Here is a 222,227-nt window from a genome sequence, read left to right on the forward strand (position 1 = left end):
GTGAACTCGATGGTCTTTTTGCCCTTGAACTGCTGGCGCACCACGATCCAGGCGATCAGCAGGCCGAACGCGGCGGTGATCGGCGCGGCGATCCCGGCGTACAGCAGCGTGTCGAGCAGCGAAGGCCACGCGCCGTCGCTCATGCCCTGGCCGAACAGTTTGATGAAGTTATCCAGCGTCAGCGTGTAATCCACTCCCCAGTTGACGGTGAAGCTGCCGTAGAAAATGCTGCCGTAAAGCAGGGCGTTAAAGGCTACCCACACCGCCAGCAGTGCGATCACGCCCCACACCAGCGTGACCGGCAGCGGCTGCACGTCGCCGCGATATGATTTGCCGGACACGGTGACGTAGGAACGTTTGCCGATCCACATATACTGAATGCAGAACACCAGCAGTGAGAACAGCAGCAGGAAGGCGCCGAGGGTGCTGGCGGCCTGATAATCGAGCTGCGAACCGGTGATGTAAAAATAGATTTGCGTCGCCAGCACGTCGAAGTTGCCGCCGAGCACCAGCGGGTTGCTGAAATCAGCCAGCGATTGCACCACCACGATCAAAAACGCGTTGGCCAGCGCCGGTTTCAGCAGCGGCACGAACACGCCGTTAAAGGTTTGCCAGCGGCTGGCGCGCAGGGTGTAGGAGGCCTCTTCCAGCGAAGGATGAATGGTCTTGATCGCGCCGTCGAGGATCATGAACGCCATCGGGGTGAACGCCAGCACCTGCGCCAGCCAGATGCCGGTAAAGCCGTACAGCCAGTTGGTGTTGGTCAAACCGAACCAGGCCACCATCCACTCGGTGACGTAGCCGGAGCGCCCCATCATCAGCGTGACCCCCAGGCCGACGACGAACGGCGGCGTGACGATGGGCAAGATGGAGAAGATGCGGCCGATAATGGCGCTGCGCCTGGCGATGCGGGTAGTGTAAATCGCCAGCACCAGGCCGAAAAAGGTGCAGCCGGCGCCCACCGCGATCGACAGGGCGATGGAGTTGAGGATCACCTGAATGATATGCGCCTGCGACAGCACGTTCATAAAGGCCAGCGGCGCGAACGCGCCCGTCTGGTCGGTGAACATCGGAATGAAAATCGCGATGCTCGGCCAGACGATGAAGACGCCGATCAGCGTCACGATGGTGACCAGCGCGCCGATAACGAAACGGTCGCCGCCCAGCCAGTCGAGGCGGGTCAGCGCCAGCGTCATGATGGCGCCCAGCGCGGTCAACTGCACCAGGGTGGCGTAGCCTAAACCGCGTCCCGCCACCGTGGCGCTGACAACGATAAAGGCCATGCACAGCAGCGCCCAGCCGGCATCGAACGCGTGGCGGCGCCGCTGCTCACGGCCCGCCGCAGCGTAAGGGCGCAGCAGCAGCAGGCTCGGCAGCAGGCACCAAAGCCAGCTGATATTGCGGTGTGACCAGCCGTAGGCCGCGAGGATCTCTTCGCCGGTGGACTCCAGCAGGCCGTAATCCAGGCTCCAGCTCGGCAGCAGGGCGAACGCCAGCCAGCCAAGCAAAACCCAAAGGGATATCGCATCTCGTTTTTTCACGAGATGGAGTGCATGTGTATGTGACATAAGTTTCCCGGATGTTCAGGCCGGGCAAGCCGTGAGGCTTACCCGGCAACAGGCGCAGAATGTGGGCTTATTTACCCATCTTGACTTCGCTGACCCATTTATTGATCAGCGCCTTGCGGACCTCGGTCGAACCGTACTTGTCCATGTCGTAGTTGATCAGCTTCAGGTCGTCGAGCTTCAGCGAGTTCGGCGAGGTATCGGCGGTGGTGTTGGTCAGGATCTGATAGGACTTGCCTTGCTTCCACGCCAGCTCCTGCGCCTCTTTCGACAACACCCAGTCCACGAACAGCTTGGCGTTATCGAGGTTGCGTGCGCCTTTGAGGATGCTGACGCCGCCGATTTCGTAGCCGGTGCCTTCACACGGCGAGATCAGCTCAAGCGGCGCGCCCTGTTCCTTTTCGAGCGAGTAATCATGCAGGAAACCGATGCCGATCGCCGTTTCGCCGCGGGCGGCGTTGCGCGCCGGGGCAATGCCGGACTTGGTGTACTGCGAGACGTTGGCGTTCAGCTGTTTGAGGTAAGCGAACGCCTGATCGTCTCCCCACAGCTGGGCAAAGGTCGCCAGCGCGGTGTAGGCGGTGCCGGAGCTTTGCGGATCGGCGATTTGAATTTCGCCTTTGTATTCCGGCTTGGTCAGGTCTTTCCAGCACTTGGGCACCGGCAGGTTTTTCTCTTTCAGGCGCTGGGTATTGACGCCAAAGCCGAGAATGCCGACGTAGACCGCCGAGGAGTAGTTGCCTTTCAGCTTGGCCGGATCGCGGAATTGCGTCATGACCTGGTCGAGATTCGGCGATTTGTACGGCTGCAGCAGCCCCATTTCACCGGCCTGGGATTGCGGATCGAGCGTGCCGCCGTACCAGACGTCCGCCTGCGGGTTCTTCTTCTCGGCGTCCACTTTTGCCAGCGTGCTGCCGGAACCGTTGCGGATGAACGCGGTTTTCACGTCATATTTCTCGCCGAAGGCTTTGGTTTCCGCTTCGCACATTTCATTGGTGGCGCTGCAGTAGACCACCAGGCGGCCCTTGGCGTGCGCGGCGCCGCTCAGGGTCGCCAGCGCGATGCCGGACGCTATCAGGGTAGTGACCCACGTTTTTTTCATTGTTTTATCCTTCTCTCGGTAGAGGTGGTAACGCTCGCCATCAGCAGCGGCATCAGCAATAAACCCATAAGAACGGCGGCGATCGACAGCAAACTGAACATGCCTGACCAGCCGTAGCCTTCGATGACCCGCGACAGCGGCCAGCCCGCCAGCGCCGCCCCCAGATAGGCGAACAGGCCGAGAAAGCCGGTGATGGAGCCCGCGGCGCCTTTGTGCCCGCATTCCACGGCGGCGAGGCCAATCAGCATCTGTGGGCCGAAGACAAAAAAGCCCACCGTAAAGAAACAGCCCGCCAGCAGCGCGTAGTGGTGCACCGGCGCCAGCCACAGCGCGGCGACGGACACCATCAGCCCGAGCGTGAACAGCAGAATCATCGGCGCGCGCTGCCCGCCGAACAGCACATCCGAGCCCCAGCCGGCGAACAGCGCGCCGAGCAGGCCGCCTATCTCGAACAGCATCACCGTCGCATTGGCGCTGAGCAGGTTGACGCCGTGGCTTTCCGTCAGCCACAGGTTGCCCCAGTCGTTCAACGCAATGCGGATCAGGTAGACCAGCACGTAAGAGACGCCGAGCAACCAGATCATCGGGTTCTTCAGCATCGTGGTGCGCAACATTCGCCACAGCCCCATCGGCGGGCTTTGCTGTTCCTGGCGCAGCTCCAGCGGATCGTGGCGCCACTGGCCGACCGACGGCAGGCCTTCTTCCTGCGGCGTGCCTGTCAGCTGCCGCGTGAGCCAGATGCCCAGCACCATGCTGACGGCCCCCGGGATCAACATCGCCGCCTGCCAGCCCCAGCGCTGGGCGGCGAAGGCGCTGATCAGCGGCACAATCGCGCCGCCGAGGTTGATCGACATATTCCAGCAGCCCCACCAGAAGCCGCGCTCGTTGCGCGAATACCAGTGGGTCAGCAGCCGCGCGCAGGGCGGCCAGCCCCAGCCCTGAAAGAAGCCGTTCAGCGCCCAGACCGCCAGCAGCAGCGTCAGCGATTCGCCGAAGGCGAACGCCACGTTCAGCAAACCGGTGGCGAACAGGCCGATCCCCATAAACCCGCGCTGCCCATGGCCGTCGTGCCACAACCCGGCAGCGAATTTCGACAGGCCGTAGCTCAGATAAAACAGCGAGCCGAGCAGGCCGATGTCTCCTTTATCCAGCCCCAAATCCGTTTGCAGCGCCGGCAGCACGTAATTCACGCTTTTGCGCGTCAGGTAGAAGGCGGCGTACCCGATGACCATGTACAGCAGCAGCCGCGGGCGCAGCGCGCGGTAACGATGATCGATTTCAGATGCTGAGCGTGCTTGCATAGCCGCCTCCCTGGTGCTGACTATAAGAAGGTGAAAAGGAAAGGGGATGAGATAAAGTCCGGAGTGGCTAAGACTTTTTCCTAGTTAGTCGGCGGTTTGTTGCAAATTTGTGGGCAGGTTAACAATTACCCGGGTGCCGCGCTGCGTTTCCAGCGTCAGTTCGCCGCCGAGCGCGCTGACCCGTTCGCGCATTCCCTGAATGCCGAAGCCCGGCGCGTTGCCCGCATGGATGCCGACGCCGTTGTCCCGTACCTCGAGGTGCAACATGGCGCCTTGCTGATACAAAACGATGGCGACTTCGCTGGCCTCGGCGTGTTTGCACACGTTGTTGAGCAGCTCTTGCAGCAGCCGGTAGAGGGTGAAGCGCACCGTCTCGCCGGCGGGCGTGTCGGTCAGGCGGTAGTCGAAACGGCAACGGATGCCCCGTTCGCTAAAGGCGAATTCGCTCAGCAGGTGGTGAAGCGCGTCTTTGAACGCCAGCTCGTCCAGCGCGGGCGGGCGAAGTTGGCGCAGCAGCTGGCGCGTGGAGTGATGAATGCGCCGGGCGAGATCGCCTATCTGGTTCGCGGCGGCCTGGGTTTGCGCCGGATCGCGCGCCCGCTTGACCAGCTGCGACTGAATTTGAATGGCGGTGATGTTCTGGCCGATTTCATCGTGCAGCTCGCGCGCCAGGTTCTTTCGCGTGTCTTCTTCGGTGTGGATCAGTTTTTCGGTTAATGCCCGCCGCGCCGCCAACTCTTCTTCCAGGCGTCGGCGATAGTGGTGCAGGTTTTGCGCCAGGTGCTGCTGACGGCTGATGGCGATGCCCAGACCGATGCCGAGCAGCGCCTGGGTCGCCAGAAAGATTTCCAGCTCGACCAGATTGCCGAACCCCACGCCGACCTGCCGTGCGAGGGTGATCATCATGCTGCCGAGCAGGCCGGACAGCACGCCGCCCTGCCAACCGAACTTCCATGCCATCACCACGTTCGGCAGAAACACCACGATCAGCAGCAGGCGCTCGATTTCCGGCGACAGCACCATCTGCGTACCGATGCCGATAACGAAAAACAGGCTGCACCAGATGATTAAGGACGCGCGCAGCGGCGGGTTGGCGGTGTCCAGCCCCAGCAGATGGTAGCGGTGCTGCTGGCGCAGAAATTCAAAGATCAGGTAGACGAACGGGGTCAACAAAACACCGCCGGTAAACGACGCCAGGCCGAGCAGCATCGCCGGGCTCTGCGCGAAAGGTGACAGCAGGGCGGTATTGAGCAGCGAGGCGGCGGTCACTGCGGCCAGCAGCAGCGTCAGCCGTTGCCAGTAGAGCGGAAAACGGCGCCAGACCCGTTGCGCGAGAAGAGCCGGGATCAGGGTGATGAACGGGGCGGCCAGCAGGCCGTAGCCGCTCAGCAGGCGTTCGCCGTGCAGCCAGAACAGCAGCAGCGCCGGCGGCGCTATCAGGGCGGGCCAATAGCGCCGCCCCAGCAAGATCAGCAGCGCGAGATAGACGCCGTGGGGCAGAAACAGCGCCGCCTGATTGCCGTTGTGGGTCAGATAGAAACCGAGCGTCCACAGCATCAGCCAGCCGCTGCCCCAGGCCAACAGGATAAACAGCGAGATAACCCAGCGCCGTGAACGGAGTGACATCAATGCCCCGCCAGCAGCTGATGATCGAGGGCGAAATGCACCAGCTCGATGGTGCTGTTGCACTGCAGCTTGCCCAGGACGTTGGCGCGATGTACGTGTACCGTTTTATGGCTGAGATCGAGCTTGAAAGCGATCTCCTTTACGCTGTCGCCTTTGACCAGCAGCTCGAAGATTTCGCGCTCGCGCGGGGTCAGCACTTCCAGCGCCGTGGCCGGCTGCTCGCCGCCGCGCAGCGCCCGCAGCGCGTCGGCGCACAGGTAATGGCCGCCCATATCGACGGAGCGCACCGCCTGCACCAGCTCTTCCGGCCCGCAGCGTTTGGTCAGATAACCGCTGGCGCCGGCATCCAGCGCGCTCTGCACGAAGGTGGGGGAGTCATAAATGCTGAGTATGATCGCGCGAAACTGCGGCTTCTGCGCCCGCAGGCGTTTCAACAGGCTCAGGCCGTTTTCATCCGGCATGGCGATGTCCATCACCGCGACGCTGACGTCGTCGCGCAGCAGCGCCGGCCAGGCCGCCGCCGCGCTGCTGTATTGCCCCGCCACGTCGATGTCTGCTTCGAGGCTGAGCAATTGCGCAAACCCGGAGCGCACCACCACATGGTCATCGACCAGTATCACACGGATCATTTTTCGCACTCTGTTGCCGAATCATGATCCTATGATGCCTGCCGCCGCGATGCTGGCAATCAGCCAAGCGCGGTTATGCAATCGATGTAACAGAATCGTAATAAAAGGACGCCGCCCGCGCCGTCAACGATCCACATCGATGGCGAAATGCCGCCACAGCGCGGCTCGCCGTTCCTCTTCCGAATGCAGCGTCGTTTCGTGGCGTTGATGATCTTCGGTCACGAGCAGCTTCATGTCGCTGAGGGTCACTCGGCCCAGTTCGGTCGGCCGTGAACACACCAGGCGCTGGGTGAAGTGCGACTGCGGCGAGGTGCTGTGGAAGTGGCACATCTCATCGAATTCATGCGGTTCGCGCGGCTGAACGGTAAAGCGATACAGGGTTTTGGCATGCGAGCGCTGGTCGCCGTTGCGGCGTTCCAGCAGGTAATATTCGCCTTCCCGCTCCAGGTGGAAGGTGCCGCTGGCCTGCGGTTGCGGCTCGGCAACGACGATTTTGAGCGGCGTCAGGAAGGAATCGCCGAAACCGACGTCCACCAGCCAGGCCTGGCCCGCCAGATCCACCCGCAGCGCCAGATGGTCGTAGGGCGGGCCGAAATGGCCGTCGCGCGCGCGGATCTCGCCGGAGATAAAGCTCACCCTGAAACCGATCTCCCGCAGCAGCAGGGCGAACAGCGTATTCAGCTCATAACAGAAACCGCCGCGGTTACGCTCGACCACTTTGCTGAACAGCGCTTCGGGCGCCAGCTGAATACCCTGATGATAAATAATGCTCAGGTTCTCGAACGGTACGCTCAGCATGTGGCGATGGTGCAGCTGTTGCAACGTGGGGAGATCGGGGCGGGCGACGCCGGTAAAGCCGATATGCTGCAGGTAGCGTTGGGTGTCCACAGGGTGTCTCGCATGAGAAAAAGTAGGCTTAAAATAGCGGGCTTTGCGGCGTTTGTGAGCGCATTACGTGCTGCGCCTCGGCAGCCGGATTACTTTCCCGACGGGCGTCTTAGGTAAAGCGCCGGGTTCAGTGAGCGCAGATGCATTTTCAGTACGGCACCCCGCTGAAAGAGATAGTTGAGTATGGTCAATGACAGCAGTTCGGTCAGCAAGGTGCTGTAAGCGGCGCCCATCATACCGTATTGCCGAATCAGGCCGTATGACAGGGGAATGTTAATGATAAACACCAACAACATTTTGCGGGAAAGGAAGCCGTAACCGGAAAACAGCACGATGTATTTATAGGCCACGGTCCCCAGGGCGGAGAGCAGGGTGGCGACGGCCAACACCCCCATGGCGGCATAGGCCTCCAGGTATTGCTCGCCGTACAACAGTGCGATGACCGGTTTGCCCAGCCAAACGATCCCGGCGACGATGGCTAAGGCGATGGCCAGCACCAACCCATTCAGTTTGGCCGCGGCGCGCATCGCGTCTTCGCGCCGATAGGCGAATATTTTCGCGAAGAACGAGGTGATGACGGCATCGGTAACGAACATCCAGGCGGTCGCCAGGGTAATGGCGACCGAGTAAATGCCCAGCACCGCGGCGGAAACGAACCACATCAAAAACAGCTGCGCCAGCCGGGTATAGATGGCGATGGAAACATTGGATACCGCCAACGGCAGGCCGCTGGCGAGCAGATAGCGCACATATTTGCGCCGAATACGGCCGGGGGCCGAAAAGCCCGGATGGCGGCGATGATAAAGGTGATGACGGATCAGATAGGGGATGAGGTACACCATCACGATAGGGATGGCCAGAAAGTACAGGTGCAGATCAAAAAACACGATCAGCCAGCGAGCCAACAATGCGCTGGCTAAGCCGGCCACGTTGGCCAGGGTATTGAAACGCGATTCCAGCCGGGCGTCATGGTAAATGGCGAAGACGTCTTTGAGTGAAAAAAACGAGGCCAGGAATGTGGCGGCGCAAAAGTAAAAGGTCGTGAAGTCTTCCCGCAGCCCGGTATAAAGCAAGATGATCGCAGAAAAGGCCAGGAAACAGGCTTGCCTCAGCCGGTTGGTGGAGAACATCAGCGCTGCGCCGGAGCGCGGATTACGGCTAATGCGTTTGAAGAGGATGGTGTCCGACCCCAGCAGCGCCAACGTTTGGGTAATGGCGAAAATCGCCGTGGCAAAGGTAATCTTTCCGAAGCTTTCCGGCCCAATATATTTGGCCATGTAGGCGGTGATGAATATAACGCCGAGGATTGATACCGTCTTTTCCGCTATCATCCAGGAAGCGTTTCTTATTATGCTGAAGTCTATGAACTTTAGTTTCACTGACGCTTCCCTGAATACCTTATGATATAGGATTATTCCGTTTTTATCCTTTAATAATCACCAAGGCTTTTTTTATATTTTACAATTGAAGTCAATTGCATTTAAACTTTAGCTGAATCTTTTGTTATGTTGGATTAATGGATGAATCAACGGAATGAGAAAATTCGTAAAATACCTCTATAAGGTTTCGCCTGACTTTATTTATTATCAGCTGTCGCATTATTCTGTTCACGGAAGCTTTGTCAACTTTTTGAATCCTAAAAGTTTTTCTGAAAGGATTTACCACAGAATGCGCTACCCGCGCGAAGAGTTCAGCCTGTTGGCGGACAAGGTGGCGGTGAGGGATTATATATCCAGTCGCGTTTCGGAAAAATACCTAACGCCGGTCATCATGATAACGGAGAACTTCACTGAGCAAGACTATTTGTCGTTGCCTCAATCTTTTGTTATCAAAACAAATAATGCCTCGCAGCAAGTTAAGATTGTCAGAGATAAAGCGCGAGTGAGTTATGATGAGATTGCAAGCACTCTCAAGAAATGGTCAAAAATAACGTATTGGAAGCGCTTTCGTGAGAAGCACTATGCGAAGATCCCACTGCAAATTGTGGTTGAAAACCTGTTGGACATCGAACGCGACGGTGAATTGATCGACTATAAAGTGCATGTTTTTAACGGCAGCCAGCCTTATCTGTTCGTGGAGTTGCTGCGGGGCGGCCCGGAGCCGACGTCGCTGGAGTTTTTGGACCGCCATGCGCATCACTGCTTTTTTACCCAGAAAGATATTCCCCAGATCAACACGTTGCACGCGAAGCCTGACTTTTGGGATGAGATGATTGAGGTCGCCCAAGCCGTTGCCGCCGATCTGGACTACTGCCGGGTCGATTTCTACCTGACGCAAGACAGGCTCTATATCGGCGAGCTGACGCTCACCCCCGGTGCAGGCAATGAAGTGTACCAACCGCGCGCCACGAACCTGCTGCTGGGCGAGCTGATGGCCAAAACCTGAACGCTATGCCGAGCGTTGGGCCAGCTCCCGCAGCCAGCCCAAAAACGCCGCGGCGCCGGGTTTTTCCAGCGTGCGCATCGGGTAAACTACGTAGTAGGGCTTGCTAAGCGGCAGCGCCGGTTCGGCCAGGGTGACCAGCCGGCCTTCCGCCAGTTCACGGGCGATCAGCCGCCGCTGGCCGAGCAGCACCCCGCGTCCTTGCACGGCGGCGTCGATGGCCAGCGAGGTCAGGTTATAGGTCAGCCCGCGGCGCGGCGGCGGCGACCGATCGGCGGCGGTGAACCATTCGTGCCAGCCCGGCAGAAACTGGCTCTCCTTGCCCCAGTCGACGTGGATCAGCGGCAGCTGCGTCCAGTCGCCGCGATCGCGCAGCGCCGGGCTGCATACCGGCTGCACCCGATCCTGAAACAGCTGCACCTTTTCCAGCAGCGGGTAATCCTGATCGCCGAAGCACAGTGCGAAATCCGCCGCCGAATGGGCGAAATCGACCGCCGCATGGGTCGCGTGCAGCCGCAGATCGCCGTCGGGGCACTGCGCCAGCCAGTCGCCCAGCGCCGGATTCAGCCATTTAGACGCCAGCGCCGGCAGGGCGAACACCGTCAGCGCCTGTTTGCCGCGCTGGCGTTCGACGTGTTGCTGCGCCACGCGCAGCGTTTCAAACGCCTCCTGCACGTAGGCCAGGTAGTCCGCGCCCTGTTCGGTCAGCGTGACGCCGCTTTTAGCGCGAATGAACAGCGTGATGCCCAGATGTTGTTCGAGCTGGCGGATCTGTTGGCTGACGGCGGCGGCGGTCAGCGCCAGCGCATCCGCCGCACGGGCCAGGCTGCCGGTGCGAGCGGCGGTTTCGAACGCCAGAATGGCGCTCAGCTTGGGCAAGCGCGCACGGGACGGTGAGTGCATGAGCAGGGCTTATCGCTAAGAATTCGTTAGCTTATCCATAACGTATTTTTGTTATGGCGGCAATGCGGCATTCGCTACAGTGGGAGGCATCCGGCTTTCGCACACGAGGGGAACGTCATGCCGCAACTTGCCGATATTATCGATCTGTCCGCCCACCCCATCGACGACGCCGCGTTCCGCGTCCGCTGCCGGCAAACGCTGGCGCGCGCCGGCGCGCTGGTGCTGCCGGGATTTCTGCGCGAAGCCGCGCTGGCGACGGTGCGGCTGGAAGGCGCCGAACAGCACCATGCGGCGTTTTACGCCACCAGCAAACACAACGTGTATCTACGGCCGCAGGACGACGCGCTGCCGGCCGAGCATGCGCGCAACCGGCTGGTGGTGTCGTCCAAGGGCTGCATTACCGACGAAGATATTCCGCCGCAGTCGCCGCTGCGCACGTTGTACGACGCTCCGGCGTTTCGCGCGTTCCTCTGTGCGGTGCTGGACGAGGCGCAGCTCTATCCCTACGCCGATCGGCTGTCGTCGATCAACCTGCATTATGCCCACACCGGTCAGGAGCTGGGCTGGCATTTTGACAACTCCTCGTTCGCCATCACGCTCCTGATCCAGAAACCGCAGGCGGGCGGGCGCTTCGAATACGTGGAGAACCTGCGCGACGCCGATCGCGGCGAGATGAACTATGCCGGGGTCACGCAGGTGCTGGACGGCGAGCGGGCGGTCAAACAGCTGGCGATGGAGGAGGGGGATTTGGTGCTGTTTCGCGGGCGCAACGCCATGCACCGGGTGACGCCGAGCGAAGGCGACACCACGCGCATGCTGGTGGTGCTGGCCTACAATGCGCAGCCGGACGTGATGCTGTCGGAAAGCGCCAGAATGACGTTCTACGGGCGGTTATAGCGGATAAAAAAACCGCCCCGGAGGGCGGTTTGTCGATTCAGTGCGGGTTCTGCTCTTCGTGAGCCTGCTGTTCCAGCTTCACTTCCTGCGCGCGTTTGCGCAGGCCGAACCAGCCCAGCGTCAGCAGCACCGCCAACACAGGAATGGTGGCGATGGTCCAGGTGCCGTTCGGGTAGTCGAAGGCCATCATTACCACCACGATCAGCAGGAACGCCAGCGTCAGCCACGAAGTGAACGGCGCACCCGGCATTCTGAACGACACCGGCTGAGCGCGGCCTTCGCGCACGGCTTTGCGCAGGCGCATCTGGCAAACGATGATAAACGCCCAGGAGGCGATGATGCCCAGCGAGGCGATGTTCAGCACGATCTCGAACACCTGTGAAGGCACCAGGTAGTTGAGCACTACGCCGATCACGTAGATGCCGCAGGTGACCAGGATGCCGGCGTAAGGCACCTGCTGGCTGCTCATTTTGGCCATCAGCTTCGGTGCGGAGCCGCCCATCGCCAGCGAACGCAGGATGCGGCCGGTGGAGTAGAGGCCGGAGTTGAGGCTGGACAGCGCGGCGGTCAACACCACGATGTTCATGATGGTGCCGATGTAAGGCACGCCCAGCTTGCTGAAGAAGGTGACGAACGGGCTTTGGCCGGCCTGATAGGCGTTCCACGGCAGCAGCAGCACCAGCAGCACCACGGAGCCGACGTAGAACAGACCGATACGCCAGATCACGCTATTGATCGCTTTAGGCATCATTTTGGCCGGATCTTTACACTCGCCGGCGGCGGTGCCGATAAGCTCGATGCCGGCGAAGGCGAAGATCACCCCTTGCACCAGCACCAGCGCAGGCAGCAGGCCGTGCGGGAACATGCCGCCGTTTTCGGTGATCAGGTGCATGCCGGTGGTGTGGCCGGCCACCGGCGTGCCGGTACCGAGGAAGACGACGCCGACAATCAGGAACAGCGCGATGGCGGCGACCTTGATCAGCGCGAACCAGAACTCCATCTCGGCGAACCACTTCACGCCGATCATGTTCATGGTGGCAACGATGCCGAGCGCGCCGAGGGCGAACAGCCACTGCGGCACGTCGGCGAAGGTGCCCCAATAGTGCATGTACAGCGCCACGGCGGTGATGTCGACGATGCCGGTCATCGCCCAGTTGAGGAAATACATCCAACCGGCGACGTAAGAGGCTTTTTCACCGAGGAACTCGCGAGCGTAAGAAACGAAGCTGCCGCTGGAAGGGCGATGCAGCACCAGTTCGCCCAGCGCGCGCAGGATGAAGAAAGAGAAGATCCCGCACACCAGATAGACCAGCGCCAGCGCCGGCCCGGCCAGTTCGAGACGGCCGCCGGTACCGAGGAACAAGCCGGTGCCGATGGAGCCGCCGATGGCGATCATTTGGATTTGCCGGTTGCCCATGCTTTTGTGATAACCGGATTCATGAGAGTCTAGCCAGCGTCTTCTGGCGGCGTGTTTTTCATCCGCAGACTGTTTTTGTGAGTGCATTATCCGTCCTGTTTACCTGTCTATGTTAACCCTGCTCTTACCGAGAGCAAACGATTGCTATGACCAATCGTCATGAGAATGAGGTCGTGGCATCATTCCGCTGTTTATTGTGTATACAGCCATCATTAAAATAACGGCGAAGCATGCTACCTTTTCTCCGTAATGGTGGCAAAAAATACTGCGCATAAAACGTGAACAAGTGTGTTTATTTTTTAATCCAAATATAAAAGGATATATTATTCAAAAAGATGTGATGTTTTATCAAGACGGAAATATCGAGGAATAAAAAGTGATTAAAATCACAAAATAATAATTACCGTGCAAATTACAGGGTGTTGTTCTTATATTTCGCGGTGAGAAATAAGGGGAAAGGAAATGGCGACCCGCGCAGAAAATGGCATCAGCAGCGGGTCGGTGGTCGCGTAACGAGTCTTAGGCCGATTCGCCGGCCGGCAGGGCCGATGCGGGCAGGCCGAACAGCTTGTCGAATGCCCAATTGAACACGAAGGTATAACAAGGAATGATGACGATCAACGCCATATCCAGCAGCAGCGCCTGCCACAGCGTGATGCCCATCCACCAGGCGATCAGCGGGATCAGATACACTACCAGCGTCAACTGAAAGCCGACGGCGTGCAAAATGCGGCGTTTGAGCGTGCGGGCGCGCGACACCTGGCGGCTTTCCCACCACTCGAATACATAGTTGTAAATAAAGTTCCAGCTTACTGCGATGGTGGTGATCACCACCGCCAGCGGCCCGGTGCTGCTTGGCGCGTGGCCCGACAGCAGCGCCAGCCCCAGCGCCGAGATCGCCATGCCGATGATTTCATAAGCGGTGACATACACCAGTTTGCGTTTGACGCCTTGCATCGTTTTCTCCCGATCTGTTTTTAGTTGCCTCTGTGGCGACGGCGGCTAAGATAACGTCAATCACATTGATAGAAAAAGTCAGGAGCTGTCAGTTAATCTGACAGGTTGAACAATGAATTTTTCCAGCGACAACATCGAACTGTTTTTGGCGGTGCTCGATCGCGGCTCGTTTTCCGCCGCCGCCCGCGCGCTGCGGCGCGTGCCCTCCGCCGTCAGCATGGCCATCGCCAACATGGAGGCGGAGCTCGGTTTCGCCTTGTTCGACCGTTCTCACCGTGAACCGACGCCGACCGCGCTGGCGTTGGCCCTGGCGCCGCACGCCCGCCTGATCGCCGGGCAGCTCAAGCAGCTGCAGGTGCACGCCATCGAACTGTCTCAGGGGCTGGAGAGCCGGCTTTCGATCGGCGTGGCGTCGGATATCAACGGCGCCGGCCTGCTGGCGGCGGTGAAAACGCTGTCGCAACGTTATCCGCTGCTGAACATCGAAGTGCTCAGCGCGCCGCAGGACGACGTGTTGCACATGCTGCACGAGGGGCGCATCGGCGTTTGTCTGGCGTTCGGCGGGCTGAACGTCAACAGCGCGGAACAGTTCCACTTCGTGGGCGCGGAGTCACTGGTGGCGATGCTGTCACCGCAGCACCCGGCGCTGGACGGCGCGGCGGGCGAGCTGTTTCTCGAGGATCTGGTCAACGTGCGGCAGATCATGGTGGCCAGCCGCGATCTGCCGATCGGCGATCTGCGTCCCCAGGTGGCGGAGGCTTACTGGCGCACCGACAGCCTGCCGATGGCGCTGAACATGGTGGAAGCGGGCCTGGGGTGGGGCAATTTTCCGCTGTCGTTGGCCGAGCCGCTGCTGGCGCAGGGGCGGTTGGTGCGGCTGAAATTCAAAAACACCAAGAACGAGCTGCGCTTGCCGATGCATTTGATCTGGCTTAAGAATCGCCCGTTGGACAAAGCGGCGCGCGAACTGGTCGCGCTGATGCGCGAGGCGCCGCAGGAAAGCTGACGCCCGCTGCGTTTGCTTACTCCGGGTGGCGTTTACGCCACCAGAAACGCACCAGCAGGATGGCGGCGATCGCCAGCGCGACAAACAGCAGGCTGGAGAGCTTTTTGTCGAAGCCGGTAACGAAGCGTTCGATCGCCTGGCCGCCAAAATAACCGAGCATGACGAAGATCGTCGCCCATAAAATGGCGCCGAGGATGTTCAGCGGCACGAAGCGCGACGGCGGCAGGCGGCTGGCGCCGATCAACACCGGGCCGATGATGCGGAAACCGTACATGAAACGCACCCCGATAACGAACAGCATCGGGTGGCGGGCGATCAGCCTTCTGGCGCGCGCGATGCGCTTTTCCTGTCCCTTGAGCCGCGAGATGACGCGGCCTTCAACCCGGCGGCCGGCGAAGTACAGCAGCTGGTCTCCCATCATGCCGCCCAGCGCCACCACTGCGATCACCCACGGCCAGTGCAACAGCCCTTCATGAGCGGCGATGCCGCCCAGCAGCGTGATGGTTTCCCCTTCCGCCAGGCAGCCGATAAACAACGCCCAGTAACCGTAGTCCGTAATATAGTGGGCTAAATCGGTCATTCCTTACTCCTTATGTGGCTGACGCATAAGGGCAAGTATACGCCCGATTGCTAACCTTGGGCGATCTGGGCCACCAACGCTCTGCGCCGCTGCAGGCTCTCCGCCATCTGCGCCTGTACCCTGGCGTAAATGTGCGGCGGGGCCAATTCCGGCGTGCCGCCCTCGAACGGCGGCGCCGGGGCGTATTCCAGATAGAGCTGGATCATTTGGGCGGTCTCTTCGCCGTGCAGTTCGGCGATCAGCGCCAGTGCGAAATCGATGCCGGCGGTGACGCCGCCGCCGCTGATCACATTGCCGTCGCGCTCCACGCGCGCTGAGCTCGGCACGGCGCCGAACAGCTTCAGGCTGTCGCGCATCGACCAGTGGCAGGCGGCGCGTTTGCCTTGCAGCAGACCGGCGGCGGCCAGGATCAGCGAACCGGTGCACACCGAGGTCAGGTAGCGGGCATCGGCGCCCAGCCGACGGATCTGCTGCATGAAGGCCTCATCTTGCAGCGCCTGGGTGCAGCCGCTGCCGCCCGGTACGCACAGCACGTCGCAGCGCGCGATCTCCGGCAGCGGGCGCAGCTGGGTGAAGTGCAAGCCTTCCGACTCGACATCCGCGCCGTCTACCGAGGCGACGATGATTTCCGCGCCCGGCATGCGGCGCAGGAACTGCAAGGGGCCCGTGAAGTCGAGCTGGGTGACGCCTTGATAGATGGGAAATACAATCACGAGTGATTCAGACATGATATTCGCCTCATTTTTATCGTTGGACCTGGGTCATAATAGCCGCCCTGTTTTTGGCTGATATGACAGATAACCCTCAAAAAGCGCCATCATGAAAACGATCGGTTTTGTGGTTTTTCCCGGTTTTAACCTGCTGGACTTTGCCGGGCCGCTGGCGGCGTTCGATAACGTCAGCCAGTTCACCGACCCGCCGGCCTATCGCTGTGTGGCGATCTCGCCGCAGGGCGGCATGGTCGCCAGCTCGGCCGGCGTGGAAATCGCCACGCAGCCGTGCGGCGACGAGCGTTTCGATACGTTGGTGGTGGCCGGCGGCAGCGGCAACGTGATGGCGGCGCAATCACCGGCGCTGGCGGCGTTCCTGGCCAACCAAAGCCGACGAGCGCGGCGCATCGCCAGCGTATGTACCGGCGCGTTTATTCTGGCGGCCTGCGGGCTGCTGGACGGCAAGCGCGCCACCACTCACTGGTATCATGCGGCGCGGCTACAGCAGAACTACCCGCGCATACGCGTCGACAGCAACCGCATCTTCATTCGCGACGGGGATATCTGGACCTCGGCCGGCATCAGCGCCGGCATCGATCTGGCGTTGGCGCTGATCGAAGACGATCTGGGCACCACCCTGGCGGCGGCCGTGGCGCGGCAGCTGGTGGTCTATCACCGCCGCCCCGGCGGGCAGTCGCAGTACTCACTGCTGCTGGCGCTGAATCCGTCGTCGGATCGCATGCGCACCGCGCTGTCGTACGCGCGCGAGCATTTGCATCTGCCGCTGTCGGTGGCGGATCTGGCCGACGCCGCCTGCCTGAGCGAGCGGCAATTCGGCCGGCTGTTCCGCGCCGAAACCGGACAGACGCCGGCCAAGGTGATCGAGCAGCTGCGGGTAGAGGCGGCCAGAGGGCGTATTGAAGAGAGCGCCGAACCGCTGGAGGCGATCGCCCGCTCGGTGGGGTTCAGCGATCCGGAGCGTATGAGGCGGGCGTTTATCCGCGTATTTGGCCTGTCGCCGCAGGCGATCCGCCGGCTTGGCCGCGCGGGATAACTTTTTTGCCACGCCTGGCGGCGGGGCGCATCAGAGGAGCAACGGATGTATCAGGATTTTGAGAGCGAATTGAGCTGGGCGATGCGCCATATGCCGCGCACCCGGGCGGCGGTGGCGGCGTTGCCGGACCTGCACGGGGTGCGGTTGGCGTGCAATATGCACCTGGATCTGAAAATGGCACCGCTGGTGGCCGGCCTGCTGGACAAGGGCGCGGCGATCTTTCTGACCACCTGCAATCCCACCACGGTACAGAACGACGTGGTGGCCTGGCTGGAACGGCGGGGCGCGCAGGCTTACGCCTGGCGCGACATGAGCGCCGGCGAGTGGTCGGAATCTTTCGATCGCGCGCTGGCCTGGCGGCCGACTCACCTGTGCGAAATGGGAGCGGATCTGACCACCCGTCTGCACCAATCGTCGAACGGCCCGCAGATCGTCGCCGGGCTGGAGGCCACCGGTTCAGGCATCAGCCGGTTGAACGGCGTGGCGCCGCGCTACCCGATCTTCAATTGGGACGATCTGCCGGTGAAAGAAGGGTTGCATAACCGGCACATGGTTGGGCTGACCGCCTGGCATACCTTCTTCCAGACCACCCATTTGACGCTGCACGAGAAGCGCGTGCTGGTGATCGGTTACGGCCTGGTCGGGCAGGGCACGGCGGCCGCGGCCAGAGCCTACGGCGGCCAGGTGATGGTGGCGGAAATCGATCCGGCGCGTGCGCTGCAGGCGCGTTATGACGGCTGGCAGGTGGTGGATCTGGCGAGCGCGGTCGCGCAGGCGGACGTTATCGCCACCGCGACCGGCGCGAAAAACGTGCTCTCGGTGCAGCATCTGCAACAGGCGCAGGACGGCGTATTTATCCTCAACGTCGGCCACGTGGCCGAAGAGATCGATGTCGGCTTCCTCAAGAGCCTGCCGCACCACGAGCCGATGCCTTATGTGAATGCTTACCAACTGAATGAAAAGACGGTCTATTTGCTGGCCAACGGCTCGATGTTCAACCTGACCGCCGGCTACGGCGACAGCCTTAACGCCTTCGACGTCACGCTGGCGGTGATGGCGGCCGGCATCGGCCATATCGTCGGCGCGGGAGCGCGGCAAACGCCGGGGCTGTACCTGTTGCCGCAGTCGGCGTGGCAGCCGGCACTGTAACTTTTTCCCCGCGGGCGTTCATCCCAGAGCGCCCGCGGGCTGTACCGATTTTCGGCCGACAGAATTTGTCACAAATCCGCCATACAATCCCAGTGCCAAGCGCTGAACCCTCACATATAATTCGCTGAATTCAAGCCCCCATTTCAGAGTAATGCCTGTGAAAATACGTGTTTTGGTTCTGACTCTGCTCGCTTTGCAGGCGGGCGCAGGCTTTGCGCCACGCGCGCTGGCCAGCGACAACGCCGCCGCCGTGCACGCCACCCAGCCGGAGCTGGCCTCCGGCAGCGCGATGGTCGTCGATATGCAAACCCATAAGGTGATGTACGCGCGCAACCCGGATGAGGTGGTGCCGATCGCCTCGATCACCAAGCTGATGACCGCTATGGTCACGCTGGACGCGCACCTGCCGCTCGACGAGATGCTGTCGGTGGACATCCACCAGACGCCGGAGATGAAAGGGGTGTATTCGCGGGTGCGGCTGAACAGCGAAATCAGCCGCAAGGATATGCTGCTGCTCGCGCTGATGTCGTCGGAAAACCGCGCGGCCGCCAGCCTGGCGCACCACTATCCGGGGGGCTACAGCGCCTTCATCAAAGCGATGAACGCCAAGGCCAGGGCGCTCGGCATGACCAATACCCATTATGTGGAACCGACCGGGCTCTCTATTCATAACGTGTCGACGGCGCGCGATTTGACCAAACTGCTGATCGCCACCAAGCAATATCCGTTGATCGGCCAGCTCAGCACCACCACCGAACGCATGGCCAGCTTCAAGGATCCCAACTACACGCTGCCGTTCCGCAACACCAACCACCTGGTGTACAACCCGAAATGGAACATTCAGCTGACCAAGACCGGCTTCACCAACCAGGCGGGGCACTGCCTGGCGATGCGCACCGTGATCGGCAACCGCTCGGTGTCGCTGGTGGTGCTGGACGCCTTCGGCAAATACACCCACTTCGCCGACGCCAACCGGCTGCGCAGCTGGATTGAAACCGGCAAGGTGACGCCGATCCCGGCCGCCGCGCGTGACTATCGCCGCCAAAAAGACGCCCGTCTGGCGAAGAACGACAGCGAATAACCCTCCTGGCGGTCCGCCCGTTTGCGGCGGGCCGCTATCGGCCCTCGGGCCGTCTGATGACAAATCCCCGCTCGCGATCGCCGTCGAAGCCCGCTTTCAGGTAGAGCTGGTGCGCGCCGGTGCGTTGCTGCCCCGACAGCAGCATCACCTTGTAACAGCCTTTGCGCCAGGCCAGCTGCAGCGCGTATTCGATCATGGCGAGCGCCACGCCGTGGCCGCGGTAGGGCTCCGCCGTCACCACGTGTTCGATGACGCCGAACGGTTGTGCCTGATGCGCCAGCCCCGGGATCAGCGCCAGCATGCAGGTGGCGATCGGGTGATCTTCTTTCGCCGCCACCACCAGACGGATCGCCGGATCGTCCAACAGGCGTTGCAGGGTACGGCGCGCATCGTCGGCGCGCAGCGGCGCGTCCTGCGGGCGCAGCTCGCGATACAAGGCTAACAGGCCGTTGAGATCGTCCGGCTGCGCCAGGCGATGAATGATGCTCATGGTTGCTCCTTTCCGCCGCTTCAACGGTAATCCGCTATCCTCCATTAATACCACAACGTTTGCCGGAGGGGATGTTATGAGTCAGGTTTCGACCTTTGTCATGTTCCAGGGAGAGGCGCAGCGGGCGATCGATCTCTACAGCCAGGTGTTCGAGCGTTTTCGGCTCATGCAGGTGCAGCATTACGATCCGACGCCGGACGGCCGGCGGTTGATCAAGCATGCGTCCATCGATTTTGATCGGCAGAACCTGGTGTTTACCGATAGCCCGATCAGTCATGACTTCAGCTTTACCCCGGCGGTGTCGCTGTTCATCAACCTGCCTAACGAAGAAGCGTTGGAGCGGGCGTTCCACCGGTTGGCGGAGGGCGGCAAGGTGCTGATGCCGCTCGATGACTACGGCTTCAGCGCCCGTTTCGGTTGGCTCAACGATCGTTTCGGCCTTTCCTGGCAGCTCAATGTGCCGGCGGGCGATCTGCCCTGAGCTCAGCGCGCGGCGTGCAAAAGGGATGGTAGTGCCTACTGTTGTTTCATATGCTTATCGGCATGGCGGCAGGGCTCTCTGCCGTAGGAAATACCGACAACATCATGGAAAGGTGCGCTTTGATTGATTTTGACCGCTATGTTGAGCAAGCGAAGTCTTACGGCGAGTGGCCGGGCGGGCATGTGGACATGTCGTCCGGTTGCGTCGAGGGGTTGAGCTATCGTCTGTATCGGCACGCTGCCGAGAGTGAAGACGCGATCGTGGTTTATCACGGCGGCGGGGTTAACAGCGCCGCCGGGTATGACGTTCTTGCGCGCCAGCTGGCCGCCGAGCCAACGCTCGCGGTGTGCCTGGTGGATATCCGCGGACATGGCGATTCCACGGGAGAGCGGGGGACGGTTGAGCGGCCTGAGCGTATTTGGCGCGATGTCGATGTCATCCTGGCGGAAATGCGCCGCCGGTTTCCGTTGGCGCGCAGGCACCTGCTGGGCCATTCGAGCGGCGCCGGCATGTTGCTCAACTACCTGACCCGTTACCCTGGCGAACAGCAGGCGGACAGCCTGATCATGCTGGCGCCCGAGCTGGGGCCATTTTCCGGGATGGCCCGCGATCTGGCGGGGACGGCCCGTTTTGCGCAGGTGCGACAATGGCCGTTTGTCGCCAATGCGCTCAGCGGCGGGCGCTGGTTTGGGCACGTTCGGGCGGTCAGCCTGAATTTTCCCCCGGCTGTGCTGGCCGCCGCCCCCGATTTTGTCTGCCAATACAGCGTCAATATGGCTAACGCGTTGACGCCTCGCGCCCCGGCCAGGCAACTGGCGGCGCTGCGATTACCGACCTTGCTGCTGGCGGCAGCGCAGGATGAGTTGTTCAATGCGCAAGCGATGCAGCGCTTCGTCAAACAGCATGGCAACGCCCAAATCGCCTTTGGTTTGCTTGAAGGCAGCACGCATTTATCGTGCATATTTGATGCCCATCGCCTTGTCCTTCAACATATCTCGCGTGCGACCGCTACCGGATCCGATGAGGGGCCGGCGGGCGAGGGGCTTAACGTCGGCGCGGGGCGGCCATTGCTGGCCTGGCGTTTTCCTCTCTCATCCTATATCCCTGCATGGCGCTTAACCGCTATGCTAAACAAATAATAAATGTGAATGTAAAAGGATGAATCATTTTGGCAGGAAGTAGCTTACTCACTCTCATCGACGACATCGCCTCATTGCTGGACGATGTCTCTTTAATGAGCAAGATGGCGGCGAAAAAAACCGCCGGGGTGCTGGGGGACGATCTGGCACTCAACGCGCAGCAGGTCACCGGCGTTAAAGCCGACCGCGAGCTGCCGGTGGTGTGGAGCGTCGCCAAAGGCTCACTGATCAACAAGGCGATCCTGGTGCCGTTGGCGCTGCTGATCAGCGCCTTCGCGCCCTGGGCGATTACGCCGCTGCTGATGGTGGGCGGCGCCTACCTGTGTTACGAAGGGTTCGAAAAGGTGTTCCATAGCCTGAGCCCCGGCAAGGCGGCGCAGGAGGAGACATCGGACGGGCCCGGCGCCAATGAGGACGCCGCGGCCTATGAAAAACGCAAGGTCAAGGGGGCGATACGCACCGATTTTGTGCTGTCCGCCGAGATTATCGCCATCACCTTGGGCACGGTCGCTGGCGCCACCTTCAGCCAGCAGGTGATCGTCTTGTGCGGCATCGCCGTCGTGATGACGCTCGGTGTGTACGGCATTGTCGCCGGCATCGTCCGCCTGGACGATCTGGGGCTGTATCTGAGCCGCAAACGCAGCGCGGTGGCGCGCTCCCTCGGCGGCGGCATCGTGCGCGCCGCGCCTTATTTGATGAAAACGCTGTCGATCGTCGGCACTGTCGCCATGTTTATGGTCGGTGGCGGTATTCTGACCCACGGTTTGCCGCCGGTGCATCATCTGTTCGAAGACTGGGCCTCGTACACCACTGTGGTGCCGACGTTTGGCCATCTTTTGCAGGGGGTGATCCCGGCGCTGTTGAACGTGGCGTTCGGGCTGGTGGCCGGCGGTGTCGTGCTGGCGGTGGTGTCGGCGCTGGGCGCCGTGCGCGCGCGTTTCAAGGCTTGATGAAAAGTCTCGCCCCGGGAGGGGCGGGACGTATCAGACGAATTAAAAGATCAGTTTGAGAACGCCGGTAATCGTCAACAAACCCACGATGAAGATGATGGCGACAATCCACAGAATAATTTTCATTGGCTTCTTCCTTACCGGTTAAAGGTGGGGCGCGATTGGCGCTAACTTAATGAAATCATTCTTCACTATAGACGCTATCTCTCTATCGTGCGTCGTCATGCCTTCACGGGCGCCGCTTGTCGCCCGCGCCCAGCGCGCGCTGCATAATCTGCGTGTCGCGCCATTCCCCCAGCTTGAACCCCACCGCTTTTTAACGTTCCTGCACTGGTGAAGCCGAGTGACTGATGCAAGGCCAATGAGCCGCGGTTGGCGGCGGAATCGCCGACGATCGCCAGCATCTGGCGCCAGGGGCCTTGTTCGCAGCGGGAGATCAAGGCGCTCAGAAGCGCGCTGCCGATGCCTTTACCCTGTTGCCCTTCGGCGATGTACACCGAGTCTTCCACGGTAAAGCGGTAAGCCGGCCGGGGGCGATAAGGCGTGGCATAACAGTAACCCACAATGACGCCTGCGCTTTTCGCCACCAGCCAGGGCAGGCCGGCCTCCCGCACCTTGCTCAGGCGCAACTGCATTTCCGCCAGCGTCGGCGGCTGCTCTTCAAATGAGGCCGCGCCGTACAGCACGTGCTGGGTGTAAATACGCAGCACGGCGGCCATATCGTCCGGTGTGGCGTCAAGAAGGCTGAGTACGGGGGCGGAGAGCGTTGTCACGTGTCTGTTTACCTTGAAAATCAGCGGATAAACGCCATTATGCGCGCTGCTCGCCGCCGGGATAAATCGGGTTTTCTTATGGTGAGATAAGAAAAGGCGATGATGAGCGGGAAGGGGCTCTTTGGGGAGAGCCCCGGAGGCGGTTTGCCTGGCATTACCAGCCTTTCACCGCGCCGCCGTTGAAGATTTTTTCGGCGGCTTTGGCCACTTCATCCGATTCATAGGCTTTGATGAAGTTCTGCACGTTCGGCGCGTCCTTGTTGTCTTCGCGCGTGACGATGATGTTGGTGTACGGCGAGTCTTTATCCTCGATGAAGATGCCGTCTTTGGTCGGCGACAGGCCGGTTTGGTTGATGTAGGTGGTGCTGATGACGGCGACGGTGACCTTCGGATCGTCCAGCACGTGCGGCAACTGCGCGCCTTCCAGCTCCATGATCTGGTAATGATGCGGGTTGGCGCTGATGTCCAGCGCGGTAGGCAGCAACCCTTTGCCAGGCTTCAGGCTAATCAGCCCGGTTTTTTCCAGCAGCAGCAGGGCGCGTCCCAGGTTGGTCGGATCGAGCGGAATGGCGATCACCGCCCCGTCCGGCAACTCTTTCAGCGATTTTATCTTTTTGGAGTAGCCGGCCATCGGGAAGACGAAGGTATTGCCGACCGCCACCAGTTTATAGCCGTGATCTTTGTTTTGCTGTTCGAGGAACGGGCGGTGCTGGAACACATTGGCGTCCAGTTCGCCTTTGTCGGTGGCGTCGTTCGGCAGCAGCGAACCGCTGAAACCGACCAGCTCGACGTCCAGCCCGTATTTCTCTTTCGCCACCTGCCTGGCGACTTCCGCCACGTCCTGTTCCGCGCCGTTGATGACGCCGACTTTGATATGGTTTTGGTCGGTTTTTTGATCGCAGCCCTGAAGCGCCAAGACGGCGGCGAAGGCCGCCGCCAGAGGGGTGATACGCCAGCGTAAGGTCATCGAGCTCTCCCTGAAAAGAACAATAAAATCAGTTGGTTTTTGTTCTTACAGCTAAGCCTGAACCGCCGATGAAGTCAAACGCTCGTTCAGCATAAACGGCTATAGCTTATAGCCGTTATGCGATGGGGGATTATCGGCTGAGCGAACGCAGCACCACGATGCCCGGCGTGGCCATCACATAATCCATAAAGGGCGAATCGACGACCTGCATGTTGGCCTTGCGCGATGAGGCGTTGCGCAGCACCGGGCCGTTGTCGGTCATGACGAAGATGCCGGTATGGGTCACGTCCAGCCCGGCGAGGTTGGTGTAAATGCCGATGTAGTCGCCGGTGCGCAGCTGGGCCAGCACCTTGTCGTCGACGCGGTCGCTGGGAATGTAGGTCACGCTGCGCTGCACGACGGGCAAGCCGGGCAGGTAACTGCCGCCGTCGGCTTTCTGATTGAGGTTTTTCACCAGGCTGACGGCGTGCGGGCTGAGCTGGGCGGTGATGTCTTCGGCCACTTTTTTCGGCCGCTGCGCCCAGTCGGTGAAGAAGTGTTTGCGCTGCGGGAAGGCGATTTTGCCGTCGACATAGCGGATGTCCACCAGGCGCTGAACGAACTCGGCTTCGCTGCGGGCGGTGCTGAGCGCTTCGACATAATCGATGTAAGTGAAGCAATCCAGCCCGCGGAAGTCGATCACCAACTGCTCGGGCGTGCTCTGCGAACCGATCAGGCGGTTGGCGAGATAGGGCGTGCCGAGGAATTCGCGCGAAATCAAATCGACGGTGCGGCCATGCGGCTGCGCGGCGGGCCAACCGGCGCGCAGCGCGAGGATCTCACGCAGCTTGCTGCGGGTGCTGTCATCCATCTGCGGTTGCAGGTTCGGCGGCGAAACGGCGGCGTCGGTCGGCGGCGTTGCGGGGTGACGGCGGTGGGGCGATCGGCGCATCCGCTCATGGCGATAGCTAACATCAGTAAAACAGCCTTGTTCTTGTTCATACGGCCCTCCATGGGTGTCGCTGGTTTATCAGAGTAAGTGATAACAGTTCTCATCCGATGGTAGGGGTTAAAAAGTAAACATAACCTCAATGGCAATCGATAAATCAGTAACCGATTTCGCTATTGAACGGCAAATACCAGAACAGCGCGATTTCGTGATCGGCGATCTCCGGTTCGGCGCGGTACAGCAAGCGATCGATGCCGCCGAGGATAAACCCATAGTGCTGGTAGCAGCGGCAGGCCGCCAGGTTGTTGTTCTGCGTTTCGAGCATCATACCTGAGGTTTCCTGCTGCCGCGCCCACTGTTTGGCGCAGTCCAGCAGCGCCCCGGCGATGCCCTGGCGGCGCGCGTCAGCGCTGACGGCGATCTCGTCGATCAGGGTGTAGCCGTTCCAGTTTTTGCTCAGCGTGATGTGGCCAACGGCGTCGTTCTGGCGATAAGCCAGGAAGGTCACGCTGTCTTCGTTGGCGAACGGCGCCAGGGGATAGCGTTTGCGAAACGGCGCCACCGGTCGGGTTGGCCAGCTGTCCACCGGGCTGTCGAACTGCGGCAGGGCGTAACAGGCGATGGTGAAGCTGAAATCGCCGCGGGCCAGATAATCGTCGGGCAATGTCTCAATGGCCGCGATGCGGATGGCCGGGTTCATTACGGCAGCTCCCGCAGCAGACGCGCCGGGTTGCCGGCGTAGATCCCCTTGCGGGTGATGTCGCGGGTCACGACCGCCCCGGCGCCGATCACCGCGTCGCTACAGATCGTCACCGCCAGGATCGTGGCGCCGGAACCGATGGACACCCGATCGCCGATGCAGGTGCGCCCCCAGCTGGCCGGATCGGCGTTGGGCGCGCCGTCTTTGAACAGATCGTTGGCGAAGGTGACGCCGTGGCCGACAAAGCACGCTTCGCCTAGGGTAACGTATTCGCAGATAAAGCTGTGCGACTGAATTTTACTGCGCGCGCCGATGCTGACGTGGCGCTGGATCTCGACGAACGGGCCGACGAAGACATCGTCGCCGAGCCGGCAGCCGTAAAGATTGCAGGGTTCTACCACGGTGACATTGCGCCCGGCGTCGACGTCGACGATCCCCGCCTGGCGGGTGATGATAGCGGATGACATAACCTTCCTCACAGCCTGGGTTTAATGGGGGAGTATAAGACAAAGCGTCGCGCCTTTCGCTTTCCGCACGTTTTTTCGCCAAAAGACTATAATTAGTACAGGGGAGAGAGCCCCGTGGCCGCAATCCTCGCACGGGTAGCTGTCCGTCAGAGGTGTGAAATTCGTTCGCCGATCGCGGCCTACGGCGAGATAGGAGGTGTCTCATGGTCAGTCATGTTTGGGGACTTCTGGCGCATCCCAGCGCCGAGTTCGAACAGATCAAAAGCGAGAATGAAAGCGTCTCGCACCTATACACCCATCACGTGTTGCTCTTGGCAGCAATCCCGGTGGTCTGCGCCTTTATCGGCACCACCCAGTTGGGCTGGCTCTCCGGCGAGGGACATGCCATCAGGCTCGACATGTTTACCGCGTTTTATACCGCCGTGGCGTTCTACCTGCTGATGCTGGCAGGCGTAGCGGCCATGGGGAAAGTCATTCACTGGATGGCGCGGCGTTATGAATCGCGCCCAAGCCTGCACCGCTGCATGGTGTTCGCCGGCTACGTGGCGACCCCGATGTTCCTCAGCGGGGTAGTGGCGCTTTATCCGGTCGTCTGGCTGTGTCTGTTTGTCGGCATTATCGGCCTGTGCTATTCGGGCTATCTGCTGAATCTGGGGATCCCGCACTTCCTGAATATCGACAGTAAGGAAGGGTTCATCTTCTCCAGCTCGACCTTCGCCATCGGCATTCTGTTGCTCGAGCTGCTGCTTGGGGTGACGGTGCTGCTGTGGGGGTACGGTTCCTGGTTGTTCTGAGTTAACGGTTGTTGTTATCGCCCCCGCGCCGGTGGAACGGCGCGGGGGCTTTTGTTTTTAGGCTATGCGCGGCGGAAAACCAGCATCACGCCGAGCACGATGCCCGCCATGCCCAGCAGGCTCAGCGCGGCCAGCGCGTGGCCGAGCAGCAGATAATCCAGCAGGGCGGTGACCGCCGGGATCAGGTAGAACAGGCTGGTCACCTGCACCAGGTTGCCGCGCTGGATCAGCCGATACAGCAAGAAGGTCGCCAGCACCGAGATCACCACCGCCATCCACAGCAGCGGCAGCACGAACTCAGGCTTCCATTCGACCCGCAGCGGCTCAAACGGCAGCGCCAACGCACACATCAACAGCCCGACGGCATACTGCAGCGGCAACACCGCCAGCGGCGGCTGCGTCATGCCCTTTTGCAGCAGGGTGCCGGCGGTCATGCAGCACAAGGCGATAAAGGCTAACAGCATGCCGCTCAGCGAGAAATGGGCCACCATCAGGCTTTGGTACACCACCAGCGTCAGCCCCGCCAACGCCAGCGCCAACCCGAGCGCGCGCAGCCCGGCGCAGCGCCGTTCGGTAATGAACTGGGTCAGGATCGGCTGTACGCCAAGCAGCGTGGCCAGCACGCCGGGGGTAATGCCCCGTTCGAGGGCCAGCAGATAGCAGATCTGATAGCTGCCGATCATCAGCACGCCGATCAACGCGACGCGCCGGCGGGTGCCGGCGGCGGGCAGGCACTGGCGCTGCCACAGGCCGATGGCTAACAGCACCGCCAGCGCGATGGCGCAGCGGAAGAACAGAAAAGCGAAGGCGGAGGCGTGCTCCAACCCCCAACGGGAGAAGATCGCGCCGCTGCTCCAAAGCAGGACGAACAGCGTAGCCAGGCCGGCATTGGCCCAGAGAGCCGGCATTGGCCCAGAGAGAAGGTAATCGCATATCAATTTCACCTGTCGTGAAAATTACAGGCTCCGGCGCGCGCGGCGGTCTACGCCTGAACGCAACAAATCAACATAAGCCGGAGGTAAAAAGTCGGTGTGGCTTAGCGCACGACCACAAGGCGTGGCGGGTAAGCGGCAACCGCGGAAACGACAGAGAAAACGGCGGGTGGAGCGGAGGAAGCACACAGCAAAACGACGGCCGGAACGGTCGCGTTTGTCGGGTCTGTGCTGTGCGCCAGGTAGGTCATGTGAGTTCCTGAAAACCGTGAATGAAACCAATCGCTTCAAACATAGCCAAGTTCAGCGGGGCGCGCAACCGAAAATCACAGAAGCATAAATGATAATGAAAATCATTATCATTAAATTAAAGGTGTGCTATGTTGCTGCAAAAACGCAGTTTTAACGCCAGCGCGAGGCGCAAGGGGGTAGGCTCCCCGCCGCCATTTCCCGTCATGCGTGCAGTGAGAGACTTTACGATTCGTTTTTGCAGAGGGCGCGCAATCGTGATAAAAATATTGAAATGTTATAATATAACAATTAATGCATGATGAATTCAGCTCACGACATCCTCCATGTTGATGGGGTTAGCCTGACCGGCCACGGCGGGGCCTCGATACTCGACAACATCCATTTCACGCTGCGCGCCGGTGAGAAGCTGGCGGTGATCGGCCCTAACGGCAGCGGCAAATCCAGCCTGTTGCGCACGCTGATCGGCGAAACGCGGCCGGACAGCGGCGAGATTTACTGGCGAGGGCGCGCTTTGTCCGCGTGGTCGGCGGCGGAACGCGCCAGAAGCATCGCCTTTCTGGCGCAAAACGATCTGCCGGATTTGCGGCTGTCGCTGGAGGACTATGTGGCGTTAGGGCGTTTGCCGCATGGCGAACGGCCCGCGGCGGGAAAACGCATCGTTGACGAGATCATCGGGGAAACCGGTCTGGCGCCGCTCAGGCACCACCCGTTGGGGCGGCTCTCGGGCGGCCAGCGTCAGCGCGCTGCGTTGGCCCGGGCGTTGGCGCAGTCTCCCGACCTGTTGTTGTTGGATGAGCCGACCAATCACCTCGATCCCCCCGGGCGTTCGGCGCTGCTGTCGTTAGTAAAACATAAAGCCATCGCCGTGATTGCGGTGCTGCATGACCTGCCCGTGGCGGAGGCGTTCGCCGATCGGATCCTGGTGCTCAACGAAAGCCGCCAGGTGGCCTGCGGCTCGCCCGCGGCGGTGTTGCAAACCCCGGTAATTCTGCCGGTGTTCGGCATGCACAGTTTCAGCGTGGCGCATCCCGTCAGCGGGAAAACGCTGCGTATTTTTGAAGTTCCCCATTGCGCTTGATAAACCAGAGAGAAACATGAACATACGCGTATTCCCCTTGCTCCTGCTGTTGGCCGGCGGAGCGGCAGCGGCTGAAAAATTTCCCGTCACCGTAGAAAGCTGCGGGAAGCCGATCACCTTCAATCAGGCGCCGCAGCGCGCCGTCATCAACGACATCAATATGGCCGAGATGGCCTTTGCGCTTCATCTGCAGGATCGGATCGTCGGGCTGACCGGCATCACCGGCTGGTACAAATTGACGCCTGATTTCAAGGCGGCGATGGGCGCCATTCCCGAACTGGCGCCGAAGTATCCCGCTCTGGAAACGTTGCTGGCGGCGCAGCCGGACTTTTTCTTCGCCGGCTGGAATTACGGCATGAAGATCGGCGGCGACGTCACGCCGGAGACGCTCGCGCCGTTCGGCATCAAAACGCTGGTGCTGAGCGAGAGCTGCGTACAGGCCGGCGGCCGGCCGCAGAAGGCCGATATGAACCTGCTGTATGACGATGAGCTGAAGCTCGGCAAGATTTTCGGCAAGCAGCGAGAGGCCGCCGCGCTGGTTGAGGGCTGGCGCCGCCGGTTAGCCGCGCTGCCCGCCAGACCGGCGGGTCAGGCGCCGCTCAAGGTGTTCGTGTATGACTCGGGAGAAGAGAAGCCTTTTACCAGCGGTAAATACGCCATGCCGACGGCGATTGTCGAAGCGGCGGGCGGCCGCAACGTGATGGACGGTTTGGCGGCGAGCTGGACGACGGCATCCTGGGAGGCGGTGGCGGCGGCGGAACCCGACTTCATCATTCTGCTGGATTACCAGACCGGGTCAGGCGCCGAGGCGCTGCGGCGTTTCCTCGAGTCTCATCCGTTGATGAAGTTGACGCCTGCGGTACGGCACCATCGTTATCTGAAACTGCAGTATGCGGAGCTGACGCCGGGGCCGGCCAATATCGGTGCGGTGGAAAAGCTGGCGCGGGCGCTGTACGCGCCGGAGGCTGAATGAACTCGCTGACACGGCGGTTTATGGTGCTCGCGCCGCTGGCGCTGTTGACGTTGTGCGGATTAATGGTCTGGAGCCTGCAATTGGGCAGCGTCGCGCTGTCATGGCGGCAGGCGTTGGCGGCGTTAGGGATAGGTTCGGCGCCGCTTTCCGGCATGCTGGACACTATCGTCGTGCAACTGCGCGTGCCTCGGGCCTTGTTGGCGGCGTTGACCGGCGCCGGGCTGGCGATGACCGGCGCGCTGCTGCAGACCACCACCCGCAATGAGCTGGCCGATCCTTTTTTGTTTGGGCTCTCCTCCGGCGCCGCCGCCGGCGCGGTGCTGGTCATCACGCGCTTCGGCGATGCGCTGGGGGCGTTGACGTTGCCGCTGTCCGCTTTCGTCGGCGGCATTCTGTCCGCGTTGGCGGTGATGATCCTGTTTCGCGTCAGCCGGGTCAGGCGCGCCGAGCAGCTTATCGTCTGCGGCCTGGCGGTCTCATTTTTGTTCAGCGCGCTTACCAGCTATCTGGTTTTTTCCGGCGATCAGCGGGCGGCCGGTTCAGTGTTGTTCTGGTCGCTGGGCGGCTTGGGGTTGGCGCGTTGGGATAATCTGTTCATTCCGCTGGTAAGTTTCGCGCTGCTGGCCGGGTTTACGGCGCTGCGTTGGCGGGCGCTGGACACGCTGCTGGCGGGTGAGCAAACCGCCCATTCGATGGGAGTCAACGTGGCGCGCCTGCGCACCGAGACCTTTCTGTGCTGCGCATTGTCTACGGCGTTTCTCGTTTCGCTGACGGGCGTGATCGGTTTTGTCGGGCTGATGGTGCCTTATCTGGCCCGGCGCCTGGTAGGTGTGCGCCACCGCTTGTCCGTGCCGATGTGCGGCCTGCTGGGGGCGATGCTGCTGACCGGCGGCGACATGCTCAGCCGCAGCCTGATCCCCAATCAGGAGCTGCCCATCGGCATCATTACGGCGGGGCTGGGGGGCGCGTTCATCGTCTCCTTGCTGTTGCGCGCGGAGCGGTGAACGCCGCCCTGTCTCAATAGAGTTCCAGGTGCAGGCGCTGCTGCTCAATCAGCGTCTGCCACAGGTTTTCCGCCCCGCAGGCTTGCTCCAGCGCCGTCGCCACGGCATGTTCCAGATACTGGCGATTGCCGCACAGGTAGACATGCGCGCCCCGTTGCAGCAGGCCGCTGACGGCATCGGCGTGATCGTCGATGGCGTGTTGCACGTAATACTTGTCGGCGGCGTCGCGCGAGAATGCCGTGATGAGCCGTGTGAGTACGCCCGTCGCGTTCAGCGTGACCAACTCCTCGCCATACAGGAAGTCTTCATCGCGCCTTTTCTCACCGAAGATCAGGACGGTTTCACGCCGTTCGCCCTGGGCGGCCATTTCGCGCAGTAAGCCAATCAACGGTGCGATGCCGGTACCGGTACCGATAAGCAGCACCGGCAAGGCGGTGTCGCGCGGTAGGTAAAAGCCGGGGTTGGCGCGGCAGAAGAGGCGGAAAGGGCCGGGGTGCTTGAGCAGCCAGCCGGTCGCCGTGCCGCGCCGCGTGCGGCCGCCGCGTTCATAACGCACGTCGCGCACGCACAGATCGAGGCTCTCTTCCCGCGTTGCCGAAGCGATGGAGTAGGCGCGCGGCAGGCAAATGGGCAGCAGCGCCAACAGGTTCTCCAGCGTGATCGCGTGCGGCGGGCAAAAATCGTGCAGCACATCCAGCAGATCGGCGCCGTACAGATAACTCTCCAGGGATTTGCGCTGACGGATCTTGAGCAGGCTTTTGAGCTCTTCGCTGTCGGCCAACTGCGCCAGTTCGCGCAGCGTCGTTTTGCTGATCTGGCGCAGCTCCCGGCGCCGCAGCGCGTCGATGGCCTCCGGCCTGCCGAGCCACTCTGCCAGCCGGATCAATAATCCTTCGTCGTTCTCCGGCAACAGATAGACGGTATCCCCCGCCCGGTAAACGATGCCGCTGCCGGCGATATTCAGCCGCAAATGCCAGGCTTGCGGCGTGCGTGCGCTAAGCGGCCGTCGTTCGAGGAGGGCGGCGTTGAACGCATGGTCTTCACCGTAGGCGGTAACGCGCAGATGCAAATCGCGGCCCGCCTGGGCATCGCCGGCCAGCACCTTATCCAGCGTCGTTAGCCAGGTGGTGAAGAACGGTTCGACGTTAACGTCGGCGTCAACGCGATTGATGATGGCACGGGCGCCGTATTGCGTCAGGCGCGCATCCAGCGCCTGGGTAAACCCGCAGAAATGCGGGTAAGCGGTGTCGCCGAGACCGAAGATGGCATAGCGCAACCGGTGGCGATCCGGCCATTGCGCCAGCGCGTCGGGAAAACGTTCGGCGTTGGCGGGCGGTTCACCGTCGCCAAATGAGCTCGAGACAATCAACAGGGCGTCGCGTTCGCCCACATCGGCGGGCTGGATGGCGTTGAGTTCTTTAACGACGGGGCGGTAGGGTTGCAGGCTGCTTTGCTCGCCCAGACGCATTGCCAGCGCCCGGGCGTTGCCCGACTCCGAACCGTAACCAATCAGGATGCGTTCGATGATGTCGGCCATAGCGGTTACTTGTCGTAGTGGTTGTCGAACTGTTCTTTGGCGAATTCCACCGATTCGAAGTCGGTCATCAGATCGTTAATTACGCGGCGGATGCTGATATAAGCCTCGATATTGCCTTGGGCGTCATACAGCGGTTGCACCGTGGTGTCGACCACGTACAGCACGCCGCCCTTGCCGACGTTCGGGATGATGCCGGTCCAGATGCCGCCCGCCTTGATGGTGTCCCACATTGCTTTGTAAACGGCTTTCGGCACGGAGGGGTGACGCACGATGCTGTGGGGCTGGCCCACCAGCTCTTCCCGGGAAAAGCCGGTCAGTTGGCAGAACAGGTCGTTGACGTAGGTGATGGTGCCCTGCAGATCGGTGGTGGAGATCACCATCACTTTATCGAGCGCGGCCAACAGCTGGGCGGAATCGAGGGTCTGACTCATGGTAGGTTCCTTCTCATTAAGTTCGCGGTGAATGCCACGGCGGATGTCATGTATCCGTCACGACAGCTTTGTAATTAATTCTCATTTGCGATGAATGGTAATCGGGAATTTTATAAGTTGCAATAAAAATGCATCTTTATAAGCGAAAAGGTCACGACGAGGCGGGCTGGGGCGGTGAGGCCCGCGCCGGGTGGGCGGCGGGCCGATCGTGCGGCGTTTAGCGGGGGGCTTCGGCCCAGCCTTTGCGTTTGCTGGTTTTGCCGATGCCGGGGTTGAAGCTGTTGGTCGGATCGGCGGTGCGGTAGAACGCTTGCAGATCCGGTTTGGCGTGGTACAGGTGGCCGACGTTATGCTCCGCCGGGTACTCGGCGCCGCGCCGGTTGAGGATCTCGAGCATCTTTTCTTTTAGTGCATGGCTGTCCACGCCTTTTTTCACCACGTAGTCCTGGTGGAAGACGTGGCACATAAAGTGGCCGTAATACAGCTTATGCACCAACTGACTGTCGATTTCCGGCGGCAGCGTTTCGAACCAGTCGGTGTCGTTGCGGCGCAGGGCGATGTCCAGCGCCAGAATATCCTCCACCTTGTCGGCGTGCACCGCGTGGTAACGCACGGCGGCGCCGGCGGCGGCGAAGCGGTGCAGGAAAGCCTTTTTGCCCTCGTCAGGCGTGCAGGCGAAGAAGGCGCCTTTGGCCTGGGCGAAATAGTCGGTCAGGTAGCGCTGGGCCTCTTCCACGCCGGGGCCGGCCATCTTCAGCAGCAGATGGTGTTCGAAACGTTCACGGTATTCCTTCATGCGTTTCGGCAGGTGGCTCGGCGCCAGATGGCTCAGGCCCTGCATCAGCCGATCGGTCAGGTTGTGCGGCAGCAGCGGCAGCTTGTTGAGGCTGGCGTCCATGCGGCCTTTCAGGGTGAAGAAGCGCGGCATCTGATCGGTGCCGAGCTTGTCGATCATCATGAAGGTGTCTTTGCCGTACACCTCGGCGATGTCGAAGATATCGCGGTGCATGTATTCACCGGCCACCGGCAGGTTTTCGAATTTGCTCAGCATGTGGCGGCGCAGTTCGGTCAGCACCGCGGTATCGTTGGTGCCGATATAGAACACCTGCTCTTTGCCCTCTTTCTCGAAGGTGTCGAGCCGCACCGCGAACACCGCCAGTTTGCCGGCGCAGCCGGAGGCTTCGTACAGGCGGCGTTTGTCGGCGTTGAAGCGGGAAGGGGTGTCGGCGTCGACGTCGCGCACCCGGCTGGCGTACTCGTTATCCGAGGCGCGCAGCTCGCCGTATTCGACGTCGCTCGGGCGATAGTCGCCTTTTTCCAGCCGGGTGAGGATCTCTTCCGGCGTGTCGCCAAGCCGGATGCCCAGATGGTTCACCAGGCGCAGCTGGCCGTCTTCCCCTAACTGGGCGTACAGCGCCATTTCGGTATAGGCCGGGCCGCGTTTCACCAGCGAGCCGCCGGAGTTGTTGCACACGCCGCCGATAACAGAGGCGCCGATGCAGGAAGAGCCGATCACCGAATGCGGTTCACGGCCGTAGGGCTTGAGCAATTTCTCGAGGTGGTGCAGGGTGCTGCCGGGGAAGCCGACCACCTGCTTGCCGTTGTCCAGCACCTGAATATGGTCGAGGCGCAGGGTGCTGACGATGACGATATCGCGATCATAGTCGTTGCCGCTGGGGGTTGAGCCCTCGGTCAGGCCGGTGTTGGCGGCCTGCATGATGACGATTTTATCGGCGGCCACGCAGGCCTGCAGAATGCGCCACAGCTGCAGCAGGCTAGTGGGAAACACCACCGCCAGCGCCTGGCCTTCGCCGGAGCGGAACCCTTTGCGATACCGTTCGGTGTTGCGATCGCCGGTCAACAACTGCGGGCCGCCGACGATGTCCTTAAGCTGGTTGAGAAACGCCTGATTGCCTGACTGCATGCTGCCTGTCTCCCTGTCATCCCCGTCGCTCTAACCGCGGCGCCGGAGCGCCGCGCAGTCAGCTAAGAGGTTATCAATTAAATAACTTATTAAGCCATCAGCTTGTTAAGCTAATGGCCTGCGGATTTAGTAGCGTTCGGCGTAGCCGGCACGACGCTCTTCGTCGCGCAGCGTCAGGATCTCCACGCCGTCGGCGGTGACCGCTACGGTATGTTCCCACTGCGCCGACAGTTTTTTGTCGCGCGTCACCACCGTCCAGCCGTCTTTCTTCTGCTTGATGCGGCGGTCGCCCTGATTGATCATCGGCTCGATGGTGAACACCATGCCTTCCTGCAGCGCCATGCCGCTGCCGGGTTGGCCGTAGTGCAGCACCGCCGGCTCTTCGTGCATGTCGCGGCCGATGCCGTGGCCGCAATACTCCCGCACGATGCTGTAGCCGGCCTGCTCGGCGTGGTACTGGATGGCGTGGCCGATATCGCCCAGGGTGGCGCCCGGTTTCACCGCGCGAATGCCCTGCCACATCGATTCATAGACGTTGTTCACCAGCCGTTTGGCCAGCGGCGTTACCTGGCCGATGCAGTACATCTTGCTGGAGTCGGCGATGTAGCCGCCGTTTTCCAGCGTGATGTCCACGTTGACAATCATGCCGGAACGCAGGATTTTGCTGGCCGACGGCACCCCGTGGCATACCACGTCGTCTACGGAGGTGTTGAGCACATAGGGGAAATCATACTGCCCCTTACTGGCCGGGCGCGACTTCAGTTCTTCGACGATAAACGCCTCGGCGCGGTCGTTGATCTCCATGGTGGAGATACCTTCGACGATGACCTCATCGAGCATAGCAAACACTTTAGCCAGCAGAGCGCCGGAATGGCGCATTTTGGCAATCTCTTCCGGCGTTTTAATCACAATCTGTTTCACCCGACAATCTCCTTCAGCGTCAGCGCATTATCTTTCATCATTTTTTTACCAGTTGCGGGTAGGTCAGTTCCGGATGGAACTCCGCCAGCATGCCGATCTTGATCCAGTACTCGGCCTGCGCGTTGATCGAACGCGTCATGGTCAGGCTGGCGAGGCGCAGATCGTCATGCAGCGCGTCCGAAATTTTTACGATGCCCATCGGCGTCTCCATAAATGAACGATATACGAAGTGTATATGTTTTGGATGGTCGCGATGTGGCATTCTGTGGCGTAAGAAGATTCTGGCAACAACGATTGCCGCCGCCAGGCAATGCGTTTATTGTGATGAACGACTTTTTTGCCATGATTTTTCAGAAGGATTTAAGGCGTGACTAAACTACGTGTTGGGGTGATTTTTGGCGGTAAATCGGCGGAGCATGAGGTGTCGCTGCAGTCGGCCAAAAACATTGTGGATGCAATCGACAAAGAGAAGTTTGACGTCACGCTGCTGGGGATCGACAAACAGGGGCAGTGGCACATCAACGACGCCTCCAATTACCTGCTCAACGCCGAGAACCCGGCGCTGATCGCGCTGAACCGCTCGAACAAGAACGTGGCGCTGATCCCGGGCCAGGAAAAACAGCAGCTGATCGAAGCGGGCAGCGCCGGCGCGCTGGGCCAGCTCGACGTCATCTTCCCGATCGTGCACGGCACGCTGGGGGAAGACGGCTCGCTGCAGGGGCTGCTGCGCATGGCCAATATGCCGTTCGTCGGCGCCGGCGTGCTCGGCTCGGCGGTCAGCATGGATAAAGACGTGACCAAGCGCCTGCTGCGCGACGCCGGGCTGGCGGTGGCGCCGTTCGTCACCCTGACGCGCGCCAACCGCGCCGGGTTCACGTTTGAGCAACTGAGCGAGCGCCTCGGCCTGCCGCTGTTCGTCAAGCCGGCCAACCAGGGCTCGTCGGTCGGGGTCAGCAAGGTGGAGAACCGCGCCGAGTTTGACGCGGCGGTGGCACTGGCCTTCAGCTTCGATCACAAAGTGCTGGTGGAGTCGGCGATCGTCGGCCGCGAGATCGAGTGCGCGGTGCTGGGGAACGACGATCCGCAGGCCAGCGTGTGCGGCGAGATCGTGCTGAGCGACGCTTTCTACTCCTACGACACCAAATACATCAATGAGCAGGGCGCTCAGGTGGTGGTGCCGGCGGCGATCGCACCGGAAGTGAGCGACCACATCCGTGAGGTGGCGCTGAAGGCGTTCCGCGCGCTGGAGTGCTTCGGGTTGGCGCGGGTGGATGTGTTCCTGACGCCGGATAACCAGGTGGTGATCAACGAGATTAACACGCTGCCGGGCTTCACCAACATCAGCATGTATCCCAAGCTGTGGGCCGCCAGCGGCGTCAGCTACCAGGCGCTGATCACGCGCCTGATCGAATTGGCGCTGGAGCGCCACCAGCAGGATCGCGCGCTGAACAGTTCGGTGTTCGATCGCTAAACGCGGCAGGGGGCGGCGGTGCCGCCCCCGTCCATCACTTCACCGTCACGTCGATATCGCCGAAATACTTCTTCGACAGCGCCGTCACCGTGCCTTGTTGTTTCACTTTGGCGATGGCGGCATCCAGTTTCTTCTTCAGCGCCTCATCCCCTTTGCGCAGGCCGAAGGCGATGCCTTCACCGAGGATCTTGTCGTCGCGCACCGCCTCGCCGACGAAGGCGAAGCCTTTGCCGTCCGGCTGTGACAGGAAGCCGCTTTGCCCCGAGGGCGCCATCACCAGCGTGGCGTCGAGCCGACCGGCCGCCAGATCGAGATACACCTGATTCTGATCCTGGTAAGACACCACATCCACGCCCGCCGGCGCCCAATGGGTTTTGGCGTAAATCTCCTGAATCGAGCCTTGCAGCACGCCCACGTGTTTGCCCGCCAGCGCTTTGGCGTCCGGCAGCAGGCCGCTGTCGGCCTTGGCGATCAGGCGGTTCGGCACCTGATAGATGGCGTCGGTAAAGGCGATCGCCTGGCGCCGCTGTTCGGTCACGTTCATCGCCGAGTTGATGGCGTCGAACTTGCGCGCCTGCAGCGCCGGGATCAGGCTGTCGAACGAGGTTTCCACCCAGCTGCATTGCAACTGCGCTGCGGCGCACACCGCGTCGCCCAGTTCAATGTCGAACCCTTCCAGTTTGCCGCTGGCGGATTTGGATTCGAACGGCGGATACAGCGCTTCCAGACCGAAGCGCAGGCTGTTTTCCGCCGCCAGAGAAGAGCCGGCGGCCAGCAGGCATCCGGCGGCGAACAGCGTTTTCAAAGCTTTCATAGGCAGTGCCCCTTTCCCATGGTCGGACAAAAAATTACACCTGGCTCAGGCGGCGCGCGCCTTCCAGCAGGGTCTCGTTATCTTTGGAAAAACTCAGCCGAATAAGGCCGGTATCGGTGCCGTCGCTGTAGAACGCCGACAGCGGGATCGTCGCCACCTTCGCTTCGCGGATCAAGCGCACGGCGAAATCATTGTCGCTTTCGTGACTGAAGCCGCTAAAACGGGCCAGCATGAAGAAGCTGCCGCGGCTGGGCAGCAGCTCAAAGCGCGAATCCTGCAGGGCGCTGGCCAGCAGATCGCGCTTTTGTTGGTAAAACGCCGCCAGCCCCAGGTAACTCTGCGGGTTGGCGAGCGCGGCGGCGAAGGCGTGCTGCATTGGCGTATCGGCGGAGAACACCATGAACTGGTGCACCTTGCGGATCTCGTCCATCAACGCCGCCGGCGCCAGGCAGTAACCGACGCGCCAGCCGGTGACGTGGTAGGTTTTACCGAACGACGACACGATCACGCTGCGTTCCGCCAACTGCGGGTAGCGCGCCATGCTGTGGTGAATATCGCCGTCGAACACCACATGCTCGTAGACCTCGTCGGACAGGATCACGATGTCGGTGTCGCGGGTCAGGGCGGTCAGGCGGTCGATATCCTGCGCGTCGAACACCGCGCCGGTCGGGTTGTGCGGCGTGTTGACGATGATCATGCGCGTTTTGCCGTTGATGGCGGCGGCCACTTCATCCCAGTCGACGCGAAAGTCCTGCAGCGACAGTTTGATCGCCACCGGCGTGGCGCCCTGCAGGCGCACGATCGGCGCATAGCTGTCGAACGCCGGTTCGAAATAGATCACCTCGTCGCCGGGATGCACCAGTGCGCTGATCGCCGAGTACAGCCCTTCGCTGGCGCTGGCGATCACCGTGATTTCTTCGTCGGCGTCATAGCGCGCGCCATACAATCGTTCAGCTTTTTCCGCCAGAGCAGCACGTAACGCCGCCACGCCGCTCATCGGCGCGTATTGGTTATGACCTGCGCGCATGGCTTGCGCCGTTGCCTCGATCAGTTGCGGGTCACCGGCGAAGTTGGGCGCGCCCTGCGACAGGTTGAGGGCCTGATGTTCGGCGCTGAGTTGGCCAATAACGGTGAAGATGGTGGTGCCGACGTCCGGCAGCTTCGAGCGGGATGAGCAGGCGCTCTGCATGATGGGCTCCAGGCAAACAGGGAAGTGTTGAGCGATTAAGCATCAGGCGGCGTAGGCGGACAAGGGAAAGTTTGTCATACTTGCCATGCACTACGATCATACCTAATCGAGGCACGCTATGCCGATATCCCTGCCGTCGCTCGACGTATTGAAAACCTTTGTGGTGGTGGCGCAACGCCTCAACTTTACCCATGCCGCCCGGCAGCTGCACCTGACGCAGGGGGCGGTCAGCCGGCAAATTCTCGGGCTGGAACAGCGTCTGGGCTATCCGCTGTTCAGCCGTCAGGCGCGCGGTTTGGCGCTGACGCCGCAGGGCGCGCAGCTGCTGGCGCCGGTACAGCAGGCGCTGGGGCAGTTGGATGAAGCCCTGACGCGGGCCGCCGCTCCGCCGGGGGCGCTGCGCATCAAATGCCCGACCTGCGCCATGCGCTGGGTGCTGCCGCGCATCATTCGCCTGCAAAATGAACGGCCGGACATGCATATCGAGCTGACCGCCTCGGTGTCGCACGGCCTGGATTTCAGTACCGAGCAGTTTGACGCCGCGGTGGTATTCGGCCGGCCGCCGGGTAAAAAGCTGACCGCGCACTTGCTGTTCGACGAAATCCTCACGCCGGTCTGCACGCCGACGTTCCTGCCGCCGGCAGCCCGATTGACGGACTTGACGGACAAAACCCTGCTGCACCCGACGCGCGATCGGCGCGACTGGCTGCGCTGGCTGAAGGCGGCGGGCGCCGATGCGTTGCCGTCCGGCAAGGCCCAGCATTTCGATACCCTCGATCTGGCGATGAGCGCCGCGCTGCAGGGATTCGGCATCGCCATCGGCGATCTGTGCCTGCTGGAGGAGGATATTCAGGCGCAGCGCATCGTAACGCCGTTCCCGCTCTGCGTCAGCAGCGGCGCGGCCTATTATTTGGTCTATCCTGAACGCACGGTGGCGCCGCCGACGTTAACCGCGCTGGTCGATTTTCTGGCGGCGGAGGCCGCCGACAGCCGCGCCCGGCTGCAGAATTACCTGCCGATAACCTGTAATGCTTTGTAAACATTAGCGATGCGAATTTCCTTGGCGATGAAACAGAGTGTGGCAAACTGTTTCTTCACTCCGATTAAACTCCGCGGCGTTGGCGGCGGAAACACGCCTGAGATAAAACAAGATGAAATGGCTTTGTGTGGTGAGTATGTTGTCCGGTCTGGCCCTCAGCCCGGTTTTTGCGCAGGAAACGCCGATAACGCAGGGCATTCACGCCCAGCAGCGCGACGCCTTCGTGTCCAATTTGATGAAGCAGATGACGCTGGAAGAGAAGATTGGCCAGCTGCGGCTGATCAGCGTCGGGCCGGATAACCCGAAAGAAGCGATCCGCGAGGGGATCCGCAAAGGGCAGATCGGCGCCATCTTCAATACCGTCACCCGGCCGGATATCCGGGTGATGCAGGATCAGGCGATGCAGCTCAGCCGCCTGAAAATCCCGTTGTTCTTCGCCTATGACGTGGTGCACGGCCAGCGCACCGTGTTTCCGATCAGCCTGGGGCTGGCGGCCAGCTTCGATCTGGAAGCCATCGCGCTCAGCGCCCGGGTCGCGGCGCAAGAGGCCAGCGACGACGGCCTGAACATGACCTTCGCGCCGATGGTCGATATCACCCGCGATCCGCGCTGGGGCCGGGTCTCCGAAGGCTTCGGCGAAGACACTTGGCTGGTCTCGAAAATCGCCAAGGTGATGGTCGACGGTTTCCAGAACGGCGATCCGGCCAAACCCGGTTCGGTGATGGCCAGCGTCAAGCACTTTGCATTGTACGGCGCCGTCGAAGGCGGCCGCGATTACAACACCGTCGACATGAGCCCGCTGCGCATGCATCAGGACTATCTGCCGCCTTACAAAGCGGCGGTGGACGCCGGCAGCGGCGGAGTGATGGTGTCGCTCAACTCGGTGAACGGCGTGCCGGCCACCGCCAACCCGTGGCTGCTGAAAGATCTGCTGCGCGAGCAGTGGGGCTTTAAAGGCATCACCATCAGCGACCACGGCGCGATTAAGGAACTGATTAAGCACGGCGTGGCCGCCGACGCGCGCGACGCGGTGCGCCTGGCGATCACCTCCGGCGTCGACATGAGCATGAGCGACGAGTTCTACGACAAATACCTGCCGGGTCTGGTGAAGGACGGACTGGTGTCTGAAAGCGATATCGACCGCGCCTGCCGCGACGTGCTGAACACCAAATACGACATGGGGCTGTTCACCAATCCTTACGTGCATCTGGGCCCGGCGGGTTCCGATCCGCAGGACACCAACGCCGAAAGCCGTCTGCACCGCGCCGAAGCGCGGGTGGTGGCGCGCAAGACGATGGTGCTGCTGAAGAACGATAAGCAGACGCTGCCGCTGAGCAAGCAGGCGACCATCGCGCTGGTCGGGCCGATGGCCGACAGCCAGCGCGACGTGATGGGCAGTTGGTCAGCCGCCGGGGTGGTCAAGCAGTCGGTCACCCTGCGCGAGGGGCTGGAGCGGGCGGTGGGCGACAAGGCGCGCATTCTGTACGCCAAGGGCGCCAACGTTACGCAGGATAAAGGCATCATCGACTATCTGAACGAGTATGAGCCGGCGGTGGCGTTCGATACCCGTTCGCCGCAGCAGATGATCGACGAAGCGGTGCAGGCGGCGAACAAGGCCGACGTGGTGGTGGCGGTGGTGGGGGAATCGCAGGGCATGGCGCACGAGGCCTCCAGCCGCGCCGACATCACGATCCCGCAGAGCCAACGCGATCTGATCGCCGCGCTGAAAGCCACCGGCAAGCCTCTGGTGCTGGTGCTGATGAACGGCCGCCCGCTGGCATTGAGCTGGGAGAGCGAGCAGGCGGACGCGATGCTGGAAACCTGGTACAGCGGCACCGAGGGCGGCAACGCGGTGGCGGACGTGCTGTTCGGCGATTACAACCCGTCGGGCAAGCTGCCGATGACCTTCCCGCGCTCGGTCGGCCAGATCCCGATGTACTACAACCACCTGAACACCGGCCGGCCGTTCGGCAAGGAGAACCCGGGCAAGTACACCTCGCGCTACTTCGATTCGCCGAACGGCCCGCTGTATCCGTTTGGTTACGGCTTGAGCTACACCACCTTCAGCCTGTCGGATCTGAAGTTATCCAGCCCGACGATGGCGCGCAACGGCAAGTTAACCGCCAGCGTCACGCTGAAGAATACCGGCAAGTACGACGGCGCCACGGTGGTGCAGCTGTATCTGCAGGACGTCACCGCGTCGGTCAGCCGGCCGCTGAAAGAGCTGCGCAACTTCAAGAAAGTGACGCTGAAGGCCGGTCAGTCGCAGCAGGTTGAGCTGCCGATTAGCGAAGACGATCTGAAGTTCTACAACGCCAGCCTGAAGTGGGGGGCGGAGCCGGGCAAATTCAACGTGTTCGTCGGCCTGGATTCCGACAACGTGCAGGCGCAAAGCTTTACGCTGAAGTAACCTTTTCCCCCTCTTTCACTGCGGTGGGAGAGGGGGCATCCATCCCTTTCCGCTAACGTCACCGGAGCTTGCCTCATGAAACGCTATCTGGACTGCAGCGCCAGCGATCTGGCCGATATCGGCAAAGCCGATCTGCTCTACGCCATCCGCGCCAGCGAAGGGCGCATCTTGGTCAGCGAAACCATCGCGGTCACTCAGCCACTGCTCAATAACGTCACCAACGCCGAACTGGCGGCCAGCCAGGGCGCCGACCTGCTGCTGTTGAACCTGTTCGACGTCGATCGTCCGCATATCGCGGGCCTGCCCGCCGACGTGCCGCCGCAGGAGGCGCTGCGCACGCTGCAGCGCCTGACCGGGCGGGTGATCGGGGTGAACCTGGAGGCCGTCGATCCGGCTTTCGCCAGCGAACATAACGACTTTTGGCAGATGACGGCGGGCCGCGCCGCCACCGCCGAGAATGCGCGCAAGCTGTATCAGCTCGGCGCGCGCATGCTGGTGCTGACCGGCAACCCGAACAACGGCGTCAGCAATCAGGCGATCGCCGCCGCGCTGAAAGCGATTCGCGATGAAGTGGGCGACGAGATGGTGCTGGTGACCGGCAAAATGCACGGCGCCGGCATTGTGCGCGAAAGCGGCAGCCAACTGATCGGCGAGCAGGACATCGCGCTGTTCGTGGAGAACGGTGCGGACATCGTGCTGTTGCCGGCGCCGGGCACCATTCCCGGCATGTCGCAGGAGAAAGTGGCGGCGCTGATCGCCTTTGCCCAGCGCCAGGGGGCGCTGGCGATGACGGCCATCGGCACCTCGCAAGAGGGGGCCGACGTGCAGACCGTGCGGCAGATTGCGCTGATGAGCAAAATGGCCGGCGCGGATCTGCACCATATCGGCGATACCGGCTATTTGGGGCTGGCGCTGCCGGAAAACATCTTCGCCTACAGCGTAGCGATTCGCGGCGTGCGCCACACCTACAGCCGCATGGCGCGTTCAATTAACCGCTGAAATGGCTGCCGCTTGCGGGCTTTTCTTCCGATAGGCAACACTCGCAACGCATAGCCTAATAACGCCGGCAGACAAAGGTCGGGCTTTGAAGCGTACTGACCACATACAGATTGCCGAGTACGTGTTCGACGGCGACATGGTAGGAGATTCGGGGATCTTCCGACTGCAAAAAGGTCGCCCAAAGGGGGGCGGGAACCGTATCTCCGGCATGTTTACGGTCGGCGGCGAATCGCAGCGTGTACCCATCGCCGCCGCCATCCTCTTCAGCCGCCTCATCGCCGGGGGTGTCATACACATAGTGAAGTTCGCGGTTCAGCACATAGGTTTTTTCTTGCCGCTCGATAAAACCATTGAGCCTGATAAAGCCAGTGCCGTTGTGGTAGAGGAAAAAATACATCTTTGCTTTTAAAACCGCAGCGGGCTCCATGGCTGGGCCATAGCGGTTGCGCGCGGTGATCTCCGCTTCGCAACGCAGTAAGGTTTTAGGATGGTGCGACAGCTGGGCGACCTGGCTTGCCAGGGGCGCCATCAGCAATAACAAGCCGACGATAAAGCGTGTTTTTTTGTTCATGGCGTCATACCGTCGGTGTTTTTGATCGTGCGGCACCGGCCATATTGACCGGGTTGCGCCAGATTGCAGATGGCGATGAAGGTGACCTGAAAAGGAAGATTGGGGTTGGCGATTTTGGTGTAGAACAGATCGGCGGGCGTTGTGCCGCAGTCGGTCGCTTCAGCTTTCAATGCAGCGGCAACTTGCGCTTGCGTTTCACGCCGGTCGTTCAGCGCGGCGGTTTCCAACGTAAAAACGTTGCACTGCTCATGGCGATAAAAAAAATCGACCCTGGCGTTTTTGAACGCGTGAACCGGCCGGTTGAACCACAATAAAGCGCAGACGAGGCTAAAGCACGCAATCATCATCAATGCTGCGGCAAGGGGCGCTTTATTTGCCTGGCAGATATTCCCACGCCGTTTTAACAGTGCGCCGGCCCGGGTCAACAGGGTGGGAATAACCGCTTTTTGGTTGTCCGGTGAGCGCATGTTTTCGCATGAGGTAATTTCCGCTTCAAGAATGAACCCCAGTTTGGGGATGGTAATAATGATTTGCGGATCCAGCGCCAGCGACTCAAGCGCTTTTCTTATCTCACTGATGCAACCATTCAGATTATTGTTTGAACCCACAAAACCATTATCTTCCCAGACCCGCTGCATCAAATGCCTGCGGGTGAGCATCTCTTTATGATGGGTAACCAACTCTAACAACAAGCGGGTGGCAGGGTTAGATAACGGCATAAAAGATTCCCGTTCATTGATGATGAACAATGCGCGTTCGGCAGGTGAGAAAATAATCATCTGATTAATGACGTATTCCATAATGTGCTGCTTGCCCTTATAGCGACGGCGAAATTTAGCGAGGACAGAGTCATCTATTATTTTTCACCCGTCAAGATGATGGCGATTTTTTCATGTTGTGAAATTTTTGGCGAAAGTTCAAACGTACGGGTGTCGCCAGTTTTATAATATTAGGTTTTCTTTGTTTTGGTTTTTAATTCCTTATTTTTATTATTTATAGGAATTAAAAACTGTTTTTATGGTTAAATTTAATACATATATCTTGATTTTGGCTGCGGCGATACTATGGAACTCGCTGGGGAATGCGACAGGATTTTGCCGGTAATCCACGTTTAAATTGCGGGCTTTCTTTGCTTGAAGCCTGAATGGCCAAGAGGAAAAGGTATGTTTAAAAGAAACTGGACGCTTTTACGCTACAGGCGAAAGCTTTTTGAAACTATTCAATCTGTCGGGATTGTGATGGCGATAGTTACCGGGCTGGTGTTGCTGACAGGCATTTCTTTTATTGCAATTGAAAAATGGCTAAGCCTTTTCTGATGGTTTTTCAGATAGATATTTTGGGATGAAATTATTATGTCTATTCCATGTTTAAAGTTCATGGTGATGGTCTATGTCAGCGTATTGCTTTTGTTGGGTGGCTATATTTATCACTATGATATGAACTATTTCTCGCTGACGTTTCCATATTCTCTTGTGATTGGGATTGTCCTGTTTGCTTTATTGGGCGTCGGCGGCGCGCTCCTTTTTTTGCGAAAAGCGTGGGGGATGACCCCCGCGTGTTTTTTCTTTGCGCTGGGCGCGGTGATATTGCTGCTGCCCCTTTTTTATTCTCGTGCCGAGTGGGGCGTGCTTACCGTCGGGCGAATGGCCTGCCTGTTTGGCAGTTGGATTATTTACTTTATCCTATTGCAATATCGGGTCATGCAGCACGTGCGTATTGCGTTTATCTATACGCTGGTATTAGCCGCTGCCGTGGGAGGCATTTGGCTTTTTTCCTTCCCGGCCGAGGCGGCGGCGGGCTATGCCGGCAGCGGGGGGCGTTGGCCGGATGCCGCGAGCAGTTTATTGGCGAGCGGATTATTGGCGGGATGGGGTCTGACGGTGTTGCCTCGGTTCCGCATGTTGCGCCGAGATAACGAGCGATGGCGTATTTTACTCTTGCTGCCGCTCTTGATCGGTTTATCCGCCGCGCTGGGCTGGGGGGCATCGCAGACCGTTTGTCTCAGCGTGTTATTGGGTGCCGCGCTGTTGACCGTGATGTTTGTGCGCAGATACCCGCTGCATTGCGTGCTCGCGCTGCTGATGACGGCATTGGGATTCTGCCTGGCGATATTGGCGGATGAATTGAACGCCGGCGTTCGTTTGTCGAATGCCGCGCCGTGCTGCGATACGCTGCTTGATTCGCTGGCGCTGGTGGTAGAGCGGCCCTGGTTGGGATGGGGTTATGGCCGATTCGAGCATGGCTTTGAGCATTTACAGGCCCATGCGCTGCCCGCGGTGGCGCGGGCAGGCGCAGCGCGGCAACCCTATAATGAGCTCCTGCTGTGGTGGATAGAAGGCGGCGTCGTTGCGTTGGCGGGCATGCTGTGCCTGCTGGCGGGCGTGGCGGCGCTGGTGCGCCAAACATGGCGACGGGAGCGCATCGCCGCCCGCTTGCACAGCCCGGCCGCCGGGGAAGAGGCCGCGTTGGCGGCGAGCGGCATTCCCTTGCTGCTGTGCGCGCAGTTTTCCTACCCGTTCGGGCTGTCGCTCATCCAATGGGCGGTTTTGACGCTGCTGCTCGTTACGTTGGATGGGCGCAGCAGGCTCAATGCCGGCCGGTTTTGCCGGTTTGTTTTCGCGCGGAGGGAAACGGCGTGAACACGGTCATCAATATCGCCTTCCTGGATATCGACCGCTTTTTTGTCGCCGGGGCGTATCGGGCGTTGAGCGACTATTTTAGTGAACGTGGCATCGAGGCGCGCTGCAGCGAGCCGATGAATGCCGACCTTGTGTTCCAGGCGATCGCCAAAGGCGACATGGCGCGTTTTTGCCATCCTCCCCATGCTCCTCACGCCCTTTATCTCGCCGTTTACGATCTCAGAGAAGCCCGCATTCGCGCCATTTCGGGGTGCCTGAGGGAAGCGGGCAGGGTGTACCGCAATGAAGGCGTCGCAAAGCTGTTGCACACGGTAGCGCGGGTGATAAAAGGCCGAACCGGCGGCGCCTGCGGTTTTTCTTGTTGCGCCTGGTGCCAGCCGTTGCCATTGACGCCGCAGGAAAAACAAGTGATGCGTTACCTGAGTTGGGAAATGACGCCGACCGCCATTGCCCGTCGGCTTCGGGTCAGCATCAAGACGGTGAGCACGCATAAACGGGCGGTGATGAGAAAGATGCATTTCCAGCGCGATGCGGAGCTTTACCGCTGGTTGCGTCTGGGGGGATTCGGTCAGGGAAATGGCGATAGCCACGTCGTCTGAGCGATGGCATGGCAGGTCCGGGCCTGGCGGCCCGGAGCGACTTACCAAAACAGCGGCGTGGTGCTTTCGGCCAGAAACGCCAGCAGCGTTTCATTGACCGCCGCCGGATTTTCCTTGTTGCTGATATGCCCGGCGTTGGGGATCAGCACATGTCGGCAGCCGAGAAGATCCGCCATGCGCTGGCCTTCCGCCGGCGGGCGCGGCTTATCCTGCGCGCCGGTGATGACGATGCTGGCGGCGGTGATGTGTTCCAGCAGCGCCAGCTTGTCGGGACGGCCGAAGATCATCCGGCCCAGCGGCACGATGCTTTCGCGCAGGCGCTCGGCGGGCAGGCTTTGCAGATGGGCCAGCAACGGCTGCGACAGCGCAGCGGGCACTTCGTCGGAATAGAACTGCGCGGCGATATATTCCAGCAGCGGCGACGTGATGGCGCCGGCCTGTTCCACGGCGGCCAGCATGCCCATATAGCGCTGCCGCGCCTCTGGAGTTTCGTCGCCCAGGTAGCTGTCCAGCAGCGCCAGCACTTTCACCCGCTCCGGCGCCAGCGCCGCCAGTTCGGCGCCCCACATGCCGCCGACGGACAGGCCGACGATGCCGAACTCTTCAATATCCAAATGATCCATCAGCGCCAAATGATCGGCGGCGATATCCGACAGGCTGTTTCGCCCGGGTGGCAGCGCCGGTGAATCGCCGTGGCCCCAGAGATCCGGTACGATCAGGCGGTAGCGTTTAGCCAGCGCTTCGAACTGCGGCGCCCACATATTCAGATCGAACAGATAGCTGTGGCCCAGCAGCAATGGAAAGCCTGAACCTACGTCGAGATAATGCAGGGATTTGCCCATCGTTGGCATCTTATCGGTTCCTTATATAAAAAGAGTCCCGGCTGCTTATATCACACTCATATTCAACCCACGGTATTAATTTACCTTAAATTACTCAGGTGGAGGCTTATTTTTAATTATCCATTGCTAACAAGACGTCAATAAAAGGTGACATTAAGGATAATATTCTGGTCGATGCCGGAGCCTTGGTTTATGCTGGCGCTCCTTTCGGTATGGAATAGATAAACAGGGAGTCGCGATGAAAAGACTTTTCAGACTATTAATTATTTTGCTTGTCATTTTGCTGCTGGCGGCGGTGCTGTGGTGGTTCTTCGGGCGCGGCAATCCGAATGCGCTGTGGCAGATAGTCAGCCAACAGTGCGTGCCCAATCAGCAGCAGAACCACGATCCTGCGCCCTGCTTAAAGGTGGATTTAACCGAGGGATATGTGCTGTTTAAGGACAGCAAGGGCCCTTACCACGATCTGGTGATGCCGACCGAAAAGGTCAGCGGCATCGAGAGCCCGATATTGCAAGCGGATCGAACGCCGCCTTATTTCGCCCAGGCCTGGAATAACCGCGAACATATATCCAGCGAGCTGGGTAAACCGTTAAAAGACGCATGGGTTTCTCTGGCGGTCAATTCGAAATATGGCCGCTCTCAAAATCAGCTGCATATTCACGTTGCCTGCTTGCGCCAGGATGTCTATAACGCGCTGGGGGAACAGGCTGAGCAATTAGATCAACAGTGGCGGCCGCTGGCGGTGAAATTGGTCGGCCATCAATATCTGGCCAGAAAATTGGCGGGCACCGATTTAACCCAGGAAGATCCTTTCCGCTTGTTGCAAAACTACGTGGTCGAACAGGGCGACAGCATCGGCAATTACGGTCTGGCGCTGGCGGTCAGCCCGCAGGGCGAGATGCTGCTGTTGGCAAACCGTTTGAAGTTGACCGATCTCAACCTGGGGTCGGCCGGTGAAATTCAGGACTACCGGTGCGAGGTCGCGGGGAACTCTAGATGATAACGGCCCGCCGGCTCGATCAGCCGGCGGCTGCCGTGCGGTCAGAGTTTTTTCAGCAGCGCCAGCAGTTGCGCTTCGCTTTTCTCCGCCAATCCGTCGATCGCCAGTTTGATGATGTCGGAACGGGTGATACGCACGATGCCGTTGCGCGCCGCCTGCACGATCACTTCATCGATAGCCTCAATGTGGTTGTCCGTCAGGCTGACGGAGATCGCCTTATAAGTGCGCTTGCGGCCGGCCGGTTTGGTTTCCGGCGCGGGCGCCGCGACCGGCAGTGTGTGTGAGGTGGCGCTGTTGATGAATTCGTCTTCCGACATCCGGTGGGTGGGGGTGCGTTTCTTCACAGGATCACCTCTTTCACCAGGCATTCAATTTCGGTCTGCGCCTTTTCATTATTCGCCTCGTGCACGGTGATGGCTTCACCCCAGGCGTCGCGGTAAATCTTGCGGTCGCACAGGCGATTGCTCACCAGGGTGAACTCCGGGTATTCACTCAGCACCTGCGCCGCTTCGTTGGCTTCATTAATGAAGATATTGGTCGGGCACATGTTCAATACGATGTAGCCTTTGACCTTCTCGTTGTATTCCTGCGCGGTGGAGAACATCTCCGACAGATAGCCGATGGTGTCGAGATCCATCTGCGAAGGGCGCAGCGGCGATAGGAACAGATCGGCGGCCAGCAGGCCGGAGCGCAGTTCGGCGCTGTCGCGGCCGGCGGTATCGACGATCACGTAGTCGTAATGGCGATCGAGCTCCAGCAGCGTTTCCTTGATTTTACCCGACGCGGCCACCACCGGAATGTGCGGCAGCCCCTCGACGTTCTGACGGTCGTTGTACCAGGTCATGATCGATTTCTGGTCGTCGGCATCGACGATGATCGCCGTCTTGCCTTGCTTAAGAATCAGATACCCGGCGATATTCACTGCTTTCGTCGATTTGCCGACGCCGCCTTTTTGCGAGCCAATCAGAACAATCATGCTGCCATCTCTCAAGTTATTAAGCGGGTAACTTATTAAGTTAATGTGCTTATTAGGTTGATAATCAAACAGGTTAACAAGAACAACTCGCGAACAATATGCACCAACTGCGGCGGCTTGCCAAGCCAGTATGTTGTTAACTGCGCAGCTTATTTTGCGGTGAATGGACCGGATGGGTAAGTAGGAATTCTCTGGGAAGTGGCGGAACGGAAGAGCATTTTGTTAATTTAACAGCTTAATAAGTTAGTGGCTCATTAAGCTGTCGATGGCGTTACTTCTTCATCATCGCCTTCAGGTTGGCGAACGGGTTGTGGGTGGCGACGCCGATATCTTTTTGCGCATCTTCACCGGCCACCACCGTCGAACCGTATTGATCGGCCTCGGTGTATTTCGAGTGTTCGTGGTCGTGGCAATACAGACACAACATTTCCCAGTTGCTGCCGTCTTCCGGGTTGTTGCTGTGATCGTGATCGATGTGGTGCACCGTCAGCTCGCGCAGGTTGGAATAAACGAATTCGCGCGAGCAGCGCCCGCATACCCAGGGGAACAGTTTCAGCGCTTTTTCGCGGTAGCCGGTTTCCAGCTTCGCATAGTTTTTGGGGATATAGGCCATGGTGGTCGTCCGTCGGAAATCAATATGCGGCCAATAATACCACACTGCGTGCGGCTACAACGTGCGGCTCATCTTGCCGCTGTCAAACGTCTCCACCGCCCAGTCGATGAACGCCCGCAGCTTGCCGCTGAGGTGGCGATTGGACGGGTAGACCACGTACATCTGCTCCGGCGGCGGCTGCCAGTCGTGCAGCAGGCTGACCAGTTCGCCGCGCTCGAGGTGCGGCTGCGCCATAAACCGATAGATCTGGATGATGCCCAAGCCGGCCAGGCTCGCCGCCAGCAGCGCGTTGCCTTCATTGATGCTGACCGGGTAGCGCTGTTGGATGGCGATCTCTTTGCCGCGCTCGACATAGCGTTGCGGATGGATGCGGTCGTTGACCGGATGGCGGTAGTGCACCATCGGAAAACCTTGTTCCAGATCGCACGGGTGGCGCGGGGTGCCGTGGCGCGCCAGATAGGCCGGGGTGGCGCAGCTGACCCAGTCCAGATCGAACAGACGCCGGGCGATCAGGCTGGAATCGGCCAACGGACCGCTGCGGATCACGCAGTCAGCGCTGTCGCTGATCAAATCGATAACGCGATCGCCGATGCTGAGATCGATCTGGATTTGCGGGTAGCGTTCCAAAAAGCCGGGCAGCGCCGGCAACAGCAGTTGGCGGGCGGTGCCGCTGCCGGTATCGATGCGCAGCACGCCCTGCGGAGAATTCTGCGACTCGGTCAGACAGCCCTCCATCTGCTCCAAATCCGCCAGCCATTTCACCGTATTCTGGTAATAGCATTCGCCCTCGCGGGTGACCGACACGCTGCGGGTGGTGCGCTGGAACAGTTTGGTCTGCAGGTGATCCTCCAGATTTTGGATCAGCTTGGTGACCGTCGCTTTCGGCATGCCCAGCGAATCGGCGGCGCGGGTAAAGCCGCCGGTTTCCACGACGCGGTTAAATACCCGGATAGCGAGCAAATGATGGTCCATAGGTTCTCAACGCCATGCCCCGGCGGTGGCCGGGGCATGTTTCTGCAGATAGATAATGATTAACACTGTTTAGCGCCAATCGCGCCGGAGCGCAAGCTGAGGCCGAATACCAGCGTGGCGGAGAGGATCAGCGCGCCGCCAAACAGCATGGCGCTGCTGACGCCCTGCCAGTCCACCACTTCACCGCCCAGCAGTGCGCCGGAGGCCAGCGCGATCTGGATGACGCACACCAACAGCGCCTGACCGGCTTCCGGTGCCTGCGGCACGGCGGCGAACATCCAGTTGGTGGCGCAGACCGGCACGGCGCCAAAGGCCAGCCCCCATACCAGCACCATCAGCGTGGCGCCGGCGAGGCCGCTGAGCAGCGGCGAAACGATCAAAATGCCCGCCAGCATGGCGGCGATCAGTATGAAGGTGGCGCGCAGGCTGTGTTCCGCCAGACGCTCGCCGAGAAAGGTGCCCAGCAGACCGATGGCGCCATAGGCCAACAGCTGCAGCGAGATCGCCGATGGGCTGAGCACGAACACCTGCTGCAGCAGGGGCCGCAGATAGGTATAGGCGGCGAAGTGGCCGATGAACAACAGCACGATGGCGATCAGGCCGATGCGCGCCATCGGCAGGCGCAGCGGCAGCACCAGATCGCGCGGCGTGACCGGTCGGGAAGGCGGTACCGACGTGAGCAAACGCAGCTGCGCCAATAGTACGCCGACTGCCAGCGCCGCACCGCCGAAGAAGGCGGCGCGCCAGCCGAACAGATCGCCGATCAGGGCCCCGGCCGGCACGCCGCATACCGCGCCGACCGAGATGCCGCTGAGGATCAGCGCAGTGGCGCGGCCCTGGCTGGCTTCCGGCACCAGATGGCGGCCGTAGTTGGCGGCGAATGACCAGAAGCCGCCGACGCAGATGCCCAGCAGCACGCGGCCCAGCAGCATCATCGGGAAGTTGACGGCCAGTGCCGCCACCAGGTTGGACACCATCAGCAGCAACGACAGCCCCAGCATCAGCAGGCGTCTGTCCAGCCGGCCGGAAGCCAGACTCAATACCGGCGCGGCCACCGCCGCCACGATGCCGGGCATGGTCACCATCAGCCCGGCGGTGCCGGTGCTGACGCCGAGCGAAGGGGCGATGTTGGTCAGCAGGCCGATCGGCAAAAACTCGGTGGTGACCATGACAAAACAGGCGACCGTCAGCGAGAAGATCGCCGGCCACGGGGATGATGCAGGGTTATCTTTATTATTCAGCATAATGCCGCTCTTCTCAGGTGAATGCGCAGGCCGCGCTCGGGGCGCGGCGTGATCAAAGTCACAATCTACGGCAGGCTGAAGGCGCAGATAAATCCATCTGCGGTGGTTACACTGTTTCTGAGGGGGAACAATGACGGCAGCGAGTTAAAACGCGGCTTGCGCCGCGCCGAGGGGAAAGGAATAAAACGGTATAAGGTTATGACCGGGCCGCGCGCGGCGCTAGAGCCCCGGCGCTTTCCACAATGAGGTGGTCAGGCCGCTATCCACCAGCGTCAGCTGATCGGCGTAGACTCGCCGCCAGTTTTCTTTCTGTTCCTGATACCGCGCATGGTTGGTGAGATCCGGCTGATGCTCGCGCTCCCAGCGCACCAGCTGCTCGCCGGTTTCGGCCAGCGACGCGTAAAGCCCGGCGCCGACCCCGGCGGCGATCGCGCAGCCCAGCGCGGTGGCTTCTTTCACCACCGGCACCCGCACCGTCAGGCCGGTGACGTCGCTGAGGATCTGGCTCCACAGTTTGCCCTTCGCACCGCCGCCGGCGAACACCAGCGAGCGGGCCTGCACGCCGGAGAAGGCGGCGATCTGCTCCAGATTACAGGCTGAGACGATGGCGGCATTCTCCTCCAGCGCGCGGAACAGCGTCTGTTTGTTGCAGCGTTCAGGATCGATAGACATGTTGATGAACGACGGCGCCGCGTGATACCAGGTTTTGAAATGCATGGCGTCGGAAAAGATCGGCATCACGCCGTAGGCGCCCGGCGGCACCCTGGCCGCCATCTCTTCCAGCAGGCTGTAAGCGTCGATCCCCAGTCGCTCCGCCAGCAGTTTCTCTTCGGCGCAGAAAGCGTCGCGGAACCAGCGCATGGTCAGGCCGGTAAAGAAGCTGATGGATTCCGCCTGCGCCATGCCGGGAATGACATGAGGGTTAATGCGGATGTTCATTTCCGGATCGATGGCCGGTTCCGGCAGGTTGACGATTTGCTGCCAGAAGGTGCCGCCGAGCACCGCCGTCTGCCCGGCGCGCACGATGCCGAGGCCCAGGCTGCCGAGCTGCACGTCGCCGCCGCCCATCACCACCGGGGTGCCGCGCAGCAGCCCGCTCTCCTGCGCCGCCTGCTCGGTGACGCGCCCCAGCACGACGCCGGTCTCTTTCACCGGCGACAGAATATCGGCGCGCAGCCCGGCCATATCGAGCAGCGCCGGCCGCCAGTCGCGGCTGGTCAGATCCAGCATGCCGGTAGTGCCGGCGTTGGAAGGATCGACCGCCAGCTCGCCGCTCAGCATGTAGGCCAGCCAGTCGCTGATCATGGTCAGCGTCGCCGCCTGGCGATAGATGTCCGGCCGGTGGTGCGCCAGCCACAGCAGGCGCGGCATGGCGCTCAGCGCCAGCGTCTGGCCGGAGTACTGGTAGACCTCACGTTCGAAGCCGTGGTTGTGCAACTCTTTCAGTTCGCTGACTTCATGGCTGGCGCGCGCATCGACATTGGCGCAGGCCCAGATCGGCACGCCGTTGCGATCGTACAGAACGATGCCTTCACGCATCGAGCAGCAGGCTACCGCACGGATCGCCTGCGCGCTCAGCCCCGCGCGCTGCAACGCCTGGCGGATGCACTGGCAGGCCAACTGCCAGTTGCGGTTGAGATCGAATTCCATCGAGCCGGGTACGCCCGGCACCGCGAGGTGTTGCCACTCGGCCTGGCCGTGCGCGATCTGATTGCCCGCCAGATCGAAGATCACCGCGCGAATGCTGCCTGTTCCTGCGTCCAGCGCCATCAAGTAGTTATCCATAGCCTATGCTCTCAGGGGGAGGAATAGTAACTATAGATGCCGCCGTCTTCCCTCGCCGGGGGCGGGGTGGGCATCGCCGGTGCGATTTGTGAGCCAGGCGGCAAAATTGCCGTTGCGGCAGGGCAATCGACGGGAATAAACCTATGGTTGGAAAGCGCCATGCTGCGGCGCGCCGTTTAAACAAGGAGCTGTCATGCACGTCACATTGGTAGAGATCAACGTTAAACAGGACAAGATCGACGAATTTATCGACGTTTTCCGCGCCAATCATCTGGGGGCGATCGAAGAGCCGGGCAACCTGCGTTTCGACGTGCTGCAGGATGAGCATATTCCGACGCGGTTTTACATCTACGAAGCCTATCGCGACGAGCAGGCGGTGGCGGCGCACAAGCAGACCCCACACTATCTGCAGTGCGTGGAGAAGCTGGAAGCGCTGATGACCGGCCCGCGCAAGAAAACCACCTTCATTGGCCTGATGCCGGAATAAACGCCGGCGTTTGCCGGTGTCCATGCGCCCGGTTTGGTTGTAACCTGCAAGGCAAAGCGAATTTTCAATGGGATAAGCGGGGCGAGGATGACATTGCGCGATCGGTTGTTGGCGCTGTTGGTGGTGGTGATCTGGGGCGTGAATTTCGTGGTAATCAAGTTCGGCCTGCAGGGGATGCCGCCGTTCCTGTTGGCCGGGATGCGTTTTTTACTGGTGGCGTTGCCGGCGATCTTCTTTATCCCGCGCCCGACCATCCCGTGGAAATGGCTGTTGCTCTACGGCATGACCATGAGTTTCGCGCAGTTTGCCTTTCTGTTTGTCGCCATCAAGGTGGGCATGCCGGCGGGGCTGGCCTCGCTGGTGTTGCAGGCGCAGGTGTTCTTCACCCTGCTGTTGGGTGTCGTGCTGATGGGCGAAAAGCTGCGCGTCAATCATTTCGTCGGCATCGCCATCGCCAGCGGCGGCATGCTGGCGCTGGCGCAGGCCAGCCTGCATAAGCCGGGCAGCGGCGCGGTCCCCCTGGCGGGCCTGCTGCTGACCCTGGCGGCGGCGTTCTCCTGGGCGCTGGGCAACCTGACCAACAAGAAGATCCTGGCCGGTTTCCCGCAGCGCAACATTTTGTCGCTGGTGGTGTGGAGCGCGCCGATCCCGGTACTGCCGTTCCTGATTTGCAGCTGGCTGTTCGACGGCCCGCAGGCGGTGTTGGCCAGCCTGAGCCATGTGCAGGTCGGCACCTGGCTGGCGGTTGCCTATCTGGCGTTCGCCGCCACGCTGTTCGGTTATTCGGTATGGGGCAGCCTGCTGGGGCGCTACGAAACCTGGCGCGTCGCGCCGCTGACGCTGCTGGTGCCGCTGGTCGGGCTGTTCGCCGCCTGGCTGCTGCTGGACGAAGCGCTGTCGCCGGCGCAGTTCGGCGGCGCGTTGCTGGTGCTGGCCGGCATGGCGGTCAATACCTTCGGGTTGCCGCGCCGGCGGGCCGTCGCGGTGCGCTAAACCTAACAGGGCAATTCTGTTCAATACGTTGTCGGCGCGGCCCGGCATTCTGGCGTCTGTGAATTTTTCCTCAGGTGCCCTCATGAATAATATCTACCTTTCCATGGCCGCATTTGCGCTGGCGGCCTCCATCACGCCCGGCCCGGTCAACATCGTCGCATTGAGCGCCGGGGCGCAGTTCGGCTTTGGCGCGACCCAGCGTCACGTGTTCGGCGCCACGCTGGGGTTTACCCTGTTGCTGGTGCTGCTGGGTTTGGGCATGCACCAACTGCTGATCCTGTGGCCGGCGTTGACCCGCTTGATCCAATGGGCCGGCGTGGCCTTCCTGCTGTTTATGGCCTACCGGCTGGCGTTTGACGACGGCAGGCTGGGCAACGGCGAGGCGCAGGCGCCTTCCTGTTGGTACGGCGCGCTGATGCAATGGCTGAACCCCAAGGCATGGCTGGCGTCGGTGGCCAGCCTCGGGGCGTTTGTCGGCGACGGTGACATCCGGCTGCTGTGGCAGTTCGCCGGGCTCTACTTCGTGATTTGCTATGCTTCGGTGGCCTGCTGGGCTTACGTTGGCGCGATGTTGCGCGGCCTGCTCAGGCAGGCGCGCAACGTACAACGCTTCAATCGCGCGATGGCGGCGTTGCTGGCGGCCAGCGCCTGCTATCTGTTGGCGGAGGGTTTTTGATACTGGCCGGGTGTCGCGGCCAGCAGCTGTTTGAAGGTGCGCTGGAAGTGCGCCTGATCGGCAAAGCCGCTTTCGCTGGCGGCCGCGGCGATCGGCAGGCCGCTTTTCAATAGCCGATGGCCGTGCTGCACGCGGCGATTGACCAGATAGGCGTGCGGCGTCATGCCGTAGCGCTGGCGGAAGGCGCGGATCAGGTAGGAGGGCGAGAGCGCGGCGGCGTGGCAAATGTCTTCCAGCGTCAGCGACTGAGTGCAGTGCGCGTCGATAAACGCCGCCGCCGCTTCCAGTCGGGGGTGCGGAGGCGTCTCCGGCTGGCGGCCGCTGCCCAGCGCGAGCTGCAGGGCGCTGAAATACTCCACCAGGGCGATCTGTTTTTCCAGCGCGCCGCACTGCGCGTTCGTCAGCAGCGCGTACAGTTGGTTCAGCCCGTTGAACAGCGCCGGATCGCGGCTGAGCGGCCGGCTGAAGGGGACAAAGCGGTCGCCGTCGCCGCCCATCATTTCCTGCTGCAGCGCGCCGAGCCAGGCGAGATCGAGATAGAACATGATGTATGACCAACGGCGGTCGGCGATCGGGTTGCAGGCATGCGCCTGCTGCGGATTGATGATCACCACATCGCCGGCGCCGACCTGCATGCGCCGCTCGCCGTTGACATAGGTGCTGACGCCGCCGGTGATGGCGCCGATGGAAAAGAATTCGTGGCTGTGCAGGCTGTAGCACACTTTGCGGCCATCATTGATGGCGCGCGCTTCGACAAAAGGCAACTGCGGGTCGCGCCAGAACTGGGGCGTTTTTTCACTCATGCGCTTTCCTTTTCACTGCGGCGGCATCACAGTGTTATAGCCTGAAAGCGACGAAAAGGGGAATGGCGGATGATGATTTTTAACGTGTTCGGCCGCCTGGTAGGCGTGAAGCGTATCGGGGACGAATGGCGGCTGTTCCGCGTGACGCTGCCGGAGCGCAAATATGCCCCCAGCTACGATATCGTGTTGCCGGCGGATCTGCGCGAAGAGGAGATCGCCGGCTATCTGGGGGATATCTATCACGAAGCCGCGACCCCGCAGCGGCCGGACGTGTTTCGCGTCGAGTAGCGCGGGCGTTACTCTTCCGCGTTGCGCGCCATGAGGCGGCGCTGATGTTCCTCGCTGGCGGCCTGGATCTCTTCCAGCACCGAGCCGACGTCGGCGCGCTTCTGAATTTCGCTGAATCGGCCGCTGAGGACGCTGTCCGGCGTCAGCGTGCCTTCCTGATACAGCGCCCAGATCTCTTTGGCATATTGGCTGTCGCGCAGCTCCGGCGCAAATTGGCCGTAATATTCCGCCAGATTGTCGATATCGCGCTCGAACATGCTTTTGGCGTGGTTGTTGGCGGCGGCGTCCACCACCTGCGGCAGATCGATGATCACCGGCCCGTCTTTATCCATCAGCACGTTGAATTCCGACAGATCGCCGTGCACCAAGCCGGCGCACAGCATGCGCACCGCGTAGTTCATCATCAGAGCATGATCGGCGCGCGCCTGTTCCGGCGTCAGGATGACATCGCTCAGACGCGGCGCCACCAGGCCTTCCTCGTCGGTGATCAGCTCCATCAGCAGCACGCCGTCCAGGCAGATGTCCGGCTGCGGCACCCGCACCCCGGCTCTGGCCAGCAGATACAGCGCGTCCACTTCGGTGTTCTGCCAGGCTTCTTCCTGTTGCTGACGGCCGAATTTGGAGCCTTTGCTCATGGCGCGCGCGTCGCGGCTGTTGCGCACCTTGCGCCCTTCCTGGTAGTGCACGGCCTGCTTGAAGTTGCGCTTCTCGGCTTCTTTGTACACTTTGGCGCAGCGGATCTCATCGCCGCAGCGCACGATAAACACGTCGGCTTCTTTGCCGCTTTTCAAACGGCGGATGACTTCGTCGATTAACCCGTCATCCACCAGCGGCTGGAGTCGTTTTGGAATTTTCATGCAGCCTTGTACCCTATTTAGGCTCCGGTGTGAATGGCTTGCGCAGTTGATAGCGTAAGTTAGACCCGAAAGGCAAACATTAGTTTTGCCGCCGCGGCATCATTGCGCGGCGGCGGGCGTTCACAGGCTGCCTGTCGGCACCCAGACGCTGACGCTGCCGGCGTTGACCGGGAAATGGGCGCTGCCCTGGTCGTCGGTGGTGATTTCCTCCTGGCGGTTACCGAGGAAATCGCGCCAGGCGGTGCGCGCCAGATCGGCGCCGAGCGCGACCGTCTTGCCGCTTTCGCCGCCGTTGGTCAACACCACCACGCAGCCGGGGGCGTCGGCGGTGCCGGCGCGGCTGAAGGCCACGCAGTGGCTGTCGTCGAAGTAGTCGGTTTGCGGGCCGTTGGCGAAGCGCTGGCGGGCGGCAATCAGCTTCTCCAGCTCTGGGATCGCCGGCATGTCAATCTGGTACTCGCCGCCGTCACGCCCTTTATCGCGGTAACTGGCGCCATAAAGGTCGGGGTAAAACACGCAGGGCACGCCCTGTTCGCGCAGCAGGATCAGCGCGTAGGCCAGCGGTTTGAACCAGGGTTCCACCGGCGCCTCCAGCGATTGCAGCGGCTGGGTATCGTGGTTGGCGACCAGCGTCACCGCGTGGGCCGGATCGACGGCGGTCAGGGTATCGGTGAAGATCTGCGCCATGTCGAAGCCGTCGCCCTGTTTTGACGCCTGATGAAACTTCAGGTGCAGCGCCACGTCGAACAGCATTACTTTGCCGTCCACCAACTCGATGTATTGTTGCAGCGCGCTGAGATCGTGCGACCAGTATTCGGCGACGATAAACAGATCGCGCTGCGCGCTGTCGCGCACGTGATCCGCCCACTCTTTGAAGAACCAGGCGGGAATGTGTTTGGCGGCGTCGAGGCGAAAGCCGTCGCACGGCAGCGTGTCCAGCAGCCAGCGCGCCCAGTATTTGAGCTCCTCCGTCACGGCGGTATTGCGGAACTCCACGTCGGCGCCCATCAGGTAGTCGTAGTTGCCTTTCTCGTCGTCGACCTGATCGTTCCAGCCGTCGTCGCCGTAGTCGTTGGCGATTTTAAACACCCCTTTATCGTCCGGCTGCTCAACGTAATCGACGCCGCTGAAGCATTTGTAATCCCAGATAAACTCGGAATGCGCGCCCTGGCGGCCGGGGAAGGTAAAGCGGGTATAGGCCAGCGCGTCGAAGCCCTGGTCGTCGATGTCGTTGCGGTTGTTGGCGTCCACCTTGAACACGTGCACCCGTTCTTTCTCGTCCGCGCCGAGCTTGTGGTTGAACACCACGTCGTAGAGCACCCCCACGCCGTGTTCGCGCAGCGCAGTGGCGGCGTGTTCGAGCGCCGCCTTGTCGCCGTATTTAGTGGCCACGCTGCCTTTCTGGTCAAACTCGCCCAGATCGAACAGATCGTAGGTGTCGTAACCGACGGAGTAGCCGCCGGAAGCGCCTTTGTAGGCGGGCGGCAGCCACAGATCGGTAATGCCCAGTTCGGCGAGGTGCGGGGCGCGTTCGGCGGCCTCCTGCCACAGTTTGCCGCCGTCGGGGTAGTACCAGTGGAAGAATTGCAGCAGGGTGGTTTTTTTCGTCATGAGCCAGCGTCCCGGTTAGCCAGAAGGAAAGGAGCAGTTAAAGCATGGGCTACTTTTGGCAAAAGGGACAATGGCGCAGGCAGGCGCGTGAAGGCAGGCGTAAATATGTAACCGACGTTGACGAGATAGCGGTTAAGTTGTTTATATCAAGTTTTCGTTTTTTTATTTTTATTGTTTATTTTTCATGTAGATATTCTCTTTGTTTTTTATTTATGAATTTTTGATGTTTTTGTGTTCATTTTTTCTGGGTTTTTATTTTAATTTTAAATGCTAATTTGGTTTTTAATTTTAAAAATAATTATTTAATTGGGTTTAAGTTCTTTTAACTGAAATATTTTGACATATTCAGGTGACCTGTTGGTTATTCATTCGCAATTGTTTATGCGTTATCGTTATTTTCGAAATTAGGTAACACTATCAACTAAATCTCATTTTTTATCGGTAGCTAATTGGGGATATCAATTGTGAACATCAGGGATTTCAGAGCATTGGCGCGCAATTTGGTCAGAGAATTCGGCATGTTGAACAAGCAGAGCAACGGCTCGCGCTTTTCGCCGCTGCAGATCCATCTGATGATCGAAGTCAGCGAGCAGCCGCTGGGCGTCACTGAGCTGGCGGCCCGGCTGTGCATCGACAAGGCCAGCGCCAGCCGGGCGCTGCGCAGCCTGGTGGCCGCCGGCGTGATAGAAACGGTAGATCATCCGGATGACAGGCGGCACAACCTGCATCGGCTGAGTAAACAGGGCGGCAAGGCGCTGGCCGGCATCGAGAGCGACGCCGACGGCTTTATGCAGGCGGCGCTGGCGCAGTTGGACGACGATGAGCTGGCGAGCACCACTGCGGCGATGAAAAAGATGACTGCGGCGCTGCGCAGCGCGCGCAAACAGCGCGACGCCAACCTGCGGGTGCGGCCGATCGCCGAGCGCGACGATGCGGCGATGGCGGCGATCGTTCGCGAGGTGTTTCGCGTTCGCGAGGTGTTTCGCGAGTACGGCATGGACAAGATGGAAGGGGTCAGCCTGCACGATCCGGATCTCGATCGGCTGACCGGCCTGTATCATGACAACGGCGGCCGCTACTGGGTGCTGGAGCGGGACGGGCTGGTGGTGGGGGGCGTCGGCATGGCGCCGCTGGCCGGCGAAGAGCCCGGCTATTGCGAACTGCAAAAACTGTTCTTCAAACCCGGCGCGCGCGGGCTGGGCATGGCGCGCTATATGGTGGTGCAGGCGCTGAAGGCGGCGCGGGCGGCGGGGTACCGCTACTGCTACCTGGAAACCACCGAACAGTTGAAAGAGGCGATCGGGTTATATTACGCGCTGGGTTTCACGCTGCTGACGGAACGGCGCGGCAATACCGGCCACCACGGCTGCAATGTGTGCATGCTGAAAAATCTGCAGAACGACGATATGTGAGCGGTTTCAAGGTTAACGCCCGCGCCTTGTGTCACCCTGTTAACCGTTTGATAACAATCACAACGTTTTATCAGGGAGAAGAATTATGTTGGGGATCCCATGGCGCTGTCTGCGCTGGTCACGCTGGTGGTCATCGCGCTATGGGCCAGCGCCCGTTTGCCGGAGTATTTGGTCGCGTTGCTGTTCTTTGCGGCGGTGATGGTATTGCAGCTGGCACCCGCCGCGGTGACCTTTTCCGGTTTCGCGTCTTCCGCATTCTGGCTGGTGCTCAGCGGTTTCGTGTTGGGCACCGCCATCCGCAGCACCGGCTTGGCGGATCGCCTGGCCAACCGGCTCTTGCCGCATCTGGCCGGTTCCTGGCCGCGCCTGGTGGGCGGCGTGGTGGCGATAAGCTACGCGTTGGCGTTTGTCATGCCCTCCAATATGGGGCGCATTACGCTGCTGATGCCGATCGTCATGGCGTTGGCCGAGCGCGCCGGCCTGGCGGAAGGCTCGCGCGGCCGCATCGGTTTGGCGCTGGCGGTGGGGTTCGGCACCTTCCAGCTTTCCGCCAGCATCCTGCCGGCCAACGTGCCTAACCTGGTGATGAGCGGCGCGGCGGAAAGCGCCTACGGCAGCCATTTCGCATATCTCTCTTATCTGCTGTTGCACGCTCCGGTGCTCGGGGTGGCCAAAGGCGCGCTGCTGACGCTGTGCATCTGTGGCCTGTTCCGTGCCCGGCCGCAGCCGGTGGCGGCCGAGGCGGCACAAACGCCGCTCAGTGCCGCCGAGTGGCGGCTGATCGCGCTGTTGGGCATTACGGTGCTGCTGTGGATGACCGACAGCTGGCACGGCATCGCCCCGGCCTGGATAGGGTTGGCGGCGGCCTGCTTCTGCCTGTTGCCGCGCGTCGGTTTTCTCAACGGCGAGCAGTTCGCCGCCGGGGTCAACGTGCGCACCTGTATTTACGTGGCGGGGATCCTGGGGCTGACTGCATTGGTCAGCCACTCGGGGCTCGGCGATCGGTTGGGCGGCGCGCTGCTGGCGATGATGCCGGATCTGCACGGCAAGCCGTTTACCGCATTCGGTTCGCTGGTGGGGGTCACCGCGCTGTTGAATTTCGTGGTGACCGCCAACGGCGTGCCGGCGCTGTTTACCCCGCTGGCGCAGGCGTTGTCCGCAGGCAGCGGCTTGCCGCTGCTGACGGTGCTGATGACCCAGGTGATCGGTTACGCCACGCCGCTGTTGCCGTATCAGGCCTCGCCGATCGTGGTGGCGATGGGGATGGGCAAAGTGCCGGCGCGCGAAGGGCTAAAGCTGTGCCTGCTGTTGGCCGCGCTCAGCTTCGCACTGCTGGTGCCGTTGGACTATCTGTGGTTCAGGCTGCTGGGGTGGATCCCGTAAACAGCCCCGCGCCGCCGGCAAAGCAGTCTTCGTCCAGCGTCAGGGTGGCGATTTTATGCACAGGTCCGCGCATGCTGACCTGAAAATCGCCGCTGAAGGCGATCTGCAGTTCGCCGCCCGGCATCCGCACACTAACCCGATCGCCGACTCGTCCCAACTTGCGCATCACGCTGGCGGCGGCGCAGCTGCTGCTGCCGGAGGCGAGGGTAAAGCCGGCGCCGCGCTCCCAGATGCCGATGCGCAGCGTCTGGCGATCGACCACTTCCACCAGTTGTACATTGGTGCGTTTCGGGAACAGCGGATGGCGCTCAATCTGCGGTCCGAGCCGATGCACTTGCGCCAGATCCAGTTTTTCCACCGGCACCACGCAGTGCGGGTTGCCCATCGACACCAGCGAAACGCTTAACGTCTCCTCCTTCAGGGGCAGCGGATAGTTCAGCGCCTCCGGCAGATCGATCAAGGCCGGCAGCGCCGCCGGGCTGAAATTGGCGCGCCCCATCTCCACGGTTATCTGATGCGCGTCTTCCGCCACCTGGCAACGCACGTCGCCGCCGGCGGTGTGCACCAGAAACGGCTGATGCGCCACGCGCTTGCTGTCGAACAGATACCGCGCGTAGATACGCAAGCCGTTGCCGCTTTTCTCCGCTTCGGAGCCGTCCGGGTTGATGATGCGCAGGGTGGGATTGACGGCGTCGCCGCTGTCGATCAGCAGGCCGTCGGAACCGATGCCGTAATGCGGGTGGCACAGCAGGCGGATTTGTTCCAGGCTCAGGCGATCGGCGACCGAACGATGGCATACCAGGTAGTCGTTGCCCAGACCGTGATATTTGTGAAACAGCAGGGGAGTCATGGCGTTGCTCGGCTCAGCGGGAAGAGGTCGCTACAGCTTACAACAGAACGTTGGCGTTAAAGCAAACAAAAGGCGGCCTGAGCCGCCCTTTTGCACGATTGCCGATCCGGCCATTAATTGTAGATGATCGCGGTGCCGTGCAGTTTGTTGTCACCGGTAGTGGCGATGATCTGGAAGGATTTGGCGCCCGCCGCGTCGGCTTTGGCCGCCAGTTTGTTTTCCAGGCTGCTCAGGTCGGACGCGCCGCTGACGGTAACGACGCCGGCTTTTTGCAGGTCGGCGGGTTGCGCGTTAACCAGTTCGGCGGCGAAGCTGCCGAAGGAGGCGGAAGCCAGTGCGATGGCTGCGATGGTCATTTTCAGGTTTTTCATGGTCTTATTTCCTATCAGTGTTCTTTACGATGTTTGTTTTGTAAGGTCGTTAAATTAATTAACGATCGATAATTTAATGTTAGATGCCGGTTTGACGGATTGCAAGTATTTTTTTAATGCTCGTTAATTAATTTTTTTTACGCCCTGGCGTTGTGAGCAATAAGGATATGCAGTCCACAGGCTTAATGCTTTGTTATTGATAGATTTCTGCAGTGCCATGCAGCTGGTTGTTGCCGCCGGCGCTGGTGATGCGGAAGGATTTGGCGCCGGCCTGATCGGCTTTGGCGGCCAGGCTGTTTTCCAGCGAGGTCAAATCGGACGCGCCGCTGACGGTGATGACGCCCACTTTTTGCTGGTCGGCCGGTTGGCTAGTGACCAAATCGGCGGCGAAGCTGCCGAAGGAAACGCTGGCCAGAGTGAGGGCGGCTAAGGTTAGTTTTAAGCTTTTCATGATGTTAATTCCTTTTCGATAACGGTCAATAGAGGGTTTTAATCCGGTTCGCTAATTTTTATTAACGATCGATAACTAAATGCTAATCGGTTCTCGACGAGGGCGCAATATTTTTTTATAATGATCGTTAAGTTATTTGTGCTAAGCCTGCTGTGGAGCGGGATAGGAGAGGAACGATGAGCATCAATGAAGCGGTCTGCGGCAAGAAAAGCCGTGGCAGACCCAAACAATTTGATCGCGACCGGGCGTTGGAAAGCGCACTCGATCTGTTCTGGCGGCACGGGTATGAAGCCACCTCGCTGGCCGATCTGGTGGAAGTGACCGGCGCCAAGGCGCCGACGCTGTATGCCGAGTTCGGCAACAAAGAAGGGATGTTCCGCGCGGCGGTGGAGCGCTATCTGCAAAAATACACCACCTGCACCAACCAGCTGTTGGAACAGGATGTGCCGGTGGCCGAGATCGTCGAGGCCTACGTGCGTTCTTCGGTTCAGGTCTTCACCGATCCCGATACCCCCTCCGGCTGCTTTATGGTGTGTGCCTCCGCTGCGCTGTCGTCCGCTTCCGACGACGTCGCCCAGATGCTGCGCAAAAAGCATCATGCGCAGGAAGCGGCGCTGAAGGCCTGCTTCGATCGCAAGGTGCAGCAGGGCGAGCTGCTGGCGAAAACCGATACCGCGCTGCTGGCGAAATACGTGATTTGCACCATTGAAGGCATGTCGGTGCAGGCGCGAGAAGGGGCAAGCCGGGACGATCTGTTGCGGTTGCTGGAGGCGCTGATGCTGGTGTGGCCGCGTCTCAGCCAGATTGGCAATAAGGTGTAGAAACAGGCCCGGTTTTCACCGTAATGCCGCTCAGTTAATCCTGAGTGGCATTTTTTTATCCAGCTTCTGGGCGTTCTGTGCAGGGGAATTGCCGTAAATGTCCTGCATTTCTCTATGGCCAACATGAACGGCAATTGGAGGGGCCGATGGCGCGGCCCCTCCACCCGCGCCTTTGCTTAACACCGTCTGTCCGCTATGCGGATACCCTCGCCGCGCCTGCATTGTCGGGCGGGTCGGCTGCGACAAACGTCCCTGTTAGTCTCGCCTCAACCGGCCTTCCCTGGCCGGTTGCCCCTGACAACGCCGTCTTGCTCGGCAGCCGGTGATGCGCGCCCAAGGTCAACACCTGAGCTGGCAGCTACCGGGAAATCTGTTGCTTATGAGGTTGTGGTAGAGAAGTTGGAGATGAGCGCGGTGTTGGGCGCCCTTGAAGACGCCGAACGCAGACGTAGCGCATTAGGCGAAACCGCCATGGACGGCGGTTTCAGGTGAGACAGGCAGGGACGCCTGTCGCAACCGGCCTCAATGCGCTATGGCGGAGGGAGGGGAGTTGGCAAAGCCAACCGTCTGACAGGGCAAAGGCGCGGGTTGCCAGGGGCCGCGCCTTCGGCCCCTGGCTCGGTCGAGGTGTGGGAGCCACATGGGGCATCTCACTTTTATCGACCGAAAATTTCACGAACGCCTGCATAAAAACGCTAACTGACCAGCATTACGGTTTTTACCGGGCCGTATACAGCGTCACTGATTGACCGGGATCACCGCGCCCTGGTATTTCTCGCGGATAAAGTCTTGAATCGGCTTGGAGTGCAGCACTTTCACCAGCGCCACGATCTCCGGCTTGTTCACGTCGGCTTTGTGCACGGTGATGATGTTGGCGTACGGGTTGTTTTCGCCGCTTTCGACCGCGATCGGATCCTTGGTCGGATTCAGCCCGGCGTCGATGGCGTAGTTGGCGTTGATCACCACGGCGTCACCTTCGTTGTTGTTGTACATCTGCGGCAGCAGCGCGCCTTCAACGTTAGCCTGGAACTTCAGGTGTTTCGGGTTTTCCACCACGTCGGCGATGCGTGCATCCACTTTGCTCACCCCTGGCTTCAGCTTGATCACGCCTTCCCGTTCAAAGATTGACAGAATGCGGCCTTCTTCCGCCACCGCGTCGCGCATGATGATTTTGCCGTTTTCCGGCAGATCTTTCAGGCTCTTGTACTTCTTCGAGTAGATGCCGATAGGCTCAATATGGATCGCGCCGGCGCTGACGAAGTCGTAGCTCTTGTCGTCGGCGTGGTCTTTCAGCACCGAGTTCAGGTAAGGCACGTGCTGGAAGTAGTTGGCGTCGATGTCGTGGCTGGCCAGCGCGGTGTTCGGCAGGATGTAGTCCTGGAAGCGCTTGATCTGCAGATCGATGCCTTCCTTCGCCAGTATCGGTTTGGCCTGTTCGAGGATCTCGGCGTGCGGCACGTTGGAGGCGCCAACCACCAGCTTGGTTGCCGCGGCGGCGCCGTAAGAGGCGAGGGTGGCGACAGAGGCGAAAGCCAACATCAGTAGGTGCTTTTTCATCATCGTTTTCCTTGGTTAATTAACGTTTATCGAGCGTTCTTGTCAGGGTGTCGCCAATGAACTGAATGACGAAAACGATCAGCAGGATCGTCAGCGTCGCCACCAGCGTCACGTCACTGTGGTTGCGTTGGAAGCCTTCCAGATAGGCCAGGTTGCCCAGGCCGCCGGCGCCGATCACCCCGGCCATCGCGGTGTAGCTCACCAGCGCGATCAGGGTGACGGTGATGCCGGAAACCAGCGCCGGCGAGCTCTCCGGCAGCAAGACGCGGAAAATCAGGGTGCGGTTTTTGGCGCCCATCGAGCGCGCCGCTTCGATTACCCCTTTGTCGACCTCGCGCAGCGCGATCTCCACCAGCCGGGCGTAGAACGGCGCGGCGCCGACGATCAGCGCCGGCAGGGCGGCGTCCGCACCGAGAATGGTGCCGATCAGCGACTTGGTGAACGGGATCAGCAGCACGATCAGAATGATGAACGGAATGGAGCGGAAGACGTTGACCAGCACGGAGATCAGGGTGTAGACCGTGCGGTTTTGCAGCAACTGCCCCTTCGAGGTTAAAAACAGCAGCACGCCGAGCACGATGCCCAGCACCAGCGTGGCCAAACCGGCGATGCCGGTCATGTACAGCGTTTCCCAGGTGGCGTCCCACAGTTGGTCCAGACGCAGGTGGGGGAACAGGGATTCAATCATGTTGGATAACCTCGACGGCGATGTCTCTTTCGTTCAGCAGGCTGAGCATGTCGGCGACGTGTTGTTCGTTGCCTTCGGCGTGGATGTACAGTTCGCCGAACGAACCGTTGAGGGTGTGGCTGATCTTGCCGTGCAGAATGTTGACGGTGAGTGGGTAGCGCCGAATCACCTCGGCGATTACTGCCTGATGAGTTTGTTCGCCGACGAAGGTCAGCTTGAAGATCGCCCCCGGCAGGTGGGCGGTGAGCTGCGGGTTGAAGCTCTCAGCCGTGTCCGCATACTGCGACACCTGTTTGACGAACTGCCGGGTGATCGGCTGCTGTGGCCGGGTGAACACCTCGAGCACCGGCCCCTCTTCGACGATGCGGCCGTTTTCCATTACCGCCACGCGGTGGCAGATTTTGCGCACCACGTGCATTTCGTGGGTGATCAGCACGATGGTCAATTTCAGCTGGCGATTGATGGCCAGCAGCAGGTCGAGAATGGCGTCGGTGGTTTGCGGATCGAGCGCTGAGGTGGCCTCGTCGCACAGCAGCACGCTCGGGTTATTGGCCAGCGCGCGGGCGATGCCGACGCGCTGTTTCTGGCCGCCGCTGAGCTGCGACGGGTAGGCGTTTTCGCGCCCCTGCAGGCCAACCAGCGCGATCAGTTCCGCCACGCGCGGGGCAATCTGCGCCTTGGGGACGCCGGCTATCTGCATGGAAAAAGCGATGTTTTGGCTGACGGTGCGCGACCACAGCAGGTTGAAGTGTTGGAACACCATGCTGATTTTCAGCCGCGCCTGGCGCAGGTGGCTGCCTTTGGCGCGGGCGATATCGAATCCGCCCACGTCAATGCGGCCGCTGGTGGGCTTTTCCAGGCCGTTGAGCAGGCGGATCAGCGTGCTTTTGCCGGCGCCGCTGTAGCCGATGATGCCGTAAATTTGCCCGGCTTCTATCGCCAGGCTGACGTCGTCAACCGCCACGACGCGGCCCTGTGCGCTGTCAAAAGTTTTGCAAACGTTCGAAAGAACGATCATAGCGAAGCGGATCCTTATTGATACATCACAGCATTCCGTCCGGGGCGCGTCGCGCCGGACAAGGATCGTTCGGCTTTTCGGCGGGGCACAACCCGGCGGGAAGTGACGGACGGAACCTCTGTTGCGGGTGAATACCGGGCAATCCTACCGAGGGTTGATAGTGACAGGAAGAATGTAAAATCTATTACTTATTCTGATTTGATATATTAGGTAGCGGGCGAGAGAAGGGGAGAAAACCGGCCGCAGGGCGGCCGGCGGGGGCGGACTAGCGTTTTTCCAGCTTCATGTGCAGCAGCGGGAACGGGTTGCCCTGGCCGTCGAGCGGTGAGCGGCCGGTGATGACAAAACCGTAGTGGCGGTAGAAGCCGCTGGCCTGCGGGTTTTGCTCGTTCACGTCCAGCTGCAGCTCATCGTGCAGCGTTTCCGCGTGGGTCAGCAGCGCTTTGCCCACGCCTTTGCCGCGCTGATCGGCATCGATAAACAGCATCTCCACCTTGTTGCCGTTCAGACCAATAAAGCCGCAGGGATGCCCCGGCTGCTCTTCGGCCACCCAAACGTTGACCGCCGGCAGGTAGTCGTTCAGCACCAGCGGGAACAGCTGTGCGATGTTGTCTTCGGTTAAAAAGTGGTGAGTGGCGCGCACCGAACGCAGCCAGATATCTGCCAATTGCGCGTTGTCTTCCGCCGCGCGTGCTCTGATGGTAATCATCGAACTCTCTGCTATCTAAGTTGAAGGAAAAGAAACTAGATAGAGGTTTTGTGGGGTTAGTGCCGAATTAACGTGGGTTAACGCCCTGCAAAGCGCCTCTGCAGTGGATCGAATAGGCCCGCCTGGTTGCAAGCGGTATAACAACTGTAATTCAGTAAGTTAAAGCTTTCAACCGCCGCAGGGCGCAATGAGGCGCTCGCCGCGTGATACACTGGCCGCTGAATGAGCAAGAGGGCGGCAGGATGGAAGCGGTACGCGCAGCGATAGAAAAACAGGTGCTCAGCCTGACCGGGCTGGCACTCGGCGGCGTCGATTTTGAGAATCCGCCCGGCGATCCGGGGCTGTTCGGCCCGCAGTCGGTCATCTGGCAGGTACACCGCGATTTCACCCCGATGCTGTGCGGCGGCGTCAGCGCCTTGCTGTTGCAAATGCTGCACCCGTTGGCGCTGGCCGGCGTATGGGATCACTCCAACTTCCGCGACGATATGATTGGCCGCCTGCGCCGCACCAGCCAGTTCGTGTCGGTCACCACCTTCGGCCCGACCGCCGAGGCGGAGCGGCTGATCGCCAAAGTCAAAGCCATCCACCTGCGGGTGACCGGCGTCGGCAGCGACGGCACGCCCTATGCCGCCAGCGATCCAGCGCTGCTGACCTGGGTGCACGTGGCGGAGAGCAGCCGTTTTCTGGCCAGCCACCTGCGCTACCGCAACCCGCATCTTTCCCGCGATTTGCAGGATCAATACTATCGCGAAGCGGCGCGCGTGGCCGCCGCGCTGGGGGCGACCGCTATCCCTCAGTCCTGCGCGGAGGTAGACGACTATCTGCAGGCGATGCGGCCGCAGCTGGTCTGTGACGAACGCACCCAAGAGGTGGCGCGCATTCTGCTGAAGGCGCCGGCGCCGAGCGCGTTGGCGCGCCCGCTCGGCGGGGTGGTGATGCAGGCGGGCATCGATCTGTTGCCCGATTGGGCGCAGCGGCAGTTCGGCTTTCATCCGGGCGCGTTGCGGCGGCGGTTGGTGCGAACGGGGGCTGCAGGCCTCGGCAAAGTGCTGGGCGCGTCGATGCGCAACGGTTCCTATCAGCGCGCGGTGCGGCGCATCACTCAGCCGTCATGAGCCGCAGCCGCTATAATTAACCTTTGTTTATCTTCGTTTACGGCCGTTTTTGAGACTTTTACGGGTGATTCGGCCAGTAATGCGTTTTACACTTGAGGGCAAAGCCACATTCCATTTTTTGCGCGCAGCCGATTCTGCCGCGCCCTGACCCTATTGAGGTGATATGAACGAGTCATACGTACTTGCTGAAGTCAGCAATGAGAACCAGACGCTGGTCGCGGTGGTTCAGCAAGATCACCGGGCAGCCTATTTTTACATTTATCCCGCCGAAGCCTACAGCGATCGCTATCAGGTGCGCGCCTGCTGGCTGCGCAATCTGGCCGCCGCGCCGCTGCAGGAAGATCGCGCCGCGCTGGAGCAGGGGCAACCGCCGATGCTGGCGGCGGAATTTTGCCGCAACCTGGAAGGGGAAGCGCCGCTGAACCCGGAAGGGCTGATGGTGGTGTGGAGCGAAAGCGACGACGGCGCGGCCCTGTGGTATTACGGCCAATTGCTGGCGGTGATCCCCGGCTGGAGCCTGTATATCGACCATTCGGTGTGCTATTCGGCCAGCTGCATCAAGGAGAGCCCGTTGGCCTATCCGCTCGGTTCGGCCTCGACCAACACGCAATATGCGCAGGCGGAAAGCACCCGCCAGTTTTGGCGTAGCTGGCAGCGTGAAGAGGGCAATCCGTGGCCGAAGATGCAGCGCGATTTTCAGGCGCGCTATGAGCAGCATTTCGGCCCTTCGGTAAAATACTACGCCATCGATCAAGGCAAGTGGCCGCCGATGGCCATCACTCAGCACGAGCGCGACGGCATCTATTACTTCCTCACCATGGGCGTCAGCATTCGGCCGATGCCGTGGGTGGAGATCCTGTTCAACGATGAGGCTTCGCGCTATCGCCGCATGGAGATGGCGATCGCCATCGACAGCCAATACATGACCGAAGACAACGCGGTGCAGATGGCCAGCGCGCTGGCCGGTTTCGCTCACGCGCCTTGGGCGCGGCTGACCTGGATCGGCGAAGGTCATACGCTGGAGTCCGACGTGGCGCCGTTGGGCTACGAAGGCTATATTTTATCGTCGTCCTTCTACCCGCATAGTGCGCACCTGACTCTGCCGCAGCAGTACGGCGATCCGGTGAACCTGTTTTGGGCCAGCCCGGTGTTTACCGCCGAGCGGCAGCTGGCGCACGCCACGCCGAACGGCGGGCACGATCTGGTGCACAGGTTGCGCGAGCAGGGCGTCGACCATATTTTCCGCCCGCGCCAGCCGGTGTGCTGACGCGACTTGTCTCGTCTTCTCTTCGGGAGCCGCCATGACCAGCGCGCTGTTGATTATCGATGTGCAGGAAGGGTTGTTTACGCCGCCGCCGGCGGATGCCGCGGGCACCGTTGCGCGCATCAACCAACTGAGCGAGCGCGCCCGCCGGGCGGGCGTGCCGGTGATCGTGATTCAGCACCATACGCCGGACGACGAACTGCCGCACGGCAGCGCCGCCTGGCAAGTGCTTGCGGCGCTGAAGGTGGCGCCGGGCGACCATCGGGTGGATAAAACCACGCCGGACTCGTTCCTGCGCACTTCGCTCGGCGCGTTACTGATCGCCAACGGCGTATCGCAGCTGGTGGTTTGCGGCTATTCCACGCCGTTTTGCATCGATACCACGGTGCGCAGCGCGGCGGCGCACGGCTATCCGGTGACGCTGGCGGCGGATGCGCATACCTGCCACGACAAATCCTATGCCGACGGTTTGCTGATCCGCACCCACCATAACGAGACGCTGTCGAATATCGACAGCTTCGGCGTGCCGATCCGCGCCGTGCCCGCGGCGGACATCGTGTTCTGAGTACGGAAAACGGGGGCCAACGCCCCCGTTCGTTATTTCAGGCCCGCTCGTCGCGCCGCTACCTTGGCCAGCGCCGCCCAGTCCAGATCCGCATCCCCCTGCGCCATCGCGTCGAGGAAATTGTCTTTCAGCACCCCGGCGAACGGCATCGGCGTATGGCTGTCGGCGCCGGCGGCCAGCGCCAGCCCGACGTCCTTCAGCCCCAGCGCCAAGCGGAATCCGGCGGGTGAATACTTCTCGGCGGCGATCAGCGCGCCATAGCCCTGATAGGCCGGGGCGGCGAAGACGGTGCCGCTCAGCATCTGCAGGTAGTCGGCGCCGGAAACGCCGTAGTTGCGCACCAGCGCGCTGCCTTCCGCCATCGCTTCAATGGCGCTGGCCAGCGTAAAGTTGGTGGCGATTTTGACCACGTTGGCCTGCGCCGGATCGGCGCCGAAGTGCCAGGTTTTCTGGCCGAGGGCATCGAACAGCGGCTGCGCTTGCTTCAGCCGCTCGCTATCGCCGGCCGCCAGAATATTCAGCTTGCCGGCGGCGGCCACGTCGACCCGGCCCAGCACCGGCGCGGCGAGATAACCGATGCCGTGTTCCGCATGCAGCGTCGTCAGGCGTTTGGCGAGTTCGACCGAGATAGTCGCCATATTGATATGCAGCGCGCCCGGTTTCATCCGCTGCAGCAATCCGCTGTCTACCACCACCTGTTGCGTCGCGGCATCGTCGGCCAGCATGGTGATCAGCACGTCGGCATCGGCCAACTGTTCCGGCCGTTCGGCCTGCCGCGCGCCGGCGCTCACCAGCGGCTGCGCCGCCTGCGGCGAACGGTTCCATACCGTCAACGCAAATCCCGCCTTCACCAGGTTAGCCGCCATGGCGCTGCCCATCCCACCCAGTCCGGCAAATCCGATCTTCATCATGCGCTCCTTTTTCAGGTTGAAGGTTTTACCCTAGCGCGCCGGGCCAGGAACGCAAATGCCGGAGTGTAACGCCGTCTTACGCGCCGGCGGCGGGCTATTGACGCATTGCCGCTGCGGGTATACCTTGATGGCATGAATATATCTATGCACTCCACCCACAATCAGTCATGGTGGCGCCTCTTCTGAGGCGGCACGAGTATTCACATCTCTTTTTAATGCCGCCGGTTTGGCGGCATTATCTTTTGTGGCGTTGATCCGGCGGTCTACAGACCTTCAGGAGCACTGTCATGAGCTACACCATTCTTACCGGCGATCGCGCCACCGGCCCACTGCATTTAGGTCACTTCGTCGGCTCGCTGCGCCAGCGCGTCGAACTGCAGCACCAGCATAACCAAACGGTGATGGTGGCGGATTTGCAGGGCCTGACCGACAACGGCAACAACCCGCAAAAAATCAGCGCCAACGTGCTCAACGTGGTGGCCGACTATCTGGCGGTCGGCATCGATCCGCACAAGACCACCATTTGCCTGCAGTCGGCGCTGCCGGCGTTGGCCGAGCTGACGATGTACTACCTCAACCTGGTCAGCGTGGCGCGGCTGGAACGCAACCCGACGGTGAAAAGCGAAATCGCCGAGAAGGATTTCGCCCGCAGCCTGCCGGCCGGTTTTCTGATCTATCCGGTCAGCCAGGCGGCGGACATCACCGCCTTCGGCGCCACCCACGTGCCGGTCGGCGAGGATCAGCTGCCGATGCTGGAGCAAACCAACGAGATCGTGCGGCGCTTCAACCACATCGTCGGCCAACCGGTGCTGACGGAGTGCCAGCCGTTGTTAAGCAACGTCGGGCGTCTGCCGGGGCTGGACGGGCAGGGCAAAATGTCAAAATCGCGCGGCAACGCCATCCCGCTTGGCGCCGGCGCCGACGAGGTGCACAAGGCGGTGATGAGCATGTTCACCGATCCCGGCCATCTCAACGTCAGCGATCCCGGCCGGGTGGAGGGCAACATGGTGTTCACCTATCTGGACGCCTTCTGCGAAGACGCCGCGCTGGTGGCGGAGCTGAAGGCGCACTACCGGCGCGGCGGGTTGGGGGACGTGAAAATCAAACGGCTGCTGGAGGATTGCCTGCAGAGCCTGCTCGAACCGATCCGCACCCGCCGCGCCGAATTCATCGCCGATAAAGGCGAGCTGACGCGCATCCTGCAGCACGGCACCCGCCGCGCGCATCAGGTCAGCCAGCAGACGCTGCAACAGGTCAAGGCGGCGCTGGGGCTGGACTTCTTTAGCCTGGAATGATGCGCACGCCGGGGCGGCGCGCGTCACGCCCCGGCCATAAAACCATCATCCCACTGTCATAAACTTATCCGTTAATAGGTGCCCATAATGATTAGCCACTGAAACCAGAGAAATCATATGGCTCAGGCACTGTTAAAATTGGCGCAGCACGACTTTCCAGGGCAGCACGCCGCCGCATCCCGCAAAGTGTTATCGGTAAAGGGGCTCGGCAAAGCTTACAAAGCGAAGCAGCGCGTGCTGGATGACATCAATTTCGATCTGCACGCCGGCGAATTCGTGGCGGTGATCGGCCGCTCCGGCGCAGGCAAGTCCACGCTGCTGCATACCCTCAATGGTACCATTCCTTCCAGCTGCGGCGAGATGCTGCACTTCGAAGACGATGGTGTGGCGCAGGATATCGCCCAGCTTGCCGGCCGCCAGATGCGCCAATGGCGCGCGCGCTGCGGCATGATCTTCCAGGATTTCTGCCTGGTGCCGCGGCTGGACGTGATGACCAACGTGCTGCTGGGGCGCCTGAGCCATACCTCCACCCTGAAATCCTTCTTCAAACTGTTCGATGACGCCGACCGCGCTCGCGCCATCGAGCTGTTGCAGTGGCTTAACATGCTGCCGCACGCGCTGCAGCGCGCCGAGCACCTCTCCGGCGGCCAGATGCAGCGCGTCGCCATCTGCCGCGCGCTGATGCAAAACCCGCAAATCCTGCTGGCCGATGAGCCGGTGGCGTCGCTCGATCCGAAAAACACCCGCCGCATCATGGACGCGCTGCAGAAAATCAGCGAAGACGGCATCGCGGTGATGGTGAACCTGCACTCGGTCGAACTGGTGAAAGAGTATTGCTCGCGGGTGATCGGCATCGCCCACGGGAAGATCGTGTTTGACGGGCATCCTTCGCAACTGAACGAACGGATCCTGCACCAGCTGTATGGCGAGGAAGCCAATCAGATCCATTGAAGCACTTTTGACCTTTACCCTTTACACACAAGGCACACCTAATGAAAAAAGTATTGAGTCTGACCACCCTGATGGCCGGCGCGATGATGGTATTTAATGCTGCCGCAGCGGATGCGCCGAAAGAGCTGAACCTGGGCATTCTCGGCGGCCAGAACGCCACCCAGCAGATCGGCGATAACCAGTGCGTGAAGCAGTTCCTGGATAAAGAGTTGAACGTCGATACCAAGCTGCGCAACTCATCCGACTATTCCGGCGTGATCCAGGGCCTGCTGGGCGGCAAGATTGACCTGGTGCTCAGCATGTCGCCGTCGTCGTTCGCTTCGGTTTACATCAAGGATCCGAAAGCGGTGGACATCGTCGGCATCGCGGTTGACGACGTCGACCAGTCGCGGGGCTACCACTCGGTGGTGGTGGTGAAGGCCGGCAGCCCGTACCAGAAACTGGAAGACCTGAAGGGCAAGGCCATCGGCTTCGCCGATCCGGATTCCACCTCCGGCTTCCTGATCCCGAACCAGGCGTTTAAAAAGCTGTTCGGCGGCACGGTCGACAACAAATACAACAACACCTTCTCCAGCGTCACCTTCTCCGGCGGCCACGAGCAGGACATCCTCGGCGTGCTGAACGGCCAGTTCGAAGGCGCGGTGACCTGGGCGTCGATGATCGGCGACTACAACACCGGCTACACCAGCGGCGCGTTCACCCGCATGATCCGCATGGATCATCCGGACCTGATGAAACAGATCCGCATCATCTGGCAGTCGCCGCTGATCCCGAACGGCCCGATCCTGGTGAGCAACTCGCTGCCGGCCGACTTCAAGGCCAAAGTGGTCACCGCCATCAAGAAGCTGGATAAAGACGATCACGCGTGCTTTATCAAAGCGATGGGCGGCAAACAGCACATCGGCGAAACCACCCTGGCGGAATACCAGACCATCATCGATATGAAGCGCGAGCTGACCAAAGGCGACCGTTGATTCCCGGCTGCCTCGGCCGCCCGAATGAAGGGGTTCAGCATGCTGAACCCCTTGTTCCATAACGATGGAAGACCTGTTTTGAATACCGATTTCGCACACTATTACCAACGGATCCGCAGCAAGCAAAAGCGCGAAGCGCTGCTGTGGTCGCTCGGGCTGGTGGTGCTGTACCTGGGCGCCGGCAACCTCGCCGAGTTCAACCTGCACACCGTCTGGGTGTCTATTCCGCACTTCTTCGACTACCTGGCCGAAACCGTGCCGACGCTGCACTGGAACCTGCTGTTCGCCGATGGGCGTACCGAAGGCTCGCTGGCCTACTGGGGCTATCGCCTGAACATTCAGCTGCCGCTGATCTGGGAGACCCTGCAGCTGGCGCTGGCGGCGACCATTTTCTCGGTGCTGGTGGCGACCGTGCTGGCATTTCTGGCGGCCGGCAATACCTATACTCCGGCCTCGGTGCGGCTCGCGATCCGCACGCTGGTGGCGTTCTTGCGCACCATGCCGGAGCTGGCGTGGGCGGTGATGTTCGTGATGGCGTTCGGCATCGGCGCCATTCCCGGCTTCCTGGCGCTGGCGCTGCACACCATCGGCAGCCTGACCAAGCTGTTCTACGAATCGATCGAAACCGCCTCCAACAAACCGGTGCGCGGGCTGGCGGCCTGCGGCGCCACGCCGCTGCAGCGCATGCGCTTCGGCCTGTGGCCGCAGGTGAAGCCGGTGTTTCTCTCCTACAGCTTCATGCGGCTGGAGATCAACTTCCGCCAGTCGACCATTTTGGGGCTGGTGGGGGCGGGCGGCATCGGCCAGGAGCTGATGACCAACATTAAACTCGACCGTTACGATCAGGTCAGCATGACGCTGCTGCTGATCATCGTGGTGGTTTCCGTGCTCGACTACGTGTCGGGCGAGCTGCGCAAGCGCGTGGTGGAGGGGGCAAAATGACAGCGGGCACTCCGGCATCGGCGGAAACGCTTCGCCAGTTGAAACAGCAGCATCCGGCGATCTTCGCGCAGCAGGGGCGCTACCTGCGCACCGTCGGCCTGATCGCCTTGGCGATCGTGCTGTACTACGTGTTCTTCTTCCTGGTCTTCGGCATTAGCTGGCCGCAGTTTATCAACGGCTGCCAGCAGCTGGGGCGCTATTTCCTGCGCATGTTCGTCTGGCATGACTTCGCCAACTGGCCGTTCATGTACTACTTCCAGCAGATCGGCATCACCATCGCCATCGTGTTCGCCGGCACCATCACCGCGTCGCTGATCGCGCTGCCGCTGTCGTTCTTCGCCGCGCGCAACGTGATGTCGACGCCGCTGCTGCGGCCAATTTCGGTGCTGGTGCGCCGCTTGCTGGACGTGCTGCGCGGCATCGACATGGCGATCTGGGGGCTGATCTTCGTGCGCGCCGTCGGCATGGGGCCGCTCGCCGGGGTGCTGGCTATCGTGATGCAGGACGTCGGGCTGCTGGGCAAACTGTACGCCGAAGGCCATGAGGCGGTGGACAAGTCCCCCAGCCGCGGCCTGACGGCGGTGGGCGCCAACGGGTTACAGAAGCACCGCTACGGCATTTTCACCCAGTCGTTCCCCACTTTCCTGGCGCTCAGCCTGTACCAGATCGAATCCAACACCCGCTCTGCGGCGGTGCTGGGCTTCGTCGGCGCCGGCGGCATCGGCCTGGTGTATGCGGAGAATATGCGGCTGTGGAACTGGGACGTAGTGATGTTCATCACCCTGATCCTGGTGGTGGTAGTGATGATCATGGACAAGGTCTCGTCGATGCTGCGCAACAAGTACATCATCGGCGAAGATATCCCGCTGTATCAGCAAAAAAGCCAAATCGATTGAGAAACCCCTTGCCGATCCCTATACTGCCGCACATTCAAGGTGTGTGGCAGTCATTTCGTTTCGCAATGTGCGCACGTCCCCGTTAGACAAGTAAAGGCAATGCAATCCCATGATGAACAACGACGTGCTGCGCAGCGTGCGCTATATGCTGAGCATTAACAACGCCAAAATGGTCGAGATTATCAAACTGGACGATTTCGAGGTGGCGGTGTCGGCGATGGACGCTTACGTGATCAAAGAAGGCGAGCAGGGCTACGAGAAGTGCCCTGACGAAGTGATGGCGCACTTCCTCAACGGCCTGGTGTTCTTCAAGCGCGGCAAGGACGACAAGTTCCCGGCGCCGGCGGTTGAACTGCCGATCACCAATAACCTGGTGCTGAAAAAGCTGCGCGTGGCGTTCGAGCTGAAAGACACCGACATGCACCAGATTTTCACCGCGGTGGACTTCCGCATCTCCAAGCCGGAGCTGAGCGCGCTGTTCCGCAAAGAGGGCACCAAGAACTACCGCCCGTGCGGCGATCAGATGCTGCGCTACTTCCTCAAAGGGTTGGCGCAGCGCGTTCGCGGCGAGTAACGCGCAGCGTTCACCGAACATCAGGCGCAATCGCAAGGTTGCGCCTTTTTTTTTTGTCTCCTCCCTCCTACCTTTGTTGTACTGGCCCTCAGCCACCCGCCATCGATGGAGGGCGTGCCGCCCATCCGGTTACTTTTTCATGGTCAATTCAATCACCCAAACCATGAGGAAAGCAGGATGCCAACCATCACGAAAACCCAATCACTTTACACGTTGACCCGGCCGGTCTGGCTGGATGCGGCAGGCATGAGCAAAGGCATCGATCACGATCGCCAGCACCTGGGCGTCATTCTCGCCGCCGGGCAGGTGCTGCGAGTGCGTCAGACCAACGCGGCGTTTACCGGCAAGCTCACGCTGCGCTTGCTGAATGACGACAGCAAAACGGAAGCGGAATTCAGCGTCGGCGCGAGCTGGGTCGAGGCCCAGGTCAATGCCGTCTCGGTGCCGTTCATCGATACGCCGTATGGGCAGGGCGAGCCGGCGCTGGAGTTCGAGTACCCGGACACGGCGAAAGCGCTGCCGGTTTATCGCCGTGGCGAAAACGAAGCCGCATTCTTTGCCCGCTGGGACGATCGGGACGCCGAGTTTGCCCTGGTCGATGCGGAATACGCAGTGTTGCTGGTGCCGAAAATCAGTAAACCGACGCTGAAGTCGCTGGGCGACGCGAAAAACATCGACGGGCTGATCGCCTACTACGATCGCATTTTCACTTTCTACAATGCGCTGACCGGTGTCTCGTTCGAGGCTGAACACGAATCCGATCGCAATATTCGCAACCGCTACTTTATGAAGGCCGATAAGCACGGCGCCGGCGCCGCGTATTACGGCGGCCGCTGGACGGCGGAAACCAGCAACTCGGTCAGCAGCTTCTGGCTGACGCCGAAAGACAGCAACTGGGGCAGCCTGCATGAGATCGCGCACGGCTATCAGGGGCACTTTATGGGCGACAAATATTTCTCCACCGGTGAGATGTGGAACAATATTTATGCCGCTTGCTATCAGGACGTGATGCTGGGGGAACGCAAATACCAGGAGGGGTGGCTGTATAACTACGGCAACGCGGCCGCCGTCGAGAAGAAAATCATCGATTTGATCGCTCAGGGCATGCCGCTCAACCAGTGGGATCTGCGCTCCAAGCTGTTCTTTGCGATGCTGATGGTCGACAAGGCAGGCAAGAACGCCTTCACGCACTTTAATCAGCAATATCGTCAAAGCTGCAATACGCCGGGCTTCGTGCCGTCGGAACATGCCTTGCTGGACCTGCTGTCGGCAAGCTTCGCCGCGGCCGGTGAGCAGATCGACGTGACGCCTTTCGTCGAGCTGACCGGCGGCGTGATCACCCAAGCGCAGCGCGATCGCAACGCGTTCAGCCACGCCAAGGCGGTGTATCCGCTGTATCAACTGGTGGACGCGCAGAGTCTGCCGGCGGTGCAGGCGCAGCTGAAACTGGATTCCTCGCTGCGGCTGGTCGATTCCTGCCAGCTCAAGGCCAGCGGGCTGAAAGGCGACGTCACCCTGAGTCTGGATATCGATGACTTTGCGCAGATCTACGGTGAAGACCTGATCCTGATGGAAGGGGCGCGCTATGCCCACAAAGTCCGTATCGACACGCCGACCCTGGCGCTGACTGCGCTGCCGATCGGCGTGTATACCTTGCGGTTGCCGACCGGCAAAGATCGTAAATATCGGCCGACGGCGGGTTACCTGACGGTGAAGCAGGGGAAAAACGCGGTGACGCTTCGCTTCGAGCGCAAAGCCGCTTCGCCGATCGTTTCGCAGGAGATCAATCTGTTGGGCCTGAGCGATGCGGTCTTCGCCACCGTGGTCGTCGATCGCGCCAAAGGAGCGGTGGTGGTTGACGTGACCAGCACCACGCCGCACGCCTACTTCCCCGGTGAAACCTATGCCCGGGTGACGCTGCGCGATCGGCAGGGCGCGGTGCGCTTCAGCAAGGAGATTCAGGGCACTCAGGCTACGTTAAGTCATGACGAGCTGCCGTTTGCCGAGGGCGATGACATCGAGATTTACCATGTGGAGCCGAGCCGGGTGCGTTTGAATCCGGCGGCGGCCGACGTCATCGATAACAAAAACAAAACCAACGTACTGCGCATCGAAACCAGCGGGCTGAAAAACCCGGCGTTGCCCGGCGATCCCGAGCAGGCGCTGCTGGCGCGCCTGGAACAGGCGGCGCAGCGTTTGCGTCGCCTGTTGCCGGCTTACTATGCGCCATCGTCGTCGTTCAAGGACGATATTTATCTGGCGTTCGGCGCCTTTGCCGAGCCGCAGCGCGAGTCACTGTTGGCGACCTATCGGGATTGCCTGCCGGCCGACAATACGCCGCCGGGCGCCAACGTCGGCAATGCGTTTACCGTGGCGTGCAAAGGGATTGGCGATCGCCAGTTCCTGACCGGCGCCATCGATCTGGTGAAGAAAACCGTTACCGTCACGCTGGCGGCGGGGATTGCTCACCACTACTTTGCCGACAGCTATGCCTTCCTCAGCGTGACGGATGCGGACGGCAACGTCTTGCTCAGCTACGACGTCATCGGCAGCCAGAATCAACCGGCCAAAACCTGGGTGTTGCCGCTGTCGGGTTACGGCGGTGAAGTGATTCATCTGCGGCATGAAGAGCCGGACAACCGCCTGGCGATCGTCAACGAAATGCAGCACTTGCGGCTGGCGGAGAAGGGCAAGCAACAGACCTACTGCATTACGCCGGTCGGTTTGAAACGCATCAACGACTGATCCCCATCGGCCTGCGGGGCGGCGAGTGCGTCGCCCCGGTTTTTCCTCTGCATCATCCCGCCATTGCACTCTTTTTTGTTCTCCCGCTGCGCGCCGCTGGTGCAGCCCGTTTGCCGCCGCCGTCATAAGTTTTAATTATAATTTATTGAAATCATGAGATTAAAAATTGGCACGCCGGTTGCTCTGTTGAATCCCATCTTGTGTACCAGATGGAATTCAGTCGATGAGCGAACCTGTTGTAGCGTGCGGTTTTACCCTCAGTGAATGGCAACACCATTACCAAACCCGCCCGGCGGGCGAGCGCCTTGCCTGCGTCAGTGCGACGATCGAAACGCTGGTCGCCGGGCTGAACCCAGACGATAACGCCTGGCTGTATCTCGCTACGCCGGCGCAGCGCGAGCAGCAGTATCGGCAGCTGGCACAGAGGCTCGAGGCGGTCGCCGGCGATCTCAGCTGCCTGCCGCTGTTCGGCGTGCCCTTCGCCATCAAAGACAATATCGACGTTGGCGGCTGGCCGACCAGCGCCGCCTGCCCGGCGTTCACCTATCAGGCCGCGGCGGACGCCACCGTGGTCGCCCACCTGCGCGCCGCCGGGGCGATCGCCCTTGGTAAAACCAACCTCGACCAGTTCGCTACCGGGTTGGTAGGCACTCGCTCACCGTATGGCGCAGTGGTCAACAGCTTCGACAGCCGCTACGTCAGCGGCGGTTCCAGCTCCGGCTCCGCCTCGGTGGTGGCGCGCGGCCTGGTGCCGTTCGCGCTCGGCACCGACACCGCCGGTTCGGGGCGTGTGCCCGCCGGGTTCAACAACATCGTCGGGCTGAAACCGACCAAGGGGCGGTTGTCCAACCGCGGCGTGGTGCCGGCCTGCCGGTTGAACGATACGGTGTCGGTCTTCGCGCTGACGGTGGCCGACGCCGCGCTGGTGGCGGAACTGGCGAGCGGCTTTGACGCGGCAGACCCGTATTCCCGCCCCGATCCGCATACCGCGCCGGCGGATATCCCCGCCGCGCCGCGTTTCGCCGTTCCCGCCCAGCTGGAGTTTTTCGGCGACGTTCAGGCCGAGCGGGCGTTTCACCGAGCGCTGGCGCAGCTGCAGGCGGGCGGCGCCACGCTGGAACCCCTCGATTTCGCGCCGTTTCGCACTCTGGCGGAACAGCTGTATTACGGCCCCTGGGTGGCGGAGCGCACGGTGGCCATTGAGCAGGTGCTGGAAGCGAGCCCGCAGGCTATCGATCCGGTGGTGCGCGGCATCGTCGGCAACGGCCTCGGCTACAGCGCCTGCGACGCCTACAAGGCGGAATACCTGCGCGCCGAGCTGGCGCGGCAAATCGCCCAGCGGCTGGCGCCGTTCGACGCGCTGGTGGTGCCGACCGCGCCCACTATCCGCACCCTGACGGAGATGGCGCAGGAGCCGGTGCTGTTCAATTCGCAATTCGGCACTTACACCAATTTCACCAACCTGGCCGATCTGAGCGCGCTGGCGCTGCCGGGGCCGCTGCGCGAAGACGGCCTGCCGGCGGGCATCACCCTGATTGCGCCCGCCTGGCATGACCGGGCGCTGGCGGCGTTTGGCCTGCGCTGGCAACGGCAAAGCGCCTTGCCGCTCGGCGCTATCGGCCGGGCATTGCCGCCGCAGCCTGTGCCTGCGCCGTCCACAGGGCACGTGCGTCTGGCGGTAGTGGGCGCTCACCTTAGCGGCATGCCGCTCAACGTCCAGCTGACACAGCGCGACGCGGTGCAGGTGGAGCAAACCGCTACCGCCCCCTGCTATCGCCTGTATGCGCTGGCCGATACCGAGCCGCCGAAGCCGGGGCTGGCGCGCGCGGCGCAGGGGGCGGCGATCCGCGTTGAGCTGTGGGACATCCCGCTGGCCCGTTTCGGCGAATTTGTGGCGGAAATCCCGGCGCCATTGGGTATCGGCACGCTGCTGCTGGCGGACGGCCGGCGGGTGAAGGGGTTTATCTGCGAAGCCTGGGCGCTGGAAGACGCGACGGATATCACTGAGTTTGGCGGCTGGCGCGACTATTTCGCCAGCGTTAAGGGGGCATGAACATGTTTACTACCGTACTGATCGCTAACCGCGGCGAAATCGCCTGCCGCGCCATTCGCACCCTGAAACGCCTGGGCGTAACCAGCGTGGCGGTCTATTCCGACGCCGACCGCAATGCGCCGCACGTCGCCGAGGCCGACAGGGCGGTGGCGCTCGGCGGCGACAAGGCCGCCGACAGCTACCTGCGCATCGACAAGATCCTCGCGGCGGCAGCGGCCACCGGCGCGCAGGCGATCTACCCCGGCTACGGCTTTTTGTCCGAGAGCGCCGAGTTTGCCGACGCCTGCGAAGCGGCGGGCATCGCCTTTATCGGCCCGACGGCGGCGCAGATGCGCGAGTTCGGCCTCAAGCACCGGGCGCGCGAGCTGGCGGCGTTGGCCGGGGTGCCGATGACGCCGGGCACCGGCTTGCTGGAGAGCGTTGAGCAGGCGGTCGCCGCCGCCGCGCGCATCGGCTACCCGGTGATGCTGAAAAGCACCGCCGGCGGCGGCGGCATAGGCCTGACGCGCTGTGACGACGAGGCGGCGCTGCGCGACGCGTACGACAGCGTCAAACGGCTGGGAGAGCAGTTCTTCCGCGACGCCGGCGCCTTTATCGAACGCTTCGTCGATCGGGCGCGCCACGTCGAGGTGCAGATTTTCGGCGACGGCCAGGGGCGGGTGGCGGCGCTCGGCGAGCGCGACTGTTCGCTGCAGCGGCGCAACCAAAAGGTGGTGGAGGAAACCCCGGCGCCGCATCTGCCGGCGGCGACCCGCCAGGCGCTGCACCGGGCGGCGGTGGCGCTGGGCGAGTCGGTGAATTACCGCAGCGCCGGCACCGTAGAGTTTATCTATGACGCCGCGCGCGACGAGTTTTATTTCCTGGAGGTGAACACCCGCTTACAGGTCGAGCACCCGGTCACCGAAATGGTCACCGGCCTGGATCTGATCGCATGCATGCTGCAGGTGGCGGCGGGCGACGCGCTGGATTGGGCGGCGTTGCAACGCGCGCCGCAGGGCGCGGCGATTGAGGTGCGCCTCTACGCCGAAGATCCGCTGAAAAACTTCCAGCCCAGCCCCGGCGTGCTGACCGAGGTGCATTTCCCTGACGACGTGCGCCTCGACGGTTGGGTGGCGACCGGCAGCGAAGTGTCGGCGTTTTACGACCCGATGATCGCCAAGCTGATCGTGCACGGCGCCGATCGGGCACAGGCGCTGGAAAAATTGCGCGTGGCGCTGGCGGCGACCCGTTTGCACGGCATCGCCACCAACCTCGACTATCTGCGGCAGGTGATCGCCACGCCGCAATTTCAGCGCGGCGACGTCTGGACGCGCCTGCTGGACGATGTGCGTTTCCAGCCGCACTGCCTCGAAGTGCTGCAACCCGGCACCTACAGCAGCGTGCAGGATTATCCCGGCCGCCTCGGCTATTGGGACATCGGCGTGCCGCCGTCCGGCCCGATGGACGACTTCGCGTTTCGGCTGGCCAACCGCATCGTCGGCAACCACCCGGCGGCCGCCGGGTTGGAGTTTACCCTGCAGGGGCCGACGCTGCGCTTTCACTGCGACGCCACCATCGCGCTGACGGGCGCGAGCTGCCCGGCCGATCTGGATGGCGAGGCGGTCGCCTACTGGCGGCCGATCGCGGTGCGGGCCGGGCAGGTATTGACGCTGGGGCGCGCCACGCAAGGCTGCCGCACCTATCTGGCGGTACGCAACGGCTTTGACGTGCCGGTGTATCTCGGCAGCCGCTCCACCTTCGCGCTGGGCCAGTTCGGCGGCCACGCCGGGCGCACCTTGCGCGTGGCGGACATGTTGGCGATCGCCCAACCGGCGCTGGCGGCCAGCACTACGCCGGCGCCGATCGCCGCGCCGCAGGCGATGGACGACAGCTTGATCCCGCACTACGGCGACCAGTGGCACATCGGTGTGCTGTACGGGCCGCACGGCGCGCCGGACTTTTTCACCGCTGAATCGATAGAGGCCTTTTTCGCCACCGACTGGCAGGTGCATTACAACTCCAACCGCCTCGGGGTGCGCCTGTCGGGGCCAAAGCCCGAGTGGGCGCGGGAGGACGGCGGCGAGGCCGGTTTGCATCCTTCCAACGTGCACGACTGCGAGTACGCCATCGGCGCCATCAACTTCACCGGCGACTTCCCGGTGATTCTGACCCGCGACGGGCCCAGCCTCGGCGGCTTCGTTTGCCCGGTGACCATCGCCAAGGCTGAACTGTGGAAAGTGGGGCAGGTGAAGCCGGGCGACCGCATCCGTTTCCATCCGATCGGCTTCCGGCAGGCGCAGTCGCTGGAGCAGGCGCAGCTCGGCAGCATCGAAGCGCTGGCGGCGGTGAAGGCCATCACCCTGCCGCCGCCGGATCTGGCCCCGGCGGAGACCGTTTCCGCCGCGGTGCTGGCGGCGCTGCCGGCGGCGGAAGGGCGCCCGGCGGTGGCGTATCGCCAGGCGGGGGACGGCTACATCTTGATGGAGTACGGCGACAATGTGCTCGATCTGGCGCTGCGGCTGCGCATTCATCTGCTGATGCAGTCGCTGCGTGAGGAGGCGATACCGGGCGTGGCGGAGCTGGCGCCGGGCGTGCGTTCGCTGCAGATCCGTTACGACAGCCGGCAGATTAGCCAGGCCGACCTGCTGCAGCGCCTGCTGGCGCGCGAACGGGCGCTGGGGGACGTCAGCCGCCTGAAGGTGCCGACGCGCACCGTGTGGCTGCCGATGGCGTTTGAGGATTCGGCCACGCTGGGGGCGGTGGATCGCTATCAACAGACGGTGCGCGCCTCGGCGCCCTGGCTGCCGAACAACGTCGATTTCATTCAGCGCATCAATGGCCTGAGCCGACGCGAGCAGGTGCGCGACATTCTGTTCGACGCCAGCTACCTGATCCTCGGGCTGGGCGACGTCTACCTCGGCGCGCCCTGCGCGGTGCCGCTCGATCCGCGCCATCGCCTGCTGAGCTCCAAATACAACCCGGCGCGCACCCACACCGCCGAAGGGACGGTCGGCATCGGCGGCATGTACATGTGCATCTACGGCATGGATTCGCCGGGCGGTTACCAGCTGGTGGGGCGCACGCTGCCGATCTGGAACAAGTTTCTCAAAAACCCGCAGTTCACCGCCGGTGAACCCTGGCTGCTGCGCTTCTTCGATCAGGTGCGCTTCTACCCGGTCAGCGAGCAAGAGCTGGACGAGCAGCGCGAAGCGTTCCGTGAAGGGCGCATGCAGGTGCGCATCGAAGAGAGCGAGTTCGACTTCGCCGCCTACACCCGTTTCCTGGCCGACAACGCCGAGGCGATCGCCGACTTCCAGCATCGCCAGCAGCAGGCGTTCAGCGCCGAAGTGGCGCGCTGGCGCAGCGATGACGACGAGGCCGAGGCGCAGCTGTTGCCGCCGGAGGAAGAGGACGCCATCGACGGCGATTTGGTCAGCGCCGATCTGAACGGCAGCGTGTGGAAGATCCTGGTGGAACCGGGGCAGGCGGTGGCGGCCGGGCAGCCGCTGATCGTGGTCGAGGCGATGAAAATGGAGCTGGCGGTCACCGCGCCGCGCGCCGGGATCGTTAAACGCATCAGCTGCCGGCAGGGGCGGCCGGTCGGGCCGGGCGACGCCCTGCTGTGGCTGGAAAAGGCGGTCTGAACGGAGGAGCGATGATGCAAATCACCAACGGAGAGCACAAGGCGCGCCCGGAAGGGTTGGCGGAGCGCATTTATCTGCAGCTCAAGGCCGACATCTTCGAGTTTCGCCTGCTGCCGGGCGATCGCTTCAGCGAAAGCGACGTGGCGCAGCGCATGGCGGCCAGCCGCACGCCGGTGCGTCAGGCGCTGTTTCGGCTGGAGCGCGAAGGCTATGTCGAGGTGTTGTTTCGCAGCGGTTGGCAGGTGCGGCCGTTCGATTTCGCCTACTTCGAAGAGCTGTACGACCTGCGCATCGTGCTGGAGCAAGAGGCGGTGAAACGGCTGTGCGAACGCCCGGCCGGGGAAACGCCGGACGCGCTGGCGGCGCTGAGCCGTTTTTGGACCGAAGCGCCGCGCCTGGCGGACGGCAAGGCGGTGTCGCAGCACGATGAGCAGTTTCATCAGGCGTTGGTGGCCGCGGCGGGCAACGGCGAAATGGCGCGCATCCACCGCGAGCTGACCGAAAAGATCCGCATCATTCGCCGGCTGGATTTCACCCAGCAGACGCGGGTGGACGCCACCTACCGCGAGCACGCCGCCATTTTGCAGGCGATCCTGCAGCGGCAAAGCGGGGAGGCGCAAACGCTGCTCGGCGAGCACATCGCCGTCAGCAAGGCAGAAGTGCGAAAAATAACGCTGCACATGTTGCATCAGGCGCGGGCTCAGCAGCCTGCGCGCTCGGCGTAACGATTTTGATTTCACACACATCAGGAGTTTGAACTATGCAACGTCGTCGTTTTATCAAAGCTTTTGCGCTGTCCGCCGCCGCTGTCGGCCTGGGCCTGGCCTGGAGCGCGCAGGCCGCCGACACCATCAAGGTCGGTATTCTGAGTTCGCTCTCCGGCACCATGGCGATTTCCGAGACGCCGCTGAAGGATGTGGCGCTGATGACCATCGACGAGATCAACGCCAAAGGCGGGGTGCTCGGCAAAAAGCTGGAGCCGGTGGTGGTGGATCCGGCCTCCAACTGGCCGCTGTTCGCCGAAAAGGCGCGCCAGCTGCTGAGCCAGGACAAGGTGGCGGCGGTGTTTGGCTGCTGGACTTCGGTGTCGCGCAAGTCGGTGCTGCCGGTGTTTGAGGAGCTGAACGGCCTGCTGTTCTATCCGGTGCAATACGAAGGCGAAGAGATGTCACCGAACGTGTTCTACACCGGTGCGGCGCCGAACCAGCAGGCGATCCCGGCGGTGGAATACCTGCTGAGCGAGGACGGCGGCGGCGCCAAGCGCTTCTTCCTGTTGGGCACCGATTACGTCTATCCGCGCACCACCAACAAGATCCTGCGCGCCTTCCTGCACAGCAAAGGCGTGCAGGACAAGGATATCGAAGAGGTCTATACGCCGTTCGGCTACAGCGATTACCAGACCATCGTCGCCAACATCAAGAAGTTCGCCGCCGGCGGCAACACCGCGGTGATCTCCACCATCAACGGCGATTCCAACGTGCCGTTCTACAAAGAACTCGCCAACCAGGGCGTCAAGGCCACCGACGTGCCGGTGATCGCCTTCTCGGTCGGCGAGGAAGAGCTGCGCGGCATCGACACCAAGCCGCTGGTGGGCAACCTGGCGGCCTGGAACTACTTCGAATCGCTGGATAACCCGACCAACAAACAGTTTGTCAGCCAGTGGAAAGCCTACGCCAAGGCGCACAATCTGCCGAATTACGCCACTGCGGTCACCAACGATCCGATGGAGGCCACCTACGTCGGCCTCCATATGTGGGCGCAGGCGGTGGAAAAGGCCGGCACCACCGACGTCGATAAGGTGCGCGCGGCGATGGCCGGGCAAACCTTCGCCGCGCCGTCGGGCTTCACGCTGACCATGGACAAGACCAATCACCACCTGCACAAGCCGGTGATGATCGGCGAGATCGAGGGCAACGGCCAGTTCAACGTGGTGTGGCAGACCGAGGCGCCGGTGCGCGCGCAGCCGTGGAGTCCGTATATTGCCGGCAACGACAAAAAACCGGATTACCCGGTGAAAGGCGGCAAGTAACGTCACTCAGCGCCGGCGCGGCTCGACGCGCGCCGGCCCAACAGAAGAGGCAGCTGATGCAATCTCCGTTTTTATCCTCTCTGCGCGCCGGGCTGTGGCTGTTGTGCGCCTGGCCCCTGCTGGCGCAGGCCGGGCCGGCCGATGAGTTCGCGGCGGCCACTCGCGCGCAGCAGGCTAAAACTGCTGCAGGCGTGGGCGGCCGAGCCGGACGCCGCGCGCCTGCCGTTGCTGCAGGGGCTGCAGCAGGAAACCGTGGCGATCGACGGGGCGAAACGCGCCTTTATCCGCCAGGGCGACCGCTATCTGCCGCTTGAAGGTGAGGCGGCCCCGGTTGGCGAGCCGAAGAAGGTGTGGCTGAACAACCGGCTGCGCATTCTGATCGCCAACGCGTTGTCGGCGCAGCGGTTGGTCAGCGCGGACGCGGCGGTGCGGCTGCAGGCGGCGACCGCGCTGCAGCGCGAGGCGCAGGGCGAGCAGTTGCCGCTGTTGACCCGGCGGCTGGCGCAGGAGAAAGACCCGCAGGTACGCGACGCGCTGAGCATTGCGCTGGCGAACCTGCAATTGGCCGACGCCAGCCCGCAGGTGCGCTTCAATGCGGTGCGGCTGCTGGGGGAATCGGGCGAGCCGGAAACCCGCGCGCGGCTGCAAGCCTTGACCGATGCGGCCAATGAGCCGGACGCCGCGGTGCGCGCCGAGGCGCAGCGCAGCTTGCAGCGCGTGCAGCACCGCCTGATGATCGGCGATCTGCTCGGCCAGGCGTTCAGCGGCCTGTCGCTCGGTTCGATCCTGCTGTTGGCGGCGCTCGGCCTGGCGATCACCTACGGTCTGCTCGGCGTCATCAATATGGCGCACGGTGAAATGCTGATGCTCGGCGCCTATTCCGCCTATCTGGTGCAGGGGCTGTTTCAGCAATTTGCGCCGCAGTGGCTGGCGCTCTACCCGCTGGCGGCGCTGCCGGTGGCGTTCGCCATCACCGCCGGGATCGGCATGGCGCTTGAGCGCACGGTGATCCGCCACCTGTACGGCCGGCCGCTGGAAACCCTGCTGGCCACCTGGGGCATCAGCCTGGTGCTGATCCAACTGGTGCGGGTGCTGTTCGGCGCGCAGAACGTCGAGGTCGCCAACCCGGCGTGGCTGTCGGGCGGCGTGCAGCTGTTGCCGAACCTGGTGTTGCCGTGGAACCGCATCGCGGTGATCGCGTTCGTGCTGCTGGTGCTGGCGTTGACCTGGCTGCTGCTGAACAAAACCCGGCTCGGCATGAACGTGCGCGCGGTGACGCAAAACCGCGCGATGGCGGCCTGCTGCGGCGTGCCCACCGGGCGGGTGGACATGCTGGCCTTCGGGTTGGGATCCGGCATCGCCGGGCTCGGCGGGGTGGCGCTGTCGCAGTTGGGCAACGTCGGGCCGGAGCTGGGGCAAGGTTACATCATCGATTCGTTCCTGGTGGTGGTGCTCGGCGGCGTCGGCCAGCTGGCGGGGACGGTGGCGGCGGCCTTCGGCCTCGGCATCGTCAACAAGATCCTCGAGCCGCAGATCGGCGCCGTGTTGGGCAAGATCCTGATCCTGGTGCTGATCGTTCTGTTTATTCAAAAGCGTCCGCAGGGGCTGTTCGCCCTTAAGGGCAGGGTGATTGACTGATGAGCCAACCATTGACCGTAACCGGCGTGCAGAAAGCGCCCCGGCTGGCGTTGAGCATCGGCGGGCTGGCGTTGCTGGCGCTGCTGGTCATGCCGTTCATGACGTTGTTGCCGGCGGGTCATCCGCTGGCGGTGTCCACCTATACCCTGACGCTGGCGGGCAAGATCCTGTGCTACGCGGTGGTGGCGGTGGCGCTCGATCTGGTGTGGGGCTATGCCGGGCTGCTGTCGCTCGGCCACGGGCTGTTCTTCGCGCTCGGCGGCTACGCCATGGGCATGTACCTGATGCGGCAGGCGGCGGGTGACGGGCTGCCGGCGTTTATGGCGTTCCTCTCCTGGAACGAGCTGCCGTGGTTCTGGAGCGGCACCCAGCATTTCGCCTGGGCGCTGTGCCTGATCGTGCTGGTGCCGGGCCTGTTGGCTTTCCTGTTCGGCTACTTCGCCTTTCGCTCGAAAATCAAAGGGGTGTACTTCTCGATCATGACCCAGGCGCTGACCTATGCCGGCATGCTGCTGTTCTTTCGCAACGAGACCGGTTTCGGCGGCAATAACGGCTTTACCGGTTTCACCACGCTGCTCGGCTTTCCCATCACCGCCGCCGGCACGCGGGTGGCGCTGTTCCTGGCGACGGTGCTGCTGCTGGCCGCCAGCCTGGCCATCGGCTTTGCGCTGGCGCGCAGCAAATTCGGCCGGGTGCTGACCGCGGTGCGCGATGCGGAAAACCGGCTGACCTTCTGCGGCTACGATCCGAAGGGTTTCAAGCTGTTCGTCTGGACGCTGTCGGCGGTGCTGTGCGGGCTGGCCGGCGCGCTCTATGTGCCGCAGGTCGGCATCATCAACCCCGGCGAAATGTCGCCGACCAACTCGATCGAGGCCGCCATCTGGGTGGCGCTCGGCGGGCGCGGCACGCTGGTGGGGCCGCTGCTCGGCGCCGGCATCGTCAACGGCGCCAAGAGCTGGTTCACCATGGCCATTCCCGAATACTGGCAGTTCTTCCTCGGCCTGATGTTTATCGTCGTCACGCTGTTTCTGCCCAAAGGGGTGATTGGCCTGCTGCGTCGGAGGAAATCCTCATGAAGGCGATGCAAGTGACCGACGAACTGTTTACCCATCCGCTGCCGGCGGACAAATACCGGCAGCAAACCGATCCGGTGCTACAGCTCGACAACGTCAACGTCAGCTTCGACGGTTTTCGCGCGCTGACCGATCTGTCGCTGCGCATTGGCGTCGGCGAACTGCGCTGCGTGATCGGCCCCAACGGCGCCGGCAAGACCACGCTGATGGATGTGATCACCGGCAAAACCCGGCCGGACAGCGGCAGGGTGTTTTACGACCAGACCGTCGATCTGACCCGGCTGGCGCCGATGCAGATCGCCCATGCGGGCATCGGCCGCAAGTTTCAAAAACCGACGGTGTTCGAGGCGCTGACGGTGTTCGAAAATCTGGAGATCGCGCAGAAAACCCGCAAGTCGGTGTGGGCCTGCCTGCGCGCCCGCCTGAGCAGCGAACAGCGCGACCGCATCGACGAGATGCTGAAGACTCTGCGGCTGGGGCATGAACGCCACCGGCCCGCCGGGCTGTTGTCCCACGGGCAGAAACAGTTTCTCGAGATCGGCATGCTGCTGGTGCAGGAACCGCATCTGCTGCTGCTCGACGAGCCGGCGGCCGGCATGACCGACGCTGAAACCGACTACACCGCCGAACTGTTCCGCGAGCTGGCGGGCAAGCATTCGCTGATGGTGGTGGAGCACGACATGGGGTTTGTGGAAACCATTGCCGATCGCGTGACGGTGCTGCATCAGGGACAGGTGCTGGCGGAAGGATCGCTGGCGCAGGTGCAGGCCGATGAACGGGTGATTGAGGTATATCTGGGGCGCTGAGGAGGCGTAATCATGCTGCAGGTAGAGGAATTGAATCAGTATTACGGCGGCAGCCACATTCTGCGCGGCCTGTCGTTCGAGGCGCGCATCGGCGAGGTGACCTGCCTGCTGGGGCGCAATGGCGTGGGCAAGACCACGCTGCTGAAATGCCTGATGGGGCTGATCCCGGCGCGCAGCGGCAGCGTCCGTTGGCGGGGCGAAACCATCACCGGTAAAAAACCGCATCAGCGGGTGCAGGCGGGCATCGCCTATGTGCCACAGGGGCGGGAGATTTTTCCGCGCCTGACGGTGGAGGAAAATCTGCTGATGGGGCTGGCGCGTTTTTCCGGCGCCGACGCGCGCGCGGTGCCGGATCCGATCTATGAACTGTTTCCGGTGCTGCGGCAAATGAAGGATCGGCGCGGCGGCGATCTTTCCGGCGGGCAGCAACAGCAGCTGGCGATCGGCCGGGCGCTGGCCTGCCGGCCGCAGCTGTTGATCCTCGACGAACCGACGGAAGGGATCCAGCCTTCGGTGATCAAGGAGATCGGCGCGGTGATCAAACAGCTGGCGTCGCGGGGCGATATGGCGATCCTGCTGGTGGAGCAGTTCTATGACTTCGCCGCCGACCTGGCGGACAGCTATCTGGTGATGTCGCGCGGCAGCATCGTGCAGCGCGGCGCAGGCAGCGCTATGGAACAGGACGATGTCCGCGCGCTGGTGGCGATTTAACGTTGGGTCAGCTGAAAAAGGATTGGCTGAGCGGATCGCGGGAATGATGCAGCACTCTGATGATATTCACCTCCCGCCTGTGCTGTCGAAAATAAATCAGGTGGTTGGCGACGGGCAATACCCATAGGCCGGGGCCGATTGCATCGATGTTTTTGCCGAGTTGGTGGTGGCTAAGGTTATCGAAAGCCTGATGCAGGCGGCGCAGATAATCTTCGGCCACCTGCAAGCCAAAGTGCGCCAACCCGTAAAAATAGATCTCTTCCATATCGTCCAACGCTTTTGGACGAACGGTTACTCTCCTGCGCATCCTTTTGCTTTGCTCCGTATTCTTTCCATGAACACATCACGATCCCATTCGACGGCTTCGCCGCTGTTCTCTCCTTCGGCGATCAAGCGCCTAAGCTCTTCCAGTTTTGAGGCGGCGGTACGTTCGCGCAAAGTGCGCACGGATTCGCGGATGACTTCGCTGGGCGTTCGGTAATCGCCGCTGGCCACCAGGTCTTCGACGAAGCTACGCAGTTCGTCACCCAGATCTACCGTTAGTGTTCTGCCCATTGTTCCTCCTCACTTTCGGCTATGCTGCGTCATTGTAAGATTAGTTCTTACATTGTGCACGTCAAACTATCAGGATCTCAATAGCGATCCCGTCATGAGGATGGGAGCCACCCGTTTATTCATTAAGGATAACCATGAACGAAATCACTGTGTCACGCCTCGGTTGCATCGTCCTGTCCCTGTTTCCGGCCCTGTGGGGGCTGTTTAGCCTGTTGAACAATACGGCGGATTTCGCCGGCACCGCGCGCAATGCGGTGGGGCCGCTGCTCGCCATGCAGGATACTTATCAAACGCCGGGGCTGATGTGGCGCGCGATCAGCGCCGACTGGGCCTGCATGTTGGGGTTGGCGGTCATCACCGCGCTGGAAACGCTGGCCGGCCTATTCGCGACGGCGGGCGTGGCGTTGATGATCGGGCGATTGAAAGGCCCTTACGCCGCTTTCGCCAAGGGCAAAGTCTGGGCGATGCTGGGGGCGCTTTGCGCGATAACGGTGTGGGGCGTCGGCTTTATGGTGGTCGCCGGCGACTGGTTTATGGCCTGGCAGGCCAAGAAGGATCCGCTGGCGGTGCAGCTGGGGGCGCTGATCTACCTGGCGCCCAATGCGTTTGCCTTGCTGTTCCTGATGCTGCAGCGGGAGCCGCGCTAAACGACGGCGGAGTGGGGCGCGGTTACAGCGCCTTGCTCATATACCAAATGCCTATCGAGCCCTGGGCGCTGGTGTAGCAGGTCTCGCCACAAATGCTCAATCCTTGACGCTGATAAAAACGTTGGGCGCGGGTGTTGCGTTGCAGCACTTCCAGCCACAGCGTTTTTTGCCGACGGTCGATAGCCCGCTGCTGCACCTGTTCGTACAGGCGCTGGCCATAGCCGTTGCCGGCATGGCCCGGCAGAAAATAGATTTTCTGCAGCTCTGCGCCGATGTGCTCGGTTGGTGCCAGCAGGCTGTCGAAGTTCACCCGCGCATAGCCGACGAGGGCGTCATCCTCATGGGCCAACAGCCAGCACACGTCGGGATCGCGCAGCGTCCGTTCCAGCGCAGAGACGGAAAAATCCTCCGCCAGAAAGGCCTCCAGCTCGTGCGGGTAGCGCCACAGCTCACCGAAGTGGGCGCGGTAGGTGCGGATGCCGATATCGCGCACTTGCGTTAAATCTTCCAGCAATGCCTGACGGACGGTGAACATCAGTGCCCCTTTGAGTAAGAAAAATTACAGCCGTTGTTACAGATGCCGGTGAGGCACCATCGCCTGATGCAGAATGGCGAGAACGGTGATGCCGGCAGGGCGGTTGCGGTAGTAGATCCTATGGCTGGCGTAAGGAAAACTGCGTATCTCTTCGCCCAGATCGTGGAAGTGAGCTTTACCGCTTCCGGCATATCTGCCAAATGATGCATGACCTCTCTCAACTGCTCAAGATAGCGGCGAGATTGCGCTTGGCCCCAGTGCTCGATGGTGAAATGACGAATAGCCAGCAGATCTTGTTGGGCCTGCGGGGTGAGGCGAAACGCGGGCATCTCAGTCTGTTTCATCGGTGAGTAGACGGTTGAAGAAGGCATCGCCGTCTACCGCCTTACCGGCGTCTTCCTCGGCGGTAGCCTGCGCGATTTTTTGCTGCAGTGCGCTTAATTTGAGATCTTCCAGTGCCTGGTAATCTTCTACAGACATGACGACGGCGACCGGTTTGCCGTTGCGATTGATTTGCACCGGTTCACGCTGCGCCTTGAGCAGCAAATCGCCGAATTGGGTTTTGGCCTCGTTCGCGGTGAGTGTGTACATTTAATCGCTCCAGTTAATTAAATCGTTCGATTTAACCATTATACGGCGCGATGAAAAAATCACCAATGCTATTCCGGCGGGCAGGTTTCGTTGGACAGATGCCGCGGTGTTTCACGGCGAAAACCCAGGCCGATGATGCGGCCGAACAGGCGCGGCAGCCAGCGGCTGTTGCCGACGCGGGCGATCAAGCGCGAGCCGCCCGCCGCGCGGCGTTCGCCCGGCTTGCGCTGGCTCATTTTGATCTGCAAAAACTGGATGGCGCGAGTGGGGAGTTCGCGCCGGCGCTGCACGCTCAGCAGATGCTTCAGCTGCAGCCGATGCTGGCGCAGCGGCGGGATCAGGGCGTTGGCGGCGGCCACCGCGTCCTGAATCGCCAGGTTGACGCCCACGCCGCCGATCGGCGACATGGCGTGCGCGGCGTCGCCGATGCACAGCACCCCCGGTTTGGCCCAGCGATCCAGACGATCGATGCGAATGCTCAGCAGTTTGACCTGATCCCACTCGACGATCTCCTGCAGGCGATCGTCCTGGAACGGCGCCACCTCGGCGAGGTGCAGTAAAAATTTCTCCAGCCCGCTGTGGCGGATCGCATCGAAGCTGCCTTTGTCGATCGAGTAACCGCATTGCCAGTAGTCGCCGCGATCGATCATGATGAAGTTCTGTTTCGGCCCGGTGTGGCCCATCGACCAGGCCGGATCGCCCGGCTGCTTGCTGAGCTTCATCCACAATACGTCGCGCGGCGCGCCGAAGGATCGGCTGCTGAGCGCCGCCTGTTCGCGCACCACCGAGTTGCGGCCGTCGGTGCCGACCACCAACTGGCTGCGCACGCGGATCGGGCCTTCTGGCGTGTCGGCCAGCACACCGCACACCTGGCCGCGGTCGTACAGCAGCTGGTGAACCTGCGTTGAGGTCAGCAGCCTGAAGTTGGGGAAGGCGGCGGCCTGCTGGGCCAAAAAGTTGAGGAACTCCCACTGCGGCATAAAGGCGATAAATTTGCAGCGCGTCGGCAGGCGGGTGAAATCCGCCAGCTTGATGTCGCGTCCGGCGACTTCGGCGTGCAGAGATTCCGCGCGCTGATGCGGCAGCGTCAGCAGTTCGTCGAGCAGGCCCAGTTGATGCATGACTTCCAGCGTCGACGGGTGAATGGTGTCACCGCGAAAATCGCGCAGGAAATCGGCGTGCTTCTCCAGCACCGTCACGTCGATCCCCGCCCGCGCCAGCAGATAGCCGAGCATCAGCCCGGCGGGGCCGCCTCCCACGATGCAGCAGGTGGTGGCGTAAGGTGTGATTGGTGATGACGACATGACGGTTGACCCCGGAGAGCGGCCCGCATCCCGCGAGCCGCAAATGAATATGCAATACTGATAATGATTATCAATATCACATTGAGCTGTCAACCCGCAGCGCAGTGTGGTCAAAGGGAGCGGACAGAGGGGCGGAACCGGCGGGCAGGGTAAAAACGGTATTGCATCGCGAGTATAAGGATTCTCCGGAAAGACATTGACCCGGAGCGCGTGACACGCCATCTTTATCAGTAAAATCGGTATTATTTTGATTGATGGTTCAGAAAATCAGGATGGTCAGCATGGGGCGAATAACGTTCGATCTCGAGGATTTGCGCAGCTTCGTCACCGGCGTCGAGCTGGGCAGCTTCGCCAAGGCGGCTGAACGGCTGGGGCGCTCGACGTCGGCGGTCAGCGCCCACCTGAAAAAACTGGAACAGCAGGTTGGCGCGCCGATCCTGCGCAAGGCCGGGCGCGGCATGGTGATGACCGAGACGGGGGAAACTCTGCTTGGCTACGCGCGCCGCCTGCTGGAGCTTAATGACGAAGCCGCCGCCGCGGTGCGCGGGCTGGATCTGCAGGGCACGGTGCGGCTGGGGTTGCAGGAGGATTTCGGCGAGACGTTTCTGCCGCAGGTGTTGGGCAGCTTCGCGCGCGCCAATCCAAAGGTGAGGATCGAGGCGCGCATCGCGCGTAATGCCGAGCTGATCGACTGGGTGCTGAAAGGCCAGCTGGATCTGTCGCTGGCGTGGGATGGCGGTCTGAGCACGCCGTTTCATCAGGCGCTGGGGCAGCGGCAGTTGCACTGGATCGCGTCGCCCGGCTTCGCGCTGGCGCCCTGGCGAGAAGGGGATGAGCCGCTGCCGTTGGTGATGTTCGACGCGCCCTGTCTGATGCGCAGCGCGGCGACGCAGGCTCTGGATCGCGCCGGCATACCCTGGCGCATCGCCTTTAGCAGCCGCAGCCTGAACGGCGTGTGGGCGGCGGTGAGCGCCGGGTTGGGCGTTACGGTGCGCACGGCGGCGGGCTTGCCGCCCGGCCTGTCGCCGCTGGCCCCCGATCTGCTGCCCGCTCTCGGCCAACTCGGCGTGGTGCTGCACCGCGCCGAGGATCAGCCTTCGGCCGCCGTGCAGCGGCTGGCGCAGATCGTGGTCGAGCGGATCGAAACTTAATCTTGGGCGATAGGCTGCTTGCCGCTCAGCTGGCCCCATTCGCTCCAGGCGCCGTCATACAACTTGACCTGCGGCGCGCCGAGCGACAGCAGGCCAAACGCCAGCACCGCCGCCGTCACGCCGGAGCCGCAGCTGGTGATGATTGGGCCGTTGATGTCCACCCCCTTGTCGCTGAAGGTTTGGCGCAGCGCCTCCAATGATTTGAAGCGGCCGTTTTCCAGCAGCTCGCCGTACGGAATGTTGATGCTGCCGGGAATATGGCCGCGGTGCAGGCCGGGGCGCGGCTCTGGCGCTTCGGCATAAAAGCGCGGCGCGGCGCGCGCGTCGAGAATTTGCACCGGCGTGCCTAACGCTTGCTCCACTTGCCGCATATCCACCACCGCGTCGGCGTTGAACCGGGCGTTGAACGTCTGCGGGGCAGGCTGCGCCGGGCCGGTTTCCAACGCTTGCCCCAGCGCGGTCCAGCCGTTCAGCCCTTCGTCCAGCACATAAACGCGCTCGGCGCCGAAATTGCGGAAAGTCCACCAGCCGCGCGGTGCGGAGAACTGGTTGCCCTCGTCGTAAATCACCAGGGTATCGCGCTCGCTGATGCCCAATTGGCCCGCCGCCGCGGCGAATTCCGCCGCCGTCGGCAACATGTGCGGCAGCGCGGTGTTTTTGTCCGCCACGTCGTCGATATCAAAATAGACCGCGCCGGGGATATGGCCGCGTTCGAACTCGGCAAGCATATCTTTTTTCGGCGTCAGCCCGACCGGCGACATCCGAACGTCGATCACCACCAGATTTTCATCGTTGATATGTTGCGCAAGCCATTGGGGAGTCACCAGAAACGGAGAGTTCATCGTCATTGTTCGCCTGTTGTGAAAACGGATTTTCACTATACACCAGGCCGCGCGGGGATGAAGTATGATGTTCAGTCAAAGGCGATGGGGCCGGGAGCGGAGAAATCATGACGGACGAGGCGTTTGGCGGGGCCAAGATCGCGCTGCTGTGCGACGGTCTCTTGCTGGTTTACCAACGGGACGACAAGCCGGGCATTCCGTGGCCCGGTCAGTGGGATCTGCCCGGCGGCGGGCGGGAAAACGGCGAAACGCCGCTGCAGTGCGTGCAGCGGGAAACGCGGGAAGAGTTCGGCGTGACGATCGCCGAACACCAGGTTGTCTGGCGCCGGCGCTACGCCGGCATTTTGCCCGGCTCCCCGCCGACCTGGTTTATGGCCGGCGAGATCGCCCCGGCGCAGATCGCCGCCATTCGCTTCGGCGACGAAGGCCAACGCTGGCGGATGATGCCGGTGGCGCAGTTTATTGAGCATCCGCAGGGCATCGAGCATCTGCGCCGCCGGGTGGCGGAGTATTGGCGGCGGCGCGGTTGATGACGGTATTTCAGCGCGTCGCCAGTTGATTGATCTGCGGCGGCTCCAGGATGCGCAAGGCCGTTTCCCGGCGCGCCACCGCCAGCATCGCCAGCCCGATTCGTTCGGTGCTGCTCACCTGCGCGGGAAACAGTCGCAATGCGCCGAGCCACAGCGGCTTGAACAGCCGATAAATCAGATCGTATGCGCGGACTTTGGAGCGAATGCCGTGCAGCGGCACAATGGCGCCGGGGCGGAACATCACCGCGTGGAACGGCAGCGCCAGCAGCGCGTTTTCGGTGGCGCCCTTGACCCTGGCCCACATGCTGCGGCCGCGTTCGCTGCTGTCGGTGCCGACGCCGGAAACGTAGAGGAAGACCATCGTCGGATTCAGCCTCGCCAGCGGGCGGGCGGCGGCCAGCGTCAGATCGTAAGTCACCGCGCGATACTCGGCTTCGCTCAGGCCGGCGGACGAAATCCCCAGGCAGAAGAAACAGGCGTCATAGCCGGCGAGCTGCGGCTCCAGCGCCGACAGATCATGCAAATCGGGCACAGAAAGCTGGCGCAGTTTGGCGTGGCTTTGCGCCACCGGGCGACGGCCGATGCTGAGTACTTCGCTGACCCGCGGATCGCGCAGGCATTCCCGCAGCGCGCCCTGGCCCACCATGCCGCTGGCGCCGAAGATAATCACTTTCATGCTCTGTTCTCCCACTGGCCGGCGGTGCGCTGCATGCGCCAGCGGCTGGGCGTCAGCGCTTCCCACTGAATAAAGGCGCGGCTGAACGAATTCAGCTCTTCGAATCCCAGCACAAAGGCGATTTCCCCTGGCTCAAGATCGGTCTCCGCCAACAGCCGGCAGGCGGTGCGGTGGCGGGTTTTGTCCAACAATTGCTGGTAGCTGTAGCCGTGCCGTTGCAAGCGGCGCTGCAGCGTGCGCGGGCTGAGATAGAGTTCAGCGGCCACGCTGTTGACGCTGGGGCGCTGGCCGCGCATGCTGCGGCTGAGGATCGCCATCACCTGTGTGGGCAAGTCTTGCTCGGCGCGCGCTTCGGCCAACTCGGCCTCCAGCTCCGGCAGCAGCAGCGCCAGCATGTCCTGGTCGTGGGTGATGAGAGGCTGCTGCATCAGCGCACGGTCAAATACCAGCACGTCCAGCGGCGCGTCGAATCGCACCGGGCAGCCGAAGTGGCGCAGCAGCGGTGAGTGGGGATCGCGACGGCGGGTCACTTCAAGCGCCTTGGGCTGCAGCGGTAAACCGGTGCCACGGCGGCACAGGGTGGTGATAGAGGCGAACATGGTGTCTATCAGCAATTCCGGCGTATGGTCCTCAATCATCGTCCAACGCGTATGCAGCCGAACGCTGTCGCCATCTTCCTCCAGCATCAGTTCTTCCGGGCACACCAACCGTTTGTAGCGCGCGACTTTACGCAGGGCCTCGCCCATCGTGGCGGAGTGCAGTGCGGCGACCGACGCGATATCGTAATGCTCCGGCGCGACGTCGCCGCCCAGCCGCAGACCAAAGGCGGGATCGTCGCTCAGTTGGGCGAGGGCGCGCCAGACGGCGAAGAACTGGTGGGTGGTCAACCGCACTTTTACGCGCCGCTCGCTGAGCAGCCCGGCGGGCAAGCCGGCTAACTGACCGACCCGTTCGAGATCGACGCCTTGCGCCGCGAGGCGCACCGCCAACGCGTTGGAAACCGGAATTTGATCGCTGCTCATGGTTGTTGCCTGCCAGTGGTAAGAGAAGGCATTACTCTAAAACAGCCTGTCCGTGCGCCGATAATCCGATCGCGTCAAGATTTAATCCGATTGCGCCAAACTGTCGGTTGGCATCAGCGCCTGGATGGTGGCGCCGACCCGTTGTACCGCCTGTTCGATCTCCGTCGTCAGCGTCGGCGCATAGTTGATGCGCAGACAGTTGCGGTACTTGCCGGCGGCGGAAAAAATGCTGCCGACGGCGATTTGCACGCCTTGCTGTTCAAGATGGCGGTTCAGCCGCAGGGTGTCGAACGCCTCGTCCAGTTCGATCCACAGCATAAAACCGCCGCGCGGCCGGCTGACGCGGGTGCCGGCCGGGAAGTATTTCAGGATCAGATCGGTCATGCGGTCGCGGTTTTGCTGGTAGCGGGCGCGCATGCGCCGCAGGTGCTTCAGATAGTGCCCGCCGCGGATGAAGTCGGCGATCGCCAGCTGCGGCTGGGTGGCGGTGGCGCCGGAGCCGATGAACTTCATGTGCAGCACCCGCTCCAGATAGCGGCCGGGCGCGATCCAGCCCACGCGCAGCCCCGGCGCCAGCGTTTTGGAAAACGAGCTGCACAGCAGCACGCGGCCATCTTCGTCGAACGATTTGATGGTGCGCGGCCGCGGGTAGTGATAGGCGATGTCGCCGTAAACGTCATCCTCGATGATCGCCGCGTCGTGGCGCTGCGCCAGCGTCAGCAGCCGCTGTTTATGGGCGTCGGGCATGATGTAGCCCAGCGGGTTGTTGCAGTTGGGCGTCAGCAGGACGGCCTTGACCGGCCACTGTTCCAGCGCCATCTCCAGCGCCGCCAGGCTCACGCCGGTCAGCGGATCGGTGGGGATTTCCAGCGCTTTGATGCCCAATCCCTTCAGCGTTTGCATGGTGCCGTGGAAGCAGGGGGAATCGACCGCCACGATGTCGCCGGGTTGGCAAACGGCGCGCAGCCCGGCCGAGATCGCTTCCTGACAGCCGGTGGTGATCAGCAACTGATCGGCGCCGATTTGGCAGCCGGAATCCAGCAGCAGGCGAGCGACCTGTTCGCGCAGCGCGGTCACGCCCTGGATGCTGTCGTAATACAGGCTGCGCAAGTCGCCGTGACGGGCGGCGTTGCGCAGGGCGACGATCAGCGGTTTCATCGTCGGCTCGGCGATGTCCGGCATGCCGCGCCCCAGTTGGATCAGGCCCTCGCGCGGCCGGGTGCGCACCAGTTCCAGCACCTGCTCCCATTGCGAAATGTCCACCGGCCGCTGCGTCGGCGCCGTCATGGCGGGCAGCTCGGCCTGCGTGCGCTGCGCATGCACGAAGTAGCCCGATTTCGGTCGCGCTTCCACCAGGCGCCGTTCTTCCAGCAGGCGGTAGGCTTGTTGCACCGTGCTGATGCTGACGCCGTGTTCCAGGCTCAGCGCGCGCACCGAAGGCAAGCGGTGGCCGACCGGATACAGCCCTTGCTGAATGCGTTGGCTGAGAATGGCGGCCAGCGTGGCGTAGCGTGTCATACAGATATCCCTCATCAGGAAAAGTAACCGAAAAACCGGTACAGATGCCTCAAAAGTAAACCATTCAGCGCATTTTGGTATGCAGCTGTATGAAAAAAATAGCGCTAACGTGCATCTGTATTGTTTTTTGCCCGGCGCGCATCATCACAACAAGGCGAAAACATCAGGGGGAATAATAAGATGGCTCTGTTTGATGGCATGACGACGTGGCGACGGGGAGGCTGGTCACGCTGGCGTTGGTATTTGTTGCGTCGCAGAACGCGCAGAGAGTTACTGCTGCTGAACGACAGGCAACTGGCGGATATCGGCCTGACGCGGGCGGATGCCTGGCGAGAAGGGTATAAACCGTTCTGGAGAGAATAAGGAAAGCGGATGCTGAAATTATTGGGCAAAGCCTCATCGATCAACGTGCGTAAAGTGCTGTGGACCAGCCATGAGCTGGGGCTGACGCTGGAACGGGAAGACTGGGGCAGCGGCTTTCGCTCCACGCAGGAACCCGAGTTTTTGGCGCTCAATCCCAACGGCCTGGTGCCGGTGCTGATCGACGGCGCACGGGTGCTGTGGGAGTCGAACACCATTTGCCGCTATCTGGCGGGGCGGGAAGGGCGCCGCGATCTGCTGCCGCAGGAACCCGGCGCGCGCGCGGCGGTGGAGATGTGGATGGACTGGCAGGCCACCGATCTGAACGGCGCCTGGCGCTATGTGTTCATGTCGCGCGTGCGCGGGCATGCGGATTACCAGGATGCCGCCAGCCTGGCCGCCGCCGAGCGCGAGTGGAATCGGCTGATGGGCTTGCTGGATGCGCATTTGGCGCAGCACGGCCCTTACGCCGCCGGCGCCGCCTTCACGCTGGCGGACGTGGTGCTGGGGCTGTCGCTCAATCGCTGGCTGATGACGCCGTTCGAGCGGCCGGAGTATGCGGCGCTGGCGGCCTATCAGCAGCGCCTGCTGCAACGCCCTGGCTACGTTCAGCACGGTGCCAACGGTTTACCGTAATATGAAATAAATGGTTCATTTTACCTTATCCGGATACGGCAACGCCGCGTTCGGATTTTCCTTTTTGCATCATCCTGTCAACGTTTCATGAACGACATCACGAATCCGAACTTTCTTTTTCCGTGCGCTTGTTATTGAAATTTGTATTCCATATAAAACCGTTATCAGCTGGCGAGTTTCACTCAGGGCGCCGGGTTTCAGGCAAGATTTCGGTCACGGGAGAGGATGATGAAACAGGTACGCGTTGGGTTAATCGGCACCGGCTATATCGGGCGTTGTCACGCTATCGCTTATGCGCAGGCCCCCACGGTATTTCCCCTTAAAGGGGATCTGGTGCTGGAGATGCTGGCGGAGGTGACGCCCGAGCTGGCGGCGCAGCGCGCGGCCGAGTTCGGCTTTGCGCGTTCGACCGGCGACTGGCGGCAGCTGGTGGCCGATCCGGCGATCGACGTGGTGGACATCTGCGCCCCCAACTTCTTGCACAAAGAGATGGCGCTGGCGGCGATCCGCCACGGCAAGCACGTGTATTCGGAAAAACCGCTGGCGCTGGACGCCGCCGACGCGGCGGAGATGGTGCAGGCCGCCCGCGCCAAGGGGGTGAAAACGCTGGTCGGTTTCAACTACATGAAAAACCCCACCAGCCAGCTGGCGCGCGAGATCATCGCCAACGGCGAAATCGGCGAGGTGGTGCATTTTTACGGCACCCACAATGAGGATTACTTGGCCGACCCGCGCACGCCGATCGACTGGCACTGCCGCCGCGCCAGCGCCGGGCTGGGCGCGTTGGGGGATCTGGCGGCGCACATCGTCAATATGGCGCACTACCTGGTGGGCGATATCGTGGCGGTCTCTGGCGATATGCAGACCGTGATCAAACAGCGGCCGGATCCGCAAGACCCGTCGCGTATGCATCCGGTGGAAAACGAAGATCAGGCCGGCGCGCTGCTGCGTTTCGCCGGCGGGGCGATGGGCACTATCGAAACGTCGCGCATCGCCTGCGGGCGCAAGATGGGGCTGACCTATGTGGTTACCGGCACCAAAGGCACGCTGAGTTATACCCAGGAACGGATGGCCGAACTGAAGCTGTATCGGCACGATGAACCGGCGGAGCGGCAGGGGTTCAAGACGTTGCTGGTGGGGCCGAAGCACCCGGACTATGCGGCATTTTGCATCAGCGCCGGGCACGGCATTGGTTTTAACGATCAGAAGACGGTGGAGATCCGCGATCTGGTCAACGGCATCGCCGCGGGCGATCGCATGTGGCCGGACTTTGAAGAGGGCTGGAAGGTGTCGTGCGTGCTGGACGCGATAGCCGCCTCCGCCGAGCAGCGGCGCTGGCTGGAGATCAACCGCGATTGAAAAGAAAATGGCGCTCTCCGCGGACAGCGCCATTAATTTATTACATTGCCAGCTTAATAGCTTATTAAATTAATTTTATAATAAGTTATTGGCTTGATAACTTAGAACGAGAAACACGAACAGCCGAACGCGCCCCAGAAGGCATTCTCGTCCGACACCGGGATGCTGGAGCGGCGCGCGATGTCATGCTGGTGCGCGTGCACGCCGCACGGGCCGCAGCATTGGTGCGCCTGGCTCACTACCCCGACGCGGGCCGCCGCCGACGGCGGCGCGGAGCGGTAATGGCCCGGCACCTGGGTGACCGGCGACCACTCCGGCAGCACCGGCAGCGGCGGCGGCGCCAGCGGCGAGAAGCTGCCGGCGGCGTAGACCACCTTGCCGTCCACCACCGTCATTACCGACTCGATGCCTTTGATCTGCTCTTCCGGCACGCTGAAGTAGTCCTGCGACAGCACCGCCAAATCCGCCAGTTGGCCGACTTTGATCTGGCCTTTCTTGCCCTGTTCGGTGGAGAACCAGGCGCTGCCCTGGGTCCACAGCATCAGCGCCGTTTCGCGATCCAGCCGGGCGCTGTCGTCGTACATCGCCATGCCGCCGACGGTGCGGCCGGAGACCAGCCAGTACAGCGCCGTCCACGGGTTGTAGCTGGCGACGCGGGTGGCGTCGGTGCCCAGCCCGACCGGCAGCTCGGCCGCCAACATTTTCGCTACCGGCGGCGTATGTTTGGTGGCTTCGATGCCGTAGCGGTCGGCGAAATATTCCCCCTGGAACGCCATGCGGTGCTGGACCGCAATGCCGCCGCCCAGCGCCTTGACGCGCTCAATATTGCGTTCGGTAATGGTTTCGGCGTGGTCGAACAGCCAGTGCAGGCCGTTGAACGGAATATCGCGGTTCACCTTCTCGAACACGTCCAGCATGCGGCTGATGGATTCGTCATAGGTGGCGTGCAGGCGGAACGGCCAGCGGTGCTCGACCAGATGGCGCACCACCCGCTCCAGCTCGTCTTCGGTGCCCGGCGGCAGATCCGGGCGCGGCTGCAGGAAGTCTTCGAAGTCGGCGGCGGAAAACACCAGCATCTCGCCGGCGCCGTTGTGGCGATAGAAGTCGGTGCCCTGGCCCGGTTTGAGCATGTCGGTCCACAGCTCGAAGTCTTCCAGTTCCTGCTTCGGCCGCTGGGTGAACAGGTTATAGGCGATGCGGATGGTCAGCTGCTTTTTCTCGTGCAGCTCGGCGATCACCTGATAATCCTCCGGGTAGTTCTGGAAACCGCCGCCGGCGTCGATGGCGCTGGTGAGGCCGAGGCGGTTCAGCTCACGCATAAACTGGCGGGTGGAGTTGACCTGCTGTTCCAGCGGCAGCTTCGGCCCTTTCGCCAGCGTGGCGTACAGGATCATGGCGTTGGGTTTGGCGATCAGCATGCCGGTCGGGTTGCCGTTGGCGTCGCGCTGGATCTCGCCGCCCGGCGGGTTCGGCGTGTCTTTGGTGTAGCCGACTACCTTCAGCGCCGCGCGGTTGAGCAGCGCGCGATCGTATAAATGCAGAATAAATACCGGCGTGTCCGGCGCTGCCTGGTTGATTTCGTCCAGCGTCGGCATGCGGCGTTCGGCAAACTGGAACTCGGTCCAGCCGCCGACCACCCGCACCCATTGCGGGCTCGGCGTGCGCAGCGCCTGCTCTTTCAACATGCGCAGCGCGTCGGCCAGCGAAGGCACGCCTTCCCAGCGCAGCTCCAGGTTGTAGTTCAGGCCGCCGCGGATCAGGTGCAGGTGCGAGTCGTTCAGGCCCGGAATGGCGGTGTGGCCGTGCAGATCGATCACCTGGGTTTCCGGCCCGGCGTGTTGCATGACTTCGGCTTCGCTGCCGACCGCCAGAAACTTGCCGTCGCGAATGGCGACCGCCTGCGCGGTGAGGTTTTGGCGGTCAACGGTGTGAAATTTGCCGTTGGTGAGGATCAATGAAGCGTGGTGGTTCATAACATTCTCCCGGCGAACCGCCTAGCGGCGGATCAGCCATTGATGAAAAACGCGAGTCACGATGGGCATCCACAGGTACACCACCAGAGCGACCACGGTGGCGTCATTGAGAAAATGGCCGAGCAGCGTGCCGTTCAACTGCGGCAGCGCCAGCCCCCAAAACCAGGGCACCAGATTGGTGGAAGGGAAGATCACCAGCAGGGTGATGATGAACTGCTTCCACTGGGGCGGTTGGCGCACGCCGGGGTTGGGCGGGGTAAACCAGAACTCCGCGCCGGGGCGGATCTCGATATGGTCATTCTCCAGCAACAGCGGAGTGACTTCTTCGATGTATTGCTTGCGCAGCGGCGAGTTGAGCCAGTGGTAGAGATTATCGACATTGTCGAAGCGGACCAGCACCGTATAGGCCTGTTCGCTGTCGGATGGGCGGATGACGTTGACGCCCAGATGGCCGGTGAAGCCCGCGGCGTCCGGCATGATGCGGTTCAGCCAGGCCTCATAGGCCTGCTCGTTCCCCGGCGCCAAACGGTGGGTGATCACCAGCGTGACATGCTGCGGATGGGCCATAAAACCGACTCCTGAAAATACCCCGGCGCGGGGCCGGGGCAGGGGAATTATTTCACCGTGCGGGCCGGTGCGTGGTGCACCATGGTGTAAGCGTAGTCGACGCCCATGCCGTACGCGCCGCTGTGTTCGCGCACCAGCGCCATCACCGCGTCGTAGGTGTCTTTGCGCGCCCAGTCGCGTTGGTACTCCAGCAGCACCTGCTGCCAGGTCACCGGTACGGCGCCGGCCTGCACCATGCGATCGATCGAGCGCTCGTGCGCATCGACGGAGGTGCCGCCGGAGGTGTCGGTCACCACATACACTTCGTAGCCGGCTTCCAGCGCCATCAGCGCCGGGAAGGTCAGGCACACTTCGGTCCACAGCGCGGAGATCACCAGCTTTTTGCGGCCGGTGGCTTCCACGGCTTTGACGAAGGCCGCGTCTTCCCAGGAGTTCATCGAGGTGCGTTCAATCGGGGTGATTTCAGGGTGTACCGCCAGCAGCTCCGGCCAGATATAGCCGCTGAAGCTTTCGGTTTCGACCGAGGTGAAAAGGGTAGGAACGTTGAAAATCTTGCCTGCCTTCGCCAAACCAACAACGTTGTTTTTCAGTTGCTGACGATCAATATTAGCCACGCCGAAGGCCATTTGCGGTTGATGATCGATAAAAAATCAGTGCGGAGTTGTCTTTATCAAGCAGTTGAAACTTGGACATAATTTACCTTCCCAGTGATATTTCGGTTGAACATCTGATGAGTGTAACGCCGATAAAACCCATGGTAGGCAGAGGGGGATTTCAAAGATACCGCAGAATTTTTGCCGACTTGTTGAGTTTTTTTATACACGGGAGAAAACATGAGATTAAACCTGGAAGCGCTGCTGATTTTGGATGCGCTGGACCGGCACGGATCTTTCGCCGCCGCGGCCGCCGCACTGTTTAAAACCCCTTCGGCACTGAGTTATATGGTGCAAAAGCTCGAGAACGATCTCGACATCACCCTGCTCGATCGCTCCGGCCATCGGGCGAAGTTCACCGATACCGGCAAGCTGATGCTGGAAAAAGGGCGGGTGCTGCTGCGCGCGGCGCAGGATCTGGAACAGCAGGCGCGCTATGTCGAAAACGGCTGGGAAAGCGAGATCACGCTCGGGATCGACGCCTCCTTCCCGTTTGCCCGCCTGTTGCCGCTGATAGAAGAGTTCTACCGGCAGCATCACCATACCCGTCTGCGCTTCAGCCACGAGGTGCTGGCCGGCTCCTGGGAGTCGCTGGTTTACGGCTGCGCCGACATTATCATCGGCGCCATCTGCGAGCCGCCGTCGCGGGTGGGCTATGCGTTCAGCCGCCTGGGGCAGCTGGATTACGTGTTCGCCGTCGCGCCGCAGCATCCGCTGGCCGCGCTGCCGGAACCGTTGCCGAAGGATGAGATCCGTCAGCACCGGGCGGTGGTGGTGCGCGATACCTCGCGCGTCAACGCGCCGCAGAGCCTGAACCTGCTGGAAGAGCAAGACACGCTGACGGTCTTCGGCTTCGACGCCAAGCTGCAGGCGCAGTTGGCCGGGCTGGGCTGCGGCTATCTGCCGCGCGCCTTGGCGGAACCTTACCTGAACAGCGGCGAACTGGTGGCGAAACGCGTCGAATCGGAACGTTGCAGCGACATCGCCTACTTCGGCTGGCGGGAAAGCGCCAGCGGCCTGGCGGCCAAGTGGTGGCGCGAGCGGCTGCAGCGTTACGCGGATGACGGTGAGGCTTACCCAGCGGCGCAGTAAGGGCGCTCGATAAAGATTAATCCCCAATAAGGACATAGGGAATGAAAAAGACACTAAGCCTGTTGGCGCTGTTACTGTTGAGCGGCTGCGGCGCGGGCGCCGGGCGTCAGGCCGGCACCCCCTTGCCGTCGCCGCAGGCCGAGGCGCCGGTTGCGGCGCCGCTCAGCTATCCGGTGCGGGTGCATAACGCGGTGAGCCGCGAGCTGCGTTTGCCGGAGCACGCGCGCGGCCAACGCTGCACCATCAGCATCCGTTTGCGGCCGGACGGGAAACTGGCGAGCAGCAAGATCGTAAGAGGCGATGCGCCGCTGTGCGCGGCGGCCAACGCGGCGGTGCAGCGCGCGCAGTTTCCGCCGATGGCCAGCGCCACTGAATACGCGTTGTTCAACGCCGTGGTGCTCGATTTCGTTCCCTGAAGGGATGTGACCGACGGGCCGCCTGCGCGGTCAATGCTTGTCAGTTAGCGTTTTTTTGAAGTACTCGTGACGTTTTCGGTCGATAAATGAGAGGTGCATCATGAGGCTCCTGCACCTCGACCGAGCCAGGGCGAAAGGCGCGGCCCCTGGCAACCCGCGCCTTTGCCCTATCAGACGGTTGGCTTTGCCAACGTTACTCAGCCCATCCCTGGGCCTCGCCCCTTCGGGGCCGCTGCAAGCAGCGTTCAAATCTGCTCCAGGCAGATTTGTCCTCCCTCCGCCATACCGCATTGAGGCCGGTTGCGACAGGCGTCCCTGCCTGTCTCACCTGAAACCGCCGTCCATGGCGGTTTCTCCTAATGCACTATGCCTGCGTTCGGCGTCTTCAAGGGCGTCCAATACCGTGCTCATCTCCGATTACGCTTCTCTGTCATAACCTCATAAGGGACAGGTTGCCCGGTAGCTGCCAGCTCGGGTGTTGACCTTTGGCGCGCATCACCGGCTGCCGAGCAAGACGGCGTTGTCAGGGGCAACCGGCCAGGGAAGGCCGGTTGAGGCGAGACTAACAGGGACGTTTGTCGCAGCCGACCCGCCCGACAATGCAGACGCGGCGAGGACAAATCTGCCGGGAGCAGATTTGAACGCTGCTTGCAGCGGCCCCGAAGGGGCGAGGCCCAGGGTGGGCCGAGTAATTTCCGCACAGCGGACAGACGGTGTTAAGCAAGGGCGCGGGTGGAGGGGCCGCGCCTTCGGCCCCTCCAATTGCCGTTCATTGTAGTAACAGAGAAATGCGGAACATTTACGGCAATTCAGGCTACACAAAACACACAAAAGATGGGATAAAAAATGCCAGTCAGGTTTAACTGACAGATATCACCGCCTGCGCGGCCCGTTTTTCGCTTTGACGCGTACGCAACCCGCTGAATTTTCACTTAGCTTTGCCATTTTCGTTATTTTGAACGTCACTGCGGCTCACGGATACTGGGGGAAAATCCCCAACCGCGAGCCGCAGCATGTCCCACGCCCACTATTTGCACCCCGAACAACGCGACCGGATCCGGCGGCTTTATCAGCGTTGGCACTGGCGGCTGGAACTGCCCACCTGGGGGATCATGGCGGCGGTGTACGGCGGCTGGTTTGGCGTGGCGCATTATTGGCAGGCGCTGGGCCCGTGGCTTGGCACGCCACTGCTGATCCTGCTGACCACCGGGTATATGTCGCTGCAGCATGAGCTGATCCACGGCCATCCGACGCGCCGGCCGCGCGTCAATCAGCTGTTCGGCCTGTTGCCGCTGGCGGTGTGGTATCCCTATGGGCTGTATCGCGATTCGCATCTGCGCCACCATCGCAACGACCACCTGACCGATCCGCACGAAGATCCCGAAAGTTACTACTTCAGCGCCGCGCAGTGGCGGCGTTATCCCCGCCTGTTGCCGCTGCTGGCCGCGGTGCGCAATACGCTGATCGGCCGGGTGCTCCTCGGCCCGGCGCTGGATATCGCCGCGACCCTGGCCGCGGCGGTGAAGGCGCTTGCCGGTGGCGCATGGCGCGTATGGGCGATGTGGCTGGTGCATCTGTCGTTGTTGGCGGCGCTGCTGCACTGGCTGCAGGCGCAGGGTATCGGTACGGCGTTTTACCTGTTGGCCATCAGCTATCCGGCGCTGGCGCTGACCAAGGTAAGATCGTTTTTTGAGCATCGCGCCGTGGACGCACCGCAGGCACGTTCTATTATTAATGAGGCGGGCTGGCCGTGGCGGCTGTTGTTTCTCAATCTGAACTACCATTTAGTGCATCACGATCTGCCCGGCCTGCCCTGGTATGGTTTGCGCGAAGTCTATCTGGCGGAACGCGAAGCGTATCAGCGCCGCAGCCAGGGATTTGTCGCGCAAGGCTACGGCGAGTGGCTGCGCGATTACGCGCTGACGCCGATCGACGTCGGCGTGCATCCGCTGAGCGCCGGCGAACGGCGGGAGGAACGCGGTGCCCGGCCGAAGAAAAACTTTATTGCGCGCTGGAAGCGCGTTTCTCAGGATTTTCCAACCGAACTGGCCCATGAGCCGGAAAACATATAACCAGAGGAAAAGTATGGCAATCACCTTATCACGCGGACGTTCCTTTGCCGTCGCGCTGGTTCTGCTGGCCACCGGCGGCCTGGCGCAGGCGGCCGACTCGGTACGCGTCGGCTCCAAGATCGATACCGAAGGTTCGCTGCTCGGCAACATCATCGTGCAGGTGCTGGAAGCCAACGGCATCAAAACCACCAACAAACTGCAGCTCGGCACTACCAAGGTGCTGCGCGGCGCCATCACCTCCGGCGAGATCGACATTTACCCGGAGTACACCGGCAACGGCGCGTTTTTCTTCTCCGATGAGAAAGATCCGGCATGGAAGAACGCCCAGGCTGGCTTCGAGAAGGTGAAACAGCTCGACTACGACAAAAACAAAATCGTCTGGTTGGACGCGGCGCCAGCCAACAATACCTGGACTATCGCCATTCGGCAGGACGTGGCGGACGCCAACCATCTCAAAACGCTGGCGGATCTCGGCAAGTGGATTAACGGCGGGGGCAAGTTCAAGCTGGCGGCCTCGGCGGAGTTTATCGAGCGGCCGGATGCGCTGCCGGCGTTCCAGAACGCCTACGGTTTCAAGCTGAATCAGGATCAGCTGCTGTCATTGGCCGGCGGCGACACGGCGGTGACCATCAAGGCGGCGGCGGAGCAGACCTCCGGCGTCAACGCGGCGATGGCCTACGGCACCGATGGCCCGGTGGCGGCGCTGGGGTTGCAGACGCTGGCGGACCCGAAAGGCGTACAACCCATCTACGCGCCGGCGCCGATCGTGCGCGAAGCGGCGCTGAAAGCGCACGCCAATCTGCCTGAACTGCTGAAGCCGGTGTTCGCCTCGCTGGACGGGCCGACGCTGCAAAAGCTCAACGCGCAGATCGCCGTGGAAGGCCAGGACGCCAAACAGGTGGCGGCCGCTTACCTGAAAGAGAAAGGATTTGTTAAGGGATAACGCCGAGGTGCCCCCTCTTGCTACGGGAGAGGGGGAAAACCGATGGCGCCGGAGAGTTTCTTTGACTATTGCCGTAAAACATCGCGTGTTGTTAACGCTGTTCGTGCTGTTGCTGCTGGCCGCCTTCGGCCTGCCGTTCCTCAGTTATGCCCCCAATCGTCTGCTGTCGGGTAAAAGCCTGTCCTTATTCTCCCTGTTGCACGGCCCGGCGCTGTGGCTGCTGTTGCCGCTGGCGGCGTTGGCGATCCTCAGCCTGTTGCCGCCGACGCGGGGGCGTGCGCTGTTGACGGCGCTGGCCGCCTGCGGGGTGCTGACGCTGGTCTTTTGGAGCGGCGGACAGGCCGCTGAACGCCTGGCGCAGGAGGGATCGCGCCTGGCGCGCACCTCTTGGGGCAGCGGTGCCTGGCTGACGATGGCGCTGAGCCTGCTGATCGCCGCCGACGCCATGACGCGCCTCACCGCGTCGCACCTGCGGCGAATGCTCGGCAACGCGCTGGTGCTGGTGCCGCCGGCGCTGCTGCTGTTCGGCCATCAGCTCGATCAGCTGTCGCTGCTGAAGGAGTACCACAATCGGCAGGAGGTGTTTGACGCCGCACTGCTGCAGCACCTGACCATTCTGCTGGCGACGATGGCGCCGGCGCTGGCGATCGGCGTGCCGCTCGGGGTGCTGTGTTTTCGCTCCGAGCGCTGGCAGAGGCCGATCTTCTCCGCGCTGAACATTATCCAGACCGTGCCTTCCATCGCGCTGTTCGGCCTGCTGATCGCGCCGCTGGCGGGGCTGGCGGCGGCGGTGCCCTGGCTGGCGGAACACGGCGTCAGCGGCATCGGCATGGCGCCGGCGATCGTGGCGCTGGTGCTGTACGCGCTGTTGCCGCTGGTGCGCAGCGTGGTGGCGGGGCTGCAGAGCGTGCCGGCCGGGGTGATTGAATCCGCCACCGGCATGGGGCTGACGCGCGGGCAGATCTTCCTGCGCGTGCAACTGCCGTTGGCGTTGCCGCTGTTCCTGACCGGCGTGCGCATCCTGGCGGTGCAAACCGTCGGCATGGCGGTGGTGGCGGCGCTGATCGGCGCCGGCGGCTTTGGCGCCATCGTGTTTCAGGGGCTGCTCAGCAGCGCGCTGGATCTGGTTCTGCTGGGGGTGATCCCGGTGGTCATGATGGCGGTCATCGTCGATTCGCTGTTTAAATTTTGGGTTTCAATCCTGGACGTATCGCGCCGATGATTCACTTTGAGCAAGTCAGCAAAATTTTTCAGGGCAAGCCGGCGGTGGACGATCTCACGCTGCACATCGCCGAGGGCGAATTCACCGTGTTGATCGGCACCTCGGGTTCCGGCAAGTCCACGACATTAAAAATGATCAACCGCCTGATCGAACATGATCGGGGCAAGATTCTCTTTGCCGGCGAAGAGATCCAGTCGTTTAAACCGCAGGATCTGCGGCGGCGCATGGGCTATGCGATCCAATCGATCGGCCTGTTTCCACATTGGACGGTGGAGGAGAACATCGCCACCGTGCCGCAGCTGCTGAAATGGCCGCGCGCGCGCATTCGCGATCGGGTTACCGAGTTGCTGGAGCTGCTGCACCTGGAACCGGATCTGTTTCGCCGTCGCTACCCGCACCAGCTTTCCGGCGGGCAGCAGCAGCGGGTCGGAGTGGCACGCGCGCTCGCCGCCGATCCCGAGGTGTTGTTGATGGACGAACCGTTCGGCGCGTTGGATCCGGTCACCCGCGCGGCGCTGCAGGCGGAGATCGCCCGCATTCATCAGATCTCGGGCCGCACCATTGTGCTGGTGACGCACGACATCGACGAGGCGTTGAGCCTGGCGGATCGCCTGGTGCTGCTCGATCAGGGGCGGGTGGTACAACAGGGCACCCCGCTGACGCTGTTGACCGCCCCGGCCAACGACTTCGTGCGTGACTTCTTCGGGCGCAGCGATCGCGGCATCAAGCTGCTGTCGCTGGGGACGGTGGCGGAGCGGGTGCGGCCCGGTGTCGCTCGGGGCGAACCGATCGCCGCCGCCATGAGCCTGCGCGAGGCGCTGTCGGTGTTCGTGGCGCGCGGCAGCGACTGCCTGCCGGTGGTGGATGAACGGGGCGAAGCGTTGGGGGTTCTGCACTTCCACGATCTGATCGCCGGGCAGGCGCTGTCATGAGCGGGCGTCTCTGGCGCCTACTGCGCGATCCGCTGCCCTGGACGCTGGCGCTGCTGTTGGCGCTGGTGTTCGGCATGGATCATCTGCGCGGTCTGTTTGCCGCCTGGTTCCCCGATCTGGACCGGCCCATTTATCAGCAGGACAGCTTTATCGCGCTGGTGGGGGCGCACCTGTCGCTGGTGGCGATCTCCAGCCTGATTGCGGTGGCTCTCGGCGTGGCGGCGGGCGTCGCCGTGACCCGACGCGGCGGCCGGGAGTTTCGTTCGCTGCTGGAAACGGTGGTGGCGGTGGGGCAGACCTTCCCGCCGGTGGCGGTGTTGGCGGTGGCGGTGCCGGTGATGGGCTTCAGCGAGCAGCCGGCGATCATCGCGCTGGTGCTGTACGGCTTGCTGCCGATCCTGCAGGGCACGCTGGCGGGCATCGAATCGGTGCCGCCCGCCACGCGCGAGATCGCCCGCGGCGTGGGGATGAGCGCCTGGCAAATACTGTGGCGGGTTGAACTGCCGCTGGCGGCGCCGGTGATTGTCGCCGGGATCCGCACGTCGGTGATCATCAACATCGGCACGGCGGCCATCGCTTCCACCGTCGGTACCAAAACGCTCGGTTCGCCGATCATCATCGGCCTGACCGGGTTTAACACCGCCTATGTGATCCAGGGCGCGGCGGTTGTGGCGTTGTTGGCTATTATCACCGATATGCTGTTCGAACGTTGGGTGCGTTATCTCACCGCCTGGCGTCAGCATACGCTGGCGGCCACTCCGGCGGGGTAAGGGGGAAATGATGCAGGTGTCTCTACCGATGTACGGCGTTGGCCGGGAGCAGGCCGACGCTTTCTGGCAGGTCTTGCGCGGCAAGCTGCTGCGGCTGGGGCTGCCGGCGGCGCCGGAACGGCTCAGCTGGCCGGACGATTTGGCGCAGCATTGGCGGCGCGAGGATCTCTTGCTCAGCCAAACCTGTGGTTATCCGTTGGTCAGCAGCCTGCCGCAGGTGCAGCTGATCGGAACCTATCATTATCGGGTGGAAGGGTGCGACGGGCCTAATTACCGCAGCTGGCTGGTGGTGCGCGCGGGCGACTCCGGCGAACGGCTGGCGGATTTTCGCGGCCGGACGGTGGCGTATAACAGCACCGATTCCCAGTCCGGCTACAACGGCTTACGCGCGCTGATCGCGCCGCTGGCGCAGGACGGGAAATTCTTCGGTGCAGCTATCGCCTCCGGGGCGCATTATCAGTCGCTGAAACTGATCCGCAGCGGGCAGGCGGATATCGCCGCCATCGACTCCATCAGCATGGAACTGCTGCGCCGCGCGCAGCCGCAGGCGCTGGAGGGGCTGAAAATCATCGGCCGCACGGCGGCGGTGCCGGGTTTGCCGCTGATCACCGCAGCCGGCACGCCGCCGGAACAGGTGGACATCCTGCGCGCCGGCGCCCGAGCGATGCTGGATGAGGCGGTCAGCGACCGCCTGCTGATCGGCGATTTCAGCCTGGTGCCGCGCTCGGCTTATCAGATTATCACCGTGCTGGAGCAGCAGGCAGCCGCACAGGGCGTAACGGCGCTCTAGCCGCCGTTACAGCAGGCCGCCGCCGTCGATATCGATCACGCTGCCGGTGACGAAACCGTTCTCCATCGCCAGCAGGTAACCCGCTGCGACGTCGGCCGCCTGGCCGATCCGGCCGACCGGCAGACTGACGCTCACGCGCTCGAACAGCGCCTGACGCTGCGCGGCGCCCATGCCGTCGTAGGCTTCGGTGGCGGTGATGCCGGGGCTGACCACGTTCACCCGCCGCGGCGCCAGTTCCTTCGCCAGCTGTTTACCGACCGCTTCCAGCGCGGCGTTGATGCCGGTTTTGATCAACTGACCGCCGAGGTATTTGCGCGACAGCTGGCCGGAGGTCAGGGTGATGGAGCCCCGCGACGCCAGCGTCGGCAGCGCGGCCTGCACCGCGCGCAAGCTGCCCCAGAATTTGACGTTGAAGTCGGCCTGCGCCTGCTCAAAAGCAGTCTCCGCCAGCGGTTTCGCCTGCACCAGCGGCCCGGCGGTGATCACCAGATGGTCGAAAGCGCCGACGGCGGCAAACAGCGCATGCAGCGACGCTTCATCGGTCAGATCGGCCTGCATCAGATGCAGCGCGTCGTTTTTCTCCCCGGCGTGGGGAAGGCGGCGCGAAGCCAGCACCACTTCAGCGCCGCGCGCCGCCGCTGCGTAGGCCACCGCGGCGCCAATGCCGCTGGTGCCGCCCAGGATCACCAGCTTTTGTCGTTTCAGGGGGGAGTCAGGAATCGTCATGTTAAGGCCTCTTTTTAGGTAAGTTTCAACGGGATCTATCTTTCCTGATTGAAAATCACCTAACAATCGGCCTTGCTGACAAACTCTTATTAATATTTTTTAAAGATCATGCGGCGCTAAAGCGGGCGTTTAGCTTCTGATCCACGATGATTTCGAAATCGGTAAACAGCGCTCGGGGTTTCACTGAACGCCCCTGTTTTTCCAGTGCCACCAGGCCGTGCCCGCTCAGCGTTTTCAGCGTGGTGGACAGATTGCTGACCTGGCGCCCCGACAGTTCGGCCAACTGGCTGATGGTTTCGGGGCGGGCAGTGTCGATCAGACGCAGCAGGGCAATATTCTCGTTGCTGAGCACCTGGGCCAGCGCAATCATCGACGTAAACCACACTTTGGGCTCACGTTCCTGTGGCTGGTATTCCCCTTTTGCGATCGCCAGTGTGCGCTTGCGAATCAGTTCTTCAGGCATCACGCCAATCAGTGCTTTCATCATCAACCTCGGTTTTCTCTCTTGCGTATGACTTCGTCTATCCGGGTAAAAAAATCTTCCACCAACTGATAGGCGGAATGAAACTCGTAGGGTGAGCCTTTGTCCGTCGGGGAGTCATGTTGGTGATCGTAAACGACGCGGCCCGAAAATTTACCTTTGCGGGGTGTTTTAATGGCATGCGCGTTGTCTATGCCAAAAACCCGGGTATTGTGGTTATCATGCAAGGTCAAATTGTAACGGATGCCGTGAGGGATAAAGGCCGTTTGGGTCACCGTCCAAGCCTCGATTTTCCACCAATAGCCATCCTCACGATTGACCCGCGTGCCATGCAGGCTAAGGATGTAATCCAATCCGTTGTGTTCATCCATTGATCAAAGCTCCATTTATTATGATCTAATCATAACTGTTGGGCGTTTTATCGTCAATCCGATACGCCGTGAATCCGGCTCTCTAAGAAGGGAAATACATGACCTCATTTGTCGATCTCGAGGTGTTTGTCCGCACGGTGGACGGCGGCAGTTTTTCCGCCGCGGCGCGCGCGCTGGATATGACGCCGGCGGCGGCCAGCATTGCGGTGAAAAGGCTGGAGCAGCAGTTGGGCGCGCGGCTGCTGGTGCGCTCCACCCGCAGCCTGAGGTTAACGGAGGAGGGGGCTCGCTATCTCGACAGCGCGCGCCTGGCGCTGGGCGCGTTAGCCGAAGGAGAGCAGGCGATCCGCGAGAAGCATCAGGGGCTGTCCGGGGTGCTGCAGATTTCCGCGCCGTCGGATTTTGGCCGCAATTTGCTGCTCTGCTGGCTGGATGAGTTCCGCCTGCAGCATCCGCATATTCAGCTGCAGCTTCTGATCAACGATCGGCAGGCCGACCTGTTCCGCGAACCGGTGGATGTGGCGTTGCGCTTCGGGCCGCTGGCCGACTCTTCGCTGGTGGCGCTGCCGATCTTGCCGCAGCATCGGCGGTTGATCTGCGCCAGCCCGGATTACCTGCGGCGTCACGGCGCGCCGCAAACGCCGGCCGATCTGGTTCGGCACAGCATTCTGGTGTATCAGCCCAGCGGCAAACGGCAGGTGGAATGGCGGCTGTGGCGCGGTGAGGAGGGGGTCGAAGTGCCGCTGAACGGCAGCTATTTTACCGATGACGGCGAGGTGGCGCGGCGCTGGGCGCTGGCGGGGCACGGCGTGGTGCGCAAGTCGGCGATCGACGTGGCGGCCGACATTCACGCCGGGCGGCTGGTGCAACTGTTGCCGGAATGGCGCAGCGACGCGGTGCCGATCAATCTGGTCTGCCCGCATCGTTCGCAGGTGTCGGAACGCGTCAGGCAGCTGCAGCGCTTTTTACAGCAGCGCTGCCAGCGTTGGATGGACGATCACTTGGCCTGAAGGGTTTCGGTTTGCGCCGGCGTGGCGGCGGTATCCCCGGCAGGCGCGCTTTCTTCGTGCGGGGTGGTGGAACGGGTGTAGATGTTCAGCCCGGCGAGGAATACGCCGCCCAGAGAACCGAAGGCGCACAGGGCGATGACGATGACGAACGCTTTTTTCAGCATAGGAATAATTTCGCAGGTTGCTTGGAACAGCGGGAATTATAGCCCCTTCGCCGGGTGAAACAAGAATCGTTTTTAACGGCGGCCCGCAGACCGCCCTTTGTGATCATCGCCGTTCGCAGTCGATGGCCTGTACGTTGGCCGGGCGGGCGAACAGGTATTTTCCCAGCGTCACCAGCACCACCGCCGCCACGATGATCACCAGCGCCAGCCACTCGCGCGGCGCCAGCGATTCACCGGCAAAACCGATGCCGAGCAGCACCGCCACTACCGGGTTGACGTAGGCATAGCTGGTGGCGACCGCCGGGCGCACGTTCTTCAACAAGAACATATAGGCGCTGATCGCCAGCATCGAACCGAAGACGATCAGATAGCCCAGCGCCAGAAAGCCGCCGGTGCTCGGTATCTGAACGAGGCGCTCGCCGCTCAGCTGGCTGGCTGCCAATAACACCACGCCGGCGACCAGCATCTCCGCCGCGCCGGCCATCGGCCCGGCCGGCAGCGAGATGCGCGATCCCAACACCGATCCGAAGGCCCAACTGGCCGACGCCAGCAAAATCAGCAGCGCGCCGGTCGGATTGCCCACCAGGTTGTTGCCGGTATTAAGCAGCACGATGCCCACCAATCCGAGCGCGATGCCGGCCCATTCCAGCTTGGTGTTGCGCATGCCCCACAACAGGCTGAAGCAGAGGGTGAACAGCGGCACCGTCGCCACCATCACCGCCGCGATGCCGGACGGCACGTGTTGGTGTTCCGCCACCGTCACCAGGCCGTTGCCCACCGCCAGCAGCAGAATGCCGATGGCGCCGGCGGCCAGCCACTGCTTCGGCGTCGGCAGCGCGTGGCCGCGCCAGGCCAGGAAACTGAACAGCACGATGCCGGCTAGCAGAAAGCGAATCCCGGCCATCATCAGCGGCGGCCACTGTTCGACGCCCAGACGAATGACGAAATAGGTGGAACCCCAAACGATATATAACGTGAACAACGCCCCGATCAACGGCAGGACGCTACGGCTTTGTTGGCTAAGCATAGGATTGTATTTTGCGGGAATGATTATTATTAGAACGCTCAGTAAACCCGATCGGGCAACCGATAAGCAATGGCCTGCGGCATTATTTTTCCGGCGGCCGAAAGCCGTTCAATGGCCTTGCTGTTTCCACTGCAGCCAACTGACGGCCGGCAGATAAATCGACCAGCCGATGGCCAGCAGCAGCAGCATGAACTCCGGCGGCATGCCGGGCAGCAGGGCGTCCAGTTTCCAGGACACGGCGTAGGCGAAGGGGCCGAGGGCGGCGCCCAATACCGCCAGCGGCCAGGGCGCCGCTCTGACCACGTCCAACAGCCAATACCACCAGCAGCCGAAGCCGATCCACAGCGCGATGGTCCAGAGCGGCAGGCCGTGTTGCCCGCTGTAATGCAGCACGCCGCTGTAGCTCCACAGACCATCCATGCCGATGCCGCCCAAGGCGGCCAGGGCGGCGCCCTTGCGGCGGGCGGCGGGGGTAAAGATCAGCGCCAGCGCCGCACCGGCCAGCAGTATGCCGTTGAGCCGATCGCGAGTCAGCAGCGCCAGCAGCCAGCAGACGCCCAGCCCCAGCGTCGCCAGCCAGAATCCGGCATGCGGCTTCTTCATCGTTCAACTCCCGTGGGGTTACTCTGCCGCCGTGCGCAGCGCGCCGACGGAGGTGTCAGAACGGGCGCAGGGCCCGTTGTTTGCCTGAATATTCGATAATTCAACCTTAGAAGGGAAGGTGCGGGGTGCACAAGCAGAATAATCTGTACCGGTTGAAAACGCGGGCAAAAACCGGTGTTACAAGAGAGAAATCCGGTAGGCGCAGCGGCGAGAGCCGGCCAGAATGTGTTCGGCGCGCTCCACCTGCGCCTGCAGCACTTCGGTGAAGATGCTCAGCTCAGCGCGGCAGAAGCCCTGGCAGACGGTGGCGGCGGCGCAGATCGGGCAGTGGTTTTCCACCAGCAGATAGGCGCCGTCTTCCTCCTGACGCCATTCGGCCATATACCCTTCGCGGCAGCGGATCTCGGTGAGACGCGCCACGCGTTCGCGCAGATCGGTGGCGCCGATCATCGCCTGCTTGTAGTTGATGCGGTTTTCCTGCTCACGGGTCTCGATCAGCAGGTCGATCGCCTGTTCACCCAGCTTGTCGCGCACGGTGCGCAGCAGCTGCACCGTCAGATCCGCATGGGTGTCCGGAAAGCGTGCGTTACCGGCGGCAGTCAAATGCCACAGCTGCACCGGGCGGCCCACGCCGCGCGTTTCCGCGATCGCTTCGACCAGCCCCTCTTTCGCCAGCTTGACGAACTGCTGGCGGGCCGCTTCACCGGTGGTGCCGAGCACTTTTCCTGCGTCTGAGGCTTGCTGCGGGCCGCGGGTCTTCAATAGCGTCAGCAAGCGGTCACTGACCGATTGTGCGGTGCTGCCGCCATTTTCCAAGTTTATTCTTGACATATTTCTCCGCCTCGCCCTAACTTATTCCAAGATAACTCTTGTTAAATTTAACGCAATCTCATGACCAACTCAATGCCATTCCTCTGAAAACAGGACAACAACCGTGATAACCCATGACGATAGCCGCTGGAGCGACCTTTTCTCCGGCAAAAATGCGGCCAGTGCGATCGCGCTCTCGCTTGGCGTGGCGCTGCATGCCATCAATATTCTGGTCGCCACCACCATTCTGCCCTCGGTGGTGCAGGATATCGGCGGTCTGGATCTCTATGCCTGGAACACCACGCTGTTCGTGGTGGCGTCGATCCTCGGCTCCGCGCTGTCGGCCCGCTTGCTCAGCGGCTACGGCGCGCGCAACGCCTATCTGGTCGCTTCGCTGTTTTTCATCGTCGGAGCGGGGCTGTGCGCGCTGGCGCCGAGCATGCCGGTGATGCTGATTGGCCGCACGGTGCAGGGGTTCGGCGGCGGGCTGATCTTTGCGCTCTCCTACGCGATGATCAATCTGGTGTTCGAGCAGCGATTGTGGCCGCGCGCCATGGCGCTTATCTCGGCGATGTGGGGCATCGCCACGCTGGTCGGCCCGGCGGTAGGCGGCATTTTCGCCGAGTTGCACGCCTGGCGTTGGGCCTTCGGCATTCTGCTGCCGATCATGGCGCTGTACGCCGCGTTTACCTTCCTGATCCTGCCCAAGGGCCAGGCGCAGCAGGCGGCCGCGCCGCTGCCGACCGCGCAGCTGCTGTTGCTGACCGTGGCGGTGCTGGTGGTGTCCGCCGGCAGCCTGGCGCACAGCGTCTGGATCAACCTGGCGGGCATCGCGCTTTCGCTGGCGCTGATGGCCTGGCTGATGAAGCGCGAGGCGCGCTCGCGCGCGCGCCTGTTGCCGCACGGTGCGCTGCGGCGCGGCTCATCGTTGGCGGCGCTCTATATTACGGTGTCGTTGCTGGTAATCGGCATGACCAGCGAAATCTTCGTGCCCTATTTCCTGCAGTTGCTGCACGGCCAGTCGCCGCTGATCTCCGGCTATATCGCCGCGACCATGGCCGCCGGCTGGACGTTGTCCGAAATCCTCAGCTCCGGCTGGCGCGGGGCGGGCATTCGCCGGGCGATCGTCAGCGGGCCGCTGTTCGTGCTGGTGGGCCTGCTGGCGCTGGCGATCCTGATGCCGACGCCCTCCGGCGGTCACTGGCAGGCGCTGACCCCGATCGTCATCGCGTTGTCGCTGGTGGGATTCGGCATCGGCTTCGGCTGGCCGCATCTGCTGACGCGCATTTTGCAGGTGGCGCCTGAAGCGGACAAAGACATCGCCGGCGCCTCGATCACCACGGTGCAGCTGTTCGCCACCGCATTCGGCGCGGCGCTGGCGGGGATGATCGCCAACCTGGCGGGGCTGAACGATCCGGGCGGCGCGGCGGGCGCGGCATCGGCGGCGCGTTGGCTGTTCCTGGCGTTCGCGCTGGCGCCGCTGCTGGCGGTATTCAGCGCCTGGCGCTGCGCCGCGATCGCGCCGCCGGCCGCCGAGACGGGCAATTTTGTACCCAACCCGTCCTCGCGCGAGTGCTAGAACGCTTCTCCTCATTCGGCGATGTTTGCGGTGATCCTGGCGTTATTCCTGCGCGACATTGTTAAAATTCGCTTGCTATATCTCTAATTTGAGATTATTTCTCTTATATGGGATTTTAAGGCGGAGTGTGAACGATGGATAACGGTCTGGACAATGCCGACCTGAGGTTGGCGCAGCGGCTGGCGGATTTGCGCCAGCAACGGGCGTGGTCGCTGGAGGAGCTGGCGCAGCGCACCGGCCTCAGCCGGGCGACGCTCTCGCGGGTGGAGCGCGCTGAGACCAGCCCGACGGCGTCGTTGCTGAACCGGCTGTGCGCCGCCTATGGGTTGACCATGTCGCGCCTGCTGAGCGAGATCGAAGACGAGCCGCCGGAGCTGTTGCGGCCGCAGCAGCAACCGGTGTGGGTGGATCGCGCCAGCGGTTTTCACCGTCGCTCCGTTTCTCCCCCCGCTGCGTTGTATAAGGCTGAATTTATCGAAGCCCGGCTCGATGCCGGCGCGCAGATCGATTACGACCTGCCGTCGATTCCGGCGCTGGAGCACCATCTCTGGCTGCTGTCCGGGCAGCTGGAGTTGACGCTGGAAGGGCGCGTTTTCCGGTTATCATCCGGCGACTGCCTGCGCTACCGCCTGTTCGGCGCCTCCCGTTTCCATGTCCCCGGCGATGAGCCGGCCCATTACACCCTCGTTATTTGCAGGCCATAGCCATGATTGAATTGCAACAGTGGGACGCCGGCGCGGCGCAAAGCGCCATTGCCGAATTGGCCGAAATGCTGCACGCCAGCGTGGCGCACGGCGCCAGCATCGGTTTTGTCATGCCCTTTACGCTGACGCAGGCGCAGGCGTTTTGGCAGGGGTTGCTGCCGGCCATCGCGCGGGGAGAGCGTGCGATGCTGGTGGCGCTCGCGAACGGCCGGCCGGTCGGCACCGTGCAGCTGCTGTTGGCGATGCCGGACAACGGCCGTCACCGGGCGGAAGTGGTCAAGCTGATGGTGCACCCGCAGGCGCGGCGGCAGGGCGTCGCCCGGCTGTTGATGCAGGAAGTGCAGGCGCTGGCGGCGCGTCATCGCCGCAGCCTGTTGGTGCTGGATACCCTGAGCGGCAGCGCGGCGCAGGGGCTGTACCGTCAATTGGGGTTCGAGGCGGCGGGCGACATCCCGCAATACGCCCGCGCCAGCGACGGCGGGGCGTTGGAGGCCACCTGCTATATGTACAAACTGCTGTGAGGGTTAGCGCCCGCGCCAGGCTTTGATCGCCTGCTGGCGCACCTGCAGCTTTTGCTGCGGCGTCAGCTTGTTGTAGTCGCGAGCCAGGCCGCTTTCCCAGTCGCCGTACATCGGGTTGGGCAGCACGATGAATTCGGTGCCGAACTTGGCCTGGTTCTTGCTGACGAACGCCCGGCGCTGCGCATTGTCCTGGTGGTAAGTCGCGGCGCCGAAGTCGTTCAGGTTGTCGCCCGCGTACACCACGATGTCATAGCCGGCTTGTTTGATGGCGTCGAAGCGCGCCTGTTTATTGGCGGTGTCGGTGCTGAGCAGCACGGTTTTTGCCGACAGGCCGGTGAAACCGAGCTTCTGCATGTTGGCCACCGTGGCGGCGTAGTCGCTCTGTTTACGGTTCGACACGTAGAACATGGTCCCCTGATGGGCGTTAACATAGCGGGCGAACGCCACTGCGCCCGGCACCGCGGCGGCCTGTTCGGCCTGCGTCCATTTGGCCCAAGTCGCGCCGTCGTACGGTCGGCCCTGCTGCGCCTGCCAGCCGGAGTAGGCGCTGTTATCCAGCATGGTTTCATCCAGATCGACCACCACCGCCTTTTTACGGCCTGGCGCGGCCCTGGCCTGATCGAAGGCGCGCTGCGCGCTGTTGAACGCCTGATGCGCCAGCGCCTGGTATTCGCCGGACTGTTGGAACCAGTTGACCGCCAGCACCGATTGATCCGCCAACCGCTGCTGGGCCTGCGCGTCGGCGTGCGGCGGCTGTGCGCAACCGGTCAAGGCCAGCAGCGCGACGCCCATCGCCGCGCCGAGGGTGAGTGTGCGTACCTGTTTTCCTGCCATTGTTATCTCTCTTTTTTATTGTGGACTGTCCAGCAGCATATCCATCTCGAACTGACGCAGGGGATCCTGCCGCCAGCCAAGATGCGTAAAGAAGGGGGCGGCCACCTCGGGCACAAAAACGTTGGCGGTCAGCGGCAAAGGGGCGAACTGCGCTTGCAGAGCGGCCAGCAAGGCGCGGGCATGCCCCTGGCCGCGATGCTGCGGCGGAACGTAGATCAGGCGCAGCCAGCAGTGCTCGGTACCGGGCATCACCACGGCGTAGGCTTGGCGTTCGAGGGTATAAGCGCGCGGTTTGCCCGGCAGTTTGAACAACGACTCGGGGGCGATCAGCCAGGGCAGGTCGGTGGCGCCTTCCGCCGTCAGGCGATGGCTGACGGTCAGCGGATCGACCGCCTGCAGCACCGCCTTGCCTGGCGGCACGGCCGCCGGCGCCTGATGGCCGGTCAGGGTGCGCACGATGCGCAGCCCGGCGCGGTGGTACAGCGCCAGCGCGGCTTCGTTGCCTTCGATCACTTCCAGCGACAGCCGATGGTCGCCGCGCTGACGGGCATCCGCTACTACCCGCTGCATCAGCGCCTTACCCAGCCCCTGCCCGCGCATCTCGGGGCGTACGGAAAAGGCCGCGATCCGGCTGTGCCGGCCGCGGCGGGCGATCAGCGCCACCGCCACCGGTTCATTGCGATGGGTGACGATCAGGCTGTCGTTCAGGCTGAGATCTTCGGCGCCGAAGCGGGCGGCGAAGGTCGGCCCGTCGAGGACGAAACGCACGATGTAGTTTTCAAAACAGTGGTTGAGGATGTTCGCCAGTTCGTCGCTGCTGTAGCGCACGGCGTTGTGATAGTTAAACCGACCGTCGTTATGCATGGCTGATTCCGCTCGGGGGAAAGCTATACATGTAGACCCGTTTGTTTGGCAAGGCAAGCGGGGGCATTCGCCGGCGGGGAAAATAAAAAACAAAAAAGCCGGACGCAGCCGCCCGGCGAAATAAAACTCTGGGTATCAAGTGACGCTAAAGTTTGCAGTGGTGGTTATTCATTCATCACATCAGAACTGATAGGTCAGGGCGACGGCAATCACGTTGTCGTCTTTCAGACCCAGCTTATTATTGCTGTCGAGCTGGTTGATTTTATAATCCACATAGGTCGACATGTTCTTGTTGAAATAGTAGTACGCGCCGACGTCGATATATTTCACCAGGTCGGTATCGCCGATGCCTTCAATATCTTTACCCTTCTGCTGAACGTAGCCCAGCGATGGACGCAGACCGAAGTCGAATTGATATTGCGCAACCAGTTCCAGGCCTTCGGCTTTATTGGCGAAGCCGCTGACGGAAGTGGAGCGGTTATTGATGGTGGCGGTACCGGAAATTGGCGCGATGTTGCGGCTTTCCGAGTAGGTCGCGGCCAGGTAGACATCGTTATTGTCATACTTCAGACCGGCGGCCCAGATATCGGCCTTGTCGCCTTTACCGAAGGTGCCCGCTTTCTGACTGGCGGTGCGGTTGGAAGAGGCATAGGCGGCGCCCACGCTCAGGCCGTCGATGATTTCATAGCTGGAGGAAAGGCCCCAGCCGTCGCCGTTCGCCTTGCTGGCGGAGCGGCCGTCGTTTTCGTTCTTGCCCTGATACTGGACGGCGAATTTCAGGCCGTCGACCAGACCGAAGAAGTTGTTATTGCGGTAGGTGGCGACGCCGTTGGTGCGGCCGTTCATGAAGTTGTCGGTTTTGACGTATGCGTCGTCGCCGAATTCAGGCAGCATATCCGTCCAGGCGCCGACGTCGTAAATAATGCCGTAGTTGCGACCGTAGTCGAAAGAACCGAGGTCTTTATATTTCAGACCGGCGAAGCCCAGACGCGTTTTAGTGTCTTTGGTGCCGTCGGATTCAGAATGGTTAGCGGCGATCTGATATTCCCACTGGCCGTAACCGGTCAGCATATCGTTAATCTGAGTCGCGCCTTTAAAGCCGATACGGACGTAGGTTTTATCGCCATCGTTGCCGGCATCATCGGAGAAATAATGCAGGGCTTTCACACGACCGTAAAAATCGAGCTTGTTGCCGTCTTTATTGTAGATTTCTGCTGCCTGTGCCGCTTGCGCAAGTAAAAGTGCCGGAATAATAACGGCCAGAAGATTACGTTTCATGGGTTACCCTGCTTTATTCGATTAAAAGACGCTATCATCAGTTGCATTGCTGCTTTACTGTGCCGTCCGGTTGTTGGCGGCGGAGAATTTTTACCGTAGTAATGTGATCTATTTATGACAAAAAATTCATTTTCATGTCGAACGATTAAAAAAGTCGCGCAAAGGGTGAATTTTTTCTGCAACCGACGGTCTGCGGCTGGTCTACAGTTACCGATAGCCTGATCGGTTTCCGGAGGAATCATGCACGATACTTATACATTGTTCGGTACGCAGGGGTGTGGCTCGACCATCGTGGCCGCCGCGTTGGTGCTGACCGCGTTCCCCTGGGGCTACGAGGAAGTGGATTACACCCAGGAGGGCCCGGAGCGGGATCGCCTGTTGGCGTTGAACCCGCTCGGCCAGGTCCCCACTCTGGTGCTGCCTGATGACGAAGTGATGACGGAGAGCGCGGCGATTATCCTGCTGCTGCACGATCGCGCGCCGCACGCCGAATTGGCGCCGCCCGGCGGCTCGCCGCTGTTGCCGCGCTTTTTGCGCTGGCTGTTGTTCATCAACGCGGAGATTTATCCCACTTTCACCTACGCCGACCATCCGCAGCGCTGGCAGCCGAAAACGGAAGGGGCGGAACAGCTGAAAAACGCAGTGATGAGCTATCGCGAGCGTTTATTGCGGCAGTTGAACGCCGCCGCCGGCGCCGCCGGACCGTGGTTTCTCGGCAAGAGCTTCAGCGCGCTGGATCTGTACGTGGCGGTGATGTGCAACTGGCGGCCGGGGCGCGCGTGGTTCCGGCAACACTGCCCGCGGCTTTACGCCATCGCCGAACGGGTGGAGCAGCGGCCGGAGCTGAATGCGCTGCTGAGCGCCCATTTCGACGGCGTTGCGCCGCTGGAATCGTGACATCTCCCCGCCGCCGGCGGGGAACCCTCCCGTTTTTCTGAACCGAGACTGCCGAAAATCCCGATTTTCACTCGCCTCGTCGGCGGGTAGCGTAAGGCTATCCGCAACTGACAGGAGAGTGTGATGCAATCAGAATCCCGGGCCGGACAACAGGCGTTCGGCGATATCGCCCCCAAGCTGGCGCAGCTCAGCGACAGCGTCTTGTTTGACGATGTCTGGCAGCGGCCAGAGCTGAGCCCGCGCGAGCGCAGCTTGATCACCGTCGCCGCGCTGGTGGCGCTCAACCGCCTGGAGCAACTGCCGTTTCATCTGCAGCTGGCGCAGCGCAACGGCGTGGCGCATCAGCAGCTGGCTGAGCTCATCACCCACCTGGCGTTTTACGCCGGCTGGCCCGCGGCGGCGTCGGCCGTGGCGCGCTTGCGCGAGCTGGAACCGGAGGCGCCCCATGCCGTTTAGCCGCATCGCCCTGCATCAGGGCAAATCCGCCGACTACCTGCAAACCTTGTCCGACAGCCTGCATCAGGCGCTGGTGGAGGCCTTCGAGGTGCCGCCGGCGGACAAATTTCAGGCGATCGATCAATACCGCCCCGGTGAGCTTATCTACGATCGCGATTATCTCGGCGGGCCGCGCAGCGCGGATTTCGTGCTGTTTTACATCACCGCCGGGCGGCCGCGCGACAGCGACACCAAGCGGCGTTTTTACCGGCGGTTGGCGACGCTGCTGGCGGAGAACCTGCGGCTGAACCCCGAGGATGTGATGGTGGTGATCGCCACCACCCAGTTGGACGAGTGGTCGTTCGGCGGCGGTCGCGCCTCGATGATCGATCCGCAGGCGTAACTCGGGCTGACGCCGCCGGCGGTCTGTGGGACAATAGCGCCATCATTTCGTTTAGATAAGAGTTGAATGGCGCTCTCCTCCGCAGTTAAAGATCAGATTGGCCAGTGGTACAAAGCCCTGCAGCAGCAAATACCGGAATTCATTTCCCGCGCGCCCCAGCGTCAGATGATCGCCGAGGTGGCGAAGACGCTGGCCGGCGACTACCCGCGCCATCTGGCGATTGAGGCGCCGACCGGCGTCGGCAAAACGCTGTCTTACCTGATACCGGGCATCGCCGTCGGGCGGGCGGAGAGCAAACCGCTGGTGGTCAGCACCGCCAACGTGGCGCTGCAGGATCAGATCTACAGCAAGGATTTGCCGCTGCTGAAGAAGATTATTCCCGATCTGAAATTTACCGGCGCCTTTGGCCGCGGGCGTTACGTCTGCCCGCGCAATCTGGCGGCGATGAGCACCGACGTTAGCCAACAGGGCGATCTGACGCTGTTTCTCGACGACGAGCTGGCGCCGTCCAGCGGTGAAGAGCAGGCGCTGTGTCAGAAGCTGACCAAGGCGCTGGCCCGCTTTGAGTGGGACGGGCTGCGCGATCACTATCAGCAGAGCATCGACGATCCGCTGTGGGCCAAGCTGAGCACCGACAAGGCCAACTGCCTGGGGCGCAACTGTCACTACATTCGCGAATGCCCGTTCTATATCGCCCGCAAAGAGATCGAGAGCGCCGACGTGGTGGTGGCCAACCACGCGCTGGTGATGGCGGCGCTGGAGACGGAATCGGTGCTGCCGAACCCGAAAGAGCTGCTGCTGGTGCTGGACGAAGGCCACCATTTGCCGGAGGTGGCGCGCGACGCGCTGGAGATCGACGGGGAAATCACCGCGCTGTCGACCAACCTGCAGCTGGACATGATCGTGCGCCAGGTCGAACAGTGCATGACGCAGTACCGGCCGAAGAATCCGCCGGGGCTGGCCAACAGCGAACGGCTGAAAAACCATTGCGAGGAGCTGCGCGAGCTGGTGCAGATCTTCGAGCATCAGGTCAGCGCCTATCTGCCCGGCGACAGCGTGGTGGCCGAGCACCGTTTTGAAATGGGCGAGCTGCCCGCGGAGATGGTGGAGAGCTGCGCGCGGCTGTTCAAACTGACCGATGCGCTGCGCGGGCTGGCGGAGTTCGTGCTTAACGATCTTACCGAACAGACCGGCAAGCACGACATCATGCGTCTGCACCGCTCGATCATTCAGATGAGCCGCACGCTGGGCTATCTGGAGGCGATGAGCAAGCTGTGGCGGCTGGCGGCGCTCGACAAGTCGTCCAACGCGCCGATCTCCAAATGGGTCACGCGCGAACTGCGCGATAACGTCACCCATCTGTATTTGCACTGCGTCGGCATTCGCGTCAGCGATCAGCTGGAAAAGCTGCTGTGGCGCAAGGTGCCGCACGTGGTGGTCACCTCGGCCACGCTGCGTTCACTGAACAGCTTCGCGCGTTTGCAAGAGATGAGCGGGCTGAGCGAGAAGGCCGGCGATCGCTTCGAAACGCTCTCATCGCCGTTCAATCACGTCGAACAGGGCAAGATTGTCATTCCGCAGATGCGCTACGAACCGGCGCTCGCCAATGAGGCGGAGCACCTTGAGGAAATGGCGCGGTTTTTCCGCGCCGAGCAGGCGAGCGGCAAGCACAAAGGCATGCTGATCCTGTTCAGCAGCCACCGGGCGATGCAGACTTTCCTCAGCTACGTGACCGATCTGCGGCTGATGCTGCTGGTGCAGGGCGACCAGCCGCGCTACCGGCTGGTGGAAGAGCACCGCAAGCGGGTGGAGAAGGGCGTCGCCAGCGTGCTGGTGGGGCTGCAATCGTTCGCCGAAGGGCTGGATCTGAAAGGCGAACTGCTGACCCAGGTGCATATTCACAAAATCGCGTTCCCGCCGATCGACAGCCCGGTGATCATCACCGAAGGCGAGTGGCTGAAATCGCTGAAGCGTTATCCGTTCGAAGTGCAGAGCCTGCCGAGCGCCTCGTTCAACCTGATCCAGCAGGTCGGCCGCCTGATCCGCAGCAACCAATGTTACGGCGAGATCGTGATCTACGATCGCCGGCTGTTGACCAAAAACTACGGTTCGCGGCTGTTGGCGTCGTTGCCGGTGTTCCCGATTGAGCAGCGCGCGGTGCCGGAGGCCGACAAGGCGCATCTGGCGGCGCTGAAATCCGCCGCCGACGCGGCTAAAAAAGAGAAGAAGCGCGGCAACCCGTTCGCCCGCAAACGGCGGCGTTGATCAGAGCAGCGGCGGCAGGCGGCGCTTGACCGGCGTGGTTTTCACGATCGAGGTGTTGCTCTGCGCGTGCTCGGCCAGCCGATCGAGGGTGTGGTCGAGCTGTTCCATCGAGTGCGCCACCAGCCGCACGATAAAGCAGTCTTCGCCGGTCACCTTATCGCATTCGACCACTTCCGGGATCGCCTGAATCAGCTGTTCGACCTTCTTCAGCATGCCCGGCAGCGGCTTGATGCGCACCAGCGACTGAAAGGCGTAACCCACCGCCTGCAGATTGACGTTCAGGGTATAGCCCTGGATCACGCCGCTTTCCTCCAGCCGCCGCAATCTTTCCGACGTGCTCGGCGACGACAGGCCCACCTGCGCGCTCAGCGTCTTCAACGATGCGCGCGCATCTTCCGCCAGAATGGTCAGGATTTGGCGATCGATATCATCCATAACGCCTCCGTTAGGTGTTTCCTTGATTGTAGCTGCGAGAAAAAGGCAGTTAAGCACATCTGCCTTTTTTATGCTATGGAAAGCCGCCCTGCGAAGCCGCAAGCTATGTCTCTGGGCAAGCTTTGAGGAACGCAGAATGAATGCAGAGATAAAACGCGGCTCGCTGGAGATGGCGGCGGCGATGCTGATTTCCGGCTCCATCGGCTGGTTTGTGCTGATGTCCGGCCAGCCGGTTATCAACGTGGTGTTTTGGCGCTGCGCGGTGGGGGCGCTGGTGCTGCTGGCGGTGTGCGGCGCGCTGGGCCAGCTGCGCCGCGATGCGCTGACGCGCGCCACGCTGCTGCTGGCGATCGCCGGCGGCGTCGCGCTGGTGATCAACTGGCTGCTGCTGTTCGCCGCCTATTCCTATGCCTCTATTTCCATCGCCACCGCGGTGTACAACACCCAGCCGTTTATGCTGGTGGGGCTGGGGGCGCTGTTTCTGGGGGAACGGCTGACCGCCCGCAAGCTGCTGTGGCTGAGCTTGGCGTTCGGCGGCATGATGCTGGTGGTGCTGGCGCAGCCGCGGCAGGCGGGGGAGCAGAGCCATTATCTGGCGGGCATCGCGCTGGCGCTCGGCGCGGCGTTTTTCTACGCCCTGATGGCGCTGGCGGCCAAGCGGCTGAAGGGCACGCCGCCGCATCTTATTGCGCTGATTCAGGTGACGGTAGGGGCGGTGATGCTGCTGCCGCTGGTGGATTTTCATGCGTCGGCCAGCGTTGGCCAGTGGGGGATGCTGGCGACGCTCGGCGTGTTGCATACCGGCCTAATGTACGTGCTGATGTACGGCGCGTTGCAGAAGCTGCCGACCCACCTGATCGGCTCGCTGTCGTTCATCTACCCGATCGCCGCCATGCTGGTGGATCGCCTGGCGTTTGGCCACCGGCTGTCGGCATGGCAACTGCTGGGGACGGCGATCATCCTGCTGGCGGCGGCGGGTATGAACCTGCTGGGCGATCGGCGAGCGCGACTGCTGCCGGCCTCGGACGGCCGGCGCGCCGGCTGATGCTCAGTTCGGTTTTTTCAGCCGGCGCCATAAAGTGGTGCGGCTGATCCCGAGCAACCGGGCGGCGGCGGCGTGGTCGCCTCCGCACCGCGCCAGGGCTTCGTGGGCGGAGATGGGCGCCGCCGGCGTCTCGGGCGGCGGCGCCACCGCCAGCTCCGGCAGCAGCCACTGCAGGGTCTCGCCGCTCGGCGCGACGCCGGTGCTCAGCATCAGCGCCACCCGCTCCATCATGTTGCGCAGCTCGCGCAGGTTGCCGGGCCAGGCGTAATGACCCAGCGCGGCGTAACACCCGGCCAGGGCGGCGCGCAGCGGCTCCGTCAGCGGCACGTCGAGCGCCGCCAGCGACTGTTTCAGAAAGTGTTCCGCCAGCATCGCGATATCGTCGCCGCGCGCCCGCAGTGGCGGCAGCTGCAGCCGCAGGGCGCTCAGGCGGTAAAACAGATCGGCGCGAAAATCGCCCTGTTGAATCGCCTGCTCCAGGCGGGTGTGGGTGGCGCTGATGACGCGAAAGTTGACCTTTACCGGCTGTTGCCCGCCGACCCGAGTGATGGTTTTTTCTTCCAGCGCCCGCAGCAGCCGGGTTTGCAGGTGCAGCGGCATTTCGCCGATCTCATCCAGAAACAGGGTGCCGCCGTTGGCGGTTTCCAGCAGCCCGCGTCGGCCGCCGCGCCGTGAACCGGTGAAGGCGCCTTCTTCATAGCCGAACAGCTCCGCCTCCAGCAGCGATTCGGCGATGGCGCCGCAGTTGATGGCGACGAACGGCGGCGTCGCGCCCCTGGACGGCGCGCCGCGCCGGGAAAAGTATTCGCGGTGGATCGCCTGCGCCGCCAGCTCTTTGCCAGTGCCGGTTTCGCCTTCGATCAACACCGCCGCCGGCGAGCGGGCGTACAGCATGATGGTGCGCCGGGTCTGTTCCATCTGCGGGGAATCGCCCTGTAAATCGCTCAGCCCATAGCGCGGCTGCAGGGTATCGCGTGCGGCGTAATCGCCGCCGCGCTTGGCGCCGCCCAGCATCAGGCGCGTTACGTCCAGCGCATCGCTGAAGGCGGCGCGCAGGGTGGCGGCGGAATAGAGAAAAATGGCGGTGAGCCCGGCTTCTTCCGCCAGATCGCTGATGAGGCCTGCGCCGACCACGGCCTGAATACCGGCGGCTTTCAGCTCGGCGATCTGGCCGCGCGCGTCCTCTTCGGTGACGTAACTGCGCTGCTCCAGCGGCAGATCGAAGGTTTGCTGGAACTCCATCAGCGCGGGCAGGGGCGTTTTATAGGTAATGACACCGATCCGATCGGCGGTTCTGCGCGCCTGGCTCAGCGCCTGCAGCAGGTCGAAGCCGCCGGGCTTGACCAAAATGACCGGCACCGACAGGCGGCTTTTCAGGTAAGCGCCGTTGGAGCCGGCGGCGATGATGGCGTCGCAAGGCTCGCTAGCCAGGCGAGAGCGGATATGCTGCACCGCCTCCTCGAAGCCGAGACGGATCGGGGTGATGGTCGCCAGATGGTCGAACTCGAGACTGATATCCCGGAACAGATCGAACAGGCGGGTGATGGAGACGGTCCAGATCACCGGTTTGTCCGGCGTGCGGGACGGCGTGATGTGATCGCTCATGGTGGGTTACCGAATGAAAGTGGCTGCATTAGGTGTAGCCTTGTTTCAGTCATGTTTCAAATATGCCGATTGAAACCGCGATTGAAACGTTAACTGAAACGTTTTTTATCGCTTGGTCTGCCCAATGGCGATGCGAATTTTATAACTCACTTATTTTTATCGCTTTTAATTTTTTCCTCGCCAAAGTGCAACCTGGCCCGCCTCTTGCTCTGTCTGTTCTATCTAGCTAATCGGAGAGAACGTCATGACGCTGCGCTCACCCGGGCTCGCCTTTCGTCAGGCCCTGAGTAAAGAAAAACCCCTGCAAATCGCCGGCGCGATCAACGCCAACCATGCCCTGTTGGCCCAGCGGGCGGGGTTCCAGGCCATCTATCTTTCCGGCGGCGGCGTGGCGGCCGGTTCGCTGGGGCTGCCGGACCTGGGTATTTCGACGCTGGACGATGTGTTGACCGATATTCGCCGCATCACCGATGTCTGCCCGCTGCCGCTGCTGGTGGATGTCGACAGCGGTTTCGGCGCATCGGCGTTCAACGTCGCCCGCACGGTGCGCTCGGTGAGCAAGGCCGGGGCGGCGGCGCTGCATATCGAAGATCAGGTCGGCGCCAAGCGCTGCGGCCATCGGCCCAATAAGGCCATCGTCTCCACCGAAGAGATGGTGGATCGCATCAAGGCGGCGGTAGATGCGCGCAGCGATCCGGACTTCGTGATCATGGCGCGCACCGATGCGCTGGCGGTGGAGGGGCTGGAGGCGGCCATCGAGCGCGCTCAGGCTTACGTGGCGGCCGGGGCCGACATGCTGTTCCCGGAAGCGATTACCGAGCTGGGCATGTACCGCCGCTTCGCCGAAGCGACGCAGGTGCCGATCCTCGCCAACATCACCGAATTCGGCGCGACGCCGCTGTTCACTACCGAGGAGCTGCGCAGCGCCCAGGTGGATATGGCGCTGTATCCGCTGTCGGCCTTCCGAGCGATGAATCGGGCGGCGGAGCGGGTGTACCGCGCCCTGCGCGAGGAGGGCACGCAGAAAAACGTCATCGACACCATGCAGACCCGCAACGAGCTGTATGAAAGCATCAACTACTATTTGTTCGAAGAGAAACTCGACGCTCTGTTCGCTCGCCAACGCGACGAATAAGCGCCATTCACGCAGAAGCCAAATGAGGACAGTATGAGCCAAGCGATCCCCCCGCAAAGCCCGACTGGCATTAAGCCGAAAAAATCCGTGGCGTTATCCGGCGTGCCCGCCGGGAATACCGCGCTGTGTTCCGTAGGGCGCAGCGGCAACGATCTGCACTACCGCGGTTACGACATTCTCGACCTCGCGCGCCACTGCGAGTTTGAAGAGGTCGCCCATCTGCTGATCCACGGCAAGTTGCCCAACCGAGACGAACTTCATGCCTACAAGCAGCGGCTCAAAGCGCTGCGCGGCCTGCCCGCCAGCGTGCGCACGGTGCTGGAGGCGCTGCCGGCGGCATCTCACCCGATGGACGTGATGCGCACCGGCGTTTCGGCCCTCGGCTGCACGCTGCCGGAAAAAGAGCAGCACGGCGCGGCCGGCGCGCGCGACATCGCCGACCGGCTGCTGGCGTCGTTGGGATCGATGCTGCTCTACTGGTATCACTACAGCCACAACGGCGAGCGCATTCAGCCGGAGACCGACGACGATTCCATCGGCGGCCACTTCCTGCACCTGCTGCACGGCGCAGCGCCTTCCGCCAGCTGGGAGCAGGCGATGCACGCGTCATTGATCCTGTACGCCGAGCATGAGTTCAACGCCTCGACCTTCGCCGGCCGGGTGATCGCCGGCACCGGATCCGATGTCTATTCGGCGATCGTCGGCGCCATTGGCGCGCTGCGCGGGCCGAAGCACGGCGGCGCCAACGAGGTGTCGCTGGAGATCCAGCAACGCTATGAAACGCTGGACGAAGCGGAAGCCGACATTCGCCGCCGCATCGACAACAAAGAGGTGGTGATCGGCTTCGGGCACCCGGTGTATACCGTCTCCGATCCGCGCCATCAGGTGATCAAAGAGATCGCGCTGCGCCTGTCGCAGGAAGCGGGCGCGATGAAGCTGTATGACATCGCCGACCGGCTGGAAAGCGTGATGCGAGACACCAAAAACATGTTCCCCAACCTCGACTGGTTCTCGGCGGTGTCTTACCACCAGCTGGGGGTGCCCACCGAAATGTTCACGCCGCTGTTCGTCATGGCGCGCGTCAGCGGCTGGTCGGCGCACATCATCGAGCAACGGCAGGACAACAAAATCATTCGCCCGTCCGCCAACTATACCGGGCCGGAAGCGCGAGCCTTCGTACCGCTGGATCAGCGCTGAGCGCCGGTCGTTATCGTGTTGTTTTCACTGTGGAGCCTTTGGGAATCATGATGCTTGAGTCTGCCAATACCCGCCGTCCGCCGTTCGATCGCGAAATGGTCGATATCGTCGATTATGTGATGAAAGAGGCCGTCGATACCCCGGCGGCGTACCGCACCGCCCATTATTGCCTGCTCGATACCCTCGGCTGCGGGCTGGAGGCGCTGAGCTACCCGGCCTGCAAGAAACTGATGGGGCCGGTGGTGCCGGGCGCCGAGGTGCTGAACGGCAGCCGGGTGCCCGGCACCCGTTTCCAGCTGGATCCGGTGCAGGCGGCGTTCAATATCGGCGCCATGATCCGCTGGCTCGACTTTAACGACACCTGGCTGGCGGCGGAGTGGGGCCACCCATCGGACAACTTGGGCGGGATCCTGGCGGTGGCCGATTGGCTCTCTCGCCAGGCGGTGGCGGCGGGCAAAGCGCCGCTGACCATGCGGCAGGTGCTGATCGCCATGATCAAGGCGCATGAGATCCAGGGCTGCCTGGCGCTGGAAAACGCCTTCAACCGGGTGGGGTTGGATCACGTGCTGCTGGTGAAGGTGGCGTCCACCGCGGTGGTGGCGCAGCTGCTCGGCCTGAGCCGCGAGGCGATCCTGAACGCGGTGTCGCTGGCGTGGGTGGACGGGCAGTCGCTGCGCACCTACCGCCACGCGCCGAACGCCGGCACCCGCAAATCCTGGGCGGCGGGGGATGCGACCGCCCGCGCGGTGCGGCTGGCGCTGATGGCCGCCACCGGTGAGATGGGCTATCCTTCGGCGCTCACGGCGCCGACCTGGGGATTCTACGACGTCTCGTTCGACGGCAAACCTTTCCGCTTCCAGCGGCCGTACGGCGCGTATGTGATGGAGAACGTGCTGTTTAAAATTTCGTTCCCGGCGGAGTTCCATGCCCAGACCGCCGTGGAGGCGGCCATGACGCTGCACCGCCAGATGCAGGCCGCCGGCAAAACCGCCGCCGACATCGCCGCAGTGAGCATCCGCACCCACGAGGCCTGCCTGCGCATTATCGACAAGCAGGGGCCGCTGGATAACCCGGCGGATCGCGATCACTGCATTCAGTATATGGTGGCGATCCCGCTGCTGTTCGGCCGGCTGACGGCGGCGGATTACGAGGATCGGGTGGCCGAAGATCCGCGCATCGACGCATTGCGTAGCAAGATACATTGCCATGAAGATCCCGCCTTCACGCGCGATTATCACGATCCGGAAAAACGCTCGATCGCCAATGCGCTGACGGTGGAGTTCGCCGACGGCAGCCGTCTGGATGAGGTGGCGGTGGAGTATCCTATCGGCCATGCGCGGCGGCGCGAAGAGGGCATCCCGCTGCTGATCGAGAAGTTTAAAACCAACCTGGCGCGCCAGTTCCCGGCCCTGCAGCAGCAGCGCATTCTTGAGGTGTCGCTGGACCGGCAGCGGCTGGCGCAGATGCCGGTCAACGAGTATCTCGATTTGTGGGTGATCTGAGGTGAGCGGCGCTGACAAGCCACGTCGGCGTCGCTATGATGGACGCTCCATCCCCGTCCGTCTTCTTATCAGGTGATTCATGATTGATGCTGCAACGCTGTTGTTGTTTTCCGGTGCCTGCGTGGCGCTGGCGCTGACCCCCGGCCCGGATATGCTGCTGATCGCTTCGCGCAGCGTCAGCCAGGGGCGGCGGGCCGGTTTCGCTTCGCTGGCGGGCATTCAATTCGGCACTTACTGCCACGCGCTGGCGGCGGCGCTGGGGCTGTCGCAACTGTTCGTCGCGGTGCCGCTGGCTTACGACGCGGTGAGAATGTTGGGCGCAGCTTATCTGCTCTATCTGGCGTGGAAAACGTTGCGATCCGGCAGCAGTCTGCAGGCTTCCGCCGGGTTGCAGGCGGTGCCGACGGCGCGCATTTTCCGACAGGGGCTGCTGACCAACATCCTCAACCCGAAGATGGCGCTGTTCGTGTTGGCGCTGTTCCCGCAGTTTATCGATCCGCGCGCCGGCTCGGTGGTGGTGCAGATGCTGGCGCTGGCGACGGTGCTGAATCTGGTCGGCTTGCTGATTAACGGCGGGGTGATCCTGGCGGTCAGCGGCATGAAAAGCCGTTTCGTCGGCCGCCGTTTCAGCGCCCGCTGGCCGAACTACCTGCTGAGCGGCGTGTTCGCCGGGCTGGCCTGCAAACTCATTTTCGACAGTCGTCGTTAATCCTCGCGCAGCAGCGCTTCAAACGCCGTGCTGGCCGGTTCGTCCGGCAGCGCGCTGTACATCACCAGCCGCAGATGGTTCTCTTCGTCGACGATGAAAGAGGCATGGTCAAAGGTGACCGGGCCGATCTCCGGGACGACGAAGCTGCGCCGCCCCTGACAGCGTCCGTGAATGTCATGCTGCCGCCAGAGCCGGCGGAACGGCGGCGACACCCGCTCCAGCGCCTGCACCCGTTGGCGCATCACCTCATCCTCCGGCGCGCGGGCGTAGTCGCGACGGAAGCTGGCCAGGATTTGCGGCGCCTGCGCCTGCCACTCCAGCAGGCGCTCATTAAGCTGCGGATCGGCAAACAGCATCCACAACATGTTGCGCTCTTGCGCCGGGCGCTCGCCGATGGCGAACAGCCGCTGCGCCGCCGGATTCCAGGCGATGATGTCCCAACTCAGGTTCATGACGTAGGCCGGCCGCAGCGCCAAATCGTCCAGCAGACGCCGCACCAACGGCGAAACCTGGCACCACTGATGCCCAACCGGCACCGGCGGGCGTTGATGCGCCAATAAGAACAGGTGGTAGCGGCCGGCGGCGTCGAGCTGCAGCACCCGCGCCAGATTTTCCAAAAACGTCACCGACGCATTGATTTCCCTGCCTTGCTCCAGCCAGGTGTACCAGGTGAGGCCGACGCCGGCCAGCGCCGCCACCTCCTCGCGCCGCAATCCCGGCGTGCGGCGGCGGCTGCCGCTCGGCAAGCCGACCGCCTCTGGCGACAGTTGTTCTCGCTTTTGCCGCAGAAAATCCCCCAGTTCGTGGCGGGTGCGTTCGAGGGTGCGTGGGGGCATGTCGGCCGTCCTGTTGCTGTCAGTAATAGTATAAATGGCTATATAGTAACAGTTTAAACCTTGTTCCATACTGCGGCCATCATAATCTCTGGAGGTGGTATGGAACATTCATTATCTGGTGAGCGGCGAGGGCTGCCCGGCCTGCCGGTGCTGCTGTTGGGCGGTTTCGTCACGGTGTTCGATCTGTTCGTGGTCAATGTGGCGGCGCCGGTGATCCAGCGGCAGTTCGCCGCCGATTTCGCCGGGGTCGGTTTGATCGTCGCCGGTTACGAGCTGGCGTTTGGGGTGCTGTTGATCGCCGGTGGGCGCCTGGGCGATCGCTTCGGGCGTCGGCGCTTGTTCAGCCTCGGCATGCTGGGATTCACGTTGAGCTCCCTGCTGTGCGGGCTGGCGGGATCGCTCATCCTGCTGATCGCCGCGCGTATTCTGCAGGGGGCGACGGCGGCGCTGTTGTTCCCGCAAATTTACGCCTTGATGCGGGTGCTGTACGCGCCGCAACAGCGGCGACGCGCCTTCGCCTGGTTGGGCATGACGTTGGGATTGGCGGCGATCTTCGGCCAGATCCTCGGCGGATTTATCATCGAGGCCAACCTGTTCGGCAGCGGCTGGCGCATGATCTTTTTGATCAATTTGCCGATCGGCGCACTGGCGCTGTGGGCGGTGCGGCGCATTCCCGAATCGCGGGTGGCGCAGGCGCAGCGGCTGGACGGCGTTGGCCTGTGGCTGGCGGCGACCGGCCTGTCGCTGTTGCTGCTGCCGCTGCTGGAGGGGCCGGCGCGCGGCTGGCCGTGGTGGATAGCGCCGATGTTGGCGTTGGCGATGCTGACGCTGTGGGGCTTCCTGTGTTGGGAGCGCTGTCTGGCGCAGCGCGGTGACGATGCGGTGCTCGATCCGGCGCTGTTCCGCCAGGCAGGCTTCGCGCCGGGCATGGCGGTGGTGCTGACGATTTATGCCACCGCCTCCTCGTTTTTCTTGTGTTTCGCACTGCTGCTGCAGGCGGGGGCAGGGCTGACGCCTTTTCAGGCGGGCAGCCTGTTCGCCCCGGCCAGCGCGGCCTTTATGGTGGCCTCGATGCTGGCACCCCGGTTGGCGCAGCGGTGGGGCAACGGCGTGCTGAGCGTGGGCGTGGCGATTTACGCCGCCGGGTTGGCGCTATTGATGGCGCAGGCGCTGTGGGGTGAGGCGCTGGCGCATCCGCTGCGGCTGCTGCCGGGGTTGGTGGTGCTGGGGTTCGGTCAGGCGCTGAGCATGACGCCGCTGCTGAATCTGGTGCTGGGTTTGGCGCAGGAGCGGCAGGCGGGGATGGCGGCGGGTCTGGTCGCCACCGTGCAGCAGGTGGGAGGCGCGTTGGGCATCGTGGTCAGCGGCGTCGGTTTTGTGCCGCTGTTGGCGAGCGGCGGCGCGGCGGAGCGCTATGCCCAGGCATTTGCCGGCGCCATGGTATTTAATCTGTTGGCGATGGGCGTGGCCCTGTTGTTGTTAAACCGGATCACTCGAAATAGCCAGAAAGCGGATCTTAAGTAGGCCGCCGGCGGGTGCTTTACTGTTGTCATCATGAGAGAGCGATAAGGAGCCGCACTGATGTTTCAACCCGCCGCATTTCGCGAAGACGATCTGGATGCCCAACTGGCGTTGATCCGCGCCCACCCGCTGGGGCTGTTGGTCAGCCACGGCGAGCACGGATTGACGGCCGACCCGCTGCCGTTTGTGGCTGATGTCGAGCAGGGGCAGCTGCGGCTGCGGGCGCACCTGTCGCGCGCCAACGAGCACTGGCGGCGGTTGCGGCACGACGCGGAGTGCCTGGTGATCTTTCAAGGCCTGGAAGGTTATGTGTCGCCAGGCTGGTACCCGAGCAAACGCCAGACCGGCAAGGTGGTGCCGACCTGGAATTACAGCGTGGTGCAGCTGTATGGCGTGCCGACGGTGACGGACGATCCGGCCTGGCTGCGCCGCCAACTGATCGCTCTTACCGCGCAGCAGGAAGGGCGACGCCCGGAACCCTGGCGGCTCGATGATGCGCCGGCCAACTACATCGCCGCACAGCTTAAAGGTATCGTCGGCATCGAGATCGCCGTCACCCGGCGCGAAGGCAAATGGAAGATGAGCCAAAACCGCAGCGCCGACGATGCCGGCGGGGTCATCGCCGGGCTGCGCGAGGGCGATGACGCGCAGCGGCGGCTGGCGCAGGAGGTTGAGCGGCGGCGCGGATAGGGTATGCTAACTGAAGGGCAGCCAGGGGAACCTTCGGATGGATTACACCAAAATTATCAAAGAAATAGGCCGCGGCAAAAATCATGCGCGCGACCTGGATCAACAGACCGCTTTTCAACTGTATCAGGCGATGCTGGCCGGGGAGGTCCCCGAACTTGAGCTGGGCGGCATTCTGATCGCGCTGCGCATCAAGGGCGAAGCCGAAGAGGAGATGCTGGGGTTCTACCAGGCGATGCAGCAGCAGGTATTGTCGCTGCAGGCGCCGCAAGGGCGCCCGCTGCCGGTAGTGCTGCCGAGCTACAACGGCGCGCGCAAGCAGGCCAACCTGACGCCGCTGCTGGCGCTGCTACTGGCGAGAGTGGGCCTGCCGGTGGTGGTGCACGGCGTCCTGGACGACAGCACCCGCGTGACCAGCGCCGAGATTTTCCGTGCTCTGGGGCTGCCGTGGTCGGAACAGGCCGCTCATGCCCAGCGGCGTCTCGATAACGGCGAGGCGGTATTCATGCCGGTTTCCACGCTGTCGGCGCCGTTGGCGCGGCAGCTCGGATTGCGTTGGCGCATGGGGGTGCGCAACAGCGCCCATACGCTGGCCAAGCTGGCGACGCCGTTTGGCGAACAGGATGCGTTGCGCCTCGCCAGCGTCTCGCATCCGGAGTATGTTGGCCGGGTGGCGTCGTTTTTCCGCCAGATTGGCGCCCGCGGGTTGCTGATGCACGGCACGGAAGGCGAGGCCTACGCCAACCCGCTGCGCTGTCCGCAGATTCACCACATCGTTGGCGGCGAACAGCAGGTGCTGCTGGAGCGCACCTTGCCGGACGAAACGCCGGCATTGCCGGCGGCGAAAGACGCGGAAACCACCGCGCGCTGGACTGAACGCTGTCTGGCTGGCGAGGTGGCGATCCCGCAGGCCATCCAGCGGCAGGTCGCCTGTTGCCTGGTGGCCGCCGGCGAGAGCGAGACGCTGGAGCAGGGGCTGCAGCGCCTGCGTCAGGTCTAAGCGCGACTATACTGGGATATTTCCTCATCGGCTGAGAAGGACGGTTATGCAACAGGCTCTCGATTACTTCAATCAATTGAACCAGGATTACCTCGACGTTCACCGCGCCAAAGAAGAGCTGTTCTGGCAAAACTACATGGGCACCGGCGATGAAGACGTCTCGGCGCGCTTTTCCGCCGCGGAAAGCGCCTATAAGCGCTTCGTCGCCGAACCGCGCCGGCTGGCCGAGATCCGCAGTCTGCTTGCCGGGCTCGAAGCATTGCCGCAGGAGGCGCAGCGCGATGCGCTGATCCATGGCCTGCAGGGTTGGCTGCGTTTCTTCGACTGCAACGCCATTGAAGACTCGCAGGCGCAGGCGCTGTTGGATCAAATCATCCACGCCGAGTCCGATCTCTACTCGCGTCGCAAGGGCTATCAGGTCACGCATCTGAACGCCGACGGGCGGCGGGTGGCGGCCTCGCTCGGCGAGCTGTTGACCAACCAGGCGACCAACCCGAACGAAGACTCTCGCCGCAGCTCGCAGCAGGCGCTGCGCGATCTGGAGCAATGGCTGCTGCATAACGGCCTGCCGGAGCTGATCGGCCTGCGCAACCGCTTTGCGCGCCAGATGGGCTATCGCAACTACTTCGATTACAAGGTGAACAAAACCGAGCGCATGACGCCTGAGCAGCTGTTCGCCATTCTGGATCGCTTCGAGCGGGAAACCCGCGAGGCCAACGCGCGTAGCCTGCGGCAGCTGGCGGCCGACAAGGGCGACCAGGCGCTGGAGCCGTGGAACGTACGCTTCGCCAGCGCCGGCGACGTTACCCGTCAACTGGATCCTTACTTCCCGTTTTCTCGTTCGCTGGAACGCTGGGTCGACAGCTTCAAACGCCTGCACATCGGTTTTGGCGGCGCCGAGATGAATCTCGATCTGCTGGTGCGCAAAGGCAAGTTTGAGAACGGCTTCATGCACGGCCCGGTGCCGCCGTTTGTGCGCCAGGAGGAATGGGTGCCGGCGCGCATCAACTTCACCAGCCTGGCGCAGCCGGGGCAGGTGGGCAGCGGCGCTTACGGGCTCAACACCCTGTTCCACGAGGGCGGCCACGCGGCGCACTTCGCCAACATCCGCCAGAATGCGCCGTGCTTCTCGCAGGAGTTCCCGCCGACCTCGATGGCCTATGCCGAAACCCAGTCGATGTTCTGCGACAGCCTGCTGGACGATGCCGACTGGTTGAAGCGCTATGCGAAAAACGCCGCCGGCGAAGCGGTGCCCGATGCGCTGATTGAGGCCGGCATCGCGGCGCGCCAGCCGATGCGCGCGTTCAACGAACGCCATATCCTGCTGGTGCCGTACTTCGAGTGGGCGTTGTATCAGTGGGATGACGAGCAGCGCACGCCGGAAGCCATCACCGCGCTGGCGCGCGAGGTCGAGCAAAAGATCCTCGGCATCAGCGGCAGCCCGCGCCCGACGTTGGCGATCCCGCACCTGCTGTCGCTGGAGTCCGCCTGTTCCTATCAGGGCTATCTGCTGGCGATGATGGCGGTGGAGCAAACCCGTCACTTCTTCCTGCAACGCGACGGTTACCTGACGGACAACCCGGCCATCGGCCCGGATCTGGCGCAACACTACTGGTTGCCGGGCAACAGCGTCAGCCATGACGACACGCTGCGCAGCCTGACCGGCGAAGGGTTTAATCCGGACTATCTGGCGCAGGCCTGCAACCAGACGGTGGCGCAGGCGTGGCACGAGGCGCAGCAGACGATGGCCGCCGCGGCCAAGCGCCCGCAGCCGCCGGCAGATTTCGATTTGCAGGCGCACATCCGGGTGGTGGATGGCGAGACGGTATTGGCGGACAACGCTGAGGGTGACGAACGGATGTGCCGCGACTTCGCTGCGGCGATAGAGGCGCGCTTGGCTTAAGGCGGATAATAAAATCCACGCCGCGGCGTGGATTTTATTTAATGGCTAAACCGGACGCTATTTTATTCGAAATAGACGTCGGGATTATCGGCCAAAGACACGAAGCTCTTGGTGTTTCTATCCAGCGTGCGAATTTCGCCGCTTTCGATGTCGTACACCCAGCCGTGCAGGCGCAGCCCGCTGTTGCGCAGACCCACCGCCACAGAAGGGTGGGTTTTAATATTATTTAGCTGAGCAATAACGTTCTCTTCGACCATAGCGTTAACTTTGTCTGTTTCGCTATTCCACGTTTTCTTCTCGACCACCGCTTTTGCCGCATCGGCATAGTGCAGCCAGTGGGCCACGGCAGGCATGGGATCGAGGCACTGGCAGGAGGCTATCGCTTTCATGGCGCCGCAGTTCGAGTGGCCACAAATCACGATATCGGTAACCCCCAACGCCACCACTGCATACTCGATGGTGGCAGAGACGCCGCCCGGCTCCGGGCCGAAGGAAGGGACGATGTTGCCGGCGTTACGGATAACGAAAAGCTGCCCAGGTTCTTGCTGTGTGACCAGCTCGGGCACTAAACGGCTGTCAGAGCATGAGATAAACAGCGCTTTGGGATTTTGGCTGGAGGCAAGGCTGCGGAACAGTTCCTTGCGCTGCGGGAAAATCTCTTTCTGGAAACTGAGGAAACCTTCAATGATATGTTGCATACAACGCTCTCTGCATCTGTAGTCTGCGTAACATGATAATCATCCTCTCCCGTTAGTCCAGCTATGGGCAGGTAAAAAATGTGTGTGCAAACCCCCCGCAAACCCCATTGAATACAGGGTTTCTGCCTGTTGGCGACAGAATTTTCCGGCTCGTTTACGCGTGGGGGCTGACGAAGCTGACGATAGGAAAATAGCTGTCGTACCCATTCAGCGCTGACGTACGCGAACATAAAAAAAGCCCGCCGGGGTGATAGCCGGCGGGCTTTTTGACGTCTGGGGCGGCGATTATTTGTAGATAACCGCGGTGGCGTGCATCAGGTTATTGCCGCTGGTGGAGGTGATGGTGAAAGCTTTGGCGCCCGCCGCATCGGCTTTGGCGGCCAACTGGGATTTCAGGCTGCTCAGGTCGGTCGCGCCGCTGGCGACGATCACGCCGGCTTTTTCGAATTGGGCGGCATCCTGCGCGCTGACGTGTTCAGCGGCGAAAGTGGTGAAAGAAACGGTAGCCAGAGCGATAGCAGCAGCAAAAGTTTTGATGGTTTTCATGTTCGTCATTCCTGTCAAAGCGGATTAGGGAGAAAGGGAGTGCCTTTCGATGGGAAGATTATTGCGCAGGAGAAGACGTGATGAAATCGGAGAGTGTTGATAGTTTTATTCAGATTTTTTGATTATTAATTCCCCCGTTCATCTTCTGCATAAACGGGGGAGACGATCAGCGCGTCGGGCGCGTCAGGTCGAAACGGTGCTGCTCGGAAATGCCGTAGTAGGCGCTCGGGCCGCCGGCGCGCAGGATCGGTTCGGCGGCGGCGGTCTGGTAAACGCCGTGTTCATCCAGCAGCGCCGGATCGAGATGCACCGCCACCACTTCGCCCAACACCAGCCAGGTCTCCACCTGTTCCCCGGCGGCGGTTTGCAACTGAATGCATTGGGTCAGGCGGCATTCGAAGTTCACCGGGCTTTCGGCCACGCGCTCGGCTTTGACCCGACGCCCGGGCAGCGGCGTGACGCCGGCGAAGGCGAATTCGTCCTCATCGCGCGGCAGGGTGATGGAACTGTTGTTCATCGCTTCCGCCAACGGTCGCGTCGCCAGGTTCCAGACGAACTCGCCGGTTTCCACGATATTCGCCACGCTGTCTTTCCAGCCGGTGCTGGCGAAACCGATGATTGGCGGGCGGTAGTTGAAGCAGTTGAAAAAGCTGTAGGGCGCCAGATTACGCAAGCCGGCGGCGCTGCGGGAAGAGATCCAGCCGATGGGGCGCGGGCCGACGATGGCGTTCAGCGGATCGTGCGGCAGGCCGTGGCCGGCGGCGGGTTCATAATAATAACGAGATTCACGGCTCATGGGGGCCCCTGTGGCAATCGATGAAGCTTTCATTGTGCCGGGTTTCCCGCCGCTGCGCCATTCCGGGCCGGATGTGTTATCTTACGCGCCGGAAATACCTTCAAGAGAGCCCGTCACGGTGGAAAAAAAGAAAACCTTCCCGCAGCAGAAAAGCGGCCTGCATCCGCGCAACCGTCATCGTTCGCGCTACGACTTCCCGGCGCTGATCGCCAGCTGCCCGGCGCTGGCGCCGTTCGTAAAACCGAACGCCTGGGGCGATGTCTCGGTGGATTTCGCCGATCCGGCGGCGGTGAAAATGCTCAACCGTGCGTTGCTGCAACACTTTTACGGCATCGAACACTGGGATATTCCGGCTGATTACCTGTGCCCGCCGATCCCCGGCCGCGCCGACTATCTGCACCACCTGGCGGATCTGCTGGCGACCAGCAACGGCGGCGAGATCCCGCGCGGCAAGGGCGTGGCGATCCTCGACGTCGGCGTCGGCGCCAATTGCATTTACCCGATCGTCGGCCTGCGCGAATACGGCTGGCGTTTCACCGGCTCCGAAATCGATCCGGTGTCGCTGAACGCCGCCAAAATGATCGTCGAGATGAACCCGACGCTGCGCAACAGCGTGCGTCTGCGGTTGCAAAAACAGCCTGAGCTGATTTTTAGCGGCATCATCGGCGCGGCCGAGAAATTCGACGCCACCCTGTGCAACCCGCCGTTCCACGCGTCCGAGCAGGAAGCGCGTGCCAGCACCCGCCGCAAGCTGCATAAATTGGGCAAAGGGGAAGTGGCCGACAAGCCGGTGCAAAACTTCGGCGGCAAGAACAACGAGCTGTGGTGCGAAGGCGGCGAAGAAGCCTTTGTGCGCAAGATGGTGGAAGAGAGCGTCAGCAAGGCCAACAACTGCCTGTGGTTCACCTCGCTTATCTCGAAAAACACCACGTTGCCGGCCATCTACCATGCGCTGAAAGTGGCGGGGGCGGCCGAGGTGCGCACCATCGAGATGGCGCAAGGGCAGAAGATCAGCCGCTTCGTCGCCTGGACCTTCCATGACGCCGAGCAACAGGCCACCTGGGCAGCCGAGCGCTGGCGTTAATCTTCCCGGCGCCGGTTATCCTGCCGGCGCCGACAAAAATCCGCATTTTACCTTTCAATTTTCATCACTTACGTTATTCTCAATACAGTTATTCATAATAAAAATCTTAGGTTGTTGGTTTATTTAAATTCGAATAATTACTTTACTGAATAAATAAATTTAATCCGGTTAAGAGCAATAACCAGAAGGATCGGCGCTGCCCGCTCCTTCCGCGATGGCACGTCTGCGTGTGGGCGCGGCATGTGGCCAGACAAAATAAGAAAAGCGCCATCATCTGCCACAAGGACTACACCCTATGCTGTTACGATTCAGTCAGTTAACTACCCACAAAGGCGCCGAACTGAGCGCGATAGAACACGCCGTTCCCATGATTGTATTCTCGCCTGACGGCACGGTATTGCGCGCCAACGATCTCTTTCTCAGCACGCTCGGATTTCAACGCGATGATGTGATAGGCCGGCATCATCGTATTTTCTGCGATCCCAACTATGTCGCCAGCCCGTTATATCGCAAGCATTGGGAGACGCTGAATAAAGGGCAACCCATCACGGACACGATAAAGCGCATCGCGAAAAACGGCGAGGCGGTGTGGCTGCAGGGCACCTATGCGCCGGTGCTGAATAAACAGGGTAAGGTGGTGGAAATCGTCAAGATCGCCAGCGAAGTGACCGAGCGAGTGACCCAGGCGCAGGAACACCGCAGCCTGCTGGCGGCGCTGAATCGCTCGATGGCGATGATTTCTTTCACGCCGCAGGGCGACATTGTCAGCGCCAATGACAATATGCTGGCGCTGATGGGCTATCGGCTGGATGAGGCGTGCGGGCAGTCGCATGCGGTGCTGTGCCCACCGGCGTTCGCCGCTTCCGACGACTATCGGCGGCATTGGCAGCGCCTGGCGCGCGGCGAGTTCATCACCGGGCGTTTTGAGCGCGTCAACCGGCGCGGCGAACGGGTCTGGCTGGAGGCCAGCTATAACCCGATCCTCGACAACGACGGCCAGGTGGTGAAAGTGGTGAAGATCGCCCAGGACATCACCCGGCTGATGCAACAGCAGCAGCATGAAGAAGAGATGGTGCGCAACGCGCATCATCTGTCGCTCGATACCGACCGGCAGGCGGCGCAGGGCGCGGTCATCGTGCAGCAGGCGGTGAAGGGCATGCAGCAGGTCGAAGCGGCGGCGCGCGAAACGTCGGACGTGGTCACCGAGCTTGGCAAGTGCTCTCAGCAGATCGGCACCATCGTCGAAGCCATTCGTAAAATTGCCTCGCAAACCAATCTGCTGGCGATTAACGCCTCCATCGAAGCCGCCCACGCCGGTGAGCACGGGCGCGGTTTTGCGGTGGTGGCCAACGAGGTGCGCACGCTGGCGGAACAGTCGCGCAAGGCGGCGACCGAGATCGAACGCATGACCAAGTCTATCCAGCAAGGCGTGGCGGCGGCGATCGCCGGCATGGCGACCTGCGTGGAACAGGCCGGCGGCGGTGTGGCATTGACCCATGACGCCGGAGAAGTGATCAACCAGGTCAACATCGGCATGCATGACGTCGTGAAACTGATGCAGGCGTTTACGTCGGTGAAGCAGGGCGACGCGCTGCACTGAGTTTGCCGGGCGCCGCCCCTGAAAGCGGGGCGGCGTTTGTCTCTTCCCACCGATCTCTGCGCCGTTGAGCCGCGGTTCAATTTTACCGGCCTATGCTATCCTTAAATGTGAATGAACGTTCGTTCATTTATTTGTGTCAATTTACGGCGCCCAGCGCCCCTTCACCGTTTCGGGAGCTGCCGATGGGAAACCGAGAAAAGATTGTCGACGCTGCGCTGCACAGCTTTACCCATAAGGGATTTCACCAGACCAGCATGCGGGATATCGCCCAAGCGGCGGGCGTTAGCGTGGGCAACCTCTATAACCATTTTTCCGGCAAGGAGGCGCTGATCGGCGAGATCGCGCTGCTGGAAAACGGCGTATTCGCCGAGTTCGCCGCCGCATTGCGGGCCGAGAAAAAGCGGCCGAAAGAGGCGCTGTCGGCCTTTTTCACCGCCTATCACGCTTTTGTCGCCGAACCGGACAATGTGCAACTGTCGGCGGAGATTGTGGCTGAAGTGGCGCGTAACCCGGCATTGGCCGAGCCGTTCAGCGCCAACCAGCGGCAGTTGATTGAGGCGCTGGCGACGACGATCGCCGAGGCTCAGCAAATAGGCGAGATCGCGCCGGCGATAGCGCCCTTGCCGCTCGCGCAGCTGGTGCTGGACGTGATCGAAAGCCAGGCTTGGCGGCAGGCGATCTTCGCGTCGCCTTCGCCGGAGGCGATCACGCCGGTGCGGCTGTTGGAGCAACTGCTCTACCGCCAACCCTAGTCGAGGTTGATATGTTGCACATTGAGCCTTATCGCGACGCTGACCGCCTGCAAACGGCGGCGTTGATCTACGCCGCGTTCTGCGACAAATTCCAGCGCGCGCGCCGTCTGAGCGCCCGCCTTCAGTGGCGTCTGTTCTATCGGCTGTGGAGTTGGAAGCAAAGCGGCAGCCGGGAGCGCAGCTTCGTGGTGAAACAGGATGAACAGGTGGTGGCGGTCTTTGCCCTGAATGCCATCGATGGCGAGAACCGCGCTGGGCCACGTCCGCGCGCCTTGCCGATTTGGCGGCTGTGTCGCCGCTATGGCTGGCTAAACGTTTGGCGTATGTATCTGCAAATTGCGGTGTTGCAGCACACCCCGGCGGCCGATGAGCTGTATCTTTCCTACCTGGCGGTGGCCGAGAGTCAGCGCGGCAAAGGGGTGGGCAGGCGACTGCTGCAGTGGATGAACGACTACGCCGCCGAACAAGGCGCAGGCCGGCGCCTGAGCCTGCACGTCAGCCGGCGCAACGTCGATGCGCAGCGTCTGTATCAGCGCTGCGGTTTTCAGGTGCGGCGCGAAGAACATTACGCCTCGCTGGGCTTGCTGTTCGGCCAGGCCGATTGGGTGTTGATGGAGAAACGCAGCGGGGAGGCGACGTGCGCAGAATAGGGCTGTGTCTCGTGGCGCTGCTCCTGCCGGTGCTCGGCTGGGTGATTTACGTCAACGACTTTCGCTTTGTCACCGAACCGGTCGTGGTGACCGCCGGCGGCAATCGGCTGACCGGCACGCTGGTGCTGCCGGAGCATGCGCCAGTCAAGCCCGGCGTCGTGGTGTTTGTGCACGGCGATGGGCCGGCCAACGCCAGCCGCGACGAAGGCTATTACGGCATTTGGGAGACGATGGCGCAGCAGGGCTATGCGGTTTTATCCTTCGATAAGCCGGGCGTGGGCGGCTCCGGCGGCAACTGGCTGCATCAGACCATGGCGGATCGCGCGCGGGAAACCGCCGATATCATCGACTGGGCCCGGCGGGACGGGCGCTTCGATGCGCGCTGCGTGGGGCTGTGGGGCACCAGTCAGGCGGGGTGGGTGATGCCGGAGGTGGCGCGTTTGCGCCCCGACATCGCGTTTACGCTGGCGGTGGCGCCGGCGATCAACTGGCTGCGGCAGGGGCGCTACAACACCCGGGCGGCGATGGCGGCGGCAGGGGACGATGAAGCGTCGATCGCCGCGCGCGAGGCGCACTGGCGCCACATCCAAACGCTGCTCGAACAGCCGGACGGTTACGAACAGTACCGCCGTGAGTCTGGCGCCGCCGCTGCATTGAGCGCCGGCCGCTGGCGCTTTATTCGCGCCAACATGGCCAGCGACGCGACGGCGGGATTGCGGCATTTCGCCACGCCGGTGCACCTGATCCTGGGCGGGCGCGACGTCAACGTGGACGCGGACGAAACCGAGCGCGTGTATCGGCAAACGATCCCGGCCTCGCTGCTGACGGTGACGCGCATCGACGAGGCCGATCATGTGATGGTCAAGCCGCTGTTCGCGCGCCATCCGTGGCTGATCAACGTGGTGGGCCTGTTTGCCCCGCGCTCGGTGCAATACGACGCCTACCGGCAGGACGTGGCGGCCTTCCTGGCCGCTCAGCCCTGCGGGCGCGGGCGCTAACCTCAGATCGCCGCGGGCGGCGCCTGCTCGTCATGCGGCTGCGGCGCGCGGGAAATCTGCATCGCCTGCTGCGGCATGCCGATGCCGGCCCGATCGAAATGGATTTTCACCAGCCGGTCGAGGGCGTATTGCACCACCCACTGTTTCAGCGCCTGCGTGCGCACCGTCACGCGGGTGGTGAACGAGCGATCGCCCAGCGCCACCACGCCGTTGAAGACCGGCTCGCCAATCAGGAAATGCTTCACCTGTTCATCCTGCTTCAGCGCCTCGATGGCCTGATGCAGCACCTCATTGACCCGATCGATGTCCTCGTCGCGGCTGACGGTGTAATTGGCGCGGTATACCCCAAACTCACGCGCATAGTTGGCCAGCGTGGTGATCGAAGAGTACGGCACGATGTGATAGACGCCGTAGTCGTCGCGCAGGCCGATCGAGCGGATGGTCATGCGCTCCACGGTGCCGGTGATGCCGCTGACGGTCACGTATTCGCCGGTGTTCATGCCGTTTTCAAACTGGATGAACACGCCGGTGATCACGTCTTTCACCAGCGTCTGGGCGCCGAAGCTGATGGCCAGCCCCAGCGCGCCGGCGCCCGCCAGCAGCGGCGCGATGTTCAGTCCGACCTGCGACAGCACGATCATCACGGTGATGGTGCTGATAACGATAGCCAACACGTTGCGAAACAGCGTCAGCAGCGTGCGTTCGCGCGCGCTCGGCCGCACGCCGTTGCTCAGCTCCAGCGCCAGGCGGTGCTCGATGATGCTGGCCATCAGCGTCCAGCTGAACACGGCGATCAACAGGATCAGCAGAATATGCACCAGCCCGCCGAGCGTCCGCTGGCCATTTTCGCTGCCCGCCCATTGATACAGGTTGATCAGATGCCAGGCATCGAGCAGAAACAGCGTCACTGCCAGCACCACCATCACCCGCAGTATCTTCAACCCGTTGGGGATGTAAGAGTTGATGCGCCGCTCAAGCATCGGATAGCGCAAATTGACGTCGGTCGGCAGCGAAATGCGGCGGAAAATCCAGCGGGTCAGCATGCCGGACAGCAGGGCGCCGACGCCGACCACCAGCAGGCTTTTTACCGTGGCGCTCATCATAAAGCGCAGGCTGTTGCCGATGTCGAACTGGGACAGCACGAACAGCACCAGAAAATAGGCGATCGCCAGCAGGTGCCAGACATGCCCCAGCCCGCGCAGGATCACGCTGAAAAACGCCATCGACCGTTCGGCCAGCAGGTTGATCTGTTGCTGTATCGGTTTGCGGTTGTGCAGGATCAGCCAAATGGCGTACAGCGTCAGCGCCAGCATCACCACCAGATTGACGGCGGCGGCGGCCGAATAGCTGATCTGCACCGCCACCACCGGCACCACCACCATCAGGCCATAGCCGATCAGGCCGCTGAGCCAGGCGAGGCGGGTGTTCCAATAGCGCGCGCTCCGATCGCTGAAAGGGAACGGGCGCAGATAGTCGAAGCTGGGGGCGAAAATCAGCCGCAGCACCGCCTTGAAAAATTCAATTACCGCGAAGGCGCTGAGAAACAGGGTCTGCAGCCGCAGGATGGTGGCGCTGTCGGCGTGGACGTGGCGGGCAAACAGGTTGCCTGCCGCCAGCGCCAGCAGCAGCACCAGCAGATCGATGGCGAAAGCGCCGAGAATGGCGGCGGGGCGCTTATACCACGGGCCGCGCTGCAGTCTGGCGTTGTGCCCCCAACTGCCCATGCGCTTGTACAGCGGCGCGATCAGCCGGCGGATCAGGTGGAACAGCGCAAAGGTGACCGCCACCGTCAGCAGAAAGTAGCCCAGCGCGCGGAAAAAGCCGGCGGGATTGAAAACGCGCTTCGGGCCGGAATCGATCAGCTTTTGCAGCGCGCCGAGCTTCTGGTTAAAGATGCCGATGCCTTCCTGCGCCAGCGAGTTCAGGCTGTCGCTCAGCGTAGCGGGCGTCGATTCTTCCGGCGTTGCCGGCGCGGCGGCCGCAGCGTCGCCGGCGGTCTGTTTCAGGTGGTCGATGAGTTCCGCGCGCGCTTGGTCGTCTTGCAGCAGATCGGCCAGCGCGGCGTAGGCGGCTTTCTGCTGCTCGCTCTTGTCGGCGGGCGCAGGCGGCGCGTTTTGCGCCAGCGCCGGTGGTGCGAAGACGCTCAGGGTCAACAGCAGCAGCAGGAAAAGCAGGTGTTCTCGCAGATGAGAACCTCGTCGGGAGTCTGCGTTTGGCGGCATGGTTCCTCTCTTTGGCGTTCTGTGATCGGCGGATGTCAGAGCAATACGATGAAAAACAATCAATATAGTAGGAAAGGAAGCGCGATGGGGCGTGGGAGAGCGTGCGGAATGAAAGCGGCGGGCGTGTGAACGCCCGCCGTGGAACCGTCAGGATCAGGACACGTGCTGCAGAAACTCCTGCAGACGCGGGCTCGGCGGATGGTTGATCAGATCGTGCGGGTTGCCGTCTTCGGCAATCCGGCCCTTGTCGATAAAGATCAGGCGCGACGCTACTTTTTCGGCAAAGCCGACTTCGTGGGTGACGATGACCATCGTCATGCCTTCCTCGGCCAGATCCTGCATCACCTTAAGCACTTCGTGGCGCAGCTCCGGATCGAGCGCGGAGGTCGGCTCGTCGAACAGCATCATTTTCGGCTTCACCGCCAGCGCGCGCGCGATCGCCACGCGCTGCTGCTGGCCGCCCGACAGTTCGGACGGGTAGTGGTGGGCGCGCTCCGCCAGACCGACCTTGGCCAGCAGCTCGCGCGCCAGCTTTTCCGCATCGGACTTCTTCGCGCCGCGCACGCGGATCGGGCCGAAGGCGACGTTTTCCAGCGCCGTCAGGTGCGGGAACAGGTAGAACTGCTGGAATACCATGCCGGCTTCCTGGCGGATCAACCGATCGTCTACTTTCGGATCGTTGGCTTTCAGGCCATCGACGATCAGATCGCCGCTGGTCACCTCTTCCAGCTTGTTGATGCAGCGCAGCAGGGTGGATTTGCCGGAGCCGGACGGCCCGATGATCACCACCACTTCGCCTTTGTCGATCTTCAAATCGATGTTGTGCAGCACCTGGGTTTGGCCAAAATGCTTGGAGACGTTTTTAAATTCAATCACAGGATTTTCATCCTTCTTTCCAGACGACGCAGCACGAAGCTCAGCACCAGAGTAATAATCAGGTAGATAACCGCCACGGCGCTCCAGATTTCCAGCGCGCGGAAGTTACCGGCAATAATTTCCTGACCCTGACGGGTCAGCTCCGCCACGCCGATCACGATGAACAGCGAGGTATCTTTGATGCTGATGATCCACTGGTTGCCCAGCGGCGGCAGCATGCGGCGCAGCGCCAGCGGCATAATGACGTAGCGGATGGTTTCGCGGCGCGACAGGCCGAGCGCCAGCCCGGCTTCGCGGAAACCGTTATGGATAGACAGCACCGCGCCGCGGGTGATTTCCGCGATGTAGGCGCCGGAGTTGATCATGATGGTCACCACCGCCGCGGTGAACGGATCGATGCGCAAATCGGTGAACGCCATCGGCAGGGCGAAGTAGATGAACATCACCTGCACCACGATCGGCGTGCCGCGGATCACTTCGATAAACACCAACGCGATGTGGTTGGCGATCCATCCGCCGTAGGTGCGGGCAAAGCCGGCGACGAGGCCGATGATCAGGCCGCCAATCAGACCGAGGACCGAAATCCACAGGGTCATTTTGGCGCCCTCTAACAAGATAGGAATGGCGGGCCAGATGGCGCTCCAGTCGAACTGCATGATATTTCTCCCGGTGATCCCAAACGTGGGTATCAGATACAACGAAGCGCAGGGGGTTAAGCGACCCCCTGTGCTTAAGTTAATAGCGTGCCAAGTTCACCGCTTACTTAGGTTCGGTGCCGAACCACTTCTTGTAGATTTCGTTATAGGTGCCGTTCTCGCGCAGGGTTTTCAGCGCGCCGTTCACCTTCTCGCGCAGCGCATCGCTGCCTTTAGGGAAGGCGATGCCATACTGCTGCGCTTCCAGCGAATCGCCGACGGTTTTGAACTTGCCGGCGCCGGCCGTCTTGATGAAGTATAAGATGTTTGGCGTGTCGTGCAGCACCGCGTCGGCGCGCTTGGTGCCCAGTTCCATATAGGCGTTGTCAATGTTCGGGAACTGACGCAGATCCTTGGTTTTGATGTGCTGCTTGGCGTAATCCACCGAGCCGGTGCCGCTCTTCACCGCCACCACTTTACCATTCAGATCGTCGATGCCTTTCACGCTGTTGTTGTCGGCATTGACCATGACCAGCAGGCCGCTTTTGTAGTAACCGTCCGAGAAGTCGATGGCTTTCTTGCGCTCATCGGTGATGGTGATGCCGGCCAGCGCCAGATCGACGTTTTTGGTCTGCAGCGCCGGAATGATGCCGCCGAAGTCCATTGGTTTCAGGGTGTAGTCCAGCTTCAGCTCTTTGGCGACGGCGGCCCACAGGTCGATGTCGAAGCCGACGTATTTGTCGCCTTGCTTGAACTCAAAAGGAACGAAAGCGGTGTCGGTGGCGACCACCAGTTTGTCTGCTGCGTGGGAACTTACGGCAAAGGCCAGGGAGAGTGCGGCCAGGGAGACTTTAAAAATCGACTTCATGAGAGGAATTCCTGTACAGGTTGCGGATTACCCATTTTTATATTGCAGTTGGTGCCATGAAAAAATCGTGCCATGTTTTCAACTAATATAAAAACAAAGAGTTACTGCGTGATGTTGTGCCGTGACGGCGAATAGTTATGGTTATGCACCACAATGAGGCACCGAAATGGTGCGTAAGAATTATCTTGGTGCACGGGGCTATCATTAACCAAATTTTGGCTGTGAAACAACCGTTCTTTAACGTTTTTGCTTCAATATTGATAACTAACTCTAACTTTCATGATCCATTGACGGTGCAAGCGTGACTGCGAGAGGGGAAAAAGGGGAGCAGATAATGCTAGCGCAACTGGCTGTCTTTGCTGCCGCGCCGGTTGTACAGGCTGCTGGCCGCGTGTTTTTTGTCTTGTTCGGCCTGGCAGGCGACACAAAAACGCACCCCCTTCAGCGCCTTGCGGCGCGCCTCGGGGATCGGTTCTCCACATTCCTGGCAATAGCGTTCGCTCTCGCCATGCCCGAGCGCATCACGCGCGCGCTGCACCGCATCGTCGACGGTCGAATCAATCTGATCTTGTACGGCGCCGTCCGCCGCCCAGCCGCTGGCCATCATCACCTCCTGACAAGGGAAACCTACCGCTTAATATGGGCCGTTTTTTGCACAATTCAACGGCCGCGCAAAAGAAAACAGGCCGGGCGAAGCCCAGCCTGTTCTGCCCGGCACGACGGGCGGTCTGCAACGCGCTGCGGCGTTATTCGATGTTGGATTCGATGAACCACAGGAACTTGTCCAGATCGCGCGAGGCGGCGGTGAACATGTCGGCGGTGTCTTCGTCTTCCACTTCGGTAATGGCCTTACGGATGTCATTCGCCACCGCGCCGTAGCGATCGGCCAGCGCTTTCAGGTGTTCTTGCACGCTGTGGATATTGGTCGGATAGCTTTTCAGCGGCGTGCGATCGTTCACCACCTGTACGGTGCCCAGCGCCACGCCGCCCAGCTGCACCACGCGCTCGGCGAAGGTGTCCTGGTGCTCGATGATGGCGGTGCGGAAGCCGTCCAGCATTTCATGAACCGCGATAAAGTTCGCGCCACGCATGTTCCAGTGCGCCTGTTTGGTGATCAACGAGAGATCGATGAATTGCACGACCTGATGGTTCAGCGCCTTGATGGCGGCCAGTTTGATTTTTTCGTCCAGATCGTTACGGGTATACAGCAGATCAGAAGATTTCGTTTTCACCAGTTTAGCGGTACTCATATCAGATATCCTCTTGATTAGTCGTTGTCCTATTTCATTACGGGATCAATTATAGCAGGGCTGTTTATTTTTGCCGGACGAAAATGGCTATTGCACAAATAGGATTAGCCTACGAATAATGGGTCTGGTTGAATTTTTACTTAATACAACACCATGAAAAATATAATTATTTATCATTCTCTGATTTATTGTTTATGGCTGTGAAAATTTCCCCTGGTTATTTTATTTTTTCGCCTGCGGGCTTCGGCTAAATATCCGCTTTGTTATCGTGGTGTTAATTTCTCATCCATTCATATTGATAGCGGTAATTGGTGCCGCTACAGTAGGGCAATTATCCTCTCTCTTTATAGGCGAATAATGAAAATTAACGTCGTCGGCACCAGCGGCAGCGGTAAAAGCACCCTGGCGCGTCAACTGGCGGAACGGCTTGGCGTGCCCTATATCGAGATGGACAGGCTGTATTGGCGGCCCGAATGGCAGGGAACGCCTGATGACGCGTTCCTGGCGCGGCTTGAACAGACGCTGGCCGAAGCGGGGGATGGCTGGGTGCTGGACGGCAATTACAGCCGCACGCAGCCGATCAAGTGGCGCGAGGTCGATTATATTCTGTGGCTGGACTACGGTTTCGGCCGCACGCTGTGGCAGGCCGTGCGCCGCGCGTGCCGACGCGCGGCCGGCAAAAAGCGAGCTGTGGCCGGGCACCGGCAATCGGGAAAGCTTCCGCCGTTCTTTCTTCAGCCGCGAGTCGATCGTGCTCTGGACGATCCGCACTTACTCGAAGAACCGGCGAAAATATCTGGCGGAGATGGCTCGTCCCGACGCCGGACGCCGTTTCGTGCGCCTGCGTTCTCCCCGCCAGGCCGCCGATTTTCTACGGGCGCTGCCGCAGGTTCACAGCAGCAGACGGTGATGGATCCTCACCACCGCTTTCTTGATTTGCTGTGGACGCTGCCACACGCAGCCGGTCTTGTGCGGCTCCATCTGGAAAAAGAGGGCGAACATGCCGTGCGTCATGTGCAGCGTTTGCGGGTGGCGTTTGATGTCCAGCAGCAGCAGATCGCTATTTTCCGCGTGGGGGTGTTCGCGATGTCCGTTGCCCGCCAGACCGTATTCGATGCGCTCTTCACCGCTGATCAGCAGATGCAGCGCAATGTATTCCTGATGCATTTCGGCGCGCTTTTCCGCCGCCGGCGCGGTGGTCAGCGTCATCACGTCCATAAAGATGTTGTCGCCGTCGATCGGGTGATGCCCCAGCGCCAGTTCTGGCAGGTCGCATCGGCGCAATTCGGTCAGGGTTGAAACCAGCGCCGGCGCGAGTCCGCGGCCGAAGCGTGGGTTGAACAGGCTGTTGTGAATCACTGTTATTCTCCATGTGAGCGAAAGTCCAAAGAGCCTGCGATACAGGCTAAGGGGAAGTATGCCGACTTGTCACGAGGAAAACAGTTAACCCGCCTGCATTCCGACGTTGCGGTCTGCAGGCGAGTCGGGTCATCAGGAAAGGCTTTCGAGGCGAGGTTTGGGGCGAATGGTGAGGGCGGAGCCCATGGAGGCGGCGATGATCGCCGCCAGCGCCAGCCATTGCACGCCGCTCAGGTGTTCGCCGAGGAACAGCATGCCGGATAACGCCGCCATCGCCGGTTCCAGGCTCATCAAGGTGCCGAAGGTGCGCGCCGGAATTTTGGGCAGCGCGATGATCTCCAGCGAATAAGGCAGCGCGGTGGAGAGGATCGCCACCGCCAGCGCTATCGGCAGAATCTCAACGTTGAACAGCACGCTGCCGGTTTGCCAGGCGCCGATCGGGCAGAACACCAACGCGGCGATCAGCGAGCCGAGCGCCACCGTGCCGGGGCCGTGATCGCCGCCGGCCTTCTGGCCGAAGATGATATAGACCGCCCAGCAGGCGCCGGCGCCGAGCGCGCAGGCGGCACCGAACGGGTCGATTCCGCCTACGCCGTGGCCAAGCGGCAGCAGGAACCACAGCCCGGCGATCGCCAACGCCACCCAAAGGAAGTCAATCGGCCGCCGCGACGAGAACATGGCCACCGCCAGCGGGCCGGTAAACTCCAGCGCCACGGCGATGCCGAGCGGCACGGTGCGCAACGACAGGTAGAACAGGTAGTTCATCGCGCCGAGCGACAGGCCGTAAATCAACAGCGGCAAGCGGCTGCCGGCGGCGATGCGCATGCGCCACGGGCGGAAGATGATGAACAGAATCAGGGTGCCAATGAAAAGACGCAGCGTCGTGATGCCTTCCGCGCCCACGATCGGGAACAGGCTTTTGGCCAACGAAGCGCCGCTCTGGATCGACACCATGGCGATGATTAACAGACAAATGGGCAGCAGCGCGGAGGGCGCTCTGCCGGCAGTAGATAACGACATCCTTAACGGGCCTTTTATGCGCCGTTCCTCAGCCTTGAGAAAACGGTCGAAACGGGGATGCGAGCAGTGTAAATGAAATGGCGAAAATCTGTCTGAGAAAAGCGCGCATCGCGGTGAAATCCGCCGATCCTCGGATGAGATGTGGCGGATTTGGTCAAAAAATGCGCTTTTTCTTAAGAATTATCTGGATATTAAATAGGTGATTTTTGTCACAGAAAGTCGTAGAATACGGCCGAAAATAGAGCGAAAAGAAGAAGATACACTGTTCTTGAAATCTTCTGTTACACGATATAAAGCATTAGACACTCATTTCAAGGCAGAGTTTCACGCTAATTTTTTGTTATATTTTCAAAGCATGAACAAATGGATGTACTTAATAATAAAACGCGTTTGAGGTGGTTATGAAAAAAATTGCATGTCTTTCCGCAGTAGCAGCTTGCGTATTAGCAGTTAGCGCAGGTACCGCATTCGCTGGTCAGAGCACCGTATCCGCTGGCTATGCGCAGGGTGATTTCCAAGGCGTTGCTAACAAAGCCGACGGTTTCAACCTGAAATACCGTTACGAGTTCGACAACAACCCACTGGGCGTAATCGGTTCCTTTACCCACCTGGAAAAGGACGGTTCTCAGGACGGTTTCTATAACAAAGCTCAGTACAACTCTATCTCTGCCGGTCCAGCATACCGCATCAATGACTGGGCGAGCATCTACGGTCTGGTTGGCCTGGGTTACGGTAAATTCACTACCAACGCTCAGAACGGCACTTCTCGTCACGACACCGCTGACTACGGCTTCACCTACGGCGCCGGTCTGCAGTTCAACCCAATCGAGAACGTTGCCCTGGATGTCGGTTACGAGCAGAACCGCATTCGCAGCGTTGACGTTGGCACCTGGAACGTTGGCGTAGGCTACCGCTTCTAAGTGTGTTCGTGCCTGCGGGCATGAACCTGCGGCCTTGTTTGCCGCACCCATAAAAAATCCGCCTCCGGGCGGATTTTTTTTATCTGTCATTCACCGCCGCGCCCCGTCGGCTGCGTCGAAAAGCGCGCGCTGCGGGCATCGCGCTCGTAGCCTTGCGGCTCGGTCAACAACCCGTACAGCTCGGGGCGCCGCCCGTAGATCCAGCGGCGACCGGTGCTGAGCGGGATCAGCGTCAGATCGAGCTCGGCGCTGACCATCCGGTCTTCCGCCGCCCAGGTCTCCGCCACGATCCGGCCGTAAGGATCGAGGATCATCGCGTTGCCGGTGCGTATTTCATCGTCATCTCGGCCCACGCCGTTGCTGAACAGCAAGAACAGCCCGTTGTCGTGAGCGCGCGACGGCAGCCAGCGCATCAGCCAGCCGCGGCCGTGTTCGCCGCGAAAGGCGGCTTCTATCGCCTGCGGATCTTCCACGCGCCGCTGCCACAGCACCTGCGGGATCGGCTTCATGCCGTGCGGGCTGCGCGAATGGGTGCCGCCGGTCTGGTGCGGGGCGATCAGCACCTCCGCGCCCAGCAGCGCCGTTGCGCGCACATTCTCCACCAGATTATTGTCCCAGCAGATCAATACGCCCACGCGTACGCCCCAGGGGGTATCGAACACCGTATAGCGGTCGCCGCTGGCGATAGCCGGGTGCTCGAAGGCGTGCAGTTTGCGGTGCACATGCAGTTCGCCGTCCGGCAGACAAACGGCATAGGCGTTGTAACACCGGCCGTCATCGCCCAGCTCGATCAGCCCGATGCCAATCGCCATGTTGTAACGCTCAGCCAGCGGGCGAATGCGCGCCAGCGAAGGGCTGCTCACGATCGGCTCCGCCAGCGCCCGCACTTCGGCGTCGGACAGATGGCGCACGTGCCAATAGCCGGTGACGCACATTTCCGGGAATGCCAACAGTTGTATCTGTTGTTCGGCCGCTTCCGCGATAAAGCGTTCCATGGTCGACAGGTTGTAATTCTTGTCATTGGCATGATGCTGGAATTGCACCGTGGCGGCGCGTAATGAGGTGGTCATGGGATCTCTCCGGTTGGGGTCTGCATTGATTACAGCAGGCGAATTGATTACTGTATAATCAATTAAATTCCTTATTTGATAACCTAATGGAATGGATATAAAACAACTGCGCGCCCTGGTGGCGCTGGCGGAGCAGGGCAACTATCGGCAGGCGGCGAGCCTGCTGTGCATCAGCCAACCGGCGCTGAGCAAGCAAATTCAGGCGCTGGAAGCCCAGCTTGACGTTCGGCTGTTCGAGCGCGGCCGACAAGGGGCGGTGCTCACTGCCGGCGGGCGGCGGCTTTACCCGGAGGCGCAGGCGCTGGTGGAGCAGTATCAGCAGTTTCAGCGGCGCGCGCGGCGGGTGGCGCTTGGGGAAGCGGGGCGGCTGGCGCTGGGGTTTGGCCTGTCCAGTTTTCATCTGGCTCCGCAGCTGGTGGCCGCCTTTCGCCAACGGTTTCCCGAGGTGGCGATTGGCCTCGAAGATCTGCCGTCGGAGCGGCAGTATCAGCTGTTGCTGCAGGGAGAGTTGCAGGCGGGGTTCGTGCGCTTGCCGGTCAATACGCCGCTGTGCGGTGTGGCATTGCTGAGCGATAGGTTGGTGCTGGCTGCGCCGGGCGCGCTGGCGCTGCGCACCGACGATCTGATGGCACGTTTCAATCAGCTGCCGCTGTTGCAATTGACCCCTAAACGCGGGCGCGGGCTGAGCGATCAGTCGCTGCGGTTTATCGCCGCTCACCGGTTGACGCCGAACGTGGTGCAGCAGGCCGGCGACATCCAGACGCTGTTGGCGTTGGTCGCCGCCGGCGTCGGCGTCGCGCTGCTGCCGCACAGCATCACGCATATCGCGCCGGCCGGCATCGACATTTTACCGCTGAGCGGCGAGGAGACGGAGTGGCAGGTCGGTATCGCCTGGGATCCGCAGCGCACCGACGCGCTGCGGGACAACTTCATTCAGACGGCGTTGGCGGTGCAACGCGCTTAGGCATTCAAAGCGGGCAGTGCATCACCACGATCGGGTTTTGATGGTACTCGCTGCGGTGGCTTTCGCTGAAGCCGACCTTTTTCGCCAACGCCAGCGAAGCCTGGTTTTCAGGCGAGATGATGCAGACGGTTTTTTCCCCCGGCAGGTGCGTTTTCCCCCAGGCCAGCGCCGCCCGCAGCGCCTCGGTGGCATAGCCTTTGCCGTGCGCCGAACTCACCAGCGTCCAGCCCATCTCCGGCGCATCGAGCGCCGGGGTGATGTCGCGCAGGAAGTTGGAAAAGCCGATGCTGCCGAGGTACTCGCCGCTCTGCTTGTCACGCACCGCCCAATACCCGTATCCCAACAGCGCCCAGTGGCCAACGTAGCGCATCAGGCGCCCCCAGGAGTCTTCCCGGTCGCGCGGGGTGCCGCCGATATAGCGCACCACCAGCGGGTCGGCCCACAGCGCGGCCAGCGAGTCGAAGTCGTCCAGCGTGTGCGCGTCCAGCCGCAGGCGTTCGGTGATAAGCGTTGGCGCGGTGTTGATTACGGTCATGTTGCTGCTCCTGCACAGGGTGAAAGGCGATGAAAAACAACGGCGTTCAGTATGCCAGAGAAATCACGCCGCCAGCCACAACAGCCAGGTGAACAGGAAGCCGCTCAGGCCGAGCAGGGTGGTCAACACCGTCCAGGTCTTCAGGCCATCGGCCACCGACAGCCCCAGATAGCGCGTGACGATCCAAAAACCGGAGTCGTTGACGTGCGAAAGCCCGAGCCCGCCGAAACAGGTCGCCAGCGTTACCAGCACCAGCTGCAGTTGATTCAAGCCGCTGACCGCTTCCGACAACAGACCGCCGGTGGTCAGGATCGCCACGGTGGCGGAACCCTGCGAGGCGCGCAGCGCCAGCGAAATGATAAAGGCGGCGGGCACCAGCGGCAGGCCGATGGCCGTCAGCACTTCCGCCAGCGCCTTGCCGACGCCGGATTCCACCAGCACCTTGCCGAACACGCCGCCCGCGCCGGTTACCAGGATCACCACTGCGGCGGTTGGCAGCGCAGCCCCCATCACGTCGCTGGCGTGTTGCAGGCTCCAGCCGCGGCGCAGCGCCAGGAAGTAGAAGGCCAACAGCAGGGCTATCATCAGCGCCACCGCCGGCGAGCCCAGCAGCGACAGCGCATCGCGCAGCGCCGAGCCGGCCGGCAACAGCGTGGCGGAGACGGTGCCGAGCATGATGATGGCGATCGGGATGACGATCAGCGCCGCCACCAGGCCGGCGCCGGGTGGGTTGATGCGATCGCTGAGCGGCGCGTGATCTTCCGGACGCGGCTCCGGCGCCGCCAGCTGCAGCTGTTCCAGAACCTCTATCGATAACGGATAGGTTTTGCGGTTGAGGTAGTTGGCGGCGAAATAGCCGATAACGCCGACCGGAATACAGATCGCGAGGCCGATAATGGTCAGCCAGCCGATGTCGGCGTTGAGCAAGCCGGCGGCGGCGACCGGGCCGGGGTGCGGCGGCAGCGCGACGTGTACCGTCAACATCACGCCGGCCATCGGCAGGCCGAACTTGAGCGGCGACACTTTGGCGACCTTAGCGAAGCCATAGATAATCGGCGCCAGAATGATAAAGCCGACGTCGAAGAACACCGGAATGCCGAGAATAAACGCGGCGAGGGTCAGTGCCGCGACGGTATGTTTCGGCCCCAGACCCTGGCTGAAACGCTGCGCCAGCGACTCGGCGCCGCCCGATTGTTCGATCATGCGGCCGAGCATCGCCCCCAGACCGATGATGATGGTCACCGAGCCGAGCACGCCGCCCATTCCGGCGGTCATCACTTTCATCACTTCGCCGGTCGGAATGCCGCTGGCCAGCGCCACCAGCAAACTGACCACCAACAGCGCGACAAAGGGTTGCACCTTCGCCTTAATCACCATCAATAACAGCAGCACCACGCCGAGTACGGCAATCAGCAACAGCAGAGAGGTAGACATGAAAAAAGCCTTTCGTTGGGTAAGCGTTGGGCACCGCGATCGCCGCGTGGCGATACGGGTGCGTTTCATTGTTATAAAATCGATTTCCTGGTGTCGGCGTGCGGCTTTAGCGGTAAGGCTTCAGCCAGCCGAGCCCGGCGGCGGTGTCGCCGCGCGGGCGGTATTCGCAACCGATCCAGCCCTGATAGCCGAGCGCATCCAGCTTGTCGAACAGCCACGGGTAATTCAGTTCGCCCTCGTCCGGCTCATGGCGATCCGGCACCGAGGCTATCTGGATATGCGCGTAGCGCCCGGCCAGCGTCTCCAGCAGCCCGCTGATATTGCCGTCCACCAACTGCGCGTGGAAAAAATCGAACTGGATGAACACGTTCGGTCTTTCGATCGCCGCCACCGCTTCCGCCGCCTGATGCTGACTGGCGAACAGGTAGTCGGGCTTGACCGGCGGGCTGAGCGCCTCGATCAGCACCTTGACGCCATGCGGCGCAAAAGCGTCGGCGGCATAACGCGCATTGGCGATAAAGGTGTCGAGATAACGCCGTCGATCCGCGCCTGCGGGCACCACGCCGGCCATCAGGTGCACGCAGGGGCAGGAAAGGGTGATGGCGTAGGCCAGCGCGCGATCGATATCGGCGCGCGCATCCCGTTCGCGGCCCGGCAGCGCCGCCAGCCCCCATTCGCCGGCGGCGGCATCGCCGGGCGCGGTGTTGAACAGCACCTGTTGCAGGCCGTGTTCGCGCAGTTTCTCGGCCAACAGATCGGCGGGATGCTCGTAAGGGAACAGGAATTCCACCGCGCTGAAGCCCTGTGCGGCAGCGGCGGCAAAGCGATCGAGGAACGGCACCTCGGTAAACATCATCGACAAATTGGCGGCAAATTTAGGCATGGTTCAGCTCCGTAATTCGGCAATTTCATCAGCGGTCAAATAGCGGATCGGACGATCGCCGAGGGTGAAGATCAGCCGAGCCGCATCTTCCATCTCTTCGGTATTGTCCGCCGCCGCTCGCAGGTCTTTACCCGTCACCACCGGCCCGTGGTTAGCCAGCAAAAAGGCGCGGTGGGTCGGCGCCAGGCGGGCCAGATCCTGTGCCAGCCTTTCGTCGCCGGGCCGGTAGTAAGGCACCACCGGCACCTTGCCGACGCGCATCACCACATAGGGGGTGAACGGTTTGATGGCGTTGTCGGCGTCCAGCCCCTGCAGGCAAGAGAGCGCCGTGAGGTAGGTGCAATGCAAGTGCACGACCGCTTTGCATTCGGGGTTGTTCAGATAGAGCGCCCGATGAAAGCTGATCTCTTTCGACGGTTTGTCGCCGGAGAGCCAGTCGCCGTTCAGGCTCACTTTAGACAGGCGATCGGCCTGCAGCTCGCCGAGACAGGAGCCGGTCGGCGTCGCCAGCAGCGCGCCGTCCGGCAGCAACAGCGAGAGGTTGCCGGCGGAGCCGGTGGCGTAGCCGCGTTGGAAAAACGAGGCGCCCAGGCGCACCATCTCTTCACGCGCCTGCTGTTCAATCGTCATGCTCATACCGGGAACTCCGTTTGCGCGCGCGCGAAGAAGGCTTCATCGCCAAAATTACCCGATTTCAGCGCCAGGGAAATGGCTCGATCGCTGGCACGCACCCAGGGAACGCCGGGGGAAATGCTGGGGCCGATATGGAAGCCGCGAATACCCAGCGCCTGCGTGACCACGCCGGAGGTTTCGCCGCCGGCGACGATAAAGCGGCTGAATCCCAACTGGCGCAGTTGCACCACCAGCTCGGCGAACAAGGCTTCCACCGCCTCGCTGGCGGCGGCGCCATGCCGTTGTTGCGTTTGCTGCAGCGACTCCGGCGATGCAGTGGCGTAGATCAGCGGGGCAAGCGCTTCTCCGGCATGGCGCTGCGCCCAGTGCGCCAACTCGACGGCGTAGGCGGCGCGCGTCTGGGGATCGAAGCAACGGTCGATATCGATGGCCTGCGCCGCCGCGCGTTCGCGATAGTGCGCCACCTGCCGGTTAGTCATGACGGAGCAGGAGCCAGACAGTACCGCCGCCTTTTCCCCCAGCGGCGCGCCGGCCGCTTCTGCCGCGCGATCGCCGTTCTGCGCCCATTGCCGCGCCAAACCGATCGCCAGGCCCGAACCGCCGGTCACCAGCTTCATCGTTTTCAACGCTTCACCCTGGGTAAGCAGATGCCGTTCGTTGAGCGTGTCCAGCACCGCGTAGCGCACGCCTTCCTGCGCCAGTTGCTGCAGCTTCTCGCTGACTGCCTCGGCGCCGCGATCCATTTCCGCCGCCGTCACCAGCCCACAGCGTCCGGCGGCCTGGGATTCCATCAGGCGAAGCAGGTTGCTGTCGGTCATCGGCGTGACCGGGTGATGACGCATGCCGGACTCAGACAGCATCTGTTCCCCGACGAACAGGTAGCCCTGATAGACCGTGCGGCCGTTTACCGGCAGCGCCGGGGAAACAACCGTGAAATTTTCCCCCAGCGCGGCGAGCAGGGCGTCGGTCACCGGGCCGATATTGCCCTGTGCGGTGCTGTCGAAGGTGGAGCAGTATTTGAAGTAGAACTGGCGGCAGCCCTGTTTTTGCAGCCAGGCCAGCGCTTGCAATGCCTGTTCGATCGCCTGCTCTGCCGGGCAGGAGCGCGATTTCAGGCTGATGACGACCGCCTGAGCGCCGACCGGCGTTTCGTCCTGCGGCACGTCGTTCAACTGCACCGTAGGCAGGCCGTTTTGCACCAGAAAACTGGCGATGTCGGTCGCGCCGGTAAAATCATCCGCGATTACGCCGAGTTGCATCAGAGCGTCTCCTTTTTCTGCGGCAGATCGATGCCGGCAAAGATTTTGATTACCGCGCTGTCATCTTCTTTACCGTAGCCGGCGTTGCTGGCGGCGGTAAACATGGTGAAGGCGGTGGAGGCCAGCGGCAGCGGGAAATGCAGCGCCTTGGCGGTATCCGCCACCAGCCCCAGATCCTTGACGAAGATATCCACCGCCGATTTGGGCGTATAGTCGCCGTCGACCACGTGGCGCATGCGATTTTCGAACATCCAGGAGTTGCCGGCGGCGTGGGTGACGACGTCATACATGACGTCCAGCGGGATGTTGGCGCGGGCGGCCAGCGCCATGGCTTCCGCTCCGGCGGCGATGTGCACGCCGGCCAACAGCTGGTGGATGATTTTTACCGTCGCGCCCAGGCCGATGGTTTCGCCGATGCGGTAAACCTTGCCGGCGATGGCGTCCAGCACGGGTTGCAGGCGCGCGAAGGTGGCGTCGGCGCCGGCGGCCATCACCGTCATCTGGCCTTCTTCCGCCTTGGCCGCCCCGCCGGAAACCGGCGCGTCCAGCATCGCCAGGCCGTAGTCCAGCAGCCGTTGCTCGATCTGTTTGGCGTCATCGGCGGAAATGGTCGAAGACACCATCACCGCCGTGCCCGGCTTGAGCTGCGGCGCCAGGCCTTGCTCGCCGAACAGGATTTGCTTCACCTGCGCGGCGTTCACCACCAGCAGCAACACGGCGTCCAGCTCGGCCGCGAAGTCGCAGGCGCTGGTAGACGCTTGTTTCGCGCCGGCCTGTTGCAGCGCCGCCAGCGCCTGCGGATTGAGATCGGCGCCGTAGGTGGTCAATCCGGCGCGGAGGCATGAACGCGCGGCGCCCATGCCCATCGCCCCCAGCCCGATGACGCAAACGGCATAATTCCCTGGGTGTGTCATACTGCACTCCTGTTAATTTTAGTGATAATTTGTTTTGTTGTGTTAAATGTAAGCGCTTGTCGGCTGATTATCCGCGATCGCTATCACAATAATTAACAATGCGTGAAACGGGTTTTTCGTGCGATTTCTGGCCTGAAGCAACATTACTATTATGTTTTTAAATAAGTTTATTTTTGGCTGGCCTAACTGCGCTCGCCGTCACGCTGCGAGAAATTAGGGCTATCGGCGAACGAAAATTGACGTAAAATCACAATTATTATCACCGCAGCAACGAGAGGGAACCGTGATACCTGTAGAACGCCATCAACAAATTCTTGCGCTGGTATCCGAACGCGGCGTCGTCAGCATCGCCGAGCTGACCGAACGGCTGGGGGTGTCACATATGACGATCCGCCGTGACGTGCAAAAGCTGGAAGAGCAGGGGGCGGTGCAGTCGGTCTCGGGCGGCGTGCAGGCGCCGGAACGGGTGGCGAGCGAACCTTCTCACCAGACCAAAGAGGGGATGTTCGGCCGGCAGAAAATCGCCATCGGTCGGCTGGCGGCGCGGCAAATTCCCGCCAATGGCTGTATCTATCTGGATGCCGGCACCACCACGCTGGCGCTGGCGAAACAGATCGGAGAACGTGACGATTTGACGGTGGTGACCAACGACTTTGTCATCGCCGGGTTCCTGATAGAGCATAGCCAGTGCCGAATCATCCACACCGGCGGCACCGTGTGCCGGGAAAACCGTTCCTGCGTCGGCGAGGCGGCGGCGCAGGCGCTGCGCGGTCTGTTTATCGATCTGGCGTTCATCTCCGCCTCTTCGTGGAGCATGCGCGGCCTGTCGACGCCGAACGAAGATAAGGTGATGGTGAAGAAGGCCATCGTCGAGGCCAGCCGCCGCCGCATTCTGCTCAGCGATACGTCCAAATACGGCAAAGTCGCCACCTATCTGGCGCTGCCGATCGCTGCCTTTGACGCCGTCATTACCGACGAAGGGTTGCCCGCCGCCGCGCGGGAGGCCATTGAGCAAGCGGGGATTGCATTGCTGACGGCGGGAGAAGAAGAATAAGAACGAACCGGAATCAGGATGAAAGTTCGGTATCGATGCTACGTGCGGGCGGTTCACTGGCTTCAACGCCGCCGCGTTCACGCCATTCGCGGCGCCTTTGTTCCCACCACTCTTCGTGGAAGGCTTGCATCTCTTTCAGGCGCTGTTCCTTAACGTGCTGTTGGCAAGTATGGGATGCTATGGGGGCTACGTGGGATTTCGATGACATAGAGGCCGTCCTTTATAAACTCTATTTTGTATAAATAATGCCCTTTGTGCGCGTATTTTTTCAACAAAAAATCATAAATTTTAGCTAATGCTGGCCTTAACGGTGCACTTAAGATGATCCTGGCATGATACTGATAGGCAAATTTGAGAAGAGTTTCCCCGATGCCAACAACGAATAAGCGTTCGCGTTGGAGAAGGGTATAATGCATTGCGGTATAGGTATCGAAAGCTGAGCGCCGATGCCTGTTTACGTCGCTCAACGCCTTAACATCATAAAACTCCAGAGAGAAAGCATTATTGAGGAGAGCAGTGTCCACATACACTGGGGCAAACCAATGGTGCATGTTTTGCCCAATTCTCTTGAAATCCAAATGATAGATGGCCGATTTACCATCACCTTTTCTGACGGCAATCTGATATCTGTATGTGTCTGCTATTCCAGTGTGTGACTCCCTCACATCAATCTCCATGATAAAATCCTTTTTACTATTATTTTTCCTATAGTTATCCCCTTTGTGACGAACAGATTATTAACCGCGGCGGAGACGATCCTCCAGCCGCCGATGAAGGTTGTGCGCAGCGCCGCGCAAAACTAAATGCCGCTGAACCAGTTGTAGCCCTGATCTTCCCAATACCCGCCCGGATTGACGTCGCTGACGAAGATCGCGGCGATATGTTTGGCGTTTTTGAACCCCAGCTTGGTCGGCACGCGCAGCCGCAGCGGGTAGCCGTAGTCCGCCGGCAACGCCTTGCCGCCGAAATCCAGCGCCAGGATGGTCTGCGGGTGCAGCGCGGTGGCCATGTCGAGGCTGGCGTAGTAACGATCGGCGCATTTGAAGCCGACGTAACCGGCATTCAGATCCGCGCCGACGTGCTGCAGAAAGGTGCGCAGCGGCACGCCTCCCCATTGGCCAATGGCGCTCCAGCCCTCAATGCAGATCAGGCGCGTGATCTGGCTTTGCTGCGGCAGCCGCTGCAGCTGTTCCAGCGTCCAGGGCGCTTTTTTCTCCACTTTCCCCGCGACCTCAAGCCGGTAGCCGGCGAGACCGATCTCGGGGACGTTGTATTCCGGGTAAAATGCGTTAAAGGGGAAAGGGTGGGTGATCTGGTCCGGCCGGTAAGTTTGCGCCAACCGCTGGCCGCTGAACAGCCAGGCCTGCACCCGGTCGTTCCAGCGCGACATGGCCCACAGCACTTTATCCACCCGATCGCCGTCTTGCAGATTACACCCGGTCAGCATGGCGATGCCGCCCAGCGTCAGCCCGGAGCGCAACATCAACCGGCGTTGCAGATTGACCAGCTGCTTTTTTTGATCCGGTTCCAGCGTCGGCGCGGTTGCCCGCTGTTTTTTCTCATTCATGTTTGCCACCCGTTATCATCGCCCACAGGGTTTTGGGCACGACAACCACCATAAAGACGTGGATCGCCACAAACAGGCCGATGCCGGCCATGGCGAAGAAATGCACGTAGCGCGCGAAGTCGAAGCCGCCAAACAGCGCGACCAATCCCTGCAGCTGAACCGGTTTCCAAATCGCCAGGCCGGACAGCACCAGTAATAGGCCGAGCGCCAGTACGCCGAGGTACATCAGTTTCTGAATGGCGTTGTAGCGGCCATGCCGGTGGCGCAGGCGCAGCGTCATCGCCAGCCAGATATCCTGCCGCAGCGCGTCGGCGCGAAGCGGCAATAGATCGCGGCGAAAATGGCCGCTGAACAGGCTCCACAACAGATAGCAGACGGCGTTAAGCGCCAATAGCCACATCACCGCCAAATGCCAACCAATCGCGCCGCCCAGCCAACCGCCGAGCGTCATCTGCGGCGGAAAGCGGAAATCGAACAGCGGCGAGGCGTTGTAGATTTCCCAACCGCTCATGAACATGCACACCATGGCGAACAGGTTGATCCAATGAGTGATTCGAACCGGCCAGCGATGCACCGGCGGCGACGCGTTGGTCTTCATGGCATTCCTCCGGTTACATCGGCGGCACGGTGCCGTCTTTGCCGGCGGAAATACGCGTGGCGACGCGCTGGCCCTTATCGTCGGCGGCGGAGAACAGCACGATGTGCACGCCCGGTTTCAGCAGGCTCAGATCGCCCGGATCCAGCGTTACGATCGGCACGTCTTCCGGCACGACGACGGTTTTCTGCTGGTTGCCATAGGTGACGGTCAGGGTGCGGCCGTTGGATTTCACCAGTTTGCCGACGGTGCCGTTGGTCATGGTATCCACTTTGCCGTCGGCGGATTCCCAGGCCGAATGTCCTTCGCCGGTGCCGCGCAGGCTGGCGGCGAACACGTGCACTTCCAGTGCCTTGAGCGTGCCGTCCGGCTGTGGCACGGCGGCGGTGCCGATAAAGCTGTCCGGTTTGATATCGTCCAGCGTGGCTTTGGAAACGCTGAGCACTTTAGTTTGCTCGTTCAGCTTGACGCTGAGTGTCTCGCCCTTGCGGTCGGTCAGCTGCAGATTGCCGTCGGCAACCTGCGTGATGGTGCCGCGCAGCGGCGCAATCACCTTGCCCGGCGTTTGGGCGGCGGCGGCCAATCCGCTGGAAAGCAGTAACGTGGACAACAGTAAACCGGCTATACGATGACGGGTAATCATAACGTTCTCCTGAAATGAGTTTGCCGGTTAAGCATGGTTGACCTACTGGGTCAGCGCCATGGCCGTTTGATGACATTAATGTCATCAAGTTTGTCCGCCGAAGCTGCTAGTATTTTTGCAGACCTAACGAGGTGGCGAGCATGCGAATACTGGTAGTTGAAGACGATATCGGCACAGGGGATTACCTGAAGAAAGGGCTGGGGGAAGCGGGCTATGGCGTCGATTTGGCGCGCAACGGCACCGACGGGCTGTTTCGCGCGTTGGAGCAGGACTACGATGCGATCGTGCTCGATGTCATGCTGCCGGGGCTGGATGGCTGGCAGATCATCGAGGTATTGCGCAAGAAAAGCGACGTGCCGATCCTGTTTCTCACCGCCCGCGATGGCGTGCAGGATCGCATCCACGGTCTGGAGCTGGGCGCGGACGACTATCTTATCAAACCGTTTTCCTTTACCGAGCTGGTGCTGCGTTTGCGCACCTTGCTGCGCCGCGGGCCGGCGCGCGAAGCCGATCATTACGCCATCGCCGATCTGCAGTTGGACGTATTGCGCCGCCGGGCGGTGCGCCAGGATCAGGTGATCCCGTTGACCAATAAAGAATTCATGCTGCTGCATCTGCTGGTGCGGCGCGAAGGCGAAGTGCTGTCGCGCACGCAGATCGCCTCTCAGGTGTGGGACATGAATTTCGACAGCGACACCAATGTGGTTGACGTGGCCATCAAACGCCTGCGCGCCAAAATCGACCGGCCGTTCGACGTCAAGCTGATCCACAGCGTGCGCGGCATCGGCTATGTTTGCGAGCCGCGCTCGTGAACGCCCGCGCTTCACGTCGGCCGGTGTCGCTGACGCTGCGTACCGCCATGCTGTTCGCGCTGGTGGCCGCCTGCGTGGTGAGCGGGGCGGGCTGGTATCTGTTCGGCGCGATGCGCCAGGAAATGACGCTCCGCAGCGATCTGCAGGTGACCGGGCGCGTAGAGTATTTCCGCCATTTACTGGGGCAGCGCTTTCCTTTGGCGCGCCTGACCGCCAATAACGGCCTGTTCGAAAATATGCTGGGCAATGAACAGGACGTGCTGATTTTCCAAATCCCGGGGCAAAAACCGCTCATCAATGTGAATCCGGCCAGGGTGGCCCTGCCGCCGATCGCGCCGACACCGCCCGAACAGGCGCAGACGCTGGCCGCCGTGCGCGGCGGGGAGACGGCGCAGGGGGTGCCGCTGCGCGCGGCATCGGCGATGGTGCGTCTGGAAGACGGCAGTTTGCTGCAGATCTCCGTTGCGCACGTCATGGTCAACGAGCAGAAGATGCTGGCGCGTTACCTGTGGCGCATTGTCGCGGCGGTCATTGTGGCTTTCCTGCTGATTGCGCTGCTGGGCTATGGGGTCATGCGCCGGGGATTGAAGCCGCTATGGCGCATGGCGGCGCAGGCGTCGCAGATCGCGCCCAATACATTGTCCACTCGCCTCAGCGAACAGGGGGCGCCGAAGGAGTTGCAGCAATTGACTCGGTCGTTCAATGCGATGCTCGATCGGTTGAATGAAGGTTATCAGCGGCTGACGCAGTTTTCCGCCGATCTGGCCCATGAGATCCGCACGCCGGTGGGCGCGTTGATGGGCCAGTGTCAGGTGGCGCTGTATCAACCCCGCAGCGTGGAGGAGTACGAAACCCTATTGTCGAACAATATGGACGAGCTGGAGCGTATTTCGCGCATGGTGGAAAACATCCTGTTTCTGGCGCGCGCCGGTGAGGCGCAGTCCGCGCTGAACTACAGTCGTCTGGAGGTGGCGGCCGAGCTGCGGCGGGTGGCGGATTATTTCGAAGGGCTGGCGGAAGAACGCGGCATCGCGCTGAGCTGCGAAGGGGAAGGAGAGCTGAAGGCGGACGCGATGTTGTTCCAGCGGGCGCTGAGCAACCTGGTGGCCAACGCGGTGCGCTATGCCGATGAAAACAGCCTGATCGTGTTGCGGGCTGAACGGCGTGCCGATGCCTGGTGGGTGCAGGTCATCAATCAGGGGCCGCCGATCGCGCCGGCGCATCTGGAAAAGCTGTTCGATCGTTTCTACCGCGCCGATCCCGCGCGCAGCGCCGGCAGCCACGCCAGCGGCCTCGGGCTGTCCATCGTGCGCGCCATCATGACGCTGCACGGCGGTGAGGTGCGCGCCGAATGTATCGAGCGCGCGCCTGTCGCCAGCCTCATTTTCAGCCTGCGGTTCCCGCTAGCGCAATAACCGATATGCCGGATTAACGCGGCGGAATGGCAAAGCGGAAGCAGGCGCCGCTTTGTGGTTGTTCGATCAGCTGAATGTCGCTGTCGTGCAGCTGCAGAATGCGCCGCACGATCATTAACCCCAGCCCGCCGGCGGGGCGTCGGGCGCCGCTCAGGACAGACGGCCGCACGAACAGATCGGCGCGCAGCGTCTGCGGAATGCCGGGGCCGCTGTCGCTGACTTGCACCATCACCTGGTCTTCCTGCCGCCACAGCCGCACGCCGATGTCGCCGCCGGGCGGCGTATGGCGAATGGCGTTGTCCAGCAGATTGGTCAGCACCCGCTCAATCATGCTGAGATCGGCGAACACCGGCGGCACGCCGGGGGCGATGTCGGCGTGCAGCCGCTGGTTGCGCGCCTCCGCCGCCAGCTCGAACTTCTGGAACACGTCCTGCAGCAGTTCGCTGAGGGAGAAGGGCTCTTTCTGCGGTTTCACCACGCCATACTCTAATCGAGCCAGCTCGAACAGCTCCTGCGCCAGCTTGCCCACCTTGCGGCTCTGCGCCAGCGCGATCTCCAGATAGCGCCGCCGATCGGCGTCGCTCAGGGTGGCGGCCTTGACCGACAGCGTTTCCAGATAGCCGTGCAGCGAGGTGAGCGGGGTGCGCAGATCGTGCGAGACGTTGGCGATGAATTCGCGCCGCAGCCGATCCTGCTGCGCCAGCGTTTGCCACTGTTCGGCGAGGCGCTGCGCCATGCGGTGGAAGGCCTGTTGCAGCTGGCTCACCTCGTCGCGCCCGGCCGGCACCGCCGGCAGCGCCGCGTAGGCCTGCACCGCCTCAATGCCGCCGCTGTCCAGCGCATTGACCTGACGGGTCAGGCGCCGGATGGGGCGAGTGACCCAGTAGAACGCGAAACCGCCGGCCAGCAGGCTGAACAGCACCATCACCCCGGAGGTCCACAGCGCCATCCTGGCCGCCGAGTTGAACTGGGCGTTGCTGGCCAGCGCCGTGTACTCTTCACCGAGCAAAACCACATACAGATAGCCCTCGACCCGGCCGTCGACCTTCAGCGGCGCAACGCTGAACACCTTGCGCCCGTCCGCGCTGCGCGGATCGTCGCCGTACACCGGCATCTGCGCGCCATCGAGCAGCGCCTGCAGCGGCGCCAGCGCGACCCGCTGCCGCTTCAGATGCCCGGCCGGCGCGGCGTTGCCGATGATTGCGCCCTGGTTGTCGAGCAGATAAACCTCAACGCTGGGGTTCACCGCCATCAGCTGATCGAACAGGGTATGCACCGCCTGCGGATCCGGCCCGTTCACCCCCAGCAGCGGATTGCTGTCGGCGATATGCTGCGCCAGGTTGCCGGACAGGCGCTGGATCACCGCCTGGCTGTACTGGGTATTACTGCGCACTTGCATCCAGCCGGAAAAGGCGCAGCCGATGACGATCAGCAGCGCGAAGATAATCGTGAGGCGTTGCGCTAACGTAAGGTTTTTCATGGCTCACTCTTGCGGCGCGGCCGCAAATTTATAGCCCATGCCCCACACCGTGAGGATGCGCTCGGGTTCCGCCGGGTTGCGCTCGATCTTGATGCGCAGCCGGTTGATATGGGTGTTGACGGTGTGCTCATACCCCTCGTGCTGATAGCCCCAGACCTGATTCAACAGGCTGAGGCGCGAGAACACCTGGCCCGGGTGGCGGGCGAAAAAGTACAGCAGGTCGAATTCGCGCGGCGTCAGCTCGATCGGCTGTTGGTGCAGGCGCACTTCGCGGGCGATGGGATCGATGGTCAGATCGTTGAAGCTGAGCGCGCCGGCGTCCATGCGCAGGTTGCGGCTCATCGCCTCCTGGCGGCGAAACAGCGCCTTGACCCGCGCCACCAGCTCCAGCATGGAAAAGGGTTTGGCCAGATAGTCGTCGGCGCCCAGCTCCAGCCCCAGCACGCGGTGCACCTCGCTGGAGCGCGCGCTGGTGATGATGATCGGCGTGTAGCGCGTCATGGTGCGCGCCCGGCGGCAAATCTCCAATCCGTCCACGCCCGGCAGCATCAGATCGAGGATCAAGGCGTCCCAGCCGCCCTGTTCCAGCATCGCCATGCCCTGATTGCCGTCGGCGGCGTGGCTGATGGCGTAACCCTCGTCACGCAGATGCAGCTGCAGCAGCTCGGCGATGTCGCCGTCGTCCTCGACGATCAAAATTCGTTTTGGCTTGTCCATTCTCATTACCGCTGATTAGCCCGATTCTCTCTGAAGTCTACACAACCGCCACCGGCGGAGTTATCACATTTTATTTAACTTTGCGTGAGGTCTTGGGGAACAAATCCGGGGAATACTCGGTTCATCGCATCGTTAGCTGGCAGGAATCGTTATGAGCCTCACTCTCACCCCGGAACAACGACAGACCGTACATCCGCTGTGGCTGCGGTTAACGCATTGGCTGAATGCGCTGGCGATGCTGATCATGGTGACCAGCGGTTGGCGCATCTACAACGCTTCGCCGCTGTTCAATTTCAGCTTTTTCAACGAGCTGACGCTCGGCGGCTGGCTGGGCGGCGCGCTGCAGTGGCACTTCGCCGGCATGTGGCTGTTTGGCGTCAACGGGCTGTGTTACCTGCTGCTGAACCTCGCCAGCGGGCGCTTCAAACGCAAATATTGGCCGCTCAGCCCGAAGCAGTTTCTCGCCGATGTCGGCGCGGCGCTGCGCGGCAGGCTGCAGCACGCCGACCTGCGCCACTACAACATGGTGCAGCGCGTGGCCTATCTGTCGGTGATGCTCCTCGGCGTGCTGAGCGCGCTGTCCGGGCTGGTGCTGTGGAAATCGGTGCAGTTTCCGCTGCTGCGCACGCTGCTCGGCGGCTATGAGGCGGCGCGCTATATCCACTTTTTCGCCATGTCGGCGCTGGTGGCCTTCGTTGCGATCCATTTGGTGATGGTGGCGCTGGTGCCCCGCACGCTGCTGGCCATGCTGCGCGGACGTTAAGGAGTTCACGATGAAAAAGGATAAACAGATCATGACGATCGTTGAAGGGCAGGCGATCGTCAAAGAAGCGCAGCGCTTGTTGACCGCGTCGTCCCGCCGCCGCTTTCTGCGCAACGGCCTGACGCTGGGCGGTATCGCGATGCTTACCGGCTGCGATCTCAGCGGCAACGCCAACGTCGAGCAGGCGCTGAGCCGCATTTCGCGCCTCAACGATCGGGTGCAGGGCTGGCTGTTCAACGGCGATCGCCTGGTGCCGGTCTACCCGGAGTCGATGATCACCCGGCCATTCCCGTTCAACGCCTTTTACGCCGAGAAGGACGCGCCCGACATCAACGGCGACGACTATCGGCTGGAAGTGGCGGGGTTGGTGCAGGACAAGCGCGCCTGGAGCCTGCCGCAGCTGCATCGGATGGCGCAGGTTAGCCAGGTGACGCGTCATATTTGCGTCGAGGGTTGGAGCGCCATCGGCAAGTGGGGCGGCGTGCCGTTCGCCAACTTTCTTAAGGTAATCGGCGCGGATCTGAGCGCCCGCTACGTCAGCTTTAAATGCGCCGACGACTATTACACCAGTATCGACATGGCCACCGCGCTGCATCCGCAGACGATTATCGCGCTGACCTACGATGGCCAGACCTTGCCGCGCAAGTACGGCTATCCGATGAAGCTGCGCATGCCGACCAAGCTGGGCTACAAGAATCCGAAGCACATTCAGGTGATCGAGGTCACCAACCGCTTCCCGGGCGGTTACTGGGAAGACCAGGGTTACAACTGGTTTGGCGGCAGCTGAGGCGGCCGCCGGCCATTCTCCGGCACTCCGGTGCCTTTGACATGACGGAAGGAAATACCATGAAAAAGTTATTCGCAATGATGATGTGCAGCGCGCTGATGCTGGGCGTGGCCGGCGCCAACGCCGCGGACGGCATGAGTAAAGACGCGATGAAAAAGGACGGCATGAGCCAGATGTCGCACGACGGCATGGCGAAAGATGGGATGAAGAAAGAGTGCATGGGCAAGGACTGCATGAAGAAAGACAAAATGGGCAAAGACGCCATGAAAAAGGAGGGCATGGCGAAAGACGGTATGGCCAAAGACGGCATGAAGAAAGACGAGATGAAAAAGGATGCGATGGGGCACTAAGCCGCCTCACCCCGCGGCCGCAAGCGGCAAACCGCGGCGGCTGCGGGCAACATAAGGAGAGAGGATGATGTTGGCGACATGGCTGCGGCGCTTTCGGCGCTCGAACGGGGACGTTATTTTTATGCGCGCGGCGCTGGTGGTGATCTTCGCCGCCTTCGGTTACGCCAAATGGTTTGATTACGAGGCGCAGGGGCTGGTGCCGCTGATCGGCAACAGCCCGCTGCTGAGCTGGATGCATCAGGCGTTCGGCATTCGCGGCGCCAGTTATGCATTGGGCGTCGCTGAATGGAGCTTCGGTTTGCTGCTGCTGGCGGGGTTCTGGTCGCGGCGTCTGGGTTTGCTGGGGGCGATCGGATCGACGGTGACCTACCTGACCACGCTGACGCTGATCTTTTCCACGCCGGGCGCCTGGGAGCCCTCCGCCGACGGTTTTCCGGCCATGGCCGGCGCCACCAGCTTTTTTAATCAAGGATCTGGTGTTGCTGGCCGGCTCCCTGGTGCTGCTGAAGGCCGATTTGCCGGCCGAGCAGGCATAAAAAAGGGCGTAGCCTGGCTACGCCCTCTGGGTATTTCTCGGCCGTCACATATCTGGGAAGGTCAGGGTGCCCCCCGGCGCTTCGCGATGAATGTGCAGGAAGTTCAGGTGCTTCTCGTACTGGTCGAGAATATCACCAATCACTTGTTCCTTGCTGTAGTCCATCAGGTCGTTGCCCTGGGTGCCTTCCATCAGGAAGGTTTCCAGCCGGTAGTAGTGCGACTTGCCGGAGCGGGCGCGGTAGGTGAAGCCCGGCACCGAGTAGCGCATCGGCCAGATCTGATAGATAAAGTTCTGTTCCTCGCCCAGGTGCACCAGCAGCTCCAGGTGGTTCAGGCGTTCGTCTTCGGTCGGCGGCACTTCGCTGAACTCCACCTTCGCGCCGCGCAACTCCAGCTCGCGCGCCACGTCCTGCATCGCCGGACGGCAAACCTTATCCAACATTTTCTGCGTGTACTGCGTGCCCGGGTAGTTCATCACCCGCGACAGACGCTGTTTCCAGTTGAGCACGTCGTGGCTGGAGACCGGCACCGGCGCCAGGGTGCTGAGCGCGCTGGCCTTGCGGTAGTCCTCCACCCGCAGCGATTTGTACAGCCCGGCCATCACGAAGAAGATCACGAAGCTGAACGGCAGGCCCATGATCACCGTGGTTTTCTGCAGCGCCGGCACGCCGTCGGTCATCAGCATGCCGATGGTCAGCAGGCCGATGGCCACCGACCAGAAAATCCGCAGCCAGTTCGGCGCATCATTATTGATGTCGGCCAGGCGCGAGGTGAAGTTACCCAGCACCAGCGAGCCGGAGTCCGCCGAGGTGACGTAGAACAGCAGGCCGGTGATGGTGGCCACCGAGGCGCTGAAGGTGAAGCCGGGGTATTGCGCCAGCAGGCTGTAGAAGCCGCGCTCCGGGAACTGCATCACTTCCTGCGCGAATTCCGCGTTGCCGTGAATGATCTGATACAGCGCGCTGTTGCCGAAGATAGACAGCCACAGCAGGGTGAACACGAACGGAATGATCAGCGTGCCGACCACGAACTGGCGAATGGTGCGCCCGCGCGAGATGCGCGCCAGGAACAGGCCGACGAACGGCGACCACGCCACCCACCAGGCCCAGAAGAACAGCGTCCAGTTGTTCATCCACTCCACCGGCCGATCGAACGCGAAGCTGTTGAGCGTCATGCCCATAAAGCGGTTGACGTAATCGCCGACGTTAAGCACCAGCGCGTTGAGCAGGAACTCGGTGTCGCCGAAGAACAGCACGAACAGGATCAGGCCCAGTGCCAGCAGCACGTTCAGCTCGGACAGGATGCGAATGCCCTTGTTGACTCCCGAGGTGACCGAGATGGTGGCCATGATCACCGACAGCAGGATCAGCGAGCCCTGCACCGTCAGGTTTTCCGGGATCTCGAACAGCACCTTGAGGCCGTAGTTGAGCTGCACCACGCCAATGCCCAGCGTGGTGGCGATGCCGAAGATGGTGCCGAGCACCGCGGCGATGTCCACGCTGTGGCCGATCGGGCCGTTGATGCGTTTACCGAAGATCGGGTACAGCGCCGAGCGAATGGTCAGCGGCAGATTGTAGCGATAGCTGAAGTAGCCGAGGGCGATGCCCATCAGCGCATACATCGACCAGCCGGTCAGGCCGTAGTGGAACAGCGTCCAGACCATCGCCTGGCGGGCGGCCTCCAGCGTTTGCGCGTCGCCTTCCGGCGGCATCATGTACTGGGTCACCGGCTCGGCGACCGAGAAGAACATCAGATCGATGCCGATGCCGGCGGCGAACAGCATCGCCGCCCAACTCATCAGGCTGAACTCCGGTTTGGACTGTTCCGGCCCGAGCTTGATGGCACCGAAGCGCGAGGCGGCGATAAACACCACGAACACGATGTACAGCGTCGCCGCCAGCAGGTAGTACCAACCGAAGGTGGTCGACACCCAATTCAGCGTGCGGGTGATCCACTGCCCGGAGAAGTCGGTGAAAAAGATGGTCATCAGCGAGAAGGCCAGGATCAGCCCCGCCGAGGTGAAGAAAACCACAGGGTTGAGGCGGTCCTGCTGCGGTTTGGAGGAGGTTTCGCGTGTTGTCATCGTCATCCTCTGAACTGAGTAAAATCGTGCCGCTCCGCATTCTGGGGCGCGTTGGCGCATCCGGAAAACGGGCGAATGAAGGCGGCGGCCATCCCCATGGGAATGGCCTGAACGATGCCGCTTTCGCCTGCTTATGAAGCACCGGAGCGCTTCGCGGCGGGAACCGCTTACAGCCACTGATTTTGGTCAGATTCGTTAATTACCTCACAAAAATCAGCCAGTTCCACAACCAGAAAATACATTTTTTTAACTAGGCGGCAATAAAATATATGCAATTTTTATTGAACGTTCAATCAAAAAAAAGTTTAATAGTCCTCATGATGACCTGAATCACGGGCGAAACGGCAGTGAAATTTGCCCGCTGAGATAAGGCCGAAGTCGGTTTTGTGAGAGTCGAAATATGCCAAAGGTAGGAATGCAGCCAATCAGAAGGCAGCAGTTGATTGATGCCACGCTCGCCGCGGTAAACGAAGTGGGAATGCATGACGCCACCATCGCGCAGATCGCGCGGCGGGCCGGCGTTTCCAACGGCATCATCAGCCATTATTTCAAGGATAAGAACGGCCTGCTGGAAGCCACGATGCGCTATCTGATCAGCCATCTGGGCGAGGCGGTGAAGCTGCGGCTGCAGGCGCTGACCGACAACAGCCCGGCGGCGCGGCTGCAGGCGATCGTCGCCGGCAACTTCGACGACAGCCAGATCAACAGCGCGGCGATGAAGACCTGGCTGGCCTTTTGGGCCAGCAGTCTGTACCAGCCGCAGCTCAACCGCTTGCAACAGGTGAACGGCCGTCGGCTCTATTCCAACCTGTGCGCCGAGTTTCGCCGCGTTATGCCGCAGCCGCAGGCGCGGTTGGCGGCCAAGGGGCTGGCGGCGCTGATCGATGGGCTGTGGCTGCGCAGCGCGCTGCGCGGCTCCGCGTTCAATCAGGCGCAGGCGCTGGCGCTCACGACCGAATACATCACGTTCCAACTCCGGGGGCAAACGCCGCCCGGAGGATAACTCAAGGAGATCCTATGTCCCGTTTTGGCTTGCAGAAGCTCTATATTCATGGCGCCTATGTAGACAGCACCGCTGGAAAAACCTTCAACGCCATTAACCCGGCGAACGGCGAAGTTCTGGCTGAAGTCCAGTCCGCCGGCGCTGAAGACGTCGATCGTGCGGTGGCCAGCGCGGCCAGCGGGCAGAAGGTGTGGGCGGCGATGACGGCGATGGCGCGTTCGCGCATCCTGCGTCGCGCGGTGGATATTCTGCGCGAGCGCAACGATGAACTGGCGGCGCTGGAAACGCTGGATACCGGCAAAGCGATGTCGGAAACCACCGCGGTGGATATCGTCACCGGCGCTGACGTGCTGGAGTACTACGCCGGCCTGATCCCGGCCATTGAAGGCGAGCAGATCCCGCTGCGCGATACCTCGTTCGTCTACACCCGCCGCGAGCCGCTGGGCGTGGTGGCCGGCATCGGCGCCTGGAACTACCCGATTCAAATCGCGCTGTGGAAGTCCGCGCCGGCGCTGGCGGCGGGCAACGCGATGATCTTCAAGCCGAGTGAGGTCACGTCATTGACGGCGTTGAAGCTGGCGGAAATCTACACCGAAGCCGGCCTGCCGGACGGCGTGTTCAACGTGGTGACCGGCAGCGGGGCGGAAGTGGGGCAGTACCTGACCGACCATCCGGGCATCGCCAAAGTCTCTTTCACCGGCGGGGTGAAAACCGGCAAGAAGGTGATGGCCAACGCGTCGGGTTCGACGCTGAAGGAAGTCACCATGGAGTTGGGCGGCAAATCGCCGCTGATTATCTTCGACGACGCCGATCTGGATCGCGCCGCCGATATCGCCATGATGGCCAACTTCTACAGTTCCGGCCAGGTGTGCACCAACGGCACCCGCGTCTTCGTGCCGGCGGCGCTGCAGGCGCAGTTTGAGGCGAAAATCCTCGAGCGCGTGAAGTGCATTCGCCTCGGTGACCCGACCGATCCGCAGACCAACTTCGGGCCGCTGGTCAGCTTTGCGCACATGGAATCGGTGCTGCGCTTTATCGAGAGCGGCAAAAACAGCGGCGCGCGCCTGCTGTGCGGCGGCGAACGCGTCACCCACGGCGAATTCGGCAAGGGCGCTTATGTGGCGCCGACGGTGTTCAGCGACTGCCGCGACGATATGGAAATCGTGCGCGAGGAGATCTTCGGGCCGGTGATGAGCATCCTCAGCTACCAGAGCGAAGAGGAAGTGGTGCGCCGCGCCAACGACACCACCTTCGGCCTGGCCGCGGGTGTGGTGACCCACGATCTGGCCCGCGCGCACCGCGTGATCCACCAGTTGGAAGCCGGCATTTGCTGGATCAACACCTGGGGCGAGTCGGCGGCGGAAATGCCGGTCGGCGGCTACAAGCAGTCCGGCGTCGGCCGCGAGAACGGCCTGACGACGCTGGAACACTACACCCAGATCAAATCGGTGCAGGTCGAGCTGGGCGAATACGCCTCGGTATTCTGATCTTCCCGTCGTCTTTCGAGCCGCAGCCGCGTTGGCTGCGGCCGACAATCTCTAGAGCGCCCAAATACACAGCCTGTTGCCGAGCCGCGCTTCGCGTCTTTGCCTGACCAGGCCTCTATAAAGTAAGGAGATAATGAATGGAATTTGACTACATCATTATCGGTGCCGGTTCAGCCGGCAACGTGTTAGCCACCCGATTGACCGAGGACGCCGACGTCAGCGTCCTGCTGCTGGAAGCCGGCGGCCCGGATTACCGGATGGATTTCCGTACCCAGATGCCGGCCGCGCTGGCGTTTCCGCTGCAGGGCCGCCGCTATAACTGGGCGTATGAAACCGATCCTGAGCCGCACATGAACAACCGCCGAATGGAATGCGGCCGCGGCAAAGGGCTGGGCGGTTCATCCCTGATCAACGGCATGTGTTACATTCGCGGCAACGCGATGGACTTCGACAACTGGGCCAAGGCGCCGGGTCTGGAAGACTGGACCTATCTGGACTGCCTGCCGTATTTCCGCAAGGCGGAAACGCGCGATATCGGCCCGAACGATTACCACGGCGGCGATGGCCCGGTGAGCGTCACCACGCCGAAGGCCGGTAACAACGAACTGTTCCACGCCATGGTGGAAGCCGGCGTGCAGGCGGGCTATCCGCGCACCGACGATCTGAACGGCTATCAGCAGGAAGGGTTCGGCCCGATGGACCGCACCGTGACGCCGAAAGGGCGCCGCGCCAGCACCGCCCGCGGTTATCTGGATCAGGCCCGTTCACGGCCGAACCTGAAGATCGTTACCCATGCGCTGACCGACCACATCGTGTTCGACGGCAAGCGCGCAGTGGGCGTTAACTATCTGCAGGGCGACAGCAATCAACTGACCCATGCCAAAGCGCGCCGCGAAGTGCTGCTGTGCGCCGGCGCCATCGCCTCGCCGCAAATTCTGCAGCGTTCGGGCGTCGGCCCGGCGGCGCTGCTGAAAAGTCTGGATATTAATGTGGTACACGATCTGCCGGGCGTCGGGGAAAACCTGCAGGACCACCTGGAGATGTACCTGCAATACGCCTGTAAGAAACCGGTATCGCTGTACCCGGCGCTGCAATGGTTCAACCAGCCGAAGATCGGCGCGGAATGGCTGTTCAACGGCACCGGCGTTGGTGCCAGCAACCAGTTCGAGGCCGGTGGCTTCATCCGCAGCCGTGCAGAGTTCGCCTGGCCGAACATTCAGTATCACTTCCTGCCGGTGGCGATTAACTACAACGGCAGCAACGCGGTGAAAGAGCACGGCTTCCAGGCGCACGTCGGCTCGATGCGTTCGCCGAGCCGCGGCCGGGTGCAGGTGAAATCGAAAGATCCGCGTCAGCACCCGAGCATTCTGTTCAACTACATGGCGACCGAACAGGATTGGCAGGAGTTCCGCGACGCTATTCGCATCACGCGCGAGATCATGGCGCAGCCGGCCCTGGACGAATATCGTGGCCGCGAGATAAGCCCTGGGCCGGACGTGCAGACCGATGAGCAGTTGGATGCCTTCGTGCGTGAGCATGCCGAAACCGCGTTCCACCCGTCCTGCTCGTGCAAGATGGGCGAAGACGAGATGGCGGTGGTCGACGGCCAGGGCCGGGTGCACGGCATGGAAGGATTGCGGGTGGTGGATGCGTCGATTATGCCGCTGATCATTACCGGCAACCTGAACGCCACCACCATCATGATCGCCGAAAAGATCGCCGACCGCATTCGCCAGCGCGCGCCGTTGCCGCGCAGCACCGCCGACTACTACGTCGCCGGCGATGCGCCGGTGCGCAAGCAGTAACCGACACGCCCTCTCGCCGTTGAGGGGGAGGGCCGCCGTAGCAAGCAACCCCTCTCCATATGCTCTTCCCCAAGGCGAGGGGGCAACTCTCTTTTTATTCCTTATCCCATCATGCCGCCGGCAGCGAGATTGCCTGATCGAAACTGTTGGGCGTCGCCATGCGCCACATGCGAGCGTAGAACTCGCTTTTGATCTCCGGCTGCAGCAGCGCGCCCGGCTCCAGGTAGTAATAGATATCGGCGTACACCTTGATCTCGGTCGGCGTGATGCGGCGCAGCATATGGTGTGAGGTCAACTGCTCCGGGCGGCTGACGCCGGCCGCCGCCAGCATGTCCGCCAGCGCTTTCACCGTATTTTGATGGAAGTGATAGACGCGTTCCGCCTTGTTCGGCACCACCAACGCCTTCTGACGCAGCGGATCTTGCGTCGCGACGCCGGTCGGGCAGTGGTTGGTGTGGCAGCTTTGCGACTGGATGCAGCCGACGGCGAACATAAAGCCGCGCGCCGAATTCACCCAGTCGGCGCCGAGCACCAGCACGCTGGCGATGTCAAAGGCGCTGATGATCTTGCCGCTGGCGCCAATCTTGATTTGGTCGCGCAGGCCGCAGCCCACCAGCGTGTTATGCACGAACAGCAGCCCTTCGCGCAGCGGCATGCCCATATAGTTGGAGAGTTCGAGCGGGGCGGCGCCGGTGCCGCCTTCCTTGCCGTCCACCACGATGAAGTCCGGCAGAATGCGGGTGTGCAGCATCGCCTTGACGATGGCGACGAACTCCCACGGGTGGCCGATGCACAGCTTGAAACCGACCGGTTTGCCGCCTGACAGCTCGCGCAGCTGCTGGATGAACTGCATCATTTCCAGCGGGGTGGTGAAGGCGCTGTGCGAGGCCGGCGAGATGCAATCCACGCCTTCCGGCACACCGCGGGTGGCGGCGATTTCCGCATCCACTTTTTTCGCCGGCAGAATGCCGCCGTGGCCCGGTTTGGCGCCCTGGCTGAGCTTGATTTCAATCATTTTCACCTGCGGGCTTTGCGCCTGTTCGGCAAAGCGGCGCGGATCGAAATGACCGTCGGCGGTGCGGCAGCCGAAATAGCCGCTGCCCAGCTCCCACACCAGATCGCCGTTGTTTTCGCGGTGATAGCGGCTGATGCTGCCCTCACCTGTGTCGTGGTAGAAATTGCCTTTGGCCGCGCCGAGGTTGAGTGCGCGAATGGCGTTGGCGGAGAGCGCGCCGAAGCTCATCGCCGAAATGTTGAAGATTGACGCGGAGTAGGGCTGGCGGCAGTCGGCGCCGCCGATGGTGATGCGAAAACTGGTGGGATCGGCGGCTTCCACCGGCCGCATCGAGTGGCCGATGCATTCATAACCGGTTTGGTACACGTCCAGCAGGGTGCCGAACGGCTTGTCGCCCATCTCGTTTTTCGCCCGGCGATACACCAACGTGCGCTGGGTGCGGGAGAACGGGATCTCTTCATTATCCTGCTCGAGGAAATACTGGCGCAGTTCCGGGCGGATGAACTCGAAGAAGAAGCGCAGGCGGCCGATGATCGGGTAGTTGCGGCAAATGGCGTGGCGCTGCTGCGTGAGATCGTAGATACCCAGCACCATCAGGCAACCGCAGGCCAGGGCCGGCAGCCAGAACCACGGATGGTTGTGCATCATGATCAAGAAAACCAGGGTGAGCAAGATGCTCAGCACAAAGCAGGTATAGCGGCTGAATAAGGACGACTTCATAACATCTCCTGATGTTTATTTTTAATCCACACGACATGACTCACGGATAATCCGTGTGCAAATCGTAGCCAACAGGAGAGGATGTTGTGTGTCTGTTGCTGCTTTGTCGCCGGTTGTTACATTAATTTAACTCGGCGAGGGGGCGGGTTGCCGCGCGGCGTACCGCGCAACAAACCAGGGCGTGTTATTTGCCGGCGACGAAGATGGTGCTCATGCTGCGCAGCCGCAGCTTTTTCATCGCGCTGTATTTCTGCGAGAAGATGGTTTTCGGGTGCGTGCCGCGTTTTTCCGCGATATGCAGCAGGCTGTCGCCGCGCAGCAGATTGAAGATCACGTCGCTTTCCGCCGGGCTGAGCTCGCGGGTTTTCTGCACCCGGATACCGCCCGGCTCTTTGCTTTCCAGCAGCCGCTGGATTTTTTCCTGCAGCGAATAAAGCGGAATGCGGGTGGAGACCAACTCGACGGAAATCCCCAGGATCGACAGCAGTTTCACCACGCGCTCGTCGTCATAGAACACCAACAGGCGCGTTTTACTGTTGTACTGCTGGTGCAGGGACACCAGGCTTTCGATCACGTTGACGCTCTGCTCCAGGTTTTGCGAGGTGAAAATCAGCGCGATATCGTGCTTGGTGATCTTTTCCGCTTTGGCGCCGCCGTGCATGAAATCGGAAAACAGGTGGATATCGTACGCGCCGTAGTGTTTCTTCAGCAGCACCGACAGGCCAACATAGCTGTACTTACACTCACTAATCACAAGAACGTTGTTTTTAGACATAGGGCAAACACCAATACCGAGTTAAAAGTATTCAGCTGTAAGAAGCGAGTTCAAATCCTTGATGCTGGATTCCTTCCACAGCTTTCCCTGCAGTGCGTAATATGGCATTTCATCCAGCCATTTCTTGTGTTCGGGAGTTTCAACTCCTTCGATAATTACCTTGTAATGATTAAGGTAAAAGAAGCGCAGTAACGCGCGCATCAAGCCCTCGCCGCCGGACTTTTTCATAAAGTCCCAAAGCAGAAAACGATCGAGCTTAACGAAGCGGAACTGGCTGTTGTACAACGCGGAAAAACCCGCATAGCCAGAACCAAAATCATCGAGCCAAAATGAATAACTATTCAATGACGGATCGCCGTGCACGCGATCTTTCACCAGCCGGGTTGAATTCTCGCTGATCTCAAAATGAATACAGCGCAGGGCATTAATTCTTTCGGCAAAGTGAGTATTCGCCAGCGATTGCAGGGAATAATCGTCAACATTCAAAGTGGCTATCACTTGGTTTTCATGAAACCAGTGTTTGTATTTATCGATCAGATTGATCTGATCCATCAAAATCTCAATCCGGGTTGCGCTGTCGGCATGGCGAAAGAACTGTTCAGGAGAAAAATGGGCATATTCGCTATTAAACGTAAAGCGAGACAGGCATTCAACGGCCAGCAATTGTCCCGATTTCGCGAACATTGGCTGGAAAACATAATTAATGCCGTTATTTTTCTCTCTGAAAGAACCGCTCATTTCCCAATCCTTGGATTGATATTTAACTTGTTGATTTTAAATGATTAAAAAGAAAGTTACTCCGTATTTTTTGGTAAATTTCTTATTTAAAGCGTCAGGATGGCCGAAACGTGTCGACAGACCATTTAACGCGGAATTCGTGCCAAAGTCCAAACGTCGCAATATGTTACTAAATGTAAATATTCGGGATAATATTCTGATTTTCAGGCCTTAACGCAAAATGTTGAACTCTGCAGCTTTCCCAAACACAGATTATTCCTATTCATATGAATCGTCAACATCGATCGATAGGTATCCGCCGATAGTTTATTCCTATCAAGAGGGGGCTTATGAATGTTTTAAACGATTTAACATTAAGAATATGCTTAGTCTATATTTCGTCCGGCAATGAGTTCATCGAGGCAACGCTCCTTTTCAGCAAGGGAGTGCTATCGCTGAGTGTATGCTCAGTGGCGGCAATATATATATAAGCCCGCCACTGAATCGATTATTTTATTGTTCTATGGAGCTGGAAATGAAAAAAGTATTATTGCCTTTGGCTGCCCTGGTATTGTCTGCAACTGCTTCCAACGCAATGGCAGCAAACGGCACTGTTAAATTCACCGGTGAAATCAAACAGTCTACCTGCCAGGTAACTAGCGATACTCAAAATAAAGAAGTTTACCTGGGTACTTACCCAACTTCTGCTTTCCCAACTGTGGGTTCTAAATCCGCTTCTAAAGCTTTCCAGATCTCTCTGGAAAAATGTGATGCCGGCGATTATAGCCTGCGCTTCGACGGTAACACCGTTGCCGGCAACCCAGACCTGCTGTCCGTAAGCAACGTTGGCGGCACCGGCGCTGCAGCTACCGGCGTGGGTATCGAAATCACCGATAACAACGGCAAGCCATTCGCTATCGGCGACGGTTCCAACATCAACGACGACGTAGCGAAAGTCACCATCGCTGCTGACGGTAAAGCGACCTTCAACCTGCAGGCTCGTTACCGTTCATTCGATAGCAACGTAACTGCAGGTCTGGCTAACGCCACCAGCCCGTTCACTATCGAATACAAATAATCGTCTTTCAGGACACATACGGCCAAGGATGGCCCATAGAGGAAACCGATGAAAAAGTTCTTTGCTGCTCTGCTGATGCTGGGCACCTTTAACAGCTACGCCGGTATCCAGGTAGATGCCACTCGCGTGATCTATAAAGGCGATGACAAATCCGCCTCTCTGCCCATTCATAACGATGCTTCAGAAGCTTATATGGTGCAGACCTGGCTGGACACCGGCGATAGAAACCAAGTGCCGAAAAATCTGCCTGTCGTTGTCGTTCCACCGATTCTGAAATTGGACGCTGCCAAAACCGCGGTTTTGCGCTTTATCTATTCCGGCAATGGCTTACCTCAGGATAAAGAAACCCTGCTGTGGATTAACGTGCAGGAAATTCCACCGGCGCCGAAGCAAGAAAACGTGCTGCAGGTTGCGGTGCGTACCCGAATCAAACTTTTTTACCGGCCGGTGGCGTTGAAAACGACGCTGGACGAGCAAGTACAAAACTTGCGTTGGCAGCGTGAAGGTTCACGCCTGCAAGTGATTAACGATGGCCCGCTGCATATTACCTTTGGGGCGCTGCATTTGAAAAACAGCGCGGGCAAGACCGTGGATGTGGACGCCAACATGGTGAGCCCGAAAGATCGCTTATCGATCAACATCCCGGCGGGCGTCAGCGTCGGCAACAAGATTGCTTTCAGTTATATCAACGATTTTGGCGGTAGAACGGAAGTCAAGGACGTTCCAGTACAATAAGAGAGACAGGGAATGGCAAATCAACGAAAAGTAGCAGGCGGAACGACGCGGCTGACGCAGCTGATCCGTATTGCAATCATTGCCGCCAGCGCGCCGATGTTATGGAGTGAAACGGCGCTGGCAGAGTTTAACATGTCGTTTATTCACGGCGATGAAAACCTGAGTAACGCGGAAGCGGTCGCTCAGGGCGATGCTTTGCAACCGGGCGTTTACCCATTCGACATCTACGTCAACCTGACTCAGGTCGATCACAAAGATGTTACTTTTCGTCAGGTTAAAGGCCAGACCGCGTCTCAACCTTGCCTGAAAGTTGAAGACCTGAGCAACTACGGCATCAAACTGCCGGAAACGCTGCAGGCCGGCAGCTGCGTTGATCTGCCTGCGTTGGTTAAAGACGCCACCGTCAGCTATGACGCGGCGGTGCAGCAGATCAACATCTCCGTACCGCAGACCATGATGGATCTGAGCGCCATTGGCGCGATCCCGCCAAGCATGTACGATGAAGGCATCAACGCGCTGTTCGCCAACTATAACTTCAACTACAACAAGAACAGCTATCGCAAAGATGACGCCGACGACAGCGAGTACATGTTCCTCGCGTTGAACAGTGGCCTCAACCTGGGCAGATGGCGCCTGCGCAACAACTCCACCTGGGACAAACAGAGTGGCAGCAGCAGCAACTGGACCAACGTCTCTTCCTGGGCCGAGACCGACATCGTGCCATGGCGCAGCCGTTTGGTGATGGGGCAGGCGAGCACCAACAACAGCGTGTTCAACAGCTTCCAGTTCCGCGGGGTACAACTCTCTAGCGTTGACGACATGCTGCCGGACAGCCTGCGCGGTTATGCGCCGGTAGTGCGCGGCGTGGCGGCGACCAACGCCCGCGTCGAGATCCGCCAGAACGGTTACGTCATCTATAGCACCAACGTCGCGCCGGGTCCGTTCGAGATCCACGACGTCTATCCGCATACCAATAACGGTGACCTGCAGGTGACCGTGAACGAGGCCGACGGTTCGCATAAAACGTTCAGCGTCGCCTACTCCTCCGTGGCCAACATGCTGCGCGAAGGTATTTGGAACTTCCAGCTGACCGCCGGTAAATACCACAACGGTAACGGCGGCTATCAGCCGAAACTGATTCAGGGCACGGCGGCATATGGCATGAACTATGGCCTGACGCCGTTCGGTGGCGCCATCATCGCCGAGCACTACCGTTCCGCTGCCGTGGGTATCGGTAAGAGTCTGGGCTCATGGGGCGCCATCTCCGTAGACGGTTCGATCTCCGATACCGAGCTGGCAAACGGCGATCGCAAACAGGGACAGAGCTTCCGTTTCCTGTACTCCAAGTCGCTCAACCAGATGGGCACCAACTTCCAGTTGGCGGGCTATCGCTATGCGACGTCCGGTTACTATGATCTCAGCGATGCGGTCCAGGAACGCAACAGCTGGCGCAACGGCATTTATGCCAATGATTACTGGGATCCGAATGATCTGCAGCCGGGCCAGCCTTCCTGGAGCAACAACCAGAAACGCACCCGATACACCGCGCGCTACGGCAACAAGCGCGAACGCGTCGAGCTGTCGCTCAGCCAGCAGCTGTGGGCGGGCGCGAGCCTGTACGCCAACGTCAGCCACCAGAACTACTGGGGCGTGTCCGGTAACGATCGCACGATTCAACTGGGTTACAACGACGGCTTCAAACGTATTTCCTACGGCGTGTATCTGCAGGATACGCGCGGCCAGTACGGCTATTCCGATCGCAGCGTGAACTTCACGATGTCGATCCCGTTGGATTGGGGCCAGAGCAACAACTCGACCACCGCCAACTTCAGCGCGGCGCACAGCAAACAGAGCGGCGACAGCTACTCGACCGGCATCAGCGGCACCATGCTGGATGACCGTCGCATGAATTACTCGGTTTCCACCGGGCATACGCAGTCCTCCGGTCAGAGCAGCAACCTGAACCTGGGCTACAGCAGCAGCATCGGTAACATCGACGGTAGCTATGCCTACAGTTCGAAATACCGCCAGGAAGGGCTGGGCCTTTCCGGTGGTCTGCTGGTGCACTCCGGCGGCGCGACCCTGACTCAGCCGTTGCAGAACACTATTTTGCTGGTGGAGGCGAAAGACGCCAAAGGCGTGCGTCTGGAAAACCAGCCGGGCGTGACCATCGACCGCTTCGGTTACGCGGTGGTGCCGTCGGCCAACCCGTACCGCTACAACTATGTGGCGCTGCGCACCGAAGATTTCGGCCCGGGGCTGGATGTGCCGGTGGCCAGTAAGCAAGTGGTGCCGACCGAGAAATCGGTGGTGAAGGTGAGCTTCGATACCTTCAAGGGCGTCAGCCTGCTGATTCACGCTCGTCTGGGTGACAACGGTTATCCGGCCATCGGCGCCGGCGTGTTCAACGAGTCCGGCCGCAACAGCGGCACCGTGGGCCTGGAAGGCGCAACCTATGTTTCCGGCGTGAAAGCGGGTGAGAAACTGACGATAAAATGGGGCCCGAAAGCCGATCAGCAATGCGTGCTGCCGATTCCGGCGGACGTGGGCGACAAACAAGCGGCCATGGGATATCAGGAACTGACCCTGCAATGCCAAAAACTGTAAGGTACACCATGAACTTGAGCAAATTAGCACGTAATACACTTCTGTCGGTGGTGGGGCTGGCGGGGTTGGCGATGGCGCAACAGGCGGCGGCGATGCAATGCCGCTTCGGCAACTCGACCGGCAGTAGCAGACCAACCGGCAGCGTGACGCAGGATATTGACGTCGGCCGCCCGATCGTGCTTGCCGCCAGCGACTTCGTCAAAGGCAACCTGATTTGGCGTTCGCAGAACTTTACCTCGACCTTTACCTGTTGGGATACCGATAACTACCCGCGCGGTGAGAACGCTTATATCTATTGGAACCCGCAGAACTCCTTTGGCGCCCTGGATAAGTCGTTGGAAATCGGGGTTTCGATCAACGGGCGTGATTATGATGCGATCAACCTGAAGCAAAGTTCCAACCGGCCGACGGGCCCTGATTTGGGGCCGGGTACCAAACCGGGTAGTAACAGAAGAAAAGCCGATCCTCAGGCGGTGACTGCCACCTATTCGGTGTATATCAAAGCCACCGGGGTAAAACCGCCTGCGGGTAACTTCCCGCCGCTGGCGCGTGCTTCGCTATTCCAGATCGATGGTGAGTTGGGGCTGAACGCCACCAAAGACAGTAACTTTAACGCCTACATCAAGGGGCTGGACAAGATCCGCGTGATCCAGTGCAACCCGCAGATCACCGTATTGGCCAACAACGGCGCCAGCGTCGATTTCGGCGTGCTAACCAGCTCCAGCGCCAAAACCGGCACCATCGCCAAGCAGGTGCCGTTCGATATCAAGGCTACCTTGAGCGGCGGCGAATGTGCCGGTCAATCTCTGCAGGCCAGTTTCAGCAGTACCAACGCGGATCCGAATGATAATACGCAGATCCTGCCAACCACCCAACCGGGCGTGGCGATCTTCCTGACGCAGCAGCGCGACACCAGTAAAAAACCGATCCCACTGCAAACCAACGTGGATTTCGGCGGTGTGCTGCAGGATAAGCAGAACGAAGTGAAAGAGACCTTTATCGCGAACCTGAAGTGGTTGACCAATACGCCGAAGACCGGGGTGTTCAACGCCACTGCCAACGTCGACGTCACCTTCAAATAATTCGGTGTCTCGTCAATAATAAAGAAAGGGTTCAGTTCTCGCGAACTGAACCCTTTTTTGTGCCTTTACCATGAGGATTAACGCAGCCCCATCCAGCTGGTGCATACGCCTTCCGGCAGTTTGCCAGCAAACCAGTGCGGTAAGGCGGGGGCGTCGCGGTGTTGCTCAGTCTGCGTCTGCGCCGGCCACTCCGCGACGTCCCAGCGGGTGGTGCGGCGATACACCGCCGGGGTCTTGCCGAACTGTTTCTTGAAGGCGCGCGAGAACGACGGCTGAGAATCGAAGTGGTATTGCAGGGCGATATCCAGGATCGGTCGTGGGGTGGAGCGCAGTGCCTGCGCCGCCTGCGACAGGCGCCGCTCGCGGATATAGCTGCCGAGCGCGTGGCCGGTGGTGCTGCGGAACATGCGCTGCAGGTGCCATTTGGAGTAGCCTGACTTGGCGGCGACGTTATCCAGCAGCAGCGGTTGGTCCAGATGAGTTTCAATCCAGTCTAGTAAATCGTGAATGATATTGACGCGATCCATGGTTTTAGTTCTCCCGCAAAAACGACATTCAGGTCACAGTGACTTAGCTTAATTATCCAAGAATATACTTTGATAATAGGCGTGACTACGCCGTTACGCAAGGGTAAACCGGGGGTAAATAGGTGGCCAAAAATGCTCTTTGAGCGGCAGGGGTATAGAAAAAAGGCCGCATAAAGCGGCCTTGTCAGCAGAAAACCACGGGGAATCAGTTAGTTTCCGGTTTCACTTCAATGTAGTTCAGACCCAACACGCTGCTGGTGTAACCGCGGATCTTGTTGGTCATCTCGATATCGCCGTTCAGCTTGTGGCCGTAAGACGGGATGATCTCTTTCAGCTTGCTCTGCCATTCCGGCGTCGCCACTTTGTCTTTGAACACGGTTTCCATCAGATGCAGCATGATCGGCGCAGCGGTAGAAGCGCCCGGCGAAGCGCCCAGCAGAGCGGCGATGCTGCCGTCTTCAGAACTGACGACTTCGGTGCCGAACTGCAGCACGCCGCCTTTATCCGCGTCTTTCTTGATGATCTGCACGCGTTGGCCTGCGGTCCACAGCTTCCAGTCTGCCTGCTTGGCGTCCGGGAAGTACTCTTTCAGCGCGGCGAAGCGGTCGTCGTCGTTCATCATCAGCTGGCCGACCAGGTATTTCACCAGATCGAAGTTATCCAGACCGACGTGGGTCATCGGCATCAGGTTCGAGGTGCTCAGCGAGTGCATCAGATCGAACAGCGAACCGTTCTTCAGGAACTTGCTGGAGAAGGTGGCGAACGGCCCGAACAGCAGCACGCGCTTGCCGTCCAGCATGCGGGTATCCAGGTGAGGCACGGACATCGGCGGTGAACCTACGCTGGCCAGGCCATACACTTTGGCCAGGTGCTGGTTGGCGATCTCCGGGTTGGTGGTGACCAGGAACTGGCCGCCGACCGGGAAGCCGCCGTAGCCGTCGGCTTCTGGGATGCCGGACTTCTGCAGCAGGGTCAGGGACGCGCCGCCTGCGCCGATGAACACGAACCTGGCGTTAACGGTGGTTTCTTTGCCGTCGCGGTTCAGATCGGCAACGGTCACGCTCCAGGTCTGGTCGGCGTTGCGCTTGATGTCGCGCACTTCGTGGCTCAGGTTCAGCTTGAACTTGTCGCTGGCGCTCAGCGCATCAACCAGCTGGTGGGTGATCACGCCGAAGTTGACGTCGGTACCCAGCGGCATGCGGGTCGCGGCGATTTTCTGCGCCGGATCGCGGCCGTTCATCACCAGTGGCGCCCACTGCTTGATCTGCGCAGGATCTTCGGAGTATTCCATGCCGCGGAACAGGGTGCTGTGCTGCAGCGCCGCATAGCGTTTACGCAGGAAGTTGACGTTGTCGTCGCCCCACACGAAGCTCATGTGCGGCACGCTGTTAATGAAAGATTTCGGATCTTTCAGGACATTGTTTTTCACCTGATAAGACCAGAACTGGCGAGAGATTTCGAAAGACTCGTTGACCTTCACCGCCTTGCTGATGTCGATGGTGCCATCGGCTTTTTCCGGCGTGTAGTTCATTTCGCTGAAGGCGGAGTGCCCGGTACCGGCGTTGTTCCAGCCGTTGGAACTCTCTTCCGCTACGCCGTTCATGCGCTCGTACATGTCGATGGTCCAGGTCGGCTCCAGCTCATGCAGATAGGTACCCAAGGTGGCGCTCATGATGCCGCCGCCGATCAGAACCACGTCGACGGTTTTATTCTTCTCTTCAGCCGCCGCCTGTTGCGTAACGCCAAACAGGCTGAGACTGAAAATCAGGACGAGTAATTTTCTCATTGAATTAAATCTCTTGTGTGTAAATTCTACTCATTGCAGGTGAAAGAATTTAGCGGGAGTTACCCTGGAAATAATGAAGCCGACCGCCCGGCGAAAGCCGATAGGCAGCAATAATGCCTTTTTGTTAATAGGGTTTTTAACGAAAAGTGAACTATTGCAGGCCGTCCGGATGCAAATTGATCGGTTCACGTTACTGGCGGGGTATTATTGTTTGCGAGAATGTTAAAAACTACTTTTGTAACTAAAAAAAATAGAATATAAGCAAAAAACGGCCGGTTGCTGTCGCAGGAATAAACAGAGAGGGAAGAAAGGCCGTATAACCGCGTTATTTTCAGGGGCTAATTGTCGCGTAATTAGACGTTATTTCGTTATCACACAATAATTGCGGTTAAATTGCAAATACCTAGCGGTAACCAATAATAAATGGCCGCCGTTGCGGGCGGCCATCGTTCAGGGGGCGGTTACTTGATACCCATCGCATCGCGCATGGTGAAGAACAGATCGGTCTGATCGGTCAGGCCCACTACGTTGGCGGCGTGCGGGCCGTAGGCCGCGACGCGCAGCTGGGTGCCGGTGTGCCCCTGCGATTCCTCTTCCGAGTTGCCGTAGCTGAGGGTCATCGGCGCGGCGTCCTTGGTGGTCAGCTTTTGGGTCAGGCCCGGCGCTTTGGCGTCGGCGGAGACGATCTGGCTGGCGTGCGCGTGGTCGGCGGTAACGATCACCAGCGTGTTGCCGTCGGCGCGGGCGAAGGCCAGCGCTTTTTGTACCGCTTCGTCCAGATCGACGGTTTCGCCAATCTGCCCGCACGGGTTGGCGGCGTGATCCTGCTTATCGATCGACGCGCCCTCGACCTGCAGGAAGAAGCCGTTCGGGTTGTCTTTCAGCAGCGCGATCGCTTTTTCGGTCATCGCCGCCAGCGTTGGCGTGGCGGCGGTGCGCGCCGGGTTGTTTTCGCAGGTCACTGCCGGTTTGTCGAGGTTGCCATGGTAGCTTGCTTTCGGCCCCAGCCAACGCACCGGCATATTGCCGTCGGCGAACAGCCCCAGCAGCGGTTTTTGCTGGTTGGCGAGGGTAACGGCCTGCAGTTCGTCGGCGTTGCTCACCCACTGATAACCCTGCGCCGCCGCCTGGTCCTTCAGCGATTTTCCTTGCCATTCGCCGCTTTTTGCCAGCTGGTTGAACGATTTCGCGCCGCCGCCCAGCGTGACGTCGGCGCGGGTTTTCAGCAGTTGTTCGGTGATGGAGCCGCGGCCGCCGTTTTCCAGCGCGTTAGCGGCGCATTTCTCGCTGGTTTCCTCCGGGCCATAGCACTTGCGTGAGATGACGTGGGAGACCAGCGCTGCCGGCGTGGCGTCTTGCAACTCGGCGGTGGAGACGTTGCCGGTGGCCTTGCCGGCCGCCTTGGCGATCTCCAGTAGCGTCGGTTGGTCCTTGCCGTTCACGTCCACGCCGAGCGCGCCGTTATAGGTTTTCACCCCGGTGGCCCAGGCGGTGGCGGAGGCGGCGGAGTCGGTCACGTAGTCCGGCTTATGGGTTTTCCTGTCCAGCGAGTAATGGGTGTATTGTCCGGTCAGCGGCAGGGCGTCGATGCCCTTGAAGTAACCGCCTGCGCCTTCGGCGTAGTTGCGCGCGGCGGTGATCTCGGAATCCCCCATGCCGTCGCCGATCAGCAGGATCACGTTTTTCGCCGTTTTGTCCGACAGCGACGCCTTCAGCGCGGCGGTCTGATCGCCGGCCAGACGGCGGGCGCCGCCCGGTTCGACGAGGTTGCCGCGCGCGGCGCGATCGGTCAGGCCATCGGCATTGGCCGAGGTTTCCGCCGCGATGGCGGAGGAACAGAGCAGGGCGGACAGTACGGCGCCGGCGATCAGGGATACAGCAGGTTGCATGGGGTAAGCTCCTTGTCGTAATACAACAATGTAAATAACATCAAATTGTTACGAAAGGAGAGTAGAGCAGAGGGATGACAATTTTATGACAGCGGAAGGCGGGACGGCCCGGCGGCCATCCCGTTTGACGATCAGGCCGCTCGCGCCGGGATAGCGAGCCCACGCTGCACCGCCGGGCGCGCCAGACCGCGCTCCAGCCACTGCGCGACGCGAGGGAAACTGTCGAACTCCACCAGTTCGCGCGCCTCATAGAAGCCGATCAGGTTGCGCACCCAACCCAGCAGCGAGATATCGGCGATGGTGTACTCCGCGCCCATGATCCAGTCGCGGCCTTCAAGGCGTGTTTCCAGCACGCCGAGCAGGCGTTTCGATTCGTTTTTGTAGCGCTCCAGCGGCCGCTTGTCTTCATATTCGCGCCCGGCGAATTTATGGAAGAAACCGAGCTGGCCGAACATCGGGCCGACGGCGGCCATCTGGAAGAACACCCATTGAATGGTTTCGTAACGCTGCGCCGGGTCCTGCGGCAGGAAACGGCTGCTCTTTTCCGCCAGGTAGAGCAGAATGGCGCCGGATTCGAACAGCGGCAGCGGCCGGCCGCCGGGGCCGTCGGGATCGATGATCGCCGGGATCTTGCCGTTCGGGTTCAGCGCCAGGAATTCCGGCGTCCAGGTTTCGTTGTTGCCGATGTCGATCAGGTGCGCTTCATAAGGCAGGCCGATCTCCTCCAGCATGATGGAGACTTTGACGCCGTTCGGCGTCGGCAGAGAGTAGAGCTGCAGCCGTTCCGGATGCTGAGCCGGCCAGCGTTTGACGATCGGGAATTGGGTGGAATCGAGCATGGAAACTCCTCGGGTTGGCGGGGTCGCTTAAGCGTACCCCTAGAGTATTGCAGTAAAACTACCCTGTCGCCGGGTTACACCGTGAGGTCAAAATGTGCGGCCAGCGCTTTTTTACCGGCAGGGGTCAGCTGCAGCTCGCGGCTGTCGAGCCGGCGAAGGATCCAGCCGCGTTGGATAAAGGCGGCTAACAGCGCGGCGCCCAGCGCGCCGCCGAGGTGAGAGCGGCGTTCGCTCCAGTCCAGGCAGCCGCAGGCGAAGCGGCGGCGGGTGGGAGCGGGGGAGCAATCGACGCCCAGCCGCGCCAGCGCGGCCTGCCCGGCGTCGCTTAACCGGTAGTCTGCTTCGCCGGTCAGCCAGTTCAGCGCATGCAGCCGATCGTGCAGCTTCACCGCCACCTCGCCCGCCATATGGTCGTAACAGGTGCGAGCATATTGCAGCGAGGTGGGCGTGCGGCTTTTCACCGACGGGCGCGGCACGCCCGCCAGCGCCATCATGCCTTCCAGCGCTGCGGCCACCGGTTGCCCCGCCAGCCGGAAATAGCGATAGCGCCCCTGTTTGACGCAGGCAATCAACTGCTGTTCCAGCAGTTTCGCCAGATGCGCGCTGGCGGTGGACGGGGCGACCTCGACCGCCGCGCTGAGCTCGGTGGCGGTGTAGGCGCGCCCATCCATCAACAGGCACAGCATGCGCGCCCGGGTGCGGTCGGCGATGGCGGCGCTCAGCGCCGCTAAACGATCTTCTATCTCGATGTTATGCATACTTCGAGGTTAGGCGAAGTATGGCTGTGCGTCCATTGCTAGCCTGTGGTCATCGCACTTTGCTGCTGTGCGGCCGTATTCGCTGGATATTGATGAGCGGGCGTTGAAACCGGTGCAGTGGCGCCATTCTTACCCTGCGCGCGTATCGGAATTTTACCGTTGAGAGGAGAAGATAATGATCGCCGTGATTTTTGAACTGCAGGCCGCCGATGGGCAGCGCGATGCCTATCTGGGGCTGGCTGCGGAGCTGAAGCCGCTGCTGGCGCAGATCGACGGATTCATTTCCATCGAGCGCTTTCAAAGCCTGGCCGATCCTGCGCGCCTGCTGTCGCTCTCTTTTTGGCGCGACGAAGCGGCGGTGCAACAGTGGCGCAATCTCGAACAGCACCGGGCGGCGCAGGCGCGCGGCCGTGGCGAGGTGTTGGCGCAGTATCGGCTGCGGGTGGCGGAAGTGGTGCGGGACTACGGGCTGGAGAGCCGCCACCAGGCGCCACAGGATAGCCGTTGTTATCACGCACAGAGCAAGCCTGCGTCGGAGACGAATTGACAACGCTGCACGGTTGTCATATTCATTAGCTATGAAAAAATCCCACCGCCCATTCGCGCAAATTATTATCACCCTTCTCCAGAGGGTGGGATAGCGCGTGTGTCGCCAATAAAAACCCGCCGGCAGGCGGGTTTTTTTATCCCCTTCCGGCAACGACCGGAGAACGTCATGAAAACCTACCCTGCAGTTTTACACCTGATGTGCGGCAAGGCCGGCGCAGGCAAATCGACGTTGGCGCAGCGTTTGGCCCAGCAGCCGCAAACGCTGTTGCTGAGCGAAGATGCGTGGCTGGCGACGCTGTATGAACAGGAGATGGTCAGTCTGCAAGACTACGCGCGCTGTTCCGACCGGCTGCGACGAGTGCTGGGCGGGCACCTCGTTCAGCTGCTGCGCGGCGGTTGGTCCGTGGCGCTCGATTTCCCGATGAATACGCCGGACAGGCGGCGCTGGGCCAAAGCCTTGGCGGAGGAGGCCGGCGTCGTGCACTGCCTGCACTTTCTCGACGTCAGCCATGCGCAGTGCCTGAACCGGATAACGCTGAGAAATGCGCGCGGCGAGCACCCGTTTACACTGAGTGAGGCGGAGTTTGAGCATCTGGCGCAGTATTTTGTTCCCCCGGCGGAAGAGGAAGGGATGACCGTCTTGCGTTATGGCGAACGGGACTGAAAACCGGCGCCATGACGGCGCCGGCAACAGGGTTAGGCTTCGGCGTTAAACGCGTTGTGGAAGGTGACCTCCGCGCACGGCAGCGCGCCCTGGAAGGCGACGGCGCGGAAGTAGTCTTGCGGCACGCCCGGCAGGGTCAGCGCGCACTGCGCCTGGAAGCCGAAGCGGCCGTAATAGTTCGGATCGCCCAGCACCACGCAGCCTGCGGCGCCGCGTTCCTGCAGCTCGGCCAGCAACTGGCGGATCAGCCGGCTGCCGATCCCCTGGCTCTGACAGGCCGGCAGCACCGACACCGGCGCCAGCCCGTACCACCCGGCGGCGCCGTTGCTGAGTGCGACCGGCGAGACGGACGCGTGCCCGATCGGTGTGCCATTTTGCTCGGCGAGCAGCGACAGGGTGAGGGCTCCCGCCGCGCGCAGCGCATTAACGATAAACTGCTCGGTGTGGCTGCTGTGTTCGGCATGCAGGAACGCGGCGGCGGTCAGGGTGGCGATGGCGCCGACGTCGGCCGGCGTTTCGTGGCGTAAAGTAATGTCCATGGTTGTATCCTGATTAAATAAGGCTGAACCGACCGGGCTGCCTGCCCGGCCGGTATCGATGATTAGCGGTTATCCAGCTGCGCACGCACGGCCTTGAGCCCGGCGAAGGTGACGCGATAAGGGCGCCCCTGGCGAGAGAGGATCAGGCGTTTGGTTTTGAGCTTGGTGAAGACGGCCAGCGAGCAGTCGGCCAGGCCGAGCCCTTCGCGGGTGTAGCATTCGACGTGGGTGACGCGACCGGCGTCGTTGCGGGTGAAGGCGATATAGCCGCCTTTGGCCAACACGTGCAGCACGCGTTGTTCCGCTTTGGAAATGTTCATGTTGGGAGATCCTGTAATAACCCCAGATACGCGCATCCCCGCGCAAACGCGCGTCGGATACGTCAGAGTCCCTCGCCATACGGCAAGGAAGCGACTATCGGGTGGTTACAATCTCCAACATACAGGCCTCGGGCAGTGAAAAACGCCAGGGTGGCGTTTCAGCGCAGATAATGTAGCCAATGGCCGGTTGGCTGTCAATTTGCCGGCGACGCAGGCCGCCGGCGAAAGGCCAATTAGAAAGGCTTGGTCGGCAGGTATTTGCCGTCCAGGGTGATCACCGCGCGTTCGCCGCCTTCCGGATCGGCGACCTTTTTGATATCCAGCTTGAAGTTGATGGCGCTGATGATGCCGTCGCCGAACTGCTCGTGCACCAGCGCTTTCAGCGTGGAACCGTAAACCTGCAGCATTTCATAGAAGCGATAAATGGTCGGATCGGTCGGCACGCCGCCGGGAATGCTGCCGCGCAGCGGGATGGTTTGCAGCAGCAGCACCGCCTCTTCGTCCAGCCCCAGCTTGGTCGCTACCGTGCGCGCCGCCGGTTCCGGCAGCGCATGCTGCCCGAGCAGCGCGGCGGTGACGAACGCCAGGCTGAGACCGGTGCCCTCGGCCAGCGCTTCGAACGTCAGGTTATGGCGAATTTTGGCGGCCATGATGGTGTCGGTGAGCGCTTCGCGCGGGGCGGCGTTATGCAGAGAGTGTGTCATGTTAGCTCCTTATTGTCGGCTTAAAAACGGGCGATCGCCGGGGTGGCGGTCACCTCGGGATGGGTGGCGAGTGGTACGAAGCGGCGGGTTTCGCCGTCCAGCGCCTCGATAGCGCCGCTGGCGATGTCATAGACCCAGCCGTGCAGCGCCAGGCGGCCCTGATCCAGTGCCAGCGCGACGGAAGGGTGCGTTTTGATGTTGTTGAGTTGGGCGATGACGTTCTCGCGCACCATCGACGCGACCCGGGCTTCGTCAGAGGCGTGCGGATAAGCCTGATTGACCGCCTTGGCGGAATCGGCGTAACGCAGCCAGCCGGCGACCGTCGGCAGGTGATCCAGACACTGGCAGGTGGCGATGGCGGTCATCGCGCCGCAGTCGGAATGGCCACAGATCACGATATCTTCCACGCCCAGCACAGCGACGGCGTACTCGACCGAGGCGGTCACCCCGCCGGGTTCGGGGCCGAAAGACGGCACGATGTTACCGGCGTTGCGGATAACGAACAGATCGCCCGGCTCGCGCTGGGTGACCAGCTCCGGCACCAGGCGGCTGTCGGAACACGAGATAAACAGGGTGCGCGGGTTTTGGCGGGTCGCCAGCCGCTGAAACAGCGCCGTGCGTTCAACAAAGGCTTCGCGCTGAAACTTCAGGAAGCCTTCAATCACCTCTTTCATTGTCTTTCTCCCTGGGGGGTAAGCGATGACGGCATGATGAACGCTTCTGGCTATAGGGTCTAAGACCCATTTATAATGCTGGCTATAGGTTTTACTAATAGCTGGGGCGCTATGCTGCTGCGACATATCCGATATTTTCTGGCCGTTGCCGAACAGGGCAATTTCACCCGCGCCGCCGAAGCGCTGCACGTCTCGCAACCGACGCTCTCCCAACAGATCAAACAGTTGGAGGATGCGCTGGGAGCGCCGCTGTTCGATCGCAGCGGCAGAAGGGTGCAGCTGACCGACGCCGGTGAGGCCTGGATGCGCTATGCTCGCCTGGCGCTGCAGGATCTGGACGCCGGCGCGCGGGCGATCCATGACGTGGCGACGCTGGCGCGCGGCCATTTGCGGCTGGCGATGACCCCGACGTTCACCGCCTATCTGGTGGGGCCGACGATCGATGCGTTCTATCGCCGCTACCCGGGGATTACGCTGAGCATTGAGGAGATGGCGCAAGAACGAATCGAGGCGCTGCTGGCGCAGGATCGGCTGGATCTGGGGATTGCCTTTGAGATGGCGCAGTCGGTGGAGGTGGAAGCCTCGGTGTTGTTCAGCGAGACGCTGGAGCTGATGGTCGGCGCCGATCATCCCCTGGCGGCGCGGCGTCGGCCGCTGACGCTGGCGGAGTGGCGACATCTGCCGCTGGCCTTGCTGAGCGGCGACTTCGCCACGCGTCAGTTTATCGATCGCTACTGCACGCAGTTGGGGTTTCGGCCGCAGGTGGCGGTAGAGGCCAATGCGCTGGGCGCCATCGTCGAGATCGTGCGGCGCGGGCAGCTCGCCACGCTGTTGCCGGCCGCGATTGCGCGCGAGAACCGGCAGTTGAAAAAGGTGGCGCTGGCCAACGCCATGCCGGCCCGTCAGGCGGTATTGCTGCAGCGCCAAGGCGCTTACCGCAGCGCCGCCGCGCAGGCGTTTATCGCCGTCTTGCAGCAACAGGGCGTTACGCCAACGCACTCCAGCGCTGCGTCATCCCCAGCAGATGCACCAGCCCGAAGCCGAGGCAAATCAGCGAGCTGACGACGATGAAGCGTTGGCTGCGGCCGGTATCGCGCAGGGCGAAAGGGCCGGCGACACCGCGCAGCAGGTAGATAAAGGTGATAATAAACAGCGCGGGCCGCAGCAGCGGCAGCGGCGCGATCAGGCCCGCGCCGGACAGCGCGTACAGCGCCCAAATAAACAGCACCAGCGCGATGCCGGCGGTGACGACGGCCGGGAACTTTTTACCCGCTTCCGCCGCCTTAATGAAGCGATCGCCGGCGCCGCATAGCCGATAGCCGCGCGGCCCGGCGGCGATCACCCAAATATGCAGCAGGGCGGCGATGGCGCTCAGCGCGGCGCCGATCAGCAGCGCGGTGTTATAGAGGTGTGGCATGGTTCAGCATCCTTGTCCTAAATCAGTCTGGTATCAAGCGTAGACCAGAATGGGTAAGTCAGGCCGGGGGGAGCTCAACGGCCGACATTTGCAGCGCGTCTTCAGGCACTACGTGCGCCTGCGCATCGATAAATGCCAGCTGCACCGGCAGCCCGCTGCGTTTATCCACCAGTTGAACGTGGGGGCTGTCATGCAGAATATGCCGGTGGCCCCATGCCATCAGCGCAACCAGGATAGGCCCCAGGCTGCGCCCCTTGTCCGTCAAGACATATTCATGTCGTTCGCGCTCGCCCGGCTCCCGGTAAGCGCGTTTGGCCAACAGTTCTTGTTCTACCATGGCATTCAGACGGTTGCTCAACGCCTGGCGTGAAGCGCCGATATTCTCGCGCAGCTCTTCAAAACGGCGGACGCCGTAGAATGACTCGCGCAGGATCAGTAACGTCCAGCGATCGCCAAGCAGATCCGCGGCCTGCGCCAGCCCGCACAGGGCAAGAGAAACGGTAGGGAGATCGGGAGATTTTGACATGGGCATTTTCCTTCGCTAATCTAAGTCTTGTTTTTAGACTTATCTATATTCAAGGAGAGTATAATGCCATTTGTTAATGTGCAAACGGTGAAAGGCATGCTGGATGAACGGCAAAAAAGCGAATTGCTGTCCCGCATTACCGAACTGTTGGTGGAGATAGAAGGGCGAGGCGATCCGGCGTTCAGGCAGTCGGTTTGGGTCCGAATCGATGAACATGCGCCCGAACAATGGAGCCTGGGCGGCGTGCAGCCGACGGCTGCGATGATTGCCGCGAAGTTCCCGCCGCGTTAATTCAGCTATGCCGCCTGCGAAAAGGATCGGATGCCGCAGGCGCCGCTCAAAATGTCACCGAAACTTCCCGCGATCTCTGCACCCCGTTGTGGCATAATGCGCGCCAAATCACATTCCCTATGTATAAAGAGCGAGCGCTGTGTTAAGCACTAACAACATCACCATGCAGTTCGGCAGTAAGCCGTTGTTTGAAAACATCTCTGTCAAATTCGGCGGCGGCAACCGTTACGGCCTGATCGGCGCCAACGGCTGCGGCAAGTCCACCTTTATGAAAATCCTCGGCGGCGATCTGGCACCGAGCGGCGGCAACGTGTTCCTCGATCCGAACGAGCGCCTGGGTAAACTGCGTCAGGATCAGTTCGCCTTTGAGCAGTACAGCGTGCTGGATACCGTGATCATGGGCCACACCGAACTGTGGGCGGTGAAGGAAGAGCGCGACCGCATCTACGCATTGGCGGAGATGAGCGAAGAAGACGGCTATAAAGTGGCCGATCTGGAAGTGGCCTACGGCGAAATGGACGGCTACAGCGCCGAAGCGCGCGCCGGCGAACTGTTGCTCGGCGTGGGTATTCCGGTTGAGCAGCATTATGGCCCGATGAGCGAAATCGCGCCGGGCTGGAAGCTGCGCGTGTTGCTGGCGCAGGCGCTGTTCTCCGATCCGGAAATCCTGCTGCTCGACGAACCGACCAACAACCTGGACATCGACACCATTCGCTGGCTGGAAAACGTGCTCAACGAGCGCAACAGCACCATGATCATCATCTCGCACGACCGTCACTTCCTGAACATGGTCTGCACCCACATGGCGGATCTGGACTACGGCGAACTGCGCGTTTACCCGGGCAACTACGACGAATACATGACCGCCGCCACCCAGGCGCGCGAGCGTCTGCTGGCGGACAACGCCAAGAAGAAGGCGCAGATCAATGAGCTGCAATCGTTCGTCAGCCGCTTCAGCGCCAACGCCTCCAAATCCAAGCAGGCCACCTCGCGCGCTCGCCAGATCGACAAGATCCAGCTGGAAGAGGTGAAAGCCTCCAGCCGCCAGAACCCGTTCATCCGCTTCGAGCAGGACAAGAAGCTGTTCCGTAATGCGCTGGAAGTGGAAGCGCTCACCAAGGGCTTCGATGAAGGCCCGTTGTTCAGCAAGCTGAACCTGATGGTGGAAGTGGGCGAGAAGGTCGCGGTGCTGGGCGCCAACGGCATCGGTAAAACCACCCTGCTGAAAACGCTGGTGGGCGATGCGCAGCCGGACAGCGGCACCGTCAAGTGGTCGGAAAACGCCCGTATCGGTTACTACGCGCAGGATCACGAATACGAGTTCGACGACACCCTGACCGTGTTCGACTGGATGAGCCAGTGGAAGCAGGAAAAAGACGACGAGCAGGCGGTGCGCAGCGTGCTGGGCCGTCTGCTGTTCAGCCAGGACGACATCAAGAAGAAAGTGAAGGTGTTGTCCGGTGGTGAGAAGGGTCGCATGCTGTTCGGCAAGCTGATGATGCAGCGCCCAAATATTCTGGTGATGGACGAACCGACCAACCACCTGGATATGGAATCCATTGAATCGCTGAACATGGCGCTGGAGATGTACGAAGGCACGCTGATCTTCGTCTCCCACGACCGTGAGTTCGTCAGCTCGCTGGCGACGCGTATTCTGGAAATCACCCCGAACAAGGTGATCGACTTTACCGGCAACTACGAAGACTATCTGCGCAGCCAGGGCATCGTATAACCCTCGCGGCAACGCATCAGGGCGGGAATTACCCCGCCCTTTTTTTATCCGTCATTCTCCGCCGCACACCTCGCAGTGCGGATCCTTCGGCAGTTTCATCTCGCGGAACTGCATGCTCATCGCATCGAACATCAACAGCTTGCCGCGCAGCGGCTGACCGTACTCGGCCAACAGCTTGATGGCTTCCATCGCCTGCAGGGTGCCGATAGTGCCGACCAGCGGCGCCATCACGCCCGCTTCGACGCAGGTGAGGGCGCTGTCGCCGAACAGCCGGCTCAGGCAGCGGTAGCAGGGCTCGCCCGGCTGATAGGTGAACACGCTGAGCTGGCCCTCCATGCGGATCGCCGCGCCGGAAACCAGCGGCTTGCGCTGCCCGTGGCACAGGCGGTTCAGCGCGTCGCGCGCCGCCACATTATCGGTGCAGTCCAGCACCAGATCGCAGGCGGCGATCTCTGCCGCAACCGCATCGTCTTCCAGACGACCGTCGATGGCGTCGATGCGGATATGCGGATTGATGGCGCTCAGTTCCTGCCTGGCGGAGGCGACTTTGCTCTGGCCTATGCGATCGTCGCGGTGCAGGATCTGGCGCTGCAGATTGGAGAGCGAGACGGTGTCGAAATCCACCAGCACCAGATGGCCGACGCCGGCCGCCGCCAGATAAGGCGCGGCGGCGCAGCCCAGCCCGCCCAGCCCGGCGATCAGCACGCGGGCGGCCTTCAGCTTCTCCTGGCCGTCGAAGTCAAAGCCGCGCAGCACGATCTGGCGGTTGTAGCGCAGCGCTTCGGCGTCGGTCAATTCCGGCAACATGTTCAGCTCCTCAGCAGGGCGTTGAACGGCTCGATCTCCACCGTTTCACCCGCCGCCACCGAACCGCGTTCGCGCTCCAGCACGATGAAACAGTTGCCCTGGCTGTAGGAGCTGAAGACGTGCGAGCCCTGGTGGCCGGTGGTGCTCACCTCCAGTTCGCCCGTGGCGTTGCTGCTGAACACGCCGCGCTGAAAATCGAGGCGGCCCGGCGATTTCTTCAGCGGCGTCAGCGCCCGCGCGCGCAGGCGCGGCGGCAGGCGCCAGTCGCTGTGGCCGGCCAGCTTCGCCAGCAGCGGTTGCACCAGTTGGTAGAAGGTCAGGGCGGCGGAAACCGGGTTGCCCGGCAGGCCGCAGAACCAGGCGTGGCCCAGTTTGCCGAAGGCGAACGGTTTGCCGGGTTTGATCGCCAGCTTCCAGAAGCTGACCTGGCCCAGCTCGTCGAGCATCTGTTTGGTGTAGTCGGCTTCGCCGACCGAGACGCCGCCGCTGCTGATCACCACATCGGCCTGGCTGTCCGCTTGTTCGAAGGCGGCGCGCAGCGCATCGCGATCGTCGCGGATAATGCCGAGATCGAGCACGTCGCAGCCCAGCTGCTCCAGCATCAGGCGCACCGCGAAGCGGTTGGTATCATAGATCTGGCCCGCCTGCAGCGGCTGGCCGACCGGCTGCAGTTCGTCGCCGGTGGAGAACACCGCCACCTTCAGCTTACGCATCACCTGCACTTCGGCGACCCCGAGCGAGGCCAGCAGCGGCAGCTGCGCGGCGCCCAGCTTCACGCCGGCCGGCAACACGCTGGCGCCTTGGCGAATGTCTTCACCCGCCAAACGGATATTCTGGCCGGCTTCTACCGGCGCGGTAAAACGCACGCCCTGGTCGCTCACTTCGGCCTGTTCCTGCATGACCACGGCGTCCGCCCCGGCCGGGATCGGCGCGCCGGTCATGATGCGCACGCAGCTGTTGGCCGGCCATTGGCCGTCGAACGGCGCGCCGGCGAAGGCTTTCCCGGCGACCGGCAACGGCGCATTGGCCGCCAGATCGGTGAGGCGCACCGCATAGCCGTCCATCGCCGAGTTGGCGAACGGCGGCACGTCGAGCGGTGAGACCACCGGCGCGGCGGTGATGCGGCCGGCGGCGGCGGTCAGGGCGACGGATTCGGTCTGTTGCAGCGGGGCGATCTGCCCGAGCATTTTTTCCAGCGCTTGCTCCAGGGAGATGAGATCGGAAGTATGGCAATGATCCATAAGGGGAACTCCGTAATCAGGGTGCGCATTGATAGCGACAAAGTGCGGGTATTATGGCAGAGAACGCCGGGGGGAGAACGGGTTATGCCCGCCATCTTTCGCACTGCGGCGCTGGGGCGATCGGGTATAAACTGCGTAAAACAGAGGAGAATCATGATGCATAAACAGGTTATCGAGTTCTGGTTCGACGAGATCGAACCGGTGATGTGGTTCAAAAAGGACGATGATTTCGATCGTCTGCTGCACAGCCGTTTCGGCGAAATCTGGCGGGCGGCGGCGGCGGGGGAGCTGGCGCACTGGCGCGACACCATCGAAGGGCGGTTGGCGGAGGTGCTCGTGCTCGATCAGTTCAGCCGCAACCTGTTCCGCGGCACGCCGCAGTCGTTCGCCTGCGACGGCATGGCGTTGATTCTGGCGCAGGAGGCGATCCGCAGCGGCGAGTGCGAACGGCTGAGCCGCGAGCAGCGCGGCTTCCTTTATCTGCCGTTCATGCATTCGGAATCGCCGCTGATTCACCAACAGGCGCTGGTGTTGTATACCGAGCTCAATAACGGCGATCAGCTGGAATTCGAACTGCGTCATAAGGCGATCATCGATCGTTTCGGCCGGTACCCGCATCGCAATGCGATATTGGGGCGCATCAGCACGCCGGAAGAAGAGGCCTTTTTACAGCAACCCGGTTCCGGTTTTTAATCGCGGAGTATCTTCGCCCGGCCGGGAAAAACGGCAGGCCGGGCGTTGAAATAATGATTATTCAGCGTGAACGTTTATTTCATGACCCCATGCCGCTATTTCCTCTCGCGAAATTACCAATAATCCCAGCCGCACTCTCAGCGGTTTGCTGCTTTTTATAACCTGCTGTTTTTATTCCAATAAGCTATTTCAAGGTGCGAAACGGTCTAAGCGGACTACGCTAAAAGTGGGGCGTGGACGTTATGCTGTACTTCCACAGTCGGGCTAAATAGAGTCGAAAAAGACTGAATAATAATGATACCGCGTTCAGCTTATTCGCTGCGCAACGGCGGGATTAACACAGGGTGTCAGGCAAATGAGCAAACCAGTGATTGCCATTCATGGCGGCGCGGGCGCAATTACCCGGGCGGCGCTGAGTGCGGAAAAGGAACGGCAGTATATTCAGGCGCTGTCCGAGATCGTGGCCGCCGGTCAGGCGATATTGGCACAGGGTGGCAGCGCGCTGGACGCGGTGACCGAAGCGGTGCGGCTGCTCGAAGAGTGCCCGTTGTTCAACGCCGGCAAAGGCTCGGTGTTTACCCATCAGGGCACCCACGAGCTGGATGCCTGCGTGATGGACGGCCGCACCTGTGATGCCGGCGCCGTCGCCGGCGTCAGCCGCGTCCGCAACCCGGTGCTGGCGGCGCGCGCGGTGCTGGAAAACAGCGAACACGTGCTGTTTGCCGCCGAAGGCGCCGAGAAGTTTGCCGCCGCCCACGGACTGGAAATGGTCACCCCCGACTTCTTCTTTACTCAGGAACGTTTTGAGCAGCTGCACCGCGCCCAGGCGGAGCAGGGGCGGGTATTGCTCGATCACGACGGCGCGGCGCAGGCCGGCGAGCCGCTCGATCCCGATCGCAAATTCGGCACCGTCGGCGCGGTGGCGCTGGATGCGCTGGGCAACCTCGCCGCCGCCACTTCCACCGGCGGCATGACCAACAAGCAGGCCGGGCGGGTGGGCGACACGCCGATCATCGGCGCCGGTTGCTATGCCAACAATGCCACCGTGGCGGTCTCCAGCACCGGCACCGGCGAAATCTTCATGCGCGGCGTGGCGGCCTATGACGTCTCCGCCCTGATCGAATACGGCGGGCTCAGCCTGCAAGAGGCCAGCGATCGGGTGGTGATGGAGAAGCTGCCGGCGCTGGGCGGCAGCGGCGGCATGATCGCCGTCGATCGCCACGGCAATATCGCGCTGCCGTTCAACAGCGAGGGTATGTACCGCGGTTTTGGCTATGTCGGCGATGCGCCGTCCGTCGGGATTTATCGCTAAGCGTTCACCGGGAGGGTGTATGACCGACGTTTCATTCCGGCCCGCCGGCGACGGGCTGTCATTGCCGCCGCAGCGGGTGCTGACGGTGCGCGATCTGTGCATCAGCTTTCCTCAAGCGGACGGCGCCGTAGACGCGGTGCGCAACCTGTCGTTCGATCTCGATCGCGGCGAGACGCTGGCGATCGTCGGCGAGTCCGGCTCCGGCAAATCGGTCACTTCGCTGGGGCTGATGCGGCTGGTGGAGCAGGGCGGCGGGCGCATCGTCGGCGGCGCCATGACGCTGCGACGGCGCGACGGCGCGTTGCTCGATCTGGCGCACGCCTCGCAGCGCACGCTGCGTACGGTGCGCGGCGCCGACATGGCGATGATCTTCCAGGAGCCGATGACCTCGCTCAATCCGGTATTTCCGGTCGGCGAGCAGATCGCCGAATCGCTGCGTTTGCATCAGGGCATGGACCACCGCAGCGCGCGCCAGGAGGCGCTGCGCATGCTCGATCTGGTGCGCATTCCGGAGGCTAAAGAGGTGTTGGGGCGCTACCCGCATCAGCTTTCCGGCGGCATGCGCCAGCGGGTGATGATCGCCATGGCGCTCTCCTGCAAGCCGGCGCTGTTGATTGCCGATGAGCCCACCACCGCCCTCGACGTCACCATTCAGGCGCAGATCCTGCAGCTGATCCGCGTGCTGCAACAGGAGATGCAGATGGGGGTGATCTTCATCACTCACGACATGGGCGTGGTGGCGGAGATCGCCGATCGGGTGTTGGTGATGCGCCGCGGTGAGCAGGTGGAACAAAATCGGGTGCGCGAGCTGTTCGCCGCGCCGCAACAGGCCTATACCCGGGCGCTGCTGGCGGCGGTGCCGAAGCTGGGGGCGATGGCCGAGCGGCCGCTGCCGGCGAAGTTTCCGCTGCCGGATGGCGAGGGCGATGCCGCGCCGCAGGATACCGTGCCGCCAGACGCTGCGCCGATCCTGCGGGTGGAGCATCTGGTCACGCGTTTTGATCTGCGCGGCGGGCTGTTCAATCGGGTCACTCGCCGGGTACATGCGGTGGAAAACGTCAGCTTCGATCTTTACCCCGGCGAGACGCTGGGGCTGGTGGGCGAGTCCGGCTGCGGCAAGTCCACCACCGGGCGTTCTTTGCTGAAGCTGGTGGACAGCCAGAGCGGCACCATCACCTTCGCCGGGCGGCGAATCGATCGGTTGAAGGGGCCGGCGCTGCAGCACCTGCGGCGCGATATTCAGTTCATTTTTCAAGATCCTTACGCCTCGCTCGATCCGCGCCTGACGGTCGGTTTCTCCATCATGGAGCCGCTGTTGGTGTACAACGTGATGCGCGGCCGTGAGGCGGAACGGCGGGTAGCCTGGCTGCTGGAACGCGTCGGTCTGCAGCCGGAGCATGCGCGCCGCTATCCGCACGAATTTTCCGGTGGTCAACGCCAACGCATCTGCATCGCGCGCGCGTTGGCGCTGAATCCGAAAGTGGTGATCGCCGACGAGGCGGTCTCGGCGCTGGACGTGTCGATTCAGGCGCAGATCGTCAATCTGCTGCTCGATCTGCAGCGCGAGTTCGGCATCGCTTTTCTGTTTATTTCACACGACATGGCGGTGGTGGAGCGCATCAGCCACCGGGTAGCGGTGATGTACCTCGGGCAAATTGTCGAGATCGGCCCGCGGCAGGCGGTGTTCGACAACCCGCAGCACCCCTATACCCGCAAGCTGATGGCGGCGGTGCCGGTGGCCGATCCCGTTCACGCCCACAAACGGCAGCCGCTGCCGGCCGATGAGATCCCGAGCCCGGTGCGCGCGCTGGGCGATGAACCCGTTACCGCACCGCTGGTGCAGGTTGGCGCCGGGCACTTTGTCGCCCGCCACCCGATCGCCGGTGCTTTTTAAAGACCTCAGGAGAGACAAGCGACATGAAGCACACATTCAAACGCAATGCGCTGTTGGCCGCCGTACTGCTGGCGGCGGGAACCGGCCCGGTCTGGGCGGCGAAGGACGCGGTGATCGCCGTGGCTTCCAACTTCACCACCCTCGATCCTTACGACGCCAACGACACGCTGTCGCAGGCGGTGGCCAAGTCTTTCTATCAGGGGCTGTTCGGCTTCGACAAGGACATGAAGCTGGTGAACGTGCTGGCGGACAGCTATGAGGTCAGCAAAGACGGCTTGACCTATACCGTCAAACTGCGTCAGGGCATCAAATTCCACGACGGCACCGCGTTCAACGCCGAAGCGGTGAAGATCAACCTCGATCGCGCCAGCAACCCGGACAGCCACCTCAAGCGCTATAACCTGTTCAAGATGATCGACAAAACCGAGGCGGTGGACGCCAATACGGTGAAGATCGTGCTGAAGGCGCCGTTCTCGGCGTTCGTCAACAATCTGGCGCACCCGGCGGCGGCGATCATCTCCCCGGCGGCGCTGAAGCAATACGGCAAGGAGATCGGTTTCCATCCGGTCGGCACCGGGCCGTATCAGTTCGTGGCCTGGAACCAGACCGATTTCGTCAAGGTGAAGAAGTTCGACGGCTACTGGCAGCCGGGGCTGCCGAAGCTCGACAGCATCACCTGGCGCCCGGTGGTGGATAACAACACCCGCGCGGCGATGCTGCAGACCGGCGAGGCGACCTTCGCCTTCCCGATCCCTTACGAGCAGGCCAAGGTGCTGGAGGGCAACGCCAAGCTGGACGTGGTGGCTGCCCCGTCGATCCTGCAGCGTTACATCAGCATGAACGTCACTCAAAAGCCGTTCGACAACCCGAAGGTGCGCCAGGCGCTGAACTACGCGATTAACAAGGACGCGCTGATCAAGGTGGCGTTCGCTGGTTATGCGGTGCCGGCGGAAGGGCCGGTGCCGCCGGCGATCGACTTCGCCGCCCGCTACAAGCCGTGGCCGTACGATCCGGCCAAGGCGCGTGAGCTGCTGAAAGAGGCCGGTTACCCGAACGGTTTTACTACCACGCTGTGGTCGTCCCACAACCACAGCACCGCGCAGAAAGTGCTGCAGTTCACCCAGCAGCAGCTGGCGCAGGTGGGGGTGAAAGTGACGGTGACGGCGATGGACGCCGGGCAGCGCGCGGCGCAGGTGGAGAGCGTCGGGGTGAAAGACACCGGCGTGCGGCTGTTCTACACCGGCTGGTCGGCCTCGACCGGGGAAGCGGACTGGGCGCTGTCGCCGCTGTTCTCCACCCAGGCGGCGCCGCCGAAGCAGTTCAACACCGCGTTCTACAGCAACCCGCAGGTGGACAAGGATCTGACCGACGCGCTGGCGACCACCGATCGCGCCGAGAAGCAGAAATTGTATCAGGACGCGCAGGATCGCATCTGGGCCGACGCACCCTGGATCTTCCTGGCGACCGAACGTCTGTTGTCGGCCAACAGCAAACAGCTGAGCGGTTTCTACGTGATGCCGGATACCTCGTTCAACTTTGATAACGCCGATCTGAAATAAGGCGCCCATCCCCGCCTGCGGCCCGACGGCGGCGGGCGGGGGAAGGAATGAGATGCTCAATTATTTTCTGAAACGACTGCTGGGTCTGATCCCGACGCTGCTGATCGTGGCGGTGCTGGTGTTCCTGTTCGTCCACCTGCTGCCGGGCGATCCGGCGCGGCTGGCGGCGGGGCCGGAAGCCGACGAGGCGGTGGTGCAGCTGGTGCGCAAGGATTTGGGGCTGAATAAGCCGCTGCCGCAGCAGTTCGCGCACTTTTTCGTCAACGCGCTGCGGGGCGACTTCGGCATCTCGATGGTGTCCAAGCGCCCGGTGAGCGAAGAGATCGCCTCACGCTTTATGCCGACCTTCTGGCTGACCGTGGCCAGCATGCTGTGGGCGGTGGCGTTCGGTCTGGCGATCGGCGTGTTGTCGGCGGTGTGGCGTAACCGTTGGCCGGATCGCCTCGGCATGACGCTGGCGGTATCGGGGATCTCGTTCCCGGCTTTTGCGCTCGGCATGCTGCTGATGCAGGTGTTCTCGGTCGAGCTGGGGTGGCTGCCGACGGTGGGCGCCGACAGCTGGCGGCACTACATTCTGCCTTCGATCACTCTGGGGGCGGCGGTGGCGGCGGTGATGGCGCGTTTCACCCGCGCTTCGTTCGTCGAGGTGTTGCAGGAGGACTACATGCGCACCGCGCGCGCCAAGGGCGTACGGGAAAACGTGGTGGTGATGAAACACGGCCTGCGCAACGCGATGATCCCGGTGGTGACCATGATGGGGCTGCAGTTCGGCTTCCTGCTCGGCGGTTCGATCGTGGTGGAGAAGGTGTTCAACTGGCCGGGGCTGGGGCGCTTGCTGGTGGACTCGGTGGAAATGCGCGATTACCCGGTGATCCAGGCCGAGGTGCTGCTGTTCTCGCTGGAGTTCATCCTGATCAACCTGCTGGTGGATATGCTGTACGCGGCGATCAACCCGGCGATTCGTTACCAATGAGGACGCGGCATGATTAAGCATTGGCGGCGCAGCGCCGCATTGAAGGCGATGCCGCTTATCGACCCTAACGCGGTACGCACGCCGTGGGGCGAATTTTGGCGGCGTTTTCGCCGCCAGCGGGCGGCGCTGGTCGCCGGCCTGTTGGTGCTGCTGCTGATTGCGGCGGCGCTGCTGGCGCCTTATCTGGCGCCGTTCGATGCGGAAAACTATTTCGATTACGACCGACTGAATGAGGGGCCTTCGCTGGTGCACTGGCTGGGCGTAGATTCCCTCGGGCGCGATATTTTCAGCCGCATCCTGATGGGCGCGCGCATTTCGCTGGCGGCCGGGGTGTTCTCGGTGCTGGCGGGTGGGGCGATCGGCACCCTGCTGGGGCTGCTGGCCGGTTACTATGAAGGCTGGTGGGATCGCCTCACCATGCGCGTCTGCGACGTGCTGTTCGCGTTTCCCGGCATTTTGCTGGCGATCGGCGTGGTGGCGATCATGGGCAGCGGCATGGCCAACGTGATCGTCGCGGTGGCGATCTTCAGCATTCCGGCCTTCGCCCGCCTGGTGCGCGGCAATACGCTGGTGCTGAAGCACCTGACCTATATCGAGTCGGCGCGCAGCATCGGCGCCTCGGACTGGACCATCATCCTGCGGCACATCCTGCCGGGCACCCTGTCTTCGATCGTGGTCTATTTCACCCTGCGCATCGGCACCTCGATCATCACCGCCGCCAGCCTGTCGTTTTTGGGGCTGGGCGCCCAGCCGCCGACGCCGGAGTGGGGGGCGATGCTCAACGAAGCGCGCGCCGATATGGTGATCGCGCCGCACGTGGCGATCTTCCCCAGCCTGGCGATATTCATCACCGTGCTGGCGTTCAACCTGTTGGGCGACGGATTGCGCGACGCGCTCGATCCGAAACTGAAGGGGTGAGGGCATCGCTGAATTGGCATACCCCTGTTTTACGAGTATAATTGATGAAAATTTAACCCGTGTATATTACAGGGATGGGGAATGGATATGGCAAATAACAATGTGACGAAAAAGACAGTCAACGTAACCATCGATCGCGATCTTTTCCAGCGCGCAAAATCCCTGGGCGTCAATGTGTCATCCGTATTGACGGACGCATTGAGCGTCCGCGTCAGGGATATTGAGATTCAACAGTGGCGCGAGCAAAATCGCGCGGCGTTAGAAGAACTTAATCGTATCACTGAAGAAAATGGCTTGTTGTCTGATGAATATCGGACATTTTAAATATGCAATTTACCGTATATGACAATACGTATCCGGCATCAGCCTATCCCTACTTACTGGACGTTCAAAGCGATCTTATTGATGTCCTCTCGACCCGGTTAATGATCCCTCTTTATGCTTTGGATAACGTCAGGGTTAAAATTTCTGCACGTTTATGCCCGGAGATTGAGGTCAACGGCGAAAAGTTTCTTGTTATGACGCATGAGATGGCTGCCGTACGTATTTCGCAGATTGGGAAGGCCGTTGGTAATGTCAATGAGCACAGGAATCAAATTAAAGCCGCCATCGATTTTCTGATTGATGGTTTTTGAAGAAATCCGGGCGGTTAAACCGCCCGGATTTTTTTATCAGCGGAACAGGTGCTCGGCGTGGAAGCGCAGGTGATCTTCCACGAAGGTGGCGATGGTGAAGTAGCTGTGATCGTACCCCGGCTGAATGCGCAGCGTCAGCGGCCAGTCGCGCTGGCGCGCCAGTTCGGCCAGCCGCGCCGGCTGCAGCTGATCGGCCAGGAACTGGTCGTCGTCGCCCTGGTCGATAAGAACCGGCATTTTCTCCGCGCCGCTGGCCAGCAGATGGCAGCTGTCGTACTGCAGCCACTGGCTCTCGTCGCTGCCCAGATAGGCGGTGAATGCCTTGCGGCCCCACGGCACCTGGCACGGGTTGACGATCGGCGCGAAGGCTGATACCGAGCGGAAGCGCTGCGGGTTGCGAAACGCCATCATCAGCGCGCCGTGGCCGCCCATCGAGTGGCCGAAGATCGACTGACGATCGCTGACGCTGAAGTGCTGTTCTATCAGCGCCGGCAGTTCGGCGCTGATGTAGTCGTACATGCGGAAGTGACGATCCCACGGCGCCTGGGTGGCGTTCAGGTAGAACCCGGCGCCCTGGCCCAGGTCGTAGCCTTCGTCGTTCGGCACCTCGTCGCCACGCGGGCTGGTGTCCGGCATCACCAGCACCAGGCCCAGCTCGGCGGCGATGCGCTGCGCGCCGGCTTTCAACGTGAAGTTCTCGTCGTTGCAGGTCAGCCCCGACAGCCAGTACAGCACCGGCGGCGGGTTGTCATCGCGCGGCGGCGGCAGGTAGATGCTGAATGTCATGTTGCAATTCAGGCTCTGCGCCGCGTGGCGATAACGCTGTTGCCAGCCGCCGAACATGCGGTGCTCTTCGAGAAGTTCCAATGACAACGTCATCTCTGCCTCCTGGCTTATTTGTCGAAGTGGATGACGGAACGGATCGATTTGCCTTCGTGCATCAAATCGAACGCTTCGTTAATCTGCTCCAGCCCCATGGTGTGGGTGATAAAGTCGTTCAGCGCGAATTCGCCGTCCAGATAGCGCTCGACGATGCCCGGCAGCTGTGAACGGCCCTTGACGCCGCCGAATGCCGAGCCGCGCCAGACGCGGCCGGTGACCAGCTGGAACGGCCGGGTCGAGATCTCTTCGCCGGCGCCCGCGACGCCGATGATCACCGATTCCCCCCAGCCCTTGTGGCAGCATTCCAGCGCGGAACGCATCACGTTGACGTTGCCGATGCACTCGAAGGAGAAGTCGACGCCGCCGTCGGTCAGCTCGACGATCACCTCCTGAATCGGTTTGTCATAGTCTTTCGGGTTGATCAGATCGGTAGCGCCCAGCTTGCGCGCCAGATCGAACTTGCTGGTGTTGATGTCGATGCCGATGATGCGGCCCGCGCCAGCCATCTGCGCACCGATGATCGCCGACAGGCCGATGCCGCCCAGGCCGAAGATCGCCACGGTGTCGCCCGGCTGCACTTTGGCGGTGTTCATCACCGCGCCCATGCCGGTGGTGACGCCACAGCCCAGCAGGCATACTTCTTCCAGCGGCGCTTCCTTGTTGATTTTCGCCAGAGAAATCTCCGGCACCACGGTGTATTCGGAGAAGGTGGAGGTGCCCATGTAGTGGAAGATCGGTTTGCCGTCCTTGAAGAAGCGGGTGGTGCCGTCCGGCATCAGGCCTTTGCCCTGAGTGGCGCGGATCGCCTGGCACAGGTTGGTCTTGCCGGATTTACAGAATTTGCACTCGCCGCACTCCGGGGTGTAGAGCGGGATCACGTGATCGCCGACCGCCACGCTGGTAACGCCTTCACCGACCGCTTCCACCACACCGCCGCCCTCGTGGCCGAGGATCGCCGGGAACACGCCTTCCGGATCTTTGCCGGACAAGGTGTAGGCGTCGGTGTGACAAACGCCGGTGGCGACGATCCGCACCAGCACTTCGCCTTTTTTGCGGTGGCATCAGCTCGACTTCTTCGATCTTCAGCGGCTGGTTCGGGCCCCAGGCAACGGCGGCGCGGGTTTTGATCATCTCCATCATAGTCTCCTCAGTGGTTTTCTTTTTAAATCAGGCGATATCGACAACGTCTGATAAATCGTTGGGGGTGCTTTCATCAACAGAGGCGGTTTCCGTCTGTTCAATAATCAATTCTTTCAGCGCGCGCACGTTCGGCCCGAACGCGTCGCGGCGCCACAGCAGCCAGGTGGCGGTGTCGGCCACGTCCGGCGGCAGGGGGTGAACCCGAACCCGCTCATGGCCCGGCAGCAGGCTGAGCACCGAATGCGGGATCATCGCCAGCCCGGCGCCGCTGGCGACGCAGGCCAGCATGGCGTGATAGGACTGGATCTCCATGATCTGCCCCGGCCGCGCGCCTTCGCGCTTGAACCAGGCCTCCAGCCGCAGGCGGTAGGAACAACTGGCGCGAAAGGCGAACAGCGTTTCGCCGTTGGCGTCTTTGGCGCTGTGGATCGGCGCGTGATCGAGACAGGAGATCACCACCATATGTTCAGGATAGGCGATGCAGCCGTTCAGCTCGTCATAGGGCACCGGGCCGTCGACCAGCGCTGCCGCCAGCGTGCCGGCGCGCACCCGATCGGCGATTTCGCCGGAGGTGCCGGTAGTCAGCGACAGAGACACCTGCGAGAAACGCTGGTGGTAAGCCGCCAGCAGCGAGGGCAGGCGGGTGGCGGCGGTGCTCTCCATCGAGCCGAGAGCGAAGTTGCCCGCCGGTTCGCCGGCATGGGTGATGCTCATCGCCTCGTCGCTCAGCGCCAGGATGCGATTGGCGTAGCACAGAAAGTTATGGCCCATCGGCGACAGGCGCAGGCGCTGTTTTTCGCGGATAAACAGATCGGCGCCCAGTTCCTGCTCGAGCTGGCGCAGCCGGGTGGTCAGATTCGACGGCACGCGGTGCAGCTGCTCGGCGGCGCGGGCGACCGAGCCGGTTTCCGCTACGCAGCAGAACATGCGAAGCTGGGTCAGATCCATAATGTTCTCGTTTCGTGATGAACTTGATGACTATTATTCAGTTTTTGTGAGTTTAATACTGCGGCATGATACTGGCAACTTTCTTTTAACCTTTTGGATACCGGTATGGCTTTACGTATTGCCTTGAGCGGGTTTGCCGCGCTGATCGTGGCGATGGGCATTGGCCGCTTCGCTTTCACCCCTCAGGTGCCACTGATGATCGCTGACCACCAGTTCAGCCTGA

221 protein-coding genes and 9 pseudogenes (2 of these 230 cut by a window edge) are annotated in these 222,227 nt (G+C 61.5%); 113 read left to right on the forward strand and 117 right to left on the reverse strand.

The window, feature by feature from the left end; genetic code table 11:
• The 7 genes from SERRSCBI_RS06285 to SERRSCBI_RS06315 all read right to left on the reverse strand — a co-directional run.
• Positions 1-1,568, reverse strand: partial view of an iron ABC transporter permease gene (locus tag SERRSCBI_RS06285; protein WP_042783893.1) — the 5' portion only. It extends 511 nt beyond the left edge of the window; 1,568 of the gene's 2,079 nt are visible here — the first part of the coding sequence; its start codon is at positions 1,566-1,568; its stop codon lies off the left edge, out of view.
• Positions 1,569-1,635: 67 nt separating this feature from the next.
• The gene (locus SERRSCBI_RS06290) at positions 1,636-2,667 is read right to left on the reverse strand and encodes an ABC transporter substrate-binding protein (RefSeq protein WP_042783894.1); all 1,032 of its coding nucleotides are present in this window, start codon (positions 2,665-2,667) and stop codon (positions 1,636-1,638) included.
• The gene (gene uhpC, locus SERRSCBI_RS06295; protein ID WP_255352674.1) at positions 2,664-3,992 is read right to left on the reverse strand and encodes an MFS transporter family glucose-6-phosphate receptor UhpC; all 1,329 of its coding nucleotides are present in this window, start codon (positions 3,990-3,992) and stop codon (positions 2,664-2,666) included. The genes SERRSCBI_RS06290 and uhpC overlap by 4 nt, the downstream gene beginning before the upstream one ends.
• 60 nt (positions 3,993-4,052) lie before the next feature.
• Positions 4,053-5,594: an MASE1 domain-containing protein gene (locus SERRSCBI_RS06300; protein ID WP_042783896.1), complete on the reverse strand. Its 1,542-nt coding sequence runs from the start codon at positions 5,592-5,594 to the stop codon at positions 4,053-4,055.
• Complete coding sequence (locus SERRSCBI_RS06305) at positions 5,594-6,223, reverse strand: response regulator transcription factor (protein ID WP_033642255.1); 630 nt, start codon at positions 6,221-6,223, stop codon at positions 5,594-5,596. Before SERRSCBI_RS06305 ends, SERRSCBI_RS06300 begins: the two co-directional genes overlap by 1 nt.
• A gap of 123 nt (positions 6,224-6,346) precedes the next feature.
• Positions 6,347-7,111, reverse strand: a complete 765-nt coding sequence (locus SERRSCBI_RS06310) for an arylamine N-acetyltransferase (protein ID WP_042783897.1) — start codon at positions 7,109-7,111, stop codon at positions 6,347-6,349.
• Between the two features lie 89 nt (positions 7,112-7,200).
• Positions 7,201-8,490 carry an oligosaccharide flippase family protein gene (locus SERRSCBI_RS06315; protein ID WP_042783898.1) on the reverse strand — a complete coding sequence of 430 codons (1,290 nt, stop codon included), beginning with the start codon at positions 8,488-8,490 and terminating at the stop codon, positions 7,201-7,203.
• A 154-nt stretch (positions 8,491-8,644) separates the two neighbouring features.
• Between SERRSCBI_RS06315 and SERRSCBI_RS06320 the strand changes: the two genes are divergently transcribed.
• A complete protein-coding gene (locus tag SERRSCBI_RS06320) occupies positions 8,645-9,496 on the forward strand; it encodes an ATP-grasp fold amidoligase family protein (protein ID WP_033652375.1) in 852 nt (283 codons plus the stop codon).
• A 3-nt stretch (positions 9,497-9,499) separates the two neighbouring features.
• On the opposite strand, the gene SERRSCBI_RS06325 is transcribed toward SERRSCBI_RS06320, so the two are convergent.
• Positions 9,500-10,396, reverse strand: coding sequence for a LysR substrate-binding domain-containing protein (locus SERRSCBI_RS06325; RefSeq protein ID WP_042783900.1), 897 nt, complete (start codon positions 10,394-10,396; stop codon positions 9,500-9,502).
• A gap of 117 nt (positions 10,397-10,513) precedes the next feature.
• Between SERRSCBI_RS06325 and SERRSCBI_RS06330 the strand changes: the two genes are divergently transcribed.
• A complete protein-coding gene (locus tag SERRSCBI_RS06330; protein WP_042783901.1) occupies positions 10,514-11,293 on the forward strand; it encodes a 2OG-Fe(II) oxygenase in 780 nt (259 codons plus the stop codon).
• A 37-nt stretch (positions 11,294-11,330) separates the two neighbouring features.
• Here the strand turns inward: SERRSCBI_RS06330 and ansP are convergent, their stop codons facing one another.
• Positions 11,331-12,797: an L-asparagine permease gene (gene ansP, locus SERRSCBI_RS06335; RefSeq protein WP_033642262.1), complete on the reverse strand. Its 1,467-nt coding sequence runs from the start codon at positions 12,795-12,797 to the stop codon at positions 11,331-11,333.
• 432 nt (positions 12,798-13,229) lie between these two features.
• Complete coding sequence (locus SERRSCBI_RS06340; RefSeq protein WP_042783902.1) at positions 13,230-13,667, reverse strand: PACE efflux transporter; 438 nt, start codon at positions 13,665-13,667, stop codon at positions 13,230-13,232.
• 112 nt (positions 13,668-13,779) lie between these two features.
• Here SERRSCBI_RS06340 and SERRSCBI_RS06345 point away from each other — a divergent pair, with 112 nt between their 5' ends.
• On the forward strand, positions 13,780-14,673 hold the full coding sequence (locus SERRSCBI_RS06345) for a LysR family transcriptional regulator (protein ID WP_033642264.1): 894 nt from the start codon (positions 13,780-13,782) through the stop codon (positions 14,671-14,673).
• A gap of 16 nt (positions 14,674-14,689) precedes the next feature.
• On the opposite strand, the gene SERRSCBI_RS06350 is transcribed toward SERRSCBI_RS06345, so the two are convergent.
• Together SERRSCBI_RS06350 and SERRSCBI_RS06355 are read right to left on the reverse strand one after the other, a co-directional pair.
• On the reverse strand, positions 14,690-15,253 hold the full coding sequence (locus SERRSCBI_RS06350) for a DedA family protein (RefSeq protein WP_042783903.1): 564 nt from the start codon (positions 15,251-15,253) through the stop codon (positions 14,690-14,692).
• 50 nt (positions 15,254-15,303) lie between these two features.
• The gene (locus SERRSCBI_RS06355) at positions 15,304-15,981 is read right to left on the reverse strand and encodes a DJ-1/PfpI family protein (protein ID WP_033652379.1); all 678 of its coding nucleotides are present in this window, start codon (positions 15,979-15,981) and stop codon (positions 15,304-15,306) included.
• Positions 15,982-16,072: 91 nt separating this feature from the next.
• On the opposite strand from SERRSCBI_RS06355, the gene SERRSCBI_RS06360 reads away from it, so the two are divergent.
• The 3 genes from SERRSCBI_RS06360 (at position 16,073) to pbpG (ending at position 19,247) form a co-directional block, all read left to right on the forward strand.
• Positions 16,073-17,017: a GlxA family transcriptional regulator gene (locus tag SERRSCBI_RS06360; protein ID WP_042783904.1), complete on the forward strand. Its 945-nt coding sequence runs from the start codon at positions 16,073-16,075 to the stop codon at positions 17,015-17,017.
• A 45-nt stretch (positions 17,018-17,062) separates the two neighbouring features.
• Complete coding sequence (locus SERRSCBI_RS06365) at positions 17,063-18,166, forward strand: adenosylhomocysteinase (RefSeq protein WP_042783906.1); 1,104 nt, start codon at positions 17,063-17,065, stop codon at positions 18,164-18,166.
• 151 nt (positions 18,167-18,317) lie between these two features.
• Positions 18,318-19,247: a D-alanyl-D-alanine endopeptidase gene (pbpG, locus tag SERRSCBI_RS06370; protein WP_042783907.1), complete on the forward strand. Its 930-nt coding sequence runs from the start codon at positions 18,318-18,320 to the stop codon at positions 19,245-19,247.
• 34 nt (positions 19,248-19,281) lie between these two features.
• Here the strand turns inward: pbpG and SERRSCBI_RS06375 are convergent, their stop codons facing one another.
• Positions 19,282-19,737, reverse strand: coding sequence for a GNAT family N-acetyltransferase (locus tag SERRSCBI_RS06375; RefSeq protein ID WP_025301952.1), 456 nt, complete (start codon positions 19,735-19,737; stop codon positions 19,282-19,284).
• 76 nt (positions 19,738-19,813) lie between these two features.
• Between SERRSCBI_RS06375 and SERRSCBI_RS06380 the strand changes: the two genes are divergently transcribed.
• Genes SERRSCBI_RS06380 through SERRSCBI_RS06390 form a run of 3 tightly spaced genes read left to right on the forward strand, consistent with a single transcriptional unit; the run spans position 19,814 to position 22,307 of the window.
• Positions 19,814-20,218: a VOC family protein gene (locus SERRSCBI_RS06380; protein ID WP_033652382.1), complete on the forward strand. Its 405-nt coding sequence runs from the start codon at positions 19,814-19,816 to the stop codon at positions 20,216-20,218.
• A 50-nt stretch (positions 20,219-20,268) separates the two neighbouring features.
• Positions 20,269-21,357, forward strand: a complete 1,089-nt coding sequence (locus SERRSCBI_RS06385; RefSeq protein ID WP_232230743.1) for an alpha/beta fold hydrolase — start codon at positions 20,269-20,271, stop codon at positions 21,355-21,357.
• Between the two features lie 29 nt (positions 21,358-21,386).
• On the forward strand, positions 21,387-22,307 hold the full coding sequence (locus SERRSCBI_RS06390; RefSeq protein WP_033642270.1) for a DUF808 domain-containing protein: 921 nt from the start codon (positions 21,387-21,389) through the stop codon (positions 22,305-22,307).
• Between the two features lie 229 nt (positions 22,308-22,536).
• Here the strand turns inward: SERRSCBI_RS06390 and SERRSCBI_RS06395 are convergent.
• The 5 genes and pseudogenes from SERRSCBI_RS06395 to SERRSCBI_RS06415 all read right to left on the reverse strand — a co-directional run bounded on the left by SERRSCBI_RS06395 (position 22,537) and on the right by SERRSCBI_RS06415 (position 26,142).
• Positions 22,537-23,026: pseudogene (locus tag SERRSCBI_RS06395) on the reverse strand (N-acetyltransferase family protein).
• Positions 23,027-23,234: 208 nt separating this feature from the next.
• Positions 23,235-24,047: a MetQ/NlpA family lipoprotein gene (locus tag SERRSCBI_RS06400; RefSeq protein WP_033642272.1), complete on the reverse strand. Its 813-nt coding sequence runs from the start codon at positions 24,045-24,047 to the stop codon at positions 23,235-23,237.
• A 130-nt stretch (positions 24,048-24,177) separates the two neighbouring features.
• Positions 24,178-25,028, reverse strand: a pseudogene (locus SERRSCBI_RS06405) (DUF1460 domain-containing protein).
• A gap of 104 nt (positions 25,029-25,132) precedes the next feature.
• A complete protein-coding gene (locus SERRSCBI_RS06410) occupies positions 25,133-25,675 on the reverse strand; it encodes a GNAT family N-acetyltransferase (protein WP_033652386.1) in 543 nt (180 codons plus the stop codon).
• Positions 25,675-26,142: an acyltransferase gene (locus SERRSCBI_RS06415; RefSeq protein WP_033642275.1), complete on the reverse strand. Its 468-nt coding sequence runs from the start codon at positions 26,140-26,142 to the stop codon at positions 25,675-25,677. Before SERRSCBI_RS06415 ends, SERRSCBI_RS06410 begins: the two co-directional genes overlap by 1 nt.
• Before the next feature lie 203 nt (positions 26,143-26,345).
• Here SERRSCBI_RS06415 and SERRSCBI_RS06420 point away from each other — a divergent pair, with 203 nt between their 5' ends.
• The gene (locus tag SERRSCBI_RS06420) at positions 26,346-26,936 is read left to right on the forward strand and encodes a Yip1 family protein (RefSeq protein ID WP_019453944.1); all 591 of its coding nucleotides are present in this window, start codon (positions 26,346-26,348) and stop codon (positions 26,934-26,936) included.
• Positions 26,937-26,998: 62 nt separating this feature from the next.
• On the opposite strand, the gene SERRSCBI_RS06425 is transcribed toward SERRSCBI_RS06420, so the two are convergent.
• The gene (locus SERRSCBI_RS06425) at positions 26,999-27,844 is read right to left on the reverse strand and encodes a DMT family transporter (protein ID WP_042783909.1); all 846 of its coding nucleotides are present in this window, start codon (positions 27,842-27,844) and stop codon (positions 26,999-27,001) included.
• 571 nt (positions 27,845-28,415) lie between these two features.
• Between SERRSCBI_RS06425 and SERRSCBI_RS06430 the strand changes: the two genes are divergently transcribed.
• From SERRSCBI_RS06430 to SERRSCBI_RS06440, 3 genes are read left to right on the forward strand one after another with little or no spacing between them, the layout of a single operon-like run.
• Entirely contained in the window at positions 28,416-29,198 is a 783-nt protein-coding gene (locus tag SERRSCBI_RS06430) for an ABC transporter ATP-binding protein (RefSeq protein WP_232230745.1), read from the forward strand.
• A gap of 16 nt (positions 29,199-29,214) precedes the next feature.
• Positions 29,215-30,171 (forward strand): ABC transporter substrate-binding protein, encoded by a 957-nt coding sequence (locus SERRSCBI_RS06435; protein WP_042783910.1) that lies wholly within the window; start codon positions 29,215-29,217, stop codon positions 30,169-30,171.
• Positions 30,168-31,175: an iron ABC transporter permease gene (locus SERRSCBI_RS06440; RefSeq protein WP_042783911.1), complete on the forward strand. Its 1,008-nt coding sequence runs from the start codon at positions 30,168-30,170 to the stop codon at positions 31,173-31,175. Before SERRSCBI_RS06435 ends, SERRSCBI_RS06440 begins: the two co-directional genes overlap by 4 nt.
• A 13-nt stretch (positions 31,176-31,188) precedes the next feature.
• On the opposite strand, the gene SERRSCBI_RS06445 is transcribed toward SERRSCBI_RS06440, so the two are convergent.
• The 5 genes and pseudogenes from SERRSCBI_RS06445 to SERRSCBI_RS06465 form a co-directional block, all read right to left on the reverse strand.
• Positions 31,189-32,712: a sulfite reductase flavoprotein subunit alpha gene (locus SERRSCBI_RS06445; RefSeq protein WP_042783912.1), complete on the reverse strand. Its 1,524-nt coding sequence runs from the start codon at positions 32,710-32,712 to the stop codon at positions 31,189-31,191.
• Positions 32,713-32,717: 5 nt separating this feature from the next.
• Positions 32,718-33,143 carry a PAS domain-containing protein gene (locus tag SERRSCBI_RS06450; protein ID WP_023447580.1) on the reverse strand — a complete coding sequence of 142 codons (426 nt, stop codon included), beginning with the start codon at positions 33,141-33,143 and terminating at the stop codon, positions 32,718-32,720.
• 217 nt (positions 33,144-33,360) lie between these two features.
• Positions 33,361-35,067 (reverse strand): D-lactate dehydrogenase, encoded by a 1,707-nt coding sequence (gene dld / locus SERRSCBI_RS06455; RefSeq protein ID WP_042783914.1) that lies wholly within the window; start codon positions 35,065-35,067, stop codon positions 33,361-33,363.
• Between the two features lie 126 nt (positions 35,068-35,193).
• Positions 35,194-35,988 (reverse strand): type I methionyl aminopeptidase, encoded by a 795-nt coding sequence (gene map, locus SERRSCBI_RS06460; RefSeq protein WP_042783915.1) that lies wholly within the window; start codon positions 35,986-35,988, stop codon positions 35,194-35,196.
• Positions 35,985-36,187, reverse strand: a pseudogene (locus SERRSCBI_RS06465) (ParD-like family protein). The gene map and the pseudogene SERRSCBI_RS06465 overlap by 4 nt, the downstream one beginning before the upstream one ends.
• A gap of 168 nt (positions 36,188-36,355) precedes the next feature.
• On the opposite strand from SERRSCBI_RS06465, the gene ddlA reads away from it, so the two are divergent.
• Positions 36,356-37,459, forward strand: coding sequence for a D-alanine--D-alanine ligase (gene ddlA, locus SERRSCBI_RS06470; protein ID WP_015377061.1), 1,104 nt, complete (start codon positions 36,356-36,358; stop codon positions 37,457-37,459).
• Between the two features lie 34 nt (positions 37,460-37,493).
• Here the strand turns inward: ddlA and SERRSCBI_RS06475 are convergent, their stop codons facing one another.
• Both SERRSCBI_RS06475 and SERRSCBI_RS06480 read right to left on the reverse strand, forming a co-directional pair.
• The gene (locus tag SERRSCBI_RS06475; protein ID WP_033633826.1) at positions 37,494-38,273 is read right to left on the reverse strand and encodes an ABC transporter substrate-binding protein; all 780 of its coding nucleotides are present in this window, start codon (positions 38,271-38,273) and stop codon (positions 37,494-37,496) included.
• A gap of 34 nt (positions 38,274-38,307) precedes the next feature.
• Positions 38,308-39,462 carry a methionine aminotransferase gene (locus SERRSCBI_RS06480; RefSeq protein WP_021503974.1) on the reverse strand — a complete coding sequence of 385 codons (1,155 nt, stop codon included), beginning with the start codon at positions 39,460-39,462 and terminating at the stop codon, positions 38,308-38,310.
• A gap of 118 nt (positions 39,463-39,580) precedes the next feature.
• On the opposite strand from SERRSCBI_RS06480, the gene SERRSCBI_RS06485 reads away from it, so the two are divergent.
• The 3 genes from SERRSCBI_RS06485 (at position 39,581) to SERRSCBI_RS06495 (ending at position 43,910) form a co-directional block, all read left to right on the forward strand.
• Complete coding sequence (locus tag SERRSCBI_RS06485; RefSeq protein ID WP_015377064.1) at positions 39,581-40,501, forward strand: LysR substrate-binding domain-containing protein; 921 nt, start codon at positions 39,581-39,583, stop codon at positions 40,499-40,501.
• Positions 40,502-40,613: 112 nt separating this feature from the next.
• Positions 40,614-42,911 (forward strand): beta-glucosidase BglX, encoded by a 2,298-nt coding sequence (gene bglX, locus SERRSCBI_RS06490; protein ID WP_042783916.1) that lies wholly within the window; start codon positions 40,614-40,616, stop codon positions 42,909-42,911.
• 75 nt (positions 42,912-42,986) lie between these two features.
• Positions 42,987-43,910 carry a PEP phosphonomutase gene (locus SERRSCBI_RS06495; protein ID WP_042783918.1) on the forward strand — a complete coding sequence of 308 codons (924 nt, stop codon included), beginning with the start codon at positions 42,987-42,989 and terminating at the stop codon, positions 43,908-43,910.
• A gap of 55 nt (positions 43,911-43,965) precedes the next feature.
• Here SERRSCBI_RS06495 and SERRSCBI_RS06500 read toward each other — a convergent pair whose 3' ends face one another.
• Together SERRSCBI_RS06500 and SERRSCBI_RS23760 are read right to left on the reverse strand one after the other, a co-directional pair.
• Complete coding sequence (locus tag SERRSCBI_RS06500; protein WP_033642288.1) at positions 43,966-44,481, reverse strand: hypothetical protein; 516 nt, start codon at positions 44,479-44,481, stop codon at positions 43,966-43,968.
• Entirely contained in the window at positions 44,478-45,281 is an 804-nt protein-coding gene (locus SERRSCBI_RS23760; protein WP_049866659.1) for a winged helix-turn-helix domain-containing protein, read from the reverse strand. The genes SERRSCBI_RS06500 and SERRSCBI_RS23760 overlap by 4 nt, the downstream gene beginning before the upstream one ends.
• Before the next feature lie 363 nt (positions 45,282-45,644).
• Between SERRSCBI_RS23760 and SERRSCBI_RS24670 the strand changes: the two genes are divergently transcribed.
• Genes SERRSCBI_RS24670 through SERRSCBI_RS06515 form a run of 3 tightly spaced genes read left to right on the forward strand, consistent with a single transcriptional unit; the run spans position 45,645 to position 47,719 of the window.
• A complete protein-coding gene (locus SERRSCBI_RS24670) occupies positions 45,645-45,797 on the forward strand; it encodes a hypothetical protein (protein ID WP_156965090.1) in 153 nt (50 codons plus the stop codon).
• A gap of 36 nt (positions 45,798-45,833) precedes the next feature.
• A complete protein-coding gene (locus tag SERRSCBI_RS24895) occupies positions 45,834-47,120 on the forward strand; it encodes an O-antigen ligase (RefSeq protein ID WP_198036335.1) in 1,287 nt (428 codons plus the stop codon).
• A complete protein-coding gene (locus tag SERRSCBI_RS06515) occupies positions 47,117-47,719 on the forward strand; it encodes a LuxR C-terminal-related transcriptional regulator (RefSeq protein WP_049866660.1) in 603 nt (200 codons plus the stop codon). Before SERRSCBI_RS24895 ends, SERRSCBI_RS06515 begins: the two co-directional genes overlap by 4 nt.
• Positions 47,720-47,760: 41 nt before the next feature.
• On the opposite strand, the gene SERRSCBI_RS06520 is transcribed toward SERRSCBI_RS06515, so the two are convergent.
• Positions 47,761-48,561 carry an alpha/beta fold hydrolase gene (locus SERRSCBI_RS06520; RefSeq protein ID WP_080273373.1) on the reverse strand — a complete coding sequence of 267 codons (801 nt, stop codon included), beginning with the start codon at positions 48,559-48,561 and terminating at the stop codon, positions 47,761-47,763.
• A gap of 238 nt (positions 48,562-48,799) precedes the next feature.
• On the opposite strand from SERRSCBI_RS06520, the gene SERRSCBI_RS06525 reads away from it, so the two are divergent.
• Positions 48,800-49,561: a CDP-diacylglycerol diphosphatase gene (locus SERRSCBI_RS06525; RefSeq protein WP_033652399.1), complete on the forward strand. Its 762-nt coding sequence runs from the start codon at positions 48,800-48,802 to the stop codon at positions 49,559-49,561.
• A gap of 41 nt (positions 49,562-49,602) precedes the next feature.
• Here the strand turns inward: SERRSCBI_RS06525 and SERRSCBI_RS06530 are convergent, their stop codons facing one another.
• The 6 genes from SERRSCBI_RS06530 to lsrK all read right to left on the reverse strand — a co-directional run bounded on the left by SERRSCBI_RS06530 (position 49,603) and on the right by lsrK (position 55,151).
• Positions 49,603-49,905 carry a hypothetical protein gene (locus tag SERRSCBI_RS06530; RefSeq protein WP_042783920.1) on the reverse strand — a complete coding sequence of 101 codons (303 nt, stop codon included), beginning with the start codon at positions 49,903-49,905 and terminating at the stop codon, positions 49,603-49,605.
• Positions 49,902-50,537, reverse strand: a complete 636-nt coding sequence (locus tag SERRSCBI_RS06535) for an AAA family ATPase (RefSeq protein WP_016928620.1) — start codon at positions 50,535-50,537, stop codon at positions 49,902-49,904. The genes SERRSCBI_RS06530 and SERRSCBI_RS06535 overlap by 4 nt, the downstream gene beginning before the upstream one ends.
• Before the next feature lie 271 nt (positions 50,538-50,808).
• The gene (yajD, locus tag SERRSCBI_RS06540) at positions 50,809-51,150 is read right to left on the reverse strand and encodes an HNH nuclease YajD (RefSeq protein ID WP_004939576.1); all 342 of its coding nucleotides are present in this window, start codon (positions 51,148-51,150) and stop codon (positions 50,809-50,811) included.
• 54 nt (positions 51,151-51,204) lie between these two features.
• Positions 51,205-52,122: a LysR family transcriptional regulator gene (locus tag SERRSCBI_RS06545; RefSeq protein WP_033642296.1), complete on the reverse strand. Its 918-nt coding sequence runs from the start codon at positions 52,120-52,122 to the stop codon at positions 51,205-51,207.
• A gap of 59 nt (positions 52,123-52,181) precedes the next feature.
• Positions 52,182-53,366, reverse strand: a complete 1,185-nt coding sequence (locus SERRSCBI_RS06550; protein ID WP_033652404.1) for an MFS transporter — start codon at positions 53,364-53,366, stop codon at positions 52,182-52,184.
• Between the two features lie 219 nt (positions 53,367-53,585).
• Positions 53,586-55,151, reverse strand: coding sequence for an autoinducer-2 kinase (gene lsrK / locus SERRSCBI_RS06555; RefSeq protein ID WP_042783922.1), 1,566 nt, complete (start codon positions 55,149-55,151; stop codon positions 53,586-53,588).
• 193 nt (positions 55,152-55,344) lie between these two features.
• Here lsrK and lsrG point away from each other — a divergent pair, with 193 nt between their 5' ends.
• The 3 genes from lsrG to SERRSCBI_RS06570 all read left to right on the forward strand — a co-directional run bounded on the left by lsrG (position 55,345) and on the right by SERRSCBI_RS06570 (position 57,307).
• A complete protein-coding gene (gene lsrG / locus SERRSCBI_RS06560) occupies positions 55,345-55,638 on the forward strand; it encodes a (4S)-4-hydroxy-5-phosphonooxypentane-2,3-dione isomerase (protein WP_033642299.1) in 294 nt (97 codons plus the stop codon).
• A gap of 87 nt (positions 55,639-55,725) precedes the next feature.
• Positions 55,726-56,631 carry an EamA family transporter gene (locus tag SERRSCBI_RS06565; RefSeq protein ID WP_033642300.1) on the forward strand — a complete coding sequence of 302 codons (906 nt, stop codon included), beginning with the start codon at positions 55,726-55,728 and terminating at the stop codon, positions 56,629-56,631.
• Between the two features lie 82 nt (positions 56,632-56,713).
• A complete protein-coding gene (locus tag SERRSCBI_RS06570) occupies positions 56,714-57,307 on the forward strand; it encodes a LysE family translocator (protein ID WP_033642301.1) in 594 nt (197 codons plus the stop codon).
• Here SERRSCBI_RS06570 and SERRSCBI_RS06575 read toward each other — a convergent pair.
• Positions 57,283-58,110, reverse strand: coding sequence for an AraC family transcriptional regulator (locus SERRSCBI_RS06575; RefSeq protein ID WP_033642302.1), 828 nt, complete (start codon positions 58,108-58,110; stop codon positions 57,283-57,285). The two genes, SERRSCBI_RS06570 and SERRSCBI_RS06575, sit on opposite strands and share 25 nt — an antisense overlap.
• Before the next feature lie 69 nt (positions 58,111-58,179).
• Between SERRSCBI_RS06575 and SERRSCBI_RS06580 the strand changes: the two genes are divergently transcribed.
• The gene (locus SERRSCBI_RS06580; RefSeq protein ID WP_033642303.1) at positions 58,180-58,398 is read left to right on the forward strand and encodes a hypothetical protein; all 219 of its coding nucleotides are present in this window, start codon (positions 58,180-58,182) and stop codon (positions 58,396-58,398) included.
• Between the two features lie 8 nt (positions 58,399-58,406).
• Here the strand turns inward: SERRSCBI_RS06580 and SERRSCBI_RS06585 are convergent, their stop codons facing one another.
• A complete protein-coding gene (locus SERRSCBI_RS06585; RefSeq protein WP_033642304.1) occupies positions 58,407-59,255 on the reverse strand; it encodes a PA4780 family RIO1-like protein kinase in 849 nt (282 codons plus the stop codon).
• A gap of 120 nt (positions 59,256-59,375) precedes the next feature.
• On the reverse strand, positions 59,376-60,866 hold the full coding sequence (amyA, locus tag SERRSCBI_RS06590; RefSeq protein ID WP_042783924.1) for an alpha-amylase: 1,491 nt from the start codon (positions 60,864-60,866) through the stop codon (positions 59,376-59,378).
• Between the two features lie 488 nt (positions 60,867-61,354).
• On the opposite strand from amyA, the gene SERRSCBI_RS06595 reads away from it, so the two are divergent.
• Both SERRSCBI_RS06595 and SERRSCBI_RS06600 read left to right on the forward strand, forming a co-directional pair.
• Complete coding sequence (locus SERRSCBI_RS06595) at positions 61,355-62,278, forward strand: helix-turn-helix domain-containing GNAT family N-acetyltransferase (protein WP_042783926.1); 924 nt, start codon at positions 61,355-61,357, stop codon at positions 62,276-62,278.
• 99 nt (positions 62,279-62,377) lie between these two features.
• The gene (locus SERRSCBI_RS06600; RefSeq protein WP_042783927.1) at positions 62,378-63,661 is read left to right on the forward strand and encodes an SLC13 family permease; all 1,284 of its coding nucleotides are present in this window, start codon (positions 62,378-62,380) and stop codon (positions 63,659-63,661) included.
• Here the strand turns inward: SERRSCBI_RS06600 and dapF are convergent.
• From dapF to SERRSCBI_RS06615, 3 genes are all read right to left on the reverse strand, one after another.
• On the reverse strand, positions 63,636-64,511 hold the full coding sequence (gene dapF / locus SERRSCBI_RS06605) for a diaminopimelate epimerase (RefSeq protein WP_042783928.1): 876 nt from the start codon (positions 64,509-64,511) through the stop codon (positions 63,636-63,638). The genes SERRSCBI_RS06600 and dapF overlap by 26 nt on opposite strands.
• Before the next feature lie 113 nt (positions 64,512-64,624).
• Entirely contained in the window at positions 64,625-64,882 is a 258-nt protein-coding gene (locus SERRSCBI_RS06610; RefSeq protein WP_042783929.1) for a YdgH/BhsA/McbA-like domain containing protein, read from the reverse strand.
• Between the two features lie 193 nt (positions 64,883-65,075).
• Positions 65,076-65,333, reverse strand: a complete 258-nt coding sequence (locus SERRSCBI_RS06615) for a DUF1471 domain-containing protein (protein WP_033642312.1) — start codon at positions 65,331-65,333, stop codon at positions 65,076-65,078.
• A 176-nt stretch (positions 65,334-65,509) separates the two neighbouring features.
• Between SERRSCBI_RS06615 and SERRSCBI_RS06620 the strand changes: the two genes are divergently transcribed.
• Positions 65,510-66,154, forward strand: coding sequence for a TetR/AcrR family transcriptional regulator (locus SERRSCBI_RS06620; RefSeq protein WP_033642313.1), 645 nt, complete (start codon positions 65,510-65,512; stop codon positions 66,152-66,154).
• 738 nt (positions 66,155-66,892) lie between these two features.
• On the opposite strand, the gene SERRSCBI_RS06625 is transcribed toward SERRSCBI_RS06620, so the two are convergent.
• From SERRSCBI_RS06625 to SERRSCBI_RS06640, 4 genes are all read right to left on the reverse strand, one after another.
• The gene (locus SERRSCBI_RS06625; protein ID WP_033652662.1) at positions 66,893-67,711 is read right to left on the reverse strand and encodes a MetQ/NlpA family ABC transporter substrate-binding protein; all 819 of its coding nucleotides are present in this window, start codon (positions 67,709-67,711) and stop codon (positions 66,893-66,895) included.
• Between the two features lie 19 nt (positions 67,712-67,730).
• The gene (locus SERRSCBI_RS06630) at positions 67,731-68,399 is read right to left on the reverse strand and encodes a methionine ABC transporter permease (RefSeq protein WP_033642316.1); all 669 of its coding nucleotides are present in this window, start codon (positions 68,397-68,399) and stop codon (positions 67,731-67,733) included.
• Entirely contained in the window at positions 68,392-69,417 is a 1,026-nt protein-coding gene (locus tag SERRSCBI_RS06635) for a methionine ABC transporter ATP-binding protein (RefSeq protein ID WP_033642317.1), read from the reverse strand. The genes SERRSCBI_RS06630 and SERRSCBI_RS06635 overlap by 8 nt, the downstream gene beginning before the upstream one ends.
• Positions 69,418-69,682: 265 nt before the next feature.
• Positions 69,683-70,126 carry an acetyltransferase gene (locus SERRSCBI_RS06640; protein WP_033642318.1) on the reverse strand — a complete coding sequence of 148 codons (444 nt, stop codon included), beginning with the start codon at positions 70,124-70,126 and terminating at the stop codon, positions 69,683-69,685.
• A gap of 242 nt (positions 70,127-70,368) precedes the next feature.
• On the opposite strand from SERRSCBI_RS06640, the gene SERRSCBI_RS06645 reads away from it, so the two are divergent.
• The 3 genes from SERRSCBI_RS06645 to SERRSCBI_RS06655 all read left to right on the forward strand — a co-directional run bounded on the left by SERRSCBI_RS06645 (position 70,369) and on the right by SERRSCBI_RS06655 (position 73,070).
• On the forward strand, positions 70,369-71,241 hold the full coding sequence (locus SERRSCBI_RS06645) for an oxygenase MpaB family protein (RefSeq protein ID WP_033652666.1): 873 nt from the start codon (positions 70,369-70,371) through the stop codon (positions 71,239-71,241).
• Between the two features lie 163 nt (positions 71,242-71,404).
• Entirely contained in the window at positions 71,405-72,508 is a 1,104-nt protein-coding gene (locus SERRSCBI_RS06650; RefSeq protein WP_042783930.1) for a suppressor of fused domain protein, read from the forward strand.
• Between the two features lie 34 nt (positions 72,509-72,542).
• Entirely contained in the window at positions 72,543-73,070 is a 528-nt protein-coding gene (locus tag SERRSCBI_RS06655; protein WP_042783932.1) for a cysteine hydrolase family protein, read from the forward strand.
• Positions 73,071-73,102: 32 nt separating this feature from the next.
• On the opposite strand, the gene SERRSCBI_RS06660 is transcribed toward SERRSCBI_RS06655, so the two are convergent.
• Complete coding sequence (locus tag SERRSCBI_RS06660) at positions 73,103-73,978, reverse strand: NAD(P)-dependent oxidoreductase (RefSeq protein ID WP_033652668.1); 876 nt, start codon at positions 73,976-73,978, stop codon at positions 73,103-73,105.
• A gap of 290 nt (positions 73,979-74,268) precedes the next feature.
• Between SERRSCBI_RS06660 and trpS the strand changes: the two genes are divergently transcribed.
• The 15 genes and pseudogenes from trpS (at position 74,269) to urtE (ending at position 94,291) form a co-directional block, all read left to right on the forward strand.
• The gene (trpS, locus tag SERRSCBI_RS06665; RefSeq protein ID WP_042783933.1) at positions 74,269-75,276 is read left to right on the forward strand and encodes a tryptophan--tRNA ligase; all 1,008 of its coding nucleotides are present in this window, start codon (positions 74,269-74,271) and stop codon (positions 75,274-75,276) included.
• Between the two features lie 117 nt (positions 75,277-75,393).
• Positions 75,394-76,227 carry a phosphonate ABC transporter ATP-binding protein gene (phnC, locus tag SERRSCBI_RS06670; protein ID WP_042783934.1) on the forward strand — a complete coding sequence of 278 codons (834 nt, stop codon included), beginning with the start codon at positions 75,394-75,396 and terminating at the stop codon, positions 76,225-76,227.
• A gap of 41 nt (positions 76,228-76,268) precedes the next feature.
• Complete coding sequence (gene phnD / locus SERRSCBI_RS06675; RefSeq protein WP_042783935.1) at positions 76,269-77,201, forward strand: phosphonate ABC transporter substrate-binding protein; 933 nt, start codon at positions 76,269-76,271, stop codon at positions 77,199-77,201.
• A 78-nt stretch (positions 77,202-77,279) separates the two neighbouring features.
• Positions 77,280-78,143 (forward strand): phosphonate ABC transporter, permease protein PhnE, encoded by an 864-nt coding sequence (phnE, locus tag SERRSCBI_RS06680; protein WP_016928590.1) that lies wholly within the window; start codon positions 77,280-77,282, stop codon positions 78,141-78,143.
• Positions 78,140-79,039: a phosphonate ABC transporter, permease protein PhnE gene (phnE, locus tag SERRSCBI_RS06685; protein WP_033642327.1), complete on the forward strand. Its 900-nt coding sequence runs from the start codon at positions 78,140-78,142 to the stop codon at positions 79,037-79,039. The genes phnE (SERRSCBI_RS06680) and phnE (SERRSCBI_RS06685) overlap by 4 nt, the downstream gene beginning before the upstream one ends.
• A gap of 109 nt (positions 79,040-79,148) precedes the next feature.
• Complete coding sequence (locus SERRSCBI_RS06690; RefSeq protein WP_042783937.1) at positions 79,149-79,613, forward strand: DUF1456 family protein; 465 nt, start codon at positions 79,149-79,151, stop codon at positions 79,611-79,613.
• Positions 79,614-79,790: 177 nt separating this feature from the next.
• Positions 79,791-82,358 carry a putative mucin/carbohydrate-binding domain-containing protein gene (locus tag SERRSCBI_RS06695; RefSeq protein ID WP_042783939.1) on the forward strand — a complete coding sequence of 856 codons (2,568 nt, stop codon included), beginning with the start codon at positions 79,791-79,793 and terminating at the stop codon, positions 82,356-82,358.
• 223 nt (positions 82,359-82,581) lie between these two features.
• A complete protein-coding gene (gene atzF / locus SERRSCBI_RS06700; RefSeq protein WP_042783940.1) occupies positions 82,582-84,411 on the forward strand; it encodes an allophanate hydrolase in 1,830 nt (609 codons plus the stop codon).
• Positions 84,412-84,413: 2 nt separating this feature from the next.
• On the forward strand, positions 84,414-88,034 hold the full coding sequence (uca, locus tag SERRSCBI_RS06705; RefSeq protein ID WP_042785661.1) for an urea carboxylase: 3,621 nt from the start codon (positions 84,414-84,416) through the stop codon (positions 88,032-88,034).
• A gap of 14 nt (positions 88,035-88,048) precedes the next feature.
• On the forward strand, positions 88,049-88,759 hold the full coding sequence (locus SERRSCBI_RS06710) for a GntR family transcriptional regulator (RefSeq protein WP_042785662.1): 711 nt from the start codon (positions 88,049-88,051) through the stop codon (positions 88,757-88,759).
• Between the two features lie 35 nt (positions 88,760-88,794).
• On the forward strand, positions 88,795-90,063 hold the full coding sequence (urtA, locus tag SERRSCBI_RS06715) for an urea ABC transporter substrate-binding protein (protein ID WP_025302020.1): 1,269 nt from the start codon (positions 88,795-88,797) through the stop codon (positions 90,061-90,063).
• 56 nt (positions 90,064-90,119) lie between these two features.
• A pseudogene (gene urtB, locus SERRSCBI_RS06720) lies at positions 90,120-91,701 on the forward strand (urea ABC transporter permease subunit UrtB).
• Positions 91,701-92,777, forward strand: coding sequence for an urea ABC transporter permease subunit UrtC (gene urtC / locus SERRSCBI_RS06725; RefSeq protein ID WP_033642333.1), 1,077 nt, complete (start codon positions 91,701-91,703; stop codon positions 92,775-92,777). Before urtB ends, urtC begins: the two are co-directional and overlap by 1 nt.
• Entirely contained in the window at positions 92,774-93,580 is an 807-nt protein-coding gene (urtD, locus tag SERRSCBI_RS06730; RefSeq protein WP_015377102.1) for an urea ABC transporter ATP-binding protein UrtD, read from the forward strand. Before urtC ends, urtD begins: the two co-directional genes overlap by 4 nt.
• Before the next feature lie 12 nt (positions 93,581-93,592).
• Positions 93,593-94,291, forward strand: coding sequence for an urea ABC transporter ATP-binding subunit UrtE (gene urtE, locus SERRSCBI_RS06735; protein ID WP_042783941.1), 699 nt, complete (start codon positions 93,593-93,595; stop codon positions 94,289-94,291).
• A 7-nt stretch (positions 94,292-94,298) separates the two neighbouring features.
• Here urtE and SERRSCBI_RS06740 read toward each other — a convergent pair whose 3' ends face one another.
• Positions 94,299-94,598, reverse strand: a complete 300-nt coding sequence (locus tag SERRSCBI_RS06740; RefSeq protein ID WP_042783942.1) for a type II toxin-antitoxin system RelE/ParE family toxin — start codon at positions 94,596-94,598, stop codon at positions 94,299-94,301.
• Positions 94,583-94,846 (reverse strand): type II toxin-antitoxin system ParD family antitoxin, encoded by a 264-nt coding sequence (locus SERRSCBI_RS06745; protein ID WP_004939442.1) that lies wholly within the window; start codon positions 94,844-94,846, stop codon positions 94,583-94,585. The genes SERRSCBI_RS06740 and SERRSCBI_RS06745 overlap by 16 nt, the downstream gene beginning before the upstream one ends.
• 134 nt (positions 94,847-94,980) lie before the next feature.
• Between SERRSCBI_RS06745 and SERRSCBI_RS06750 the strand changes: the two genes are divergently transcribed.
• Positions 94,981-95,493: a DUF2165 family protein gene (locus SERRSCBI_RS06750; protein ID WP_042783943.1), complete on the forward strand. Its 513-nt coding sequence runs from the start codon at positions 94,981-94,983 to the stop codon at positions 95,491-95,493.
• A gap of 22 nt (positions 95,494-95,515) precedes the next feature.
• On the opposite strand, the gene SERRSCBI_RS06755 is transcribed toward SERRSCBI_RS06750, so the two are convergent.
• The 5 genes and pseudogenes from SERRSCBI_RS06755 to SERRSCBI_RS06770 form a co-directional block, all read right to left on the reverse strand.
• Positions 95,516-96,028, reverse strand: coding sequence for a GNAT family N-acetyltransferase (locus tag SERRSCBI_RS06755; protein ID WP_033642337.1), 513 nt, complete (start codon positions 96,026-96,028; stop codon positions 95,516-95,518).
• Positions 96,029-96,064: 36 nt separating this feature from the next.
• Positions 96,065-96,187: a type II toxin-antitoxin system RelE/ParE family toxin gene (locus SERRSCBI_RS25335; RefSeq protein WP_369795930.1), complete on the reverse strand. Its 123-nt coding sequence runs from the start codon at positions 96,185-96,187 to the stop codon at positions 96,065-96,067.
• 71 nt (positions 96,188-96,258) lie between these two features.
• Positions 96,259-96,399, reverse strand: a pseudogene (locus tag SERRSCBI_RS25340) (type II toxin-antitoxin system RelE/ParE family toxin); the annotation flags it as partial.
• Entirely contained in the window at positions 96,359-96,619 is a 261-nt protein-coding gene (locus SERRSCBI_RS06765; protein WP_042783944.1) for a type II toxin-antitoxin system Phd/YefM family antitoxin, read from the reverse strand. The pseudogene SERRSCBI_RS25340 and the gene SERRSCBI_RS06765, both read right to left, overlap by 41 nt.
• Positions 96,620-96,687: 68 nt before the next feature.
• Entirely contained in the window at positions 96,688-97,923 is a 1,236-nt protein-coding gene (locus tag SERRSCBI_RS06770; protein WP_042783945.1) for an FAD-dependent oxidoreductase, read from the reverse strand.
• Positions 97,924-98,204: 281 nt separating this feature from the next.
• Between SERRSCBI_RS06770 and SERRSCBI_RS06775 the strand changes: the two genes are divergently transcribed.
• On the forward strand, positions 98,205-99,074 hold the full coding sequence (locus tag SERRSCBI_RS06775; protein ID WP_033642340.1) for a LysR substrate-binding domain-containing protein: 870 nt from the start codon (positions 98,205-98,207) through the stop codon (positions 99,072-99,074).
• On the opposite strand, the gene sseA is transcribed toward SERRSCBI_RS06775, so the two are convergent.
• Positions 99,071-99,916 carry a 3-mercaptopyruvate sulfurtransferase gene (sseA, locus tag SERRSCBI_RS06780; protein WP_033652690.1) on the reverse strand — a complete coding sequence of 282 codons (846 nt, stop codon included), beginning with the start codon at positions 99,914-99,916 and terminating at the stop codon, positions 99,071-99,073. The two genes, SERRSCBI_RS06775 and sseA, sit on opposite strands and share 4 nt — an antisense overlap.
• A 107-nt stretch (positions 99,917-100,023) precedes the next feature.
• On the opposite strand from sseA, the gene SERRSCBI_RS06785 reads away from it, so the two are divergent.
• Positions 100,024-100,446 carry an NUDIX hydrolase gene (locus SERRSCBI_RS06785; protein ID WP_033652679.1) on the forward strand — a complete coding sequence of 141 codons (423 nt, stop codon included), beginning with the start codon at positions 100,024-100,026 and terminating at the stop codon, positions 100,444-100,446.
• A 10-nt stretch (positions 100,447-100,456) separates the two neighbouring features.
• Here the strand turns inward: SERRSCBI_RS06785 and SERRSCBI_RS06790 are convergent, their stop codons facing one another.
• The 3 genes from SERRSCBI_RS06790 to SERRSCBI_RS06800 form a co-directional block, all read right to left on the reverse strand.
• Positions 100,457-101,122, reverse strand: coding sequence for an epimerase (locus SERRSCBI_RS06790; protein ID WP_033652680.1), 666 nt, complete (start codon positions 101,120-101,122; stop codon positions 100,457-100,459).
• Entirely contained in the window at positions 101,119-102,144 is a 1,026-nt protein-coding gene (locus SERRSCBI_RS06795; RefSeq protein ID WP_042783946.1) for an AraC family transcriptional regulator, read from the reverse strand. Before SERRSCBI_RS06795 ends, SERRSCBI_RS06790 begins: the two co-directional genes overlap by 4 nt.
• Positions 102,145-102,225: 81 nt before the next feature.
• On the reverse strand, positions 102,226-103,662 hold the full coding sequence (locus SERRSCBI_RS06800; protein ID WP_033642345.1) for a PLP-dependent aminotransferase family protein: 1,437 nt from the start codon (positions 103,660-103,662) through the stop codon (positions 102,226-102,228).
• A gap of 180 nt (positions 103,663-103,842) precedes the next feature.
• Here SERRSCBI_RS06800 and SERRSCBI_RS23990 point away from each other — a divergent pair, with 180 nt between their 5' ends.
• The 3 genes from SERRSCBI_RS23990 to SERRSCBI_RS06810 all read left to right on the forward strand — a co-directional run bounded on the left by SERRSCBI_RS23990 (position 103,843) and on the right by SERRSCBI_RS06810 (position 106,017).
• The gene (locus SERRSCBI_RS23990) at positions 103,843-104,025 is read left to right on the forward strand and encodes a DUF1127 domain-containing protein (RefSeq protein ID WP_071845081.1); all 183 of its coding nucleotides are present in this window, start codon (positions 103,843-103,845) and stop codon (positions 104,023-104,025) included.
• A gap of 9 nt (positions 104,026-104,034) precedes the next feature.
• Positions 104,035-104,658 carry a glutathione S-transferase family protein gene (locus SERRSCBI_RS06805; protein WP_033642346.1) on the forward strand — a complete coding sequence of 208 codons (624 nt, stop codon included), beginning with the start codon at positions 104,035-104,037 and terminating at the stop codon, positions 104,656-104,658.
• A gap of 228 nt (positions 104,659-104,886) precedes the next feature.
• Positions 104,887-106,017 (forward strand): Gfo/Idh/MocA family protein, encoded by a 1,131-nt coding sequence (locus SERRSCBI_RS06810; RefSeq protein WP_042783948.1) that lies wholly within the window; start codon positions 104,887-104,889, stop codon positions 106,015-106,017.
• Between the two features lie 101 nt (positions 106,018-106,118).
• Here SERRSCBI_RS06810 and SERRSCBI_RS06815 read toward each other — a convergent pair whose 3' ends face one another.
• The 3 genes and pseudogenes from SERRSCBI_RS06815 to SERRSCBI_RS06825 form a co-directional block, all read right to left on the reverse strand.
• On the reverse strand, positions 106,119-107,990 hold the full coding sequence (locus SERRSCBI_RS06815) for an amidohydrolase (protein ID WP_033652684.1): 1,872 nt from the start codon (positions 107,988-107,990) through the stop codon (positions 106,119-106,121).
• Between the two features lie 21 nt (positions 107,991-108,011).
• Positions 108,012-108,557 (reverse strand): antibiotic biosynthesis monooxygenase, encoded by a 546-nt coding sequence (locus SERRSCBI_RS06820; protein ID WP_042783949.1) that lies wholly within the window; start codon positions 108,555-108,557, stop codon positions 108,012-108,014.
• Between the two features lie 47 nt (positions 108,558-108,604).
• A pseudogene (locus tag SERRSCBI_RS06825) lies at positions 108,605-109,250 on the reverse strand (hydrolase).
• 140 nt (positions 109,251-109,390) lie between these two features.
• Between SERRSCBI_RS06825 and SERRSCBI_RS06830 the strand changes: the two are divergent.
• From SERRSCBI_RS06830 to SERRSCBI_RS06865, 8 genes are all read left to right on the forward strand, one after another.
• Positions 109,391-110,302 carry a LysR substrate-binding domain-containing protein gene (locus SERRSCBI_RS06830; RefSeq protein ID WP_042783950.1) on the forward strand — a complete coding sequence of 304 codons (912 nt, stop codon included), beginning with the start codon at positions 109,391-109,393 and terminating at the stop codon, positions 110,300-110,302.
• Between the two features lie 41 nt (positions 110,303-110,343).
• Positions 110,344-110,718 (forward strand): cell envelope integrity TolA C-terminal domain-containing protein, encoded by a 375-nt coding sequence (locus SERRSCBI_RS06835; RefSeq protein ID WP_033652687.1) that lies wholly within the window; start codon positions 110,344-110,346, stop codon positions 110,716-110,718.
• Positions 110,719-111,731: 1,013 nt separating this feature from the next.
• Positions 111,732-112,790 (forward strand): fatty acid desaturase, encoded by a 1,059-nt coding sequence (locus tag SERRSCBI_RS06840; protein WP_042783951.1) that lies wholly within the window; start codon positions 111,732-111,734, stop codon positions 112,788-112,790.
• A gap of 13 nt (positions 112,791-112,803) precedes the next feature.
• A complete protein-coding gene (locus SERRSCBI_RS06845) occupies positions 112,804-113,733 on the forward strand; it encodes an ABC transporter substrate-binding protein (protein ID WP_042783952.1) in 930 nt (309 codons plus the stop codon).
• A 61-nt stretch (positions 113,734-113,794) separates the two neighbouring features.
• Positions 113,795-114,955: an ABC transporter permease gene (locus SERRSCBI_RS06850; RefSeq protein WP_042783953.1), complete on the forward strand. Its 1,161-nt coding sequence runs from the start codon at positions 113,795-113,797 to the stop codon at positions 114,953-114,955.
• Entirely contained in the window at positions 114,952-115,887 is a 936-nt protein-coding gene (locus SERRSCBI_RS06855) for an ABC transporter ATP-binding protein (RefSeq protein WP_042783954.1), read from the forward strand. Before SERRSCBI_RS06850 ends, SERRSCBI_RS06855 begins: the two co-directional genes overlap by 4 nt.
• A complete protein-coding gene (locus SERRSCBI_RS06860) occupies positions 115,884-116,657 on the forward strand; it encodes an ABC transporter permease (RefSeq protein ID WP_042783955.1) in 774 nt (257 codons plus the stop codon). Before SERRSCBI_RS06855 ends, SERRSCBI_RS06860 begins: the two co-directional genes overlap by 4 nt.
• A 28-nt stretch (positions 116,658-116,685) precedes the next feature.
• Complete coding sequence (locus SERRSCBI_RS06865) at positions 116,686-117,447, forward strand: phosphate/phosphite/phosphonate ABC transporter substrate-binding protein (RefSeq protein ID WP_080273377.1); 762 nt, start codon at positions 116,686-116,688, stop codon at positions 117,445-117,447.
• Positions 117,448-117,453: 6 nt separating this feature from the next.
• Here the strand turns inward: SERRSCBI_RS06865 and SERRSCBI_RS06870 are convergent, their stop codons facing one another.
• From SERRSCBI_RS06870 to SERRSCBI_RS06880, 3 genes are all read right to left on the reverse strand, one after another.
• Positions 117,454-118,173 carry an SDR family oxidoreductase gene (locus SERRSCBI_RS06870; RefSeq protein ID WP_042783956.1) on the reverse strand — a complete coding sequence of 240 codons (720 nt, stop codon included), beginning with the start codon at positions 118,171-118,173 and terminating at the stop codon, positions 117,454-117,456.
• 106 nt (positions 118,174-118,279) lie between these two features.
• Positions 118,280-118,660 carry a MarR family transcriptional regulator gene (locus tag SERRSCBI_RS06875; protein ID WP_004939357.1) on the reverse strand — a complete coding sequence of 127 codons (381 nt, stop codon included), beginning with the start codon at positions 118,658-118,660 and terminating at the stop codon, positions 118,280-118,282.
• Entirely contained in the window at positions 118,660-119,025 is a 366-nt protein-coding gene (locus SERRSCBI_RS06880) for a DUF6516 family protein (protein WP_004939355.1), read from the reverse strand. Before SERRSCBI_RS06880 ends, SERRSCBI_RS06875 begins: the two co-directional genes overlap by 1 nt.
• A gap of 98 nt (positions 119,026-119,123) precedes the next feature.
• On the opposite strand from SERRSCBI_RS06880, the gene SERRSCBI_RS06885 reads away from it, so the two are divergent.
• A complete protein-coding gene (locus SERRSCBI_RS06885) occupies positions 119,124-120,035 on the forward strand; it encodes a LysR family transcriptional regulator (RefSeq protein WP_033642361.1) in 912 nt (303 codons plus the stop codon).
• Here the strand turns inward: SERRSCBI_RS06885 and SERRSCBI_RS24900 are convergent.
• The 4 genes from SERRSCBI_RS24900 to SERRSCBI_RS06900 form a co-directional block, all read right to left on the reverse strand.
• Positions 120,023-120,199, reverse strand: a complete 177-nt coding sequence (locus SERRSCBI_RS24900; protein ID WP_004939348.1) for a hypothetical protein — start codon at positions 120,197-120,199, stop codon at positions 120,023-120,025. The genes SERRSCBI_RS06885 and SERRSCBI_RS24900 overlap by 13 nt on opposite strands.
• A gap of 103 nt (positions 120,200-120,302) precedes the next feature.
• Positions 120,303-121,226 (reverse strand): drug/metabolite exporter YedA, encoded by a 924-nt coding sequence (gene yedA, locus SERRSCBI_RS06890; RefSeq protein WP_042783957.1) that lies wholly within the window; start codon positions 121,224-121,226, stop codon positions 120,303-120,305.
• Positions 121,227-121,334: 108 nt separating this feature from the next.
• Positions 121,335-121,829: a DUF2878 domain-containing protein gene (locus SERRSCBI_RS06895; protein ID WP_033642363.1), complete on the reverse strand. Its 495-nt coding sequence runs from the start codon at positions 121,827-121,829 to the stop codon at positions 121,335-121,337.
• 177 nt (positions 121,830-122,006) lie between these two features.
• On the reverse strand, positions 122,007-122,660 hold the full coding sequence (locus SERRSCBI_RS06900) for a metalloregulator ArsR/SmtB family transcription factor (RefSeq protein ID WP_033642364.1): 654 nt from the start codon (positions 122,658-122,660) through the stop codon (positions 122,007-122,009).
• Between the two features lie 103 nt (positions 122,661-122,763).
• On the opposite strand from SERRSCBI_RS06900, the gene SERRSCBI_RS06905 reads away from it, so the two are divergent.
• From SERRSCBI_RS06905 to SERRSCBI_RS06915, 3 genes are all read left to right on the forward strand, one after another.
• Positions 122,764-124,218 (forward strand): MFS transporter, encoded by a 1,455-nt coding sequence (locus tag SERRSCBI_RS06905; protein ID WP_042783958.1) that lies wholly within the window; start codon positions 122,764-122,766, stop codon positions 124,216-124,218.
• A 134-nt stretch (positions 124,219-124,352) separates the two neighbouring features.
• A complete protein-coding gene (locus SERRSCBI_RS06910) occupies positions 124,353-124,922 on the forward strand; it encodes a helix-turn-helix domain-containing protein (protein WP_033642366.1) in 570 nt (189 codons plus the stop codon).
• A gap of 2 nt (positions 124,923-124,924) precedes the next feature.
• Positions 124,925-125,443, forward strand: coding sequence for a GNAT family N-acetyltransferase (locus SERRSCBI_RS06915; protein WP_033642367.1), 519 nt, complete (start codon positions 124,925-124,927; stop codon positions 125,441-125,443).
• Between the two features lie 3 nt (positions 125,444-125,446).
• On the opposite strand, the gene SERRSCBI_RS06920 is transcribed toward SERRSCBI_RS06915, so the two are convergent.
• From SERRSCBI_RS06920 to ompC, 3 genes are all read right to left on the reverse strand, one after another.
• Entirely contained in the window at positions 125,447-126,277 is an 831-nt protein-coding gene (locus tag SERRSCBI_RS06920; RefSeq protein ID WP_049866662.1) for a 5'-nucleotidase, lipoprotein e(P4) family, read from the reverse strand.
• Positions 126,278-126,292: 15 nt separating this feature from the next.
• Positions 126,293-127,141, reverse strand: coding sequence for a GNAT family N-acetyltransferase (locus SERRSCBI_RS06925; protein ID WP_042783961.1), 849 nt, complete (start codon positions 127,139-127,141; stop codon positions 126,293-126,295).
• A gap of 180 nt (positions 127,142-127,321) precedes the next feature.
• The gene (ompC, locus tag SERRSCBI_RS06930; protein ID WP_033637639.1) at positions 127,322-128,419 is read right to left on the reverse strand and encodes a porin OmpC; all 1,098 of its coding nucleotides are present in this window, start codon (positions 128,417-128,419) and stop codon (positions 127,322-127,324) included.
• Between the two features lie 240 nt (positions 128,420-128,659).
• Between ompC and SERRSCBI_RS06935 the strand changes: the two genes are divergently transcribed.
• The 4 genes from SERRSCBI_RS06935 to dinG all read left to right on the forward strand — a co-directional run bounded on the left by SERRSCBI_RS06935 (position 128,660) and on the right by dinG (position 132,419).
• On the forward strand, positions 128,660-129,316 hold the full coding sequence (locus tag SERRSCBI_RS06935) for a glutathione S-transferase family protein (protein ID WP_042783963.1): 657 nt from the start codon (positions 128,660-128,662) through the stop codon (positions 129,314-129,316).
• Between the two features lie 123 nt (positions 129,317-129,439).
• Entirely contained in the window at positions 129,440-129,772 is a 333-nt protein-coding gene (locus tag SERRSCBI_RS06940) for a carboxymuconolactone decarboxylase family protein (protein WP_042783964.1), read from the forward strand.
• Positions 129,762-130,154, forward strand: coding sequence for a tautomerase family protein (locus SERRSCBI_RS06945; protein WP_042783965.1), 393 nt, complete (start codon positions 129,762-129,764; stop codon positions 130,152-130,154). The genes SERRSCBI_RS06940 and SERRSCBI_RS06945 overlap by 11 nt, the downstream gene beginning before the upstream one ends.
• A 66-nt stretch (positions 130,155-130,220) precedes the next feature.
• Positions 130,221-132,419 (forward strand): ATP-dependent DNA helicase DinG, encoded by a 2,199-nt coding sequence (dinG, locus tag SERRSCBI_RS06950; protein ID WP_042783966.1) that lies wholly within the window; start codon positions 130,221-130,223, stop codon positions 132,417-132,419.
• Here the strand turns inward: dinG and SERRSCBI_RS06955 are convergent, their stop codons facing one another.
• The gene (locus tag SERRSCBI_RS06955) at positions 132,420-132,854 is read right to left on the reverse strand and encodes an Lrp/AsnC family transcriptional regulator (RefSeq protein WP_042783967.1); all 435 of its coding nucleotides are present in this window, start codon (positions 132,852-132,854) and stop codon (positions 132,420-132,422) included.
• A gap of 136 nt (positions 132,855-132,990) precedes the next feature.
• Here SERRSCBI_RS06955 and SERRSCBI_RS06960 point away from each other — a divergent pair, with 136 nt between their 5' ends.
• Positions 132,991-133,899 (forward strand): DMT family transporter, encoded by a 909-nt coding sequence (locus tag SERRSCBI_RS06960; protein ID WP_042783969.1) that lies wholly within the window; start codon positions 132,991-132,993, stop codon positions 133,897-133,899.
• Positions 133,900-133,902: 3 nt separating this feature from the next.
• Here SERRSCBI_RS06960 and prpR read toward each other — a convergent pair whose 3' ends face one another.
• Positions 133,903-135,504 (reverse strand): propionate catabolism operon regulatory protein PrpR, encoded by a 1,602-nt coding sequence (prpR, locus tag SERRSCBI_RS06965; RefSeq protein WP_042783970.1) that lies wholly within the window; start codon positions 135,502-135,504, stop codon positions 133,903-133,905.
• 244 nt (positions 135,505-135,748) lie between these two features.
• Here prpR and prpB point away from each other — a divergent pair, with 244 nt between their 5' ends.
• From prpB to SERRSCBI_RS06985, 4 genes are all read left to right on the forward strand, one after another.
• Positions 135,749-136,639 (forward strand): methylisocitrate lyase, encoded by an 891-nt coding sequence (gene prpB, locus SERRSCBI_RS06970; protein WP_033642375.1) that lies wholly within the window; start codon positions 135,749-135,751, stop codon positions 136,637-136,639.
• 33 nt (positions 136,640-136,672) lie between these two features.
• Positions 136,673-137,836, forward strand: coding sequence for a 2-methylcitrate synthase (gene prpC, locus SERRSCBI_RS06975; RefSeq protein ID WP_042783971.1), 1,164 nt, complete (start codon positions 136,673-136,675; stop codon positions 137,834-137,836).
• A gap of 50 nt (positions 137,837-137,886) precedes the next feature.
• Positions 137,887-139,338, forward strand: a complete 1,452-nt coding sequence (locus tag SERRSCBI_RS06980; protein ID WP_042785663.1) for a bifunctional 2-methylcitrate dehydratase/aconitate hydratase — start codon at positions 137,887-137,889, stop codon at positions 139,336-139,338.
• Positions 139,339-139,417: 79 nt separating this feature from the next.
• Positions 139,418-140,047: a LysE family translocator gene (locus SERRSCBI_RS06985; RefSeq protein WP_042783972.1), complete on the forward strand. Its 630-nt coding sequence runs from the start codon at positions 139,418-139,420 to the stop codon at positions 140,045-140,047.
• Here SERRSCBI_RS06985 and SERRSCBI_RS06990 read toward each other — a convergent pair.
• On the reverse strand, positions 140,044-140,883 hold the full coding sequence (locus tag SERRSCBI_RS06990; protein ID WP_042783973.1) for a helix-turn-helix transcriptional regulator: 840 nt from the start codon (positions 140,881-140,883) through the stop codon (positions 140,044-140,046). The two genes, SERRSCBI_RS06985 and SERRSCBI_RS06990, sit on opposite strands and share 4 nt — an antisense overlap.
• A 99-nt stretch (positions 140,884-140,982) precedes the next feature.
• On the opposite strand from SERRSCBI_RS06990, the gene SERRSCBI_RS06995 reads away from it, so the two are divergent.
• The 4 genes from SERRSCBI_RS06995 to SERRSCBI_RS07010 are packed head-to-tail and all read left to right on the forward strand — an operon-like array spanning position 140,983 to position 145,994.
• Positions 140,983-142,407 (forward strand): MFS transporter, encoded by a 1,425-nt coding sequence (locus SERRSCBI_RS06995; protein WP_042783974.1) that lies wholly within the window; start codon positions 140,983-140,985, stop codon positions 142,405-142,407.
• A gap of 57 nt (positions 142,408-142,464) precedes the next feature.
• Positions 142,465-143,094, forward strand: a complete 630-nt coding sequence (locus SERRSCBI_RS07000) for an FMN-binding negative transcriptional regulator (RefSeq protein WP_042783975.1) — start codon at positions 142,465-142,467, stop codon at positions 143,092-143,094.
• A gap of 37 nt (positions 143,095-143,131) precedes the next feature.
• A complete protein-coding gene (ybiB, locus tag SERRSCBI_RS07005) occupies positions 143,132-144,091 on the forward strand; it encodes a DNA-binding protein YbiB (protein ID WP_042783976.1) in 960 nt (319 codons plus the stop codon).
• Between the two features lie 46 nt (positions 144,092-144,137).
• Positions 144,138-145,994: a M3 family metallopeptidase gene (locus SERRSCBI_RS07010; protein WP_042783978.1), complete on the forward strand. Its 1,857-nt coding sequence runs from the start codon at positions 144,138-144,140 to the stop codon at positions 145,992-145,994.
• Between the two features lie 62 nt (positions 145,995-146,056).
• Here SERRSCBI_RS07010 and SERRSCBI_RS07015 read toward each other — a convergent pair whose 3' ends face one another.
• The 3 genes from SERRSCBI_RS07015 to SERRSCBI_RS07025 form a co-directional block, all read right to left on the reverse strand.
• A complete protein-coding gene (locus SERRSCBI_RS07015) occupies positions 146,057-146,692 on the reverse strand; it encodes a carbonic anhydrase (protein ID WP_004939270.1) in 636 nt (211 codons plus the stop codon).
• A 285-nt stretch (positions 146,693-146,977) separates the two neighbouring features.
• The gene (locus SERRSCBI_RS07020) at positions 146,978-147,238 is read right to left on the reverse strand and encodes a YdgH/BhsA/McbA-like domain containing protein (protein ID WP_015377148.1); all 261 of its coding nucleotides are present in this window, start codon (positions 147,236-147,238) and stop codon (positions 146,978-146,980) included.
• Positions 147,239-147,404: 166 nt separating this feature from the next.
• Positions 147,405-148,034, reverse strand: coding sequence for a flavin reductase family protein (locus SERRSCBI_RS07025; protein ID WP_042783979.1), 630 nt, complete (start codon positions 148,032-148,034; stop codon positions 147,405-147,407).
• 118 nt (positions 148,035-148,152) lie between these two features.
• Between SERRSCBI_RS07025 and rlmF the strand changes: the two genes are divergently transcribed.
• The 5 genes from rlmF (at position 148,153) to SERRSCBI_RS07050 (ending at position 153,118) form a co-directional block, all read left to right on the forward strand.
• Entirely contained in the window at positions 148,153-149,118 is a 966-nt protein-coding gene (rlmF, locus tag SERRSCBI_RS07030) for a 23S rRNA (adenine(1618)-N(6))-methyltransferase RlmF (protein WP_173889061.1), read from the forward strand.
• 295 nt (positions 149,119-149,413) lie between these two features.
• On the forward strand, positions 149,414-150,718 hold the full coding sequence (locus SERRSCBI_RS07035) for a PAS domain-containing methyl-accepting chemotaxis protein (RefSeq protein ID WP_042783980.1): 1,305 nt from the start codon (positions 149,414-149,416) through the stop codon (positions 150,716-150,718).
• 182 nt (positions 150,719-150,900) lie between these two features.
• Positions 150,901-151,470, forward strand: coding sequence for a TetR/AcrR family transcriptional regulator (locus tag SERRSCBI_RS07040; protein WP_042783982.1), 570 nt, complete (start codon positions 150,901-150,903; stop codon positions 151,468-151,470).
• Between the two features lie 11 nt (positions 151,471-151,481).
• Positions 151,482-152,120, forward strand: coding sequence for a GNAT family N-acetyltransferase (locus SERRSCBI_RS07045; RefSeq protein ID WP_042783983.1), 639 nt, complete (start codon positions 151,482-151,484; stop codon positions 152,118-152,120).
• Positions 152,108-153,118, forward strand: coding sequence for a S9 family peptidase (locus SERRSCBI_RS07050; RefSeq protein WP_042783984.1), 1,011 nt, complete (start codon positions 152,108-152,110; stop codon positions 153,116-153,118). Before SERRSCBI_RS07045 ends, SERRSCBI_RS07050 begins: the two co-directional genes overlap by 13 nt.
• 2 nt (positions 153,119-153,120) lie before the next feature.
• Here SERRSCBI_RS07050 and ybiO read toward each other — a convergent pair whose 3' ends face one another.
• From ybiO to dps, 6 genes are all read right to left on the reverse strand, one after another.
• A complete protein-coding gene (ybiO, locus tag SERRSCBI_RS07055) occupies positions 153,121-155,340 on the reverse strand; it encodes a mechanosensitive channel protein (RefSeq protein ID WP_042783985.1) in 2,220 nt (739 codons plus the stop codon).
• A 153-nt stretch (positions 155,341-155,493) separates the two neighbouring features.
• Positions 155,494-156,216, reverse strand: coding sequence for a glutamine ABC transporter ATP-binding protein GlnQ (glnQ, locus tag SERRSCBI_RS07060; RefSeq protein ID WP_004939230.1), 723 nt, complete (start codon positions 156,214-156,216; stop codon positions 155,494-155,496).
• Positions 156,213-156,872, reverse strand: coding sequence for a glutamine ABC transporter permease GlnP (gene glnP / locus SERRSCBI_RS07065; protein ID WP_004939229.1), 660 nt, complete (start codon positions 156,870-156,872; stop codon positions 156,213-156,215). Before glnP ends, glnQ begins: the two co-directional genes overlap by 4 nt.
• 103 nt (positions 156,873-156,975) lie before the next feature.
• On the reverse strand, positions 156,976-157,719 hold the full coding sequence (glnH, locus tag SERRSCBI_RS07070) for a glutamine ABC transporter substrate-binding protein GlnH (protein WP_016928516.1): 744 nt from the start codon (positions 157,717-157,719) through the stop codon (positions 156,976-156,978).
• A 337-nt stretch (positions 157,720-158,056) separates the two neighbouring features.
• Positions 158,057-158,323 carry a DksA/TraR family C4-type zinc finger protein gene (locus SERRSCBI_RS07075; protein ID WP_033650555.1) on the reverse strand — a complete coding sequence of 89 codons (267 nt, stop codon included), beginning with the start codon at positions 158,321-158,323 and terminating at the stop codon, positions 158,057-158,059.
• A gap of 142 nt (positions 158,324-158,465) precedes the next feature.
• Positions 158,466-158,969, reverse strand: coding sequence for a DNA starvation/stationary phase protection protein Dps (dps, locus tag SERRSCBI_RS07080; RefSeq protein WP_016928514.1), 504 nt, complete (start codon positions 158,967-158,969; stop codon positions 158,466-158,468).
• Positions 158,970-159,326: 357 nt separating this feature from the next.
• On the opposite strand from dps, the pseudogene SERRSCBI_RS23995 reads away from it, so the two are divergent.
• Positions 159,327-159,879 (forward strand): annotated as a pseudogene (locus SERRSCBI_RS23995) (shikimate kinase).
• Here SERRSCBI_RS23995 and nanQ read toward each other — a convergent pair.
• Positions 159,861-160,328: an N-acetylneuraminate anomerase gene (gene nanQ, locus SERRSCBI_RS07090; protein WP_033650557.1), complete on the reverse strand. Its 468-nt coding sequence runs from the start codon at positions 160,326-160,328 to the stop codon at positions 159,861-159,863. The pseudogene SERRSCBI_RS23995 and the gene nanQ sit on opposite strands and share 19 nt — an antisense overlap.
• 132 nt (positions 160,329-160,460) lie before the next feature.
• Positions 160,461-161,348, reverse strand: coding sequence for a threonine/homoserine exporter RhtA (rhtA, locus tag SERRSCBI_RS07095; protein WP_033650558.1), 888 nt, complete (start codon positions 161,346-161,348; stop codon positions 160,461-160,463).
• Between the two features lie 401 nt (positions 161,349-161,749).
• On the opposite strand from rhtA, the gene ompX reads away from it, so the two are divergent.
• Positions 161,750-162,268, forward strand: a complete 519-nt coding sequence (gene ompX, locus SERRSCBI_RS07100; protein WP_019454480.1) for an outer membrane protein OmpX — start codon at positions 161,750-161,752, stop codon at positions 162,266-162,268.
• Between the two features lie 86 nt (positions 162,269-162,354).
• On the opposite strand, the gene SERRSCBI_RS07105 is transcribed toward ompX, so the two are convergent.
• On the reverse strand, positions 162,355-163,338 hold the full coding sequence (locus tag SERRSCBI_RS07105; RefSeq protein ID WP_042783988.1) for a nitrilase family protein: 984 nt from the start codon (positions 163,336-163,338) through the stop codon (positions 162,355-162,357).
• 91 nt (positions 163,339-163,429) lie between these two features.
• Between SERRSCBI_RS07105 and SERRSCBI_RS07110 the strand changes: the two genes are divergently transcribed.
• Positions 163,430-164,302, forward strand: a complete 873-nt coding sequence (locus SERRSCBI_RS07110) for a LysR family transcriptional regulator (protein ID WP_042783989.1) — start codon at positions 163,430-163,432, stop codon at positions 164,300-164,302.
• A 4-nt stretch (positions 164,303-164,306) separates the two neighbouring features.
• Here SERRSCBI_RS07110 and SERRSCBI_RS07115 read toward each other — a convergent pair whose 3' ends face one another.
• The 6 genes from SERRSCBI_RS07115 to ltnD form a co-directional block, all read right to left on the reverse strand.
• On the reverse strand, positions 164,307-164,837 hold the full coding sequence (locus SERRSCBI_RS07115) for a GNAT family N-acetyltransferase (RefSeq protein ID WP_033650561.1): 531 nt from the start codon (positions 164,835-164,837) through the stop codon (positions 164,307-164,309).
• A 63-nt stretch (positions 164,838-164,900) separates the two neighbouring features.
• The gene (locus SERRSCBI_RS07120) at positions 164,901-166,271 is read right to left on the reverse strand and encodes a GntP family transporter (protein WP_042783990.1); all 1,371 of its coding nucleotides are present in this window, start codon (positions 166,269-166,271) and stop codon (positions 164,901-164,903) included.
• A 106-nt stretch (positions 166,272-166,377) separates the two neighbouring features.
• Positions 166,378-167,154: a 2-oxo-tetronate isomerase gene (gene otnI / locus SERRSCBI_RS07125; RefSeq protein WP_042783991.1), complete on the reverse strand. Its 777-nt coding sequence runs from the start codon at positions 167,152-167,154 to the stop codon at positions 166,378-166,380.
• Between the two features lie 3 nt (positions 167,155-167,157).
• Positions 167,158-167,790, reverse strand: a complete 633-nt coding sequence (locus SERRSCBI_RS07130) for an aldolase (RefSeq protein ID WP_089191378.1) — start codon at positions 167,788-167,790, stop codon at positions 167,158-167,160.
• Positions 167,787-169,046 carry a 3-oxo-tetronate kinase gene (gene otnK, locus SERRSCBI_RS07135; RefSeq protein WP_084587953.1) on the reverse strand — a complete coding sequence of 420 codons (1,260 nt, stop codon included), beginning with the start codon at positions 169,044-169,046 and terminating at the stop codon, positions 167,787-167,789. The genes SERRSCBI_RS07130 and otnK overlap by 4 nt, the downstream gene beginning before the upstream one ends.
• Complete coding sequence (gene ltnD, locus SERRSCBI_RS07140) at positions 169,046-169,960, reverse strand: L-threonate dehydrogenase (protein ID WP_042783993.1); 915 nt, start codon at positions 169,958-169,960, stop codon at positions 169,046-169,048. The genes otnK and ltnD overlap by 1 nt, the downstream gene beginning before the upstream one ends.
• Positions 169,961-170,243: 283 nt before the next feature.
• Between ltnD and ygbI the strand changes: the two genes are divergently transcribed.
• On the forward strand, positions 170,244-171,014 hold the full coding sequence (ygbI, locus tag SERRSCBI_RS07145) for a DNA-binding transcriptional repressor YgbI (RefSeq protein ID WP_042783995.1): 771 nt from the start codon (positions 170,244-170,246) through the stop codon (positions 171,012-171,014).
• 149 nt (positions 171,015-171,163) lie between these two features.
• Here the strand turns inward: ygbI and SERRSCBI_RS07150 are convergent, their stop codons facing one another.
• The 4 genes from SERRSCBI_RS07150 to SERRSCBI_RS07165 all read right to left on the reverse strand — a co-directional run bounded on the left by SERRSCBI_RS07150 (position 171,164) and on the right by SERRSCBI_RS07165 (position 173,819).
• Entirely contained in the window at positions 171,164-171,691 is a 528-nt protein-coding gene (locus SERRSCBI_RS07150; RefSeq protein ID WP_049866663.1) for a hypothetical protein, read from the reverse strand.
• 122 nt (positions 171,692-171,813) lie between these two features.
• Positions 171,814-172,581 carry a molybdopterin-dependent oxidoreductase gene (locus SERRSCBI_RS07155; RefSeq protein WP_042783996.1) on the reverse strand — a complete coding sequence of 256 codons (768 nt, stop codon included), beginning with the start codon at positions 172,579-172,581 and terminating at the stop codon, positions 171,814-171,816.
• Positions 172,574-173,179 carry a cytochrome b/b6 domain-containing protein gene (locus SERRSCBI_RS07160; RefSeq protein ID WP_042783999.1) on the reverse strand — a complete coding sequence of 202 codons (606 nt, stop codon included), beginning with the start codon at positions 173,177-173,179 and terminating at the stop codon, positions 172,574-172,576. The genes SERRSCBI_RS07155 and SERRSCBI_RS07160 overlap by 8 nt, the downstream gene beginning before the upstream one ends.
• Positions 173,180-173,192: 13 nt before the next feature.
• A complete protein-coding gene (locus SERRSCBI_RS07165) occupies positions 173,193-173,819 on the reverse strand; it encodes a hypothetical protein (protein ID WP_042784000.1) in 627 nt (208 codons plus the stop codon).
• Between the two features lie 140 nt (positions 173,820-173,959).
• Here SERRSCBI_RS07165 and SERRSCBI_RS07170 point away from each other — a divergent pair, with 140 nt between their 5' ends.
• Complete coding sequence (locus tag SERRSCBI_RS07170) at positions 173,960-174,631, forward strand: heavy metal response regulator transcription factor (RefSeq protein ID WP_033650568.1); 672 nt, start codon at positions 173,960-173,962, stop codon at positions 174,629-174,631.
• Positions 174,628-176,046, forward strand: a complete 1,419-nt coding sequence (locus SERRSCBI_RS07175) for a heavy metal sensor histidine kinase (RefSeq protein WP_042784001.1) — start codon at positions 174,628-174,630, stop codon at positions 176,044-176,046. The genes SERRSCBI_RS07170 and SERRSCBI_RS07175 overlap by 4 nt, the downstream gene beginning before the upstream one ends.
• A 13-nt stretch (positions 176,047-176,059) precedes the next feature.
• Here the strand turns inward: SERRSCBI_RS07175 and SERRSCBI_RS07180 are convergent, their stop codons facing one another.
• Positions 176,060-177,526 carry an ATP-binding protein gene (locus tag SERRSCBI_RS07180; RefSeq protein ID WP_042784003.1) on the reverse strand — a complete coding sequence of 489 codons (1,467 nt, stop codon included), beginning with the start codon at positions 177,524-177,526 and terminating at the stop codon, positions 176,060-176,062.
• A 3-nt stretch (positions 177,527-177,529) separates the two neighbouring features.
• Positions 177,530-178,243, reverse strand: a complete 714-nt coding sequence (locus SERRSCBI_RS07185; protein ID WP_016928494.1) for a response regulator transcription factor — start codon at positions 178,241-178,243, stop codon at positions 177,530-177,532.
• 151 nt (positions 178,244-178,394) lie between these two features.
• On the opposite strand from SERRSCBI_RS07185, the gene SERRSCBI_RS07190 reads away from it, so the two are divergent.
• The 4 genes and pseudogenes from SERRSCBI_RS07190 to SERRSCBI_RS25030 form a co-directional block, all read left to right on the forward strand.
• The gene (locus SERRSCBI_RS07190) at positions 178,395-179,006 is read left to right on the forward strand and encodes a cytochrome b/b6 domain-containing protein (RefSeq protein WP_033650571.1); all 612 of its coding nucleotides are present in this window, start codon (positions 178,395-178,397) and stop codon (positions 179,004-179,006) included.
• 10 nt (positions 179,007-179,016) lie between these two features.
• A complete protein-coding gene (locus tag SERRSCBI_RS07195) occupies positions 179,017-179,793 on the forward strand; it encodes a molybdopterin-dependent oxidoreductase (RefSeq protein WP_042784005.1) in 777 nt (258 codons plus the stop codon).
• 59 nt (positions 179,794-179,852) lie between these two features.
• Positions 179,853-180,143, forward strand: a complete 291-nt coding sequence (locus SERRSCBI_RS07200) for a pentapeptide MXKDX repeat protein (RefSeq protein WP_025302107.1) — start codon at positions 179,853-179,855, stop codon at positions 180,141-180,143.
• Between the two features lie 121 nt (positions 180,144-180,264).
• Positions 180,265-180,543 (forward strand): annotated as a pseudogene (locus tag SERRSCBI_RS25030) (DUF417 family protein); the annotation flags it as partial.
• Positions 180,544-180,723: 180 nt separating this feature from the next.
• Here SERRSCBI_RS25030 and SERRSCBI_RS07205 read toward each other — a convergent pair.
• Positions 180,724-182,763: a choline transporter gene (locus tag SERRSCBI_RS07205; protein WP_042785667.1), complete on the reverse strand. Its 2,040-nt coding sequence runs from the start codon at positions 182,761-182,763 to the stop codon at positions 180,724-180,726.
• Positions 182,764-183,163: 400 nt separating this feature from the next.
• Between SERRSCBI_RS07205 and betI the strand changes: the two genes are divergently transcribed.
• The 3 genes from betI to betA all read left to right on the forward strand — a co-directional run bounded on the left by betI (position 183,164) and on the right by betA (position 187,058).
• Positions 183,164-183,766: a transcriptional regulator BetI gene (gene betI, locus SERRSCBI_RS07210; protein WP_033642409.1), complete on the forward strand. Its 603-nt coding sequence runs from the start codon at positions 183,164-183,166 to the stop codon at positions 183,764-183,766.
• Positions 183,767-183,780: 14 nt separating this feature from the next.
• On the forward strand, positions 183,781-185,253 hold the full coding sequence (betB, locus tag SERRSCBI_RS07215; protein WP_042784006.1) for a betaine-aldehyde dehydrogenase: 1,473 nt from the start codon (positions 183,781-183,783) through the stop codon (positions 185,251-185,253).
• 137 nt (positions 185,254-185,390) lie between these two features.
• Positions 185,391-187,058 (forward strand): choline dehydrogenase, encoded by a 1,668-nt coding sequence (gene betA / locus SERRSCBI_RS07220; RefSeq protein WP_042784007.1) that lies wholly within the window; start codon positions 185,391-185,393, stop codon positions 187,056-187,058.
• A 109-nt stretch (positions 187,059-187,167) separates the two neighbouring features.
• Here the strand turns inward: betA and SERRSCBI_RS07225 are convergent, their stop codons facing one another.
• From SERRSCBI_RS07225 to SERRSCBI_RS07235, 3 genes are all read right to left on the reverse strand, one after another.
• Positions 187,168-188,793: an FMN-binding glutamate synthase family protein gene (locus tag SERRSCBI_RS07225; RefSeq protein ID WP_004939096.1), complete on the reverse strand. Its 1,626-nt coding sequence runs from the start codon at positions 188,791-188,793 to the stop codon at positions 187,168-187,170.
• Between the two features lie 184 nt (positions 188,794-188,977).
• On the reverse strand, positions 188,978-189,568 hold the full coding sequence (locus SERRSCBI_RS07230; RefSeq protein ID WP_042784008.1) for a LuxR family transcriptional regulator: 591 nt from the start codon (positions 189,566-189,568) through the stop codon (positions 188,978-188,980).
• A 21-nt stretch (positions 189,569-189,589) separates the two neighbouring features.
• Positions 189,590-190,306: an EAL domain-containing protein gene (locus SERRSCBI_RS07235; RefSeq protein WP_016928483.1), complete on the reverse strand. Its 717-nt coding sequence runs from the start codon at positions 190,304-190,306 to the stop codon at positions 189,590-189,592.
• A 514-nt stretch (positions 190,307-190,820) separates the two neighbouring features.
• Between SERRSCBI_RS07235 and SERRSCBI_RS07240 the strand changes: the two genes are divergently transcribed.
• The 4 genes from SERRSCBI_RS07240 to SERRSCBI_RS07255 are packed head-to-tail and all read left to right on the forward strand — an operon-like array spanning position 190,821 to position 195,787.
• Positions 190,821-191,363 (forward strand): fimbrial protein, encoded by a 543-nt coding sequence (locus SERRSCBI_RS07240; protein ID WP_033647475.1) that lies wholly within the window; start codon positions 190,821-190,823, stop codon positions 191,361-191,363.
• Positions 191,364-191,411: 48 nt separating this feature from the next.
• The gene (locus tag SERRSCBI_RS07245) at positions 191,412-192,098 is read left to right on the forward strand and encodes a molecular chaperone (RefSeq protein WP_033650575.1); all 687 of its coding nucleotides are present in this window, start codon (positions 191,412-191,414) and stop codon (positions 192,096-192,098) included.
• 12 nt (positions 192,099-192,110) lie between these two features.
• Positions 192,111-194,705, forward strand: coding sequence for a fimbria/pilus outer membrane usher protein (locus tag SERRSCBI_RS07250; protein WP_042784010.1), 2,595 nt, complete (start codon positions 192,111-192,113; stop codon positions 194,703-194,705).
• A gap of 14 nt (positions 194,706-194,719) precedes the next feature.
• Positions 194,720-195,787, forward strand: a complete 1,068-nt coding sequence (locus SERRSCBI_RS07255; protein WP_042785668.1) for a fimbrial protein — start codon at positions 194,720-194,722, stop codon at positions 195,785-195,787.
• Between the two features lie 77 nt (positions 195,788-195,864).
• Here SERRSCBI_RS07255 and SERRSCBI_RS07260 read toward each other — a convergent pair whose 3' ends face one another.
• From SERRSCBI_RS07260 to SERRSCBI_RS07280, 5 genes are all read right to left on the reverse strand, one after another.
• Positions 195,865-196,314 carry a helix-turn-helix domain-containing protein gene (locus SERRSCBI_RS07260; protein ID WP_042784011.1) on the reverse strand — a complete coding sequence of 150 codons (450 nt, stop codon included), beginning with the start codon at positions 196,312-196,314 and terminating at the stop codon, positions 195,865-195,867.
• Positions 196,315-196,519: 205 nt separating this feature from the next.
• Entirely contained in the window at positions 196,520-198,100 is a 1,581-nt protein-coding gene (locus SERRSCBI_RS07265) for a malate:quinone oxidoreductase (protein ID WP_042784013.1), read from the reverse strand.
• Between the two features lie 461 nt (positions 198,101-198,561).
• Entirely contained in the window at positions 198,562-199,989 is a 1,428-nt protein-coding gene (phoA, locus tag SERRSCBI_RS07270) for an alkaline phosphatase (RefSeq protein WP_042784014.1), read from the reverse strand.
• A 131-nt stretch (positions 199,990-200,120) separates the two neighbouring features.
• Positions 200,121-200,828, reverse strand: a complete 708-nt coding sequence (locus SERRSCBI_RS07275; RefSeq protein ID WP_042784015.1) for a glutathione S-transferase N-terminal domain-containing protein — start codon at positions 200,826-200,828, stop codon at positions 200,121-200,123.
• 74 nt (positions 200,829-200,902) lie between these two features.
• On the reverse strand, positions 200,903-201,586 hold the full coding sequence (locus SERRSCBI_RS07280; protein ID WP_042784016.1) for a helix-turn-helix transcriptional regulator: 684 nt from the start codon (positions 201,584-201,586) through the stop codon (positions 200,903-200,905).
• Positions 201,587-201,761: 175 nt separating this feature from the next.
• On the opposite strand from SERRSCBI_RS07280, the gene SERRSCBI_RS07285 reads away from it, so the two are divergent.
• Entirely contained in the window at positions 201,762-202,133 is a 372-nt protein-coding gene (locus tag SERRSCBI_RS07285; RefSeq protein WP_042784018.1) for an antibiotic biosynthesis monooxygenase, read from the forward strand.
• A gap of 168 nt (positions 202,134-202,301) precedes the next feature.
• Positions 202,302-202,799 (forward strand): ATP-binding protein, encoded by a 498-nt coding sequence (locus SERRSCBI_RS07290; RefSeq protein WP_042784019.1) that lies wholly within the window; start codon positions 202,302-202,304, stop codon positions 202,797-202,799.
• Positions 202,800-202,831: 32 nt separating this feature from the next.
• Here the strand turns inward: SERRSCBI_RS07290 and SERRSCBI_RS07295 are convergent, their stop codons facing one another.
• The 4 genes from SERRSCBI_RS07295 to SERRSCBI_RS07310 all read right to left on the reverse strand — a co-directional run bounded on the left by SERRSCBI_RS07295 (position 202,832) and on the right by SERRSCBI_RS07310 (position 205,036).
• Positions 202,832-203,338, reverse strand: a complete 507-nt coding sequence (locus tag SERRSCBI_RS07295) for a GNAT family N-acetyltransferase (protein ID WP_033650582.1) — start codon at positions 203,336-203,338, stop codon at positions 202,832-202,834.
• A gap of 62 nt (positions 203,339-203,400) precedes the next feature.
• Positions 203,401-203,658, reverse strand: a complete 258-nt coding sequence (locus SERRSCBI_RS07300) for a YjhX family toxin (protein ID WP_004939031.1) — start codon at positions 203,656-203,658, stop codon at positions 203,401-203,403.
• 233 nt (positions 203,659-203,891) lie between these two features.
• Positions 203,892-204,362, reverse strand: coding sequence for a cyanase (gene cynS, locus SERRSCBI_RS07305; protein ID WP_042784021.1), 471 nt, complete (start codon positions 204,360-204,362; stop codon positions 203,892-203,894).
• Between the two features lie 20 nt (positions 204,363-204,382).
• Positions 204,383-205,036 (reverse strand): carbonic anhydrase, encoded by a 654-nt coding sequence (locus SERRSCBI_RS07310; RefSeq protein WP_042784023.1) that lies wholly within the window; start codon positions 205,034-205,036, stop codon positions 204,383-204,385.
• A gap of 111 nt (positions 205,037-205,147) precedes the next feature.
• On the opposite strand from SERRSCBI_RS07310, the gene cynR reads away from it, so the two are divergent.
• Positions 205,148-206,098, forward strand: a complete 951-nt coding sequence (gene cynR, locus SERRSCBI_RS07315; protein WP_033642427.1) for a transcriptional regulator CynR — start codon at positions 205,148-205,150, stop codon at positions 206,096-206,098.
• Here the strand turns inward: cynR and SERRSCBI_RS07320 are convergent.
• Both SERRSCBI_RS07320 and SERRSCBI_RS07325 read right to left on the reverse strand, forming a co-directional pair.
• Positions 206,022-206,453, reverse strand: coding sequence for a hypothetical protein (locus SERRSCBI_RS07320; RefSeq protein ID WP_019454439.1), 432 nt, complete (start codon positions 206,451-206,453; stop codon positions 206,022-206,024). The two genes, cynR and SERRSCBI_RS07320, sit on opposite strands and share 77 nt — an antisense overlap.
• A 58-nt stretch (positions 206,454-206,511) precedes the next feature.
• Positions 206,512-206,979, reverse strand: a complete 468-nt coding sequence (locus SERRSCBI_RS07325; protein ID WP_033642428.1) for a helix-turn-helix domain-containing protein — start codon at positions 206,977-206,979, stop codon at positions 206,512-206,514.
• 63 nt (positions 206,980-207,042) lie between these two features.
• Here SERRSCBI_RS07325 and SERRSCBI_RS07330 point away from each other — a divergent pair, with 63 nt between their 5' ends.
• Both SERRSCBI_RS07330 and SERRSCBI_RS07335 read left to right on the forward strand, forming a co-directional pair.
• Positions 207,043-207,270: a tautomerase family protein gene (locus SERRSCBI_RS07330; protein WP_033650586.1), complete on the forward strand. Its 228-nt coding sequence runs from the start codon at positions 207,043-207,045 to the stop codon at positions 207,268-207,270.
• 139 nt (positions 207,271-207,409) lie between these two features.
• On the forward strand, positions 207,410-209,002 hold the full coding sequence (locus SERRSCBI_RS07335) for an ABC-F family ATPase (protein WP_033642430.1): 1,593 nt from the start codon (positions 207,410-207,412) through the stop codon (positions 209,000-209,002).
• A gap of 51 nt (positions 209,003-209,053) precedes the next feature.
• Here SERRSCBI_RS07335 and moeB read toward each other — a convergent pair whose 3' ends face one another.
• Both moeB and moeA read right to left on the reverse strand, forming a co-directional pair.
• Positions 209,054-209,809, reverse strand: a complete 756-nt coding sequence (moeB, locus tag SERRSCBI_RS07340; protein ID WP_042784024.1) for a molybdopterin-synthase adenylyltransferase MoeB — start codon at positions 209,807-209,809, stop codon at positions 209,054-209,056.
• Positions 209,810-209,811: 2 nt separating this feature from the next.
• Complete coding sequence (moeA, locus tag SERRSCBI_RS07345) at positions 209,812-211,050, reverse strand: molybdopterin molybdotransferase MoeA (protein ID WP_042784025.1); 1,239 nt, start codon at positions 211,048-211,050, stop codon at positions 209,812-209,814.
• A gap of 156 nt (positions 211,051-211,206) precedes the next feature.
• Between moeA and SERRSCBI_RS07350 the strand changes: the two genes are divergently transcribed.
• From SERRSCBI_RS07350 to SERRSCBI_RS07385, 8 genes are all read left to right on the forward strand, one after another.
• On the forward strand, positions 211,207-211,743 hold the full coding sequence (locus tag SERRSCBI_RS07350; protein ID WP_042784027.1) for a DUF924 family protein: 537 nt from the start codon (positions 211,207-211,209) through the stop codon (positions 211,741-211,743).
• 355 nt (positions 211,744-212,098) lie between these two features.
• Positions 212,099-213,055: an isoaspartyl peptidase/L-asparaginase family protein gene (locus SERRSCBI_RS07355; protein WP_042784029.1), complete on the forward strand. Its 957-nt coding sequence runs from the start codon at positions 212,099-212,101 to the stop codon at positions 213,053-213,055.
• 19 nt (positions 213,056-213,074) lie between these two features.
• Positions 213,075-214,949 (forward strand): dipeptide ABC transporter ATP-binding protein, encoded by a 1,875-nt coding sequence (locus SERRSCBI_RS07360; RefSeq protein ID WP_042784030.1) that lies wholly within the window; start codon positions 213,075-213,077, stop codon positions 214,947-214,949.
• Positions 214,950-214,972: 23 nt separating this feature from the next.
• A complete protein-coding gene (gene gsiB, locus SERRSCBI_RS07365; protein WP_042784031.1) occupies positions 214,973-216,508 on the forward strand; it encodes a glutathione ABC transporter substrate-binding protein GsiB in 1,536 nt (511 codons plus the stop codon).
• A gap of 52 nt (positions 216,509-216,560) precedes the next feature.
• Positions 216,561-217,481 (forward strand): glutathione ABC transporter permease GsiC, encoded by a 921-nt coding sequence (gene gsiC / locus SERRSCBI_RS07370; protein WP_042784032.1) that lies wholly within the window; start codon positions 216,561-216,563, stop codon positions 217,479-217,481.
• A gap of 9 nt (positions 217,482-217,490) precedes the next feature.
• Complete coding sequence (gsiD, locus tag SERRSCBI_RS07375; RefSeq protein ID WP_169539470.1) at positions 217,491-218,399, forward strand: glutathione ABC transporter permease GsiD; 909 nt, start codon at positions 217,491-217,493, stop codon at positions 218,397-218,399.
• Positions 218,400-218,480: 81 nt separating this feature from the next.
• Positions 218,481-218,723 (forward strand): type II toxin-antitoxin system CcdA family antitoxin, encoded by a 243-nt coding sequence (locus SERRSCBI_RS07380; protein WP_078061989.1) that lies wholly within the window; start codon positions 218,481-218,483, stop codon positions 218,721-218,723.
• 2 nt (positions 218,724-218,725) lie between these two features.
• The gene (locus tag SERRSCBI_RS07385; RefSeq protein ID WP_025302144.1) at positions 218,726-219,034 is read left to right on the forward strand and encodes a CcdB family protein; all 309 of its coding nucleotides are present in this window, start codon (positions 218,726-218,728) and stop codon (positions 219,032-219,034) included.
• A gap of 36 nt (positions 219,035-219,070) precedes the next feature.
• Here SERRSCBI_RS07385 and fghA read toward each other — a convergent pair whose 3' ends face one another.
• The 3 genes and pseudogenes from fghA to SERRSCBI_RS07400 form a co-directional block, all read right to left on the reverse strand.
• Positions 219,071-219,913: an S-formylglutathione hydrolase gene (fghA, locus tag SERRSCBI_RS07390; RefSeq protein ID WP_015377214.1), complete on the reverse strand. Its 843-nt coding sequence runs from the start codon at positions 219,911-219,913 to the stop codon at positions 219,071-219,073.
• 14 nt (positions 219,914-219,927) lie between these two features.
• Positions 219,928-221,053: pseudogene (locus SERRSCBI_RS07395) on the reverse strand (S-(hydroxymethyl)glutathione dehydrogenase/class III alcohol dehydrogenase).
• A 30-nt stretch (positions 221,054-221,083) separates the two neighbouring features.
• The gene (locus tag SERRSCBI_RS07400; protein WP_042784035.1) at positions 221,084-222,004 is read right to left on the reverse strand and encodes a LysR family transcriptional regulator; all 921 of its coding nucleotides are present in this window, start codon (positions 222,002-222,004) and stop codon (positions 221,084-221,086) included.
• A gap of 105 nt (positions 222,005-222,109) precedes the next feature.
• Between SERRSCBI_RS07400 and SERRSCBI_RS07405 the strand changes: the two genes are divergently transcribed.
• Positions 222,110-222,227: the start of a YbfB/YjiJ family MFS transporter gene (locus tag SERRSCBI_RS07405; protein ID WP_042784036.1), read on the forward strand. 1,040 nt of this gene lie beyond the right edge of the window; the window shows 118 of its 1,158 coding nt (coding positions 1-118); it begins with the start codon at positions 222,110-222,112; its stop codon lies off the right edge, out of view.

The sequence above is a fragment of the Serratia sp. SCBI genome, from assembly GCF_000747565.1.
Classification (GTDB): domain Bacteria; phylum Pseudomonadota; class Gammaproteobacteria; order Enterobacterales; family Enterobacteriaceae; genus Serratia; species Serratia ureilytica.

Bases quoted from the DNA above. Each gene is read 5' to 3' on its own strand.
- prpR (WP_042783970.1), bottom strand. From the start codon at position 135,504: ATGAGCGATCACATCACGCCGTCCCGCACGCCGGACAAACCGGTGATC.
- betI (WP_033642409.1), top strand. From the start codon at position 183,164: ATGCCAAAGGTAGGAATGCAGCCAATCAGAAGGCAGCAGTTGATTGAT.
- SERRSCBI_RS06475 (WP_033633826.1), bottom strand. From the start codon at position 38,273: ATGAAAGCTTTGAAAACGCTGTTCGCCGCCGGATGCCTGCTGGCCGCC.
- SERRSCBI_RS07355 (WP_042784029.1), top strand. From the start codon at position 212,099: ATGAGCAAACCAGTGATTGCCATTCATGGCGGCGCGGGCGCAATTACC.
- SERRSCBI_RS06355 (WP_033652379.1), bottom strand. From the start codon at position 15,981: ATGTCTGAATCACTCGTGATTGTATTTCCCATCTATCAAGGCGTCACC.
- SERRSCBI_RS07010 (WP_042783978.1), top strand. From the start codon at position 144,138: ATGCAACAGGCTCTCGATTACTTCAATCAATTGAACCAGGATTACCTC.
- SERRSCBI_RS06580 (WP_033642303.1), top strand. From the start codon at position 58,180: ATGATGATTTTTAACGTGTTCGGCCGCCTGGTAGGCGTGAAGCGTATC.
- SERRSCBI_RS06430 (WP_232230745.1), top strand. From the start codon at position 28,416: ATGATGAATTCAGCTCACGACATCCTCCATGTTGATGGGGTTAGCCTG.
- ltnD (WP_042783993.1), bottom strand. From the start codon at position 169,960: ATGACACACCCAGGGAATTATGCCGTTTGCGTCATCGGGCTGGGGGCG.
- SERRSCBI_RS06340 (WP_042783902.1), bottom strand. From the start codon at position 13,667: ATGCAAGGCGTCAAACGCAAACTGGTGTATGTCACCGCTTATGAAATC.
- rhtA (WP_033650558.1), bottom strand. From the start codon at position 161,348: ATGTCGTTATCTACTGCCGGCAGAGCGCCCTCCGCGCTGCTGCCCATT.
- SERRSCBI_RS06485 (WP_015377064.1), top strand. From the start codon at position 39,581: ATGCCGATATCCCTGCCGTCGCTCGACGTATTGAAAACCTTTGTGGTG.
- ybiB (WP_042783976.1), top strand. From the start codon at position 143,132: ATGGATTACACCAAAATTATCAAAGAAATAGGCCGCGGCAAAAATCAT.
- SERRSCBI_RS07185 (WP_016928494.1), bottom strand. From the start codon at position 178,243: ATGGACAAGCCAAAACGAATTTTGATCGTCGAGGACGACGGCGACATC.
- SERRSCBI_RS07170 (WP_033650568.1), top strand. From the start codon at position 173,960: ATGCGAATACTGGTAGTTGAAGACGATATCGGCACAGGGGATTACCTG.
- gsiD (WP_169539470.1), top strand. From the start codon at position 217,491: ATGATTAAGCATTGGCGGCGCAGCGCCGCATTGAAGGCGATGCCGCTT.
- SERRSCBI_RS24895 (WP_198036335.1), top strand. From the start codon at position 45,834: ATGTCTATTCCATGTTTAAAGTTCATGGTGATGGTCTATGTCAGCGTA.
- gsiC (WP_042784032.1), top strand. From the start codon at position 216,561: ATGCTCAATTATTTTCTGAAACGACTGCTGGGTCTGATCCCGACGCTG.
- SERRSCBI_RS06565 (WP_033642300.1), top strand. From the start codon at position 55,726: ATGACATTGCGCGATCGGTTGTTGGCGCTGTTGGTGGTGGTGATCTGG.
- SERRSCBI_RS06900 (WP_033642364.1), bottom strand. From the start codon at position 122,660: ATGTCAAGAATAAACTTGGAAAATGGCGGCAGCACCGCACAATCGGTC.
- SERRSCBI_RS07360 (WP_042784030.1), top strand. From the start codon at position 213,075: ATGACCGACGTTTCATTCCGGCCCGCCGGCGACGGGCTGTCATTGCCG.
- glnH (WP_016928516.1), bottom strand. From the start codon at position 157,719: ATGAAGTCGATTTTTAAAGTCTCCCTGGCCGCACTCTCCCTGGCCTTT.
- SERRSCBI_RS07165 (WP_042784000.1), bottom strand. From the start codon at position 173,819: ATGATTACCCGTCATCGTATAGCCGGTTTACTGTTGTCCACGTTACTG.
- SERRSCBI_RS06895 (WP_033642363.1), bottom strand. From the start codon at position 121,829: ATGAAGAAGCCGCATGCCGGATTCTGGCTGGCGACGCTGGGGCTGGGC.
- SERRSCBI_RS06865 (WP_080273377.1), top strand. From the start codon at position 116,686: ATGTACGGCGTTGGCCGGGAGCAGGCCGACGCTTTCTGGCAGGTCTTG.
- SERRSCBI_RS06535 (WP_016928620.1), bottom strand. From the start codon at position 50,537: ATGATTGTTCTGATTGGCTCGCAAAAAGGCGGCGTCGGCAAATCGACG.
- SERRSCBI_RS06615 (WP_033642312.1), bottom strand. From the start codon at position 65,333: ATGAAAAGCTTAAAACTAACCTTAGCCGCCCTCACTCTGGCCAGCGTT.
- lsrK (WP_042783922.1), bottom strand. From the start codon at position 55,151: ATGGATAACTACTTGATGGCGCTGGACGCAGGAACAGGCAGCATTCGC.
- SERRSCBI_RS07325 (WP_033642428.1), bottom strand. From the start codon at position 206,979: ATGTCAAAATCTCCCGATCTCCCTACCGTTTCTCTTGCCCTGTGCGGG.
- SERRSCBI_RS06640 (WP_033642318.1), bottom strand. From the start codon at position 70,126: ATGATTACCATCAGAGCACGCGCGGCGGAAGACAACGCGCAATTGGCA.
- SERRSCBI_RS06625 (WP_033652662.1), bottom strand. From the start codon at position 67,711: ATGAAAAAGCACCTACTGATGTTGGCTTTCGCCTCTGTCGCCACCCTC.
- SERRSCBI_RS06550 (WP_033652404.1), bottom strand. From the start codon at position 53,366: ATGCTGAATAATAAAGATAACCCTGCATCATCCCCGTGGCCGGCGATC.
- SERRSCBI_RS06745 (WP_004939442.1), bottom strand. From the start codon at position 94,846: ATGGGCAGAACACTAACGGTAGATCTGGGTGACGAACTGCGTAGCTTC.
- atzF (WP_042783940.1), top strand. From the start codon at position 82,582: ATGAGCGAACCTGTTGTAGCGTGCGGTTTTACCCTCAGTGAATGGCAA.
- cynS (WP_042784021.1), bottom strand. From the start codon at position 204,362: ATGACACACTCTCTGCATAACGCCGCCCCGCGCGAAGCGCTCACCGAC.
- SERRSCBI_RS06655 (WP_042783932.1), top strand. From the start codon at position 72,543: ATGACCAGCGCGCTGTTGATTATCGATGTGCAGGAAGGGTTGTTTACG.
- dld (WP_042783914.1), bottom strand. From the start codon at position 35,067: ATGCAGTCAGGCAATCAGGCGTTTCTCAACCAGCTTAAGGACATCGTC.
- SERRSCBI_RS07260 (WP_042784011.1), bottom strand. From the start codon at position 196,314: ATGGATCGCGTCAATATCATTCACGATTTACTAGACTGGATTGAAACT.
- SERRSCBI_RS06995 (WP_042783974.1), top strand. From the start codon at position 140,983: ATGGAACATTCATTATCTGGTGAGCGGCGAGGGCTGCCCGGCCTGCCG.
- SERRSCBI_RS06860 (WP_042783955.1), top strand. From the start codon at position 115,884: ATGAGCGGGCGTCTCTGGCGCCTACTGCGCGATCCGCTGCCCTGGACG.
- SERRSCBI_RS07240 (WP_033647475.1), top strand. From the start codon at position 190,821: ATGAAAAAAGTATTATTGCCTTTGGCTGCCCTGGTATTGTCTGCAACT.
- SERRSCBI_RS07000 (WP_042783975.1), top strand. From the start codon at position 142,465: ATGTTTCAACCCGCCGCATTTCGCGAAGACGATCTGGATGCCCAACTG.
- urtA (WP_025302020.1), top strand. From the start codon at position 88,795: ATGCAACGTCGTCGTTTTATCAAAGCTTTTGCGCTGTCCGCCGCCGCT.
- SERRSCBI_RS06875 (WP_004939357.1), bottom strand. From the start codon at position 118,660: ATGATGAAAGCACTGATTGGCGTGATGCCTGAAGAACTGATTCGCAAG.
- SERRSCBI_RS07290 (WP_042784019.1), top strand. From the start codon at position 202,302: ATGAAAACCTACCCTGCAGTTTTACACCTGATGTGCGGCAAGGCCGGC.
- glnP (WP_004939229.1), bottom strand. From the start codon at position 156,872: ATGCAGTTCGACTGGAGCGCCATCTGGCCCGCCATTCCTATCTTGTTA.
- prpC (WP_042783971.1), top strand. From the start codon at position 136,673: ATGAGCCAAGCGATCCCCCCGCAAAGCCCGACTGGCATTAAGCCGAAA.
- SERRSCBI_RS06765 (WP_042783944.1), bottom strand. From the start codon at position 96,619: ATGTACACACTCACCGCGAACGAGGCCAAAACCCAATTCGGCGATTTG.
- yedA (WP_042783957.1), bottom strand. From the start codon at position 121,226: ATGCTTAGCCAACAAAGCCGTAGCGTCCTGCCGTTGATCGGGGCGTTG.
- SERRSCBI_RS07190 (WP_033650571.1), top strand. From the start codon at position 178,395: ATGAGCCTCACTCTCACCCCGGAACAACGACAGACCGTACATCCGCTG.
- SERRSCBI_RS07245 (WP_033650575.1), top strand. From the start codon at position 191,412: ATGAAAAAGTTCTTTGCTGCTCTGCTGATGCTGGGCACCTTTAACAGC.
- SERRSCBI_RS07350 (WP_042784027.1), top strand. From the start codon at position 211,207: ATGCATAAACAGGTTATCGAGTTCTGGTTCGACGAGATCGAACCGGTG.
- SERRSCBI_RS07120 (WP_042783990.1), bottom strand. From the start codon at position 166,271: ATGTCTACCTCTCTGCTGTTGCTGATTGCCGTACTCGGCGTGGTGCTG.
- SERRSCBI_RS06840 (WP_042783951.1), top strand. From the start codon at position 111,732: ATGTCCCACGCCCACTATTTGCACCCCGAACAACGCGACCGGATCCGG.
- SERRSCBI_RS07285 (WP_042784018.1), top strand. From the start codon at position 201,762: ATGATCGCCGTGATTTTTGAACTGCAGGCCGCCGATGGGCAGCGCGAT.
- SERRSCBI_RS07400 (WP_042784035.1), bottom strand. From the start codon at position 222,004: ATGGATCTGACCCAGCTTCGCATGTTCTGCTGCGTAGCGGAAACCGGC.
- ansP (WP_033642262.1), bottom strand. From the start codon at position 12,797: ATGCACTCACAAAAACAGTCTGCGGATGAAAAACACGCCGCCAGAAGA.
- phoA (WP_042784014.1), bottom strand. From the start codon at position 199,989: ATGCAACCTGCTGTATCCCTGATCGCCGGCGCCGTACTGTCCGCCCTG.
- SERRSCBI_RS06880 (WP_004939355.1), bottom strand. From the start codon at position 119,025: ATGGATGAACACAACGGATTGGATTACATCCTTAGCCTGCATGGCACG.
- SERRSCBI_RS06935 (WP_042783963.1), top strand. From the start codon at position 128,660: ATGCACGATACTTATACATTGTTCGGTACGCAGGGGTGTGGCTCGACC.
- SERRSCBI_RS07310 (WP_042784023.1), bottom strand. From the start codon at position 205,036: ATGAAAGAGGTGATTGAAGGCTTCCTGAAGTTTCAGCGCGAAGCCTTT.
- SERRSCBI_RS06710 (WP_042785662.1), top strand. From the start codon at position 88,049: ATGCAAATCACCAACGGAGAGCACAAGGCGCGCCCGGAAGGGTTGGCG.
- SERRSCBI_RS07025 (WP_042783979.1), bottom strand. From the start codon at position 148,034: ATGAGCCGTGAATCTCGTTATTATTATGAACCCGCCGCCGGCCACGGC.
- prpB (WP_033642375.1), top strand. From the start codon at position 135,749: ATGACGCTGCGCTCACCCGGGCTCGCCTTTCGTCAGGCCCTGAGTAAA.
- SERRSCBI_RS06910 (WP_033642366.1), top strand. From the start codon at position 124,353: ATGGATAACGGTCTGGACAATGCCGACCTGAGGTTGGCGCAGCGGCTG.
- SERRSCBI_RS06330 (WP_042783901.1), top strand. From the start codon at position 10,514: ATGCCGCAACTTGCCGATATTATCGATCTGTCCGCCCACCCCATCGAC.
- phnC (WP_042783934.1), top strand. From the start codon at position 75,394: ATGGCTCAGGCACTGTTAAAATTGGCGCAGCACGACTTTCCAGGGCAG.
- SERRSCBI_RS07015 (WP_004939270.1), bottom strand. From the start codon at position 146,692: ATGCAACATATCATTGAAGGTTTCCTCAGTTTCCAGAAAGAGATTTTC.
- SERRSCBI_RS06810 (WP_042783948.1), top strand. From the start codon at position 104,887: ATGAAACAGGTACGCGTTGGGTTAATCGGCACCGGCTATATCGGGCGT.
- SERRSCBI_RS07195 (WP_042784005.1), top strand. From the start codon at position 179,017: ATGAAAAAGGATAAACAGATCATGACGATCGTTGAAGGGCAGGCGATC.
- SERRSCBI_RS06945 (WP_042783965.1), top strand. From the start codon at position 129,762: ATGCCGTTTAGCCGCATCGCCCTGCATCAGGGCAAATCCGCCGACTAC.
- SERRSCBI_RS06575 (WP_033642302.1), bottom strand. From the start codon at position 58,110: ATGAGTGAAAAAACGCCCCAGTTCTGGCGCGACCCGCAGTTGCCTTTT.
- fghA (WP_015377214.1), bottom strand. From the start codon at position 219,913: ATGACGTTGTCATTGGAACTTCTCGAAGAGCACCGCATGTTCGGCGGC.
- SERRSCBI_RS06790 (WP_033652680.1), bottom strand. From the start codon at position 101,122: ATGAAAGTGATTATCTTCGGCGCCAGCGGCATGGTGGGCCAGGGCGCG.
- SERRSCBI_RS06305 (WP_033642255.1), bottom strand. From the start codon at position 6,223: ATGATCCGTGTGATACTGGTCGATGACCATGTGGTGGTGCGCTCCGGG.
- SERRSCBI_RS07230 (WP_042784008.1), bottom strand. From the start codon at position 189,568: ATGTCTAAAAACAACGTTCTTGTGATTAGTGAGTGTAAGTACAGCTAT.
- urtD (WP_015377102.1), top strand. From the start codon at position 92,774: ATGAAGGCGATGCAAGTGACCGACGAACTGTTTACCCATCCGCTGCCG.
- SERRSCBI_RS06885 (WP_033642361.1), top strand. From the start codon at position 119,124: ATGACCTCATTTGTCGATCTCGAGGTGTTTGTCCGCACGGTGGACGGC.
- SERRSCBI_RS06495 (WP_042783918.1), top strand. From the start codon at position 42,987: ATGAAACGCTATCTGGACTGCAGCGCCAGCGATCTGGCCGATATCGGC.
- SERRSCBI_RS06385 (WP_232230743.1), top strand. From the start codon at position 20,269: ATGCTTATCGGCATGGCGGCAGGGCTCTCTGCCGTAGGAAATACCGAC.
- SERRSCBI_RS06525 (WP_033652399.1), top strand. From the start codon at position 48,800: ATGAAAAGACTTTTCAGACTATTAATTATTTTGCTTGTCATTTTGCTG.
- SERRSCBI_RS06425 (WP_042783909.1), bottom strand. From the start codon at position 27,844: ATGCCGGCTCTCTGGGCCAATGCCGGCCTGGCTACGCTGTTCGTCCTG.
- SERRSCBI_RS06435 (WP_042783910.1), top strand. From the start codon at position 29,215: ATGAACATACGCGTATTCCCCTTGCTCCTGCTGTTGGCCGGCGGAGCG.
- dinG (WP_042783966.1), top strand. From the start codon at position 130,221: ATGGCGCTCTCCTCCGCAGTTAAAGATCAGATTGGCCAGTGGTACAAA.
- SERRSCBI_RS07040 (WP_042783982.1), top strand. From the start codon at position 150,901: ATGGGAAACCGAGAAAAGATTGTCGACGCTGCGCTGCACAGCTTTACC.
- SERRSCBI_RS06805 (WP_033642346.1), top strand. From the start codon at position 104,035: ATGCTGAAATTATTGGGCAAAGCCTCATCGATCAACGTGCGTAAAGTG.
- SERRSCBI_RS07200 (WP_025302107.1), top strand. From the start codon at position 179,853: ATGAAAAAGTTATTCGCAATGATGATGTGCAGCGCGCTGATGCTGGGC.
- SERRSCBI_RS06300 (WP_042783896.1), bottom strand. From the start codon at position 5,594: ATGTCACTCCGTTCACGGCGCTGGGTTATCTCGCTGTTTATCCTGTTG.
- SERRSCBI_RS07110 (WP_042783989.1), top strand. From the start codon at position 163,430: ATGGATATAAAACAACTGCGCGCCCTGGTGGCGCTGGCGGAGCAGGGC.
- SERRSCBI_RS07225 (WP_004939096.1), bottom strand. From the start codon at position 188,793: ATGAAGTCGTCCTTATTCAGCCGCTATACCTGCTTTGTGCTGAGCATC.
- SERRSCBI_RS06545 (WP_033642296.1), bottom strand. From the start codon at position 52,122: ATGGACCATCATTTGCTCGCTATCCGGGTATTTAACCGCGTCGTGGAA.
- SERRSCBI_RS06845 (WP_042783952.1), top strand. From the start codon at position 112,804: ATGGCAATCACCTTATCACGCGGACGTTCCTTTGCCGTCGCGCTGGTT.
- SERRSCBI_RS06940 (WP_042783964.1), top strand. From the start codon at position 129,440: ATGCAATCAGAATCCCGGGCCGGACAACAGGCGTTCGGCGATATCGCC.
- SERRSCBI_RS06630 (WP_033642316.1), bottom strand. From the start codon at position 68,399: ATGATTGAATCCCTGTTCCCCCACCTGCGTCTGGACCAACTGTGGGAC.
- moeA (WP_042784025.1), bottom strand. From the start codon at position 211,050: ATGGATCATTGCCATACTTCCGATCTCATCTCCCTGGAGCAAGCGCTG.
- SERRSCBI_RS23760 (WP_049866659.1), bottom strand. From the start codon at position 45,281: ATGGAATACGTCATTAATCAGATGATTATTTTCTCACCTGCCGAACGC.
- ompX (WP_019454480.1), top strand. From the start codon at position 161,750: ATGAAAAAAATTGCATGTCTTTCCGCAGTAGCAGCTTGCGTATTAGCA.
- SERRSCBI_RS07280 (WP_042784016.1), bottom strand. From the start codon at position 201,586: ATGCATAACATCGAGATAGAAGATCGTTTAGCGGCGCTGAGCGCCGCC.
- SERRSCBI_RS07045 (WP_042783983.1), top strand. From the start codon at position 151,482: ATGTTGCACATTGAGCCTTATCGCGACGCTGACCGCCTGCAAACGGCG.
- SERRSCBI_RS06350 (WP_042783903.1), bottom strand. From the start codon at position 15,253: ATGACCGATTTAGCCCACTATATTACGGACTACGGTTACTGGGCGTTG.
- SERRSCBI_RS06985 (WP_042783972.1), top strand. From the start codon at position 139,418: ATGATTGATGCTGCAACGCTGTTGTTGTTTTCCGGTGCCTGCGTGGCG.
- SERRSCBI_RS06820 (WP_042783949.1), bottom strand. From the start codon at position 108,557: ATGGCCCATCCGCAGCATGTCACGCTGGTGATCACCCACCGTTTGGCG.
- SERRSCBI_RS07155 (WP_042783996.1), bottom strand. From the start codon at position 172,581: ATGAATGAGAAAAAACAGCGGGCAACCGCGCCGACGCTGGAACCGGAT.
- SERRSCBI_RS06920 (WP_049866662.1), bottom strand. From the start codon at position 126,277: ATGGCAGGAAAACAGGTACGCACACTCACCCTCGGCGCGGCGATGGGC.
- SERRSCBI_RS07160 (WP_042783999.1), bottom strand. From the start codon at position 173,179: ATGAAGACCAACGCGTCGCCGCCGGTGCATCGCTGGCCGGTTCGAATC.
- SERRSCBI_RS06365 (WP_042783906.1), top strand. From the start codon at position 17,063: ATGTATCAGGATTTTGAGAGCGAATTGAGCTGGGCGATGCGCCATATG.
- ompC (WP_033637639.1), bottom strand. From the start codon at position 128,419: ATGAAACGTAATCTTCTGGCCGTTATTATTCCGGCACTTTTACTTGCG.
- SERRSCBI_RS06410 (WP_033652386.1), bottom strand. From the start codon at position 25,675: ATGAACCCGGCCATCCGCATCGCGGCCATTGAGACATTGCCCGACGAT.
- SERRSCBI_RS07330 (WP_033650586.1), top strand. From the start codon at position 207,043: ATGCCATTTGTTAATGTGCAAACGGTGAAAGGCATGCTGGATGAACGG.
- SERRSCBI_RS07275 (WP_042784015.1), bottom strand. From the start codon at position 200,828: ATGCTCGATTCCACCCAATTCCCGATCGTCAAACGCTGGCCGGCTCAG.
- urtE (WP_042783941.1), top strand. From the start codon at position 93,593: ATGCTGCAGGTAGAGGAATTGAATCAGTATTACGGCGGCAGCCACATT.
- SERRSCBI_RS06690 (WP_042783937.1), top strand. From the start codon at position 79,149: ATGATGAACAACGACGTGCTGCGCAGCGTGCGCTATATGCTGAGCATT.
- SERRSCBI_RS06925 (WP_042783961.1), bottom strand. From the start codon at position 127,141: ATGCATAACGACGGTCGGTTTAACTATCACAACGCCGTGCGCTACAGC.
- SERRSCBI_RS06955 (WP_042783967.1), bottom strand. From the start codon at position 132,854: ATGGATGATATCGATCGCCAAATCCTGACCATTCTGGCGGAAGATGCG.
- SERRSCBI_RS06320 (WP_033652375.1), top strand. From the start codon at position 8,645: ATGAGAAAATTCGTAAAATACCTCTATAAGGTTTCGCCTGACTTTATT.
- SERRSCBI_RS07150 (WP_049866663.1), bottom strand. From the start codon at position 171,691: ATGGAGATTGATGTGAGGGAGTCACACACTGGAATAGCAGACACATAC.
- SERRSCBI_RS24670 (WP_156965090.1), top strand. From the start codon at position 45,645: ATGTTTAAAAGAAACTGGACGCTTTTACGCTACAGGCGAAAGCTTTTT.
- pbpG (WP_042783907.1), top strand. From the start codon at position 18,318: ATGCCTGTGAAAATACGTGTTTTGGTTCTGACTCTGCTCGCTTTGCAG.
- SERRSCBI_RS06570 (WP_033642301.1), top strand. From the start codon at position 56,714: ATGAATAATATCTACCTTTCCATGGCCGCATTTGCGCTGGCGGCCTCC.
- SERRSCBI_RS06835 (WP_033652687.1), top strand. From the start codon at position 110,344: ATGAAAAAGACACTAAGCCTGTTGGCGCTGTTACTGTTGAGCGGCTGC.
- SERRSCBI_RS06635 (WP_033642317.1), bottom strand. From the start codon at position 69,417: ATGATCGTTCTTTCGAACGTTTGCAAAACTTTTGACAGCGCACAGGGC.
- SERRSCBI_RS06915 (WP_033642367.1), top strand. From the start codon at position 124,925: ATGATTGAATTGCAACAGTGGGACGCCGGCGCGGCGCAAAGCGCCATT.
- SERRSCBI_RS06800 (WP_033642345.1), bottom strand. From the start codon at position 103,662: ATGACACGCTACGCCACGCTGGCCGCCATTCTCAGCCAACGCATTCAG.
- betB (WP_042784006.1), top strand. From the start codon at position 183,781: ATGTCCCGTTTTGGCTTGCAGAAGCTCTATATTCATGGCGCCTATGTA.
- SERRSCBI_RS06325 (WP_042783900.1), bottom strand. From the start codon at position 10,396: ATGCACTCACCGTCCCGTGCGCGCTTGCCCAAGCTGAGCGCCATTCTG.
- SERRSCBI_RS07250 (WP_042784010.1), top strand. From the start codon at position 192,111: ATGGCAAATCAACGAAAAGTAGCAGGCGGAACGACGCGGCTGACGCAG.
- SERRSCBI_RS06450 (WP_023447580.1), bottom strand. From the start codon at position 33,143: ATGAGTCAGACCCTCGATTCCGCCCAGCTGTTGGCCGCGCTCGATAAA.
- SERRSCBI_RS06345 (WP_033642264.1), top strand. From the start codon at position 13,780: ATGAATTTTTCCAGCGACAACATCGAACTGTTTTTGGCGGTGCTCGAT.
- SERRSCBI_RS06785 (WP_033652679.1), top strand. From the start codon at position 100,024: ATGACGGACGAGGCGTTTGGCGGGGCCAAGATCGCGCTGCTGTGCGAC.
- SERRSCBI_RS07130 (WP_089191378.1), bottom strand. From the start codon at position 167,790: ATGAGCATGACGATTGAACAGCAGGCGCGTGAAGAGATGGTGCGCCTG.
- SERRSCBI_RS07380 (WP_078061989.1), top strand. From the start codon at position 218,481: ATGGATATGGCAAATAACAATGTGACGAAAAAGACAGTCAACGTAACC.
- phnD (WP_042783935.1), top strand. From the start codon at position 76,269: ATGAAAAAAGTATTGAGTCTGACCACCCTGATGGCCGGCGCGATGATG.
- SERRSCBI_RS06740 (WP_042783942.1), bottom strand. From the start codon at position 94,598: ATGCGCAGGAGAGTAACCGTTCGTCCAAAAGCGTTGGACGATATGGAA.
- SERRSCBI_RS06440 (WP_042783911.1), top strand. From the start codon at position 30,168: ATGAACTCGCTGACACGGCGGTTTATGGTGCTCGCGCCGCTGGCGCTG.
- SERRSCBI_RS07385 (WP_025302144.1), top strand. From the start codon at position 218,726: ATGCAATTTACCGTATATGACAATACGTATCCGGCATCAGCCTATCCC.
- otnK (WP_084587953.1), bottom strand. From the start codon at position 169,046: ATGCAACTCGGCGTAATCGCGGATGATTTTACCGGCGCGACCGACATC.
- SERRSCBI_RS06290 (WP_042783894.1), bottom strand. From the start codon at position 2,667: ATGAAAAAAACGTGGGTCACTACCCTGATAGCGTCCGGCATCGCGCTG.
- gsiB (WP_042784031.1), top strand. From the start codon at position 214,973: ATGAAGCACACATTCAAACGCAATGCGCTGTTGGCCGCCGTACTGCTG.
- SERRSCBI_RS07020 (WP_015377148.1), bottom strand. From the start codon at position 147,238: ATGAAAACCATCAAAACTTTTGCTGCTGCTATCGCTCTGGCTACCGTT.
- SERRSCBI_RS06870 (WP_042783956.1), bottom strand. From the start codon at position 118,173: ATGACGATTCCTGACTCCCCCCTGAAACGACAAAAGCTGGTGATCCTG.
- SERRSCBI_RS06360 (WP_042783904.1), top strand. From the start codon at position 16,073: ATGAAAACGATCGGTTTTGTGGTTTTTCCCGGTTTTAACCTGCTGGAC.
- SERRSCBI_RS07265 (WP_042784013.1), bottom strand. From the start codon at position 198,100: ATGAGAAAATTACTCGTCCTGATTTTCAGTCTCAGCCTGTTTGGCGTT.
- SERRSCBI_RS07320 (WP_019454439.1), bottom strand. From the start codon at position 206,453: ATGCCACACCTCTATAACACCGCGCTGCTGATCGGCGCCGCGCTGAGC.
- SERRSCBI_RS06980 (WP_042785663.1), top strand. From the start codon at position 137,887: ATGCTTGAGTCTGCCAATACCCGCCGTCCGCCGTTCGATCGCGAAATG.
- SERRSCBI_RS07105 (WP_042783988.1), bottom strand. From the start codon at position 163,338: ATGACCACCTCATTACGCGCCGCCACGGTGCAATTCCAGCATCATGCC.
- SERRSCBI_RS06815 (WP_033652684.1), bottom strand. From the start codon at position 107,990: ATGAACCACCACGCTTCATTGATCCTCACCAACGGCAAATTTCACACC.
- SERRSCBI_RS07075 (WP_033650555.1), bottom strand. From the start codon at position 158,323: ATGGCCAGCGGCTGGGCGGCGGACGGCGCCGTACAAGATCAGATTGAT.
- SERRSCBI_RS06770 (WP_042783945.1), bottom strand. From the start codon at position 97,923: ATGTCGTCATCACCAATCACACCTTACGCCACCACCTGCTGCATCGTG.
- SERRSCBI_RS07180 (WP_042784003.1), bottom strand. From the start codon at position 177,526: ATGAAAAACCTTACGTTAGCGCAACGCCTCACGATTATCTTCGCGCTG.
- SERRSCBI_RS06420 (WP_019453944.1), top strand. From the start codon at position 26,346: ATGGTCAGTCATGTTTGGGGACTTCTGGCGCATCCCAGCGCCGAGTTC.
- urtC (WP_033642333.1), top strand. From the start codon at position 91,701: ATGAGCCAACCATTGACCGTAACCGGCGTGCAGAAAGCGCCCCGGCTG.
- SERRSCBI_RS06830 (WP_042783950.1), top strand. From the start codon at position 109,391: ATGAGATTAAACCTGGAAGCGCTGCTGATTTTGGATGCGCTGGACCGG.
- SERRSCBI_RS06600 (WP_042783927.1), top strand. From the start codon at position 62,378: ATGGCGCTGTCTGCGCTGGTCACGCTGGTGGTCATCGCGCTATGGGCC.
- SERRSCBI_RS06375 (WP_025301952.1), bottom strand. From the start codon at position 19,737: ATGAGCATCATTCATCGCCTGGCGCAGCCGGACGATCTCAACGGCCTG.
- phnE (WP_033642327.1), top strand. From the start codon at position 78,140: ATGACAGCGGGCACTCCGGCATCGGCGGAAACGCTTCGCCAGTTGAAA.
- SERRSCBI_RS06520 (WP_080273373.1), bottom strand. From the start codon at position 48,561: ATGGGCAAATCCCTGCATTATCTCGACGTAGGTTCAGGCTTTCCATTG.
- trpS (WP_042783933.1), top strand. From the start codon at position 74,269: ATGAGCTACACCATTCTTACCGGCGATCGCGCCACCGGCCCACTGCAT.
- SERRSCBI_RS07115 (WP_033650561.1), bottom strand. From the start codon at position 164,837: ATGACCGTAATCAACACCGCGCCAACGCTTATCACCGAACGCCTGCGG.
- SERRSCBI_RS06795 (WP_042783946.1), bottom strand. From the start codon at position 102,144: ATGAGCAGCGATCAAATTCCGGTTTCCAACGCGTTGGCGGTGCGCCTC.
- SERRSCBI_RS07295 (WP_033650582.1), bottom strand. From the start codon at position 203,338: ATGGACATTACTTTACGCCACGAAACGCCGGCCGACGTCGGCGCCATC.
- SERRSCBI_RS07205 (WP_042785667.1), bottom strand. From the start codon at position 182,763: ATGACAACACGCGAAACCTCCTCCAAACCGCAGCAGGACCGCCTCAAC.
- moeB (WP_042784024.1), bottom strand. From the start codon at position 209,809: ATGTTGCCGGAATTGACCGACGCCGAAGCGCTGCGCTACAACCGCCAG.
- betA (WP_042784007.1), top strand. From the start codon at position 185,391: ATGGAATTTGACTACATCATTATCGGTGCCGGTTCAGCCGGCAACGTG.
- bglX (WP_042783916.1), top strand. From the start codon at position 40,614: ATGAAATGGCTTTGTGTGGTGAGTATGTTGTCCGGTCTGGCCCTCAGC.
- sseA (WP_033652690.1), bottom strand. From the start codon at position 99,916: ATGAACTCTCCGTTTCTGGTGACTCCCCAATGGCTTGCGCAACATATC.
- SERRSCBI_RS06585 (WP_033642304.1), bottom strand. From the start codon at position 59,255: ATGAAAATTCCAAAACGACTCCAGCCGCTGGTGGATGACGGGTTAATC.
- SERRSCBI_RS06400 (WP_033642272.1), bottom strand. From the start codon at position 24,047: ATGACCTTACGCTGGCGTATCACCCCTCTGGCGGCGGCCTTCGCCGCC.
- yajD (WP_004939576.1), bottom strand. From the start codon at position 51,150: ATGGCCTATATCCCCAAAAACTATGCGAAGCTGGAAACCGGCTACCGC.
- ybiO (WP_042783985.1), bottom strand. From the start codon at position 155,340: ATGCCGCCAAACGCAGACTCCCGACGAGGTTCTCATCTGCGAGAACAC.
- dps (WP_016928514.1), bottom strand. From the start codon at position 158,969: ATGAGTACCGCTAAACTGGTGAAAACGAAATCTTCTGATCTGCTGTAT.
- SERRSCBI_RS06750 (WP_042783943.1), top strand. From the start codon at position 94,981: ATGAACGAAATCACTGTGTCACGCCTCGGTTGCATCGTCCTGTCCCTG.
- cynR (WP_033642427.1), top strand. From the start codon at position 205,148: ATGCTGCTGCGACATATCCGATATTTTCTGGCCGTTGCCGAACAGGGC.
- SERRSCBI_RS06500 (WP_033642288.1), bottom strand. From the start codon at position 44,481: ATGAACAAAAAAACACGCTTTATCGTCGGCTTGTTATTGCTGATGGCG.
- dapF (WP_042783928.1), bottom strand. From the start codon at position 64,511: ATGACTCCCCTGCTGTTTCACAAATATCACGGTCTGGGCAACGACTAC.
- SERRSCBI_RS06415 (WP_033642275.1), bottom strand. From the start codon at position 26,142: ATGTCATCCGCTATCATCACCCGCCAGGCGGGGATCGTCGACGTCGAC.
- SERRSCBI_RS06960 (WP_042783969.1), top strand. From the start codon at position 132,991: ATGAATGCAGAGATAAAACGCGGCTCGCTGGAGATGGCGGCGGCGATG.
- SERRSCBI_RS06755 (WP_033642337.1), bottom strand. From the start codon at position 96,028: ATGTTCACCGTCCGTCAGGCATTGCTGGAAGATTTAACGCAAGTGCGC.
- SERRSCBI_RS06620 (WP_033642313.1), top strand. From the start codon at position 65,510: ATGAGCATCAATGAAGCGGTCTGCGGCAAGAAAAGCCGTGGCAGACCC.
- SERRSCBI_RS23990 (WP_071845081.1), top strand. From the start codon at position 103,843: ATGGCTCTGTTTGATGGCATGACGACGTGGCGACGGGGAGGCTGGTCA.
- SERRSCBI_RS06650 (WP_042783930.1), top strand. From the start codon at position 71,405: ATGAACGAGTCATACGTACTTGCTGAAGTCAGCAATGAGAACCAGACG.
- lsrG (WP_033642299.1), top strand. From the start codon at position 55,345: ATGCACGTCACATTGGTAGAGATCAACGTTAAACAGGACAAGATCGAC.
- SERRSCBI_RS07235 (WP_016928483.1), bottom strand. From the start codon at position 190,306: ATGAGCGGTTCTTTCAGAGAGAAAAATAACGGCATTAATTATGTTTTC.
- SERRSCBI_RS06480 (WP_021503974.1), bottom strand. From the start codon at position 39,462: ATGCAGAGCGCCTGCTCATCCCGCTCGAAGCTGCCGGACGTCGGCACC.
- SERRSCBI_RS06610 (WP_042783929.1), bottom strand. From the start codon at position 64,882: ATGAAAAACCTGAAAATGACCATCGCAGCCATCGCACTGGCTTCCGCC.
- SERRSCBI_RS07300 (WP_004939031.1), bottom strand. From the start codon at position 203,658: ATGAACATTTCCAAAGCGGAACAACGCGTGCTGCACGTGTTGGCCAAA.
- SERRSCBI_RS06380 (WP_033652382.1), top strand. From the start codon at position 19,814: ATGAGTCAGGTTTCGACCTTTGTCATGTTCCAGGGAGAGGCGCAGCGG.
- SERRSCBI_RS24900 (WP_004939348.1), bottom strand. From the start codon at position 120,199: ATGCTGAAAAAAGCGTTCGTCATCGTCATCGCCCTGTGCGCCTTCGGT.
- SERRSCBI_RS06695 (WP_042783939.1), top strand. From the start codon at position 79,791: ATGCCAACCATCACGAAAACCCAATCACTTTACACGTTGACCCGGCCG.
- SERRSCBI_RS06855 (WP_042783954.1), top strand. From the start codon at position 114,952: ATGATTCACTTTGAGCAAGTCAGCAAAATTTTTCAGGGCAAGCCGGCG.
- SERRSCBI_RS06660 (WP_033652668.1), bottom strand. From the start codon at position 73,978: ATGAAGATCGGATTTGCCGGACTGGGTGGGATGGGCAGCGCCATGGCG.
- SERRSCBI_RS07035 (WP_042783980.1), top strand. From the start codon at position 149,414: ATGCTGTTACGATTCAGTCAGTTAACTACCCACAAAGGCGCCGAACTG.
- SERRSCBI_RS06990 (WP_042783973.1), bottom strand. From the start codon at position 140,883: ATGCCCCCACGCACCCTCGAACGCACCCGCCACGAACTGGGGGATTTT.
- SERRSCBI_RS06775 (WP_033642340.1), top strand. From the start codon at position 98,205: ATGGGGCGAATAACGTTCGATCTCGAGGATTTGCGCAGCTTCGTCACC.
- uca (WP_042785661.1), top strand. From the start codon at position 84,414: ATGTTTACTACCGTACTGATCGCTAACCGCGGCGAAATCGCCTGCCGC.
- otnI (WP_042783991.1), bottom strand. From the start codon at position 167,154: ATGCCTAAATTTGCCGCCAATTTGTCGATGATGTTTACCGAGGTGCCG.
- SERRSCBI_RS06645 (WP_033652666.1), top strand. From the start codon at position 70,369: ATGGAAGCGGTACGCGCAGCGATAGAAAAACAGGTGCTCAGCCTGACC.
- amyA (WP_042783924.1), bottom strand. From the start codon at position 60,866: ATGACGAAAAAAACCACCCTGCTGCAATTCTTCCACTGGTACTACCCC.
- SERRSCBI_RS06445 (WP_042783912.1), bottom strand. From the start codon at position 32,712: ATGGCCGACATCATCGAACGCATCCTGATTGGTTACGGTTCGGAGTCG.